Source organism: Mycobacterium gordonae, from assembly GCF_002101675.1.
GTDB classification, from domain to species: domain Bacteria; phylum Actinomycetota; class Actinomycetes; order Mycobacteriales; family Mycobacteriaceae; genus Mycobacterium; species Mycobacterium gordonae.
Map to the genome: position 1 here is coordinate 1 of NZ_LQOY01000081.1, position 224,439 is coordinate 224,439.

The following is a 224,439-nucleotide window of genomic DNA, read 5'->3' on the forward strand; positions in this document are numbered from 1 at the left end:
GCCCCCGGCACCGCCGTTGCCACCCGCCCCGCCGGGTGTGGCGGCGGCACCGCCCGCGCCGCCGTGACCGCCGTTCCCGCCGGCGCCGACGGTGCCTCCGGATCCGCCACTGCCGCCGTTCCCGTCCTGTCCGGCATTTCCGCCGTTTCCGCCGTTCCCGCTGGCGCCGCTGCCTTGCTGGGCAGTGCGGCTCTGGCCGTTGCCGCCGGTCCCGCCGTCACCACCGGTTCCTCCGGCCCCGCCGCCGGCGCCGCTGCCGCCGTCGCCGCCGTCACCCCCGGCTCCGACCGCTCCGCCCTTGCCGCCGTTGCCGCCGGCGCCCGCACCAGCGGCGTTGCCGCCGTTACCACCGTTACCGCCGGCCGCACCATTGCCGCCGTTTCCGCCAGCACCGCCAGTGCCCGCCCCCAGGGCGCCACCACCCCTTCCGCCGCTGCCGCCGGCACCCGAGCTGCCGCCCGTGCCGCCGGCGCCGCCGTCTCCGGCTCCGACGGCTGACGCACCGGCGCCTCCATTGCCGCCCGCTCCCGCGTGACCCCCGTCACCGCCGTCACCGCCGTTGCCGGAGTGGCTGCCGCCGGTGCCGCCGTTGCCGCCCGCACCGCCGTGACCGCCGTTGGTGCCGTCCGCGCCTGGTCCGGCCACGGGGCCGGGAAGGCCGATGGGGGTGGCGGTGCCGCCGCCGTTCGTACCGGACAGGATCCCGCCGGTGGCACCTCCGCTGGTGGCGTCGCCTCCGCCACCAACCTGACCGCCGCTGGCTTGACCGCCGGTACCGCCGCTGCCGCCGATCGAATCGGTGACGGTGCCGTTGGCTCCGGCGGTTCCGGCGCTGCCGTTGCCGCCCTTGCCGCCGTTGCCGCCGTTGCCATAATTGCCCGCGGCGCCGCCGTCGCCGCCTTTGCCGCCATTGACGCCGGCCGCCGTGCCTGTTGCAGCGTCGTAGCCGGCCCCGCCGTTTCCGCCGTCGCCGCCGGTGCCGTGCGCTCCGGTGAGACCAGCGACCCCGCTCAAAGCGGTGTGGGCCCCGATCGCACCCGCAGCGCCACCCAGGCCCCCCATCCCGACATTGCCGCCGGCCCCGCCGTTGCCTCCAGCGCCGTCGTTCATTCCCACGACTCCGACCGCACCTGACCCGCCGTTGCCCGCGTTTCCGCCGGTACCGCCCGCCCCGCCGTTGCCGGCGTATCCCCGCTGGCCGGGATGACCGATGGTCGACGTTCCACCGGCGCCGCCGTTCCCGCCCGCGCCGCCGGCTCCGCCACTGCCGCCGTTACCGCCGTCGGTCCCGCTGCCGCCCGCCGCGCTGGCGTCCACACCGGCGAGGCCGTGGCCGCCTGCTCCGCCGGCTCCACCGGCGCCGCCCGCGCCACCGTCCCCGGCATACCCCGACACCCTCCCACCGGCTCCGCCGCGGCCGCCATCCCCGCCGTTCCCTCCGACGCCGCCGTCAGCGCCAGAACCGCCCGCCACGGTTGCCGACGCACCCGCCTTTCCGCTGGCTCCGGCCCCACCCTGCCCGCCGGCTCCGCCGTTGCCGTACTGACCGGCCGCACCGCCGTCCCCGCCGCGGCCGCCCACCATGTTCGCCGAGGTCGCCGCGCCCCCCGCACCACCGGCGCCGCCATTGCCGATGAACGATCCGCCCCGCCCGCCGGCACCGCCGGCAGCGCCCGCGCCACCGGCGCCGCCCCGCCCTCCATTGCCGATCAGCCCGGCGGCACCGCCCGCTCCACCGGCCATCCCGGCGACCGTGCCGGCCGCGCCGTTGCCGCCGTTGCCGAATAACAAGCCGCCCGGACTGCCGGCCTGTCCGGGTGCTTTTCCGTCCGCCCCATTGCCGATCAGCGGGCGTCCCGTCACCGCCGCAGCGGGGGCATTGACCGCGCCGAGCAGAGCCTCCAGCGGTGAGGCGTTGGTGACCTCAGCAGTGGCGTACGCGGCGGCGGCATCACTGAGCGCGACGACGAATCGGGCCCGCAACGCGTCGGCCCGGGCGCTGAGCGCCTCGTATTCCCGGGCGTAGCCGGTGAACAACGACGCGATGGCCGTCGACACTTCGTCCTGAGCTGCCGCGGCCAAACTGGTGGTCCGCGAAGCTGCTGCCGCATTGGCCGCGGTGACCGCCGAACCAATGCCGCTCAGATCGCCCGCCGCTGTCGCCAATGACGCCGGTGCCACTACCGCAAATGACATGAGATCTCCCGCCGAGCCGATGCCTGGCCCTGAGAGTGGCGGGCGGGTCCTGAGCAACGGTGGGATAAAGATGGAATCGCCAGCTAGAGAGCCCTGGAGAGCTGGAAATGGGTAGCCGTGCCGCCGTCGAGACTGAACTTTCGCAGCCGAAACGCGAGTGGCGGCCTGCAATTTTTCAGGGTCGGCGAACGAAGTGACCGGATTCCCCGTACGAAACGTCAAATGCCTGGTCACGGGTGCGGATCGGGGCATGGCCGCGCACGTGGGAAGATGTTCGGGTGTTGCGCTGGATCACTGCCGGGGAATCCCATGGCCGCGCGTTGGTGGCCATGGTCGAGGGCATGGTCGCCGGCGTCGAGGTGACGTCCACCGAGATCGCCGACGAGCTGGCCCGCCGCCGCCTCGGTTACGGCCGCGGCGCCCGGATGAAGTTCGAGCGTGACGCGGTGACCATGTTGTCCGGGGTGCGCCACGGCGTCACCCTGGGCGGCCCCATCGCGATCGAGATCGGCAACACCGAGTGGCCGAAGTGGGAAACCGTGATGGCCCCCGACCCCGTCGACCCGTCGCTGCTGGCAGACAGCGCGCGCAATGAACCCCTGACCCGCCCCCGGCCGGGGCATGCCGACTACGCGGGCATGCTCAAGTACGGCTTCGACGACGCCCGTCCGGTGCTGGAGCGCGCCAGCGCCCGCGAGACCGCCGCACGCGTCGCGGCCGGCACTGTCGCGCGGGCCTTTCTGCGTCAGGCGCTCGGCGTCGAGGTGCTCTCGCACGTCATCTCAATCGGTGCGTCGACTCCGTATGACGGCCCGCCGCCGCGGCCGGAAGACCTGGCCGCCATCGACGCCAGCCCGGTCCGGGCATATGACCAAGAGGCCGAGAAGTCCATGATCACCGAGATCGAGGCGGCCAAGAAGGACGGCGACACCCTCGGAGGCGTCGTGGAGGTGGTGGCGTCGGGTCTGCCGGTCGGCCTCGGTTCGTTCACCAGCGGTGACAACCGGCTCGACAGTCAACTGGCCGCCGCCGTGATGGGCATCCAGGCGATCAAGGGCGTCGAGATCGGCGACGGGTTCGAAACGGCCCGGCGCCGCGGCAGCCGCGCGCACGACGAGATGTATCCCGGGCCCGACGGAGTGGTGCGTTCCACCAATCGGGCCGGCGGACTCGAAGGCGGGATGACCAACGGCCAGCCGCTGCGGGTGCGCGCGGCGATGAAGCCGATCTCGACCGTGCCGCGGGCTCTGGCCACCGTCGACATGGCTACCGGCGACGAGGCCGTCGCCATCCACCAGCGATCGGACGTGTGCGCGGTGCCCGCTGCCGGAGTGGTCGTCGAAACCATGGTCGCGCTGGTTCTGGCCCGCGCGGCGCTGGAAAAGTTCGGTGGCGATTCGCTGACGGAAACCCGCCGCAACATCGCGTCCTACCTGCGCACGGTCGCCGACCGGGAGGCGCCGGCCACCCGGGCTGCCGGAAGCTAGCGCAGGTGGCTCCCAGGGCGGTACTCGTGGGCTTGCCGGGTTCCGGCAAGTCGACCATCGGTCGGCGGTTGTCCAAGGCGCTCGGGGTCAGCCTGCTGGACACCGACGCCGCGATCGAGGAGCGGACCGGTCGCACAATCGCCGACATCTTCGCCACCGACGGCGAGGCCGAGTTCCGGCGCATCGAGGAGGAGGTGATCCGTGCGGCGCTCGAGGAGCACGACGGCGTGCTGTCGCTGGGCGGCGGCGCGGTCACCAGTCCCGGGGTGTGCGCGGCGCTGGCCGGACACACCGTGGTCTACCTCGAGATCAGCGCCGCCGAAGGGGTGCGGCGCACCGGCGGCAACACGGTGCGGCCACTGCTGGCCGGGCCCGACCGCGCCGAGAAGTTCCGAGAACTGATGTCCAAACGCATCCCGCTGTACCGCCGTGTCGCGACCATCCGGGTGGACACCAACCGTCGCAACCCCGGCGCGGTGGTCCGCTACATCGTGTCGCGGCTGCAAACCCAGGTAGAGGCCACCAAATGACTGACAACGCACCGGTTACCGTCGAGGTAGCCGTGGATCCGCCGTACCCCGTGGTGATCGGCACCGAGCTGCTCGACGAGCTGGCCAAGCTGCTGGCCGGGCGGCACAAGGTCGCCATCGTGCATCAGCCGGTGTTGGCGCACACCGCCGAGGAAATACGGACCCGCCTGGCCGACAGCGGGATTGACGCGCACCGGGTGGAAATTCCGGACGCCGAAGCGGGTAAAGAGCTGCCCGTCGTGGGCTTTATCTGGGAAGTGTTGGGCCGCATAGGTATTGGACGCAAGGACGCGCTGGTCAGCCTGGGGGGCGGGGCCGCCACCGACGTCGCCGGGTTCGCGGCGGCCACCTGGCTGCGCGGTGTGTCGATAGTGCACGTGCCGACCACGCTGCTCGGCATGGTCGACGCGGCCGTCGGCGGCAAGACCGGCATCAATACCGAGGCGGGCAAGAACCTGGTCGGCGCGTTCCATCAGCCGCTGGCCGTCCTGGTTGATCTGTCGACACTGAAGACGTTGCCGCGCAACGAGATAGTCGCGGGGATGGCCGAGGTGGTCAAGGCCGGATTCATCGCCGACCCGGTGATTCTGGACCTGATCGAGGCCGACCCGCAGGCGGCGCTGGATCCCGACGGCGACGTGTTGCCGGAACTGGTCCGGCGCGCGATCGCCGTGAAAGCCGAAGTGGTCGCGGCCGACGAGAAGGAATCGGAACTCCGCGAAATCCTCAACTACGGTCACACATTGGCGCATGCGATCGAGCGCCGCGAGCGTTACCAGTGGCGGCACGGCGCCGCGGTGTCGGTCGGCCTGGTATTCGCGGCGGAGTTGGCCCGGCTCACCGGCCGCCTCGACGACGCCACCGCCGCGCGTCACCGCGACATCCTCACCGCACTGGGCCTGCCGGTCAGCTATGACCCCGACGCGCTGCCGCAGTTGCTGGAATACATGGCCGGAGACAAGAAAACGCGCGCGGGTGTGTTGCGGTTCGTGGTGCTGGACGGGCTGGCCAAGCCGGGCCGGCTGGTGGGACCCGACCCCGGTCTGCTCGTGACGGCCTACGCCGGAGTCTGCGCGCCGTGACCATCAACGTCATCAATGGCCCGAACCTGGGCCGCCTCGGTAAGCGCGAACCCACCGTGTACGGCAGTACCACTCACGACGACCTGGTGGCCCTGATCGAGTCCGAAGCCGCCGAGCTCGGTCTGAAAGTGGTTGTCCGGCAGAGCGACAGTGAAGCCGAACTGCTGGACTGGATTCACCGGGCGGCGGACGCGTCGGAACCGGTGATACTCAACGCAGGCGGTCTGACGCACACCTCGGTGGCCCTGCGCGATGCCTGCGCGGAGTTGAGTGCACCGCTGATCGAGGTGCACATCTCCAATGTGCATGCGCGCGAAGAGTTTCGGCACCACTCGTACCTCAGCCCGGTGGCGACCGGGGTGATCGTCGGACTGGGAGTGCAGGGCTATCTGCTGGCCCTGCGCTACCTGGCGGCTACCTAGCTACTTTTTGTCCGGCTTGTCGAGGTTGATCACCTCGGTCTTGGCGTCACTGCTGTGATCGCCGGTACGGATGACCTCGGTCTTGTCCTCGTGACCGTGGTTGCCGGTGCGGATCACTTCGGTCTTGGCGTCGTCGCGGTGGTCGCCGGTGCGGATGACCTCGGTGGGTTCCTCACGTTCCACCGTCGCGACAGAAGAGGTTCGTTCCTCGGTTTGGGCGCCCCGGCCCTGTCGCGGAATTTCTCCGGTGGGGCTGTCGTCCTCCCGCACCGCGGAGAACACGTCGGTGTCAGCGGAGCGGTCGCGGTTCGGGTCATGGTCGGGCCGCTCGACCGGGGGAGCGTTGCGGTCGATGCGCCAGCGGCCGATCGCCACGCCGACGATCGCGAACAGGAACACGATCAGCGCGGTGAATGCCGCAAAGGTAGTTAGCTCGTTGAGCAAACCGCCGGTGTAGATGCCCTTGTAGAACAAGGCGATGATCCATGACACCAGGCCGCTGACCACACCGGCCACCAGTCCGCTCAGCAACCACACCATGGCGAGGTCTTCACGACGGTCCGGGTCCGGGTTCGCCTTGGCATCGGCGCGACCGTCGAAATACCCCCACACCGCGGCACAGATGATGAAGACCGTCAGGAGCACCACGCTGATCAGCGCCGACTGGGTCTGCCACGCGTTGATCAGCGCCCCTTGAAACAGGCGAAGAACGACCATCCCGGCGGCAAAGACCAATCCACGCAGCATCCACTTGTTCATGGGCAAACAGCGTAGCGAGTACGGTCAAGGGTCGTGACACATTCCCAGCGCCGACACAACCTCAAAACCAAAATCAGTGCCGCAGGACTGGACGCGATGCTGGTCACGGACCTGATAAATGTGCGGTATCTATCCGGCTTCAGCGGATCCAACGGCGCGTTGCTGGTGTTTGCTGACGACCGCGAGGCCGTGCTGGCCACCGACGGCCGGTACCGCACCCAGGCGGCGCAGCAGGCACCTGACCTGGAGGTGGCCATCGAGCGTGCCGTGGGCCGTTATCTGGCCGGCCGGGCCGGGCGTGACGACGTCGGAAAACTGGGCTACGAAAGCCATGTGGTCACCGTCGACGGCTTGGACGCGCTGGCCGGTGAACTGGAGGGCCGCAACACCGAACTGGTGCGGGCGTCGGGAACGGTGGAGACCCTGCGCGAGATCAAAGACGCCGGTGAGCTGGCGCTGTTGCGGCTCGCCTGTGAAGCCGCCGACGCGGCGCTGGCCGACCTGGTGGAGCGCGGCGGGCTGCGGCCGGGCCGCACCGAGCGTGAGGTGAGCCGCGAACTGGAAGGCTTGATGCTCGATCACGGCGCCGACGCGATCTCCTTCGAGACGATCGTCGCGGCCGGGCCCAATTCGGCAATCCCGCACCACCGGCCCTCCGACGCGGTGCTTACGTCGGGGGACTTCGTCAAGATTGACTTCGGCGCGTTGGTCGCGGGCTATCACTCCGACATGACCCGCACCTTCGTGCTGGGAAACGCCGCCGACTGGCAACTGGAGATTTACGAGCTGGTCGCGGAGGCCCAACGAGCGGGCCGGGAGGCGCTGCACCCGGGCGCTGAGTTGCGCGATGTCGACGGCGCCGCGCGGCAGGTGATCGCCGACGCGGGTTACGGCGATCACTTCGGCCACGGCCTGGGACACGGAGTCGGCCTGCAGATACACGAAGCGCCGGGCATCGGAGCGACATCCGCCGGTACACTACTTGCGGGCTCCGTGGTGACGGTGGAGCCCGGCGTTTATTTACCCGGCCGTGGCGGTGTCCGCATCGAGGACACGCTGGTGGTGCCAAGCGACACCCCGCACCACCCCGGGCAGACCCCGGAATTGTTGACCCGGTTCCCCAAGGAACTGGCCATTTTGTAGGAGATTTAAAAGAACGTGGCGACCACTGCTGACTTCAAGAACGGACTTGTCCTGGTCATCGACGGCCAGCTGTGGACCATCACCGAGTTCCAGCACGTCAAACCCGGCAAAGGTCCCGCCTTTGTGCGGACCAAGCTGAAGAACGTGCTGTCCGGCAAGGTCGTGGACAAGACCTACAACGCCGGCGTCAAGGTCGACACGGCGACTGTCGACCGGCGCGACACCACCTACCTCTACCGCGACGGTTCGGACTTCGTGTTCATGGACAGCCAGGACTATGAGCAGCACCCGCTGCCGGAGTCGCTGGTCGGCGACGCCGCCCGGTTCTTGCTGGAAGGTCTGCCGGTGCAGGTCGCGTTCCACAACGGCGCGCCGCTCTACATCGAGCTCCCGGTATCCGTCGAACTCGTCGTCTCCCACACCGAGCCCGGCTTGCAGGGCGACCGGTCCAGTGCGGGCACCAAGCCGGCCACCGTGGAAACGGGCGCGGAAATCCAGGTGCCGTTGTTCATCAACACCGGTGACAAGCTCAGGGTGGACACCCGCGACGGCAGCTACCTGGGGCGGGTCAACACCTGACCATGCCAGAGGACAAAGCGAGCAAACAGCGGCCCACCCGGCCCGCGCGGCCCTTTAAAGGCCGGCATCTGGCGCGTAAAGGCGCCGTCGACCTGCTGTTCGAGGCAGAGGCCCGCGGGCTGAGCCCGGTGGAGATGGTCGATCTACGCACCGCGCTGGCCCAGTCGAATCCGGACGTGACCCCGCTGCTTCCGTACGCGGCGGTCGTCGCACGCGGCGTCGCCGAGCACGCGGCGCACATCGATGAGCTGATCACCTCGCACCTGCAGTCATGGACGCTGGACCGCCTTCCCGCGGTCGACCGCGCGATTCTGCGGGTTGCCGTCTGGGAATTGCTGTATGCCGACGACGTTCCCGAACCGGTCGCCGTGGACGAGGCGGTGGAGTTGGCCAAGGAACTGTCCACCGACGAGTCCCCTAGTTTCGTCAACGGCGTACTAGGCCAGGTGATGCTGGTAACGCCGCAGATCCGCGCGGCCGCCCAGGCTGTCCGAGGGGGTGCCTCATGACCCGGCTCGAGCTGCGTGTCGTCCTGGCCGTCCTGGCGGCGGTGACGGTGGTCGTGGGAGCGGTGATCAGTGCCGCATTCGGCTGGACCATCGTCGCCTCGGTGCTGGCCATCTTCGGGCTGGGCGTGGGTGCCGCGGTGTATCACACGGTCGAACGGCTGATTCTGGCCCGCCGCATCAGTACCGTGCGCACGGCCGCCAAGCCGCTGCAGCCACTACTGCCGGTGATGGCCGCCATCATGGGCCTGACCCAGGGTGTGGTGCGCTCCCTCGGCGACGTCACCGACCTTCCCGGCAAGCGTTTCGAGCTGCCCCAGCTGCCGCTGTTCAAGTGGATGGAAAACCCGCTCGGCAAAGGCAATCGGCAGATCATCGACAGCGACGACGAGCTGGACGGCTGATCCTCTGCCCGGTCGGGCCAACCAACATTCCCGATCGAAATCATCGCGCTTTGCGCGCGGGCGCGACAGAATGGCCGTTGGTTACAACGGAAAGCTGTCGACAGTGAAGTCAATCATTGCCATGGTCATGCTGACCTCCGCCGCGTCGGCGCTGGCAGTCTTGGCCCCGGCGCAAGCGCATGCCGACGGCTTCGACTTCTTCCAGACGCCGTCGGGGAACATCGACTGTGCGATGGGTCTGTTGGACGGTTCGGCCCTCGTCGAGTGCGAGATCAGCGACCACACCTGGTCGGCACCGGCGCGCCCGAATCCCTGCATGGGAGCCTTCGGCGACCGGATCAGCATGCGGCAGGGCAGTGCGGCCAGGTTGACCTGCCACGGCGATACCGTGCGAGGAACCGGATACCCGGTGCTGCAATACGGTCAGACGCGCTCACTGAACTCGGTAACCTGCGAAAGTCAGCAATCGGGCATCACGTGTACCGACACCGGGACCGGCCACTTCTTCCAACTTTCCCGCGATACCTACGAGCTGCACTGACGCTCGAGAACAGGTGACGACATGAACCGAGACAGCGCCCGCACCAGACGGCTTCGCGTGTCCGCCCTTGCGGCGGTAGCCAATCCGTCGTACACGCGGGTTGACACCTGGAATCTGCTCGACGACGCCTGCCGTCACCTGGCCGAGGTGGACCTGGCCGGACTGGACAAGACCCACGACCTGGCCAAGGTGAAGCGGTTGATGGACCGCATCGGCGCCTACGAGCGGTACTGGCTGTACCCCGGCGCGGCGAACTTGGCCACCTTCCGGGAACACCTGGAAAGCCTGTCCACGGTGCGCCTCGCCGAGGAGGTGTCGCTGGCGGTACGGCTGCTCTCCGAATACGGCGACCGCACAGCCTTATTCGACCTTTCGGCGCCACTGGCCGATCAGGAGCTGGTAGCCCAGGCCAAACAGCAGCAGTTCTACACCGTGCTGCTGGCCGACGATTCCCCTTGCACCGCACCGGATTGCCTGGCCGAAGCGCTGCGCGCACTGCGCACCGCGTCCGAAGACATTCAGTTCGAGGTCCTCATCGCACCCAGCGTGGAGGACGCCATCACGGCGGTGGCGCTCAACGGTGAGATCCAGGCCGCGGTCATCCGCCACGACCTGCCGCTGCGTTCGCGCGACCGGGTGCCGTTGATGAACACGCTGCTGGGCGCCAACGACGACACTTCGATATCCAGGGTGTCCGACCGCTCGCACGACTGGGTCGAGTGCGGCGAGTGGATCCGCGAACTGCGGCCCCACATCGACCTTTATCTGCTTACCGACGAGTCGATCGCGGCGGGCACCGACGACGAGCCCGACGTCTACGACCGCACCTTCTACCGGCTCAACGACGTCACGGATCTTTACAGCACGGTGATCGCCGGGCTCCGAAACCGGTTCTCCACGCCGTTTTTCGACGCCTTGCGGGCCTACGCGTCGGCGCCGGTCGGTCAGTTTCACGCGCTGCCCGTAGCGCGCGGCGCCAGCATCTTCAACTCGAAGTCGTTGCAGGACATGGGCGAGTTCTACGGCCGCAACATCTTCATGGCCGAAACATCCACCACCTCAGGTGGATTGGACTCGCTGCTGGACCCGCACGGCAACATCAAGAAGGCGATGGACAAGGCGGCGGTCACCTGGAACGCCAACCACACCTATTTCGTGACCAACGGAACCTCAACCGCCAACAAGATCGTCGTGCAGTCGTTGACCCGGCCGGGCGACATCGTGCTCATCGACCGGAACTGCCATAAATCCCATCACTACGGCCTGGTGCTGGCCGGGGCGTACCCCCGTTATCTGGAGTCCTACGCACTGCCACAGTTCGCCATTTACGGTGCGGTGCCGCTGAGCACCATCAAGAAGGCGCTGCTGGATCTGGAGGCGGCCGGGCACTTGGACAAGGTGCGCATGCTGCTGCTCACCAACTGCATCTTCGACGGTGTCGTGTACAACCCGCGGCGGGTGATGGAGGAGGTGCTGGCCATCAAGCCGGACATCGTCTTCCTGTGGGACGAGGCCTGGTACGCGTTCGCCACCGCGGTGCCCTGGGCCCGGCAGCGCACCGCGATGGTGTCGGCCGAGCGTCTCGAGCAGATGCTGTCGTCACCGGAATACGCTCAGGAATACCGGGATTGGCAGGCCTCGATGGAAGGGGTCGCGCGCGAAGAGTGGGCCAACCACCGGCTGCTGCCAGACCCCGCCAAGGCCCGGGTTCGGGTGTACGCGACCCACTCCACTCACAAGTCTCTGTCGGCGTTCCGGCAGGCTTCGATGATCCACGTCCGCGATCAGGACTTCAACGCGCTGGCCCGCGACGCGTTCGGTGAGGCGTTCCTCACGCACACTTCGACATCGCCGAACCAGCAACTGCTGGCGTCGCTGGATCTGGCCCGCCGCCAGGTCGACATCGAGGGCTTCCAGCTGGTCCGGCAGACCTACGATATGGCGCTGGTGTTCCGGCACCGGGTCCGCAAAGACCGCTTGATCAGCAAGTGGTTCCGCATCCTCGACGAGTCCGACCTGGTGCCCGAGGAGTACCGGGCATCCCATGTCAGCTCCTACCGCGAAGTCAGGCAGGGCGCGCTGGATGAGTGGAACGAGGCCTGGCGCTCGGATCAATTCGTGCTGGACCCGACGCGGGTCACGCTGTTCCTCGGCAAGACCGGGATGAACGGATACGACTTCCGCGAGAAGATCCTGATGGACCGCTTCGGCATCCAGATCAACAAGACGTCGATCAACAGCGTGTTGCTGATCTTCACCATCGGCGTCACCTGGTCCAGCGTCCACCATCTACTCGACGTGCTGCGCCGGGTGGCCACCGACTTCGACCGCACCCAGGCCGCCGCCAGTGCCGCCGACTGGAAACTGCACGAGCGCCGGGTCGAGGAGATCACCGAAGACCTGCCGCACCTGCCCGACTTCAGCCAATTCGACGTGGCGTTCCGCCCCGACGAGGGCAGCGTGTACGGCGACACCCGGTCGGCCTTCTACGCCGGCTACGAGGAGAAGGACCGCGAATACGTGCTGATCGGCACGGCGGGGCGACGCATCGCCGAGGGAAAGACGTTGGTGTCCACCACATTCGTGGTGCCGTACCCGCCGGGCTTCCCGGTGCTGGTGCCGGGTCAGGTGGTGTCCAAGGAGATCGTGTACTTCCTGGCCCAGCTCGACGTCAAAGAGATCCACGGCTACAACCACGAGCTCGGTTTGTCGGTGTTCACCCAGGAGGCGCTGGCCCGCATGGAGGCCGCGCGCGCCGCCGTCACCCGCGCCACCAAAGCGTCGGGCAATGGGTCGTCCGAGTCGGCTCGGGCGCCCGAAGCGCCGCTGGTGGCCAATGAGCATACGGTTCCGGTGAACTGAGGGGATTGGCGGTCGCTCTCGGCAGATTGAGATCTCGCCAGTCTCCCCATCGCTCCTGGGCTGCAACCGTTAGATCGGCGAACACGTTGTCCTGCTTCGCGTTCGACGGACAACGTGGCCTATGTCCGGGGCGATGCCCGGCGGGTGTCGGCATCGGTGTCGCGCAATTCGTCAGCTTCTGACAGAAGTGGTCACCGTTCCGGCCGGGGAGGTGCGACCATTGAGCGCACCGGTTTCGAGAGGTCTGGGATGAGAAACCTGCCGTATCTCATCGTGGGTGTCATCACCACGCTGGTTGGCGTGTGGATTCTTGTCAAAGCTGTTCGGGAGATGCGACTGGCAGCGCGCACCCGTACGTGGCCGACCGTGCCAGGTTGCGTGACGCACGCAGAGGTCGTGTCCGACGACGGCAGTGAAGTCTTTGAGGTCGAGTACCGCTTTGAGGTCGCGGGTGTTCGACACCGCGGTGACGTCCTCCAATTTGGCCATCCGCAGAAATCGAGCGCGATAGACCAGGAGCTGGTGGATCGCTACGCGGTTGGAACCGAGGTGGAGGTCCATTACGATCCGGCCGACCCCGCGACGGCAGTCTTGATTCCCGGTGGTGGGCGCAAGATCTATTCGAGGGCAGGTTACGCGGTGGCGTACCTTGCCGTCGGATTATTTTTCACGGCGACGACGATTCGACCAGTTCTGGCGCCCGAGGGACCCGAGGTGGCCGAGCAGACACCGTTGCCGAACGTGCCGTACTTCGCACTGAACAACCCCAGAGGCGTCGCGGTGGCTGCGGATGGTGCGGTGTATGTGTGCGACGGACCGCCCAAGACGTCGTGGACGCCGATCACGCCGATTGGGCCGCTGGGGCCGTCGCCGGTTCCGGGGCCGCCGGGACTACCGACAACGATGATGCCGATTCCGGGGATGCCGAATGCCCCGTCTGCACAGGCGGACGGTCGTGTACTTCGGCTGACGCCAGCCCTGACTGACGCCAAAAGTGAGGTGCCCCGAACTCTGCTGGCGTCGCCCAGCGGTCTGGCGATCGACACAAGCGGAAAGATGTACGTCACCGATCGTGGCCAACTGTGGGTGTACGCGTACTCCGCAGACTCGGGATTCACCGGGGCCACGCCCCTGCGTGGTACCACAGCAATCAACGTTGCGGTGGATTCGATTGGGACGGTGTACGTTACACAATCATCATCCGGCCGGGTGCTCAAACTGCCGGCCGAAGGCAGCACCGCGACCGAATTTTTCAGAGCCCCGGACGATGGTTGGGCGACCGACGTTGCGGTCGACAGCGCGGGCAACGTGTATGTCACCGACTCGAAAAACAGTCGGATATTCAGGATCGCGGTGGACGGCGTCCCGAGAGAGCTTCCGTTCCAGGGCATTTCGCATCCCGAGGGGGTGGCGGTGGACACCGCCGGCAACGTCTACGTCGTCGATGCGGGCAATCACCGAGTCATGAAGTTGAACACGAATTCGCCAGCCGCCACCGACTTGTTATTCGACGGGCTCACCGATCCCTACGATGTGGCAGTCGACACTGCCGGCAATGTGTTGGTCACCGACCAGGGAAGCAATTTCTTGCTCAAATTCCCGCCGCCGCAATGAGTCCGGCGGGTCCAGGGCATCGGAACGGTCGTCAATTTCGCCCCGCGCTCGGACCGCGTGCAGGAAGGGACGATCTCAGCGCAGGATCCTGGCGTAGATCAGGCTGTCGTGCGGGTCGGGTCCCATCGTCGGGTACACCGCGTGCCGGCGTAGCCGCCCTTCCAGGGCGAACCCAGCCCGCTGCAGCAGTCGCGCAGACCGGGCGTTGTCGACGTGGCAGGTCGCCCACACCCGGAACACGCTGGAGTCGGCCGCGAGCTCGGTCAGCACCGCCTTGAGCGCCTCGGACATGTAGCCCATGTCCCACCAGTTGCGGCCAAGGCAGTAGCCGATCTCGGCGGAGTGGCTGACCGGGCGGCGACAGCTGATCAGCCCGACGATGTCGCCGGTGCGGCGCAAGGTGATCACCCAGTTCCGGTCGTTCTTCGTCGAGATCAGCTGCTCGATGAGCACCCGGCGGGTCTCGAGGGCATCCGGATGGGCGGTCCACAGCAGAAACCGGGTGACTTCGGGATCACCGGACACACTCTCGAAGATCTCATCGGCGTCCTCCACCCCCGGCGGGCGCAGCACCAGCCGGGGGCATTCCAGATGCGTCGGCGGCAGTACGTAGGAGTAACCGCTCATAGCAGCGCGAGCGCGCGATAGGTGTGGCGGACGAAGTTGGGCTGCGCGGTTCGTAGTCGGGCCAGCACCGGGTTGCCCGCGACCGCCGCCGCGGCGTTGACGCTCAGGTCGGGACAGTACTGGATGAGGTACAGCAATATCAGGTCCGCGCTCGGATCGGCCTGCCACCACGTCCCGTACGCGCCGGGCCAGCTGAACGTGCCGATGCCGCCCGGCCCGAACAAGGGCGTGGCCCGGACGGGATCGGTGACCACCGACAGGTTCAGCCCGAACCCGCGTCCCACCCAGTACGGCGAGCCCAGGAAGTTGTGCCGTTTCTGGTCTTCGGTCAACCGGTCGGTGCGCATCTGGCGCACCGATTCCGTCGACAGCACCCTGACCCCGTCAATCAAGCCGTCGCCCAGCAACATTCGCACGAAGCGCAGGTAGTCGTCGGCGGTTGACCACAACCCGCCGCCGGCGTTGCAGAACGACGGCGGTTTGACGTGCGGAGGCCCCATCACGTCGTGGCGCAATCGGTCGTGCTCGTCGTGCCGGTACATGGTCGCCGCCCGTGGTCGCGACGCGGGTGTCACGAAGAAACCGGTGTCCGGCATCCCAGCCGGACCCAGCACCCGATCCTCGAACACCTCGTGGAGCGGCTTGCCGTCGATGCGGGACGCGATCACACCCAGCACGTCGATGGAGTGGCTGTAGGTCACCTTCTCTCCGGGCTGATGTACGAGGGGGAGCGCGGCCAGTTCGGACAACCACACGTCCGAACCCTGGTTGAACGGCAGCCGCAGATAGGCCCGCGCGATCGGCCCGGACACCGAGAAGCCGTAAGCCAGGCCGCTGGTGTGGGTGAGCAGATCTTCGATCACGATGGCGCGCCGGGCGGGATAGGTCCGCTCCAGCGGGCCGTGCGGGTCGTCGAGCACCCGCACGTTCGCGAGCTCCGGAACCCACCGGGCGATCGGATCGCTCAGCGCGAGTTTGCCTTCGTCGACCATGCTCATGATCACGGCCACGGTGACGGGCTTGGTCATGGAGGCGATACGAAACAGCGTGTCGCGCTGCATCGGCAGTTTCGCCTCGACATCGCGGTAGCCGATCTCGTTGACCTGCAACACTTCTCCGCGCTGCCAGACAACCGTGACCGCACCTGGTAGCAGCCCGGCATCGCAGACTTCACGGATTGCCGCCTGATTGCCGTCGAGGTTCACTGAAATGAGGTTAGACCCTCGAAGTAATCGGCAGGGAGGAGGGATCACCGGACTGCCGATGTGAATTTCTTGTGAACTCCGGCAAAGATCGGCGGGTCCCGAAGCGCTGGGCCGGACGCGGTGACAGTTACTTCTGAGAAGTGGTTTGCAGGGCACCGACGTCGTGTTACTGTCGCGCTCTCCGGCAAAAAGCAATCTGGGGAACGCGCTGTGAGGGCGGCGGCGTGCGGTTGACCGCACCGTCGCTGCTGGTGAACCAGGGTGCGGGTGTGCAGTCACCGAGATCCGCGACCGTTGGCCGGGGGCCGGATACCGGGCCCCGTTCATACCGTACGACGAAGGTAGCGACTCGCTGCTCAGCACCCCCGGTTGGATAACTCAGCAAAGGCTGGCCATGAATGGCTTGATGTCACAAGCGCAAATCTCCCACCGACCCCGTCGGCCCTCGGCTCCGGTTGTTGCGATCGTGTTCGCGGCAGCACTCGTCGCCGCAGTCGCCGGATGCGGACAGAAATCCTCAACTCCGACCTCCCAGACTTCAGGTTCATCGGGAACCTCGGCTGCGACGTCGTCCGGGGCGACTTCCGGAGCATCCGGAACCTCTGCGGCCCCGTCGCCGGAAGCGCAGCAACTCCTGCAGGACGCCTCGAAGGCGACCACTGCACTGCACTCAATTCATGTCAACCTGCAGACCACCAACATCACCACCTTGCCGATGGAAGCCGTCAACGCTGACGTGACCAACCAGCCGGAGGGCAACGGCCAGGCCGTCGGAGACGCCATGATCAGGCTGCAGCCCAAGACGCCTGCGGTAGCCAAGCAGTTCATCGTCACCAACAAGACGATGTACACCAAGAACGAGGCCGGGGCCTACACGTCGGTGGGGCCGGCGGACAAGATCTACGACCCGGGTGTCGTGCTGGACAAGGAGAAGGGCATCGGCGCGGTGATCGGCAAGGTCGCCAACCCGCAGGCCGGCGGCAGTGAAACGATCGACGGTGTAGCCACCACGAAGGTGACGGGGACCATCGACCCGGCGATCATCGACCCGCTGGTGCCGCAGATCGGCAAGGACGCCAAAGGCCCGCTCCCGGTGACCCTGTACGTCGCCGACGTGAAGGCGCCGGGCGCGCCGGGAACGCCGCCGAGTGCATACCTGGTCCGGATGGTCATTGACAAGGACCAGGGCCACGTCACGATCACGCTGTCCAATTGGGGAGCGCCGGTAACCATTCCGAACCCCGCCGGGTAGCAGGTTTCGGGACCACGGGACCACCACAAGTGAACTCCGGATTGAGGACCGGCCCGCAACTGCGGCATGCCGACAGCGGCCGCACTGCGGGCCGGTTCTCGTCCCTGGTTCGGCTCGACCGGCGGCGACGGGGGCGGCCTGCCGGCGGCACGGAAGATTCTGTCCACGCTCAGCTCGGGTGAGCGTGCTTGGCGCCGTGTGTTTTTGCGAGACGCACCTGCTTTGAGAATCCGCCGAGAATCCTTTGAGGCCGCGCTCTCACTATTGGGGCCAACTCGCCGGAAATGCCGGCGGGCAGCCGATTTCACCCCAACAGACCTGCAGGAGCACGAATGACCAACGACGTCCCTGACGTTCAGGAGCGTGGTCCGAGTCCACACCTCGGGCCTCCACCGGGTAGGCCACCCGTGCTTCCGGATGTCTGGGTGTACAACGGGCGGGCCTACGACCTCAGTGATTGGATAGCCAAGCATCCCGGCGGCGCCTTCTTCATCGGTCGCACCAAAAACCGTGATATCACCGCGATCATCGCCTCCTATCACCGTGACCCGGCCGTCGTCGAGCGCATCCTGGAACGCAAGTACTCGCTGGGGCGCGACGCGACTCCGCGTGACATCCATCCGAAGCACAACGCGCCACCGTTCCTGTTCAGGGACGACTTCAACAGCTGGCGCGACACCCCCAAATACCGCTTCGACGACAAAGACGACCTGATGCATCGTGTCAAAGCGCGGCTTACCGAACCCGCGCTGGCCGCCCGGATCAAGCGGATGGACCGGCTTTTCAACATCGTGGTCGCCATGCTGGCCGTCGCGTATTTCGCGGTTCAGGGCGTGCGACTGGCCGAACCGGCGTGGATGCCGTTGTGGGCCTTCGTGATTGCGATGGTTTTGTTGCGCAGTTCGCTGGTGGGCTACGGCCACTACGCATTGCACCGTGCCCAGCGGGGACTGAACCGAGTGTTTTCCAACACCTTTGACCTGAACTACATAGCCTTGGCGCTGGTGGTCGCCGACGGACACACCTTGCTGCATCACCCGTACACCCAGAGCGACGTCGACATCAAGAAGAACGTGTTCACGATGATGATGCGGCTGCCGCGGCTGTACCGCGTGCCGGTCCACACTCTGCACAAGTTCGGCCATCTGGTCAGCGGCATGGCGATCCGCCTCGCCGACGTTTGGAACATGACTCGCAAAGTCGGTGTCCGGGAAGGCTACGGAAGCTGGCGCAACGCATTGCCGCACTTCCTCGGCTCAGCCGGCGTACGCCTGTTGCTGGTGGCGGAGCTGGTCGCCTTCCTGCTGGCCGGCGACTTCTGGGCCTGGGCACTGCAATTCGTGGCAACGCTGTGGGTCAGCACGTTCCTGGTGGTGGCCAGCCACGAGTTCGAGGACGACGACTCCGACGACACGGTTGGGCCGGACTGGGGTGTCGACCAGGTCGAGCACGCCAACGATCTGATGGTGATCGGAAACCGGTACGTCGACTGCTTCCTGTCCGCCGGCCTGAGTTCGCACCGCGTCCACCATGTACTGCCGTTCCAGCGCAGCGGATTCGCCAACATCGTCACCGAGGATGTCTTGCGCGAGGAGGCGGCCAAGTCCGGTGTCGAGTGGTTGCCGGCCAAGAGTTTCCTCACCGACCGGTTGCCCAAGCTGTGCCGCACGTATCTGTTTTCGCCGTCTCGCGTTGCCCGGGAGAACAACTGGGGGGTGCTCCGCGAGCACTTCTCGCCGACGGCCTGGAAGGAGAGCGCCGCGTACGTTGCTGGCGGCTTCGTCGGAATCGGGTCGGTATGAGCACCCCGGCCGAGAGCGCAGCGGCGCCCGCAGAGCATTCCGCCATCGATCTGGCTCAACTGCCGCCGGCTCCACCGACGACGGTGGCCGTCATCGAGGGCATCGCGACCGGCGGGCCGCAGCGCGAGGTCGAGCAGACCGACGCCGCCGCCCGGGTAGCCGAGTTCTTCGCCGATCGTGAACAGCGGGAACGTATTCCGCGGTTGTACCAGAAGACGCGGATCGATACGCGCCGGATGGCGGTCGATCCGCTCGATCCGGAGTTCGACGCGTTCCGGCGCCACCCAGGGACCATCCGGGACCGGATGAAGATGTTCTTCGAGAACGCGGTGCCGCTGGCGGTCGACACGGCCCGGCGTGCCCTGGATGACCTTCCGTACCGGGCCGACGAGATCGGGCTGCTGGTATTCGTCACCAGCACCGGGTTCATCGCGCCGGGTGTGGATGTCGCGGTCGTCAAGGGACTGGGGCTGTCCCGGTCGGTGTCGCGGGTCGTGATCAACTTCATGGGATGTGCGGCAGCTATGAACGCGATCCGTACCGCCGCCACCTATGTGCGCGCCCATCCGAGCATGAAGGCCCTGGTGGTGTGCATCGAGTTATGTTCGGTGAACGCGGTTTTCGCCGACGATATCAACGATGTCGTCACTCACAGCCTGTTCGGCGACGGCTGCGGGGCGCTGGTGATCGGGGCCAGCCAGGTGCAGCAGCCGCTGCCCGCGGGCCGTGTGGTGATCCGCAGCAGTTTCTCCCGGCTGCTCGACGACGCTGAGGACGGCATCGTGCTGGGTGTCAACCACAACGGCATCACCTGTGAGCTGTCGGAGAATCTGCCCGACTACATCTATCGCGGAGTCGAACCGGTGATCGCGGAGGTGTTGCGGGACAACGGGTTGAAGAAATCCGATATCGATCTGTGGGCGGTTCATCCGGGCGGACCTAAAATCATCGAGCAGTCTGTGCGATCGCTGGGCATTCCTGTCGACCGCGCGGCGCAGAGCTGGGATGTGCTGGCCCGGTTCGGCAACATGCTGAGCGTCTCGCTGATCTTCGTGCTGGAAATGATGGTGCGGCAATCGGAATCGCCGAAGCCGATCTCGACGGGCATCGGCTTCGCGTTCGCCCCGGGGGTTACCGTCGAGGGCATCCTCTTCGACATCATTCGGCGGTGACTGGCATGACTCGGACCCTGTACCGCTCGTTGATGAGCGACAACATGCGTTGGGACGCATTGCGATTGCGCGAGGGTGACATCATCATCTCGACGCCGTCGAAGTGCGGGATGACCTGGACACAGCGCCTGGTGTCCCTGCTCGTCTTCGACGGGCCGGAGCTGCCGGGACCGCTGTCGACGGTGTCGCCGTGGTTCGACCAGACCATTCGGCCGCTCGACGAGGTTGTCGGCGTTCTCGAGGCCCAGACCCATCGTCGGTTCATGAAGACCCACACCCCGTTGGACGGCCTCATTCTCGACGACCGCGTTACTTACATCTGCGTGGGGCGCGACCCGCGCGACGCGGCGGTGTCGATGTTGTTCCAGACCGCGAACATGGACCGGGACCGGATGCGGGTCCTGCACGACGCCGCCGTACCGGCCCACCACCGGCCCGGCCCACCCGGACCCCAGCCCCTCCGCGAGCCTGCCGAACGCGGGCCCGTCGAGGAGTTCCGGGATTGGATGGAAGGACCGGCGCACCCGCCTCCGGGAGTGGGGTTCGCGCCACCGAAGGGCATCGGGACGTTGGCGAACATCCTCGACCAATTCGGCAAGACCTGGGAACGTCGGCATATGCCCAACGTCGCGTTGTTCCACTACGCCGATTTTCAGCAGGACCTGGTCGGTGAGCTGATCCGGCTGGGTGCGGTCCTCGGTTTCGACGTCAGTTACGACCGGGCAGCCGAATTGGCCCGCTACGCGTCGCTGGATGAGATGCGGTCGCGCGCGGCAGAGGTGGCGCCGAATACCACCGACGGCATCTGGCACAGCAACGAAAGCTTCTTCCGTAGCGGGGGCTGCGGGGAGTGGCAGCAGTATTTCGGGTTCGCGGAGTACCGGCGCTACAACGACCGCATCAACCAGCTGGCGCCGCCGGACCTGCTCGCCTGGGCCCACGAAGGGCGCCGCGGGTGTGACCCCGACGGCTAGTCGCGCCGCTGCGCGCGGACGTACCAGAACGTCATCTCGACCTCGGTGCCGTCCATCTCGCGGCTGAGTGTGACCTGGTCGGCCGACTCGATGTGCCAACCGGCGCCGCCGAGCACGTCGTGCAGTGTCTGCTCGGACACCGACGGGCGCGGCCAGTCGTCGTTGGCCTGGTTGGCGTCGGAGAAGCAGCTGATCAGCAGGGTGGCGCCCGGCCTGGTGGCCCGGTGCACCGCCGCGGCATAGCTGCGTTTTCCGTCGTCGTCCAGGCAGTGGAACATGCCGCTGTCGATGACCGTGTCGAACCTGTCTGAGTACCCGTCGAGCTTGGTGGAGTCTGCCACCGCGAACCGGATGTCGACGCCCGCGTCATGCGCGCGCCGCTCGGCGGTGATGAGCGCCGTCGGGGAGATGTCCAGTCCTGTCACGTGATATCCCTGCTTTGCCAGGTAGATCGCGTTGTCGCCGAGCCCGCAGCCGATGTCGAGCACGTCACCGTGCACCCACCCGGCGTTATGCCAGGCGACCACGTTCTCCTTGGGCGCCTTGGTATCCCAGGGCGGTGTGTGCACGGGGGGCAGGCCTTCGCCCGGGCTTTCGCCGCGGTAGAGGGCGTCGAAATCAATGTGTGGGCCGAGAGAGCTCATTTCCGCCAGGGTAGGCCGGTGGCGTGAACGGTGCCCGGATCCGGCAAGTCGAGTGTGCGGATACCGCTTTTACAGTGCGGTGATGGCGGCTTTCTTCGCTCTAAGCCGCAGCGGTCGCACACTCGAGGTGGTGCGCGTGCACTCGACCGGGCCATTCGGGACTGATGTGACAAAAGTTGCTCAAGTGACGAAATGCGTTGAGGCGCACCCCGTCGCCGCTTCGCAGCCCCACCCTCGGGTCGTGTTAGGCTGCCCGGCAGTCGACATCCTTTAACGATCCGTCCGGAGAGGCGGAGAAGGAGGTCAAGATCTCGCATGGGTGCTAGTGATCCGCGGGAATTGATGTCAGCGGCCGATGTCGGTCGCACCATTTCCCGCATGGCGCACCAGATCATCGAAAAGACCGCGCTGGACAACCCCGATTCCACCCGGGTCGTGCTGCTGGGAATCCCGACGCGCGGGGTGACCCTGGCCAGCCGCCTGGCCGCCAATATCGCGGAATACAGCGGAGTGGACGTCGGCCACGGCTCGCTGGACATCACGCTCTACCGCGACGACCTGATGATCAAACCACCACGTCCGCTGGAAGCCACCTCGATCCCGGCCGGCGGCATCGACGACGCCCTGGTGATCCTCGTCGACGACGTGCTGTACTCCGGGCGCTCCACCCGGTCGGCCCTCGACGCGCTGCGCGACGTAGGCCGGCCGCGGGCCGTGCAGCTGGCGGTCCTGGTCGACCGCGGTCACCGCGAGCTGCCGATCCGCGCCGACTACGTCGGCAAGAACGTGCCCACGTCGCGCAACGAAAGCGTGCACGTGCAACTCCAGGAAGACGACGGACGAGACGGCGTGGTGATCACCCGATGACCCCAAGGCACCTGTTGGCCGCTGGCGACCTGACCCGCGACGAGGCCACCGCGATCCTCGACGACGCCGACCGCTTCGCCCAGGCGCTGGTCGGTCGTGACGTCAAGAAGTTGCCGACGCTGCGCGGCCGCACCGTGGTGACGATGTTCTACGAGAACTCCACCCGCACCCGGGTGTCCTTCGAGGTGGCCGGCAAATGGATGAGCGCGGACGTGGTGAACGTCAGCGCGTCGGGATCATCGGTCGGCAAGGGCGAGTCGCTGCGCGACACCGCGCTGACGCTGCGGGCCGCCGGTGCCGATGCGCTGATCATCCGGCATCCCGCATCCGGGGCCGCGCAACTGCTGGCCGACTGGACCGCAGGCGCCGGCAGCTCGGCCCCGTCGGTGATCAACGCCGGGGACGGCACCCACGAGCACCCCACCCAGGCGCTGCTGGACGCCCTGACCATCCGCCAGCGGCTCGGCGGGATCGAGGGGCGCCGCATCGTCATCGTCGGCGACATCCTGCACAGCAGGGTCGCGCGGTCCAACGTCATGCTGCTGCACACGCTGGGCGCCGAGGTCGTCCTGGTGGCCCCCCCGACTCTGCTGCCGCGCGGCGTCGAGGGCTGGCCGGTCACCGTCTCAGGTGACTTCGACGCCGAACTACCCGCCGCCGACGGTGTTCTGATGCTGCGGGTCCAGGCCGAACGCATGAACGGCGGCTTCTTCCCGTCGGTGCGGGAGTATTCAACGCTGTACGGTCTGTCCGCCCGGCGCCAGGCGCTGCTGCCCGATCACGCGGTGGTGCTGCACCCGGGTCCGATGTTGCGCGGCATGGAGATCTCCTCGTCGGTTGCTGACTCGCCGCAATCGGCTGTGCTGCAACAGGTTTCCAATGGGGTGCATGTGCGGATGGCGGTGCTGTTCCACGTGCTGGTCGGGGCGGAGGAAGTCGCGGCATGAGTGTGCTGATTCGGGGCGTCCGGCTCTATGGCGAAGGGGACCGCGTCGACGTCCGCGTCGATGACGGCCAGATCCTGGAGATCGGTGCCGGGCTGACGATTCCCGACACCGCGGACGTGATCGACGCCACCGGCCAGGTACTGCTGCCCGGCTTCGTCGACCTGCACACCCACCTGCGCGAGCCCGGCCGCGAATACGCCGAAGACATCGAAACCGGTTCGGCGGCGGCTGCTCTCGGTGGTTACACCGCGGTGTTCGCGATGGCCAACACCAACCCGGTGGCCGACAGCCCGGTGGTGACCGACCACGTCTGGCACCGCGGCCAGCAGGTCGGCCTGGTGGACGTGCATCCCGTCGGCGCGGTGACCGTCGGGTTGGCCGGCGTCGAGCTGACCGAGATGGGCATGATGAATGCCGGCGCCGCGCAGGTGCGGATGTTCTCCGACGACGGCATCTGCGTCCACGATCCACTGGTGATGCGCCGCGCCCTGGAATACGCCACCGGCCTGGGCGTACTGATCGCGCAGCACGCCGAAGAGCCCCGACTCACCGTCGGCGCCGTCGCGCACGAGGGGCCCACCGCCGCCCGGCTCGGACTCGCCGGCTGGCCCCGGGCCGCCGAAGAGTCCATCGTCGCCCGTGACGCCCTGCTGGCCCGCGACGCGGGTGCCCGGGTGCATATCTGCCATGCCTCCACCGCGGGCACCGTGGAGCTCGTGAAATGGGCTAAGCAGCAAGGTATTTCGATTACCGCCGAGGTCACGCCACACCACCTGCTGCTCGATGACGGAAGGCTGGTCAGCTATGACGGGCGTAATCGGGTCAATCCGCCGCTGCGCGAGGCTTCCGACGCGCTGGCCCTGCGCCAGGCGCTGGCCGACGGGGTAATCGATTGTGTGGCCACCGATCACGCCCCGCACGCCGAGCACGAGAAGTGTGTCGAGTTCGCCGCCGCGCGCCCCGGCATGCTGGGGCTGCAGACCGCGCTGTCGGTCGTCGTGCAGACGATGGTGGAGCCCGGCCTGCTGAGCTGGCGCGACGTTGCCCGGGTGATGAGTGAAAACCCGGCGCGCATCGTCGGTTTGCCCGACCAGGGCCGGCCCTTGGCGGTGGGTGAGCCGGCGAACTTGACCGTCGTCGATCCCGAGGGCAGCTGGACCATCAGCGGGGAAGCATTGGCCAGCCGGTCGGCCAATACTCCTTACGAGTCGCTGACGCTGCCTGCCACGGTGACCGCGACGTTGCTGCGCGGCAAGATCACCGCCCGGCACGGGAAGAGCCCGGCATGAATTCAGGCACCCTGGTGGGATCGCTGATCTTCGCGGCGGTTCTGGTGGTGTTGCTCGCGGTGGCGATTCACCTGATGATGCGGGGCTGGCGGCGACGGGCCGAGCGGCAGACCGATCTGATCGGGACGCTGCCGGCGATGCCCGACGAGGTCGGCGCAGCTTCTGTCACCACTCGGGGGCTGTACTGCGGCTGCACGATAGCGCCGGAATGGAACGACCGGGTGGCCGTCGGTGATCTTGGTTACCGCAGCAAAGCGGTGTTGACCCGCTACTCGACCGGAATTCTGCTGGAACGCATTCGCGCTCAGCCGATTTGGATTCCTGAATCGTCGATCGTCGCTATCCGCACCGAGCGCGGAATCGCCGGCAAGGTGGTGTCGCGCCACGGAATCCTGGTTATCCGTTGGCGGTTGCCGTCGGGCACCGAGATCGACACCGGGTTCCGGGCGGACAACCGGGACGAATACGTGCAGTGGATAGAGGAGGAAGCCGCGTGAGGAGTGGCGCAGATGACTCGCGCCGACGACGATGCAGAGCGCAGCGATGAGGAGGAGTGGCGCAGATGAGTAGAGCTCTACTGGTGCTCGAAGACGGTCGCATCTTCACCGGCACCACCTTCGGGGCGATCGGTCAGACGCTTGGCGAAGCCGTGTTCAGCACCGGCATGTCGGGCTATCAGGAGACGCTGACCGACCCGAGCTATCACCGTCAGATTGTGGTGGCCACCGCCCCGCAGATCGGCAACACCGGCTGGAATGACGAAGACGCCGAGAGTCGCGGTGACAAGATCTGGGTCGCCGGCTACGCGGTGCGCGACCCGTCGCCGCGCGCCTCCAACTGGCGCGCCACCAGCACGCTGGAAGCCGAGCTGGTCCGTCAGCGGATCGTCGGGATCGCCGGCATCGACACCCGGGCGGTGGTGCGCCACCTGCGCAGCCGCGGCTCGATGAAGGCGGGCGTCTTCTCCGGCGCGGCTCTGGCCGAGCCCGAAGAGCTGGTCGAACGGGTTCGCGGACAGCAGCCGATGCTGGGCGCCGACCTGGCCGGCGAAGTCAGCACACCCGAGACCTACATCGTCGAACCCGAAGTCACGCAGCGCTATACGGTGGTCGCTCTGGATCTCGGCATCAAGACGAACACGCCGCGGAATTTCGCCCGGCGCGGCATTCGCAGCCATGTGCTGCCCTCGTCGGCAACCTTCGACCAGATCGCCGCAATCAAGCCCGACGGTGTGTTCCTGTCCAACGGCCCCGGCGACCCGGCCACCGCAGACCACACCGTCGCGCTCACCCGCGAGGTGTTGGGCGCCGGGATCCCGCTGTTCGGAATCTGTTTCGGCAACCAGATTCTGGGCCGCGCGCTCGGGTTGTCGACCTACAAGATGGTGTTCGGCCATCGTGGCATCAACATCCCGGTGATCGACCATGCCACCGGGCGGGTGGCGGTGACCTCGCAGAACCACGGCTTCGCCCTCGAGGGAGAGGCCGGTCAAACCTTCGACACCCCGTTCGGCGCGGCGCAGGTCAGTCACACGTGCGCCAACGACGGCGTCGTCGAAGGCGTCAAACTCGTTGACGGGCGCGCATTTTCGGTGCAGTACCACCCGGAGGCCGCCGCCGGACCGCACGATGCGGCATACCTGTTCGACCAGTTCGTCGACCTGATGGAGGGTCAACGGTGACCGCGAGCTGGGGGTACTTCCCGCTTGCGGGGGAGCGTGTGCGTACAACGACACGCCGAAAACGGTGTACGGAAGTGAACGCTCGCGAAGGGGAAATCTGATGCCGCGCCGGACGGATCTCAACCACGTGCTGGTGATCGGCTCCGGGCCGATCGTGATCGGGCAGGCGTGCGAATTCGACTACTCCGGCACCCAAGCCTGTCGGGTGCTGCGGGCCGAGGGACTGCAGGTCAGCCTGGTCAACTCCAACCCCGCCACCATCATGACCGACCCGGAGTTCGCCGATCACACCTACGTCGAACCCATCACGCCGGCGTTCGTGGAGCGGGTGATGGCCCAGCAGGCCGAGCGTGGGAACAAGATCGATGCCCTGCTGGCCACTCTGGGCGGGCAGACCGCCCTGAACACCGCTGTCGCTCTCTACGAGAACGGCGCGCTGGACCGCTACGGGATCGAACTCATCGGCGCGGACTTCGAGGCCATTCAGCGCGGCGAGGACCGGCAGAAGTTCAAGGACATCGTCGCCAAGGTCGGCGGCGAATCCGCACGCAGCCGCGTGTGTTTCACCATGGACGAGGTTCGCGAGACCGTCGAGGAAGTCGGGCTGCCGGTGGTCGTGCGGCCCAGCTTCACCATGGGTGGGCTGGGTTCGGGCATGGCCCGGTCGGTCGAGGAGGTTGACCGGATGGCCGGCGCCGGCCTGGCCGCCAGCCCCAGCGCCAACGTGCTGATCGAGGAATCGATCTACGGCTGGAAGGAATTCGAACTCGAGCTGATGCGCGACGGCCACGACAACGTGGTGGTGGTGTGCTCGATCGAGAACCTGGACCCGATGGGCGTGCACACCGGCGACTCGGTCACCGTGGCGCCCGCGATGACGCTGACCGACCGCGAATACCAGCGGATGCGTGATCTGGGCATCGCCATTCTGCGCGAGGTCGGCGTCGACACCGGCGGCTGCAACATCCAGTTCGCGATCGACCCCAAAGACGGCCGGCTCATCGTCATCGAGATGAACCCCCGGGTGTCGCGCTCGAGCGCGCTGGCGTCCAAGGCGACCGGATTCCCGATCGCCAAGATCGCCGCCAAGTTGGCCATCGGCTACACCCTGGACGAGATCGTCAACGACATCACCAAGGAAACCCCGGCCTGCTTCGAACCGACGCTGGACTACGTCGTGGTCAAGGCGCCGCGTTTCGCCTTCGAGAAGTTTCCGGGCGCCGACGACACTCTGACCACCACCATGAAGTCCGTCGGTGAGGCAATGTCGTTGGGCCGCAACTTCGTCGAGGCGCTCGGCAAGGTGATGCGCTCGCTGGAAACCACCCGCGCCGGGTTCTGGACGAAGCCGGACGCGGAAGGTCGAGTGGACGACGTGTTGACCCGCTTGCAGACCCCGACCGAGGGCAGGCTCTACGACATCGAGCTGGCGCTGCGGCTCGGCGGGTCGGTGGAGCAGGTGGCCCAGGCCAGCGGCGTCGACCCCTGGTTCGTCGCCCAGATCGACGAATTGGTGGCGCTGCGCGCCGAATTGGTCGATGCCCCCGTCCTGGATGCCGAACTGCTCCGCCATGCCAAGCACTGCGGACTCTCCGACCGCCAGATCGCGGCGTTGCGGCCGGAGCTGGCCGGCGAGAACGGGGTTCGGTCGCTGCGGGAACGCCTCGGCATCCACCCGGTCTACAAGACGGTGGACACCTGTGCCGCCGAGTTCGAGGCCAAGACGCCGTATCACTACAGCAGCTATGAACTCGACCCGGCCGCCGAGACCGAGGTGGCCCCGCAGACCGAGCGGCCCAAGGTGCTGATCCTCGGTTCCGGGCCCAACCGCATCGGGCAGGGCATCGAGTTCGACTACAGCTGCGTGCATGCCGCAACCACGTTGAGCGACGCGGGTTTTGAGACGGTCATGGTCAACTGCAATCCCGAGACGGTGTCCACCGACTACGACACCGCCGACCGGCTGTACTTCGAGCCGCTGACGTTCGAGGACGTGCTTGAGGTGTATCACGCCGAAGAACAGTCCGGCGCCGGCGGACCGGGCGTGGTGGGTGTCATCGTGCAGCTGGGCGGCCAGACCCCGCTCGGGCTGGCGCAACGGCTGGCCGACGCCGGTGTGCCGATCGTCGGCACCCCGCCGGAGGCCATCGACCTGGCCGAGGACCGCGGCTCGTTCGGCGATGTGTTGAACACCGCGGGGCTGCCCGCGCCCAAGTACGGCACGGCAACCACCTTCGAGCAGGCCCGTCGCATCGCCGCTGACATCGGCTACCCGGTGCTGGTGCGGCCGTCCTACGTGCTCGGCGGACGCGGCATGGAGATCGTCTACGACGAGGAGACCCTCAAGGGCTACATCACCCGCGCCACCGAGCTCTCTCCCGAACATCCCGTGCTCGTTGACCGCTTCCTCGAGGATGCGGTCGAGATTGACGTCGACGCGCTGTGCGACGGCACCGAGGTCTACATCGGCGGCATCATGGAGCACATCGAGGAGGCCGGGATCCACTCCGGTGACTCGGCGTGCGCGCTGCCACCGGTCACATTGGGCCGCAGCGATATCGAGAAGGTGCGGAAGGCGACGGAGGCCATCGCGCACGGCATCGGCGTGGTGGGCCTGCTCAACGTGCAGTACGCCCTCAAAGACGACGTGCTCTACGTGCTGGAGGCCAACCCCAGAGCCAGCCGCACCGTGCCTTTCGTTTCCAAGGCCACCGCGATCCCGCTGGCCAAAGCCTGTGCGCGAGTCATGTTGGGGGAGAGCATTTCCCAGCTCCGGGAAGAGGGAATACTGGCCGAATCGGGGGACGGCGGCAGCGTGGCCCCGGATGCGCCGATCGCGGTCAAGGAAGCGGTACTGCCGTTCCACCGCTTCCGGCGTGCCGACGGCGCGGCGATCGACTCGTTACTCGGTCCGGAGATGAAGTCCACCGGCGAGGTGATGGGCATCGACCGTGACTTCGGCAGCGCCTTCGCCAAGAGCCAGACCGCCGCCTACGGCTCGCTACCCGCGCAGGGCACCGTGTTCGTCTCGGTTGCCAACCGCGACAAGCGATCTCTGGTTTTCCCGGTGAAACGACTGGCGGATCTGGGTTTTCGGGTTCTGGCGACCGAAGGCACGGCGGAGATGCTGCGCCGCAACGGAATTCCATGCGACGAGGTGCGAAAGCATTTCGAAGCGCCGCAGGAGGGCCGGCCGGCGATGTCGGCGGTCGACGCGATCCGGGCCGGCGAGGTCGACATGGTGATCAACACCCCCTACGGCAATTCGGGCCCGCGCGTGGACGGTTACGAGATCCGGTCGGTCGCGGTGGCGGTCAACATCCCGTGCATCACCACGGTGCAGGGCGCCTCGGCCGCGGTGCAGGGCATCGAGGCGGGGATCCGGGGCGACATCGACGTCCAGTCGCTGCAGGAGTTGCACCGCGCCATCGGCACCAGAAGGTGACCGGGTTCGGCGCTCGGCTGGCGCAGGCGCGGTCGAGCCGCGGTCCCCTGTGTCTGGGGATCGATCCGCACCCCGAGCTGTTGCGCGCCTGGGACCTGCCGGTCACCGCAGCCGGACTGGCCGCGTTCTGCGACGTCTGCGTCGACGCCTATGCCGGCTTCGCGATGGTCAAACCTCAGGTGGCGTTTTTCGAGGCGCACGGTTCTGCGGGCTTCGCGGTGCTCGAGCGCACCACCGCCGCGCTGCAGGCACACGGCGTATTGGTGCTGGCCGACGCCAAGCGGGGCGACATCGGGTCGACCATGGCCGCCTACGCCACGGCCTGGGCCGGTGATTCGCCGCTGGCCGCCGACGCCGTGACGGCGTCGCCCTATCTGGGGTTCGGGTCGTTACGGCCGCTGCTGGAGGTCGCCGCGCAAAACGACCGCGGGGTGTTCGTCTTGGCCGCCACCTCGAACCCCGAGGGGTCGACGGTGCAGCGGGCCGATGCCGGCGGACGCACGGTCGCGCAGCTGATCGTCGATCACGTCGCTCAGGCCAATCAGGGAGCGACCGAAGCGGCCGGCTCCGTCGGCGTCGTGGTCGGCGCCACGGTGCTGCAGCCGCCCGATCTGAGCGAGCTGGGTGGCCCCGTCCTGGTGCCCGGCGTAGGGGCCCAGGGCGGGCATGCTGAGGCGCTGGCGGGCCTTGGTGGCGCGGCGTCGCACCAGCTGTGGCCCGCGGTATCGCGCGAGGTGCTGAGGGCCGGGCCCCGCGTGGCGGAGTTGCGCGCCGCCGCCGAACGCATGCGCGACACCGTCAGGTACCTCGACGCGGGGTGACGGCGCGACACGCGCGAAGCGCCAGGCAAATGCGTGATCCCCGGCACTACGACCGGCGGTTGTCTGCTGTCAGCGGGCCTGCCGATCTCCCGAGCGCGCGCCGCGACCCCCCGCACCCCGACATAACCCCAGGTCAGTCCACTTTTTGTGGTCTCGGTGGGGGCGCCGGGTGACCCTTCCCCGAGACGCTGTCCCGGCCGCTGTCGACGTTGCTGGACGGACCGCCGGGCGGCCGCAGCCGGCGCCTGCGGAGTGGACTCACCTGGACAAATGACCCCGAAACCGGGGGGTCGGGTTAGATTTCGTTCCGAACCGTGAGTACGGTCGTCTGCGCTGGCTGGAGTACCCGGCCGAGACAAAGTAGATCGACAGATATCCGAAAGATATCGATGAGAGACGGAGGAATCGTGGCCCTTCCCCAGTTGACCGACGAGCAGCGCGCGGCCGCGTTGGAGAAGGCTGCTGCCGCACGTCGAGCACGAGCTGAGCTCAAGGATCGGCTCAAGCGTGGCGGCACCAACCTCACCCAGGTGCTCAAGGACGCTGAGAGCGACGAAGTTCTCGGCAAGATGAAGGTGTCTGCGCTGTTGGAGGCGTTGCCGAAGGTCGGCAAGGTCAAGGCGCAGGAGATCATGACCGAGCTCGAGATCGCGCCGACCCGTCGCCTGCGTGGTTTGGGCGACCGTCAGCGCAAGGCCCTGCTGGAAAAGTTCGGCTCCTAGTCGGTTTACCGACCCAGGTGCCGGTGAGCGCCGGCGGGGGACCGGAGGGTACGACGCCTGTCGGGAGAACAGTCGTGCTGTCCGGTCCCTCCGCGGTCGGCAAGTCGACGGTGGTCCGGTGTTTGCGTGAGCGGATACCGAACCTGCACTTCAGCGTCTCGGCCACGACGCGAGCACCAAGGCCGGGGGAGGTCGACGGCGTCGACTATCACTTCGTCAGCCCCGCCCGCTTCCAGCAGTTGATCGATGAGGGTGAACTGCTGGAATGGGCGGAAATCCACGGGGGATTGCACCGGTCGGGCACTTTGGCCGAACCGGTGCGCGCAGCCACGGCAGCCGGCTTTCCGGTGCTCATCGAGGTCGATCTGGCCGGGGCCCGCGCCGTCAAGCAAGCCATGCCGGAAGCCCTCACGGTGTTTCTGGCACCGCCGAGCTGGCAGGATCTCGAGACCCGGCTGATCGGCCGCGGCACCGAGACACCCGACGTCATCCAGCGCCGGCTGGACACCGCGCGCGTCGAATTGGCAGCCCAGGGCGACTTCGACGTGGTGGTGGTCAACAGTCGATTAGAGTCTGCGTGCGCCGAATTGGTATCCTTGCTGGTGGGAACCGTCCCAGACAACGTTTAGCGGATCCCGGAATTTCAAAGCCGATTTTTTCCACCCGTTCAGAACCGCTTGAACGCACTACGAACAGCCGAGCGCCAGGAGATTTTCTACGTGACCATTCCGCAGTCCGACACGTCGTTGGCCGCCGTCCCCGCCGTGGATCAGTTCGATCCGTCGGCAGGTGGGGCAGGTGCCTACGACACCCCGCTGGGCATCACCAACCCGCCCATCGACGAGTTGCTGGACCGCGTCTCGAGCAAGTACGCGCTGGTGATTTACGCGGCCAAGCGGGCCCGCCAGATCAACGATTACTACAACCAGCTCGGCGAGGGCATCCTCGAGTACGTCGGCCCGCTGGTCGAGCCCGGCTTGCAGGAGAAGCCGCTGTCGATCGCGATGCGCGAAATCCACGCCGACCTGCTCGAACACACCGAGGGCGAGTAACAGGGTCTGGCGCGCCATGGAGGGACAGCGCAGTGAGCGCAGCTCCAAACGCGTCGTTGTCGGCGTTTCCGGTGGTATCGCGGCCTACAAGGCCTGCACCGTTGTCCGTCAGCTCACTGAAGCCGGCCACCGGGTCCGGGTCATTCCCACCGACTCCGCTCTGCGCTTCGTCGGCGCCGCCACCTTCGAGGCGCTGTCCGGTGAACCGGTGCGCACCGGTGTCTTCCAGGACGTTCCGGAGGTGCCGCATGTCCGGCTCGGCCAGCACGCCGATCTGGTGGTGGTCGCCCCGGCAACCGCCGACCTGCTCGCCCGTGCGGTGGCCGGTCGGGCCGACGACCTGCTGACCGGAACGCTGCTCACCGCCCGCTGCCCGGTGATGTTCGCACCGGCCATGCACACCGAGATGTGGTTGCACCCGGCCACCGTGGACAACGTCGCCACCCTGCGCCGGCGCGGTGCGGTGGTGCTCGAACCCGCGTCCGGGCGCCTCACCGGCTCGGACAGCGGCGCGGGCCGCCTGCCCGAGGCCGAGGAGATCACCACCCTGGCCCACCTGCTGCTGGAGCGCCACGACGCGTTGCCGTACGACCTGGCCGGCTGCAAGGTGCTGGTGACGGCCGGCGGCACCCGGGAGGCGATCGATCCGGTGCGCTTCATCGGCAACCGCAGCTCCGGCAAGCAGGGCTATGCCGTGGCCCGGGTGGCCGCCCAGCGCGGCGCCGAGGTCACGCTGATCGCCGGGCACACCGCCGGGCTCATCGACCCGGCCGGTGTGAACGTCGTGCATGTCAGCTCGGCCGAGCAGCTCGGCAGTGCGGTGTCCAAGCACGCCCCGGAGGCCAACGTGCTGGTGATGGCGGCGGCGGTGGCCGACTTCCGGCCCGCCCAGGTTGCCACCGCCAAGATCAAAAAGAGCCCGGACAATTTGGACGGCCCCCCTCCCATCGAGCTGGTGCGCAACGACGACGTGCTGGCCGGCGCGGTCCAGGCCCGCTCCCACGGTCAGCTGCCCAACATGCGCGCCATCGTCGGCTTCGCGGCCGAGACTGGTGACGCCAACGGCGACGTGCTGTTTCATGCTCGAGCCAAGCTGCGGCGCAAGGGCTGCGATCTGCTGGTCGTCAACGCCGTGGGTGACGGCCGGGCCTTCGAAGTGGACAGCAACGACGGCTGGTTGCTGGCTGCCGACGGAACCGAGTCGGCGCTGCAGCACGGGTCCAAGACGTTGATGGCGAGCCGTATCGTGGATGCGATCGCCGCGTTCCTGCATGGGGACACTGCCTAAGACAGATAACGTGTGCCGGGCAGCGTCGCCCGTCGGGGAGCCCCGAGAATTTGCAGACTGGCCGCCAGGTCCGGTTTGCTTGATGGCAGCGAAAAATAATTCGCCTAACTAACGGTTGGGCGGGCATGGACTGGAAGGACGGACCAGGGTGAGCGAGAAGGGTCGGCTATTTACCAGCGAGTCGGTGACCGAGGGGCATCCAGACAAGATCTGTGACGCGATCAGTGACTCGGTGCTCGACGCGCTGCTGGCGGGCGACCCGCGCTCCCGGGTGGCGGTCGAGACGTTGGTTACCACCGGACAGGTGCACGTGGTGGGCGAGGTGACGACGTCGGCGAAAGAGGCCTTCGCCGACATCACGAACACGGTGCGTGCACGAATTCTGGACATCGGCTACGACTCGTCGGACAAGGGCTTCGACGGTGCCTCCTGCGGGGTCAACATCGGCATCGGCGCGCAGTCGCCGGACATCGCCCAGGGCGTCGACACCGCCCACGAGGCCCGCGTCGAGGGCGCGGCGGACCCGCTGGACTCCCAGGGAGCCGGCGACCAGGGCCTGATGTTCGGTTACGCGATCAACGACACCCCGGAACTGATGCCGCTGCCCATCGCGCTGGCGCACCGGCTGTCGCGGAAGCTGACCGAGGTTCGCAAGAACGGCACGCTGGACTACCTGCGCCCGGACGGCAAGACCCAGGTCACCATCGCCTACGAGGACAACGTCCCGGTGCGGCTGGACACTGTGGTGGTCTCCACCCAGCACGCCGAAGGCATCGACCTGGAGAACACCCTGGACCCCGACATCCGCCGGCACGTGCTGCAGACGGTGCTCGAGGAACTGGGTCACGAGACGCTGGACTCGTCGTCGACCCGCGTGCTGGTGAACCCGACCGGCAAGTTCGTGCTTGGCGGACCGATGGGGGACGCCGGCCTGACCGGCCGCAAGATCATCGTCGACACCTACGGTGGCTGGGCCCGGCACGGTGGCGGTGCGTTCTCCGGCAAGGACCCGTCCAAGGTGGACCGTTCGGCCGCGTACGCGATGCGCTGGGTGGCCAAGAACGTCGTAGCCGCGGGGCTGGCGGAGCGGGTCGAGGTGCAGGTGGCCTACGCCATCGGCAAGGCCGCGCCGGTGGGACTGTTCATCGAGACGTTCGGCACCGAGGCCGTCGACCCGGTCAAGATCGAGAAGATCATCCCGGAGGTCTTCGACCTGCGGCCCGGCGCCATCATCCGCGACCTGGACCTACTGCGCCCCATCTACGCGCCGACCGCCGCGTACGGGCACTTCGGGCGCACCGACATCGAGTTGCCTTGGGAGCAGCTGGACAAGGTCGACGACCTCAAGCGCGCGATCTAACGTTCTCTCGCGAGCAGACGCCAGGGCCCCCATTTCGTGCCGAAATGAGGGGCCTTTGCGTCTCCTCGCGCGGGGGAGGTGCCCCCCTGCTCGCGCGCTAACGCGGCGGCAGCGGGTGGTCCGGGTCCAGCCCGGTCAGGCCGTCGATGCTGTGCTGATTGCGGCCGATGGTGCCGGAGTACGCCTCGTGCGGCTGCTTGCTGTGATAGTTGTCGAGCACCGGTCGCTCGTCGACGAGTTCGTAGTAGGGCACCGCGAAGCCGCACGCGTCGGCGATCCGCTCCACGTCGACCACGATGGCCGCCCGCACGCCCGCCCGCAGTTCCCCGAAATGTGCTCGCACTCGGGCGAATTCGTCGTCGTCTGGGCGCAGCGCCCGGCCGGTGCCGAACAGTCGCAGAATGCGCGAGTTGCGAGTGAACGAGCAGAACATCAGCGTGATGCGACCGTTGTCGCGTAAGTGCGCGATGGTTTCCACGCCGCTGCCGAACAGGTCCAGGTAGGCGACGGTGTGGTCGTCGAGCACCGCGAAGGTGTCGGCGTATCCCTTGGGAGACAGGTTGATTCGGCCACCTTCGGACGGGGCCGTGGCGACGAAGAACATCGCCTGCTCACCGATGAAGTCGCGGAGCGCCTCGTCGATACGGGAAAACACTTTCGCCATGGTCTGAGCGTAGCCGCGGGTGCGTACGGTACTGGCGCGAGCGTCCCCAAATTGCCGGCCGCCGCGGCGTGTCGTTGGCAAAACGCGGGCGCTCGTGGGCGGGAGGCGCGGACCTAGCCCGTATACCGGTAATCATCGAGGTCGAAATGCCTACTGCGCCAGTATGCTTCGACCGTAGTCGTGGGTCGCAGCGGGACGTCGCCGTTCTTGTCGAAGTAATAGCTGTTAGCCAGCCGGCAGCTGTCCTGCCAAAACACCTGGCGGTAGCGCCGCCGCATCATCTCGGCGAAGTAGCGGTCATTGGCTTCTTCGGTGACCTCGACCCGCGTCGCGCCCTGTTGGCGGGCCCGTTTCAGGCATCGCAGGATGTGGTGGGTCTGGGTCTCGATCAGCGCGAAGTACGACGACCCGACGTAGCCGTAGGGCCCGAATACGGCGAAGAAGTTCGGGAAGCCCGGAATGCTGACGCCCTCGTAGGCCTGGGTGCGGTGCTCGTCCCAGAACCGGCTCAACGACTGCCCGCCGACGCCGGTGACCGCGTAGGTCAGCACGTCGTCCGTGTCGAGCACCTTGAAGCCGGTGGCCAGGATCAGCACATCCACCTCGTGGTCGGTCCCTTCGGTGGTCGCGACCGACGACGGCGTGATCTTGTCGATGGGCGTGGTGACCAGGTGCACGTTGTCGCGGTTGAACGTGGACAGATACGTGTTGTGAAAGCCCGGACGCTTGCAACCCACCGCGTACTGCGGCGTCAGCTGCTCGCGCACCTCGGGGTCGTGGACCTCCTGGCGCAGGTAGCGCCGTCCCGCCGCGGCCATCCACTTGGCCAGCGGGAACACCTTGAAGTAGTGCGCCGAGATGGGGAAGGTGGCTTCGACGAAGGCCTGGCTGAGCGCACGCTGCACCGCTTTGCCGCCGGGAATCCGCATCGCCCAGCGTGCCGCCGCGGGCAGCGGGACGTCGAACTTGGGAAAACACCAGATCGGCGTGCGCTGAAAAACGGTGAGGCTCGAGACGATCGGTGCGATTTCCGGAATGATCTGCACAGCCGAGGCGCCGGTGCCGATGATCCCGACGCGCTTCCCGGTCAGGTCCTGCGTGTGGTCCCAGCGCGCGGTGTGCATGGTGATGCCGTCGAACGAGTCGACCCCGTCGATGTCGGGCAGCTTGGGCACCGTCAGGACGCCGCTGGCGCTGATGATGAACCGTGCGGTGATCTCGTCGCCCGGGTCGGTCTGCACCCGCCACAGGCCGTGCTGCTCGTCGAACTCCGCGGAAATCACCTTGGTGTTGAACCGGATTCGGGACCTGATGCCGTACTTCTGCACGCAGTGTTCGGCGTATGCCTTGAGTTCACGCCCGGGTGCGTAGGTGCGCGACCAGTCCGGGCTCTGCTCGAACGAGAACTGGTATGAGAACGACGGAATATCTACGGCGATACCGGGATAGGTGTTCCAGTACCAGGTGCCGCCGACGCCGTCGCCGGCCTCGACGATCAGGTAGTCGGAGAATCCCGCCTCGTCGAGCTTGATGGCGGCGCCGATGCCGGAGAATCCGGCGCCGACGATCAGGACTTCGTGGTCGGGAGCGGTACCCATTGCGCATTCCTCCGATGGCGTTGCACGCCGCCGAACTTCGGTGGTGCATTGTTGCTATTCGCAGCGTACGGCCCGAGATCCAGTGTCAGCCGTGCGGCTTCGCTAACCCGGCAGAATGCCTCGCCGCCCCTCAAGTCCTTACCAGGATGCGGTTGGGCGCGCCGGAGCCACCCCGCACCGACATTGCCGACGAACTGTGCAGACCCGCCGTAGGAAGACCAGCTGGTCCACCAGTGCGCGTCAGCCCGGAGCGCCGGGGAGCCCGGTGGCGCCGGCGCCACCCAGCAGTTGCCCGCGGGCGCCCCCGTTGCCGGCGACCCCGCCGGTGCCGCCGATGCCGCCCGTCCCGGGCGCTCCGCCGGGACCGCCGTTGCCGCCGTCGCCGCCGCTGCCGAGCAGCCTGGCGGCCCCGCCATCGCCACCCGTTCCGCCTGGACCACCAGGGGAATTAATGAATGCGGTGCCACTGCCCCCAGCACCTCCCGCGCCGCCTGCTCCGCCCGCGCCGATCCAGCCGGCGGTTCCGCCGGCACCTCCCGCGCCGCCCTTCACACCGGTGAAGGCGATCGGGTCGAAGCCGCTGGTCCCACCGGCGCCACCGGCGCCACCGTTGCCGAAGAGGTTCGCGAAGCCACCGGCGCCGCCGATGCCGCCGGGCCCGCGTCCTCCGGCTGCACTTCCGGCGTTGCCGCCGGCTCCGCCGTTTCCGAACTGGCCTGCCACGCCGCCCGCACCGCCATTGCCGCCCCCGGCATTGCCGTTGCCGCCCGCGCCGCCGGCCCCGCCGTTACCAAACAGCCGGGCCGCACCGCCGGCACCGCCGGCACCGCCGATATTGGTGCTGTTGGTGACGATCGACCCGCCGGTCCCGCCGCCGCCGCCGTTGCCGTACAACAGTCCGCCGACGCCGCCGTTGCCTCCGCCTCCGCCATTGCTGAACGAGCCGGTTCCGCCGGCCCCCCCTGCGCCGCCGTCGCCGATCAGCCCAACAGATCCGCCGGTACCGCCTGCGCCGCCAGGGCTGCTGCCACCGATGGCGCTCCCGCCGGCCCCGCCGGCTCCGCCGTGGCCGATGAGCTGTACTGAACCGCCCGCGCCGCCCGCTCCGCTGAGGCCACCGCCACCGAGTCCCGCGCCGCCCAGCCCACCTATCCCGCCAGTGCCACCATTGCCGAATAACGCGGTTCCACCGGCACCACCCGCGCCACCGGGGCCACCTAGTGCGAGGTCGGCCGGATTGATTCCACCTTGGCCCCCTTGTCCGCCGACCCCGCCGTTGCCGAACAGGCCGCCAGCACCGCCGGCGCCGCCCATGCCGCCCGCACCGCCGGGCCCGGTCATGACGGTGGCACCCACTCCACCCGTTCCTCCGGCGCCGCCGGTCCCGTACAGCCACCCGCCGTTGCCGCCCGCGCCGCCGGCGGCCCCCACACCACCGACCCCGCCGGCGCCGCCGTTGCCGATCAACCCGGCGGCTCCGCCCGCACCACCGGCCACGCCGGCGCTGACTCCGGCAGCGCCGTTGCCCCCGTTGCCGTACAGCAGCCCGCCGGCCCCGCCGGCCGCGCCCGGTGTCGCGCCGTCGGCGCCGTTGCCGATCAACGGGCGTCCGAGCAGCACCTGAGTGGGGGTGTTGATCGCGTTGAGCAGGGTCTGCTCGACATTGCCGGCTTCCGCAGCCGCGTAGGCGTTCGCACCGCCGGTCATCAGTTCGACGAATTGGGCATGGAACGCCGACGCCTGTGCGCTCAACGCCTGGTAGGCCTGCGCGTGGCCGCCGAACATGGAGGCGATGAGCACAGTCACCTCGTCGGCACCCGCGGCCAGCACGCCGGTGGTGGGAAACGCTGCGGCGGCGTTAGCAGCGGACAGCGTCGAGCCGATGCTCGCCAGGTCCGAGGCAGCGGCAGCCACCCACTCCGGCGCCGCGATCACATACGCCATTGCGTACCTCCCGACAGGTAGCGTCAAGCCCGACCGGATCATCCTATGGCGAGTCTGTCATTAGATTCGGGTTTTCAGAGCAATCGCCAAAAACGTTCTTAGGCAACCAATTTCAGGGGTGCAACGCCTTCTTCAGCGCCGCCAGGCCGCGGTTGGTCGCCTCCGCTGCCGCCGGTACCACCAGGCCGAAACTGACGTAGCCGTGCACCATGTCGGGCTCATTGACCAGCTCGACCGGGACACCGGCTTCACTCAGCAGTTCCGCATACCGCGCGCCGTCGTCGCGCAGCGGGTCGTGATGAGCGGTGCCGATGAAGGCCGGTGGCAGCCCGGTCAGTACGCCATTACCCGGCGCCAGGTTCACCGGCAGGGTGGTGTGGTCGCTGACGTCGAGGTGGGGGACGTACCAGCTCAGGAACGCGTCGATGACGTCCTCGTCGAGGATGTGGGCGTCGGCGTTCTCGGTGAACGACGGCAGCGTCCTATCGCCGATGCACGACGGGTACCACAACAGCTGAAATACCACCGACGGCCCGCCGTGGTCCCGCGCGAGATGCGCCATGATCGCCGAGATATTGCCGCCGGCGGAGTCCCCTGCGACCGCGATCCGGGACGCGTCACCCCCAAGCTCCGCGGCGTTCTCGCCGACCCAGCGCAGGGCGGCCCAGCTGTCCTCGATTGCGGCAGGGTGCGGGTGCTCGGGGGCGAGACGGTAGTCCACCGACACCACGATCGCCTCCGCGCCCACAGCGTGCGCGCGCGCGACGTGGTCGTGGGTGTCCAGGTCGCCGAGCGCCCAGCCGCCGCCGTGGTAGAAGACGACCACCGGCAGGTTGCCCGCCGCCGCGGTGGGGGGCCAGTAGACCCGCACCGGAATGTCGGCGTGTTCGCCGTAGCCGATGGTGCGGTCCTCGATCCGCAGATCCGGCAGCAATTCTGGGGGCGCCTTCAGCGCGGCCAGCTGAGCGCGGGCAACCTCGACGCCGTCGGAAGCTTTGAACGTCATCGGAACGGCATCGAGCAGCATCTTCAGCAGCGGATCGATTTCCGGTCGGGTATCGGTCGGGTCCGTCATGGAACCAGCGTATGCATGCCGGTGACTAGCCGTGCAGCGCAACGCGCAAAGCCGCTAAACCTCGATCCATCGCGGTCGTGGCGGCTGGCACCACACCGGCGTACCCGACGTAGCCGTGCACCATCGTCTCGGCGTTGTGCACCTCGGCAGGCACGCCGGCCCCGGCCAGGAGCTCGCCGTACTTGATGCCGTCGTCGCGCAGCGGGTCGAAGCCGGCAACGGCGATATAGGCGGAAGGCAGGCCGGCGAGGTTGTCCGCCCGTCCCGGAGCCATGCCAGGCGGCGGGTTCGACATGTCGACTTCGCCTGCGTACCAACGGGAGAAGTCGGCAATGGCCTTCGCGTCCAGGATCAGCGCGTTCGCGTTCTCGGTGAATGACGGCAGCGACGTGTCCCACATGGTGGAGGGGTACCACAGCAATTGGAAGGCGAGGGCCGGCCCGCCTTCGTCACGGGCCCGCTGGGCCACCGCGGCCGCAATCGTGCCACCCGCCGAGTCGCCGGCGACAGCGATCCGGCTGGTGTCGGCGCCGATCTCGGACCCGAACTCGGCAACCCATCTCGTTGCCGCCCAGGCGTCCTCGACGGCGGCGGGGTAGGGGTGTTCGGGTGCCAGGCGGTAATCGACGGAAACCACGATCGCGTCGGCGCCGACCGCATGCTGGCGCGATGTGCCGTCATGTGTGTCGAGGTCACCCATCACAAAGCCGCCGCCGTGAAAGAACACGACCACCGGTGCGGTGTTTTGCGTTGGCGGCCAATAGATTCTGATGTCGATGGGTCCGCCCGGGCCGTCGATCGCACGGTCTTCGACCCGCAGTTCGGGATGCACCGCCCTGCGCGGCAGGTCACGCAGTCGTTGTCGTACGGCATCGATTCCGTCGTCGGTTGATAGCCGAAAGGGAACCGCATCCAGTACCTTCAGCAGGATGGGATCGACCCCGGGTTTCTCATTACCCCGAAGCAAGGCGGTGTCGTCGAAATTCGGCATGGAGGTACCGTACGCATCCCGCCTGATGGTCTTTGGCTGGGTGGCGGCCGGGTGGGCGGGAATCGCCTACGGGGTCTATCTGACGGTCATCGCGCTGCGCCTGCCCCCGGGCAGCGAACTCACCGGACATTGGATTGCGCAACCACCGTTCAAGGCGTCGATGGCGCTGCTGCTGATGGTGGCCGCGTTCGCGCATCCCGTCGTACGCGAGCGACGCTGGCTGGTGCCGGCCCTGCTGTTCTCCGCCGGTGGTGACTGGCTGCTGGCGATCCCGTGGTGGACCATGTCGTTCGTCCTGGGCCTGGGTTCATTCCTGTTGGCCCACATCTGTTTTCTGGGCGCGCTGGTTCCGCATGTCACGCCGGCGCGGCCGCGCGTGGCGGCCGCCGCGGTGATGGTGCTGGCCTCGGTGTCGATGCTGATCTGGTTCTGGCCGCACCTGAACAACGGCAAGGAAAACCTAACCCTCCCGGTCACCGTCTACATCACCGTGCTGTCGGCGATGGTGTGCACCGCGCTGCTGGCCAAGCTGCCCACCATCTGGACGGCCGTGGGCGCGGTGTGTTTCGCGGCGTCGGATTCGATGATCGCGATCAGCCGGTTCATCCTGGGCAACGAGGCGTTGGCGGTGCCGATCTGGTGGTCGTATGCCGCCGCTGAGATCCTCATCACGGCCGGTTTCTTCTTCGGCCGCACCGACGTGGCCGCGGCCGCCGAGAACTAGTTGTCGCTGCCCGCGGTTACGGTGGCCGCACCGTGACCAGAAAAAGTCTGTCTGACAAGGCAACTCGGCACACTGCCGGCGCGGTCGCCGAGGTGGAGCCGATCGCCCGGGTGCTGCCGATGCTCTCGGTGCCGCACCTGGACCGCGAGTTCGACTACCTCGTGCCCCCTGAGCAATCCGACGACGCCCAGCCCGGGGTGCGGGTCCGGGTGCGTTTCCACGGTCGGCTGGTCGACGCGTTCGTGCTGGAACGACGCAACGACACCGACCATCAGGGAAAGCTCGGCTGGCTGGACCGGGTGGTTTCCGCCGAACCCGTCCTCACTCCGGAGATCCGGCGACTGGTCGAAGCGGTCGCTGCGCGCTACGCCGGCACCAGGCCGGATGTGCTGCGCCTGGCGGTGCCGGCCCGGCACGCCAGGGTCGAGAAGGAACTGACCGCCATACCGCCGCTGCCGGTGGTGCAACCGGTGGATCCCACCGCCTGGCAAGGGTACGGTCGTGGCGGTCAATTCCTGGATGCGCTGGCCCAATCGCGGGCCGCTCGCGCGGTGTGGCAGGCGCTGCCGGGGGAGTCGTGGGCGGACCGGTTCGCCGAGGCCGCCGCCCAGACCGTGGCGGCCGGCCACTCGGCGCTGGCGATCGTGCCCGATCAACGCGATCTGGACCGGTTGTGGCAGGCGGCCGTGGCGCGGATCGACGAGGCCAGCGTGGTGGCGCTGTCGGCCGGGCTGGGTCCGGCCGCGCGGTACCGGCGGTGGCTGGCCGCGCTGCGGGGCAGCGCGCGCGTGGTGATCGGGACCCGCAGCGCGGTGTTTGCGCCGGTGGCCGATCTCGGATTGGTCATGGTGTGGTCGGACGCCGACGACAGCCTGGCCGAGCCGCGGGCGCCGTATCCGCACGCCCGCGAGGTGGCGATGCTGCGCGCGCACCAGGCGCGCTGCGCCGCACTGATCGGCGGCTACTCCCGGACCGCGGAGGCTCAGGCGCTGGTGGGCACCGGCTGGGCGCAGGACATCGTGGCGGCCCGGCCGGTGGTGCGCGCCCGCACGCCGCGGGTGGTGGCGCTCGACGACAGCGGGTATGCCGACGAGCGCGACCCGGCGGCACACACCGCCCGCCTGCCCTCGATCGCGCTGCGCGCCGCGCGATCCGCGCTGGAATCCGGTGCGCCGGTGCTCGTGCAAGTGCCGCGGCGCGGCTATGTGCCGTCGCTGGCGTGCGGTCGTTGCCGGGCGATCGCGCGCTGTCGGCATTGCACCGGACCGCTGGCGCTGGCCGATCGCGGTGGCGGTGCCAGGTGCCGGTGGTGCGGCCGGGCCGACCCAGCGCTGCGCTGCGCCCGATGCGGGTCGGACGCGGTCCGTGCGGTGGTCGTCGGTGCGCGGCGCACCGCCGAGGAACTCGGCCGGGCATTCCCAGGCACTCCGGTGGTCACCTCCGCGGGTGATGTCATCGTGTCCCAGGTGCCCGCGCGGCCGGCGCTGGTGGTCGCCACTCCCGGCGCCGAACCGTGCGCTGTGGACGGCTACGGTGCCGCATTGCTGCTCGATACCTGGGCGCTGCTGGGGCGGCAGGACCTGCGCGCGGCGGAGGACGCGCTGTGGCGCTGGATGAACGCCGCCGCCCTGGTACGGTCCCGCGGCGCCGGCGGGGTGGTGACCGTGGTCGCCGAATCGGCGCTGCCGACGGTGCAGTCACTGATTCGCTGGGATCCGGTCGGTCACGCCGACGCCGAGCTCGCGGCCCGGGCCGAGGTGGGCCTGCCGCCCGCTGTGCACATCGCTGCCCTGGACGGCACCGCCGAGGCGGTGGCGGCCCTGCTCGACGAGGCGCGACTACCCGACGGGGCGGAGTTGCTGGGCCCGGTGGAGCTGCCCGCCGGAGCGCGTCGGCCGGCGGGCCTCGCGGCCGACGCCGCGGTCGCCAGGATGCTGGTGCGGGTGCGTCGGGAAGACGGTCTGCGGTTGGCCGCCGCGCTGCGTGGTGCGGTCGGGGTGCTCAGTGCCCGGCAAACCCATGAGCCGGTTCGGATCCAGATCGACCCGCTGCACATCGGGTGATCTGGATCAGCGCTTTCGTGCGGTGAAAATCAAGTATTCCCAACGCATTACGCCGCCACTGAGGTATTCAGCGCAGAGTTCGGCCAGTTCGGCGTCGAGTGCGGCGACGCAGGCCGGATCGCCGGCGATCTGCCGGTAGGCGTTGACGACGGGGCCGTAGTGCGTCTTGAAATAGTCACGACAGGCTTCGGGGGAGTCGAATCGGTCGACCCGCAACGCCCCCGTTCGGGTGCGGATATCGCTGACGTGATCGCCGAAGAGCACGCTGATGTATCTCGGGCATCCCCACCATGCCTCGTGCGGGGCTCTGGGGTGCATCGTCGGCCGGAAGGGCCGCACGGCCGACAGCAACCGGCCGTAGAAGCCGTCCGGCGTCCAGCTCAGCACGCTGATCTTGCCGCCCCGGCGACAGACCCGGGCCATTTCGTCGGCGGTGCGCTGCTGGCGGGGGGCGAACATGGCCCCGATCGATGAGAGCACCGCATCGAACTCCCCGGCCCGGAAGGGCAGCGCCTCGGCGTTGGCCTCGCGCCAACTCAGCCGCAGCCCCTGCTCGGCCGCTCGCAGCTGGGCATGTTGCAGCAACTCGGGGGTCAGGTCGATGGCAGTCACGTGGGCGCCGGCCACGGCGGCCGGTATTGACGCGTTGCCGGTACCGGCGGCGACGTCGAGCACCTGGTCACCAGGGCCGATGCCCGAGACGGTGGGCAGTATCTGACCCAGCGGCGCCAACACCTCGTCGGCGTATGCGGGGTAGTCGCCGAGCTGCCACATGGCCCGGTGCGTCGTTACCGGGGATTCGCAGACGGAGCTGGTCATCGGATCTCCTGCGGGGTCGGGGTTGCCGCCACCACAGCAAAACATCCGTGAGCAACTATATGAAGGGGCAACAATTAAGGTATTCGATTATAGGAGGCTGTTACAATTTCTCTGCTCTAGCTAGGCACCGGGGAAGGGGGCTTCGATGGCAACAGAGAATGCGATGACCGAGTCGCTGGACATGATCACCGATTCGTTGTTGACGGCGTCACGGCTGTTGGTCGGAATCTCGGCGAATTCCATTGCGGCCGTGGACGACACAATCACCATCCCGCAGTTCCGCACGCTGGTCATCCTGTCCAATCGCGGTCCGGTCAACCTGGCGACGCTGGCGACGCTGTTGGGCGTGCAACCCTCGGCCACCGGCCGCATGGTCGATCGGCTGGTCAGCGCCGGTCTGATTGACCGCATGCCACATCCGACCTCGCGCCGGGAACTGCTCGCGACCCTCACCAAGCGGGGCCGCGAAGTGGTCGCGAAGGTGACCGCGAACCGGCGCAGCGAGATAGCTCGCATCGTCGAGAAGATGCCGGCAGCCGAACGTCACGGGCTGGTCCGCGCGCTCACCGCGTTCACCGCGGCCGGCGGCGAACCCGACGCCCACGTCGAGTTGCTCGACATGTGAGCGCCGGATCGCTCCCGTTTTCACCGCTTGTGCGCGGTGAGCAGCAGGTATTCCCATTCCATGGCGCCGTTCGTCAGATATTCATCGGCCAGTTCGACTAGTTGGGCGTCGAGTTCGGCGGCCAGCACCCCGTTGCCACCAATGTTGTCGTACGCCTCGATCGTCGGGCCGTAGTTGTTCTTGAAGTAGTCGTGGACGTCCTGCGCGGTGTCGAAACGTGTCACCTCGAGCAGTCCGCGCCGGGTGTCGACGTCGGTGACGCGGTCCCCAAGCAGTCCCGTGATGTAAGCCTCACGTCCCCACAGGGCGGACGGCGGCAGGTCCGACGACAGGCTGGGCCGGTACGGCCTGATGGTCGCCAGCATCCGGCCGAAGAAGCCCTCGTGCGTCCAGCTGATCAGGCCGATCGTCCCGCCGGGGCGGCACACCCGGACCAGCTCGTCGGCGGCGCACTGGTGATCCGGTGCGAACATCACTCCGATGGCCGAGATTACCGCGTCGAATGCGTTGTCGCCGAAGGGAAGTGCCTGGGCGTTTGCCTCTTGGTAGTGCAACTTCAGGCACTCCGTTGAGGCGCGCGCCTGCGAGCGCTGCAGCAGTTCCGGGGTGAGGTCGGTCGACGTGACGGTCGCGCCGGTCCTGGCTGCGGGCAGGGAGATGTTGCCCGATCCGGCGGCCACGTCGAGCACTTGAACACCCGGACCGATACCCGCGGCGGCGACCAGCAGCGGGCCCAGCGGGGCCATCACTTCTTCGGCCATCAGCGCGTAGTCGCCGAGGGCCCACATGGCCCGGTGGGTGGCCGCGAGCGTTTCGTCGGCGCGGATCGGGGTGTCGATTGTCATGGTGGATCTCCTTGAGGGGAGTGAAGATCTGGATGTTTATGTCGTACGGACACAGTATGCATAGGCAAGTTTGTAAGTCGCTGTGACTTCGCTGTCGGACTGTCGGGCGCCCGGCGGCGACGGTCAGTTCATAGACTGTGCCGGTGCGCCTCGTCTTCGCCGGTACCCCCGAACCCGCGTTGCCCGCATTACGGCGCCTCATCGACTCACCTCGTCACGAGGTGATCGCCGTCCTGACCCGGCCCGATGCCGCGTCGGGGCGGCGCGGCACACCGGAACCGTCGCCGGTGGCACGAGAGGCGCTGGAGCGCGGAATCCCGGTGTTGCGGCCGGCCCGGCCCAACGCGCCGGACTTCGTGGCCGAGCTGGCCGACCTGGCGCCGCAATGTTGTGCCGTGGTGGCCTACGGCGCGCTGCTCGGCGACGCGCTGCTCGCGATTCCTCCGCACGGATGGATCAACCTGCACTTCTCCCTGCTGCCGGCCTGGCGCGGCGCGGCGCCGGTGCAGGCCGCGATCGCCGCAGGCGACACCATCACCGGGGCCACCACCTTCCAGATCGAACCGAGCCTGGACTCCGGGCCGGTCTACGGCATCGTCACCGAAACCATCCGGCCGACCGATACGGCCGGCGACCTGCTGGCGCGGCTCGCGATTTCGGGTGCCGAACTGCTGGTGGGCACCTTGGACGGGATCGCGGACCAGGCATTGACGCCGCGTCCGCAACCGGCCGAAGGGGTCAGCCTGGCGCCCAAGATCACCGTCGAGCAGGCCCGGGTGCGCTGGGACCTGCCGGCGCAAGTGGTCGAGCGACGGATCCGCGCCGTCACGCCGAACCCGGGTGCCTGGACACTCATCGGCGATATCCGAGTGAAAGTCGGTCCGGTGCAATTGGATTCGGAAGGTCCGCGAGCCTTGGCGCCGGGTGCGATACAGGTCGACCGCAAGTGCGTGTGGGTTGGTACCGCTTCCCAACCGGTCCGGCTGGGCCAGATACAGCCTCCCGGAAAGAAGGCGATGAACGCCGCCGACTGGGCGCGGGGTGCCCGGCTCGACCCCGAGATCCGGGCGTCATGACCCAGAACCGGCCCTACCGCAAACGTCCCGACCGCCAACCCCAAAAGCCGCAGCAGCGGCCACGCCGCAAGCCGCTGGACCCCGCGCGCCGTGCCGCATTCGACGCGCTGCGGGCCGTCAGCGAGCGCAATGCCTACGCGAACCTGGTGCTGCCGGCGATGCTGCGCGAGCGCGGAATCAGCGGCCGTGACGCAGCTTTCGCCACCGAACTGACCTACGGAACATGCCGGTGCGCCGGGCTGTTGGACGTCATCATCGGAGCCGCCGCCGGCCGGGCGCCGGAGACCATCGATCCGGTGCTGCTGGACCTGCTGCGGCTGGGCGCCTACCAGCTGCTGCGCACCCGGGTGGACGCTCATGCCGCGGTTTCCACCACCGTCGACCAGGCCGGCATCGAATTCGATTCGGCCCGAGCCGGTTTCGTCAACGGCGTACTGCGCACCATCTCGGGGCGGGATGAACAGTCCTGGGTGCAGGAGTTGGCCCCGCGCAACGACCCGGTCGGTAACGCGGCATTCGTGCACGCCCATCCGCGCTGGATTGCTCAGGCCTTCGCCGACGCACTGGGAGCAGCGGCGGGCGAGCTGGACGCGGTGCTGGCCAGCGATGACGAACGGCCGCAGATACATCTTGCGGCCCGTCCCGGGGTGCTGACCGCTGCCGAGCTGGCCGAGGCCGTGCACGGCACAGTCGGGCGGTACTCGCCCTATGCGGTCTACCTGCCCGGCGGCGACCCCGGGCAGCTGGAGCCGGTGCGCGAGGCCCGGGCGCTGGTGCAGGACGAGGGCAGTCAACTGGTGGCCCGGGCGCTGACACTGGCTGCCGTGGACGACGACGCCGGACGCTGGCTGGACCTGTGCGCCGGTCCGGGGGGAAAGACCGCACTGCTGGCCGCCCTCGGCGCCCAATCGGGAGCCACCGTGACCGCCGTGGAACCCGCGGAGCATCGAGCGGACCTGGTGGTGGAGAACACCCGGGGGCTGCCGGTCGAGGTGTTGCGGGTGGATGGCCGGGAAACCGGCTTGCCGGCACAGTTCGACCGGGTGCTGGTCGACGTGCCCTGCACCGGGTTGGGTGCGCTGCGCCGCAGGCCGGAAGCCCGCTGGCGGCGCCAGCCGTCCGACGTGCCGGCACTGGCCAGGTTGCAGCGGGAACTACTGGCCGCCGCGATTTCCCTCACCCGACCGGGTGGGGTGGTGCTGTACGCCACCTGCTCCCCGCACCTCGCCGAGACGGTGGGAGTGGTCGCAGACGCGCTGCGCCGCCACCCGGTGCAGGCGCTGGACACCCGGCCGCTGTTCGACCCGGTCGACGGCCTGGGTGAGGGGCCGTCGGTGCAGTTGTGGCCGCACCGGCACGGCACCGACGCCATGTTCGCGGCTGCCCTGCGCCGGCTTCCGGAGGATTAGTAGTCTGTCGCACATGCCTGGTACGGGGGGTCCGCTGATAGCGCCGTCGATCTTGGCGGCTGACTTCGCTCGGCTCGCCGACGAAGCCGCCGCGGTGCACGGCGCCGACTGGCTGCACGTCGACGTGATGGACGGCCACTTCGTGCCGAACCTGACGATCGGTCTACCGGTGGTGGAGAGCCTGCTGGCGGCCAGCAGCATTCCGATGGACTGCCATCTGATGATTGACAACCCCGACCGCTGGGCGCCGCCCTACGCGGAGGCCGGCGCCTACAACGTCACCTTTCACGCCGAGGCCACCGACAACCCGGTCGGGGTCGCGCGCGACATCCGGGCCGCCGGATCCAAGGCCGGAATCAGCGTCAAGCCCGGTACCCAGCTCGAGCCGTACCTGGAAATCCTGCCTCAGTTCGACACGCTGCTGATCATGTCGGTCGAGCCCGGTTTCGGTGGCCAGAGCTTCATTCCGGAGGTGCTGAGCAAGGTGCGTACGGTCCGCAAGCTGATCGACGCGGGGGAGCTGACCATCCTGGTCGAAATCGACGGCGGCATCAACGAGGACACCATCGAGCAGGCCGCCGAAGCCGGTGTCGACTGCTTCGTCGCGGGGTCTTCGGTCTACGGCGCGCAGGATCCCGCCGCCGCGGTCCAAGCGCTGCGGCGACAGGCCAGCGCGGCGTCGCGTCACCTGGGGCACCGCTCATGACCGGAGTCGAGCAGGTCAAAAGCATCGAAGAGGCCATGAAGCTGGCCATCGAGCACTCGTATCAGGTCAAGGGCACCACCTATCCAAATCCGCCGGTAGGAGCGGTGATCGTCGACCAGGAGGGCCGGGTGGTCGGCGTCGGCGCCACCCAGCCGGCCGGTGGCGACCACGCCGAGGTCATCGCGTTGCGCCGGGCCGGCGGTCTGGCCGCCGGTGGTATCGCTGTGATCACCATGGAGCCGTGCAACCACTACGGCAAGACGCCGCCCTGCGTGAACGCCCTCATCGAGGCGCGGGTGGGGACGGTGATCTACGCCCTCAACGACCCGAACGGCATCGCGGGCGGCGGGGCCGGCCGGCTCACGGCGGCGGGATTGCAGGTGCGCTCGGGCATCATGGCCGACCAGGTGGCGGCCGGTCCGCTCCGCGAGTGGCTGCACAAGCAACGCACCGGTTTGCCGCACGTGACATGGAAGTACGCGACCAGCATCGACGGCCGCAGCGCCGCGGCCGACGGATCGAGTCAGTGGATCTCCAGCGAGGCCGCTCGCGCCGACCTGCATCGGCGCCGCGCGATTGCGGACGCGATCGTGGTCGGCACCGGAACCGTTCTCGCCGACAACCCCACCCTGACCGCCCGGCTGCCCGACGGTTCGCTGTCGCCGCAGCAGCCACTGCGGGTGGTGGTGGGCAGACGTGAGATCCCGCCGGAAGCCAATGTCCTCAACGACGACTCGCGGACCATGGTGATCCGCACCCGCGAACCCGTCGAGGTGCTCAGGGCGCTGTCGGACCGCACGGATGTGCTGTTGGAAGGCGGTCCGACGCTGGCCGGGGCGTTCCTGCGGGCCGGGGCGATCAACCGGATCCTGGCCTATGTCGCGCCGATCCTGCTGGGTGGCCCGGTGACCGCCGTCGACGATGTCGGGGTGTCCAGCATGGCGCACGCGCTGCGCTGGCAGTTCGACAGCGTCGAGCAGGTGGGACCGGACTTGCTGCTCAGCCTGGTTGCTCGCTAGCGGCTTCGCGAACGGGCTGGGGCGCTCCAGGCTCCAGGGCCGGTTGCTCAGGGGCTTCCGGCTCGTCGGCGTGCTCGTTGCGCCCACCGATCAGCAGCCCGAGCAGCGCGCCCACCACACAAATGACCACGGTGACCTTGAAGATGTCGCCGTACATCAGCGCGAACGCCTGCAGGTACTGATGCCCCTGAATGGTGACACGCTCCAGCACGCTTGCGTCTGGGGGAATGGTCGCCGAGAGGTGAGCCAGGTTCTGGTTGAACCGGTACAGCCCCCAGGCGCTCAATGCAGCCACGCCGATCAGCATGCCGGTCATGCGGGCGACCACCACCGCCGCTGAGGCGATGCCGTGCTGGGCCGCGGGCACCACCCGCAACGCCGCCGACGACAGGGGGCCGATCACCAGGCCGAGTCCCAGGCCGGCCACCAGCAGGTCGGTGTGCACCGCCGGCAGCATCAGTCCGAGGATGTCGTGCTTGCGCTGCATCAGGTCACCGCGCCAGTACGAGATCAGCCAGTAGCCGGCGCCCGCGATCAGCATTCCGACGAAAGCCACCACGCGGTCGCCGGCCCGGGTGGCGATCCACCCGCCCAGGACCGCGCCGATCGGCAGCGCGATCAGGAACCACAACAGCAGGCCCGCCGCCTGGGTCTGGTCCATCTGCAACACGCCCTGACCGAACAACTCGACGTTGACCAGCGTCACCATCAGGGCGGCGCCGGCGCAGACCGAGGTGCCCAGCGCGGACAGGAACGGCCGGAAGTGCACGCCGGCCGGCTCGATGAGCCGGGTGCGCGCGAAACGCTCCCAGGCGAAGAAGGCGGCGGCGGCGATCACCGCCCCGATCACCAGCGGCAACCCGTAGCTCGGCAGCACCTGTTTGCCGTCCGGGTTGGGGTTGTAGAGACCGATCACCGCCAGGCCCAACGCCAGGGCCAGCAGCAGGCCGCCGGTGATGTCGATCTTCTCCGGCGAGTCGCTGCGGTCGTGCGAGGGCAGGCTGAAGTGGATCATCACCATGGCGATCAGGGTCAGCGGGACGTTGATCCAGAAGACGTGGCGCCAGTCGTGGAACAGGAAGACGATGAAGATGCCGTACAGCGGACCCAGCACGCTGCCCAGTTCCTGAGCGGCGCCGATGCCACCAAGGACCCCGGCGCGGTTGCGCTCCGACCACAGGTCGGCACCTAGCGCCAGCGTCACCGGCAACAGGGCGCCGCTGGCGATGCCCTGGATGGTGCGGCCGGCGATCAGCACATGGAATGCGCGGTTCGGGTCCGGGGACAGCAGGATGTAGTCGCCGGCCTCGATGGTCCAGTTGCCGATCTGCACCGACAGCGCGGTCACCACCGAGCCGACGATGAACATGAGCAGGCTGGCCTGCAGTACGAACTTGCGCCCGAACCGGTCGGAGGCCCTGCCCAGCAGCGGCATCGCGGCGATGTAGCCCAGCAGGTACATCGTCACGATCCACGTGATCCGCTGCAGCTGGTTCACGGGGATCCCGACGCTGCTCATGATGTCGCGCATGATCGTGACCACGACATAGGTGTCGAGGGCACCGAGCAGCACCGCCAGGCTGCCCGCACTGATCGCGATTCGGCGTCCCGCTTTCATGGCCATCAGCTCAGCGGGGGCTTGGTGACCTGGACCTGCTGGCCCCAATTGGACAACGTCATCTGGACCCAGTTGCCGGTGCCGCGCTCCAACCTGGCCTGCACCATCTGGTGATCACCGCCGTCCTGAATCCAGATCGTCGTCGGCACCGGGTCGGACGCGCTGAACGGCGGCGCAATCGCGTTCACCGCCTGGGGTGTGGTCTTCCCGGTGATCCGGACGGTGTTCAGGCCGTTGATGGTCTCGCGTCCGTCGGCTTTCGCGTCGCTGAAATTCGCCAGCACATTGGCTACGCCTTTGTCCGTGCTCAGGATCTGCGACGGGTCGTAGACGTCCGAGGCCTTACCGAAATCGCTCCACTTGTTCGGGGTGAGCGTGGCGTACAGGATTCCGTCGATCACCACGAAGTCCGCATCGATGTCGGAGCCGGCGAACGTCAGCTTGACGTTGCCCTTGGCGGCGGTGGGCTCGGTGTTGAGGTCCCCGGTCAGTGTCTTGATGGACAGGCCCGGAATCTTGCCGTTGACCGTCAATACGATGTGCGCGCTCTTGACGCCCTTGCTGGCCTCGGTGGCCTGGGTGACCAGTTGCTGGGTGGCCTTGGAGTCGGGAAGTGGCCCGCCGCTGTCCTTCTTTTTGATCGAGCACCCTGCGGCGAGCGTGATCGCGACGCTCAGCGCAGCCAGGACAGCCAGAAGACGGCGGGATTTTTGCATACCCTGCATCGTAGAGGGTGCCCCTGACCCGACCGGGGAACCAGGCGGGTGCAACGTCGCTCGGATAGTCATTAACCTGGTGCGATGTTCACCGGAATTGTCGAGGAACTCGGTGAGGTGACCGGCCGCGATGCGCTGGCCGACGCCTCCCGACTGATCATTCGCGGTCCGACGGTCACCTCCGACGCCGGCCACGGGGATTCGATCGCCGTCAACGGGGTGTGCCTGACGGTCGTCGACGTCTTGCCGGACGGCCAATTCAGTGCCGACGTGATGGCCGAGACGCTCAACCGGTCCAACCTGGGTGAACTGCGGCCGGGCAGCCGGGTGAACCTGGAGCGCGCCGCCGCGCTCAATAGCCGACTGGGCGGGCACATCGTGCAGGGCCATGTCGACGGCACCGGTGAAATCGTGGCCCGCACCCCCTCGGAGCACTGGGAGGTGGTCCGGGTCGAGATGCCCGCCTCGGTGGCGCGCTATGTGGTGGAGAAGGGCTCCATCACCGTCGACGGGATTTCGCTGACTGTTTCCGGCCTGGGCGCCGAACCGCGGGACTGGTTTGAGGTCTCTTTGATTCCCACCACCCGAGAGCTGACCACCCTGGGCTCCGCGCCGGTGGGCACCCAGGTGAACCTCGAGGTGGATGTGATCGCAAAGTATGTGGAACGGCTCCTGCGAGCCGGGACCTGAGGCCGGGGCCCGTACACAGCAAAGTGGTAGCAAATGCGGGCCCGCGGTGGTTCATACTTAAGAGCAATAGCAGCCAGTGAGGACACAAGATGACGAGGTTGGACTCCGTCGAGCGGGCGGTTGCCGACATTGCGGCGGGCAAGGCCGTCGTCGTCATCGATGACGAGGAACGCGAGAACGAAGGCGACCTCATCTTCGCCGCCGAAAAGGCCACCCCAGAACTGGTCGCCTTCATGGTCCGCTATACCTCGGGATATCTGTGTGTGCCGCTGGACGGCGAGATCTGCGACCGGCTGGGACTGTTGCCGATGTACGCGGTGAACCAAGACAAGCACGGCACCGCCTACACCGTCACTGTGGACGCGAGAATTGGTGTGGGAACCGGGATTTCGGCCTCCGACCGGGCCACCACGATGCGCCTGCTGGCCGACCCGGCCAGCATCGCCGCGGACTTCACCCGCCCCGGACACGTCGTTCCGCTGCGCGCCAAGGACGGCGGGGTGTTGCGCCGCCCCGGTCACACCGAGGCCGCGGTCGACCTGGCCCGGATGGCAGGCCTGCAACCGGCGGGCGCCATCTGCGAGATCGTCAGCCAAAAAGACGAGGGCGCGATGGCCCAGACGGACGAGTTGCGGGTGTTCGCCGACGAACACGGGCTCGCGCTGATCACCATCGCGGACCTGATCGAGTGGCGCCGTAAGCACGAGAAGCACATCGAGCGCATCGCCGAGGCACGCATCCCCACCCGGCACGGAGAATTTCGTGCGATCGGATACTCCAGCATCTACGAGGACGTCGAACACGTCGCGCTGGTCCGCGGCGACATCGCCGGGCCCACCGGTGACGGCGACGACGTGCTGGTCCGCGTGCACTCCGAGTGTCTCACCGGCGACGTATTCGGGTCGCGTCGCTGCGACTGCGGGCCCCAACTGGACGTCGCGATGGCCATGGTGGCCCGCGAGGGCCGTGGCGTGGTGCTCTACATGCGCGGACACGAGGGCCGGGGCATCGGCCTGATGCATAAGTTGCAGGCCTATCAGCTGCAAGACGCCGGCGAAGACACCGTGGACGCCAACCTCAAGCTCGGATTACCCGCCGATGCAAGGGATTACGGCATAGGTGCCCAGATACTTGTCGACCTGGGTGTCCGTTCCATGCGATTGCTGACCAATAACCCGGCCAAACGCGTCGGCCTGGACGGGTACGGATTGCATATCATCGAAAGGGTGCCGTTGCCGGTGCGTGCCAACGCCGAGAACATCCGCTACCTGATGACCAAACGCGACAAGATGGGCCACGACCTCGCCGGCCTGGACGACTTCCACGAATCCGTGCATCTGCCAGGCGAATTCGGTGGGGCCTTATGAGCGGAGGCGCCGGCGTGCCGGACATCCCGGTACTCGACGCGTCGGACATCAAGCTCGCCATCGTCGCCAGCACCTGGCACGACACGATCTGCGATGCTCTGTTGGCCGGTGCCCGCAAGGTAGCAACTGATTCCGGCATCGACTCCCCAACCGTGGTCCGGGTGCTCGGCGCGATCGAGATTCCCGTCGTCGCGCAGGAGCTGGCCCGCAATCACGACGCGGTCGTTGCGCTCGGAGTCGTAATCCGCGGTGAGACACCACACTTCGACTACGTCTGTGACGCGGTGACTCAGGGCCTGACGCGGGTCTCACTGGATGCCTCGACTCCCGTCGCCAACGGGGTACTGACGACCAACACCGAGGCGCAGGCTTTGGATCGGGCCGGCCTCCCCGCCTCGGCCGAAGACAAGGGCGCGCAGGCGGCCGCGGCGGCCCTGACCACCGCCCTGACCCTGCGCAACCTGCGTGCTCAACAGTGACGAAATCCCAAGCGACCGACTGGGACTTGGAGTGCCGCGCCCACCTGACCCCGATGTTCGCCTACGCCGCGGCGGTGGTGCTCGTGGTGGCCCACATCGCAATCGGCGTGGTGCTCAAGATCGGCTCCAGCGGCGTGGTCTTCCAGACCGCCGACCAGGTGGCGATGGCTGTGCTGGGAGTGGTTCTGGCGGGCCTGGCGCTGCTGTTCACCCGCCCCCGGCTGCGCGTCGGCGCGGCCGGGCTCTCGGTGCGTAATGTCTTCAGCGACAAGCTGATCCCGTGGGGAGACGTGGTCGGGGTGTCCTTCCCGGTGGGCAGCCGCTGGGCCCGGGTGGATTTGCCCGACGACGAATACATCCCCATCATGGCGATCCAGGCGGTGGACAAGGAGCGGGCCGTGCACGCGATGGACGCCGTGCGCGAGCAGCTGGCCCGCTACCGGCCGGACCTGCACGCGCACTGAGGGCGGCCGGCGAAACGCTCAGCTGTTGTAGAAGATCGTTCCCGACGGTGTGCCGTAGGAGAAATAGATCGGCATCAGTTCAAAGGGCGTGTTGCCGGTATTCATACTCAAGAATCCGACGCGCGGCGCGTCGGCGGCCGCGCCGACGGTCTGCTGATAGAGCAACACCCCGGCCTCGTTGTAGAACGTCAGGTGGGTGCCCGCCGGCACCACTCCGTTGACAGCCCCGGTCCCCAGGTAAAACGGCAGGAGACCCGTCAGACCGCCGGTATCGACGATTGCGCCGAAGACGGGTAACGGAAAGCCCCCGTTGACGCTCACCGACAGATTGGTGATCGGGGCACCACTCGAGACGGCAAACGCGGTGCCCGGGTTGGCGCCGAACTGAACGAGTCCCGCGGGCTCGTTGATCAGCATTCCCTGGCTCAATGTGCCCGGAAGCGCCTCTACCGGAGCGGCAATGGGTGAACCGCCCAACTGGGTGGCTCCGACGCCCAGCACCGGCACCCCCGCCGACGCCGGGAGAATGGTGGTGACGCCGTTGACTGTCTGCATGACGGAAGTGATCACGCCAATCTTGGTGGGCGCGGTGATGATTCCATTTCCGAAGTTCACCGTCGTCGTATACGTGTTGTAGGTCTCGGTGATCTGATTGCTGGGGTCGCCGTAGGTGATGACGTAGCCGGAATCGACGATCGGGCCGAGAGAGGTGAAGTTCACGTTCTGCGGGGGGACGATCAGGCCTTCCGACCCGGTGTCGAGGACCACTTGAGAAACCGGCCCACCACCGATGGACACGGTCACGTACGGCCGATGTAGCTGGTAATCCACGGTCACCGGAATGGCCGGTGCGCCGCCCGTGGCACCGGTGGCGCCGGGCGCGCCCAACGTGGCAGCGCCCCCGGCGCCGCCTGGGCCGCCCGCGACCCCGCCCGGACCGCCGGAAACGCCACCGGTGCCGCCCGTGCCGCCATCTCCGATCAGCCACCCGCCACGGCCGCCGACACCGCCGGCGCCGCCCAGTGCCCCTCCCAGGCCGCCGGTTCCGCCGGCGCCGAACAACAGCGCGGAGCCGCCGGTGCCGCCGACGCTGAAAGGACCACCGATGCCGCCGGTTCCTCCGTTGCCGTAGAGCCACCCGCCCGTGCCGCCGATCCCGCCGGCGGCACCGAAGCCGCCCATGCCGCCGGTGCCGCCGGTGCCCAGCAATCCGGCCGGACCACCGGCGCCGCCGACAACACCGACCGCGATGCTGTCACCGCCCCGGCCGCCGTTTCCGATCAGCAGGCCGCCGCCGCCACCGGGCGTTCCGACACCCTGCGCGTTCGTCGTCCCGCTGGCGCCATCCCCGATCAACGGCCGTCCGAGAAGCACATTGGTGGGCAGATTGACGACGTCGAGCAGCCCCTGCTCGATGCTCTGCGCCGACAGATCACTCGCGGCCGCGGCCTCGGCAGCCGCGTAGTGGGTCGCGGCCGCGTTCAACGCACGGGCAAAATCGGTCTGGAACGCCACCGCCCGGGCGCTGAGCAACTGGTACTGCTGCGCGTATCCGGAGAACAGGTCGGAGATCGCCGCGGACACTTCGTCACCGGCCGCGGCCAGCACCTCGGTGGTGGAAGCGGCCGCTGCCTGATTGGCCCGGCGAAGCAGCGATTCGATGCCGTCGACGTCGGCGGCTGCCCCCGCCAGCAATCCTGGCCCGACAGCGATAAACGACATCTGACCCCCCACGAGTCCCCGTGCCTGCCCCCGTTGGCAACTACCAAAATAGTGAATGGATGCGCGCTTCGCTGGTGTTTCACTTGTGTTTGCGCCGGTGTCTTGAGCCGCTGCCCCGGGTGATCCTGGCCGCGGCACCCCACGGGCTGCGGGCGCCGATCCCTATGCCCCGCCGCGATCCCGGCGACCACTAGCCTGGATGCGTGCCAGATCCCGCCACCTACCGCCCCGCGCCCGGGTCCATCCCGGTCGAGCCGGGCGTCTACCGGTTCCGGGATGCCCACGGCCGGGTCATCTACGTGGGGAAGGCCAAGAGCCTGCGCAGCCGGCTGACGTCGTACTTCGCCGACGTCGCCGGACTGCATCCGCGTACCCGGCAGATGGTGACCACCGCGGCCAAGGTCGAGTGGACGGTGGTCACCACCGAGGTCGAGGCGCTCCAGCTGGAATACAACTGGATCAAGGAGTTCGACCCGCGCTTCAACGTCCGCTACCGCGACGACAAGTCCTACCCCGTACTGGCCGTCACCCTCAACGAGGAATACCCGCGGTTGATGGTCTATCGCGGACCGCGGCGCAAGGGGGTGCGGTACTTCGGGCCCTACTCCCACGCCTGGGCGATCCGCGAGACACTGGACCTGCTTACCCGGGTGTTCCCGGCCCGCACCTGCTCCAACGGAGTCTTCAAGCGCCACAATCAGATCGACCGGCCCTGCCTGCTCGGTTACATCGACAAATGCTCCGCGCCGTGTGTCGGGCGGGTCAGCGCCGAGCAGCACCGCCAGATCGTGGGAGATTTTTGCGACTTCCTGTCCGGCAAGACCGAGCGCTTCGCGCGCGAACTTGAGCAACAGATGCACGCGGCATCCGGCGACCTGGACTTCGAACGGGCGGCCCGGCTCAGAGACGACCTGGGCGCGCTGCGGCGGGCGATGGAGAAGCAGGCCGTGGTGTTCGGGGACGGTACCGACGCCGACGTGGTCGCCTTCGCCGACGACGACCTCGAGGCCGCGGTACAGGTCTTCCATGTCCGCGGCGGACGGGTTCGAGGTCAGCGCGGCTGGATCGTCGAAAAGTCCGCCGATCCGGGTGATTCCGGTGCCGAACAACTGGTCGAACAATTCCTGACCCAGTTCTACGGCGAACAGGCCGAATTGGGAGGTGCCGCCGACGAAGCCGCCAACCCGGTGCCGCGTGAGGTGCTGGTGCCGTGCCTGCCGTCTAATCACGACGAGCTGGCCAGTTGGCTGTCCGGCCTGCGCGGCGCCAAGGTGAGATTGCGGGTGCCCCGCCGGGGTGACAAGAAGGCGCTCGCCGAGACGGTGGAGCGCAACGCGAAAGAGGCGCTGCAGCAACACAAGCTGAAGCGGGCCGGTGACTTCAATGCCAGATCGGCTGCGCTGCAGAACATTCAGGATGCGCTGGGGTTGGCCGAGGCCCCGTTGCGCATCGAGTGTGTCGACATCAGCCACGTGCAGGGCACCGACGTCGTCGGGTCGCTGGTGGTCTTCGAGGACGGCCTGCCGCGCAAATCCGACTACCGGCACTTCGGCATCCGCGAGGCCGCGGGGGAGGGGCGCTCGGACGATGTGGCGTCCATCGCCGAGGTGACGCGGCGCCGGTTCCTGCGCCATCTGAGCGACCAGAGCGACCCGAATATGCTGTCCGCGGAAGGCAAGTCGCGCCGTTTCGCCTATCCGCCCAACCTCTACGTGGTGGACGGTGGCGCGCCGCAGGTCAACGCGGCCAGCGCCGTGCTGGAGGAGTTGGGCATCACCGATGTCGCCGTGATCGGTCTGGCCAAGCGGCTGGAAGAGATCTGGGTGCCCGCAGAGCCGGACCCTGTCATCATGCCCCGCAACAGCGAGGGCCTGTATCTGCTGCAGCGGGTGCGTGACGAAGCGCACCGCTTTGCCATCGCCTACCATCGCAGCAAGCGATCCAAGCGAATGACGGCCTCAGCGCTGGACTCCGTGCCTGGATTGGGCGAGCACCGGCGCAAGGCACTGGTCACCCACTTCGGATCGATAGCCCGCCTCAAGGAGGCCACCGTCGACCAGATCACCGCCGTTCCGGGTATCGGAGTGGCCACCGCCACGGCCGTCCTCGAGGCGTTACGGCCCGACGCGACGGGAGCTTCGGAATGACGAACAGTGACACCTCCGCGGGCATCGATGTCGTTCTGGTGACCGGCTTGTCGGGGGCCGGACGCGGTACCGCCGCCAAGGTGCTCGAGGACCTCGGCTGGTATGTCGCGGATAATCTGCCGCCCCAGTTGATCACCCGTATGGTGGATTTCGGTTTGGCCGCCGGATCACGGATCACGCAGCTCGCGGTGGTCATGGATGTGCGGTCCCGCGGGTTCACCGGGGACCTGGACGAGGTGCGCAACGAACTGGCCACCCGCAACATCACGCCTCGGGTGGTGTTCATGGAGGCCTCCGACGACATGCTGGTCCGCCGCTACGAGAACAACCGCCGCAGCCATCCGCTGCAGGGCCAGCAGACGCTGGCCGAAGGCATCGCCGCCGAGCGCCGGATGCTGGCTCCGGTGCGGGCCACCGCCGACCTGATCATCGACACCTCGACCCTGTCGGTGCGCAGCTTGCGGGAGAGCATCGAGCGCGCCTTCGGCGGCAATGGCGGCGCGACCACCAGCGTCACGGTCGAGTCCTTCGGTTTCAAGTACGGCCTGCCGATGGATGCCGACATGGTGATGGACGTCCGGTTCCTGCCCAACCCGCACTGGGTGGACGAGCTGCGCCCGCTGACCGGTCAGCACGAACCGGTACGCGACTACGTGCTGAGCCAACCCGGCGCGGCGGAGTTTCTCGAGACTTACCATCGGTTGCTGGCGCTCGTGGTCGACGGCTACCGGCGGGAGGGAAAGCGCTATATGACGGTCGCCATCGGCTGCACCGGCGGCAAGCACCGCAGCGTGGCGATCGCCGAGGCGCTGATGGGTCTGTTGCGGTCGGATCCGCAGTTGACGGTACGGGCGCTGCACCGGGATCTGGGTCGCGAATGACCGACAACATCGTCGCGTTGGGCGGCGGCCACGGGCTGTATGCGACGCTGTCCGCGGCGCGTCGGCTGACCCCGCACGTCACCGCCATCGTGACCGTCGCCGATGACGGCGGTTCCTCGGGGCGGCTGCGCGGCGAGCTGGACGTGGTACCGCCCGGTGACTTGCGAATGGCGTTGGCGGCGTTGGCATCCGACAGCCCGCACGGCCGGTTGTGGGCGACAATCCTGCAACACCGGTTCGGCGGCAGCGGAGCACTGGCCGGCCACCCGATCGGAAATCTGCTGCTGGCCGGAATCTCCGAGCTGCTGGCCGACCCCGTGGCGGCCCTCGACGAGATCGGCCGCATCCTCGGTGTCAAAGGCCGGGTGCTGCCGATGTGCCCGATCGCCCTGCAAATCGAGGCCGACGTCTCCGGTCTGGAATCCGATCCGCGCATGTTCCGGGTGATCCGGGGTCAGGTCGCCATCGCCTCGACGCCGGGCAAGGTGCGCCGGGTGCGGTTGTTGCCCGCCGACCCGCCCGCGACCCGCCAGGCCGTCGACGCCATCATGTCGGCCGAATTGGTGGTGCTGGGCCCGGGTTCCTGGTTCACCAGCGTGATCCCACACGTCATGGTGCCGGGGCTGCACCAGGCGTTGCAGGCCACCGAGGCCCGCAAAGCGCTGGTGCTCAATCTCGTCGCCGAACCCGGTGAGACGGCGGGTTTCTCGGTGGAACGCCACCTGCACGTGCTGGCCCAACATGCGCCGGGATTCACCGTGGACGACATCATCATCGATGCCGAACGAGTACCCAGCGACCGGGAGCGCGACCAACTGCGGCGCACCGCGACCCTGCTGCAGGCCGAGGTGCACTTCGCCGACGTGGCCCGACCTGGTACACCTTTACATGACCCGGGCAAGCTGGCGGCAGCATTGGGCGGGGTGCGCGTGCGGGACAGGGATCCGGCGGCGCCCGCGGTGAAGGCCACAGAAGAGATACCGATCGACGGTGTACGACCGAGGGGTGACGACGCGTGGCGATGACGACTGAAGTCAAGGACGAGCTGAGCCGTCTGGTGGTCAAGTCGGTCAGCGCGCGGCGCGCGGAGGTCACGTCCCTGCTGCGGTTCGCCGGGGGCTTGCACATCGTGGCCGGGCGCGTGGTCGTCGAGGCCGAGGTCGATCTGGGCAGCATCGCGCGGCGGTTGCGCAAGGACATCTTCGACCTGTACGGCTACAACGCGGTGGTGCATGTGTTGTCGGCCAGCGGAATCCGCAAGAACACTCGGTACGTGTTGCGGGTGGCCAGCGACGGCGAAGCGCTGGCCCGGCAAACCGGTCTGCTCGATATGCGCGGACGTCCGGTACGCGGCCTGCCCGCGCAGGTCGTCGGCGGCAGCATCGCCGACGCCGAAGCCGCCTGGCGGGGAGCTTTTCTGGCGCACGGGTCGTTGACCGAACCCGGCCGGTCCTCGGCGCTGGAGGTGAGCTGCCCCGGCCCGGAGGCGGCGCTGGCGCTCGTCGGTGCGGCGCGACGGCTCGGGGTCAGCGCCAAGGCCCGCGAGGTGCGCGGCGCCGACCGGGTGGTGGTGCGCGACGGCGAGGCGATCGGCGCCCTGCTTACCCGGATGGGCGCCCAGGACACCCGGCTGGTCTGGGAGGAGCGCCGGCTGCGCCGTGAGGTTCGCGCTACGGCCAATCGGCTGGCCAATTTCGACGATGCCAACCTGCGCCGCTCGGCACGGGCCGCCGTGGCCGCCGCCGCCCGGGTGGAACGCGCCTTGGAGATACTCGGCGACACGGTGCCCGACCACTTGGCCACCGCCGGTCAGTTGCGCGTCGAACACCGGCAGGCGTCGCTGGAAGAACTGGGCCGGCTGGCCGACCCGCCGATGACGAAAGATGCTGTGGCAGGCCGTATTCGGCGGTTATTGTCGATGGCCGACCGCAAGGCGAAAGTGGAAGGGATTCCCGACACCGAGTCCGCGGTTACCCCCGACCTGCTCGAAGACGCCTAGTTGGGCCGAGCAGGGCGGCACCTTGCGCGAGCAGACGCAAAGGCCCCTGAAACGGCACGTATTTAGGGGTTTTTGCGTCTGCTCGCACTCGGGGGTGGCCCCCAGCCCGCCCTAACTGGTCTGCGGTGTGAGAAAGAAGTATTGGCTTCGGAAGGTGGCTGCGGGCTACGGTCGTGGGATGAAACGGCTCTCGAGTGTTGATGCGGCTTTCTGGTCTGCCGAGACCGCCGGCTGGCACATGCATGTGGGTGCGCTGGCGATCTGTGATCCCAGAAAGGCGCCCGACTACAGTTTCCAGCGCCTGCGCGAACTGCTCATCGAGCGGCTGCCCGAAATCCCGCAACTGCGCTGGCGGGTGACCGGCTCCCCGCTGGGGCTGGACCGGCCGTGGTTCGTCGAGGACGAGGAACTCGACATCGACTTTCACGTCCGGCGCATCGGGGTGCCGGCGCCGGGTGGCCGACGCGAACTCGAGGAGCTCGTCGGCAGGCTGATGTCCTACAAGTTGGACCGCTCTCGCCCGCTGTGGGAACTGTGGGTCATCGAAGGGGTCGAAGGCGGCCGCATCGCCACCTTGACGAAGATGCACCACGCCATCGTCGACGGCGTCTCGGGCGCCGGACTGGGTGAGATCCTGCTGGACATCACCCCCGAACCTCGCGCGCCGCAGAAGGAAACGGTGGGATTCGTCGGCTTCACCATCCCCGGCCTGGAGCGGCGGGCGCTGGGGGCGCTGATCAACGTCGGCATCATGACACCGTTCCGCATCGCCCGGCTGCTGGAGCAGACCGTGCGTCAGCAGATCGCGGCGCTGGGGGTGGGCGCGCGCCCGCCGCGCTACTTCGAGGCACCAAAGACCCGCTTCAACGCGCAGGTGTCGCCGCACCGGCGCATCACCGGCTGCCGCGTGGAACTGGAACGGGTGAAGGCCGTCAAAGACGCCTTCGGCGTCAAGCTCAACGACGTGGTGCTCGCGCTGGTGGCCGGCGCGGCGCGGGAATATCTGCAGAAGCGCGACGAGCTGCCCTACAAGCCCTTGATCGCCCAGATCCCGGTATCCACCCGCACCGAGGAGAACAAGTCCGACGTCGGCAACCAGATCAGTTCGATGACGGCATCGCTGGCCACCGACATCGACGACCCGGCTGAACGGCTCAAGGCCATCCACGAGAGCACGCAGAACGCCAAGGAAATGGCGAAAGCGCTGTCTGCGCACCAGATTATGGGCCTGACCGAGACCACGCCGCCCGGGCTGCTACAGCTGGCCGCACGGGCCTATACCGCCAGTGGCCTGTCACACAATTTCGCGCCGATCAACCTGGTCGTCTCCAACGTGCCCGGTCCGCCCATCCCGTTGTACATGGCCGGAGCCAAGCTGGACTCGTTGGTTCCGCTGGGGCCGCCGGTGATGGACGTCGCACTGAACATCACCTGCTTCTCCTACCAGAAGTACCTGGACTTCGGGTTCGTCACGACGCCGGAGGTGGCCAACGACATCGACGAGATGGCCGACGCCATCGAGCCGGCGCTGGCCGAGCTGGAGCGCGCCGCCGGACTGTAGTTTCTACCGGTCGTTGGAGTAGTTGGTCACGTAGACCCAGGACAGAAACCGGGCGACGGCCTCCGCGGCTTTGTTCGCGCGCGGCGAACCGAAGATGTCGAACGCGTGCTGGGCGTTGGGCAACTCGGCGTATGCCACCGGGGCCTTCGACACCGCACGCAGCTCTCCGACGAACTCCCGCGCCTCGGCCACCGGAATGAGGGAGTCGTCGGTTCCGTGCAGGACGAAGAACGGTGGCGCGTCCACATGCACGTACCGCAGCGGCGAGGCCTCTTCGTAGATGTCTCGGTGGGTGTCGAGTTTGTGCTTGACCACTAATCGTTCGAGCACCTGCACGAACTGCGCGCGTCCCGGGGCCTCGGTCGAATACCAGTCATAGCGACCGTAGAACGGGACGGCCGCCATCACCGACGTGTCGGCGTCTTCGAAGCCGGGCTGGAACTTGGGGTCGTTGGGGGTCAGTGCCGCCAGGGCTGTCAGGTGACCGCCGGCCGAACCACCGCTGAGCGCAACGAAATTCGGGTCCCCGCCGTAGGCGGCGATGTTCTCCTTGACCCACGCCAGCGCGCGCTTGACATCGACGATGTGGGCCGGCCAGGTGTGCCACGGCGAGACCCGGTAGTTCATCGACACACACACCCAGCCACGCGAAACCAGGTGACTCATCAACGGATACGCCTGCGGACGGCGCCACCCGATCATCCACGCTCCGCCCGGGATCTGAAGCAGCACAGGCGCTTTGCCATCCATCGGCAGGTCCTTGCGGCGCCAGACATCGGCCAGGTTGGCCCGCCCGTGGGGTCCGTAGGAGACGATGTTCTGCTTGTCGACGAAGCGGCGCCGCGCCACCGTCGTGCGCAGCGGCAGGTTGCGTCGTCCCCGCCGGGTCGGTTCGGTGGGCAGGGCCTTGAGCTGGTCGGTGTAGTCGGACCCCAGCTGCTCGGTCAGCCCAGCTTCGAGAATTGGCCCCGGAGTCGTTATCCCGCGGTAGCGGATGACGGCCAGGATCGCCCAGGACGCCGCTGTGAGCGTCAGCGCCACTTTTCCTTTGGCTCCGGCGAAGTCGCCCCGCCACCCGCGGCGCACGGCGTCCAGCGCGGACACCGACGCGTACAGGCCCGGTACCTCGGAGGTGGGCCAGCCGAACCAGAACACCGTCGGTGAGGCATACGGGTTGCGGGTGATCGGGCGTAATCCGTTGGCTGCGTTGACGAGTTCCACCGTTGCGCGGGTCAGCGGCCGCGGCCGGCGCAGTTGTCGAAGCAACCGGTTCATGAACCACTCACCCGGGCCTTGAGTTCATTGCGCAGGATCTTGCCGGTGCTGCCGCGGGGGAGCTCGTCGAGCACGGTGATCTCGCGGGGCACTTTGTAGTTGGCGAGGTTGTCCCGGACGTGCTGCTTGAGCGTCTCGACGGTTGCCGAGGCGCCCGGTTCGAGTACCACGAACGCCGACAAGCGTTGGCCGTACTGCTCGTCATCCACACCGATCACCGATGCCTCGGCCACCTCGGGGTGTGCCGCCAGCGTCTTCTCCACTTCGATCGGGTAGATGTTCTCCCCGCCCGAGACGATCATCTCGTCGTCGCGGCCGACCACGAACAGGCGGCCGTTCGCGTCGAGGTATCCCACGTCGCCCGACGACATGTAGCCGGCGTGGAAGTCCTTCGTGGTTCCGGACGTGTAGCCGTCGAACTGACTCCCGTTGTGCACGTAGATGGTGCCGACTTCACCGGTCGGCACTTCCTTGAAATCCGGATCCAGAATTCGGATCTGGGTGCCTTCGGCCGGCTTGCCCGCGGTATCCGGCGCCGCGCGCAAATCCGTGGGAGTGGCGGTCGCGATCATGCCCGCCTCGGTGGCGTTGTAGTTGTTGTAGATCACATCACCGAACTGGTCCATGAAGGCGATGACGACATCGGGGCGCATTCGCGAACCCGACGCAGCGGCAAACCGTAATGACTTGCAGCTGTACCGGTTTCGCACCTCCTCGGGCAACTCCATGATGCGGTCGAACATCACCGGCACCACCGCGAGTCCGGTCGCCCGGTGGCGGTCGATCAGCGCCAGCGTCGCTTCGGGATCGAACTTGCGCCGGGTGACCACCGTGCAAGCCAGCGAGGAGGCCAGCACCAGCTGGGAGAAACCCCACGCGTGAAACATCGGAGCGACGATCACGATCGGCTCTTCGGCCCGCCACGGCGTCCGGTCCAGCACACCCTTGAGCGTCTTGATCCCCCCGCTGCCGCCGGAATGCTTGGCGCCCTTGGGAGTTCCGGTGGTTCCGGAGGTGAGCAGGATCAGCTTGCCCTTGCCGCCGGTGCGCCGAGGACGCTGCCCGGCGTGGGCTTGGATGAGCTTCTCGACCGTCAGGTCGTGCGGCTCGTCGGCCCAGGCCACGATCCGCGTCGCGTTCGGCGCATCGGCGAGCGCCCGGTCTACCGTCGCGGTGAACTCTTCGTCGTACACGATCGCGTCGACACCCTCCCGGCTGACCACCTCAGCCAGCGCCGGACCGGCGAACGAGGTGTTGAGCAGCAGGACGTCGGCGCCGACCCTGTTCGCCGCCAACAGCGCATCGATGAAACCGCGGTGATTGCGGCACATGATGCCGACGACTTTGGGCGGTCCGCCCGGTCGGGCCTGTAACGCGGCAGCGAACGCGTCGCCGCGCTCGTCGAGCTGGCGCCATGTCAGGGTGCCGAGTTCGTCGATCAGGCCGGGGCGATTGGGACAGCGTTGCGCCGCACCGGCGAAGCCGGACGTGAAGCCGACGCCCTCGCGGGCCATCGCGGCGACCACCCGCACATAACGGTCGGGGCGCATCGGCGCGATCATGCCCGCGCGGACCAGCGTGGTGACCACACCACGTACCTCTTCGAGACGAGATGCCATGGCTCAGCCCACAATCGGGAATCGACGCTTGGCGGCGAGCTCGTCGAGCCCCTGTTGCATGACCGACCGAACATACTCGTCGACTTCGTCGACGTCGGGGTCATCGCCGAATTGCGCTGCGATGTCTATAGGTTTGAGCACCTGCATCTTGATCTTGGCCGGCAGCGGCACATTAGGCGGGATGGCGGCGCTGAACCCAAACGGGAATCCGAAGGAGAGCGGCAGGATGTCGCTGCGCAGCAACCGTTTGATGCCCAGATTCCTGGCCAGCCACGTACCGCGAGTGAGGTACAGCTGGGTCTCCTGGCCACCGATGCCCACCATGGGCACGATGGGAACTCCCGCCTCGATCGCGGTGCGGACGTATCCTTTGCGGCCGTTGAAGTCGATGACGTTCTCCACCGACGTCGGGCGGTAGGCGTCGTAGTCGCCACCTGGGAAGACGACGACCACGCCTCCGGAGCGCAGTGCCGCGGCCGCGTTCTCCCGGTTGGCCCGGATGTAGCCGGTCTTGCGGAAGAAGTCAGCCGTCGGACCCATGAACAGGATGTCGTGGCTCAGCGTCAGCACCGGCCGGTCATAGCCGAATTTGTCGTAAAAATCGGTGCTGAAGATCGGGACGTCCATCGGGAATTGACCACCGGAGTGGTTGGCGACGACGAGTGCACCACCAGGCGGGAACCCGTCGAGGCCATGGACCTCCGACCGGAAGTAGGTCTTGAGAATCGGCCGCATGACGCTGATCATGCGCCGGGTCATTCCCGGATCGAACTTCGCGATATCGCCGCGGTTCGGGTCGTCGTTGTCGTTGCTCACTGAGGCTCCCTTGCCGTCGAGTCCCTCAGATCGTAGCGACCACCCGCGCGGTTGTGTGCCGGCATGGTTGGTGAAACCGTCCCGTCCAAGCCGCCGAAGGTGCACAGTGTGCTTGGTTCCAGGTTCGCGCTGCTGGAGAAGGGACACCCGAGGTGACCGAAGCGGGAAATGCGGTGGGTTCCGGATGCGTTGCGTTGATCGCCCGCCAGATGGACGCAATCCGCGACGCGTTCACCGCCGAGTTGTTCGAGATGATGAAGGGCGAGATTCAGGGGCTCAAGCACGATCCTCGAATGATGGAGCTGTGGCGCGCGAGCCTCACCGAGAACTTCGTCGCGGCGGTGCACTACCTGGAACGGGACACGCCGACGGCGCTGCTCGAGGCGCCCGGCGCCGCGCTCGCGTATGCACGGGCGTCCGCGCAGCGCGACATCCCGCTGGCCCCACTGGTTCGGGCGCATCGCCTGGGGCACGCGCGATTCCTGGAAGTGGCGATGAAGTATGTGTCGCTCCTGGAGCCCAGACAGCAGGTGCCCACGCTCGTCGACCTGGTGAACCGTTCGGCCCGTGTCGTCGATCTGGTGGCCGACCAGATGATCCTGGCGTACGAGGAGGAGCACGACCGGTGGCTGAGCCGGCGTGGCGGCATGCAGCAGCACTGGGTCACCGAGGTGCTGGCGGGGACCCCCGTGGACGTGCAGCGCGCCGAGAAGGTGCTGCGCTACGGGCTTGACGGCCGGCACCTCGCGGCTGTGGTGTGGGTGGATGCCGCGGTTCCGCTTGACCAGGTGGTCGCGAGATTCGACGAGGTGCGCTGCCTGATGGCGGCCGAATTGGACGCGGCCGGCCGATCGCTGCTGGTGCCGACCGACGAACGCGAAGCGCGGCTGTGGTTCTCGGTCGGCGGTGCCGCCGACCTGTGCAGCATCCGAGGCGCATTCGAGTCCGCGAGCACCGGGGCGCGGGTGGCGTGCGGCCGGTTCGGCACTGGGCTGAGCGGTTTCCGGGCCTCGATGAAGCAGGCCGAGCTGGTCAAGGCGGTGGTCCTGGCCGGCGGAGACCGCCACCGCGTGCCGGTCGTCTGCTACGACGACGTGGCTCCGGTCGCACTGATGGCCGGTGACGTCGACGAGTTGCGCCGCTTCGTCGGCGACGTGCTGGGCGATCTCGCCGGCGCCGGCGAACGCAACGAATGGCTGCGCGAGACTTTGCGCGAATTCCTGGTCCGCAACCGCAGCTACGTCGCCACGGCAGAGGCAATGATTCTGCACCGCAACACAATTCAGTACCGGGTCGGGCAGGCAATGGAATTGTGCGGCCAGGACTTCGACGATCCCGACGCGGTGTTCAAGGTGCAGACCGCGCTCGAAGCTTGCCGGTGGATGGCGCCGGCCGTGCTGCGCGCACAAAAGTAGTCGACAGGTTCGGTTTTGGCGCATAAACCGGCTGCGGCCCTCGCGAGTTAGCGTTTGACCACGTCAAGCGCCAACCGAAAGAGGCAGACATGGACCGGCCCGCCGCCACCAGCAGCCAGGCCGATTGTGCGCTGCGACTGATCACGCAGATCTGCAAGCGAACCAACTTGCAGATGGACGTCTATCAGCGGGCGATCGCCGTCGCCGAAGAGCAGGGCCGTCCCGATCAGGCGCGTGATCTTCGGCGGTTTCTGGGGATGCAGTGTCAGGACCGAAAGCTCCTGCGCGAACTGCTCGACCGCAACCAGTCGGCGGGGGACCCAGCGGGCAAGCCATCCGGGTGTGATGAGGGGTCACGCGGATGGCGTTGCCGCTGGCGGAGTTCCCGGCGGACCCGGCCGTCCTCGACCAGACGATAGGCGAAAAACGATGGACCGCAACAATTTCCGAAAATGCCTACGGTAGGTCTACAAGTCGGTCGGGTGGTGCCGATACATTGGACTGGCCAGACAGATTCCTCCTGGAACGAGGCCAGCCATGGGATTCATCTCACCGGACCTGCCCGATGTCGATCATGACACCTGGCTAGAGCTGCCACGGGCGACGCGGCTACAGGTCGTCACCCGGCACTGGGCGGAAAACGGGTTCGGCACGCCGTACGCGGTGTACTTGCTGTACCTACTCAAGATCGGCCTTTACGTCGCGGCTCCGGCGGCGATCATCTCGCTGACTCGCGGTCTGGGCGGACTCGGCCACATCGCCGACTGGTGGACGCAACCGATCGTGTACCAGAAGGTCATCATCTTCACCCTGCTCTTCGAGGTACTCGGCCTGGGTTGCGGGTCCGGGCCGCTCACGGGGCGCTTCATGCCCCCGATCGGCGGTGTTCTGTACTGGTTGCGGCCCAACACAATTCGTTTGCCAGCCTGGCCCGATAAGGTCCCCTTCACGCGCGGCGATTCGCGCAGCATCATCGATGTCGCGCTCTACGCGATCGTGCTGGGCAGCGCGGTGTGGGCGTTGTTGTCACCAGGGCATGGCGGACCGGTGACCGGCGCCGGCGACGTCGGCCTGATCGACCCGGTTCTGGTGATTCCGACGATCGTCGCGCTGGCGTTGCTGGGTCTGCGCGACAAGACCGTCTTCCTGGCCGCGCGCGGGGAACACTACTGGCTGAAGCTGTTCGTTTTCTTCTTCCCGTTCACCGACCAGATCGCGGCCTTCAAGATCATCATGCTCTTCCTGTGGTGGGGCGCCGCGACTTCCAAGCTCAACCATCACTTCCCCTACGTGGTGGCGGTGATGACGAGCAACAATGCGCTACTGCGCAGCAGGCTGTTCCGCCCGCTCAAGCACCTGCTCTATCGCGACCACGTCAACGATTTGCGCCCGACCTGGTTACCGAAGTTGATGGCCCACGTCGGCGGCACCACAGCGGAATTCATCGTTCCCACGGTGCTGGTCTTCTTCGCCGGGGATCACCCGTGGCGGTGGTTCCTGATCGGGTTCATGGTCATCTTCCACCTCAACATCCTGTCCAACCTCCCGATGGGGGTTCCGTTGGAGTGGAACGTGTTCTTCATCTTCTCGCTGTTCTATCTGTTCGGACACTACGGCGCGATCCGTGCCACCGATCTCAGATCCCCGCTGCTGCTGGCCCTCATCGCGATCGCCGTGGCCATCGTCATCGCGGGAAACATGTTCCCCGAGAAGATTTCATTCTTGCCGGCGATGCGCTACTACGCCGGCAACTGGGCCACCAGCACCTGGTGTTTCCGCGCTGGCGCCGAGGACAAGATCGAAGCCAACGTGGTGAAAAGCTCTGCGCTGGTTGTCAATCAGCTCACCAAGCTATACGGCGCGGCGACCGCCGAGGTGATGTCGGACAAGGTCGGCGCCTTCCGCGCCATGCACACCCATGGGCGCGCGCTTAACGGCCTACTGCCCCGGGCGATCGAGAACGAAGCCGACTACCGCGTGCGAGACGGCGAGATCGTGGCCGGACCACTGGTCGGGTGGAACTTCGGAGAAGGCCACCTGCACAACGAGCAACTGTTGGAGGCGCTCCAGCGGCGGTGCAACTTCGAAGACGGGGACGTCCGCGTCATCGTGCTGGAGGGTCAGCCGATCCACCTTCAGAAGCAGTGGTACCGAATCGTCGACGCCAAGACCGGGTTGATCGAATCCGGCTACGTCGACGTCAGCGAGATGCTGAGTCGCCAACCCTGGCCCGAGCCGGGCGACGAATTTCCGGTGCACGTCACGACGCAGCCCGTCGTCCACGGCACCTCATGACCGGGGCTTCGAAGAATAAAGCCGTCATCGTCGGCGCCGGGCCCAACGGTCTGGCCGCGGCGATCCACCTGGCCCGGCAGGGCATCGACGTGCATGTGTTGGAAGCCCAGGACACCATCGGCGGGGGAGTGCGCTCGGGCGAACTGACGGTGCCCGGCGTCATTCACGACCACTGCTCGGCTTTCCATCCCCTGGGTGTCGGATCGCCGTTCTGGAAGGAGATCCAGCTCGAGAGTTACGGGCTGGCCTGGAAATGGCCGGAGGCCGACTGCGCTCACCCGCTCGATGACGGATCTGCCGGAATGCTGTACCAGTCCGTGGCCAAGACGGCCAACGGACTGGGCGCCGACCGGCGGCGCTGGCGTGCGGCCGTCGGCGGACTTGCCAAAGGCTTCGACGACCTGGCCGATGACCTGCTGCGCCCCGTCATCAACATTCCGCGGCATCCGGTTCGCCTCGCGCTGTTCGGACCACGCGCGGTGTTGCCGGCCACCGCTGTGGCCGGCTACTTCCGCACCGAGAAGGCACGCGCTCTCTACGGTGGTGCGGCCGCACACGCGTTCACCCGGCTCGACCGTCCGCTGACCGCCTCACTGGGATTGATGATCCTGGCCAGCGGACACCGCTACGGCTGGCCGGTCGCCGAAGGCGGATCGGGGGCGATCACCAGGGCCCTGGGCGCGGCCCTGGAGGCCGAAGGGGGACGGGTCACCACCGGAGTGAAGGTCACCAGTCGTCGCGACATTCCGAACGCCGACATCGTCATGCTCGACCTGAGCCCTGCCCAGGTTCTGGCGATCTACGGCGACGCCATGCCCACCCGCATCAAACGGTCCTACCGCCGCTATCGCGAGGGGTCCTCGGCGTTCAAAGTCGACTTCGCCATCGAAGGCGACATCCCGTGGACGAATCCGGACTGCGCCCGAGCGGGCACCGTGCATCTCGGCGGCAGCTTCGAGGAGATCGCCGACACCGAACGCCGTCGCGCGCAAGGCACCATGGTGGAGCGCCCGTTCGTGCTGCTGGGGCAGCAGTACCTTGCCGACCGGTCCCGTTCTGCGGGCAACATCAACCCGATCTACGCCTACGCGCACGTGCCGTTCGGCTATACCGGTGACGCGACCGCGGCGATTGTCGGCCAGATCGAGCGGTTCGCCCCCGGGTTCCGCGACCGCATCGTCGCCACCGTGAGTACCAGCACCGCCGAACTCGAGGCGCGCAACGCCACGTACATCGGCGGCGACATCATCGGCGGCGCCAACGACAAGCTGCAGATCCTGTTTCGGCCGCGCATCGCGGTCGATCCCTATCGGATCGGCGTGCCGGGGGTTTTCCTGTGCTCACAGTCCGCACCGCCGGGAGCCGGAATTCACGGACTGTGCGGTTACCACGCCGCCGAATCAGCGTTGCGGTGGTTGCGCACGGCTTGACCTGACCGTCCTCTTCAGACGTCACCCGTTGGGGCCGGGGAGGACCGGCTGGCCGGCCACCGGTCCACCCGCGGGCGCCGGCCCAGTGGGTGCGCCCTTGCCGGTCCCGGACATGGTGGTGATGGGAGCGCCAACCGGTGCGCCGGCCGGCACGGGTGCGCCGACAGGGACAGGTCCGGCGACCGGGACAGGTGCGCCGATGGGGACGGGTGCGCCGACCGGCACCGGTGCGCCGATGGGGACGGGTGCGCCGACCGGCACCGGTGCGCCGATGGGGACGGGTGCGCCGACCGGCACGGGTGCGCCGATGGGGACGGGTGCGCCGATGGGTACGGGCGCGCCGATGGGCACGGGCGCACCTACCGGGACCGGCGCGCCGACCGGCACCGGAGCCGCGATCGGACCGGGTACCACCACTGGCGCGACCGCCGGCACGGCAGCCGCGCCCACCGGCCCAGGCACCACTACGGGCGCACCCACACCCGACATGCCGGTGATAGGAGCGCTCGCCGCGCCGCAGTTCTCCACTGGCGTTGTTCCGGCCGCGGGTGCTGGTCCACCGGCGGGGGCCGCCGGTCCGCCGGCCGGCGCTCCACCGGCACCGGCTGCCCCACCACCGGCACCGGCGCCACCTCCCGCTGCTGCGGGGCCGCCGTAAGCGCAGCATGCCGGGGCTCCGGCCGTGCCCGCGCCTGCCGCGCCGGCTCCGGGGGCTCCCGCTCCGGGGGCACCAGCTGCGGGGACCCCGGCGCCGGGGACTCCGGCGGGGACGCCGTCGGCGGTGCCCGACATTCCCTGGATGCACGCGTGGCCGCCCGTTTTCAGCGGTACCGCTGCCGCGATCGGGCTCAGCGACAATGCGGCGCCGCACACCCCTGCGGCGGCAGCAATCACCTTGAGGTTGAATCGATCGAAGATCGTCATCAACGTCAACTCCTTCATTCGCGCTCCAGCAGATCCGTCTGGCCGCTCCGGACGACCGGCTTGATTGTTAGACGCCGATGCAACAGACAAACCGCGCCGCACCGTGCCGTATCCAAATGGTGACGTTCGGGAACGTTTAGCCCCAGCCACATGTTGTGATCGTTAAATCACAACGGCCGCCACCGGTCAGGCCGCACCGCGGTTTAGGCACTGATCTAGGCTGATCACGAGCGCTTACCAGCGGACACAAGGGATGAGGAGAGACACGTGACGGTCCGAGTTGGCATCAACGGCTTTGGTCGAATCGGACGCAACTTCTACCGGGCCCTTCTGGCTCAGCAGGAGCAGGGCACCGCGGACCTCGAGGTGGTAGCCGTCAACGACATCACCGACAACCACACCCTGGCGCATCTGTTGAAGTTCGACTCGATCCTGGGACGGCTGCCCTATGACGTGAGCTTGGAGGGGGAGGACACCATCGTGGTGGGCCCGGCCAAGATCAAGGCGCTGGCCGTGCGGGAAGGGCCGGCCGCACTGCCTTGGGGAGACCTCGGGGTGGACGTGGTGGTCGAGTCCACCGGGCTGTTCACCAACGCCGCCAAGGCCAAAGGCCACCTCGATGCCGGAGCTAAAAAGGTGATCATCTCCGCCCCGGCCACCGATGAGGACATCACCATCGTGCTGGGAGTCAACGACGACAAGTACGACGGCAGCCAGAACATCATCTCCAACGCGTCGTGCACCACCAACTGCCTGGGCCCGATCGCCAAGGTCCTCAACGACGAGTTCGGCATTGTCAAGGGCCTGATGACCACCATCCACGCGTACACCCAGGACCAGAACCTTCAAGACGGCCCGCACAAGGACTTGCGCCGGGCGCGGGCGGCGGCGCTGAACATCGTGCCCACCTCGACCGGGGCGGCCAAGGCCATCGGGCTGGTGTTGCCCGAACTCAAGGGCAAGCTCGACGGGTATGCGTTGCGGGTGCCGATCCCGACCGGTTCGGTGACCGACCTGACCGCCGAGCTGGCCAAACCTGGCACCGCCGAGCAGATCAACGCCGCGATGAAGGCTGCCGCCGACGGGCCGATGAAGGGCATCCTGAAGTACTACGACGCCCCGATCGTCTCCAGCGACATCGTCACCGATCCGCACAGCTCCATCTTCGACTCCGGACTGACCAAGGTCATCGACAACCAGGCCAAGGTCGTTTCCTGGTACGACAACGAATGGGGCTACTCCAACCGCCTCATCGACCTGGTCAAGCTCGTCGGCAAGTCGCTCTAGCCGTGGCCGTCCCGAATCTGAAAAACCTGCTCGCCGAGGGTGTTTCGGGCCGCGGCGTGCTGGTGCGCTCCGATCTGAACGTGCCGCTCGACGAGGACGGCAACATCACCGACGCCGGACGGATCACGGCCTCGGTGCCGACGTTGAAGGCACTGCTGGATGCTGGCGCCAAGGTGGTCGTCACCGCTCACCTCGGCCGGCCGAAGGACGGTCCGGACCCGAAGTACTCGCTGGCGCCGGTGGCCGCGGCGCTCGGCGAACAGCTCGGCCGGCACGTGCAGCTGGCCGGGGATGTCGTGGGCACCGATGCGCTGGCCCGTGCCGAGGGACTCACCGACGGGGACATCCTGTTGCTGGAAAACATCCGCTTCGACAAGCGCGAAACCAGCAAGGACGACGACGAACGCCGCGCTCTGGCCAAGCAACTGGCCGAATTGGTCTGGCCTGGTGGCGCTTTCGTGTCGGACGGCTTCGGCGTGGTGCACCGCAAGCAGGCCTCGGTGTACGACATCGCCACCTTGCTGCCGCACTACGCGGGCACCCTGGTCGCTGACGAGATCAAGGTGCTGCAGCAGTTGACCAGCTCCACCGAACGGCCGTACGCGGTGGTCCTGGGCGGATCGAAGGTGTCGGACAAGCTCGGCGTCATCGAGTCACTGGCCACCAAGGCCGACAGCATTGTGATCGGTGGCGGAATGTGTTTCACATTCCTTGCAGCACAGGGCTATTCGGTGGGTAAGTCGCTCCTCGAAGAGGACATGGTCGACACCTGCAGCAGACTGCTGGAGACCTATCACGACGTGTTGCGGCTGCCGGTGGACATCGTGGTGACCGAGAACTTCGCCGCCGATTCGCCGCCGCAGACCGTGCCCGCCAACGAGATCCCCGATGATCTGCTGGGTCTGGACATCGGCCCGGGGTCGGTCAAGCGGTTCACCACGTTGCTGTCCAACGCCAGAACCGTCTTCTGGAACGGACCGATGGGCGTCTTCGAGTTCCCGACTTACGCCGAGGGCACCCGGGGCGTCGCCGAGGCGATCGTCACGGCGACCGGCAAAGGCGCGTTCAGCGTGGTCGGCGGCGGCGACTCCGCTGCTGCGGTGCGCGCCCTGAAAATTCCAGAAGACGCGTTCTCGCACATATCCACCGGCGGCGGCGCGTCGCTGGAATACCTTGAGGGCAAATCACTTCCGGGCATCGAGGTGCTTGGTGAGCCCCAGCCGACCGGAGGTGACTCGTGAGCCGCAAGCCGTTGATCGCCGGCAACTGGAAGATGAACCTGAATCACTTCGAGGCGATCGCGCTGGTGCAGAAGATCGCTTTCTCGTTGCCGGACAAGTATTTCGACAAGGTCGACGTCACCGTCATCCCGCCGTTCACCGACCTGCGCAGCGTGCAGACGCTGGTCGACGGCGACAAACTGCGGCTGACCTACGGCGCACAGGACCTCTCGCAGCACGACTCGGGTGCCTACACCGGTGAGATCAGCGGGGCGTTCCTGGCCAAGCTGGGTTGCACCTTCGTTGTGGTGGGCCACTCCGAGCGCCGCACCTACCACAACGAGGACGACGCGTTGGTGGCCGCCAAGGCCGCGGCCGCGCTCAAGCACGAGCTGACCCCGATCGTCTGCATCGGCGAGCACCTTGAAGTCCGCGAAGCCGGAAACCACGTGTCGCACAACATCGAACAGCTGCGGGGCTCGCTGGCCGGCCTCTCGGCCGAGCAGATCGCCAAGGTCGTCATCGCCTACGAGCCGGTCTGGGCGATCGGCACCGGCCGGGTGGCCAGCTCGGCCGACGCTCAGGAGGTATGCGCGGCGATCCGAGAGGAACTCGCGACGCTCGCCTCGCCGCAGATCGCCCAGTCGGTGCGGGTGCTCTACGGCGGCTCGATGAACGCGAAGAACGTCGGCGACCTGGTCGCTCAGGACGATATCGACGGCGGTCTGGTCGGCGGGGCGTCGCTGGACGGGGAGCAGTTCGCGACGCTGGCGGCTATTGCTGCCGGGGGACCGCTGCCCTGATCACGGCCCGTCGTGATTCGGGCGTGGCCCGATCACGTTGCCTTCCGGTGCACGGTAGGGATTGTCAGGGCAGAATGCCGACCATGCGCAGCACGAGTAATAGTGGCATCAATATGAAGAAAAACGCGAATATCGCCGCCGTCGCGATAGTGGCGCCGACATTGTTGTATTTCTGTGGCGGTGGACCGAGCGAACCGAAGCCGTAAGCCCATATCGGGACTTTATATTCAAGTTCGACCAGGTGGCCGGCGGGGACGTCGACGTCGGTGTACGCCGGGCCCGCCTGCGGCGGCAACCAGTACTCGACATGCACTTCTACGCGATGCGGGCCGGGTCGGGTGGGCACCACATTTCGACCCCACTTGGCCGGCGGGGCGGGATACCCATCGACCAGTATCTTCGGCTTGAACAGGGCCATCGTGATCGCGGGGGGAAAGTAACGGGCGGTGACCGCGATGCCCTGGCCCGGCGGCGGGGGATACCCAGAGTGGTGCTGAGTTGACGGGTGCGGCGGATTCGGGGCGTTGGGCCCCGGCTGCCAGGGATCGCTCATGGCGGTCAACCATAATTCATCGCTCGCGGCATACCAATAGTCCCACTGCGCCAATTTCTGGCGCCGGTCAGCACGGCGATTGCGGGTGCGCTGGAGCGCAAAAGAATGAATGCAATGCCCGATTCAGGACCTTCCGAGATTTCACCTGGGGAACGAAAGCTCACAATTGTGCATGATTTGAATTGCGTGAATTGTTGACCCGCGCAGTAGTCGATCTTCGCCTGTGCAGCTGACCGCCGCTAAAGGTTCGGTCGACGCACCAGCGACCCCGTCAGGCCCGCAGGCTCATGACGCGTCTAGCGGTACTTGATCAGCAGGGCCATGCCGACGATGGACACCAGCCAGATACCCACGATGAACAGCGTCAGCCGGTCCAGGTTCTTCTCCACGACCGTCGACCCGGACAGGCTCGACTGCACGCCGCCACCGAACAGCGTCGACAGGCCGCCACCCTTGGCGCGGTGCAGCAGCACCAGCAACACCACCAGCACGCTGGTGACCACCAGGGTGATCTGTAGAGCCAATTCCATAACGGGCAGCCTACCGAACGTGCGGCACAGGCCGGCGATGGGTCAGTTGGGAGGCCCGTCGGCAAGCGTCACCGGCACGGTGTGGCTGACACGCTGACCGTCGACATAGGTCACCGAGACGGTGTCACCGGGATGATGCCGGTCGACCAGGTCGGTCAGCGCGGTTGCGTCGGCAAGGCGTGTGCCGTCAACCGCGGTGATGGTGTCACCGCTTCCCAGACCAGCCGCCTCGGCGGGGGATCCGCCCAGCACGCCGGTGACGGGAACGCCCGCGGGTCCCCCGTTGGTGACCGCGACGCCCAGGATGCCGGTCGGCCCGACGTGCACCGATCCCGCGGAATTGCCGGCGCGGATCGAGTCGGCTATCGGCAAGGCGCGGTTGGTCGGAATCGCGAAGCCGCCGGTACTGGTCATCTGGTAGGTCTCCGAAGCGGCGGTGACAATGCCGACGACCTGGCCGTTGCGGTCAACCAAGGGTCCGCCGGAATCTCCTGGCCGGACGTTCGCGCCGAATTCGATCAGGCCGGAGAGCTGCTCACTGCTTCCGGTGAGTTGGTCGTTGGCAACGATCGTTTGGTTCAGTGCTTTCACATTGCCCGATGCGGGGGTCAATCCCGCGCCCTCCGGGAATCCGACGGCCGTGACCGGGTCGCCGACCCGCACGCTCGACGAGTCGGCGGTGGGAGCTACCGGCAGACCGGCGGCGCCGCGGAGCTGCAACACGGCGATGTCGTTTTTCCGGTCGTAGCCGATCACGTCCGCCGGGTAGACCTGTCCGTTGCCGGTATTCGTGACCGTGATCGTGGCGGCGCCGCGGATGACGTGATTGTTGGTCAGCACGACACCGTCCGGGCTCAGCACGACGCCCGTGCCGGTGCCAACCGCGCGTTGAGCGGGGATTGCGGTGTCGATGCGCACGACGCCCGGCTCTACCCGAGTGGTATCCACCACCAGACCCGGTGCCAACTTCACATCGGCCGACGCCGGGTGCGCGGCGTTCAGTCCAGCCGTCCCAAGGACGAGTATCAGCACCAGCGAAAGGATCCAATGCCAGGCTGATACGAGTGGGCGACTTCTGGTTTCGGGCATGCGGCCTTTTACCCGGGTCCCGGCCGCTCAAACTCGCCGCCGTTCGCCCCGGTCGGGCCGCACCCGTGCCCAAATGGCCGACTCGAGGGTCTGCACCGATACTTAGACACATGGTTGAGGTGACCGATACCGCCCTAGACCCGATCGGCGACGTCCATCGCACCAAGCTGGGGCGTGAGGCGACCGAGCCGATGCGGGCCGACATCCGGATGCTGGGCGCCATCCTCGGTGACACCGTGCGCGAGCAGAACGGTGAAGAAGTGTTCGACCTCGTCGAACGTGCGCGGGTGGAATCGTTTCGGGTGCGGCGCTCGGAGATCGACCGCACTGAGGTGTCCCGCATGTTCGACGGCATCGATATTCACCAGGCCATTCCGGTCATCCGGGCGTTCACCCATTTCGCGTTGCTGGCCAACGTCGCCGAGGACATCCACCGCGAACGCCGCCGCAGCATTCACGTCACCGCAGGAGAGCCGCCCCAGGACAGCAGCCTGGCCGCCACCTACGCGAAACTCGACCGCGCCGAACTGGATTCGACCACGGTCGCCAAAGCCCTCGAAGGGGCGCTGGTCGCCCCGGTGATCACCGCCCACCCCACCGAGACCAGGCGACGCACCGTCTTCGTCACCCAGCACCGGATCACCGAGCTGATGCGCCTGCACGCCGAGGGGCACACCCAGACCGACAGCGGCCGCAGCATCGAAACCGAATTGCGCCGCCAGATTCTCACCTTGTGGCAGACCGCGATCATCCGGCTGTCCCGGCTGCAGATCAGCGACGAGATTGCCGCGGGCCTGCGCTATTACCCGGCCTCGTTCTTCGAGGTGCTGCCCAAAGTCAACGCCGAGGTGCGCGAGGCGCTGCGCGCGCGCTGGCCCGACGCTGACCTGCTGTCGGGACCGATGTTGCAGCCGGGTTCCTGGATCGGGGGGGACCGTGACGGAAACCCGAATGTCACCGCCGACGTGGTCCGCCTGGCCACCGGCAGCGCCGCCTACACGGCACTGTCCCACTACCTGGCCGAACTCGACCAGCTCGAGCAGGAATTGTCGATGTCGTCGCGGCTGCTCACGGTGACCCCGGAGCTCGCCGAACTGGCCGAAGGGTGTCAGGACAAGGCGCGCGACGACGAACCCTACCGGCGGGCGTTGCGCGTGATCCGTTCCCGGCTGAGCGCGACGGCCGGCGAAATCCTCGACGAGCAGCCGCAGCACCTACTCGACCTCGGGCTGCCGGCATACGCCACGCCCGCCGAATTGCGCGCCGACCTCGACACCATCGACGCCTCACTGCGCACGCACGGCAGCGCGGTGCTGGCCGACGACCGGCTGGCGTTGCTGCGAGAAGGCGTGCACGTATTCGGTTTCCATTTGTCCGCCCTGGACCTTCGGCAGAACTCCGACGTGCACGAGGAGGTGGTCGCCGAACTGCTGGCATGGTCGGGGGTGCATCCCGATTACGCCTCGCTGTCCGAAGACGAACGCGTCGAGTTGCTGGTCACTGAGCTCGGCACCCGCCGCCCGCTGGTGAGCCCGGGGGCGAAGCTGTCCGAACTGGCGCGCAAAGAACTCGACATCATCGGTGCCGCTACCTTCGCGGTCCAAACTTACGGTCCCGCAGCCGTTCCCAACTACGTCATCTCGATGTGCCGGTCGGTGTCGGACGTGCTCGAGGCGGCCATTCTGATGAAAGAGGCCGGGCTGCTGGACGCTTCGGGAGACGAGCCCTACTGTCCGGTCGGGATTTCGCCGCTGTTCGAGACCATCGACGACCTGCACAACGGCGCGGCGATTCTGCAGGCGATGCTTGATCTTCCGCTCTACCGCGCCATGGTGGCCGCCCGCGGCGACATGCAGGAAGTCATGCTCGGATACTCCGATTCGAACAAGGACGGCGGGTACCTGGCCGCCAACTGGGCGGTCTACCGCGCCGAGCTGGCCCTGGTCGACGCCGCTCGCAAAGGCGGAATTCGGTTGCGGCTCTTCCATGGTCGCGGCGGTACGGTGGGCCGCGGCGGCGGCCCCAGCTACCAGGCGATCCTGGCCCAGCCTCCGGGGGCGGTGAACGGATCGCTGCGGCTCACCGAGCAGGGCGAGGTGATCGCCGCCAAGTACGCCGAACCGCAGACGGCCCGGCGCAACCTGGAAAGTCTGTTGGCCGCGACGCTGGAGTCCACGCTGCTCGACGTCGAAGGCTTGGGTGACGCGGCCGAGCCGGCTTACGCGGTGCTCGACGAGATCGCCACCCTGGCGCAGCGCGCATACGCCGAATTAGTCCATGACACACCGGGGTTCGTCGAGTATTTCAAAGCATCCACCCCAGTCAGTGAAATCGGGTCGCTGAATATCGGTAGCCGGCCGTCGTCCCGCAAACCGACGCAATCGATCTCGGACCTGCGGGCCATCCCGTGGGTGCTGGCGTGGAGCCAGTCGCGGGTGATGCTGCCGGGCTGGTATGGCACCGGAATGGCGTTCGAGCAATGGATCGGCGCGGGACCGGAAAGCGAAGAGGACCGGTTGGGGGTGCTGCACGAGCTGTACCAGCGCTGGCCGTTCTTCCGCAGCGTCTTGTCCAACATGGCGCAGGTGCTGGCCAAGAGTGATCTCGGGCTGGCCGCCCGCTACTCGGAGTTGGTGGACGACGAGGCCTTGCGCAGCAGGGTTTTCGACAAGATCGTCGACGAGCACCATCGCACCATCGCGATGTACAAGCGCATCACCGGCCAGGAGGACCTACTCGCCGACAACCCTGCGCTGGCGCGTTCGGTGTTCAACCGGTTCCCTTATCTAGAGCCGTTGAACCACTTGCAGGTGGAGCTGCTGCGTCGCTACCGCTCCGGTGAGGATGACGAGTTGGTGCAGCGCGGCATCCTGCTGACCATGAACGGTCTGGCGAGCGCGTTACGTAACAGCGGATAGCGGGCAATCCCTTCAGGCGAAGGGAGCCAGATGTCTGACCTCAAGAACGGCCCACCGCCAGCGGTCTCCCCGGCCCAGGTGGCTCAGAACGGCGTTTTCGAGAAGTTCGCCCGCGCCGGATTCGTGGTGAGCGGGATACTGCATCTGATCATCGGCTACCTCGCCATACGAGTCGCGCTCGGTGACGGCGGCACCGCGGACCAGTCCGGGGCCCTGGCGACGCTGGCGGCCCGACCCGGTGGGCCCTTCGTCCTCTGGATCGCCGCTGTCGCCTTAGTGACGCTCGGTCTATGGCGGCTGATCGAAACGGTTCTCGGGCGCGCGGTCGAGCGCGATTCCCACGGTTCGCCGGGCGGCATGCAGCGGGTGAAGACCTTCGGTGTGGCCGTCGTCTATCTCGGGTTCGCCTACTCCACTTTCGGATTCGCCCGAGGCGCCGGGAGATCCGCAGGTGAGCAGAGCTCGAGCCTGAGCGCCCGGCTGATGCAGAGCACGGCCGGCACCATCGCGCTGATCATCTGCGGACTGGGCGTCGTCGGGATCGGCGGATACCACGTCTACAAAGGCGCCGGCCGCCACTTCGTCGACGACCTCAACGGCAGGTCAGGCAAGCTGGTGCGCCGGCTCGGGGTGGCAGGTTACGTCGGTAAAGGCGTCGTCATCGCCACCGCGGGTGTGCTGGTGGTGATCGCCGCATCCCGCTCGGAACCGAACAAGGCCACCGGACTCGACGGGGCCCTCAAGACCCTGGGCGCCCAGCCCTATGGAGCAGTGTTGCTGATCGCCGCCGGCGCGGGCATCATGACCTACGGCCTCTACAGTTTCGTCTTGGCTCGATCAACCAAGATGTGAGGGTCCGGAGGTCGTATCGTCGAAGATGTTGTCGCGCAAGGGCGCCGGCGCGGCCGCCGGATCAACGAACCATTCGTACCGGAAGATCGCGCCCAACACCGGGGGTGGTAGGCGTAACAAGGCCCCGTAGACACGAGCACCCAAGCCGGTGCCCAGCTGCGAGCGATGAGCGGCGACCGCATCCCGCTTCTGCCGGGCGGCCCTGCGGACATCGATTTGGTGAGTGATGGTGGCACGCGGCGCGTAGGCGTCGCCGAGCACATCGGGGTCGTACGGCGGGGGCAGGCGCAATAGGTGACAGAGGTCGTTGATCCTGCGCAGCAGTTCACGCGGCATCGTCGCCTCGAGAACCCTTGGTGTGCCGGCCAGTTCCGCGGCCCGCTTGCCGACGTGATGCACCTGCACATGATCGCGGTGACCGTACCCGCCGTTGGCCTGATAGCTGAGCAGCAAGTGCGCGTTCTCCGAGCGAAGGATCGCCGCCAGGCGCTGCGCGGCCTCTTCGACATCGGCTCTGCCGAAACGCACCCGGCCCGGCGGGTCGGGGTAGAAGTCGGGACCGTACCCGCTGTCGGCGTAGCCCAGGCACTCCGTCCGCTGCGCGCCGAGAATAGCGGTGCTCGAATGCAATTCGTGCAGACGGGTAGGGTCATCCGCGCTGTCCATCCGTCCGTCGGTGGCCGTGACCACCACCACCCGATGGCCGGCCGCGGCCGCTTTGGCCAGCGTGCCGCCGGTCAAGATCACCTCATCGTCCGGGTGAGCGTGGAAGGCAACGACGGTGGACATGTCTCAGCGAACGGCCACGTAGTCGACCGGGCAGGGGCACTCGGCCCGGGCCACGCCGCCGATCTGAGCCGGGACGGGCCGCGGATGCGCCTGCCAGCCTGCGGTCACGTCGTAGCCGCGCAGCAGATGCGCCATGGCCGCGGTCATCGCGGCCAGTGAAAAGGGTTGCGCCGGACACGAATGCCGGCCATGACCGAAGGCCGTCACCAGCATCGGCGACGGGAGATCAGGTGCGGTGAGGCGATGGCGGGTCCACCTGTCCGGGTCATAGGTGTCCAATCCCGGCGCCGCAGATGTGTTGAGCAACGGCAGCAGGGTTGCGATCGTCCAGCCGGGCGGCACGTGGTAGGTGACCTCGCCGGTGTCGAACTCCACCGGCGACAGCACCGTTCGGCTCATGATCGAACGCTGCGCCAGGCGTGTGGACTCCAATGCGCATCGCTGAGCGAAATCTCTGTCGCCGTTGCGAATTCGTTCCTGGTGTGCCGGGCGTTCGATCACATCGACCAGCGCCCAGCCCAGTGCGGCCGCCAGGTTCGACATGGACGCGATGTGGATCAGGGCGACGTCGTGAGCGATGCCGCGGACGCGTGCCTCGCCCGATTCGTCCGACCACGCGTCGACGATCCTGCCGAACAGATCCTGGTCTTTCACGTCGCCGGCGTCGTATCGCCGCAGCGCGGCGGAGACGATGTCCGTGACCTCGTTCAGCGCGGCCCATTCGTCGCGCTTGCCGGAGGCGGCCACCGCCGCCATGCGGTCGGGGTGCACGAACGCCTCGGAGCCGTCCAGGGTGTCGAAGGCGCGGACCAGCCGCTCAAAAGCCTCGCCGTCACACGATCCGGGGCCGGCCCACGACGCGAGGCCCATCCGGTGGCCCAGTCGGCGGGTGAGGTCGAAGACGTCCACCGATCCGGACAAACCCAATTCTGCGGCCGTCTGCTCCAAGGCCCGATCCAGATTCGCCAGATAGCCGGCGACGTCGTCGCGGCGAAACAGATTGCCCGGCAGCACGCGACGCCCGGCGAAGATCTCGTCGGGCAGTTTGCGCCGCAACATCAAGAAGTCGGCAACTCCCTTGCTGGCCTGGTCTTCCGGCAAGGCGTAGAACGACTCGACGCCGGCGGGGGAGAAGGTGAACAGGTAGCGGTCGGCACCACTTTCCAACATGAACGTGTCGCCACAGTGATCGCGGGCGGCCGCGATGGTGGCGACCGCATCGTCGACGGCCTCATCCCACGGCAGGCCGGTCGCTTGCGCGAACGGCGGAGCGGGACACGGGTAGGTGCGCGTCACGGCGTCAGCGCACGCCCCGGTTTCGGAGTCGGTCCATCACCCCGCGCATCACGTGCTCGGTCGCGTTGAGCGGCATCATCATCGTCTCGCCCCAGCTCACGATGTTGTCCATCCGTTCGAGGATGGCCTCCACCGGTTGCAGCACCGCGAGCAGGCGCTTGGCGAGATCATCGAGGCTGGACAGCGTCCCGTCCAGATGATCCAGGCCGGTCTCCAACCGTGTGACCGTGCTGTTGAGCGCCGAGAGCGATCTGTTCAGTTCCACCAGGGAAGTGCCGAGCCCGTCCAGGACGTCTTCGACCTGCTCGACCGTCTTGTCGGCATTCAATGCCGCCTGGGTGAGCGTCTTCATTCTTTGCCGAGCCGGGGTGGGGCGGCCGCCGCTTCTGTCTGCCATGACGGTCATTATTACCAGCTTGACACCGCGGGATACAGGCCTGTCAGGATCCGCGCGCTGTCAACGGGACAGTTTGCCCGCGGCACCCTCATCGAGCAGCCACCGGGTGATCTCGCGCCCGATGGCTCCGGCGGCCGGCAGCGACACCGGATCGGCTCCACCGATGGCCGCCGCCACCGCGTCGGCCTTGCCCTCGCCCGACACCAGCAGCCAGACCTCGCGTGAACGCTGAACTGCCGGCAACGTCAACGTGATTCGCTGCGGCGGGGGCTTGGGGGAGTCGTCCACCGCGACCACCATGCGACTGGTCTCGCGCACTGCGGGGGTATGCGGGAACAGCGAGTTGACGTGGCCTTCGGGTCCCACACCCAGCAGATGTACGTCGAAACTCGGCGCCGGCTCACCGGGCGCGGCGTAGGCCGCCAGGATCTGCTCGTACGCCAGGGCCGCAGCGTCGAGGTCGGTACCGAATTCGCCGTCGCTGGCCGCCATCGGGTGCACCTGGCTGTCGGGGATGTCGATGTGATCGAGCAGCGCCTCGCGGGTCTGCTTCTCGTTGCGCTCCTCGTCGTCCTCGGGCACGTAGCGTTCGTCGCCCCAGAACAGGTGCACCGCGGACCAGTCGACAGGGTGGGAAGCCAGTTCGCGCAGCAGTGCGACGCCGTTACCGCCACCGGTCAACGCGATCAGCGCCTGCCCCCGAGCCGTCACCGCGGCCGCGATAGCTTCGACCAGTCGGTGGGCCGCGGCGTGCGCCAGACGCTCACTGGTGGGAAATACCTCGATGTCGAGACTCATTGGTACTGCACCTTCTTGATGCCCTCGAGCGCTGCGTGGTAAATCTCGTCGGCATCGAGTCGACGGAGGTCTTCGGCCAGACATTCACCGGTTACCCTGCGCGCCAACGGAACCAGCGCTTCGGGCTTGGCTGTGCGGCTGAGTGTCGCCGTGATGCCATCCTGAGGCCGACTCAGCACTATTGTCTCGCTCTTGCGTACCAGCTCCACCGTGAGCTCGCCGACCTCCCGGCGAACCGGGCCGTCGATCCGGCTGGCCAGCCAGCCCGCCAGCACATCCAGTGCGGGTTCTGTCTCCAAGCCGCTGATGCGGGCCGACTCGATCGGTTCGTGGGGTTCCAGGTCGACGGCCGAGGTCAGCAACGCGCGCCAATACGTGATGCGGCTCCAGGCGAGATCGGTGTCACCCGCGGTGTAACCGGGCAACCGGCTTTTGATCGCAGCGAGCGGGTCGACGGCGTTGGTGGCATCGGTGATGCGCCGAATTGCCAACTTGCCCAACGGATCCTGGGCGGGAACCGCAGGAGCATTGTCGGGCCACCAGGCCACCACCGGAATGTCGGGCAGCAGAAAAGGGATGACGACGCTGGCGGCATGCCCGGACAGTGGTCCGGAGAGACGGAGCACCACCACCTCGCCGGCGCCCGCGTCACCGCCCACGCGGATCTGCGCGTCCAGACGTGGTTCGTCGGCGTAGGCGTTGCCCCGCATCGTCACGATGATGCGGCTGGGATGCTCGTGGCTGGCGTCGTTGGCCGCCTGGATGGAATCCTCCACCACGGCCTCGTTGTCCGGCGCGATGATCAGCGTCAACACCCGGCCCATGGTGACAACGCCTGCCATCTCGCGCATTTCGTCGAGCTTCTTGTTGACCGCAGTGGTAGTGGTGTCAGGCAGTTCGACAATCATCTGCGCCACTCCTCAGCGGTAATCATGGCCGCCGCCATTCGCGGCCGGTGCGGCGCAGCATGTCGAACGCCGACTCCGGCCCCCAGGTGCCTGCCTCGTAAGGATCGGGCTTGCCGTGCGACGCCCAGTTGTCCAGCGCGGGATCGAGTATCTCCCAAGCCAATTCGACCTCGTCGTTCACCGGGAACAGCGAGGGCTCACCGAGTAGCACGTCCAGGATCAGCCGCTCGTAGGCTTCCGGCGACTCCTCGGCGAACGCTGAACCGTAGGAGAAGTCCATGTTGACGTCGCGGACTTCCATTGCGGTGCCGGGGACTTTCGAACCGAACCGCAACGTGATGCCCTCGTCGGGCTGCACCCGGATGACCATGGCGTTGGTGCCGAGTTCGTCGGTCATGGTCGCGTCGAACGGCAGATGCGGCGCCCGCTTGAAGACCAGCGCGATCTCGGTGACCCGGCGGCCCAACCGTTTACCGGTTCGCAGATAGAACGGCACACCGGCCCAGCGCCGGGTGTCGACCTCCAGGGTGATCGCGGCAAACGTCTCGGTTACCGAGTCCTTGGCGAACCCCTCTTCGTCGAGCAGTCCGACCACCTTCTCGCCGCCCTGCCAGCCGGCGGTGTACTGGCCGCGGCTGGTGGTCTCGTCGAGCGGCTGCGCGAGCTGTGTCGCGGAGAGCACCTTGATCTTCTCCGTCTGCAACGACTTCGGAGTGAAGCTGACCGGTTCTTCCATCGCGGTCAGCGCCAGTAGTTGCATCAGGTGGTTCTGGATCACGTCACGCGCGGCGCCGATGCCGTCGTAGTAGCCGGCCCGTCCACCGAGGCCGATGTCCTCGGCCATGGTGATCTGAACGTGATCGACGTAGTGGGCGTTCCAGATCGGGTCGAACAACTGGTTGGCGAAGCGCAGCGCCAAGATGTTCTGCACCGTCTCCTTGCCCAGGTAGTGGTCGATGCGAAAGACCGACTCCTCCGGGAAGACGGAGTTGACGGTCCTGTTGAGGTCCTGCGCGCTCTTCAGGTCGTGGCCGAACGGCTTTTCGATGACCACCCGGCTCCACCGATTGCCTTGCGGGCGAGCCAATCCCGACTTCTGCAGTTGTTCGCAGACCACCGGGAACGACTTGGGCGGGATCGCCAGATAGAACGCGTGATTTCCTCCGGTGCCGCGCTCGGCATCCAGCTTCTCCAGCGTTTCAGCGAGCCGGTGGAACGCGTCGTCGTCGTCGAATGCGCCTGGCACGAAACGGAATCCCTCGGCCAGCCGGTCCCAGTTCTCCTGCCGAAACGGGGTGCGGCAGTGCTGCTTGACAGCGTCGTGCACCACCTGGCCGAAATCTTCGGTGTCCCAGTCCCGGCGCGCAAAACCCACCAGCGAGAACGTGGGGGGCAGCAGTCCGCGGTTGGCCAGGTCGTAGATCGCCGGCATCACCTTCTTGCGGGCCAGGTCACCGGTCACCCCGAAAATCACCATGCCACATGGGCCGGCGATTCTGGGTAGCCGCTTGTCCCGCTTGTCGCGCAGTGGGTTCTGCCACTGCGCTTCGGCGGGTGGGCTCATTTGTCAGCGGAGTCGAGCTGCGCCTGAGTCTCCTCGAGCAATTCGCTCCAGGACGCCTCGAACTTCTCTACCCCTTCGTTCTCCAGAACCAAAAACACGTCGGTCAGATCGATCCCGATCGCGTCGAGTTTGTCGAACACCGCCTGGGCTTCCGACGCGGTACCGGTGATGGTGTCGCCGTGGATTGTGCCGTGATCGGCGACCGCGTCAATCGTCTTCTCCGGCATGGTGTTCACCGTGTTGGGAGCCACCAGCTCGGTGACGTAGAGCGTGTCGGAGTAGTCGGGATTCTTGACGCCGGTGGACGCCCACAGCGGCCGCTGCACCCGGGCGCCGTCAGCTTGCAGCGCTGCGAAACGCTCGCCACCCTCGAATACTTCCTGGTAGGCCGCGTAGGCGAGCCGGGCGTTGGCGACCGCTGCCTGGCCGAGCAGCGCGCGTGCATCGTCGGAGCCGATATCTTCCAGCCGCTTGTCGATCTCGGTGTCCACCCGGGAGACGAAAAACGATGCCACCGAATGGATCTTGGACAGGTCGTGGCCGGCCTGCTTGGCCTTCTCGAGTCCGTCCAGATAGGCGCCCATCACCGCGCGGTAGCGCTCCACGGAGAAGATCAGCGTGACGTTGACCGAAATGCCTTCTGCCAGAGTCGTTGCGATCGCGGGAATGCCCTCTTCGGTGGCCGGAATCTTGATCAGCAGGTTCGGCCGGTCGACGATCTTCCACAATTCCACCGCTTGCTGGGTCGTCTTGTCGGTGTCGTGGGCCACTCGCGGGTCGACCTCGATCGACACCCGGCCGTCGACCCCGTCGGAGGACTCCCACTGCGGCCGCAACACATCACAGGCGTTGCGGACGTCGTCGGTGGTGACCGTGCGGATGGTGGCGTCGACGTCGGCGCCGCGCTCGGCGAGTTCGGCGATCTGGTCGTCGTAGGTGTCGCTGTCGGCCAGCGCCTTCTGGAAGATCGACGGGTTGGTGGTGACCCCGACGACGCTCTTGGTGTCGATCAGTTCCTGCAGGTTGCCCGATTTGATCCGGTCCCGGGACAAGTCGTCGAGCCAGACCGATACCCCCGCGGCGCTGAGCGCGGCGAGGTTTGAATTCTGGGTCATCTGATCACCTTTTCTCAGTTATCCATTGCTTCTTCCGCAGCGGCAGCGACGGCTTCGGCGGTGAAGCCGTACTCGCGGAACAGCGTCTTGTAATCGGCGGATTCCCCGAAATGCTCGATCGACACGATTTTGCCGGTGTCGCCGACCAGCTTGTGCCACGACTGCGCGACGCCGGCTTCGACGGCCACCCGCGCCGACACCGAGGGGGGCAGCACGCTGTCCCGGTATTCGGAGGGCTGCGACTCGAACCACTCCACGCACGGCATCGACACGACCCGCGCCAGAATGTCCTTGTCCGCCAACAGCTTCTTCGCCTCTACGGCGAGCTGCACCTCGGAGCCGGTGCCGATCAGCACCACATCGGGCTCCTCATCGCCTTCGGCGCCGCCGAGCACGTAGCCGCCGCGCGCCACGCCATCCAGGTTCGTGCCTTCCAAGACCGGCACGTTCTGGCGGGTCAGGATCAGGCCGACCGGCCCGCTGCCATTGCCGCGGGCGAGCACTGTGCGCCAGGCATAGGCCGTCTCGTTGGCGTCGGCTGGGCGCACCACCGAAAGATTCGGGATGGCCCGCAGCGCCGAAAGATGCTCGATCGGCTGGTGCGTCGGGCCGTCCTCACCCAGGCCCACCGAGTCGTGCGTCCACACGTAGATGGTGTCGATATCCATCAGCGACGCCAACCGCACGGCCGGACGCATGTAGTCGGAGAACTGTAGGAACGTGCCACCGTAGGCGCGGGTGGGTCCGTGCAGCACGATGCCGGACAAAATGGAGCCCATCGCGTGTTCGCGGACGCCGAAGTGCAGTGTCCGGCCGTACCAGGACGCGGTGTAGTCCTTGGTCGAGATCGACGGCGGACCGAACGACTCGGCGCCCTTGATCGTGGTGTTGTTGCTGCCGGCCAGGTCGGCCGAACCGCCCCACAGCTCCGGCAGTTTGGGGCCCACCGCGTTGAGCACCTCGTTGGACGCCTTGCGCGTGGCGACGGCGTCGTCGCTCGGCTCCCAGTGCGGCAGGTCGGCGTCCCAGCCCTCGGGCAATTCCTCGGCAGTCAGCCGGTCCAGCAGCGCCTTGCGCTCGGGTTCACGCTCCGCCCAGGCGTCGAAGTCGGTCTGCCACTTGGCGTGCGCCTCCTTGCCCCGATCCACCAGCTTGCGGGTGTGGGCGATGACCTCGTCGCGCACCTCGAACGTCTTGTCCGGGTCGAAGCCGAGGATTTTCTTAGTCGCCGCCACCTCGTCGTCGCCGAGCGCGGCGCCGTGTGCCTTGCCGGTGTTCATCAGGTTGGGTGCCGGGAAGCCGATGATGGTGCGCAGCGAGATGAACGACGGCCGGCCGGTCTCGGCCTTGGCGTTGGCGATCGCCTCCTCGATGCCGACGACGTTCTCGCCGCCCTCCACCTCCTGCACGTGCCAGCCGTAGGCGCGGTAGCGCGCGGCGGTGTCTTCGCACAGGGCGATGTTGGTGTCGTCCTCGATCGAGATCTGGTTGCGGTCGTAGAACACGATCAGGTTTCCGAGCTGCTGCACTCCGGCCAGCGACGACGCTTCGGACGTCACGCCTTCTTCGATGTCACCGTCAGAGGCGATCACGTAGATGTAGTGGTCGAAGGGGCTGGTGCCGGGCTCGGCGTCCGGGTCGAACAGGCCCCGCTCGTAGCGGGCCGCCATCGCCATCCCGACGGCCGACGCCAATCCCTGTCCCAGCGGACCGGTGGTGATCTCGACGCCGGCGGTGTGCCGGAATTCCGGGTGGCCGGGGGTCTTGGACTTCCAGGTGCGCAGCGCCTCGATGTCTTCCAACTCGAGGCCGAAGCCGCCCAGGTACAGCTGCAGGTAGAGCGTGAGGCTGCTGTGGCCGGCTGACAACACGAACCGGTCGCGGCCGAGCCAGTGCACGTCACTGGGGTCGTGGCGCATCGCGCGCTGGAACAGCGTGTAGGCCAGCGGAGCGAGGCTCATCGCGGTTCCGGGGTGACCGTTTCCGACCTTCTGAACGGCGTCGGCGGCCAGAACCCGGACCGTGTCGACCGCAGCCGAATCGATCTCGGTCCAGTCGTCGGGGTGGCGCGGGCGGGTGAGCTCGGAGATCTCTTCAAGTGTGGTCATTCAGTCCTCAGTCCTGGGGTCATCAAACTGATCAATCCCACCCTAGTGCGGGATTGCTGGCGCATGCAGGCCCAGATTGCGGGTACCCGCCGAAGCCTGTGTGAAAATATCGTGTCGCGGGTTGCTGGTTGGCATCAGCGCCGCGGCGGGCAGATAGGTCGAGATAATTCGGGTAGATCGACCCTGCGGGGCCGTGGCCGTGCCGGCGCGGTCTACCATCATGCGTAGTAGAAGCTGCGCGCGGCTGCGATTTTCCCGAGGAGTTAATGCGTGAGCGTTCGCGGCCGCCAAGAAATTGCGGCGCCGGGCCGGACTTCAGGCCGGATCACCGGCATGCTGTTGGCATACCTGGCCCTGACCAAACCCCGAGTGATCGAGCTGCTACTGGTCACCGCGATACCGGCGATGCTGCTGGCGCACCGCGGCTCGGTCAACCCGCTGCTCATCCTCAACACGCTGGTCGGCGGCATGATGGCGGCCGGGGGCGCCAACACGCTCAACTGTGTGGCCGACGCCGATATCGACAAGGTGATGAAGCGGACCGCTAGGCGTCCGCTCGCCCGGGCCGCGGTGCCCACGCGCAACGCCCTGATCTTCGGCCTGGCGTTGAGTGTGGCCTCGTTCTGCTGGTTGTGGTGGACCACCAACCTGCTCTCGGGCCTGCTGGCCGTGGGCACCATCGCGTTCTATGTGTTCGTCTACACGCTGCTGCTCAAGCGGCGCACCGCGCAGAACGTGGTGTGGGGCGGTGCGGCCGGCTGTATGCCGGTGATGATCGGGTGGTCGGCTGTCACCGGGACGATCGGATGGCCGGCGCTGGCGATGTTCGCGATCATCTTCTTCTGGACTCCGCCGCACACCTGGGCGCTGGCGATGCGGTACAAGGAGGACTACAAAGTCGCCGGTGTGCCGATGCTGCCGGCAGTGGCGACTGAGCGTCAGGTCACCAAGCAGATCGTCATCTACACCTGGCTGACGGTGCTGGCAACTTTCGTGCTGGCATTGGCGGCCGGATGGCTGTATGCCGCAGTGGCTGTGGTGGCCGGGGTGTGGTTCCTGGCGATGGCCCACCAGCTATACGCGGGTGTACGCGCGGGGGAGCCGGTGAAGCCGCTGCGGCTGTTCTTGCAGTCGAACAACTACCTGGCGCTGGTGTTCTGCGCGCTGGCGGTGGACTCGGCGATCGCGCTGCCGACGCTGTTCTGAGCTTCGCCTGCTGCTGCGCGAGCGTGCGCTGCGGTACGGCGACACGCCGGTGGGGCCGTTATTGCGTGCACGCTCGCGGCGCAGGCGGACCATCCAGAACCAGCGCGATCCAAACCTCGCTTAGGCAGCGGCCCAGCCCGCCCCGCCGTTCAAATACCGCCGCCGGCAAGACCTTTCGTCTCTTCGCGGCCAGTCCTAGGCAGACAAAAGCGAGCACGCCGGGCCGCGCCCCATTTGCGCTACTCCCCGTCGCGATATCGAATTCTGTTGTGCCCGACAACGAGAGGAGTGCCGGCATGACGTTATGCGTCGTTCCCACAAGGCCGTGCACCTCCTGTGCGGCTGCCGGTTATCCGCCCAGTACCCGCTGACAATGGCCGCTCCCATCTGGATGGCTTCGCCTCCAGAGGTGCATTCGGCGTTGCTGAGCAGCGGGCCGGGCCCCGGCGCACTACTCGCCGCAGCGGAAGCCTGGACCGCACTGAGTGCCGAATATGCATCTGCCGCAGATGAACTGGCCGCAATCCTGGCCGCCGTGCAAGCCGGTGCCTGGCAGGGGCCGAGCGCGCAATCATATGCAGCCGCCCACGCGCCGTACCTGCAGTGGCTGACGGTGGCCGCCGCGAAAAGTGCCTCGGCCGCGGCTCAGCACCAGGTGGCCGCCGCCGCGTACACCGCCGCACTCGCCGCCATGCCGACGCTGTTCGAGCTGGCGGCCAACCACGCTGTCCACGCGGTGCTGACCGCTACCAATTTCTTCGGTGTCAACACCATTCCGATTGCCCTCAACGAAGCCGACTACGTCCGCATGTGGATCCAGGCGGCCACCACGATGGGTTCTTACGACACCGTTTCCGAGACGGCAGTCGCCGCGACGCCCCCGACCGGTCCGGCGCCGCCGATCGTCCAAGCACCCGCGGCCCTGGCGTCTGACACCTGGCAGCAACTCCAACAGATCCCGCAGCAGGTTTTCCAATTCGCCCTGCGCCTGATCGGGATCAACTGGGATCCCGCTGCCGGCACCCTGAACGGAATCCCGTACGCCTCCTACACGGTGCCCGGGCAACCGGGTTACTGGATCTCTCGGCTGTTCCTGTTCGCGCAGGACTTTCAGGGGCTGCAGAACTGGATCCAACTGCTGCTGACCAATCCGGTGGCGGCTCTGCAATCGCTCGGCGGCATCACACCGGCGCAAATCATCGTGTATCTGGTGGCCCACCCCGTGCTGGCCGCGGCCCTCGCCACGTCGCCGCTGTGGTCGACGCTGGCAACGCTGCCAGCCGCCGCAGCCAGTCTTGCCGCGCTGGCGGCGCTGGCCGCCATACCGGCCGCGGCGCCCGTGGTCGTGCCGGCGCTGGCACCCGTCGCAGACGTAATTGCGCCGGCCCCGGCCGGTTTCGCTCCCGCCCTTGCGGGGTCAGTCGCGCCGAGTGTCGCTCCGGCCGCACCCGCGTCGACGGTAAGCGCGATCAGCCCCTCACCGCCCTCCGCACCGCCGACCGCGCCGGCCGGTCAAGCCCTCCTGCCCTATGCGATCGGCGGCGGGCCGGGAGTCGGCTTCGGGCCGGTGCATCGCGGCAACACGAGCGCGAGCGTCCGCGCAAAAGCCCCGGAACCCGACAGCGCCGCCGTCGCGGCGGCCACCGCGGCGCGCAGAAAGGCGCGCAAGCGTCGGCAACAGGGGGAGCCGCAGCGCGGCTACGCCGATGAATTCGCCGACATGACACCAGATTCCGCAACCGGGCCGGAAGTGTCCGAGCAAGGCGCGGGCCCGCTCGGTTTCACCGGCACCGTGCGTAAGGAGGGTGTCCGGCCGGCCGGCCTGATCACCCTGGCGGGCGATCCGTTCGGTAGCGGCCCGACGTTGCCGATGATCCCCACGACGTGGGACGCCGAACCACCCGAAGAAGGTTAAGGCAGCAACACGATCGAGCCGGTGGTCTTGCGGCCCTCGAGGTCGGTGTGGGCGCGCGCGGCTTCAGCGAGGGGATAGGTGTGGCCGACCTCGACCCGGACGGCCCCGCTGCCGATCACATCGAACAGGTCTGCGGCTCGCTCGCTGAACTCCTCACCGCTACGGATGAAGTGAGCCAGCGACGGCCGGGTGAGGTACACCGACCCGGCGTAGTTGAGTTGCTGGGGATCGAACGGCGGAACCGGTCCACTGGCCGCACCAAAGAGCGCCAGCGTCCCGCGGACGGCCAAGCTGGCCAGGCTGGCGTCGAACGTCGTGGCGCCCACGCCGTCGTACACCGCGGCCACACCGGCGCCGTCAGTAAGTCCGCGTATCTCCTGCCCGAACTGATAGGCGTCGGTGGGGTAGGAAAGTACCTCGGCGGCACCCGCCTCCCGCGAGAGCCGCTCTTTCTCCGATGTCGACACCGTCGTGATCACCCGTGCCCCTAAATGAGTCGCCCACTGCGTCAGAATCAGCCCGACGCCTCCGGCGCCGGCATGCACCAGCACACTGTCTCCGCTGCGCACCGGATACACCGACTTCAACAGGTATTGCGCCGTCAGCCCTTTCAACAAAGCCGACGCGGCCACCTCCGAGCTGATGTCATCGGGCACCTTGGCCGTCAAAGATGCTGGGGCTGTGCATGATTGAGCATACGAACCGTTGGCCGAGGCGCTCACCACCCGGTCGCCGACGTTGATGTGACCCGCGGTGTCCGGCCCTACCGCCGCCACCGTCCCGCACACCTCCGAGCCCAGCACGAACGGCAGCGGGCGCGGGTACTGACCGGAGCGGAAGTAGGTGTCGATGAAATTGACGCCGATGGCTTCGGCGCGGATCAGCAGCTCGCCCGGTCCCGGCTCGGGCTGGGAGATGTCGTTATAGCTAAGGACTTCAGGGCCGCCGGTTTCGCTGACTTCGATCGCATGCATGCCGATATCATGCCCGGGCATGAAGTTAGCCCGACCGGACACCTTCCATCCGCGCATTGTGCTCGCGGGTGGCCCGACGCGAGCCGCGGGCGACGACGCCGGGTTGGTGGCCGCGCTGCGCACCCGTGGGCTGCATGCCCGGTGGCTGGCCTGGGACGACCCGGAGACGGCCGAGGCGCACCTGGTGATTCTGCGAGACTCCGGCGACTACCTCGCGCGCTTGGGCGAGTTCCTCACCTGGACCACCCGCATGCAGAACCTGCTCAACTCTCCGCCGGTCATTGCCTGGAACACCGAGCGCGGCTACCTCGACGATCTCGCGCAACGGGGGGTTCCCATCGTGCCGGGCGAGATGCACGCGCCGGGAGAGCACCTGCGGCTTCCGTCGGCCGGCCCGGTCTACGTCGGCGCGGGACCGGGGCTGCGGCGGTTCACCGACCGGTTGGACGCCGAGGCGTACATCCAAGGGCGCGACGAAAGCGTGTTCATCCAGTCAGACCCCGAGCCGGAAACCGTGCTTGTTTTCATTGGCGGCAAGCCGTCGCACGCTTTCACGACCCAGGGCGGCGGCCTGCATCAGGGGGAGGCGGATTTTGAACTCTGGGACGTTGGTATGGCTGCCGTAGAGGCTGCCCCGGGTGAGTTGCTGTATGCGCGTGCACACCTGGCCGGGCGACGGCTGCTCGAACTGCAGCTGGTGGATCCGTCGCTGGGTTGGCTGCGACTGGACGCTGAAACGCGCGGCCTGGCCCAGCGCGAATTCGCACTGGCGGTCGAGTCAGCCTTGGAGCGCCTCGGGCTCGGCCCGTTCTCGCATCGAGGCCCATAGCGCGGCGGTGGCCGCGGTGCAGGCCGCCGCGCCGGCCACGTGCAGCGCGACCAGCACCGCCGGGACCCCGGTGTAGTACTGGGCGGTGCCCACGCCGGCCTGGGCCACCACAACCGCGACCAGCACTCCCAGCCGACGCATCACCACGCGCCCGGCCTGCACCGCCCACAGGCCGAAGCCCAGGCCGATCAGCAGCGACAGATAGGAGACGAGCAGCGACGAGTGTGCGTGCACCAGGGTGTTGATCTCGACCTTGAGTCGCGGCACCGTCCGGCTCGGGCTCTTGTCGCCGGCGTGCGGTCCCGCCGCGGTCACCAGGGTGCCGGTCAGCAGGACTACGGACAGGTTCAGCGCGCTCAGAGCCGTCAGCAACCGCAATGGCCTGACGACCCGGTGATGTACGTCGCCGTCGTCGGGTTCACCAACCTTGACGAACAGCAGCACCGACAGCCACACCATCGTCATCGATGCCAGCAGGTGAATTGCGACCGTCCACCACAACAACCCGGTGCGAACGGTGATGCCTCCGATGACCGCCTGCACGACCGTCGAAGCGGGCATCAGCCAGGCGTACACCAGCACCTCGCGGCGCCGGCGTGCCCGCGTCACCGCCAACACGGCCAGAGCCGCGGTGATGACCACCGCAAAGGTGATCATCCGATTGCCGAACTCGACGGCCTGGTGGATGCGCGGCACTTCGGAAACCGCTACCGGGGTGAAGCTGCCGGGGAAACACTGCGGCCAGGTGGGGCAACCGAGCCCGGAGGCGGTGACGCGCACGATGGCGCCGGTGACCGCGATGCCGCCCTGAGTGAGGATGACGGCCGCGGCGATGATGCGCTGCAGACGCAAACTGGGGTTGGGGAGCAGGTCCACCAACCGCATCAGCGCTCGTCCGACAGCCACCGCCCGATCGTAGCGACGACTACGTCACGTAGTAGAAGCGGCCTCGCGCTCAGCTGCGGCGAGACTGACGCTACGCACAGCCGCGACGGCGTGTCGTGTGCGTGGTGTCAGTGTCGCGGAAGCCGCGGCGCCGCAGCGCTTCAGATACGTGCCGCACAACCTGGTCGGGTCGATCCTCGGCGATCACCCGGATGACGATCCAGCCAAGCTCGGCAAGCTCCTGCAATCTGCGCAGATCGCGCACGTATTGGCGCCGGTTCGTGCGGTGCTGGTCACCGTCGTATTCGGCGGCCACCTTGAACTGCTCCCAACCCATGTCGAGCATCGCGACTGTTCGATAGTTGACTACGACAGGAATCTGGGTCTCCGGTGTGGGCAGACCCGCGTCGACTAGCAGCATCCGGAGCCAGGTCTCCTTCGGTGATGCGGCGCCCGGGTCGATCCTTGGGAGCAGCGTCCTGAGCTGTCGCACCCCTCGGGCGCCGGCGTATCGGTTGCTCAGCATCCTCGTCGCCTCAGTGGAAAACGGGGTTGCCCGCATCAACGCATCAAGGCGTGCCATCGCATCGGCGGCGGTCCGTCGGCACCCCAGTTCGAAGGCTGTTCGGGCAGGTGTGGTCACAGGCAGACCGGCAACCCGGGTGACTTCGTCGATGCCCACCCGGCAATTACGGGTGAGTATTCCGGTGGGCGGCCGGGGATTGCGCCAGATCAATTCGACCGGCTCGTCTTCGTTGACCCAATCCGAGCCGTGCAATGCCGCAGCGGCCAGTCCAGTCAAGGTCCCGCGGCGACCCGACCACAACCATGCGGCCGCCGAGCGAACGCGTAACGAAAGGTGCGTGTCGCGCGGCACGTACACGTCGGGGTAGATCGCCCGGTACTGCGTGCGTAGCTGGTATCGGCTGACCTTTCCTTGCTGCAACACCTCGCTGCCGATGCATACTCTGTCCACACGGGCTTGGATGAGCCCCGACAATCCGCCGGTTCCACCGAGTTTGAAGCCACGTACGGCCACGACGGCGTGTCGTGTACGTGGTGGCAGTGTCGCGGCAAGAAGTCAGGTGAACCGAAAAAAGCGCCGCGCCGCCAGCGCTCCCAATCCACCCCACACCACCAGCACAGCCAGGCCGAACCAGTCCACCGACAAATTCATGGCCTGCGACAGCGACTCGGTGAGCGCGCCGGACGGCGTCAGTCGCGCCGCCCATTTCACCCCCGTCGGAATCATCCCCGTTTCGAGGGTCAGCGCACCGAACCCGGCGAAGGCAAACCACAACAGGTTGGCCAGCGCCAGCACGATCTCGGCGCGCAAGGTGCCGCCGAGCAACAGGCCCAGAGCCGCGAACCCCGCGGTGCCCAGCGCGATCACTGCGGCCCCCAGCGCCAAGGCCGCCAGCGGCGGACGCCAGCCCAGCGCGAAACCGATCAAACCCAACACAACCGACTGCAGGAAGACGGTGAACACCACCGCCAGCGCCTTGCCGGCGATGATTCCCCACACCGGCAACGGGGTCGCCCCGAGCCGCTTCAATGCGCCGTAGCGGCGGTCGAACGCGACCGCGATCGCCTGGCCGGTGAAGGCGGTCGAGATCACCGCCAGCGCCATGATCGCGGGGGTGAACACCGCCGCGCGATGCTCGCCGAACGACCCGAACGGCAGCAGCGTGAGCCCGATCAGCAACGTGATCGGGATGAACATGGTCAGCAGCAATTGCTCGCCGTTGCGCAGCAGCAGTTTGGCTTCGAGGCCGAACTGGGCGGCCAGCATCCGAGGCACGGCGCTGGGCCGGGGGTCCGGGGTGAAGGTTCCGGCGGGGAAAACGTCGCTCACGATCGCAGGCTCCTGCCAGTCAGATCCAGGAAGACGTCTTCGAGGCTGCGTTGCTCGACGCGCAGGTCGGTGGCCAGCACGTCGATCCGGGCACACCATGCCGTGACGGTCGCCAGCACCTGCGGTCCGACCGGCCCTTCGACCAGGTATTCACCCGGTGACAACTCGCTGGCCCGGTAGTCCTCGGGCAGCGCGGCGGTCAATAGCGACAGATCGAGTTTCGGCGGCGCGGTGAATCGCAGCTGGTCCTTCGCGCCGCTGCGCATCAGTTCCGCCGGTGTGCCGGCGGCGACCGTCGTGCCGTGATCGATGATGACCAGCCGGTCGGCCAGTTCCTCGGCCTCCTTGAGCTGGTGCGTAGTCAAGACCACGGTCACGCCGTCGCGCCGCAGCGCGTCGATCAGCTCCCACACCAACAGCCGGGCGTGCGCGTCCATGCCGGCGGTGGGTTCGTCGAGAAACACCAGCTCTGGCCGTCCGACCAGCGCGCATGCCAGCGCCAGCCGTTGCTGCTGCCCGCCGGAGAGCCGCCGGTAGGTGGTGCGGGCAGCCTCGGTCAGGCCAAGGGTTTTCAGCAGCCACTGCGGGTCCAGCGGGTCGGCGGCGTAAGAGGCCACGAGGTTGAGCATCTCGCCGGCGCGGGCTGCCGGGTAGCCGCCGCCGCCCTGCAACATCACGCCGATTCGGGGGCGCAGTCGCGCGTTGTCGGTGCTCGGGTCCAGCCCCAACACCTCGATGGTGCCGGCGTCGGGGCGGATGAAGCCCTCACACATTTCGACGGTGGTCGTCTTTCCGGCGCCGTTGGGACCCAGCAGCGCAAACACCTCGGCGGCATGCACCTCGAGATCGAGGCTCGAAACGGCTTTCACCGACCCGTACTGCTTGCATACCCCGCGCAGTCGTACCGCGATGTTGCGGTCGTGGGGGACGGAGCTCACGTGGAATCAGCGTAGGCGTCGGGCGCTGCCTCGGGAGCCGGGGTGGCCTTCCCGGGCTGCTCGGCGGGATCGGGAGTGACGAGTGTCACCGACGGTTCGGGTTCGGCGGTCTCTTCCGGAAGGGCTTGCCACGGCAGCCGGTGATAGGTCAGCGCGATGAGTACTACCACGATGAAGGCGCTGGCCAGGGTGGCGTCGACGATCTGAAACAGGGCGAAGCGGTCGCCGTTGGCGGTAGGACCGAAGATGCCGATGATGAGGGTGACGATGATGGCGGCGGCCCGGAACTTGGTGCGGGTGGCCCAGGCGGCCAGCGGAATGATGGCCCACAGCAGGTACCAGGGCTGCACGACTGGGAAGAGCAGCACCGTAAGGCCCAGTGCGACCCCGAGCCCGCCGATCGGGTGCAGCCGGCCGCGGAAGACCGCGAGCAGCAGCCAGCAGACCATCACCATGATGATCAGGACGCCGATCGCACGGGTCAGCGACAGGATGGCCGTGGTGTGATCGCCCAGGCCCAGCAGAATGCCGACCTGCCCGGTGCCCAACGCCAACAGGGTCGGCGGCGACATCCAGCTGCGCACCACGTTGGCGGTGCCCAGCGTGTAGATCCAGCCGAAGCCCAGGCCACTGGCCCAGCCGACGAGTCCCATCACCGCAAGCGTCAAGCCCGCCATCGCCGTGCCGCACAACAGAAAAGACTTGACGGTACTGCCGCAGCGGTAGCCCAGTGCCATCGTGACGAAGCCCAGCGCCAGCAGTGACGGCAGTTTCACCTGCGAGGACAGCACGATCAGAATCGAGCCGCCCAACAGCAGTCCCAGGGGCTGCCAATCCGGCCCGATTCGCCATGACTGCGGCTTGAGCGGCCGGTCGGACTCGATGCCGCGCAGCGCGAACTCGGCGCCGGTGAGCATCAGCCCCAGCATCAGTGCCTCGTTGTGGATGCCGGCGACCAGATGCATGAACAGCAGCGGATTCGCCGCGCCCAGCCACAGCGCGCTGACCTCGGCCACGCCGCACCGGCGCGCCAGCCGCGGCGTGGCCCACACGATCAATGCCACACCGAACAAGACCACCAGTCGGTGGCACAGGACCGCGGCGACGATGTTCTCCCCGGTGAGACCCGAAATGCCCCGGCCGATCCACAAAAACAGCGGCCCGTAGGGCGCTGGCGTCTCACGCCACAGGCTGGGCACCGACAGCGTGAACACGTGGCCCAGGCCCAGACCGGAGGCCGGCCCCACCCGATACGGGTCGAGTCCTTCCAAGGAGATCTGGCTCTGGGCGAGGTAGGAGTAGACGTCCTTGCTGTACATCGGCGGCGCGATCAGCAGCGGCAACATCCACAACACGAGCGTGCGATCGAGTTCGCCGCGCGACATCCGGCGCTTGCCGGACGCGAACCGGCCGAGCATCAGCCAGGCCAGCGCCATCATCACCGCACCGGTGGTGGTCATGGTCAGCGATACCGTCTGGATGCGCGACGGCAGATTCAGCAGACGCACGCCGAACGTCGGATCCTGGACCACCGGCCTGGCCCCAGCGCCCAGGGCGCCGATCGCCATCAACACCGTGCCGGTGGCGCCGAACAGCCGGGTGCGCTTCATCGCCGTGAACTCGGTGGCGTTGAGCGGCTTGCCCACCGCCTGCTCGTCGCCATGCAAGCTGGCGATCGACGAGCTCAGAGTGTGGTGGCGGGCTGCCATCAGAGCAGACTAGCCCCGGCGACAATGCCGGCCGCGCAATGCGGCCGGTTGAGGAGCTGGGGCCATCCGAGTAGGCCGGCCGCCCTGGCAGTGTTGCGCTCGTCACCTAAGGGGACCCTTGCTGGACCGATCCCCGGAATTGCGACACACTGGTGTTGTGAAAATCCAATCCGAATCGCCGGCTGCCGTGCCCGCAGCCGTTGCTGTCGGATCGGACGGACACACCCGGCGCTCAATCGTCCGCCTGCTCGTCGAATCCGGGTCCATCACCGCCACCGAAATCAGTGACCGGCTGGGCCTCGCGCCGGCCGGCGTGCGTCGGCATCTGGACGCGCTGATCGACGCCGGCGACGCGGAATCGTTCGCGTCGGCGTCATGGCAGCAGGCGGGACGCGGACGGCCCGCCAAGCGCTATCGCTTGACTGCGGCAGGCCGCGCCAAGCTCGACCACGCCTATGACGACTTGGCTTCTGCCGCAATGCGACAACTGCGGGAAATCGGCGGCGAGGACGCGGTGAAGACCTTCGCGCGGCGGCGTATCGACGCGATTCTGTCGGGTGTCGAACCCGCCGACGGCCCCGACGAGGACGCCATCGAAGCCACCGCCGACCGGATCGCGCAGGCGCTCACCAAAGCCGGCTATGTCGCCACCACCACCCGGGTGGGCGGTCCCATCCACGGTGTGCAAATCTGCCAGCACCACTGCCCGGTCTCCCATGTCGCCGAGAAATTCCCGGAACTGTGCGAAGCCGAACAGCAGGCCATGTCCGAGGTGCTCGGTACCCACGTGCAGTTGTTGGCGACGATCGTCAACGGTGACTGCGCCTGCACCACCCACGTACCACTCAGCCCGGCGCCCAGCCCGCGCCACACCGCAACGAGCACCAAAGGAGCGTCCTCATGACACTCGAAGCCGCACGGACGGTCGAGCCACTGACCCAGGAGCAGACCATCGAGTCGCTGGGTAAGTACGGCTACGGCTGGGCCGACTCCGACGTCGCGGGCGCCTCGGCCACCCGGGGTCTTTCAGAGGCGGTCGTGCGTGACATCTCGGCGAAGAAGAGTGAGCCGGACTGGATGCTGAACATTCGGCTCAAAGCGCTGAACATCTTCGACAAGAAGCCCATGCCGAACTGGGGTTCCAACCTCGAGGGCATCGACTTCGACAACATCAAGTACTTCGTGCGCTCCAGCGAGAAGCAAGCTGCGACCTGGGACGACCTGCCCGCGGACATCAAGAACACCTACGACAAGCTGGGTATCCCGGAAGCCGAGAAGCAGCGGCTAGTCTCCGGTGTCGCCGCCCAATACGAGTCAGAGGTCGTCTACCACTCGATCCGTGAGGATCTCGAGAAGCAGGGCGTCATCTTCCTGGACACGGATACAGCGCTGCGCGAACACCCCGACATCTTCAAGAAGTACTTCGGCACCGTGATTCCGGCGGGGGACAACAAGTTCTCCGCACTGAACACGGCCGTGTGGTCGGGCGGCAGCTTCATCTACGTGCCACCGGGCGTGCACGTCGACATCCCGTTGCAGGCGTATTTCCGGATCAACACCGAGAACATGGGCCAGTTTGAGCGGACGCTGATCATCGTCGACGAGAACGCCTACGTCCACTACATCGAGGGCTGCACCGCGCCGATCTACAAGTCGGACTCGCTGCACTCCGCCGTGGTCGAAATCATCGTCAAGCCCGGCGGCCGCTGCCGGTATACAACCATCCAGAACTGGTCGAACAACGTCTACAACCTGGTCACCAAGCGCGCCCGGGCCGAGGCCGGCGCCACCATGGAGTGGGTCGACGGCAACATCGGATCCAAGGTGACCATGAAGTACCCGGCGGTCTGGATGACCGGTGAGCACGCCAAGGGCGAAGTGCTCTCGATCGCGTTCGCGGGTGAGGACCAGCACCAGGACACCGGCGCGAAGATGCTGCACCTGGCACCGAACACGTCGAGCAACATCGTGTCCAAGTCGGTCGCCCGCGGCGGTGGCCGCACGTCCTACCGCGGCCTGGTTCAGGTGAACAAGGGTGCGCACGGCTCCAAGTCGAGCGTGAAATGCGATGCGCTGCTTGTCGATACGATCAGCCGCAGCGACACCTACCCCTACGTCGACATTCGGGAAGACGACGTCACGATGGGTCACGAGGCCACGGTCTCCAAGGTCAGCGAGAATCAGCTGTTCTACCTGATGAGCCGCGGCATGACCGAGGACGAGGCCATGGCGATGGTGGTGCGCGGGTTCGTCGAGCCGATCGCCAAGGAACTGCCCATGGAATACGCACTCGAGCTCAACCGGCTGATCGAGTTGCAGATGGAGGGTGCGGTCGGATGACCGCCGCGCTCAACAAAGGCGAACTGTTCGCGTCCTTCGACGTCGACGCCTTCGAAATTCCGCACGGCCGCGACGAACTCTGGCGGTTCACCCCGCTCAAGCGCCTGCGCGGACTGCACGACGGTACCGCGGTCGCCAACGGCACCGCTACCGTCACGGTCAGCGAGCACGACGGCGTGCGCACCGACACCCTGCGCCGCGGCGACGAACGCCTGGGGCAGGGCGGGGTGCCCGCGGACCGCGTTGCCGCACAGGCGTTTTCGTCGTTCAACGCGGCGACGCTGGTCACCGTCGGGCGCGACACCCAGGTAGCCGACCCGATCAACATCACCGTCACCGGACCCGGCCAGGGGGCGACCGCCTACGGCCACCTGCAGATCCGGGTCGAGGAGCTCGGTGAGGCCGTCGTCGTCATCGACCACCGGGGCAGCGGAACCTACGCCGACAACGCCGAATTCGTCGTCGGCGACGCCGCCCGGCTCACCGTCATCTGGATCGCGGACTGGGCCGACGACGCCGTGCAGGTCAGCGCCCACCACGCCCGCCTCGGCAAGGACGCGGTACTGCGGCACGTCACCGTCACCCTGGGTGGCGAGGTGGTGCGGATGACGGCCAACGTGCGGTTCACCGGTCCGGGCGGGGACGCCGACCTGATGGGTCTGTACTTCGCCGACGACGGCCAGCACCTCGAATCGCGGCTGTTGGTCGATCACGCCCAGCCCGACTGCAAGTCCAACGTGCTGTACAAGGGTGCGCTGCAAGGCGACCCGTCATCCAAGCTGCCCGACGCGCACACGGTGTGGATCGGCGACGTCTTGATCCGCGCCGAAGCCACCGGCACCGACACTTTCGAGATGAACCGCAACCTGGTGCTGACCGACGGCGCCCGCGCCGACTCGGTGCCCAACCTGGAGATCGAGACCGGCGAGATCGCGGGCGCCGGACACGCCAGTGCGACAGGGCGATTCGACGACGAGCAACTGTTCTACCTGCGCTCCCGCGGCATCCCCGAAGAGCAGGCCCGCCGGCTGGTGATTCGCGGCTTCTTCGGCGAGATCATCTCCAAGATCGCGGTGCCCGAAATACGGGAGCGCCTCACCGCGGCCATCGAACACGAACTGGAACAGACGGAGAAGGCAGCAACTGCATGACAACCCTGGAAATCAGAGACCTGCACGTGAGCGTCGTCAACCCGAGCGGGGCCGACGGCGAACGCGAGATCCCGATCCTCAAAGGCGTCGACCTCACCGTGAAATCGGGGGAGAAGCATGCGCTGATGGGGCCCAACGGCTCCGGCAAGTCGACCCTGTCCTACGCCATCGCCGGACACCCGAAATATGTAGTCACCTCGGGCTCGATCACCCTGGACGGCGAAGACGTGTTGGCGATGAGCGTGGACGAGCGGGCCCGGGCCGGACTGTTCCTGGCGATGCAGTACCCCGTCGAGGTGCCGGGCGTCTCGGTGTCGAACTTCCTGCGCTCGGCCGCCACCGCTATTCGCGGTGAGGCGCCCAAGCTTCGGCACTGGGTCAAAGAGGTCAAGGCGGCGATGTCCGCCCTCGAGATCGACCCGGCGTTCGCCGAGCGCAACGTCAACGAAGGTTTCTCCGGTGGTGAGAAGAAGCGCCACGAGATCTTGCAGCTCGAGCTGCTCAGGCCCAAGATCGCCATCCTCGACGAGACCGACTCCGGCCTGGACGTCGACGCGCTGCGGGTGGTCAGTGAGGGTGTGAACCGCTACGCCGAAGCGGAGCACGGTGGCATCCTGCTGATCACGCACTACACCCGCATCTTGCGTTACATCAAGCCGGAATTCGTGCACGTGTTCGTCGGTGGCCGCATCGCCGAATCGGGTGGTTCCGAGCTGGCCGACGAACTCGAGCAGAACGGCTACGTGCGCTTCACACAGGCCACCGCAGGCGCGTAGGCATGTTGGACCTCACGGCGATCCGCGCCGATTTCCCGATCCTCAAGCGCATCATGCGCAGCGGAAATCAGTTGGCGTACCTGGATTCCGGAGCGACGTCGCAGCGCCCCCTGCAGGTGCTCGACGCCGAGCGTGAGTTCCTCGTCACTTCTAACGGCGGCGTTCACCGCGGTGCGCACCAGTTGATGGAAGAGGCCACCGACGCCTACGAGCAGGGCCGGGCCGATATCGCCGCGTTCGTCGGAGCCGAGCCCGACGAGCTGGTGTTCACCAAGAACGCCACCGAGTCGTTGAATCTGGCGTCGTATGTGTTGGGCGACAGCCGTTTCGAGGGTGCGGTCGGAGCGGGCGACGTGATCGTCACCACCGAACTCGAGCATCACGCCAACCTGGTGCCCTGGCAGGAACTGGCCCGGCGGACCGGCGCCACCCTCAAATGGTTCGGCGTAACCGAAGACGGTCGCATCGACCTTGACTCGTTGCGGCTTGATGAAAGCGTCAAAGTCGTCGCCTTCAGCCATCACTCGAATGTCACCGGCGCGTTGGCGCCGGTCGGCGAACTGGTTGAGCGGGCCCGGGCCGTCGGCGCCTTCACGGTGCTGGACGCCTGCCAGTCGGTGCCGCACCAGCCGGTCGATTTCCACGCGCTCGGTGTCGACTTCGCCGCCTTCTCCGGGCATAAGATGTTGGGGCCCAACGGGATCGGCGTTCTCTATGTCCGTCGCGACCTGTTGGCCGCCCTGCCTCCGTTTCTTACCGGCGGTTCCATGATCGAGACCGTGACCATGCAGACCTCCAGCTACGCGGCCGCCCCCCAGCGCTTCGAAGCGGGCACTCCGATGACCTCGCAGGTGGTCGGACTGGCTGCTGCCGCCCGCTATCTGAACGCCGTCGGCATGGAAGCCGTTGAGGCGCACGAACGTGAGCTCGTGGCCAAGACCATCGAGGGCCTGTCCGGTATTGAGGGTGTGCGTATCGTCGGGCCCACCTCGATGGAAAACCGGGGATCGCCGGTCTCTTTCATCGTCGATGGCGTGCACGCGCACGACGTCGGGCAGGTGCTCGACGACGAGGGCGTGGCCGTGCGCGTCGGGCACCACTGCGCGTTGCCGCTGCACCGGCGGTTCGGTCTGGCGGCCACCGCCCGGGCGTCCTTCGCGCTGTACAACACCGACGAGGAGGTCGACCGCCTGATAGCGGGCGTGCGACGGTCCCTGGAATTCTTTGGGAGAGAATGACGTTGCGTCTCGAGCAGATGTACCAGGACGTGATCCTGGACCACTACAAGCACCCGCACCACCGCGGGCTGCGAGAACCCTTCGGCGCCGAGGTGTTCCACGTCAACCCGGTTTGTGGTGACGAGGTAACGCTGCGCGTCGCGCTCTCCGAGGACGGCCAGACCGTCGCCGACATCTCCTATGACGGGCAGGGTTGTTCGATCAGCCAGGCGGCGACCTCGGTTCTCACCGAACAGATTATCGGGCAAAGTGTTCCGGACGCGCTCAAGACCATCGACGCCTTCGCCGAGATGGTCTCCTCGCGCGGCAGCGTGCAAGGCGACGAGGAAGTGCTGGGCGACGGAGTAGCGTTCGCCGGAGTGGCCAAGTATCCGGCGCGAGTGAAATGCGCGCTGCTGGGCTGGATGGCGTTTAAGGATGCGCTGGCGCAGGCGCACGCCGGCTACGAGGAGGTTGCACAATGAGCGAAACCACCACGCCTGACGAGCTTTTGCTCGCCGACGTCGAAGAGGCGATGCGCGACGTCGTCGACCCGGAACTGGGCATCAACGTCGTCGACCTCGGCCTTGTTTACGGCCTGAATCTGGAAAAGGGTGATGAGGGAACCGTCGCCCTGGTCGACATGACCCTGACGTCGGCGGCCTGCCCGCTCACCGACGTCATCGAGGACCAGTCGCGGTCGGCGCTGGTGGGCAGCGGCCTGGTCGACGAGCTCAGGATCAACTGGGTCTGGAACCCGCCGTGGGGACCGGACAAGATCACCGAGGACGGCCGAGAGCAGCTGCGCGCCCTCGGCTTCACGGTCTAGGCGGCCGCTGCGCGCCGAGCTTTACCGGCGCACTGTCGCGGTGTGATCTGCCTACGGCGCGCCGTTGGCACCATCGGTGCCGAACAACGCACCACCTGCGCCGCCGCCGCCGCCAGGTCCGTCCGCGCCGGCGGACAAGCCGCCTGACCCGCCGGCGCCGCCGTGCCCGCCTGTCCCGCCGTTGCCTATCAGACGGCTGTTGCCGCCGCTGCCGCCAGCCCCGCCGGCACCGCCGAAATCGAAGCTGTCGCTGCCCGCACCGCCAGCCCCTCCGGTGCCGCCGGAGCCGTACCACCAGCCGCCGTTACCGCCGGCCCCGCCGTTGCCGCCGACGCCGCCAAAGGGGCCGAGGAGGGGGCCGAATATCTGGCCGGCGCCGCCCAGCCCGCCCTCGCCGCCGTTGCCGATCAGCCCGGCGTCGCCACCTGGCCCACCTGCGCCGCCGGCGCCGGCGCCGCCGTCACCACCAACGCCGCCCTGCCCACCTGCGCCACCATCACCGAACAGCACGGCGCGACCTCCGGCGCCGCCGGTGCCTCCGGCACCGCCTTCGCTGCCGTTAGTGGTGCCATCAGCGGCGCCGGTGCCTCCAGTGCCGCCGATCCCGCCGGTTGCACCGGAACCGTACAGCCGCCCGCCGGTGCCGCCAGTGCCGCCAGCGCCGCCGGCGCCGCCGTAGCCGACCGAAACGGTTCCACCGACCCCTTTGCCGGTGCCTCCCATGCCGCCGGCGCCGCCACCGGCGCCCTGACCGATGAGCCCGGCGTTGCCTCCTGCCCCGCCAGTTCCGCCGGCACCGCCGACCCCGGTGCCGGCGCCTATGCCGTCACCGCCGCCTCCACCGTCCCCGCCCACGGCGCCCGAACCGTACAACCACCCGCCGTCCCCGCCGTTCCCGCCGTGGCCGCCGACTCCGCCCAAGGCGCCGACGTTGGAGCCCGTGGTGTCTACCGTGGCACCAGCACCCCCGACTCCGCCGACGGCGCCGTTGCCGATCAGCCCGGCGCTGCCGCCGGCGCCGCCCGCACCGCCGGCTCCGCCGAACAAGTCTCCGGTGGTTGCTCCGCCGTCTCCACCGGCTCCGCCGACACCACCGCTGCCGTACAGCAAACCGCCGTTACCACCGGCACCGCCGGATCCGCCAACGCCGCTGGCCGAGCCCCTACCACCGATACCGCCGGCACCGCCCGCGCCGACGAGCCCCGCCTGCCCGCCCGCGCCGCCGGCACCGCCCGGAGCGCCGGTGGCGACGGGTCCATTGCTGCCGTTGCCGCCCGCGCCGCCGGAGCCCAAGAGCAGCCCACCGCTGCCGCCCCGCCCGCCGGCCTGACCTATCTGTCCGGGTACAGCCTGGCCGCCGTCGCCGCCTCTGCCGCCGCTTCCGATCAAACCGGCGGCCCCACCGGCACCGCCCGGCTGGCCGGTGCCCCCGGAACCCCCGTTTCCACCGTTGCCGTACAGCAGGCCGCCGGGTCCGCCGGGCAGTCCGCTTCCAGCCGGAGCGTTCGCACCGTTGCCGACCAGCGGACGCCCTAGCAGCGTCTGAGTGGGTGCGTTAACTACATCGAGCAGTTGTTGCTCCAAGATCTGCAACTGCGAGGCGTTGGCCGACTCGGCGGTTGCGTACCAGCTGCCCGCGGTGTTCACCAGCTGCTCGAACCGCTGGTGGAACGCTGCCGCCTGCGCGCTGAAGGCCTGGTAGTCCAGCGCGTGACCGGAGAAAACGGCTGCGATCGCCGCCGATATCTCGTCGGCACCCGCGGCCAGCACACCGGTGGTGGATGCTGCCGCCGCAGTGTTGGCCGTCGTTATCGCCGAACCGATTCCACTCAGGTTGATTGCTGTCGCAGTCAGCGCGTCCGGCAGTACCGCCACAAACAACGGGGCCATCTCCGTGCCTCCTCAGCGTGGGAGCGTTCAGAACACTTCTTCGGAAACGCGCATGACCTCGTCGTCGATGTTTTCCAGGACCGCCCGCACGCCGGCCAGCTTTGGCAGCATGTTCTTGGCGAAAAACGCAGAGACGCCGACCTTGCCCTCGTAGAAAGCTTTGTCGGCGGCCGACGGCTCCCCTGCCAGAGCCGCCGCAGCGACGTTCGCCTGCGCCAGTAGCCGCCAGCCGATGAGCAGGTCTCCGACGGCGAGCAGGTAGCGCACCGAGCCGAGACCCACCTTGTAGATGTCGGTGGGATGTTGGGCGGCCGACATCAGGTAGCCCATCAGCGCACCCGTCATGGCGGTGACATCTTCGACCGCAGCCTGCAACAGCTCGGCCTGGTCCTTCAACGACTCGGTGGTGGTCTCGATGGTCTTGTTGATCTGAGTCGTCACGTGCTGCAGGGATTGCCCGTGGTCGCGCACGATCTTGCGGAAGAAGAAGTCCATCGCCTGGATCGCCGTGGTGCCCTCATACAGCGAGTCGATCTTGGAATCGCGGATGTACTGCTCGAGCGGGTAGTCGGTCAGGAAGCCCGACCCGCCCAGCGTCTGCAGCGATTCGGTGAGGACCTCATAGGCCCGCTCGGAGCCGACGCCCTTGACGATGGGCAGCAGCAGATCGTCGACACGGTGCGCCAGGTCGTGGTCTGCTCCCGAAACGTGTTGCGCCACAGCATCGCACTGATGTGCCGCGGCGTACATATACACCGCCCGCAGACCTTCGGCGTACGCCTTCTGCGTCATCAGGCTGCGACGCACATCGGGGTGGTGCATGATCGTGACCCGCGGCGCGGTCTTGTCCGTCATCTGCGTCAGATCAGCGCCCTGCACGCGTTCTTTGGCGTAGGCCAGTGCGTTGAGGTAACCGGTGGACAGGGTCCCGGCTGACTTGACGCCGATCGTCATGCGCGCGTTCTCGATCACGTGGAACATCTGTGCGATGCCGTCGTGGACGCCGCCGACCAGATACCCGACGGCCGGGACGTCGGTGGCGCCGAAGGTCAGCTCGCAGGTGGGGGAGGACTTCAGCCCCATCTTGTGTTCCACGCCGGTGACGTACACCCCGTTGCGTGCGCCGAGTTCTCCGGTGTCCGGGTCGAACAGGAAGTTCGGCACGTAGAACAGGCTCAGGCCCTTGGTGCCCGGTCCGGCACCCTCGGGCCGAGCCAGCACCAGATGGAAGATGTTCTCGGTCGTGTCGCCGACATCGCCACCAGAGATGAAGCGTTTGACGCCCTCGATATGCCAAGTGCCGTCCGGTTGTTCGATAGCCTTGGCGCGGCCCGCGCCCACGTCCGAGCCGGCGTCCGGCTCGGTGAGCACCATCGTGGCCTGCCATCCCCGCTCGACTCCCATTGCGGCCCAACGCTTCTGCTCGTCGTTACCTTCGACGAACAGGGATTGCGCCAGAATCGGACCCAGGTTGAAGAAGCAGACGGACGGGTTGGCGCAGAAAATCATCTCGTTGACGGCCCAGCTGAGCGGCGGCGGCGCGGCCATGCCGCCGATCTCCTCGGCCAGACCCAGGCGCCACCATTCGGCGTCCTTGATCGCCTGCACCGTCTTCACCAATTCCGGTGCGACGCTGATGGAGTGGGTGGCCGGGTCGAAGACTGGGGGGTTGCGGTCGGCGAAGGCGAAGGACTCGGCCACCGGACCTTCGGCCAATCGGGCGGCCTCCGACAGGATGGTGCGGACCGTGTCGTCGTCCAGGTCAGCGTATTTCCCGGTGCCGAGGACGGCGCCTACGTCAAGAACCTCGAATAGGTTGAATTCGAGGTCGCGCACGTTGGCGATGTAGTGCCCCACGGTGGTTCCTTCCACTCAGACTGATCGGCCCGATGATCGGGCACAGTCTTGCTGCTGAGAGAAAACGTACGCAACCGTAACCAGGGAAATACCTCGCTGACCTGCTGCAGATGTCAGCCGTTGGCGCCGTTCTGGCCGAAGAGCAGCCCGCGCATGCCGCCGAGGCCCGGGGTAGCGGTAATAGCGGCGTGACCGCCATTTCCGCCATTGCCTATCAACAGCGCGTTGCCGCCGTTTCCGCCGTTACCCGTTGGCCCTGCGCCATTGCCGCCGTCTCCGCCGTCCCCGAACAAACCGGCCTGGCCGCCAATCCCGCCATTGCTGGTGGCTCCGCCACCTCCGCCGTTGCCGCCGTCGCCGACAAAGAATCCGCCGGCGCCGCCGGCCCCACCGCCGCCGAACGACAATGAGTTGCCGCCCGCGCCGCCGGTTCCAATGAACCAGGCCCGGCCGCCTGCGCCGCCGCCGGCGAAGCCCGCTCCGCCCGCACCGCCGTTGCCCCATAGGTACCCGCCGTTGCCGCCGGCACCGCCGGTTCCGCCCGGCACACCCGTGCCGCCGGCCCCACCACTGCCGAGGAACAGGGCGGACCCACCACTGCCGCCGTTGACCCCGTTTCCGCCATTACCGAACAGAATGCCGCCGCCCTGACCGTTCGGTTTCGCAGCCGTTCCATCGGCGCCATTGCCGATCAGCGGCCGGTCGAAGAGGGCGATAGTCGGCGCATTGATCAGGTCGAGGACCGGCTGCAGCGGGCCGATATTGGTCGCCTCGGCGAGGGCGTACTGCTGCGCACCACCAGCCAGCAGCTGCACGAATTGCTCGTGGAACGCAGCGGCACCGGCACTCAACGTTCGATACGTCTGGGCGTGGGCGCCGAAGATGGCGGCGACGGCGGCCGACACCTCATCGGCCCCGGCGGCCGCGACGGCGGTCGTCTGGGCTGCTGCGGCATTGTTGGCGTCGCTGATCAGAGATCCGACCCGGGCCAGATTGCCCGCCGCTTGGGATACGAATTCGGTATTGGCGACCACGAACGACATCTCGCACCTCCACAGCGACGAGTCGGCGATCCCAGAATCCTATCGCGATTCGGCAACAATGAATCCATTTTGGCAAGCCTTTTTTGGCGAATGTGCAATAGCCCGGTGAAGGTCTCGGGTCCCCGCGCGCGGGGGTGGCAGGTCATCTGCGACGGGCCGAGGTTGCTTCCGTATGTTGAAGTGCCATAAGCCAATTCAATGGCATACCGGAATCAAACCGAGACCTCCGTCGACACCCGCGTCAATAGACTCGGTGCATCCTGACGCACTGTCACCCTTTGTGAGGCCGCCGGAATGACCTTGACCGCCTTCGAAGTGACCGCCCCTGAGGTCTCCTTCGACCGCGTTCGGAACCGCACTGCCCGGGCGACTAGTTGGCGGGCTGCACTGTGGTCGGTGGTGTCGGTGCGGTGGGCGGCCGTTGCGCTGGCGCTGTTCCTGGCCGGGTTGGTGGCTCAGGTCAACGGCGCGCCGATGGCCCTGTGGTGGACGCTTTACCTTGGGTGTTACCTGGCCGGTGGTTGGGGCTCGGCATGGGCAGGCGCGAAGGCACTCCGCAACAAGGCGCTCGACGTCGATCTGCTGATGATCGTCGCGGCCATCGGCGCGGTCGCAATCGGGCAAATCTTCGACGGAGCGCTGCTGATCGTAATTTTCGCGACGTCGGGCGCCCTCGACGAAGTCGCCACCAGGCACACCGCAGACTCGGTGAAAGGCCTGTTGAGTCTCGCGCCCGAGCAGGCCGTGCTCGTTGACGGCGCCGGCAACGAGCGAGTGGTACCCGCCAGTGAGCTGGTGGTGGGCGACCGCGTGGTGGTGCGGCCGGGGGAGCGGATACCCGCCGACGGCGTGGTGCTCTCCGGAGAATCCGACGTTGACCAGTGCTCCATCACGGGGGAATCGGTGCCGGTCGTCAGGGCCGCCGGTGACGACGTGTTCGCCGGCACGGTCAACGGAACAGGTGTGCTTCGGGTGGCCGTCTCCCGCGACTCGTCGCACAGCGTGGTGGCCCGGATCGTGGAGTTGGTGTCCGAGGCATCGGCCACCAAGGCTCAATATCAACTGTTCGTCGAGAAGATCGAACGGCGCTACTCGGTGGCAGTGGTGGCGGCCACCGTCGCGCTCATCGCGATCCCACTGATGCTGGGCGCCGCGTTGCAGCCAGCTCTGTTGCGCGCCATGACTTTCATGATCGTCGCATCACCGTGCGCGGTGGTGCTGGCCACCATGCCGCCACTGCTTTGCGTCATCGCCAACGCCGGCCGGCACGGGATCCTGCTGAAGTCCGCGGCCGTCGTCGAACGATTTGCCGACATCAGCATCGTCGCTTTGGACAAGACCGGCACGCTGACCTGTGGAATGCCGCGGCTGACCGCAGTCGAGGTGCTTCGGCCGGAGCTGATCGACGGGTCGAAGCTATTCGAATTCGCAGCTGCAGCAGAACAATTCAGTGAGCATCCGGTGGGCCGGGCGATTGTCCGGGAAGCGCGCCGGCGCGGTGTCGCCATCCCAGCCGCCGACGACTTCCGCGCGGTGCCGGGCCGCGGCGTTCGCGCTACGGTAGGGCGCGATTTTGTAGAAGTCTGCAGTCCGCAAGGTTTTCGCGGGGTGCTGCCGAGGGAAGTGACAGACCTCGTCGACGCCGGTGCCACTGCCGCTGTCGTCGTCATCAATGGGGTCGCCGCCGGCGTCCTGGGTCTTACCGATGAGATCCGTTGCGACGCAGTGGATTCCGTCGCTGCCCTGACGGAGTTGACGTCAGGGCCCCCGGTGCTGCTGACCGGTGACAATCCCCGCGCGGCTCAACACGTTGTCCGCGACACCGGGATCGTCGACGTACGGGCCGGGCTGCTGCCCGAGCAGAAAGTCGCTGCCGTGCGTGACCTGCAGGCCCGAGGACACCGGGTGCTGGTGGTGGGTGACGGGGTCAACGACGCACCGGCCATGGCCACGGCGTGCGCCTCGATTGCCATGGGCGCCGGCTCTGACCTCGCCCTGCAGACCGCCGACGCGGTGACCGTCTGCGACGAACTGCACACCATCCCGACGATCATCGGGATGGCCCGCCAGGCGCGCCGGGTGGCGACCGCCAACCTCGTCTTCGCCGGCAGCGTCATCGCCGTGCTGGTGCTGTGGGACCTCTTCGGGCAACTGCCGCTACCGCTGGGGGTGGCCGGTCACGAGGGTTCGACGTTGCTCGTTGCGCTCAACGGGATGCGCCTGCTGGGTAACCGAACCTGGCGGTCCGCCGCGGCGGGCTGACGTACGCTCTAGTGCTGATGGACACTGGATCTACGCGGGACCTGACTGCGGCCGATTTCCGGCAGGCGATCCGGGGCAACGAGAACGTGTTTGTCTACTTCTGGGCGCCGTCGTGCACGCCCTGCGAGGTCTTCACGCCCACCTACGAGGCATCGGCGCAGCATTGCCCGGACATCGTGCACGCCAAAGTCAATTCCGCGGTTGAACGGGATTTGGTCGAGACGGCGGGCGTGAAATTGCTGCCCACGCTGATGGCTTTCAAGAGGGGCAAACTGGTATTCAAGCAGCCGGGCATCGCGAATCCGGCGGTCATGGCCGAGTTGGTGAACCAGCTGCGAACGTATCGGCACAAATCAACAACACCCAGCTTGTTGTGAACGGCTGGGGAACAACAACAACCACCTCGGCGTTAGGGCGGATGTGACTACCCAAGACCTCACTGCTGCGCAGTTCAACGAAACCGTCAACGGCAACGATATGGTGCTCGTCGATTTCTGGGCCTCCTGGTGCGGGCCGTGTCGCGCTTTTGCACCCACCTTCAAGGCGGCTTCGGAAAAGCACCCCGACGTGATCTTCGCCAAGGTCGACACCGAGGCCGAACAGGAGTTGGCTGCCGCGGCCCAGATCCGGTCCATTCCCACGCTGATGGCCTTCAAGAAGGGCCAGCTGCTGTTCAATCAGGCCGGCGCGCTGCCGCCAGCGGCGTTGGAGGACCTGGTTCAGCAGCTCAAAGCCTACGAGTTTGAAGAGGCGACCGAGGTCTGAGCGAAACCGCCGCCGGGGTTATGTTCGCGGCCCTGCGCCCGGCCTGCGTTACCGTTTCCAGGTGAGTTTGGTCCTTCTGGAACACCCGCGGCCCGAGATCGCCCTGATCACCCTGAACCGTCCCGAGCGGATGAACTCGATGGCGTTCGACGTCATGGTGCCGCTGAAAGAGGCGCTCGATGAAGTCACCTACGACAATTCGGTGCGTGTGGTGGTGCTCACCGGCGCGGGCCGTGGCTTTTCCTCAGGCGCGGATCACAAGTCCGCCGGGACCGTTCCGCATGTCGAGGACCTCACCCGGCCGACGTACGCGCTGCGGTCCATGGAGCTCCTCGACGAGATCATTTTGAAGCTACGGCGGCTGCACCAACCGGTCATCGCCGCGGTCAACGGCGCCGCCATCGGCGGCGGGCTCTGTCTGGCGCTGGCTGCCGACATCCGGGTGGCCTCCACCAGCGCCTATTTCCGCGCTGCCGGCATCAACAACGGCCTGACCGCCAGCGAACTGGGCCTCAGTTACCTGCTGCCCAGGGCGATCGGCTCCTCGCGCGCATTCGAGATCATGATGACCGGCCGCGACGTCTCCGCCGAAGAGGCCGAGCGGATCGGATTGGTGTCCTGCCAGGTCCCGGGAGCCCAGCTGCTGGACACCTGTTATGCGATTGCGGCGCGCATGGCGGCGTTCTCCCGGCCGGGTATCGAGTTGACCAAACGCACGCTATGGAGTGGACTGGACGCTGGCAGCCTTGAGGGACACATGCAGGCCGAAGGCCTCGGACAGCTTTTCGTCCGTCTGCTCACCTCCAATTTCGAAGAAGCGGTTGCGGCACGCGCAGAGAAGCGCCCGGCGGTATTCACCGACGACAAGTAGCGCCAATGACTAAGGAGCGAATGTGATCACGGCTACGGACCTCGAGGTCCGCGCTGGTGCGCGCATCCTGCTCTCGCCCGACGGTCCCGATCTGCGCGTGCAACCCGGTGACCGAATCGGACTGGTCGGCCGCAACGGCGCGGGCAAGACGACGACGATGCGCATCCTGGCGGGGGAGGGCCAACCGTATGCCGGTTCGGTCTCCCGTAAGGGTGAAATTGGTTATCTGCCACAGGATCCCAAAGAGGGTGACCTCGACGTGCTGGCCCGTGACCGGGTGCTGTCGGCGCGCGGGCTCGACGTGCTGCTCACCGACCTGGAGAAGCAGCAGGCCCTGATGGCCGAGGTCGCCGACGACGACGCGCGCGACCGTGCCATCCGCCGTTACGGCCAGCTCGAGGAGCGGTTCGTCGCGCTCGGCGGTTACGGCGCCGAAAGCGAGGCGGGCCGCATCTGCGCCAGTCTCGGCCTGCCCGACCGTGTGCTGACCCAGCAACTGCGCACCTTGTCCGGCGGCCAGCGCCGTCGGGTCGAACTCGCGCGCATCCTTTTCGCGGCGTCGGACAGCGGCTCCGGATCGTCCACCACGTTGTTGCTCGACGAGCCGACCAACCACCTCGATGCGGATTCGGTTGGCTGGCTTCGGGATTTCCTGCGCTCCCACAGTGGCGGCCTGGTGATCATCAGCCACAACGTCGAACTGCTCGCCGACGTAGTCAACCGGGTGTGGTTCCTCGACGCGGTGCGCGGCGAAGTCGACGTCTACAACATGACCTGGCAGAAGTACCTCGACGCCCGCGCCACCGACGAACAACGCCGCCGCCGGGAACGGGCCAACGCCGAACGTAAGGCCACCGCCCTGCGCAACCAGGCCGCCAAGCTGGGTGCCAAGGCCACCAAAGCTGTTGCGGCGCAGAACATGTTGCGTCGTGCCGACCGGATGATGGCGGCCCTCGACGAAGAGCGGGTCGCCGACAAGGTGGCACGCATCAAGTTCCCGACCCCGGCTCCGTGTGGGCGAACACCGTTGGTGGCCAAGGGGCTGAGCAGGACCTACGGGTCACTCGAGGTGTTCACCGGGCTCGACCTGGCGATCGACCGTGGCTCGCGGGTGGTGGTGCTGGGACTCAACGGCGCCGGCAAGACCACGCTGCTGCGCTTGTTGGCGGGAGTCGAGACGCCCGACACCGGCGGTCTGGAACCCGGACATGGTTTGCGGATCGGCTACTTCGCCCAGGAGCACGACACTCTGGACAATGACGCGACGGTCTGGCAGAACATCCGCCACGCCGCGCCCGAATCCGGCGAACAGGAGCTCCGGGGACTTCTCGGGGCGTTCATGTTCACCGGTCCGCAGCTCGACCAGCCCGCCGGCACGCTGTCCGGTGGCGAGAAAACCCGCCTCGCGTTGGCCGGCCTGGTCGCCTCGACCGCTAACGTGCTGTTGCTCGACGAACCGACCAACAATCTCGACCCCGCCTCGCGGGAACAGGTGCTCGACGCGCTGCGCAGCTATCAGGGCGCGGTGGTACTGGTGACCCACGACCCGGGCGCGGCCGAGGCGCTCGATCCGCAGCGGGTGGTGCTGTTGCCCGACGGCACCGAGGACTACTGGTCAGAGGAATACCGAGACCTCATCGAGTTGGCGTGAGCGTTCGCGGCACCGATTTCCACCAAAGCGGTCTCTGAAAAAGGGGCCCGGCGAGCTCAGGGTGCTGTGGCTCGCGGCGTCCCACGCGCCGAACGGCCGGGGGCGCTTGCCATCTCGATCGAAGATTCGCATTCTATTTCAGCCGAAATGCGCCACTCTGAATGTCAGCCGGTCTAACTTTTAGGCGACATGTGATGCATAGTTTAACGAACATTCTCCGAAAATAGCTTATCCCAAAAACGAAATTTATCCTTAAAGCGATTCTTGGAGGTGGTCTCATACTCGCTTATTTCTTACTGGCGTGGGCTGCTGCGGCCCGCATGATAATCGGCTGTGTTCGCTGTATTGGACACGCTCTCGTCGGCGATACACCCCTGTTGAACTGTACTTTTGCCCTCCGGCCTGAGTGGCGTTTCGGAAATCCGTAAGTTTCGATACCTTTTGAATGTGCCCAGGTTTTTTTGGATGATTCGGTGAACATTCCGAAAACGGATGCATAATTTGAATGATCGCGTAGCGTTCCCGAGAGTCGGCCCTCGGGGAGGCCGGATCACGGTCCTTCCAGAAAGGGGGAAGAGGCTTGGTTCAACCCACACGGGACTTGCATTTCCTGCAAGTATCTCTGGCAGCCGAGTACGCCGAGCGGCTGCGGGCGGCTGGCCTGCGCGTGACCCGTCCGCGAATCGCGGTGCTGAACGCGGTGCATTCAGCACCTCACTCTGAGGCGGACATTGTTATCCGAGCGGTGCATCACTGCCTGCCCGATGTGTCGCGACAGGCTGTCTACGACAGCTTGCATGTGCTGACTTCGGCAGGCCTCCTTCGCCGGGTGCAGCCCGCCGGTTCGGTGGCGCGTTATGAGGCTCGGGTCGGCGACAACCACCATCACATGGTCTGCCGGTCTTGCGGTGCCATTGCAGATGTCGACTGTGCCGTTGGTGCGATGCCCTGCTTGACTGCCTCCAATACCGACGGTTTCGCGCTTGACGAGGCGGAGGTCATCTTCTGGGGTCGATGCCCGAAGTGTTCCGAACAAGACGCGTCGCATGCCCTAGGCGACCGGGAACCCGCGAAATCCTTCCGCGACGAACTTCGTTTCGTGAGCGATGCGCCGCCGGTGCCGCCACGCGACGGCCTCCCCGTACAAGCGCCAGCGACGCAACCGGGGCAGTGGGGTTCGACGTCGTTGGGGAATACCGCATCGCCGGCAGCGGCCGGAGGGAGGATTGGCCCGCCGGCCAACGCCCTGCTAATTAGCTTCGACGTCGCTGGTGCGGCCTTGACAGGTTATGGGCGCCGGAACGGAAATCCGCTTTTGTCCGAGGGTGTCGAAGAATCTAACTGAACCGGGCGCGCCCGGCGCCGGAGCCGACATCAACGGAACTCGATGAAGCCGTAGCGCTCACGTTTCAGTGCTCGGGCGTGGGCCGGGTGTTTATGGGTATCGAACATCGCCGGGCCTCGGTCGGGTCACTGAGGAGGCGTTTTGGGCCGACGTCCCTTCCTGGCGGCCCGTGCCGGGGCTTTGGGTTGCTGCACGGGTCGGACCGCGGCCTTCTTCGCGGCCCGTGCCGGGGCTTTGGGTTGCTGCATGGGTCGGACCGCGGCCTTCTTCGGGACCCGTGCCGGGGCCTCGGGTTGCTGCACGGGTCGGACCGCGGCAATGCAGAGCACCTCGTCCAGGCTCGCGGTCTGTAGGCCCACAGCGACCGCCCGCCAACCAAGTTCGGCCATGGGGTCTGGGTCGCCGCTCCCTATGTTGCCCGCCCGAGCCAGGCGTGCGGTGTCGAACATCGACGGGCCGCTGGCCACCGCCTCGGTCAGGACATAACGGCCGGCGTCGGGGGAGTGGCGCACCTCCTGCTCGCCTGCGCAAACGCCAGTCAGCTTGTCCGCGTCGGCGAAGTTTATGCCCACCTGGAAAACTTGTGGTTCAGATTCGAGCACTGCGATCATGCGGGTGATGAAATTCTCGGGCGCAAAGAACTGCCAGCCTTGGCTCAGGTGTAGCCAGAACCGTCCCTGGATCTGGGCGCGGAGCTGCGCGAGCTGTGTTGCTGGCGCGTCACCGGGGCTGCTATCGACAAACTCAAGGAAGCGGTAGCGCTCACGCAACAGCGCCCGGTCGGGGGCCGACAGGCCTGCATCGACCACCAGAAAGCGCCCGAACCACAGGGCGAGATCGACGCAGCAGTTCATAAACGAGTTAATGGCCCGTTCGGTGGTCTCACGGTCCGGTCCGGCGACCAAGCTGACGACCACCTTGGCATCGCCTCGACCGGCGACCAGACGATGCACGAGCACTTCTGGATAAAAGGACGCCGCCTCGAGCATGAACGGCACGCTGACGTCGCGGTTGACCGCAATCCGCTGGCGATCACGGTCAGGGACGGCGGAGAGGGCCAGCAGGCGCCGGCACAGCACAAACGCCTCCAGATGGTTGCCAAGCTGGGAGGCGCACACCGCCTGCTCGTCGATCGCACGCCAGGCATAGACGTCAGCGCCGATGAACAACAGGTCCTTCTCGGGAAATGGGATTTGCGCGGCGCGCTGGGCAAACAAGTGACCGGGCAGGTATCGCCGCTCTTCGCGGTATCGCCGAGCGACGGCGTGTAGGGCCTCAGCGCGGGTCGGTCGAAACTCCCACGCCCTGAGGTAGGCGTCCTGGACAACCAGCCACGGCCATTCGAGCCGCGCCATCGACTCTGCGAGCCGGACCAGCGAGTAGTAGATCTCCTCCTCCGAGCCGCCCATCTCGGCCCGCCGCTCATACCACTTACGAGCATTGATGAAATCACCCAGATCGAAGTAGCTCTGGGCCAGATAGAACACCGACCGCGCATCCTCGGAGTTGCTTTCGACCTCAGCCAGCAGCAGGTCACGGTCACGTGCGTACGTTCTCGGATCCTGACTGCGGGCACCTCGGCGACGAGATTCCACATAGTAGTCGCCCTCGAGGCGCCCAACCACGCAGTCGGACTCCCACACGGCCGTCTCGTGGACGACGCCTTCATAGCGCACGCCCACTGCGTCGCGGAACAACTGCGGGCGCCAGTAGGTGAAGGAGGGATCTCCGAGTCGCACCCGATAGATATCGGCGCTCAGTTGGGTGAAATCGGGTGTGCCCCCGACGATGTCGTCGGCGTCGATGACCCAGATATAGTCGCCGTGGCCTTGGGCGAGATTCAGTGCCTCGGTGCGGTTGTGCCCAAAATCGCGCCATGGTCGTTCGTGAAGCTCACCTGGAATGCCCAGGAGGGCCATGTGTTTGCGGATCACGTCTTGGGTCCCGTCGGTGGACCCGGTGTCAACGATCACCCACGAGCTGATGTAGGGCGCGACCGAATCAAGCGTCTCCGCGACCACCTCAGCCTCGTTTTTCACCATCATGTTCAGGCAGATCGCGGAGCGTGCGCTCACTGAGTTGGACACCGCTCAAAGTCTACATAGCAATCGTGTGCCGCGGCTCGGATTTGCACGGAAGTAGTAGCAGCTGTGGATCATTGGTCATGCTGTCCGGCGAAAACGACACCGGATCAAGCCCCGCGATCCGTGACGGATTCCCCTGGCATGTCGCCATTACGACGCACCGCGCGCCTGCAGTGCCACAGCCGGAAGCAAACGACTCTGAGGCTAAGCTGGGCATTGCGTGCAACTCGGTCTGGTGGAGTGCGTAATCAGAAAGTTGATTTCTGGCAGCAGATTACCGGATCTCTCGATAGTTCCGAGCGGCAGGGCGGTTCTTAACGGTCGATCTCATGTGCAGATCCAGCTAACTTCGTGTTGGAATTCGGCGCGTGCGTTCGACGGTGGCGAGAATGGGTTCGGCGGGTGGTCGTCCAGACGTAGGGCTGGAGGTTGGGGCGTTGTGGGCGTTCAGGTAGTCCTCGATGCTGTGGCGATCAGTTCGGGAGACGCGGGAGGAGATCTGGGGTGCAGGTTCCTGTCGGCCAGGTCCGGAGCCAGCGTCCGACCTACTTGAACCAGGATGGCGAAATTCGGCCCTAAGCCAGTGAAAGTGTCTCTTGCACTAGGTCATTGGCTGACTCGAACTGATCATCTCAGGATTGTAGCCGGCGTCGGCGGCCTCGGCGGATGCGCTATTGGAACTGCCAATCCGGGAATCTGTCGATCAAGCGATCCCTGACCCGGCCAGCCGATGGTACCTGCAATCGAAATGATCAACCAGCTGCTAGATCTGAATCTGCCTGCCATCGATAATGATTGAACATCTGCATAGGAAGATCATCGGCGCGAATCGTGTCGCCCCACTTCCCAGCGCACACGGCCAGGGCGGCCACGTTGCTGAGGAGTGCGACGTTCAGATACTCTGCCACGGACCGGCTTTCAGCTATTCAATGAGTCTGCTTTAGTCGGTACTCCAGCTTCGCGAACAAATCCGTCTGCCTCGCAACGGTTTCCGCTAGATACACGATCCGATAGGTATCCATTACCTTGACAACTCAAGTAGACGCGCTTAACACAGTCCACTTCGCCCGCTCAAACACAGCGGCACAAGATGAGCGCTACCCGGTGGCGCCGAAGGCGCCCTGAGCGCCCTGAGCGCCCTGAGCGCCTTGGGCACCAAAGACTCCGCCGGGACCGCCGGGACCGGCTTGACCGCCGACGCCACCTGGACCGCCGGCACCACCACCAAGACCCGCGCCACCGACGCCGCCCTGCCCGCCGAGCCCGCCGTCACCGCCAGTGCCCATGACGAACCCACCCGCACCACCGGCACCCCCGGCGCCGCCCTTACCACCGGGGCTGCCACTTGCCCCAGGGATAACGGCGTCAGCACCCGGGGCGCCCGCCCCACCGGCGCCACCGGCACCGCCATGGCCCATAAAGAACCCGCCGGCACCACCGACGCCACCAGCACCACCAGTCGTACCGGGGATAATCGCTGATCCGCCGGGTCCGCCGGCCCCTCCGGCACCGAACAACCACCCACCCGCGCCACCGGCGCCACCGGCACCGCCGGGGCCGCCCAGACCGCCGATTCCGCCCCTACCGATCAACCCGGCCGACCCACCAGAACCGCCGGTCGCGCCCGCTGCCGTGCTGGCACCACCGGCACCGCCGCTCCCGTACAACCACCCGCCTGCCCCGCCGGCGGTCCCTATGCCCTGGGCTGTGGTGTATCCATTGGCGCCGTTACCGATCAGCGGACGCCCGGTGGCCTGCGTGAAAAACCCATTGATGGCATCACCCGGCGCGCGAATCGCAGCCTGCAGCATGTCTGCCGCACTGGCCGCCTCGGTGCTCTGATAAGCAGCCGCGCTGGCCCCCATGGTGCGTGTGAACTGGTCATGGAAGGCCGCTGCCTTCTCGGCCAGGGTCTGATACTCGTCCGCAAATTGGCCGAACAGCGATGCGACCGCCGTCGACACCTCGTCGACCGCTGGCCCCAGCACTCCGGCGGTCGGAATCGCCGCCGCCGCGGTGGCGGCGGCCACGTCGGTGCCGATCTTGTCAAGATTCGCAGTCACCCATTGGATGACGGCGGGGTCGAAGTAGAAAGGAGAGCTCATGGCATTTGCACCCCCGTGCTTCATTGCCAGCCCTGCAGAGTCGCGTGATACGAAACGGCATTCGGCTAACCAATCGAAACGGTACCGCAGCCGGCCTGTCGTCGAAATAGATTTGATAACACTGGAAATGGTCGGATTTATGACTTGGAATGGGTCCGAATCCGATTCCTTAAACTGGAATCGGGTGGCTTTATAAACTGGATTAGGTCCGGTTCTTTGTCATAAACTGGATCCGGTCGGATTCATAAACTGGACTGAGTCGGGGACGGCCCTGCCCTAGGCCCCGGCGCAGGCGCGATGTGAGCATGCGGCCGGCGCTTCAGCGGTTTGTGACACGCCGGCTGTTGTTGTGGGGCGCGCATGGCAGGGCCATGCATGATCACAGTCGGCCACACGAGTCACATCCGGAGGAAGGCTGCCGGCTCCCCCGACCATCGAGGTGCAATGCTGTGAAAACCCACCAACCGGCCACAACCGTCTCAACTCGACCCAGTCACGCCGGGGTGGATGTCCGAGGCCACCGCGCCCGCAACGGAAGGTAGGACGCAATGCGCTCGCCAGTGTTTGTTACGGGGTCCGTGCGCTCCGGCACCAGCGCGCTTGTCGACGTGCTGTGGCATATGGGCTACCAAGGCTTCGGGGAGGGGCACTTCCTCTCGCTGCTTCACTATATCGACGCCATAGTGGATCAACACTTTGTTAGGTTTGCGAAGCCACCCGACCCCGGTGTGATGTTGGGAAACATCGACAAGCGCGATTTGAAGCGCAGGCTCTTTGTGACGTTTCGCACGGTGGTGAACGATTTGGATCAGAAGGAGCCGTGGTTCGATAAGACTGCGGATCCGGGCATGATTTTGGCGAGCCCAATCCTTCGGGAACTGTGGCCGGGCTGCGTTATTGTCTTCGCCAAGCGGCGCGGCATTGAAAATGTAATCTCGCGGATGAAGAAGTTTCCCGGCGAGTCGTTCGAAAACCACTGTGCCGGTTGGGCGGGAAGCATGGCCGAGTGGCGGACCGTTCGGCAACGGTTGCCGGCGGGAAGTTTCATTGAGGTCGAGCAGCGCGACATGATCCAGCAACCGGAGCGCACCGCTCGAAGTTTGTGCGCATTTCTGCAGGCGGACGAGAGCGTGATTCCAGCCGCTTTCAACGCGATGAGTACTCATCGCCCGCAGGAGAGCGCAGAAGGAAGCGCCTCCAAGACATTGTCGCTCGCTGAGTCCGGCTGGACGGCAGAGCAGGTGAAGACGTTTCGCGAACACTGCGAAACCGAGATGAACGAATTCGGCTACACCATGGATGAGCGTTACAGCGCAATCGTGTGACACTCGGCTGCCGGAGCAAACGTGGAAATAGCTTGGCGTATACGGGTGGAACTGTCCGGCGGAGCGTCGTTTGACTGTCCGAAGTTCTTGTGGGTTTCGGCGAACCCGTCCGCCGTGGTGACCACTACGCCTCGCGCGAAGGTCGCCGGGTTGAGCGGGCCGCCGCAAGGCCGACCGTACTGGTGGATCTGACTAAATGGTCGACCGGCACCCGGCAGACCCGATAAGGTGATGGCCGATCGGCTGCTTCAATGCTGAAGGGAGCGGATGCCGGGTGCTTACGCAGAGGACAACGCGACGCCCGAAAGTCCTTGAGGGCTCCGCTCGGTCGAGGTCGCGCACAGCTCCGGCGGAAATTACCTGATGACTGCCGCGAAAAGTGCTGACAAGAACACTTCGACAGATGAGAGTCCGCCGAAGGTGAAGGCGGCAACGTCGCCTTCAGAGCCAGCTGGGCCAATCAGCGTGGCACTTCCCTCCCACGCTGCCTCGGAAGATTTTGATGAGTCGGCTTATCTCGCAGCATTTCCGGACGTTGCAAGATCTATCAAGGCCGGACAAATTCCGTCCGCATTAGACCACTACGAATTCTATGGGAGGCGCGAGGGCCGTCTTGAGGACCCTCGTTACGAGGCGCTCGTTCGCGCCGACACACCGGGATTCCCCGCCGCCAGCGTGGACCGAATCTTCGGTTGCAAAGATGGGCAATGCCTGGTCCTGGGCTGGGTGAACGACGACGAACAGGAACCCGTCAGCAAACTAGTGCTGCGGAACGCCCTTGGCTTGCGGGGCTCAACGACGGCTCTCTACCGGTATCGCCGTAAGGATGTCACAGACCATCTGGTGCTGCCGGAGGATAGAAGTCTCGCTTTCTGGGCGATCGTCACCATCGAAAGACCGGAAACGATGAGTGCGCCGGCCCAAGTAACTCTCTTAGTTGGGGCCGAGCGCAAGACACTCGAGTGTCGAATCCATCCGGTGGACGAAGAGAAATTCCGCGAGCTAGTTCTTGATCATTTGGCTAAGACCCAAGCCGTCGGACATGCTCCCGCGGAAATCTTTCGCTACCTCGACGCCGGACTAGGACGCTCGCTGATCGCATTGAACCTCAAGGTTTCGAAGCGGATAGCCGCGGGCGGGCAGACGGTCCAAATCGGCGTGGCGCCGGCCCGACCGGAAGCGTCAATTATCGTGTGTTTGTACGGCAGGCCGGACCTGCTGACGATTCAGTGTGCGCTTTTCTCGAAGTGTCGCGGCATCGAAAACTACGAGTTCATCTACGTCTCGAATAGTCCGGAACTGGCAGAATTGCTGATCAAGGACGCTACGATTGCGAACCGGATCTATGGAATGCCTATCACGCTGATTCTCCTGCCGGGCAACGCGGGGTTCGGTGTCGCCAATAATGTTGCGGCCAGCGCCGCGCGCAGTGCTCGCCTTCTGATAGTGAATCCCGACATTTTTCCCATGGATCCGGAATGGCCGTCGCAGCATAGCCAGATCGTGAACGATATGCCCCCGGAGCAAGTTGCGCTGTTTGGTGCGCCTTTGTATTACGACGACGGATCGTTGATGCATGGGGGTATGTATTTTGAAGTGGACATACAATTCTCTTTTCGCGATCAGCAAGCGACGCGCTGCGAGATGCTCAGAGTGGAACACTACGGCAAGGGCGCGCCGCCGCATACGAACCCATTCCTTGTCTCACGCCCGGTCCCAGCGGTGAGCGGGGCGTTCATGTCCGTCGAGCGCGAGTGGTTCGAGTCGTTGGGGGGGTTCTCGCCGGAATTCATCTACGGGCACTATGAGGATGCCGACCTGTGCCTCAAGAGTTTCACCGCGGGTAAGCCGGCTTGGCTTCATTACCTGCCGTTCGTGCATTTCGAGGGCAAGGGTTCGACATACCGTCCAGCGTCCGAGGGTGGACGCCTGGTGAATCGATGGCACTTCACCCGAGTCTGGGGTGAAACCGTGACGAAGAGCCTCCACGGTCCTGCGCCACAAGCTTTCTCGACTCCGGCTCACCGCTGAGCGCTCACCGGGAACAACATTTGAGGCGGGGGAAATGACCGAAAGAGCGGGCAACGCCAAAGTCCTCGTTGTCAGTCTCCACCATCCCGAATTGATGCGGGGCGGTGCGCAGCAGATTGCCTACGAACTATTCCAGGGATTACAGGACGAACCAGGTGTCGAACCGGTACTCCTGGCTTCAACCGATATGGCATATCCGGCATTGTATAAAGCCGGGGCCTGCATCACCGGCTTCGACCAGAGGCCAAACGAATTCCTGTTCTTGCCGCAGGAATACAACGGTGCCTGGCATCGAACGTCTTCAGTCCGTCTGATCGATGCCTATTGCGAATTTCTTAGGGACATTCGACCTGACGTGGTTCATTTTCATCATTTTCTGACTTATGGCATTGATCTGCTCAGCCTGACCAGGCGAATCCTGCCCACAGCGCGCCTTGTGTTCACCTTCCACGAATTTCTCAGCATTTGCGAAGCGAACGGACATATGGTGCGAACGAGCGATCAATCGCTGTGCTCGCAAGCAAGCTCGGTCCGCTGTCATCAGTGCTTTCCCGATCGCCCGCCCGAACACTTTTCGTTGCGGAAGATGTGGTTCATGCGACACCTGCAGGAGGTGGACGTTTTTACCTGCCCCAGCAGTTTCATGATCGACCGCTATGTAGCGTGGGGGATCGACGGGGGAAAGATCCGTCACGTGTCAAACGGTCAAGCCGACTGCACCCGCGGTGTAGAGCTTCCCGCTCCCGAGGGGCCAAAGAACCGCTTCGGTTTCTTTGGACAGCTGGTCGACATAAAGGGTGTTCAAATTATCCTGCGGGCGGTGGCAATCCTTCGGGAGCAGGGCTTCACAACCTTCAAGGTTGAGATAAACGGCGACAACCTCCGTTATGCCACGCCAGCACTCGCCACGGAAATTGAGCAGTTCCTCGCCGAAGAGAATGAGCGCCCTTTTGCGGAGCGAATCGTGCAATTCAATGGTTCCTACCAGGTAGATCAACTCGCTAGCCGAATGGCACGCGTTGACTGGTCGATTGTGCCTTCCCTCTGGGAGGAGGCGTTCGGCCTCGTGGTATCGGAGGCGTGGGCATTCCGCCGCCCGGTCATCTGTTCCGATGTCGGGGCGCTGGCCGAGCGCATCACCGATGACGTTGACGGCTTCCACTTCACCCGAGGTGACCCCTACGCACTGGCCGCAGTCATCCTGAGAGCCGCTACGGAAAACGGTCTTTGGGAGCGTCTTTCCGGTGCGATCCCCGAACCGCCGTCTCGGGCGGCAATGGTAGCGGGATTCCTCGACGTTTATGGGCTTAAACAAAAGCCAAACGGCTCAGCAGTGCGGCGAGCGGTCAGCCGCGACAAGGTCGCAACAAGAAACGATGCACCGGTGAAAGCACCTAGCCCGTCCCACCGGCCGGCGCGGATATCGAATTCGAGATAACCACATGGATGACGGGGACCGGCAACCAGCAAACACGCTGGTGTCTCGACAAGCGTCGAACGATCAGGGGTTCGGCCGCGGCAGATTGGCCCAGCGGTATCTCAATCTCCTCGAGGCCTCGCTCACCGGCATGCTTTTCGAGGATGCTCCCTGTGACTACTGGTCAGGTGACAAGTTCGATGCAAACACGCGTCTCCTGGGGAGGGACTGGCCTTCACTGTCCTTCACCATGATTGGAGGCGTTCGCATGCGAAACCTGCGCTACGCCTGCGAGACGGTAGTGCTAGACGGCGTCGACGGTGACTTCATAGAGACCGGCGTCTGGCGAGGCGGGGCCTGCATCCTTATGAAGGGAATTTTGGAAGCATACGGCGATGCCACGCGACGTGTCTTCGTTGCTGACAGCTTTGCCGGACTTCCGCCGCCGGACGTCGAGAACTTTCCCGCGGATGCAGGGGATCTGCATCACACCCGTGCTCAGCTCCGGGTATCGCGTGGGGACGTTGAGGATAATTTCCGCCGTTTCGGGTTGCTCGACAATCGCGTGGTTTTCCTCGAGGGTTGGTTCAAGGATACGTTGCCGGATGCTCCAATTGACCAGTTAGCTGTATTGCGACTTGACGGCGATATGTATGAATCGACGATCCAAGCATTGGACGCGCTCTATCACAAGGTGTCTTATGGCGGCTTCCTGATCGTGGACGATTATTTCCTGCCGGCGTGCGCGAAGGCCGTCGACGATTTCCGCGAGCGTTACGGGATCACATCGCCGATATTGCCGATTGACTACTGGGGTTCGTACTGGCGTGTCGACCACAAGCCGATACGGTAGATCCACTTACCAATCTGCTTCCTGTCTGCACGAATTAAACGTTGCTGGCCGTTGTCCACCTGCGCAACCGAGCGTCTATTTCCGCGAGGCCCTGAGGTAGATTCGACCAAACTCGCGCAGCGTCTTCCCGGCATCCTTAAGCCTTCGGCCGCCGAACTGCTCACTGAGGCGCTGCGCGAGTTCGGTCATCTGCGATGAGGATCGCCTCAGCTTGGTCGCGTCGGCAGTGGGCCGATAGACCGGCTCCAGTAAACGTCGTGGGCGCAGAACTACCCTGTGGGTCGCCGAAGCACGACGTAGTCCTGCGAGAAGTGCTGCCCCATGACAATCACGTCGACGATCTCCAGGTACTTGGCCCAGGTCTGCCGGATATACGAGCGCGAGTGATAAGTCGCCCGATAGTACGTGCTCCGGTCCTCGCCGATGGCGTTGTCGGCGATGCTGTCAAAAAATCCGAAGCGCTCGACGAACGGGGCAAACAGGGCCTGGGGCTGCCGGTAGTACACGCCTTCACCGTGAACCGTGAGGACCGCGAGCCCGCCCGGCTTGAGGATCCTACGGATTCGATCCAGCCACATCAGCTGGTGGTACTCGGTCAAGTGGGTCATCACGGATATGCCATACAGAAAATCGACGGACCTTTCCTCCAGGTCGAATCCGTCGAGCGAGAGGACCCCGAAGTCGCCATGCGTCGCAAGATTCTGGGCGCACCAGCGGATGTTCACTTCGTCGATATCCAGGCCGATCGTCATTTTGGCCCGTCCCTCACCCGACTCCCGGATCTGCCGCAACACGCGTCCGCAGCCGACGCCCCAATCCAGCACCGTCCCAAGGTCTGCGATCGGCCGCCCGGCGTGACGCCGCGCGATGAGATCGAGCTGGTGGAACGTGGTGGCTCCGAAGACGAGGTACTGGAAGGCGTCCGACGTGGGACCCGAGACGCGATGGATATTGGCGATGTCGGGAAGCGGCGCACTGAGCCTCGAAGCGTCGAATACCGCCTTTGGGATCCAGAGGCTGCGTAACGACGAGTGGAACTGCGACCGCGAATCCCCTGGTTCGCTCGAGTCGACGCCGATGCGCAGGCTCGTGCCGGATGCCGCCATGACCTGTGATCGCGGGATGCGCAGGCTCCCGTAACTGGCTTCCTTCCCAAGCACGGATGGTGACCCCGGGCGCAAGGGGATTCTCGTCTCGGATCGATCGAAAAGCTTCACTGCCACGTCGCCTGGGGGAGTGGGCTTTTCGACTACGACGGAAACGTCCAGTGCATCTTCGAGACGAGTAATCGTGGGGGTGAACAGGACGGCTTCGTCAAGGTCAGCTCGCGCCGCGGGATCGATCGACTGCATCGCCGCGAGCCGACGGTTCTCGCCCAATGTCAGCAGCGCACCGTTCTCGCGGAAGACGATCGAGAACGGAACGTCCGGCTTCAGGCCGTTGGCGAGGGGCATCCAAAGGCGCCAGTGGTACGTCGGTGCGGCTGGCGAGGCGGGGAGATTCAGGGCCGTCCGCAGCTGCGGATGTGGGAAGCAGGGCCGCAAAGTGATGACCACCTCGCCAGCTTGCACAAATTGGATTTCCGGCCGCTCCGCAGGCTCGTCCTCGCAGAGCGCCCACCCCGCGATGAGAAACTTGTCGACTCGGTCGACATGCCCGCGCAGGGAACGTTTGCCGCCGGCATGGTGGGTGCTCATCATCGCCTCGTCATGAGGGAAAGAGATGGAACGGGATTGTGCACTTCGGTATTATGCGCTTCAGGGTGACGGGGGGTATGGATCGCAGGGTTTGTCCACGTAAATGGTTCCGGTCGATGCTCGCGACGTATCGATACCGCCGTTGCTCCATTTATTTTGTCGTGTAGGAATTTCATGCATCCGTACCATTCTGCGCCGGACCGCTCCTTTTGGAGTCGATCGGTATCTTCGGGTTACGACGTCCGCCAACTCGCGGATCATGATGGGCCGCTGATCCGACCAGGTGAACCTGTCGCGTCGGCCGGGAGTTGTTTTGCATCCAACCTGGTGCCGTTCCTGGAGCGTGCGGGGTTCGAATACCTTCGGATCGAGAGGCGTAACCCCGCGTTCTTGAACGTTCGGCCCGAGAACCTCGGCTACGAGAACTTCAGCGCGGCGTACGGCAACATTTACACGCCGCGGCAGCTACTCCAGCTCCTGCGTCGCTGCCGAGGATCCTTCAGACCCGCCGAAGACCGCTGGCACACGGACGCCGGCGTGATCGACCCCTTCCGTCCGGGACTTCGCTATCACGCGCTCACCGACCGCGAGTTCGACCTACTCGGTGCGCAACATCTGTGCGCGGTCCGGCGGGTGTTCGAGGAGGCTAAGGTCTTCATTTTCACGCTCGGCCTCACCGAAGCGTGGGTCTCGCGGCTCGACGGAGCGGTTTTTCCCGCATGTCCCGGGACGATTGCCGGCACGTTCGACGAGGCGCTCCATGGGTTCGTCAACTTTTCAGTGGAAGAGGTCACCTCGGATCTCGACGCGTTCGTCACCGAGCTTCGCACCTTGAATCGCGGAGTTCGGATCATCCTCACCGTCTCGCCGGTGCCATTGGTGGCCACCGCAACTGGGAAGCACGTGCTCCCTTCGTCCACCTACAGCAAGGCCGTCCTGCGGGTGTGCGCGGAGGAGATTGTGAGACGCCACGCCTTCGTCTACTACTTTCCGGCCTTCGAGATCGTTACGGGGCCACAAGCTCCGGATGCGTACCTCGAGGCCGATCGGCGCAGTGTCACGCAGGAGGCCATCGCCACCGTGATGACCGCATTTCTTGCGGCATGCGAGGCCCCGGAAGACGCATGCATCGTGAACGCGCCGCGCGAGGACGGAGACTCGGCGCGCCGGCTCTCGCAGATGCTGAGCCATGTGGAATGCGAGGAGGGGATGGCCGACATTCCGACCAGGCCGGTCGGCGATGTCACGGAAGAGACCATCCGGAACCTCTATTCCGAGCTGCTGGCCCGCTCGCCCGGGGAACGCGAGCTGAAAGACTGGACCGGTGCCGCACGTGGCATGTCGGTGATCGACCTTGTCAAGCTGTTCGTCTCGTCGGACGAATTTAAGCGGCGCCTGAAAGAGATTCCGGCATGAGCGTCCGCGAAGACAGGGGATGAAGCATTTGTTGCAGCGGAGTGGGAGCAAGGGTGAAGCGCCGAGGGCGCCGCGCGGTGTGCGTTTGCTGATCGTCGGCAATTCCCACGTCAACTGCTACGGCGGGCACCTCGGCCGGTCAACCGACGACTACGAGATGAATCCCATCGACGAAGTCCGGGGATTCGTGAGGATCGGCGGCAGCCCGGCGAATCTGGATTATTGGGACGCGGCCGTCGAGTTGGCCAAAACCTTCCGCATCGCCGTCTGCTGGCAGGGCAACCAGCACGTCACACATTTCATGTTCCTCGACAAACCGTTCGATTTCGCTCTGGCGTCGCACCCGGAATTGGTCGTGGACCCACGGGTCGAACTCGTCCCCGAGCTGCAGGTGCGCGAAGTGTTCCTGCCTTCGATGAGCCACCTCGCCAATGTCCTGACACGGATGCTGGATGCCAGCGGGCCGCGGCCGATCGTCCTGGGAACGCCACCCCCGAAAGCTGACAACGAAGCCATTCGGCGCGGCATGCAAATCCATGCCGATTTCTTCACCAAGCTTGCCTCGGACCTCGGCTTTAATCCTGAAAAGGCGCAGCTCACGCCCGTATTCCTCCGCCTGAAGCTGTGGTCGCTGCTCCAGCAGATGATGCGCGAGACCGCGGAGCGCCTAGCTGTGGAATTTTGGCCGGTCAGTGCATCGGCGATGACCGAAGATGGGTATCTGCGGCCCGAGTATTGGGACGAGGATGCGACGCATGCGAACGCCGCGTATGGCGCATTGATGTTGGACGAATACGAACAGCGCTTGTTTGCGCTCCGCTAAGCCTAGCGGCCGGCCTGCGGCCCGCCGCACTGTGTCGCCCCGCGAGGACTCACAGCTCGTCGGCTATGAACAGCACTATCACGTGGGTGGGACGGCATCGCCTTCCGCCGGCTCCTGAGCACCCGCACCGCCTGCGGGTGAACAATCACCTTCTTGACACGTGCCCGAACCGAACGAGCGCCAACGCCGTGGCTGTCGATGATCTTCACCGTGGGCAGGAACGCCGGGGGGCTTACGGTCTAACGGTCAAATCTTTGCTGAATCACGGCTAGAGTCACAGCTCAACGCTCGGCACGAATGTCCGGGCTCGCAGCCAGATCGAGCCGCCGGGGTTCTTGAGGAACAGCGGGTTGGTCTCGTGAACCAAGTCACGCTGTCGGTGCGCGAACAAGCCGTTCCAGAACACCACCTCGAAGGCCGAATTATAGGTCAGGAAGGCGCGAAGAGCATAAATTTCGTTCCATGATCTATTGTCGTCGAACAGCCATTGCCGTGGATATTCGAACGGGTAGTGAATGTCGTGAAAATGTACCAGCACGCCCTCGTTGAGGCTGGGCAGGATGGAAAATAGCTCGTAGTGCACATCGCTGGCGGTTTTGAGGACGTGGGTGGAGTCGATGAACAGGATGTCATTCTTGTTGAGTTTGGAGAACGTCGAAACTGGCACATCCTGAACAAGTCCCTCGATGATGTCGACTCGGGAACCGTCCTCGGTGCCAAGCGTGCAGCGGAGGCGATCGGCATCTGGATCGATGCAGGTCATTGCGAAGTCGCTGAGGCCGACGTGGTCAACGGCGTCGAGCATGCACGCTGAGGAGAACCCCGATCCGACCTCGATGACTTTCTTCGGCTTAAAGTGGGCAATTATCGCGCGCAGCATCATGGCATCGCCGTACGGATAGAAGCCGTTGTCGTAGTAGTAGCGATTCTTGCCGTCTGCATGCTCGCTGAACGGCGTGTTCTTTATGAATTCGGCGTTTTTATTCCATAACCGGACCATGGCTTCTTCATCGAGCTGGATGCCTTTGATGTCGCCAGGCTCCTGCGCATACTGCTTCTCGACGTATTCGGCAATGGTCGATGGATCCACGATGGGTGAGTAGTAGTGACCGGGCGCAAACATGGGGCGCACCGACTTCTCTTGCTGAAGCTGATACTCCTTCGAGTTGACGAAGGCGAAATAAACTTGCTCGGCCGGCAGGGTGGTAGCGGTGGTCACCCAGTTAGCGAACTCATCCGGCCTAGGATCTCGCTTCAGGAGGGTGGCGTAGAGGCTGTGGATATATTCCTCGGCGGCGGCGCGGCTCATGCCCGGCATACTTTGAGATGCTCCTGACGTGGGTCTAGTGGCGGCTTCGACGCCCATGTCCGCGGCGACGGCGACGGTTTCGTCCGACGTCGGAAGGAAGGGACGGGTGGTCGACCCCTCCGGTCTTTCGATGTCAGTCATGTTGGCTCCTTGGCTTAGACGATTCCTGCTCACCGGTTTGACCGCGATCACGACGTCCTGCCCGCTCATTCCGTTGGCTCGGCCGCACCACGTGCCGTAGCGGAACGGTCCCCGAAGCTCAAGGCCGCATTCCCAGAACAGGTCCGTGACGAACGCTTCCGGGTAGGCGATCGCCGCTTCGGGATCTTTGCCGTCGGCCGTTCGTGCTCCTTGCATCTCATGCTCGAATTTGATCCATCCCTTTCCCTCGTCGCTCAGGGCTGACGACTCATCATTGAGCAGGAAGAAAGTGATCAAACTTCGTCCGCCCGGCTTCAGCACACGGGCGATTTCGTACATATAGTGCTTCACGTGCGGTGGCAGCATGTGCGTGAATACTGAGGCAAGCAACACCACATCGAACGACTCGTCAGGATACGGAAAGCGGAAGTCGGACGGCTTGAATCTCCCATTCGGGTTGTACCGTTTGTTCTGAACATCTGCGACTCTGAAATCGAAGTTGGGATGTGATCCCGAGATGTTCTCCCTGCACCAAGCGACGGCTTCACTTGCGACATCGAAGCCGGCGTAGCGGCCCTCGCGGTTCAGGTAACCGGTGAGCGGCAGAGCCATCCGCCCCGAGCCGCAACCAACATCGAGCACCGCACCACTTGGCTGCAAGCCGCATAGGTCAACCAGATAACCCAGGAATTCATCGCCGGTTGCCTTATACACAGCGGGGCCACCGAGCCCCACCCAATCTTGGAGTTTCCGCGGAGGCAGCAGTTCACCGGGCGAGCCGCAGGTCGCTGTCGAGGTGAGATTCGAGCGGGGCGAAATGCTTTCGGTCATGATGCCATCTCACTGTGCCATGCGGCGCGCATCGCCCGCGATTTGTCCGAAACCGCGGGTGAATCGCCGCGGCTAAATCTGCGACCACGAACCCGCACGGTGCTGGCCGACGAGGTCGCCGATCTCCAGCACGGCGCGCCGTGCGGTCTGTTGGGGCGATCGGCGCCAAGTAACCGCGAAGATGCAACCACCGAGATCGACATCAACACCCAAACCAGCCATGTGCGAGCGGGCGCGCTAACTGGCGGCTGGCGCGAACGATGACGAAATCACCTGCCACGGCGTGGGGCTTACCGGGTGCCGGTGCCCCACTGCGCTGCGCCCCGAGGAGTCGTCGTGCGCATGTTCGAAGATGGTGGTTCGCCGCTGATCTTCGGTGGCGGGGTGCTGGGCAGGGCGCCGTGCCGTCCCGCTTCCAAGCATGCGACGGCATAGGCGAGGTCCGCGAGTTGGCCCGTATCTGGACTCTCGCCCCGGTCGTTCATTGCTGCCAGGGTTCGATGCACTGCGATCGCAACGCATTTCGTTAAGACCTGCCGGGTGCGCAGTATCTCGGTCTCGACGTCTTCTTCGAGTTTGTCTTGGTCCCCCAATGCAATCTCCTTTTCGTGCTGCAGCGAGTGGTTCTTGCCAGGCTTGCGGAATAACCTGTCGATCTTGCTCTCCCCTTGGCCCCGGCCGGGTTGGAAACGCATAGTTAACGGTAGCCATAGCTGAACTGCAATGCAATGGCATAAAGCCGCTTTCCGCGAAGTACTTTGGACACAATTTAGGCCAGGTGGCAATAGCTGTTCGAATAAAGTCATATCTTTCGCAGGTAGAGCACAGCCCGCGCAAACTGAACATATAACTGTGGTAGGGAGTTCGTTCCGTTCGCCCGCGCTGAACAGCCGATTGAGGTGTTGCATTGTGGCGGGCTGATCGACGATCTGGGGGACTAACTTGCAGGATTGCCTGGTGGAAGAACTCTCCTTTAGACGCTGGGCAGGTTAGCTGATACTGAAACAGACCGATGGCCCGTGCCCCCGCTGGCGGCGTTTGGAGCACACCAGCGACGCCGTCTCGACGGCGCCAACAGGTCGCGGAATTGTGGTCCACCCGGAAGCACCCGCGTCCATCCGCGACGTCCGCTGCGATAGGCGCGCGCGCGACTCAATGCGGCCTAAGCCGTTCCGCCATAGACGATCTAGACAGATATGGGATCGGCAACGACACATACCGATAGACGCGATTGACCAGTTTGCGGGTCTTCTTCCACCAGGCTGAAGTGGCGCCGGCGAGCGGGTTGCGCGGCCAGGTCGGGGCGAACCCCCGGTAGATCTAAAGGTACGGGCCTGAAATGCAGAGCACTTCGTCGAGGCTGGCGGTGCGTTGCCCGGTGTCGGTGGCCCGCCGGCCGCGTTGCGCGGGCGGATCCAGCTCGCGGTGTTGCACATTGCGGGCTCGGTCCAGGCGTGCGGTGTCGAACATCGCTGGGCCGCTGGCCATTACATCGGTGAGCAGGTAGCGGCCGGCGTCGGGTGTCCGGCGCACCGCCTCCTCTGCTGCGCTGGCGCCACTCAGTTTGATCGCATCCTCGAAGTTGATGCCCACCTGAAACACCTGTGGTTCGGCGTCGAGCACCGCGGTCAGGCGGGTAATGAGGTTTTCGGGGGCAAAAAACCGCCAGCCATCGCCCAGGTGGAGCCAGAACCGCCCGTGGATCTGAGCGCGCAGCTGCGCGAGTTTGGCGGCGGGCTTGTCACCAGATCTGCGACGGGCGAACTCAAGGAACGCGTACCGTTTCCGCAGCCTGGAGCGGTCGGGGGCGGACAGGCCGGTGTCGAGCACCAGGAAGCGCCCGACCCGCGAGACATCGAGGCAGCAGGTCAAGAACGAGTTGAGGGTCTGCTCGGTGGTCTGGCGGTCCGGCCCAGCGAGCAGGCTCACGGTGACCTCGGCCTCACCCGGGCCGGCGGCCAAAGACTGCACCAAAGCTTGCGGGTACGGTGCGGCCGCCTCAAGCATGGCCGGCACCAACAGGTCGCGGTTGGCCGCAATCCGTTTCCGATCCGGCTCGGGGAGATCGGGACGGGTCAGCAGGCGTCGATACAGCGTGAACGCCTCGGCGTGCCTGCCGATCCAGGATGCGCACACCGCCTGCTCATCCGTTGCGCGCCAAGCGTAGACGTCTGCGCTGACACATATTCTGTCCTCTTCAGGGAGCGGGATTTTGGCGGCGCGCTCGGCAAACAGGTACGCGAACTTGTAGCGCTGCTCGACGCGACACCGAAAGGCGATGGCGTGCAGCGGTTCCGCGCGGGTCGGTCGGATCTGCCAGGCCTTCAGGTAGGCGTCCTCAACGTCTGGCCATGGTTCGCCGAGATTCGCCATCGACTCCGAAAGCCGATACATCGCGCAGTAGATCTCTTCGTCGCAGCCACCCATCTCAACCCGGCGCGAATACCATTTGCGCGCGTTGGGGAAATCGCCCAATTCGAAATAACGTTGGGCTAGATGCAAGACCGCCCGCCCGTCGTCGGGATCGCCTTCGACCTTAGACAACAACCGATGGAGGTCGTTCGCCCATCGGTGCTGCAGGGCCAGCATCGCACACCGGGGGTGCTGCGCGATGGAGCGCAGGAGCGCGGCGCGACCCTCTGGGCCCGGAACATTTCCGATTTCACTGAAAACCCAGTCAGCCATTTCGCCGATGACCTCCTCGCGCGCGGGGTCCCCTGCGGCCAGCTCGATCATCGCGTCGTACGTCGCCGCATGCCCGCCACCTAGCAGCAGCCAGAACTTCTTAGGGTCTAAGACCCGGGTGTTCCACATGCCTTGCGAGTGGCGGCGGTAGACGGCCATCGTCTCCGAAAGCATCCCGATGTTGCCGTGGAATGCATGGCGCACGTGAAGATAGTGGTCCAGAGGCATGACATCGGCCGGGATGCCCCGGTAATGCGGAAGGCGGCGGTACATAACCGAGTTGGTCTGGATGAAGTTCCGCTTGATTAAGGCATCCAACCTTAAGTCCTGGCGCCAGCTGACAGGCGGGAATTCTTGGTCGTCGGCCGGGCCGTCTTCCCAGATCACGCGCACGGGATGGAAACACACGGTTGTCCCTGGATGCCGGTCGAGGAACGCGACCTGTTTGCTCAGCTTCAGCGGATCGATCCAGTAGTCGTCTCCCTCACACAGGGCGATGTAGGTGCCGCGGGCCCTTGACAGGGCGTCGACAAGGTTCCTGTTGAGCCCAAGGTTCTTGCGCCGAAGGATCGGCCGGAACAGGTCCGGGTAGCGATCGGCATACTCCTGGATGATCGTCGGAGTGGCATCGGTCGAGGCGTCGTCGGCGACGATGATCTCCATCGGAAAATCAATCTGCTGTGCGACAAAGCTTTCGAAAGCTTGACGCACGAAAGCTTCTTGGTTGTGGGTGGTCGTCACCACACTCAGCTTGGGCGGGTTCGTTGATATCCGTTTCGGTGTCACCGCGAGTCCCGTTCCCTCGCACATACGACCGAGAGTCTCGGATATCCGCGGCCGTCGCGGTTTCGGGTGGCTGTCACTAGAGGGCCAGACCTGAAACGCAGAGCACTTCGTCGAGGGTGGCGGTGCGCGGCCTGGTGGTGGCGGCGCGTCGCCTACGTCGGGCGGTCGCATCGGGACAGCTGCCCTGCACACCGCGGGCTCGGTCGAAGCGTGCGGTGTCGAACATCGCTGGGCCGCTGGCCATTACATCGGTGAGCAGGTAGCGGCCGGCGTCGGGTGTCCGGCGGACCGCAGTCTCTGGTGCGCTGGCGCCGGTGAGTTTGATCGCATCTTCGAAGTTGACGCCCGCCTGAAACACCTGTGGTTCGGCGCGGAGCACCGCGGTCAGGCGGGTAATGAGGTTTTCGGGGGCGAAAAACCGCCAGCCGTCGCCCAGGTGGAGCCAGAACCGCCCGTGGATGTGAGCGCGCAGCGCCTCGAGTTGGGTCGCGGGCTTGTCGCCAGATCTGCGACGGGCGAATTCAAGGAACGCGTACCGTTTCCGCAGCTTGGCGCGGTCGGGCGCGGACAGGCCGGTGTCGAGCACCAGGAAGCGCCCGATCCGCGACACATCTAGGCAGCAGGTCAAGAACGAGTTGAGGGTCTGCTCGGTGGTCTGGCGGTCCGGCCCGGCGAGCAGGCTGACCGTGACCTCGGCCTTGCCGGGTCCGGCGGGCAGCGACGCCACCAGCGCTTCGGGGTACGGTGCGGCCGCCTCAAGCATGGCCGGCACCGAAAAATCGCGGTTAGCCGCAATCCGTTGCCGATCAGGATCGGGGAGATCCGTTCGGGCCAGCAGGCGGCGACACAGCGTAAACGCCTCATCGTGCATACCGATCCAGGATGCGCACACCGCCTGCTCATCGGTTGCGCGCCAGGCGTATACCTGTTCGATCTCTCCGCGGATGAAAAGGTCCTCTTCGGGAAGTGGGATTTCGGCCGCGCGCTTGGCAATTAGGTAGCCGACCCGGTAGCGCTGCATGGCGTGGTACGCCGCGGCGACGGCATGCAACGCCTCGGCGCGGGTCGGTCGAAAGTGCCAGGCGCTCAGGTAGGCATCTTCACAGTCTGGCCAAGGCGTACCGAGTTTCTGGGCCGACTCCGCGAGCCGGTACATGGCCCAGTAGACCTCCTCATCGCAGCCACCCATCTCAACCCGCCGCGCGTACCACCGGCGTGCATTCTCGAAATCCTGCATGCGGAAGCAGGTCTCGGCTAGGAAGAAGACCGATCGCGCATCCCCGGGGTTGCGTCTGACCTGGGCCAGCAACCAGTCGCGCTCCTGCGCAGACTTGTGCTTGAACAGGTTGTAGGTGAAAAGTCTGCGGTCGCTGAGATTTGCGCTGCGGTCTTCGACTCCGCGGCGCACCTCGCTGCAAGGATCATCCCGCGCAGTGGTCTTGCGGGTGACACCCTCGGGGCTGCTCGACAACGCACGGTCCAGGATCGCGGTCTGGTCGCGAGCGGAGAAAACCTGGTAGCCGCGCTCGGCAAGCTCGCGCCGCGCGCATTCGTCGCCCAGGAGTTCCACACACCGATCGACCAGTCCGTCGTAGTCTGCGAACGCGATGCCCGGCTCCAAGTCGCGCTCCAACGCCGGATCGGCGCCACGTTCGGAAACCACCGCCCGCCTATTGGCAAGCAGATACGAAACACGAGTGATTTCAAAGATTTTCGCTGACCAGTAGTGGATATTGACGACGATCTTCGAGCGTGCGATCCAGCCATCGCGGCCGGCTCCATAGACCCCCGATAGCCATTTGACACGAAGACCGCGATCGCGCAAGTCCCGCAGCACGGCGTAACGGCGTCCGTTGAGCGCGCCGTAGAACAGTACGTCGATGTCTTCGCGGGCGGGGGCGATCCGCGTCAACTCGGGAACGTATCCGATCGGCGCGTAGGCGGGCCGGGGCAGTCCCATAGCGGCGAGGTAGTCGATGTTGGCTTGACTGTAGTCCCAGGTCGGGTAGCGGCGGAAAAGGTCGACGAATTCAGGCATCGTCATCCAGGGCAAGTCGGCACCCAACTGCTCGAGGTTGTAGAAAATGGCGTTCTTTGGCGGCTCCAAGGCGTACTGGACGAGCAGATTCCCACCGAGCACGATGGTGCGACGCTCGTCGAGGTCGAGGCGGTTTGTCAGCACCGAGTCGTGGCCGAGCGCCAAAAGGCCATGGTGCAAAGCCTCGGCGACCTCGTTGAAAGCTCCGCCGCTGATGTCATGATGATCAGGCGGCGACACGATCGCGACCGCGAAACGCATGGGAGCAAATTACCGCAAGAGGTGCTGGACCTAGCCGCGTTCAGTAGAGAAAAAGCCAGGGCGGATTATGCGGCCCAATGACTCGGAGTTTGGAGTCAAGCGAACTGAAATACCTTAGGTTCTGTTTTGAGGTGAATCCGAGGGTCGGGGTTGGCTCATGCCCCGTCGCCTGCAGGACAAAAATCCCGCCGGGAGGCTTTGGAGCACCTAAGCACTCCTCGGTGGTTGTCGAAATAATCCCTCGGGGATGGAAGGTAGGAACACGGGCGGGCGCTACGCCTCGACCGAAAGGGTCAATCCTTCCTAACCGGCTTCTCCTTTGAGCGTCATTGCAGCGAAGTCGAGGCGCCACAGCGATTCAAATAGCCTGCGGCCGAATTCCTCGAGGTTGCTGACCTGAAGCGACTCGCCGCTTTTCGCCACACTGTCGGCAATCTCCCGAATAGTGCGACGGCCGTTGACGAAGTAAAGGAAAAGCAATTGAGAAGGCGTTACTGTGGTACGCCAATTCGGCCGATAGATTTCCTGACCTTCGATCCCACTGAGCATTCTCATTTTCGGCGTATAATCCATGCACTTACTCGTCGAAAAATCGATCGTGTACGACTCTTCCGGCCGATCGGGTCGACACGCCATGAAAAAATGTGAGGCATTCAATACGTGAAGATTCTCTACCACGGACCACAGCTTGGTCTCGGGCAACCCGCTCAGCGCTTGATCGAGAGGGCTTCCGGGCAAGAACCAGTCGTGCGGGTAGTACGGCGCGTTCAGGAACCATCCCTGGAATACCAATCCGGCTGACGCAACAAGATCCAGACACTCATCGACGCTGTACGTCCGCTCCGGGCCACGCAGAAAAGTTGCTGCCAGGGCGGCATCGGACTGCGCCGAGACCGGCGCGATCTTGAAGTAGTTATGGACGGGATGTTCCATCGGTAGCGCCGAGATCACCTCCCTGACCATCTGGATCGATGCATCGTCCTCGCCCAAGTTCAGGTCGCGAAACGCCGTCTGCAACATTTCGATGCCCATGCGGCCGTGCTTTGCGGGAAGCATTACGCCCATCGCGCCATTCCTGCGCAAGCAAGCGCCCAGCGCTTTCATCCCCGCTGCCGGGTCGGCGAGCGATTGCAAGGCGCCGGTCGCCACAATGAGGTCAAAATCAAGCCCTAACGCTGACACCTCGTCTATCGAAAGTTGAGGGAGCTCAAGGTTGCTGAGCGAATACTTGTCTTTCAGAACTTCTAGATGTTCCAGCGCCGGCTTGCTGGCACCGACCGCCACCACTTTCGCGGCTCTGTTGGTGAAGGCGAAAACAGCGGCTTGGTTGCAGTCGCTACCCGCAATCAATATATCTAGATCGGGTTTGTACGCGCGATCCGGCCATAACAAAGAGTGGGCGTGGGCAGGGTCGAACCACTCCCAATTATCTTCACTCCATGCTTCGAGATCGAATACAAGTTCGGGATACTGGTAGCGGCACGAGGCGGCATCGGCGGTCGCGTCATCGTTCATTCGAGCCCTCCCGATTGATTTGTAATCGGGGATGACGGATGGGCAGTCCAACGAGGAGGATTCGTGCCCAGCAAGCCCCAGCAGGACGATTATGGGGTGCGGCAACGAATGCCCGCAAGGATTCGCCCATATTGCGAACTCGCCGGCCAGATCACCTGCCGTCCAGCCCTTGCAGTGGACCGCTATGCCTGCGGCGCAGCCGGCGTGCGCACCGAGTTTTCCACCAGATCCAGCACCGCGGCCAGGCGCTGCGGATCCTCGCCGGAGGCCAACCGGGCCACCAGGCCGTCCAGCACGAGGTCCAGGTAGCACTGCAACACGTCGGCCGGTACGTCGTCGCGTATCCGCCCGGCCTGCTTCTGTCGGTGCAGCCGTTCGGTGGTCGCCGCGGCCAGGTCCGACGAACGCTCCGCCCAGCCGCGACTGAACTCCGGATCGTGACGCAGCTTGCGGGCGATCTCAAGCCGGGTGGCCAGCCAGTCGAACTGCTCGGGCGCGGCCAGCATGTCGCGCATCACCTGGATGAGTCCGGAGCGCGACGCGACCTCCGCCATCCGCTGGGTGTCTTCGCGCGCGAGCGCGAAGAACAGGGCGTCCTTGTCCCGGTAGTGGTGGAAGATCGCCCCGCGCGACATCCCGATCGCCTGCTCCAGCCGTCGCACGGTGGCTTGGTCGTAGCCGTACTCGGCGAAACAGCGGCGTGCACCGTCGAGAATCTGACGGCGCCGAGCCTCCAGATGGTCCTCGCTGACCTTCGGCACTGGCGGGCGCGGGCGCTCGGTTAGCCGGACTTGCCGGACTTGAGCATGTTGCGCAGCACGTACTGCAGGATGCCGCCGTTGCGGTAGTAGTCCGCCTCACCGGGTGTGTCGATGCGGACCACCGCATCGAACTCGACCTTGCTGCCATCCTCCTTGGTGGCGGTCACCTTGACGGTCTTCGGCGTCTTGCCCTCGTTGAGCGCCTCGATGCCGGTGATGTCGTAGGTCTCGGTGCCGTCGAGCTTCAGCGACTTGGCCGATTCGCCTTCAGGGAACTGCAGTGGGATGACGCCCATGCCGATCAGGTTGGACCGGTGGATGCGCTCGAACGATTCGGTGATCACCGCACGCACGCCCAGCAGCAGAGTGCCCTTGGCCGCCCAGTCCCGCGACGAGCCGGATCCATATTCCTTGCCGCCCAGCACTACCAGCGGAATCTTCTGAGCCGCATAGTTTTGCGCCGCGTCGAAGATGAACGCCTGCGGACCGCCCTCCTGGGTGAAGTCACGGGTGTAGCCGCCGGACACGTCGTCAAGCAGCTGGTTCTTCAACCGGATGTTGGCGAACGTCCCGCGGATCATCACCTCGTGGTTGCCGCGGCGCGAGCCCAGGGAGTTGAAGTCCTTGGGCTGCACCCCGTGTTCCTCGAGGTACTGCGCGGCCGGGGTGCCCTTCTTGATGGCCCCGGCGGGCGAGATGTGGTCGGTGGTCACTGAATCACCCAGCAGCGCAAGAACTCTGGCGCCCTTGATGTCCTTGACGGGCTCCGGCTCGGCGGGCATGCCGTCGAAGTACGGCGCCTTGCGCACGTAGGTCGAGTCCTCGGCCCACTCGAAGGTGTTGCCTTCCGGCGTGGGCAGCGACCGCCAGCGGTCGTCACCCTTGAAGACGTCGGCGTAGGACTCGGCGAACATGTCGCGGTTGATCGAGGAGGCGATCGTCTCCTCGATCTCCTGGGTGGTGGGCCAGATGTCCTTGAGGAAAACATCGTTGCCATCGTTGTCTTGTCCGAGTGGGTCGTTCTCGAAGTCGAAATCCATGGTCCCGGCGATGGCGTAGGCGATGACCAGCGGCGGTGAGGCCAGGTAGTTCATCTTCACGTCGGGGGAGATGCGGCCCTCGAAGTTTCGGTTACCCGAGAGCACCGCGGTCACCGACAGGTCGTTGTCGTTGATCGCCGCCGAGATCTCGTCGGGGAGCGGACCGGTGTTGCCGATGCACGTGGTGCACCCGTAGCCGCCCAGGTAGAAGCCCAGCTTCTCCAGGTAGGGCCACAGGCCGGCCTTGTTGTAGTAGTCGGTCACCACCTGCGAACCGGGCGCCATGTTGGTCTTCACCCACGGCTTGGAGGTCAGGCCCTTCTCGACGGCGTTGCGAGCCAGTAGGGCGGCGCCGAGCATCACCGACGGGTTGGAGGTGTTGGTGCACGACGTGATGCCCGCGACGACGACGGCGCCGTGGTCGAGCACGAATTCGCCGCGCTCGTCGGATTTCACGTCGATGGGCTTGGACGGCCGGCCCGAGTGACCGTTGGCGGCGGAGGGAACCGCTTCGCCGGCGCCGTCGTCGGCAAAGGACAGCGTCACCGAGTCGCTGGCCGGGAACGATTCCTCGACTGCTTCGTCGAGTTTGGTCTCCGGAGCGGGGTGGTTCTCCTCGACATAGTTGTGAATGTCCTTACGGAAGGCAACCTTGGCCTCGGACAAGGCGATTCGGTCCTGCGGCCGCTTCGGCCCGGCGATCGAGGGCACCACCGTGGACAGGTCGAGCTCCAGGTACTCGGAGTACTTCGGCTCGTGGTCCGGGTCGTGCCACATGCCCTGCGCCTTGGCATAGGCCTCGACCAGTGCGAGCTGTTCCTCGGAGCGGCCGGTCAGGGTCAGGTACTTGATGGTCTCGTCATCGATCGGGAAAATGGCTGCGGTGGAACCGAATTCCGGGCTCATGTTGCCCAGCGTGGCGCGGTTGGCCAGCGGCACCTCGGCCACACCGTTGCCGTAGAACTCGACGAACTTGCCGACCACGCCGTGCTTGCGCAGCATGTCGGTCACGGTGAGCACGACGTCGGTGGCGGTGACGCCGGGCTTGATCTCACCGGTCAGCTTGAAGCCGACGACGCGCGGAATCAGCATGGACACCGGCTGGCCCAGCATTGCGGCCTCGGCCTCGATGCCGCCGACGCCCCAGCCCAGCACGCCGAGTCCGTTGACCATCGTGGTGTGGCTGTCGGTGCCCACACAGGTGTCCGGGTAGGCGACCCCATCACGGACCATGACCGTGCGCGCCAGGTATTCGATGTTGACCTGGTGCACGATGCCGGTGCCCGGCGGCACCACTTTGAAGTCGTCGAAAGCGCCTTGGCCCCAACGCAGGAACTGGTAGCGCTCGCCGTTGCGCTCGTACTCCAGTTCGACGTTGCGCTCGAAGGCGTCCGCGCGGCCGAACACGTCGAGGATCACCGAGTGGTCGATCACCAGCTCGGCCGGCGCCAGCGGGTTCACCTTCTCCGGGTCTCCGCCCAAATCTTCGACGGCCTCGCGCATGGTGGCCAGGTCGACGATGCACGGGACACCGGTGAAGTCCTGCATGACCACCCGGGCGGGAGTGAATTGAATCTCGATGCTCGGGTCGGCGTCGGGGTCCCAGTTGGCGATCGCCTCGATGTGCTCTTTGGTGATGTTGGCGCCGTCCTCGGTGCGGAGCAGGTTCTCGGCGAGGACCTTCAAGCTATAGGGGAGTTTTTTGGTGCCTTCAACGGCGTCGAGGCGGTAAATCTCGTAGCTGTTGTCGCCGACCTTGAGTGTGTCGCGGGCTCCGAACGAATTCTTGCTGCTCACATCAACTCCCGAAGATTAAGTTCTCGCCGCCGACGGGCCGTGTCGACGGTGCGGTGCAACTTTAACAGTACGCTTGTCCTGCAATGCGGGGGGCTGCCCCTAGTTCCCAGTCTTGTCCAGTGCGGTTCCGGACGAAAGGGTGGCTGCCCTGTTCATTGAAACTGAACACAGGCACACCGCTGGCGGCGTGTTGTGTGCCTGGTCGCAGTGTCGCGGCGCGGGGGGCGCGACCGCCAGAAACCGAGCCGGTACGGTGCTCCTAGCACCGTGGGAGGAGCGACGACGATGACCTACTTGCCGCAGACGATCCCGTTCCTGCCCGAATACATCCCGCAGGACGTCGACATCAACTCGATCAAAGCCCAGGTTGCCGCCGACGGCGTCGCCGCCACGCCGAACGTCGAACCGGGTCTGCAGGAAGTGGTCAGCCAGGCGCGTGGAGACGGCATCAATCTCAAGATCGTGCTGCTCGACCACAACCCACCCAATGACACACCGCTGCGGGATATCGCGACCGTCGTCGGCGCCGACTACCCGGACTCCACGGTGCTGGTCCTCAGTCCGAGCTACGTCGGCAGCTACAGCAGCCACTACCCACGGGTCACCCTCGAAGCGGGTGAGGACCACTCGAAGACCGGCAATCCCGTGCAGTCCGCGCAGAACTTTCTCAACGAACTCAACACGCCCGAGTTCCCCTGGACGGCGTTGACGATTGTTTTGCTGATCGGCGTGTTCGCCGCGGCCGTCGGCACCCGGTTGATGCAGCTGGGTAACCGCCAGCCAGCAACGTCGGCTTCATCGAGCGAAGTTGCGCCGAGCGACGATGACCAGGGCACTTAACCAGGCTCTGATCTATTAGCCGGCGTTGATACGACACGTCTGCCACTAATCCCGGCAAACCCTCCAGGTCACTGTTCGGTCACAGTAAACGCACTTCCAGAGTGCAATTTGTGACTTGCGTTTCTTTAGCGACAGCTGTGACGTACGGTGCGATTGATGCTTGTGATACCTATCGCACTTTTCCCGAAAACCCGCGTCGTACACCCGATTTAGCCCATAGGAGACCTCAGTCGCATGAGACGGACAGACCCGGGCTCTGCATCGCGAACCGCCGCCAGGCTGGTAGTGCCGACGGTGCTCAGCGTCGCGCTGCTGTTCGGAACGCCCGAGCTCGGAGTGGCCGGGGCCGACCCGGCGGCTGACTCGATGGCGGTGCTGATCGCCAACGTCGCCAAAGCCAGCCAGCGTCTGGAAGACCTGGCCAATGCGGTCGAGATGGAGCAGGAGGGCGTCAACAAGGCGCTGGTGGCGGTCGAGGAGGCCCGGGAACAGGCCGAAGTCGCCGGGCGGGAACTCGAAATCAGCCAGCAGTCGGTCAAGGACGCGAATGCGGCCATCGCGGCGGCGCAGCAGCGGTTCAACACTTTCGCGGCGGCCACCTAATATGAATGGTCCGTCGGACGGCCTCCTGACTGCCCGCAGCCCCGAGGACATGATCGCGGCAGCGTCGGCCGCCCAGACCATGTCTACGAGTTCGCAGGCGGTGATGGCCAGGTTGCAGCGGGCTCGCACCGAGCAGGTCAACAAGGAATCCGTCGCGCGTCAAGCCAAGCAGAAGGCCGACAAAGCCGCCGCCGACGCCAAATCCAGCCAGGATGCGGCGGTAGCGGCGCTGGATGACACCCGGCGCAAGTTCGACGAGCAGCGCGAAGAGGTCAATCGCGTGGCCGCCGAGCGTGAGCAGGCCGAAGCCAAACTGCAGGCCGCACAACTCGTCGCATGGCACGCGGCCGGCGGGCAGGGCACGCCGCCGTCCGGCATGTGGGACCCGGCCGGCGGACCCGGCGGTGGCCGTCGCTGGGACGGCTGGGACCCCACGCTGCCGCAAGTGCCCAGCGCCAACATCCCGGGCGACCCGGTCGCCGTCGTCAACCAGGTGCTGGGCTACTCGGCAACGTCGGCGCAGGTCACCGCCCAGATGGGGCGCAACTTTTTGCAGCAGCTCGGCATCCTCAAGCCCACCGACACCGGCATCACCAACGCGCCGACGGCGGCTACCTCGGGCCGCATCCCGCGGGTCTACGGCCGGCAGGCCTCCGAATACGTCATCCGCCGCGGCATGTCGCAGATCGGCGTGCCCTACTCCTGGGGCGGTGGCAACGCCGCGGGTCCCAGCAAAGGGATCGACTCCGGCGCCGGCATCACCGGTTTCGACTGTTCAGGGCTAGTGCTCTACTCGTTTGCCGGAGTGGGCATCAAGCTGCCGCACTACTCCGGTTCGCAGTACAACCTGGGCCGCAAGATCCCGACCGCCCAGATGCGCCGCGGTGACGTCATCTTCTACGGCCCCGGCGGTAGCCAGCACGTGACGATCTACCTCGGCAACGGCCAGATGCTTGAGGCTCCCGACATCGGTTTGAAGGTGCGTACCGCGCCGGTGCGCACCAGCGGTATGACGCCCTTCGTGATCCGCTACATCGAGTATTAACGAGGTTTCATGCGTCACAAGCGATTTCGTTTCTCCCTGGTCTGGGTCACCGCGTTGGTGGCCGGGCTGTTGATCGCTGTGGCCGCTCCGGCCCCGGCTTCGGCCGAGCCGGGTGAGTGGGATCCCACTTTGCCTGCCGCAATCAGCGCGGGCGCTCCCGGCGACCCACTGGCCGTCGCCAACGCCTCGCTGCAAGCCACCGCGCAGGCAACCCAGACCACGCTCAATCTGGGGCAGCAATTCCTGTCCGGGTTGGGCATCAACCTGGGCGGTTCGGCGGCTCCGGCGGCAGCCAACACCAGCGGCAGCCGGATCCCGCGGGCCAATGGGCGGCAGGCCATCGAGCACGTGATCCGGCGGGCCGGATCCCAGATGGGCGTTCCGTACTCCTGGGGCGGAGGCTCGCTGGATGGTCCGAGCAAAGGCGTCGACGACGGTGCTGGCATAACCGGCTTCGACTGCTCGGGCCTGATGCGCTACGCCTTCGCCGGCGTCGGCGTGCTGATCCCGCGCTTCTCCGGCGACCAGTACAACGCCGGACGGCACATCCCGCAGAACGAGGCCAGACGCGGCGACCTCATCTTCTACGGCCCGAACGGCGGCCAGCACGTCACCATGTATCTGGGGAACGGTCAGATGCTGGAGGCATCCAGCCTGGCGGGCAAAGTCACCGTCAGCCCGGTGCGCAAGCCGGGCATGACGCCCTATCTGACTAGGATCATCGAGTACTGAGCCGGTTGGACGAGCCTGAGAGTCGTCTAATAGCGAACCGGTGACGTCGACGGAATTCCAGACGCCTGGAATAGTTGAACGCGGGCACGTCGCTGCCCCGCGACAGTCGTCGTGACAGCAGTCGTGTCCCGAATGAGCTCTGGAGGGTTATTGATGACAACGGCAGGTGGCGGTTACCCGGGCCAGGGTGCTCACTCGGGCCCACCGACCCAGGAGGCGCCAGTGGGCGGTGCTGATGGGCTGGCCGCCGAGGTGCACACCCTGGAGCGGGCCATCTTCGAGGTCAAGCGGATCATCGTCGGCCAGGACCAACTGGTGGAGCGGATGTTGGTCGGCCTGCTCGCCAAGGGGCATGTCCTGCTGGAAGGTGTCCCCGGCGTCGCCAAGACGCTGGCTGTGGAGACCTTCGCGCGCGTGGTCGGCGGGACGTTCGCGCGCATCCAGTTCACTCCCGACCTGGTGCCCACCGACATCGTCGGTACCCGCATCTACCGGCAGGGCAAGGAGGAGTTCGACACCGAACTCGGCCCCGTGGTGGTCAACTTCCTGCTCGCCGACGAGATCAACCGTGCGCCCGCCAAGGTGCAGTCCGCGTTGCTCGAGGTCATGGCTGAGCGCCACGTGTCCATCGGCGGTAAGACGTTCCCGCTGCCCAACCCGTTCCTGGTGATGGCGACGCAGAACCCGATCGAACAGGAGGGCGTCTACCCGCTGCCCGAGGCGCAGCGCGACCGCTTCCTGTTCAAGATCAACGTCGGCTACCCCTCACCCGAAGAAGAGCGCGAGATCATCTACCGGATGGGCGTCACCCCGCCGCAGCCCAAGCAGATCCTCAACACCGGTGATCTGCTGCGTTTGCAGGGAGTCGCGGCCAACAGCTTCGTCCACCACGCGCTGGTCGACTACGTGGTCCGCATCGTGACCGCCACCCGGCACCCCGAACAGCTGGGGATGAACGACGTCAAGACCTGGATCGCATTCGGCGCCTCACCGCGTGCCTCGCTGGGCATCATCGCCGCGGCGCGCGCGCTGGGCCTGGTGCGTGGGCGCGACTACGTGATTCCGCAGGACATCATCGACGTCATCCCGGACGTGCTTCGGCACCGGTTGGTGCTCACCTATGACGCGCTGGCCGACGAGATCACCGCAGAGACCGTGATCAACCGGGTGCTGCAGACGGTCGCGTTGCCACAGGTGAATGCCGTTCCGCAACAAGGACATTCGGTGGCACCGGTGATGCAAGGCGCCGCGGCGGGCGGTCGGTGACAGGGCCCAGTCCCGGCGGCAAGCGCCCTGCGCATCCGCCCTCGATGATGCGCGGCACCATCGACGACCCGAAGTTGTCGGCGGCGCTGCGCACCCTGGAGCTGACGATCAACCGCAAGCTGGACGGCATCCTGCACGGTGACCACCTGGGTCTGATTCCGGGGCCGGGCAGCGAGCCGGGGGAGTCGCGGATCTACCAGCCGGGCGACGACGTGCGCCGGATGGACTGGGCGGTGACCGCGCGTACCACCCACCCGCACGTCCGACAGATGATCGCCGACCGGGAGCTGGAAACCTGGCTGGTGGTCGACATGTCGGCGAGCCTGGACTTCGGCACCTCGGTGTGTGAGAAGCGGGACCTCGCGGTGGCGGCGGCGGCGGCGATCGCGTACCTCAACGTCGGCGGTGGCAACCGGCTTGGCGCGCTGATATCCAACGGCGAGAACATGATTCGGGTTCCGGCGCGGTCGGGCCGGGAGCATGTGCACACCTTGTTGCGCGCCATCGCGACCACGCCCAAGGCGCCGGTCGGGGTTCGCGGCGACCTGTCCGCGGCGATCGACGCGTTGCGCCGGCCGGAACGACGTCGCGGCATGGCGGTGATCATCAGCGACTTCCTCGGCCCGATCAATTGGATGCGTCCGCTTCGCGCGATCGCGGCCCGCCACGAAGTGCTGGCCATCGAGGTACTCGACCCGCGCGACGTCGAACTGCCCGACATCGGTGACGTGGTGCTGCAGGACGCCGAGTCCGGGGCGGTGCGCGAATTCACCATCGACGCACAGTTGCAGACCGATTTCGCTCGGGCTGCGGCAAAACATCGCGAGGACGTGGCCCGCACCATTCGTGGGTGCGGTGCGCCGGTGATGACGCTGCGCACCGACCGCGACTGGATCGGCGACATCGTCCGTTTCATCTCCTCCCGCCGGCGCGGGGCAATGGCGGGACGCCGGTGACGGATTTCTACAACATGACGGGTCTGTTATGACGTTGCCGCTGCTGGGGCCGATGTCGCTGTCCGGCTTCGAACACTCCTGGTTCTTCCTGTTCCTGTTCGTGGTCGCCGGCCTGATCGCGCTGTATGTGGTGCTGCAACTGGCGCGGCAGCGGCGCATGCTGCGTTTCGCCAACATGGAGTTGCTGGAAAGCGTTGCGCCGAAACGGCCTTCGAAGTGGCGGCATATCCCGGCGATCCTGCTCGCGGCGTCGTTGGTGTTGTTCACCATTGCGATGGCGGGCCCCACCAGAGATGTGCGGATCCCGCGCAACCGAGCGGTGGTGATGCTGGTGATCGACGTGTCGCAGTCCATGCGCGCGACCGACGTCGAGCCCAACCGGATGGTGGCCGCGCAGGAAGCCGCCAAGCAGTTCGCCGACGAGCTCACTCCGGGTATCAACCTGGGTCTGATCGCCTACGCGGGCACCGCGACGGTGCTGGTGTCGCCCACGACCAACCGGGACGCCACCAAGGCGGCGCTGGACAAGCTGCAGTTCGCCGACCGCACCGCCACCGGCGAGGGAATATTCACCGCCCTGCAGGCGATCGCCACGGTGGGCGCCGTGATCGGTGGCGGCGACACGCCTCCGCCGGCGCGCATCGTGTTGTTCTCCGACGGCAAGGAGACGATGCCGACCAACCCGGACAACCCCAAGGGCGCCTTCACCGCCGCGCGCACCGCCAAGGACCAGGGCGTGCCGATCTCGACCATCTCCTTCGGCACCCCGTACGGCTTCGTCGAGATCAACGACCAGCGCCAGCCGGTGCCCGTCGACGACGAGACGCTGAAGAAGGTCGCGCAACTCTCGGGCGGAAACGCCTACAACGCAGCGACTTTGGCCGAGTTGAAGGCGGTCTACTCGTCACTGCAGCAGCAGATCGGCTACGAGACCATCAAGGGTGACGCGAGCACGGGCTGGCTGCGGCTGGGGGCCTTGGTGTTGGCGATCGCCGGTCTGGCCGCGCTACTGATCAACCGCCGCCTTCCGACGTGATTTCCTTATGCCCGTTGGTCTGACCGGCGCCATTGCCGCGTTCGCGTAGTGCCGTCAGGGCGCGCTGCTCGCTGGCATGTGCCGCCTCAAGTAGGGCCGCCGCCTCGTTCGCCGGATCGGCGAACAGGAAGCTGCCCTGGCCGGGTCGTCCGCCCAGGCCGAGTTTGTTCATCCGCTTGGGAATCGGAGTCCCCTGGTATTCCAGCGCGATCGGGTGACCGGCTTCGTCGACCGCACCCAACGGTTGGTGCAGCTCGACGTAGGCGCCGTGCGGCAGGCGCCTGATGATGCCGGTTTCGATGCCGTGTTCGAGCACGGCGCGGTCGCTGCGCTGCAAGCTGATGCACCAACGGTAGGTGACGAAATACACGATCGGCGGCAGCACCACCATGCCGATCCGGCCGATCCACGTCATCGCGTTCAACGAGATGTGGAACTGGTAGGCGATGATGTCGTTGAACGACGAGAACGTCAGCACGATGTAGAACGCGATGGCCATGGCCCCGATCGAGGTGCGGACGGGTACGTCGCGGGGGCGCTGCAGCAGGTTGTGGTGGGCGTTGTCACCGGTGAATCGCTTCTCCAGGAACGGATAGGCGACAAGGCCGCCCAAGAGGACACCCATCAGAACCGCGACGGCGACGGCGGCCGGGACGGTGTAGTGGCCGATGTACAACTCCCACGCCGGCCACAGCCGCACCAGCCCGTCGGTCCACATCATGTAGAAGTCCGGTTGTGAGCCGGCCGCGACCTGAGAAGGCTTGTACGGCCCCAGGTTCCAGATCGGGTTGATCTGCAGCAGCCCGCCCATCAGGCCCAGCACGCCCACAATTGCGGCGAAGAAGGCACCCGACTTCACCGCGAAAACCGGCATCACCCGCACGCCGACGACGTTGTGCTCGGTACGGCGGGGACCCGGGAACTGGGTGTGCTTCTGGAACCACACCAGCGCCAGGTGCACGCCGATCAGGGCCAGCATGATGCCAGGGAAGACCAGGATGTGGATGGCATACAGCCGCGGAATCAGGATGTTGCCCGGGAAGTCTCCGCCGAACAGCCCCCAGTGCAGCCAGGTGCCGATCACCGGAATGCCCAAGGTGATTGACGACAATGCCGCCCGCAGACCGGTGCCCGAGAGCAGGTCGTCGGGAAGCGAGTAGCCGAAGAAGCCCTCGAACATGGCCAGAATGAGCAGCAGCGACCCGACCACCCAGTTGGCCTCGCGGGGCCGCCGGAACGCGCCCGTAAAGAACACGCGCGCCATGTGCACCATGATCGAGGCGGCGAACATCAACGCGGCCCAGTGGTGTACCTGGCGCACGAATAGTCCGCCCCGTACCTCGAATGAGATGTTCAACGCCGTTTCGTAGGCACGCGACATCTCGACGCCGCGCAATGGCTGATAGACGCCGTTGTACGTGACTTCGCTCATCGACGGGTCGAAGAACAGGGTCAGGTACACGCCGGTCAAGAGCAGCACGACGAAGCTGTACAACGCGATCTCGCCGAGCAAGAACGACCAGTGCGTGGGAAAGACCTTGTTGAGTTGGCGCCGCAGGGCCGCGGACGGGTGATAGCGGGTGTCGATCCCGTCGGCCTGACGGGCCAGCACCGTGCCGGCATCGATTTTCGGACTCATCGGCGAACCTTCTGACTTCGGCGGCTTTGCAGTACAGATCCTTCACTAATGTACTACTAGTTCATTAATGAAAGAGCAATACGCTTCTGGATGTGACGTTCATCAGCTAATTTCGTCAGGATCGGTCCGTTGATAGCCGGAAGGACGCGCTGCAATGACACCTGGCCGCGGTGCCCAGGCCGGTGAGACCGGAGAGGACGCCCGGATCATCCGGACCCGCGCCGACGTCGCGCGTACCGCCTTCGACGTGCTGGTGCGGGAGGGGTCCGACGCACTGACACACGCTCATGTCGCCGAGCGCGCTGGGTACTCCAAGACCACCCTCTACAAGCACTGGCCGACCCGGTTTGATCTCGCCGCCATCGCGCTGGAGGCCCTCGGTGAAGTCGAGCATCACCAGCCCACCGGCCACCTCCGCGCCGACCTGATCGGTGAGCTCACGACATTTCGTCAGGCCGTGCTCGACCACCGGCTCGATCAGGTGCTCTCGGCGATGGCCCAATGGGCGACCGACGACATGATGAGAGAAGTCCGCAACAAGATCAACACTGAGGGTCAGCGGACCATTCGGGGCATCCTGCAAGACGCCTTCGACGGTGCGGAACTGGAAGCGGCGATCTCGATGCTCTCCGGCGTTGTCGCGTGCCCCTCGCTGATGTTCGGCACCGTGCCGGATGACGACGTCATCGAGGCGGCGGTGGACATGGTCCTGCGCAGTGCGCGCCGGTCTTGAGCGCGCCTGTGCCGAGCGCCGCGAGGGGAACCTCGCTGCGATTTCCACCCGTAAATTTCGCGGTGAGGTTCCCCTCGCGGCGGTTCACCGGACGATCAGGCGCCCCGTGAGGCGCGCGCTTCCCTGACGCGGTCGGTGATGTCGGCGGGATGATCTCCCGCGACGACTCGCACCACGATCCACCCGTAGCCGTGGGTGATCTTCTCGTGCCGTCGGATGTCCTTTTTGACGTGGTAGCGATTACTCAGATGGTGATCGCCGTCGTACTCGGCCGCGACCCTGATGTCTTCCCACCCCATGTCCAAATAGGCTTCGGCCCAACCCCATTGGTTGCGCACGGCGATCTGCGTCTGGGGACGAGGGAAGCCGGCACGGATGAGCAGCAGTCCCAGCCAAGTCTCTTTCGGGGATTGCGCGCCGCCGTCGACCAGATCCAGCACCGTCCGGGCGGCTTTGATGCCCCGGCGCCCCCGATAGCGTTCGGCGATCACTTCGATGTCGGGCAGTTTCAGAGAGGTTGCCTGCATCAGCGCGTCGACCGCTGCGACGGCAGAGTCCAGCGGGTACCGGCTCGCCAGGTCCAGGGCTGTCCGGGCTGGTGCCGTCACGCGCGCTCCGTTGATGACGGTGATCTCGTCGGGCTCCAAACGGTCTTTCCATACCTGGACTCCCGGCGCGCGGCGGTGGTTGGTATCGATGATTGCGGCCGGCATATCGGCGCCGATCCACTTGGCGCCGTGCAGGGCCGAAGCCGAATAACCCGCCAGCACACCACGCCGGCGCGAGCGTAACCACAGCGCCTTCGCCCTCAGTTGTGCGGTCAACTCCTGCTCACGAGGGACGTAAACGTCCTTGTGTACTGCGACGTACCGGCTGCGCAATTGGTAGGGCGTCAGTGTCCCCGCCGCGAGGGCTTCGCTGCCAAGAAACGGATCCGCCATGACCGCAGTGTGCTGACGTACCCCGACATCTCCGCGCTGCACCTGCGCGACTGGAACCTGGCTGTGGAAAACCGCAACCACGATAGCCGCCTGGTTCCTCTCGCGCACCCGCCGCAGAAAGGCCCAATTTCGGTCGCAAAGCGTCCAGGCGCTAGGTTGACGGGGTGACTGACACAGCCACCGACACCACAAGCGAGGCCGCCACCGACGGCGGCAGACCCCCATTCGTATCCCGTTCAGTCCTGGTCACCGGCGGAAACCGGGGGATCGGTCTGGCGATTGCGCAGCGGTTGGCCGCCGACGGCCACAAGGTTGCCGTCACGCACCGCGGCTCCGGGGCGCCTGAAGGGCTGTTCGCCGTCGAGTGTGACGTGACCGACAACGACGCCGTCGATCGCGCCTTCAAAGAGGTCGAAGAGCACCAGGGGCCGGTTGAGGTGCTGGTGTCCAACGCCGGCGTCTCCGCGGATGCGTTCCTGATCCGGATGACCGAAGAGCGGTTCGAGAAGGTCATCGACGCCAACCTCACCGGGGCGTTCCGGGTGACGCAGCGGGCAGCGCGCAGCATGCAGCGCAAGAAGTTCGGCCGGCTGATCTACATCGGTTCGGTCTCGGGCAGCTGGGGCATCGGCAACCAGGCCAACTACGCGGCCTCCAAGGCCGGTGTGATCGGCATGGCCCGCTCGATCGCCCGCGAACTGTCCAAGGTCAACGTCACCGCGAATGTGGTCGCCCCGGGTTACATCGACACCGATATGACCCGGGCCCTGGACGAGCGGATCCAGGAGGGTGCACTGCAATTCATCCCTGCCAAGCGCGTCGGCACCGCCGCCGAGGTGGCCGGCGTGGTCAGCTTCCTGGCCTCCGAGGACGCGAGTTACATCTCGGGTGCGGTCATTCCGGTCGACGGCGGCATGGGCATGGGCCACTAAGAGAGCAAAAGGGGACTTCACAATGGCAGGACTGCTCGAAGGCAAACGGATCCTGGTCTCCGGGATCATCACCGACTCCTCGATCGCGTTTCACATCGCCAAAGTCGCTCAGGAACAAGGTGCTTCGCTGGTGCTGACGGGTTTCGACCGGTTGCGGTTGATCCAGCGGATCTGCGACCGGCTCCCGGAGAAAGCCCCGCTCATCGAACTCGACGTGCAGAACCAGGAGCACCTCGACAGCCTGGCCGCCCGAGTGACCGAGGTCATCGGCGAGGGCAACAAGCTCGACGGCGTCGTGCACTCCATCGGATTCATGCCGCAGAGTGGGATGGGCATCAATCCCTTCTTCGACGCACCCTACGAGGACGTGTCCAAAGGCATCCACATCTCGGCCTACTCGTACGCCTCCCTGGCAAAAGCATTGCTGCCGATCATGAATCCCGGCGGCGGCATCGTCGGCATGGACTTCGACCCCACCCGCGCGATGCCGGCCTACAACTGGATGACGGTCGCCAAGAGCGCGCTGGAATCGGTCAACCGGTTCGTCGCGCGCGAGGCCGGCAAGTACGGTGTGCGCTCGAACCTCGTTGCGGCAGGGCCGATCCGGACACTGGCGATGGCCGCGATCGTAGGCGGCGCACTGGGCGACGAGGCGGGTGCCCAGATCCAGTTGCTCGAAGAGGGCTGGGACCAGCGCGCGCCCATCGGCTGGAACATGAAGGATCCCACTCCGGTCGCCAAGACGGTGTGTGCGCTGCTGTCCGAGTGGCTGCCCGCGACGACCGGTGACATCATCTACGCCGATGGTGGCGCTCACACTCAATTACTCTGACGCACAATGCAATTTGATGCGGTCCTGCTGCTGTCGTTCGGCGGGCCGGAAGGGCCCGAACAGGTCCGGCCGTTCCTGGAGAACGTCACCCGCGGCAGGAACGTGCCACCGGAACGGCTCGATGACGTCGCCGAGCATTACCTGCATTTCGGCGGCGTCTCACCGATCAACGGCATCAACCGGGAGCTGATCGCCGAGCTGCAGCGGCAACAGGACCTGCCGGTGTATTTCGGCAACCGGAACTGGGCGCCCTACATCGAGGACACCGTCGCAGCCATGCGCGACAACGGTATTCGGCGTGCGGCCACGTTCACCACCTCGGCCTGGAGCGGCTACTCGAGCTGCTCCCAGTACGTCGAGGACATCGCCCGAGCGCGGTCCGCGGTCGGCGCCGGGGCGCCGCAGCTGGTCAAGCTGCGCACCTATTTCGACCACCCGCTCTTCATCGAGATGTTCGCCGAATCGGTCACCGCCGCGGCCCAGACCGTGCCGGACGATGCCCGCCTGGTCTTCACCGCCCACTCCGTACCCACTGGCGCCGATCAGCGCTGCGGACCCAACCTGTACAGCCGCCAGGTCGCCTATGCGGCAAGGCTTGTCGCGTCAGCGGCCGGATATGCCGAGCACGATCTGGTGTGGCAGTCGCGCTCGGGCCCACCGCAGGTGCCGTGGCTCGAGCCGGATGTCGGCGACCATCTAGCCGCCTTGGCCGGTGCCGGTACCCGAGCCGTGATCGTCTGTCCCATCGGCTTTGTCGCCGACCACATCGAGGTCGTGTGGGATCTCGACCACGAATTACGGCTGCAGGCCCACGAACTGGGGGTTACGCTCGCTCGCGCGGGCACGCCGAATGCGGATCCTCGATTTGCCCGGCTGGCGATCGATTTGATCGACGAACTACGCGACGGCCGCGAGCCGGTGCGAATCGCCGGGCCGCGGCCGGAGCCGGGTTGTCTGAGCAGCGTGGACGGCGAACCGTGCCGTCCGCCGCACTGCGCGGCAGGCTAGTCCGTCCAGGCCGAATGCAGGATCGCGTCCACCGCTGCCATCCGGGCCGACCGCACCACGGCGGTCAACGGCCGCAACGCCTCATTGGCGATCTGACCCTCTGACGAGGATTGGGTGCCAATCAGTTCCGGTGCAGCGGTCATGCGGTCGGGTAGCCGGCTGAGCCCGGCGCTGACAGCGATGATCGCGTCGACATGAGCCGCGTTCTCCAGCACGCGCAGCGCGCGCGTCGGTGCATGATCGGGAACCCGGTGCTGGCGTTGCGATTCCAACAATTGATCGACCAGGCCGCGGGGATTGTCGACACCGCTGGATGATCCCAGACCCATGACGCCCAGGGCGTCGGCGGCCGAGCGCACCGCGGACCGCAGCTCGTATTCGGCCCCGCCGAGATCGTGGTAGTCGAAGGCCGGAACGCCGGGCAACGAATACACCATCCATGTGAGCGCACACAATTCGGGTTCGCCCGCCTCGTCGGTGTCTTCGCCGTCACTATAGGTGAAATCGGGAACAAGGCCGATCGCCGTTCGCGGGTCCGCCGGATTGCCGATGATCACTGCTTCACCAGCGACTAGCGCGTCGGTTGCGAACTGCGTTCCGGCGAACAGCCCGCGCACGTCCCCGGGCACCGGCAGGACCACGTTGATCGTGCCGCGCAGCGACCCCGTAGAGCGGCCGACCGCGCCGCGCAACGTCTGAAGCAGGCACACCGTACCCGCGTCGCTCACGTCGGGCCAGGGCAGACCCGTGTGGCCCGCAGCGACCGCATCATAGGCGGCAACCGATTGCTTTGGCGCCCATAGTGATAACGCGTCCAGGACGTCGTCGGGTGCGGCCTTGCCGGCGAGCCAGGCGTTGGCCCACATGGAGAGCGAAACACTTGGGCACCACATGACCACGCAGTGTAGTTGTTCGCCGCCATCGGGGTGGATCACGCGTATTCTGTGCCCATGCCCGCAGCGCTGATCTGGCTGATCGCCGCACTGGTGCTCGCCGGTGCCGAAGCGCTCACCGGAGACATGTTCCTGTTGATGCTGGGCGGCGGCGCGCTGGCCGCGGCCGGCACCAGCTGGCTCACCGACTGGCCGATATGGGCCGACGGACTGGTGTTTCTCATCGTCTCCGTGCTGCTGCTTTCGGTGGTACGCCCCACGCTGCGCCGGCGGCTGCTGCCAGCCAAGGTGCCGCCGCTGGGCATCAAGGCCCTTGAAGGCAAGAACGCGCTGGTGCTGGACCGGGTGGCCCGGGATGAGGGTCAGGTGAAGCTGGACGGCCAGGTGTGGACCGCGCGCCCGCTCAACGAAGGCGACGTCTACGAGCCAGGACAGTCGGTCACCGTGGTGAGAATCGAGGGGGCCACCGCGGTGGTCTTTCAAAATCTGTAGGGCTTTCGAGAAAGGGAATCCCGGTGGAAGGTGCGGTAGCTGGTTTGGTGTTGCTGGCCGTTCTGGTGATCTTCGCGATCATCGTGGTGGCGAAATCGGTTGCGTTGATTCCGCAGGCCGAGGCCGCGGTCATCGAGCGGTTGGGTCGCTACAGCCGTACGGTCAGCGGTCAGCTGACGCTGTTGGTGCCGTTCATCGACCGCGTCCGCGCCCGGGTGGACCTGCGTGAGCGGGTGGTGTCGTTCCCGCCGCAGCCCGTCATCACCGAAGACAACTTGACCCTCAACATCGACACGGTCGTCTACTTCCAGGTCACCGTGCCGCAGGCGGCGGTCTACGAGATCAGCAACTACATCGTCGGCGTCGAGCAGCTGACCACCACCACGCTGCGCAACGTGGTCGGCGGGATGACCCTCGAGCAGACGTTGACCTCCCGCGACCAGATCAACGCTCAGCTGCGCGGCGTGCTCGACGAGGCGACTGGCCGCTGGGGGCTGCGGGTCGCCCGGGTGGAGTTGCGCAGCATCGACCCGCCACCGTCGATTCAGGCCTCCATGGAAAAGCAGATGAAGGCCGACCGTGAGAAGCGCGCGATGATCCTGACGGCTGAGGGCACTCGGCAAGCCGCGATCATGCAGGCTGAAGGCCAGAAGGCGTCCCAGATTCTGGCCGCCGAGGGCGCCAAGCAGGCTGCGATTTTGTCCGCCGAGGCGGATCGGCAGTCCCGCGTGCTGCGGGCCCAGGGCGAGCGCGCCGCTGCATATCTGCGAGCGCAAGGTCAGGCCAAGGCCATCGAGAAGACGTTTGCTGCCATCAAAGCCGGTCGGCCCACGCCCGAAATGCTGGCCTACCAGTACCTGCAGACCCTGCCGGAGATGGCGCGCGGGGATGCCAACAAGGTGTGGGTGGTGCCCAGCGATTTCAACGCGGCATTGCAGGGCTTCACCCGCCTGCTGGGCAAGCCCGGCGAGGACGGGGTGTTCCGGTTCGAGCCGTCTCCGATTGACGAGCCACCCAGGCACGCGGCCGACGCCGACGATGCCGAGGTTGCGGACTGGTTCTCCACGGAGACCGATCCGACGGTCGCCCAGGCGGTTGCCAAGGCTGAGGCGATTGCCAACAAGCCGGTGGACCGCCCGCTGGGCGCGCCCCCGGAGTTGCGTCAATAGGATTGCCGGATGAGCACTTTGACTTCGCCGAAGACCTATGCGGCGCTGGCGGCGTTCCATGCCGTCGACGCCGTCGCATGTGCCATTCCGGTGCCTCCGATCAAGAAGGTGTTGGACACCGTCGAAGTGCCCGAGAACGTCCGCCCTGTCTTGCCGGTGGTGAAGGCAGCCGCGGCCGTGGGTTTGGCGTCGGTCACCCGCTTCCCGGGGCTGGCCAGGCTGACCACGGCGATGCTGACCGTTTATTTCGTGCTGGCTGTGGGCGCCCACATCCGGGTGCGGGACAAGGTGGCCAATGCGCTGCCGGCCGTGTTCTTCCTGGCGCTGTTCGCGGCGATGACTGCAAAGGGACCCGAGGGCAGCTAGTCCAGCCGCAGCCCGACCATCGGCGGCAGCCCTCTTATCGAATGCGCCACGCGCTTCGTCTTGGGGCCCCTGGCCGTCGAGGGTGCGCTTAGATACGGCGACACGCCGGTGGGCGTGGCAGTTAGCGCACCCTCGCGGTCAGCGGAGGGAGGAACTACCGGGGCGCGGTCGGCGACGCGCTCGGCGCGGCCGAAGGCGGTGCCGGCACCTGTCCAGGCGGCTGCTGCCCACCGGGCCCCATCGGGCCGGGGAACGGCGGCCGCATCCCGGGCCCGCCCGGGCCCATGGGCGGTGCCATGCCGAGCGGACCTCTAGGTCCGGCCATCGGTCCACCGGGACCGCCCGGCCCGCCAGGACCGCCGGGCGGCATGAAGCCGTAGTGCGATACACCGGCCGGGCCGAACCCCGGCCGCGGTGGCGGGGGAGGAGGCCCGAAGCCGAAGGTCATGATCAAGAAAGCGGCCCCAGCGGTGAAGAAAGCACCGAAGAGCCCGCCAACGAGCCCGGCGCCTAGCACCACACGCGTGGAATGCCGGCGCTTCTCCGCCAGTACAGGCGCAGCGGGTGCAACGGGCGCAGCGGGCATGGCGGCTGACGGGTCAGTCGTCGTGGTGTCGTCGGAGGTCATGCGACTCCTCACGTCGTCGGATTTGTGGTAACTGCGACGGTAGAAGCCGAACTTGAAGTGGATCTGAAGAATCAGGGCGGCCCCGGCGGCCCCGGCGGCAACGGCGGCGACGGCCGCTCGGGCAACAGGCCGGGCGACGCCGATGTGGGCGCGACGCTGGACGGGGCCGGAGGCGGCACCGGCGTCGACGAGAACTGGGGGTAGGGCGGCGGGGGCAGCTCGACGCGGACGGTGAAGACCAGGCCGGTCACCGCGAACGCGGCCGCCGCGCCGAGGGCCACGCCGGCCAGCCCGGCGCCGACCAGCGCGCCGGTGGAATACCGACGAGAAGGTGCTGGGATGTTCGTGCCCTCGGAGTTCATAGGGGGATTGTGCGCCGTCACCGTGAAATACCGCCGCAAATTCGCGGGCACGTCACGATCGCGACTAAGAATGAGGGCATGACGGCGGATCAGTTCAGTGTCGGCACGCCGCGCGTCCTGATCGTCGAGGACTCCGAAACCATCCGCGAAATGGTCAGCGAGGCGTTGACCGATGCCGGGTATCACGCCGACACCCGTTGCGACGGAACGGAATTGGAAGAAACACTGGCGGGTCTGCGGCCTGACCTGGTAGTGCTCGACGTGATGCTGCCGGGCCGGGACGGATTCGAGCTCATCGACGTCGTCCGCGAGTACGGTGACGTGGGGATCGTGTTGATCACCGCCCGCGACGGGCTGCCGGACCGGTTACGTGGCCTCGACGGCGGCGCAGACGACTACGTCGTCAAACCCTTCGAGCTCGCCGAGCTGGTGTCGCGGGTGGGCGCCGTGCTGCGGCGACGAGGGCGGGTAGCCGCGGTGGTGCGGTTCGGCGACGTGATCCTGGACGCCGAGGCCGGCGTGGCGGCCCGCGACGGACACCCGCTGGACCTCACCGCCACCGAACTGCGCCTGCTGACGTTCCTGATCGAACAGCGGGGCCGGATCGTCAGTGCCAACCAGATTCTCAATGCGGTGTGGGGTTATGACGCCTACGACGCCAACCTGGTGCAGGTGCACGTCAGTAGTCTGCGGCGCAAACTCGAGACTCACGGGCCCCGCATTGTGCAGACCGTGCGCGGCATCGGCTACCGCCTGCAACCGCAGCGATCATGACCGCCGACCCCACCACCGCCACCCCGTCACTGCAGCGTCGGGTGGTGCTGCTGGTGGTGGCTCTGCTGGCCGTCCTGCTGGCGGTGCTCGGGGTGACGATCGACGTCAGCCTCGGCCTGCAGGCCCGTCGCAGCCTGCACGATCGGCTGCTGGCCGCCACCTCGCGCGCCGACGCCCTGGTCGCCGCCAACACTTCGCCCGATCTGCTGGCTGCCCAGTTGAATGGCGGCACCGTGCGGGCTCTGGTGGTCATGGCAGACGGTGCCACCTACGGCGACCCCGGCATCAGCCCTGACATCAAAGCCGGTTCAGTGGTGCCGCCGCCCGGGCCGCCGCCTCCGTTCGGTCCCCCGCCGGGGCCGATGCCCATTCCGCCGTCGGGATCGCTATCGGGACCGCCACCGATGCCGATGCCACCGCCCGGGCCGCCGCCTGACGGCACGGCCACGGTGGTGGTGCACCCGTTGCCCGATGGCGCCCGGCTGATTCTGGTCGCCGATACCACGCAGACCACCCAGGTGACCCGACAGCTGCGGCAACTGATGATCGGTGCCGGATTGGTGACACTCGTGGTGGCGGCGCTGTTGCTCATTGTCGTCAGCAAGGCGGCCCTGCGGCCCTTGGACCGGTTGACCACCCTAGCCCAGGACATCGCCACCGGCGACCGCGGCCGGCGGTTGCGCCCGTCTCGTACCGACACCGAGTTAGGCCGGGCGGCAAGTGCTTTCGACGGAATGCTGGACGTTTTGGAAGACTCCGAGCAACGCGCGCAGCAGGCCGCCGAGGCCGCCCAGCGGGCCGAAGCCGCGACCCGCCAATTCCTGGTCGACGCCGCGCACGAGTTGCGTACCCCGATCGCGGGCATGCAGGCCGCCGCTGAACAGCTCGCCGCCCACGAGGCCGACTCGCAAGCCAGTCCGCAGTACCGGCGAGCCAGCCTGCTGCAGTCCGATGCGCGACGGGCGGGCCGGCTGGTCGCCGACATGCTGGATCTCAGCCGCATCGACGCCGGGCTGCCGCTGGACATCCACGGCACCGACCTGGCCGCTATCGTCGACGCGGAAGCACAGCGGGCCGCGATGCTGGCTCCCCAACTGTCGATCGTGCGTACCGGATTGGAGAAGCTGTCGATCCAGGCGGACCCGACGCGCGTCGCGCAAATCCTGTCCAACCTGCTGGACAACGCCCGCCGGCACACCCCGGCCGACGGCGCCATCACCATCGAGGTGACTGCGGACCCCGGAGCGGCTCAGGTGACGGTGACCGACACCGGCCCGGGCATCCCCGACGACGAGCGTTACCGCGTCTTCGAGCGGCTGGTGCGTCTGGACGCCGGACGCGCCCGCGACCACGGTGGTGCCGGGCTGGGACTCCCGATCGCCCGGGCGCTGGCGCGTGCGCACGGCGGTGACCTGGTGTGTCTTCCGCACGACGGGGGCGCACAGTTCCGGCTGAGTCTGCCGGTGTCCACATCGGCATTGCAGTGACGGCTGGGTATCCGGCCGTCAGGGAAAGTGCCGAGTCAACCGGTCACCACGGTCAGGCCCCACTGGTCGAGCCAGGGCCGCACCAGTTCGGCGATGGAAAACGTTGCAGGAGCTGAGCATCCGGGATTGGGGTCGTTCTGACGCCCCCCGCGGATGTGGATGCCGACGGCCGCCGCGCCGTCGGGCTGGATGAGGTAGACGGGCCCGCCGGAGTCGCCGCACTGGCTGGCCGCCAAGAACACCACCTTGCTCTCGGTGACCTCGGTGACCTGCCCGCATTCGACCCGGCCGGTCTTCATGCCGAATTTGCACAGCTGCTGCCCGACCTGCACGTCGTTGGCAACCCGGGCGACCGGCATCGAGCCGGCAATGGACGCGCTGCGCGCAACGGTGTCGGAGTCCAGGCTGATGAGTCCGATGTCGTGGGCCTCGCCGCGGGTGCCCTCGCTGACGGTCTGAGTGAACGTCCCCACACTCTTGTAAGGGCCGCCGCCGGAATTCATGCTCACCCGGCTGGCCTCGCCCGGCTTGTTGCAGTGTCCTGCGGTGAGCACTCCGGTCTCGCCGCTGGTGGTGCGCACCAGAAATCCTGCGGTGCATGCCATTCCGCCAGTCCCGTCAGCGAAGGTGACAGCGACGGCGGTGCCGGGCCCGATGGTGGGTAACGAGGGCAGATCCACGAGGGGCTGCGCGACGGGCTTCCTGACTCCCGGGAGGAAGATGGCGACCACAAACGCTGCCGCGCTCAACAGTGCGACCGCCGACAATCGCCAGCTGTAGATACGCGACTGCCCGCGCGCCAGCAACGGCCATGACGCTACGACCGCCGACAGGAATGCTCCGGCCAGCAGCACGATTGTGCGCACGAACTGCGCCTGTGACATCAGAAATGACCCTACGCGGGGGACGGAGCCGTCAGAACGTGACCGCTGGTTCGTGCTCGGGTTCCGGAAGGGGCGCCGGCTCGGCCGTGTGCTTGTGGTGCTGCCGATACTGGCGGATCTCGTAACCCAGCCCGCACAACCCGAGGGCTCCGGTGCACACCGACACCAGGACCATCAGCGGGTTGGCGTCGCCGGCGAACGCGTTGCCCAGGATCACCACGGCCGCGGTGCCGGGCAACAGGCCGGCCACCGTCGACCAGGTGTAGGGCATCACCCGCACTGCCGAGGCGCCGGCGGCGTAGTTGATCGCCGAGAACGGTACGAAAGGAATGAACCGTAGCGACAGGATGGCCAGCCAACCCCGCTCGCGCAGTCGCTGATCGAGTCGCCCGATCGTGCGGCTGCGCACCAGACGGTTCAGCCGCCAACCGGTCGCGCGGATCAGCAGCGTCGCCAGGACCGCGCTGGCGGTGCTGGCCGTCACCGCGATGGCCACGCCGATCACCGGTCCGAACAGCAGGCCGGCCGCCAGGGTGAACGCGGTGCGGGGGAAGGGCGGCACGGTGACGACGATGTGCACCAGCCAGAACACCAGCGGGAACCATGGTCCCAGCGAGCGGGCCCAGTCACGCATTTCCATCGCCGTGGGCAGCGGGACCAGCAGGGCCACCGCAACCAGGACTGTGATTCCCACCACGGTTGCGATAAGTCGCGGCACCGATGCCTGACGCGCCGCCGAGATCAGAGCGATGGCGATGCCGCGCACCGTATCGGTGGTTTTGCTGATCGCGGCGGTCGTCACGGCTATCAAGCGTACGGGGCGAAAATGAATATCGAGTTTCCCGGGGCTGGCGTTTCGTCGCGGTGGTGTTCCGCTCGGCGGCACCTCGATTCCTAAAATTTGGTGCCCATCAATTAGCCTTATTAGCTAAGCGACAAGCCGGAAGTGAGCCGAAGCAAGACTGCCTATTGCTGCGGAAACAGGAGTAAATCGGTGTCCATTGACGTACCCGAACTCGCCGACCTAGAACAGGTTCGCGGGCGCTGGCGCAGTGCGGTTGCCGGTGTGTTGGCCAAGAGCGCCCGAGTCGATCCCGCCGAGCTGGGCGATCACCCGGAGCAGCGCCTAGAGACCCCGACCTACGACGGGTTCGTCATCCGGCCGCTCTACACCGCATTCGACGAATTGCCCGAGCCGCCGCTGCCCGGGCAATGGCCATTCGTGCGCGGCGGTGACCCATCGCGCGACGTCAAGTCCGGCTGGAAGGTCGTCGAGGCGTTCCCCCTGCCCGGGGTGTCGGTAGGTGAGGCCAACGGGGCGTTGCTGGCCGCGCTCGGCGAGGGGGTCAGCGGGCTGCTGCTGCGGGTCGGGGAGTCAGGTGTGGCTCCCGAGCAGCTGGCGGGGCTGCTCGACGGTGTGTACCTGAGCATGGCTCCGGTCATCGTCGACGCCGGGGCCGACTACGTCGCGGCCGCCGACGCCATGTTTGCGCTGGCTGAGCAGGTGGAGGCCGATCAGCGCGCGCTGGTGTCGGTGGATTTGGGCGCCGACCCGCTGACCGCGACGCTCAGCGAGCGCGACGCCCCGACGCTCGACGACGTCGTCGCGGTGGCGAAACGCGCCGCGGACCAGCAGGGCGTGCGGGCGATCACCGTCGACGGACCTGCTTTCCACAATCTCGGCGCCACCGCCGCCTGGGAACTCGGCGCGACGATCGCGGCGGCGGTCGCCTACTTGAGGGCGCTCACCGAAGCCGGGCTGCCGGAGCAGCAGGCGCTGCGCCAGATCAGCTTCCGGCTTGCCGCCGACGACGACCAGTTCATGACCTTGGCCAAGATGCGTGCCGTGCGTCAGTTGTGGGCGCGGGTGGCCGAGGTGGCCGGCGATCCCGACAGCGGCGCGGCCGTCGTGCACGCGGAGACGTCGTTGCCCATGATGACCCAGCGCGACCCGTGGGTGAACATGCTGCGGTGCACGCTCGCGGCCTTCGGCGCGGGTGTCGGCGGCGCCGACACCGTGCTGGTCTACGCCTTCGACGTGTCCATCCCCGGCGGCTGGCCGGGCACGGCCACCAGCTTCGCGCGCCGGATCGCCCGCAACACCCAGTTGCTGCTGCTCGAGGAGTCGCACGTGGGGCGGGTCCTCGACCCGGCCGGCGGGTCGTGGTTCGTCGAGGACGTCACCAAGCAGCTGGCCGAGCGGGCCTGGGAGCACTTCCAGTCCATCGAGTCGCACGGCGGGTTCGTCGATGCGCACGACTACCTGGCCGCCCAGATCGGCGAGCTGGCTGCCCGGCGCGCCGACGACATCGCGCACCGCCGAATCGCAATCACCGGCGTTAACGAATTCCCGAACCTCGGCGAAGCACCGCTGCCGCAAGGTGATTCACTCGGCAGAGCAGGCCATGTGCTGCGCTACGCCGCCGAATTCGAGGCGCTGCGCGACCGCTCGGACGCCTACCTCGCCGAGCACGACGCGCGCCCGCAGGTGTTGCTGCTGCCGCTGGGACCGTTGGCCGAACACAACGTCCGCACCACCTTCGCGGCAAACCTGTTGGCCTCCGGCGGCATTGAGGCGATCAACCCCGGCACCGTCGACGCCGCGGGCGTCGCGCAGGCCGCCCTGGCGGCGGGGTCGCCCAGGGCGGCGGTGATCTGTGGGACCGACAAGCGCTACCCCGACGAGGTGTCCGGTGTGGTGCAGGCCGCGCACGACGCCGGCATCGAGTGGGTGTGCCTGGCCGGCCCGGAAAAGGTGGTGGCCGGGGTCGAGCACCGGCCCGACGAATTTCTGACCGCGAAAATCAATGCAGTCGAAGCGCTTTCGAATCTGCTCACCAGGTTGGGGGCATAACCATGACAGCCACCGTCCCCTCTATCGGAAGCTTCGCCGACGTTCCGCTGCACAGTGAACGGAGCGCTCCGAAACCTACGGCCGCCGCTGTCGAAGAGCACGTCGCTGCCGCAGCCAAGGCACATTGGTACAGCCCCGATCAGCTGCAGTGGCAGACGCCGGAAGGCATCGACGTCAAACCCGTGTACATTGCCGAGGACCGGGCTGCGGCCGGCGAAGAAGGCTACCCGCTCAACACATTTCCGGGCGAGGTGCCGTTCCTGCGCGGTCCCTATCCGACGATGTACGTCAACCAGCCGTGGACCATTCGGCAATACGCCGGGTTCTCCACCGCCGCCGAGTCCAACGCCTTCTACCGCCGCAACCTGGCCGCGGGCCAGAAGGGGCTGTCGGTGGCTTTCGACCTGGCTACCCACCGCGGCTACGACTCCGACCATCCGCGGGTGCAGGGTGATGTCGGAATGGCCGGTGTGGCAATCGATTCCATCCTCGACATGCGTCAGCTGTTCGACGGCATCGACCTGTCTGCGGTATCGGTGTCGATGACGATGAACGGCGCGGTGCTGCCGATCCTGGCGCTGTACGTGGTGGCCGCCGAGGAGCAGGGGGTGCCGCCGGAGAAGCTGGCCGGCACCATCCAGAACGACATCCTCAAAGAGTTCATGGTCCGCAACACCTACATCTACCCGCCCAAGCCGTCGATGCGGATCATCTCCGACATCTTCGCTTACACCAGTGCCAAGATGCCGAAGTTCAACTCCATCTCGATCTCCGGATATCACATCCAAGAAGCCGGTGCGACAGCCGATTTGGAGCTGGCCTATACCCTGGCCGACGGTGTCGAGTACATCAAGGCGGGCCTGGACGCCGGCCTGGACATCGACAAGTTCGCACCACGACTGTCCTTCTTCTGGGGCATCGGCATGAACTTCTTCATGGAGGTCGCCAAGCTGCGGGCCGGTCGGCTGCTCTGGAGCGAGCTGGTCGCGAAGTTCGAGCCCAAGAGCGCGAAATCCCTGTCGCTGCGCACCCATTCGCAGACCTCGGGCTGGTCGTTGACCGCCCAGGATGTGTTCAACAACGTCGCCCGCACCTGCATCGAAGCGATGGCCGCGACGCAGGGGCACACCCAGTCGCTGCACACCAACGCCCTGGACGAAGCGCTGGCGCTGCCCACGGACTTCTCCGCCCGTATCGCGCGCAACACTCAGCTGGTGCTGCAGCAGGAGTCTGGCACCACCCGGCCGATCGATCCCTGGGCCGGTTCGTATTACGTGGAGTGGCTGACTCACCAGCTGGCGCAGAAGGCGCGTGCCCACATTGAAGAGGTCGCAGAGTACGGCGGCATGGCTCAGGCGATCGGCGAGGGCATCCCGAAGCTGCGCATCGAGGAAGCGGCCGCCCGCACTCAGGCGCGGATCGATTCCGGGCAGCAGCCGGTGATCGGGGTCAACAAGTACCAGGTGGTCGAGGACCAAGAGATCGAGGTGCTCAAGGTCGAGAACAGCCGGGTGCGCGCCGAGCAGTTGGCCAAACTCGAAGAGCTGCGGGCGAATCGGGACGCAGCGGCGGTCGAGGCCGCCCTGGCCGAGCTGAGTCGCGCCGCTTCGGCAAGCGGCCCCGCCGGTGACGACGGGCTGGGCAACAATCTGATGGCGCTGGCGATCAACGCGGCGCGCGCCAAGGCGACGGTGGGCGAGATCTCGGATGCGCTGGAGAAGGTCTACGGGCGTCACCAGGCTGAGATCCGCACCATCGCCGGGGTCTACCGTGACGAGGTGGGAAAGGCCCCCAATATCGCCAAAGCGACCGAACTCGTCGAGAAATTCGCCGAGGCCGACGGCCGGCGACCCCGGATCCTGATCGCCAAGATGGGCCAGGACGGCCACGACCGCGGTCAGAAGGTGATCGCGACGGCGTTCGCCGACATCGGCTTCGACGTCGACGTCGGGTCGTTGTTCTCCACCCCCGAAGAGGTCGCCCGGCAGGCCGCCGACAACGACGTGCACGTGGTCGGGGTGTCCTCGCTGGCCGCCGGCCACCTGACCTTGGTGCCGGCGTTGCGTGACGCGTTGGCCGAGGTGGGACGCCCGGACATCATGATCGTGGTCGGCGGGGTCATCCCACCCGGTGACTTCGACGAGCTGTACCAGGCGGGTGCCGCCGCAATTTATCCGCCCGGGACGGTGATCGCCGACTCCGCCATCGGCCTGCTGCACAAGCTGGCCGACCGGCTGGGATATGACCTGGATTAGTGTGCTCGCGCCTCTTATGTCCGCTCAGGGTGGCTGCGGTGAACGGCTCGCCGAGACTAAAACTACGCACACCCTCTTCGGCGTGTCTTGTGCCTGATTTTAGTGTCGACGCGACCGCGGGGCGGACCGCCTAGATGACATCAGTCGAGGAACTGGCGAACGCCATCCGCTCCGGGGACCGTGCCGCGCTGCCGCGGGCCATCACCATGCTGGAATCGACCCGCGCCGACCATCGCGAGCGGTCCCAGCAGCTGCTGCTGGCCCTGCTCCCGGATGCCGGCAACGCGCACCGGGTGGGGATTACGGGGGTCCCGGGAGTGGGTAAGTCCACCACGATCGAGGCGCTGGGGATGCACCTGATCGGGCTCGGCCACAAGGTCGCGGTGCTGGCAGTCGACCCCTCCTCGACACGGACCGGCGGCTCGATTCTGGGTGACAAGACCCGCATGGCACGCCTGGCGACGCACCCCGACGCCTACATCCGGCCGTCTCCGACATCGGGAACCCTCGGCGGAGTGGCAAAGGCTACCCGGGAAACCGTTGTGCTGTTGGAGGCGGCAGGTTTTGACGTGATCCTGATCGAAACCGTCGGCGTCGGGCAGTCCGAGGTGACGGTGGCCAACATGGTCGACACTTTCGTTCTGCTCACGCTCGCACGCGCCGGGGATCAGTTGCAGGGCATCAAGAAAGGCGTGTTGGAGCTCGCCGACATCGTGGTGGTCAACAAGGCCGACGGCGAGCACCTCAAGGACGCGCGGATCGCCGCCCGCGAACTGTCGGGCGCGATGAGGTTGATTCACCCACGCGAATCGCTCTGGCGGCCACCAGTTCTCACGATGAGCGCGGTGGAGGGCACGGGTCTGTCCGAGCTGTGGGAAACCATCGAGAAGCACCGCGAAGTGCTTACCGAAGCCGGCAAGTTCGAGGCGCGGCGGCGCGAGCAGCAGGTCGACTGGACCTGGCAGATGGTGCGCGACACGGTCTTGGACCGGGTGATGTCCAATCCCGAGGTCCGCAAGATCCGTCGGGACGTGGAACGTCAGGTCCGCGACGGCGAGCTGACGCCGGCCCTAGCGGCCCAGCAAATACTTCAGATAGCGACGCCCTAACGGAAAGGTAACTTTGTCCTTGTTTGCCCGTGGACTCTACGAAAGCAAAGTAAATTTAATCTCGTGACGGTAGACATCGGAGTCGATCGCCGCGCTGTCCCTTCTCACGATGCCCCAGACGCAGGGCATGGTGTGTTCGGCGCCGCGGACTCCCACTTTGGTTGCGTCGTTCGTGCTTTCTCCACCATGTTCCCTGGTCATCGCTTCGGCGGTGGGGCGCTGGCGGTCTATCTCGACGGGCAGCCCGTCGTCGATGTCTGGAAGGGGTGGGCTGACCGAGACGGCAAGGTGCCGTGGTCGGCGGACTCCGCGCCCATGGTGTTCTCGGCGACCAAAGGCATGGCGGCCACGGTGATTCACCGCCTGGCTGACCGCGGACTCATCGACTACGACGCCCCGGTCGCCGAGTACTGGCACGCCTTCGGCGCCAACGGCAAGGCGAACATGACGGTGCGCGAAGTGATGAAGCACACCGCCGGCCTGTCCGGTCTGCGCGGAGCCACCCAGGAAGAGTTGCTGGACCACGTCCTGATGGAGGAGCGGCTGGCCGCGGCGTCACCGGGACGGCTGCTGGGCCAACCCGCCTACCACGCGCTGACGTTCGGGTGGCTGATGTCCGGCCTGGCCCGCGCGGTCACCGGGAAGGACATGCGCGTGCTGTTCCGCGAGGAGCTGGCGGAACCTCTGGGTACCGACGGCTTCCACTTGGGCCGCCCGCCGGCCGGATCACCCACCCGGGCGGCCGAGATCATCATGCCGCAGGACATCGCGGCCAACCGGCTCCTGACCTGCGCGGTGCAGCGGATCGCCAACCAGTTCTCCGGAGGGTACCGGTCCATGTACTTCCCCGGTGTCATCAAGGCGGTTCAGGGCGACATGCCGATGCTGGACGGGGAACTGCCCGCGGCAAACGGGGTGGTGACGGCCCGAGCTCTGGCCCGGATGTACGGCGCGATCGCCAACGGGGGAGAGGTGGACGGCACCCAGTTCCTGTCGCGTCGGCTGGTCGCCGGGCTGACGGGTGAGAAAATCCGTCAGCGGGACCGCAATCTCTTCATACCCATGGCATTCCACCTGGGCTACCACAGTCTGCCGATCGGCAACGTGATGCCCGGCTTCGGTCACGTGGGCCTGGGCGGCTCGGTCGGCTGGAATGACCCGGAGACCGGGGTGGCCTTCTCCGTCGTGCACAACCGGTTGCTGACGCCGTTCGTAGCCACCGACCACGCCGCATTCCTCGCGCTCTACAAGATGATTCGGGATGCCGCCGGTAAGGCGCGTAAGCGTGGGTACCGTCCGGTGCACGGGCTGGGTGCGCCGTACACGGAGCCGGGTCAGGTCGCCGGCTGAGCCGAGGGTTACGAATCTTCTAGGCGGAAGCCGACTTTCATGGTCACCTGGTAGTGCGCGACTTCGCCGTCTACCAGGTGGCCACGAACGGACTCCACCTCGAACCAGTCAAGGTTGCGCATCGTCTGCTTGGCACGGGTCAATCCGCTTTGAATGGCTGCGTCGACCCCATCAGGTGAGGTGCCGACGATCTCGATCACGCGGTAGGTGTGGTTGCTCACCGTGGCGACGATATACGGGCCCGCGGATTAATCGAGGCTTTCGAACGCGGCGATTTGCTCTGTGGTCACGGTGAGCGGGTCGGCGCCGTCATGCACGCGGCGTTCCCAGTCGATGGTCCAGGCCACGGCGTCACGGAAGCCGAGTCGATTGCGCCAGCCGAGTGCGGTCTGTGCTTTGGTGGCGTCGAGGGCGAGCAGGTTTGCCTCGTGTGGGTGCTCGCCGGGCTGGCGGTCCCAGTGCGCGCCGCCGCCCCATAGCTCCGCGGCGAGCCCGGCCACCTGGCCGACTTCGACGAAGCTTTCCCGGCCGGGCCCGATGTTCCACTGGCCCAAGCCCGAACCGTTCAGCAGTGCGTCGGCGATGGTGAGGTAGCCGTTGAGGCAATCCAGCACGTGCTGCCAGGGCCGCACCGCTTTGGGAAACCGCAGCAGCGGCGCCTGGCCGGTCGCGTAGGCGCGTACCAGGTCTGGCATCAGACGTTCGGGGCTGACGTCGCCGCCGCCGATGACATTGCCGCCGCGGGCAATTGCGGTGGGGCAGCCCGGGAAGCTGCGAATCCAGGACTGGGTCAGCAGGTCGGCCATCGCCTTGGAAGCGCTGTAGGGGTCGTCACCGCCGAGTGGGTCGGTTTCGATGTAGCCGGCTTCTTGGTCGACGTTGCGGTAAACCTTGTCGGTCGTGATGACGACGTGCGCGCGCACCGACGGGGTGGCACCGACCGCCTCCAGCACATTCATGGTGCCCATCGCGTTGGTCTCGTAGGTGAAGCGCGGTTCGCGGTAGGACTCGCGGACCAAGGACTGGGCGGCCATGTGGATCACGATGTCCGGGGCTGCGGCCTGGATCGCTGATGCGGTGGCTGCAGCGTCGCGGATGTCGACCCGGTAGTCGTGGAGCAAGTGATCGGCGAGCTTGGCCCGTTCGAAAAGGCTGCCTTCGGGCGGGGCCAGGGCGAGTCCGGACACCTGGTGTCCGCGGCCCAGCAGTTGCAACACGAGCCACGGGCCTTTGAAACCGGTGTGCCCGGTGATGAGGTAATGCACGAGCTCTCCTGGGGGCAGTGCCGGCTTGTCATTACGGCGGTCACCGCATTAAGCGGCAGCATCGCAACCTACCGCATGCATTTCGCATCGAAACGACGCACCACGCATACCTGCGGTATGAGCGCGAAATACTGCATCAACGGCAGAGAAATTTCGTAGGCTCATTTCAGCACATTGACCTTGACTGCTGGGGACAGTCTGGTCGCGTCCACTCGAGAGCGTGATCAGGTGAATGAGGGAGGGCCGTTCGCGTGGCGAATCAGCACAGCAAGCGCATCTGCATCGTGGGCGGCGCGGGCCACGTTGGCCTCCCGTTGGCGTTGGTACTGGCGGACGAGGGCTACACGGTCGACATTCTGGATACGAACGCCCTGGCGCTGAAGACAATCATGGCCGGCAGGATGCCTTTCATCGAGAATGGCGCCGAGGAGCTGCTCAAACGCCTACTGCCGACGGGACGTCTCTCGGCGAGCACGGATTCCTGGATCGTCCGCAACGCTGACATCGTCATCTGTGTCGTCGGCACTCCGGTGGACGAGTTCCTGACTCCACAGGCCCACACCTTCTTTCGGATCATCAACGAGATCAGCCCGTACTTCCATGACGAGCAGACGCTGGTGCTGCGGAGCACCGTGTACCCGGGACTCACCCAGCGCGTGCACGACCTCTTCCAGGAACGTGGCATCGGGGTGCACGTCACGTTTTGCCCGGAGCGCATCGCGCAGGGACACTCTATCCGCGAACTGCGCGTCATTCCCCAGATCATCAGCGGCTTCGACGACGAGGGTCTTCGGGTGGTGCGGGAGCTCTTCTCCGGAATCACGAGTGAGATCATCGAAGTCGAGCCGCAGGAAGCCGAACTGGCCAAGTTGTTTTGCAACAGCTATCGCTACATTCAGTTCGCCGTTGCCAACCAGTTCTATCTGCTCAGCCGCGAGGCTGGGCTGGACTATAGTCGCGTCCACCATGCGGCAACGTACAAGAACGGTCGGGTCGACAGCCTGCCGCGAGCGGGATTGGCCGCCGGCCCATGCCTGTTGAAAGATACGATGCAGCTCGCCGCGTTCAGCAACAACAACTTCATGCTGGGCCATTCGGCCATGTTGATCAACGAGGGGCAGCCGCAATTTATCGTCAACATGCTCAAGCGCCGGGTGGACCTGCGGGACAAGACCGTTGGCATCTTGGGCATGACATTCAAGGCCGACTGCGACGACACGCGCGATTCGCTCAGCTTCAAGCTGCGGCATCTGCTGATGCTCGAAGCCAAAGAGGTGATCCGCCACGACCCGTTCCTGGACGGGCCGGACTACCTGCCGCTGGACACCATTATCCATCGGGCCGACGTCATCGTCGTCGGAGTTCCGCACTCGGAGTATCGGGGTCTGCGGGTGCCCGAGGGCACGATCGTCGAGGACGTTTGGGGTTGCCTGGACCTCAGCGAGGCTGACGACAACGCTTTGAACGCAGCCGAATTGGCGACTCTCGGGTTGGGAGCTGCAGCCCGGTGAGGGTCTTCGTTACGGGTAGTGCGGGCTTCATCAACGGTTACGTCGTAGACGAGCTCCTTCGCGCCGGTCACGAGGTGGTGGGGATCGACAACTTTTCGAAGTACGGTCCCGTCTCCAAAAGTTACGACAATCATCCGAATTATCAGTTCGTCGAAGGCGACGTCAAAGACGTCGACCTGATGTTCCGGCTGGTGGAGGGCTGCGACCAGATGGTCGCCAGTGCGGCGCGCATCGGCGGCATCACATACTTCCACGAGTATGCGTATGACCTGCTCGCCGAGAACGAGCGCATCGCAGCTGCACATTTCGATGCGGCGATCTATGCCTACCAGAAAGGCTGGCTGAAGAAGATCAACGTGATCAGCTCCTCGATGGTGTTCGAGAACGCAACGATCTTCCCGACGCCGGAGAAGCACATCACCGAATGCCCGCCGCCTACCAGCACGTACGGATTCCAGAAGTTGGCGTGTGAGTATTTCGCGCACGGCGCCTATGAGCAGTACGGTCTGCCGTACACCATCATCCGTCCCTTCAACTGCGTGGGCACGGGTGAACAGCGAGCCATCGGGGGACGTGAAATTCCCAGCGGCAACGTCAAACTCGCCATGAGTCACGTCGTACCGGACTTGATTCAGAAGGTCGCGAAGGGCCAGGATCCGCTGCACATACTCGGTGACGGCACGCAGGTGCGGCACTACACCTACGGTGGCGATCTGGCGCGTGGTATCCGTACCTGCATGGAGCATCCCGCTGCGCTCAACGGTGACTTCAATCTCTCCACCCCGGAGGCGACGACGGTGATCGAACTCGCCGAGGTGATCTGGCGCAAGATGCGCCCGGACACTCCCTTCCGTTACGAGAGTGATCCGCCGTTCGAGCATGACGTCCAACTACGCTCACCTGATGTGCAGAAAGCGTCGGAGGTGTTGGGGTTCTCCGCAACGACCACACTCGATGCCATGCTCGATGAGGTCATACCCTGGGTGCTCGACGCCGTCGAAGCGGGAACCATCTGACGCGCGGTCACGCTGACCCAGAGGACAACATGCGAATCGCGGGGGAAACCGACCTACAGCACCTGTACCGCAACCGATTCGGCCACGATCTCGAGGCGCGCTCAGAGATATGGAGCGTGCTGGTCCGCGACTTCTTTCAAGCGTGGGTCAGGCGGAGCGACACCGTCGTCGATTTGGGATGCGGTTACGGTGAGTTCCTGAATCAGGTGAAGGCCGCTCGGCGGATCGGCGTCGACCTGAACCCGGACAGTGCACGAAAGTTGGATCCCGACATCGAGTTTCACGAAGGGCGGGCCGACCGGTTGGACTTTCTGGACGGCGGCTCGGTTGACGTCGTGTTCAGCAGCAACATGCTCGAGCACCTGGATGGCAAAGCCGAGGTTGAACGCACCGTCGCCGAAGTTCGGCGGGTGTTGCGACCTGGCGGTCACTTCATCGCCCTGGGTCCCAACATCAGGTTCCTCGCCGGCGCCTACTGGGACTTCTGGGACCACTCGGTGCCGATCAGCGACCGTTCGCTGACGGAACTATTGCAGCTCAACGACTTTGAAGTAGTGGACAGCTACCAGCACTTTCTGCCGTACTCGACCTACTCGCCCCTGCCCAAGGCGCCGATCCTGGTGCAGGTGTACCTACGATCACGATGGGCCTGGCCGGTGTTCGGTAAGCAGTTCGTCATCCGCGCTCGCAAACCGGCCGAGCCAACCGACATCGAGCGGCTGATCAGCGTTGTCATCCCGGTTTATAACGAGGGTGAGAACATTCAGGTCTGCGTCAGGCGGCTTGCGGAAACACTGGCGGACACGCCGCATGAATTGCTGGTCTGCTACGACTTCGACGAGGACACGACGCTGCCGGCGCTTGCCGCGATGCCCGACCGCCCTCGATCGGTCCGGCTGGTGCGTAACTCCCTGGGAAAGGGCGTGGCCAACGCGCTGATCGCCGGCTTCGCCGCGGCCCGCGGCGATGTGATTGTCAGCAGCATGGCTGACCTTTCCGATCCGCCGTCGGTTATTCCCCTGATGGCGGCCAAGGTTCGCGACGAGGGCGCAGATGTGGTGAGCGGCTCACGCTACATGCCCGGGGGATCGCAGACGGGTGGGCCGCGGCTGAAGACGATGATGTCGCGCACGGCCGGCCTGAGCCTGCACTACGTCGGTAGGCTGCCGACCCACGATGCCACCACGAACTTCCGCGCCTACAGCCATCGATTTCTCAGCGAGGTCGCGGTGGAGAGCGAGCGTGGCTTCGAAGTGGGACTGGAGCTCACGACCAAGGCTCACCTGCTTGGATACCGGGTCGACGAGGTGCCCAGCAGCTGGGAGGACCGCACCGCCGGGGAAAGCAAGTTCGACCTCGTCGGTTGGTTGCCGGCGTATTTGCGGTGGTACGGCTTGGCCATGCGACGTCCCGCAATTCGACTGGCTGGAAGTGGAGCGGCGGGGCTGGGGGTGCTGAACGCGGCCCGACGGTACGGGCGGCTGAGGAGCGGGTTTAGGCATGACGGCTGACGCTGTGGACGTGGGTTGTCAGGAAATCCCCCTCTGCCTTCCGCCTTCCTGCGCTCGGGTTGCATTCCGTTGCGTCGCCGGCACAGCGCGAAACCTCGGTGAACGGCTGAGGTGTGCGGAAGGTAAAGAGGCCAAGCGCGCGATCAATCCAGCATCGCGAGATAGCCGCACTTGCTACGTTGTGCATCGTTACTGTTACTTCACGGATTTGTAGGTATGGGGAGGCGTCGCGTGGCTGGTAACGGTCAAACAGGCCGTGTGGATTCGGTCAGCGTGGTAATCCCCGTCTACAACGGAGCGGTGACGCTTCCTGGCGTGATCAAGGAGCTTGAACAGCTGCGTTCGATCCAGGAAACACCTCAGGGTCGCAGGTTTCGCGTCGACGAGGTGCTACTCGTCTGGGACCGGGGCATCGGTGGCAGCCACGAAGTGGTTCGGCAACTGGCGGCGCGTGACGAGTGGGTTCATCCGGTATTCCTGTCGCGCAACTTCGGCCAGCACCCCGCAACCTTGGCGGGAATGACGTCATCGGGTGGGGACTGGATCGTCACCATGGACGAGGACGGGCAGCATGATCCAGCCTATATTGGCGACCTTCTCGATACGGCCTACCGGGATCGCACTCAGCTGGTCTACGCCTCGCCGGCGAACCAACCCCCGCACGGAGTTCTTCGCAACGTCGCCTCCTGGCTCACCAAATGGCTGTTCGTCCGCGTCTTGGTGCCCACTGATGGACCAAAAGCGTTCAACAGTTACCGACTTATCCTGGGTGAGGCGGGGCGAAGCGTCGCGGCCTATGCCGGTGCAGGGGTATTCCTCGACGTCGCCCTTTCCTGGGTTGTCACCAATCCCTCGACCTGTTCGGTGCTGATGCGCCAAGAGGGGCGACCGGCGAGCGCGTACAACTTCCGCCGCCTGGTCTCCCATTTCTGGCGGCTTGTCATCTCATCGGGCACCCGCCCCTTGCGATTCGTCTCCATGATGGGAATCTTGTTCGCCCTCTTGGGTTTTGGCGTCGCCATTTACAGCGTGATCCAGAAATTGGTCGGTGATATCACCGTGCAGGGATGGACATCGGTGTTCGTGGCAACGCTTGTCGTCGGCGGAGCCGTCCTGTTCGCGCTCGGAATCATCGCCGAGTACATTGCGGCGGCCGCCACGATGGCGATGGGCAAACCCGTGTATGTGATCGTGCGCGATCCCGCTGACGTTTTCGACAGCTCGGCGGACTGACGATGCGTATCTGCATTGCGTTCCTGCGCCGAACGACTTCGAGCCGAGGCCACCAGTGACAATTACTCTGACCGGAGCGACGGGTTTCGTCGGAAGGCAGATCCTGCGCCACCTCCTCGACCGGGGCTGCGCGGTGCGGGTGCTTGTTCGCGATCCGTCTCGGGTGGAAGATGTCTCGCCGGGCGCGGCTCTCGAAATCGTGCAGACGCCTGACTTGTTTGCAGAGACCAGCGGTCGGTTACAGGAACTGCTTGTCGGCTCGGAGACCGTGATCCACGCAGCCTGGTACGCGGAACCGGGAAAGTACCTGACGTCGCCACTGAACATCGATTGTCTCACCGGCACACTCAATCTCGCCCAGGCATTCCTGGCAGTGGGGGGTAAGCGGTTCGTCGGTGTGGGCACGTGCATGGAATACGACCTCTCCGCGGGCCTTCTGACGATCGATACGCCGTTGGCGCCGGACACTCTGTACGCCGCGTGCAAGGCTTCGAGCTACCAGGTGTTGCGCACTTTCTATGCCGCGGAGGCGATTAGCTTTGCGTGGTGCCGCACCTTCTACCTGTACGGCGAGGGAGAAGATGAACGACGACTGGTGCCCTACATCCGCAGGCAATTAAAAGCCGGAGAGGAAGTTTTGCTCACCCGCGGTGATCAGGTTCGTGATTTCTCTGACGTGAAGGACGCCGCTCGGATGATCGCCGATGTCGCGCTGGGGGAGCTGGAAGGCGCGGTGAACATCTGTTCGGGCGAAGGGATCACGGTCCGACAGCTGGCCGAACGGATTGCCGACGAGTACGGTCTGCGTGAACTGTTGCGATTTGGAGCAAGACCCGACAACTTGGTTGACCCGCCGCGGGTCGTCGGCGTCGGGATGGAGACGCGATGAGTGGGATGAGACAGCTATACGAGCAGTCGGACTTTCCGATCTTCCAGAACCGCATGTACGACTCAGCCGACCAGGCACGCGCCTGCCCCCGCGGCGATATCAGCTTGGTGCAGGACGGTACCACCGGCCTCGTCTACAACGAGGCCTTCCGGCCGGAGTTGATGAATTACGACGCTGCCTACCAGAACGAGCAGGCGCACAGCCCGCTGTTCCAGAGTCATTTGGAGCAAGTGGCCACCATTGTCGAGCGCACGCTGGGAACTGATGGACTGGTCGAGGTTGGTTGCGGCAAGGCGTACTTCCTTGAGTTGCTGCAGTCGCGGGGTCGGTCGATCACGGGCTTCGATCCGACATATGAGGGTGAAAACCCTGCTGTTCAGCGTCATTACTTCGGTGACGGCGTCACGGTTTCGGCTAGAGGGCTGATTCTGCGTCACGTCCTGGAACATGTGCAGAATCCGGTCGTGTTCCTCGAAGGTTTGCGCGATGCGAACGGCGGCGGCCTGATCTACATCGAGGTGCCGTGCCTCGACTGGATCCTGCGTGCGAGAGCATGGTTCGACATTTTCTACGAACACGTCAATTACTTCCGGCTCGAAGATTTTTCCAGAATGTTCGGCCGCGTGGTGGAGGGCGGCCACCTCTTCGGTGGCCAATACCTCTATGTCGTCGCCGATCTCGCCACTCTGAGACCACCGGTGTTCGGCCCGGACGATCGGGTGGATTTTCCGGAGGATTTCCTGGCTATGGCAAACGCCGCACCGGCTGACCGGTCAGGCGCGCTGAGCGCTGTATGGGGCGCGGCCTCGAAGGGTGTCATCTATTCGCTGCTACGAGAACGCGCCGGCAACCCGGTCAGTTTTCTCATCGACATCAATCCAGCTAAATGCAGCAAATTTGTGCCGGCCACCGGTCTGCGGGTGATGTCCCCGGAGGAGGGCATGGCGGCGCTGGAGCCAGGCTCAGACATCTGTGTGATGAACTCCAACTACCTCGAAGAGATCCGCACCATGACGCGAGGTCAGTTCAACTTGATTACGTTGGAGCGCAACTAGTCCGGCGACGCTGCTGCCGTCCACTGGTACGTGACTTCACCGGATGCGCAGTTCCGGCACTGCAGTCACGAAACGCACCCCGCTATCGGCAAGATCAGCCAATTCGGTTCGCACCTCGGTAGCGATGTTCCATGGCAGGATTAGCACAAAGTCCGGGGGGTTCTCGCGTAATGCCTCCGGGGAGTGGATCGGGATGTGGCTGCCAGGCATGTACTTACCCTGCTTGGACACAGCGGCATCGCAGACGTACGGCAACAGGTCAGGCCTGACGCCTGCGTAATTGAGCAGAGTGTTCCCTTTAGCCGCAGCACCGTAGGCCGCCACGCGGCGGCCGGATCGCTTCTGCTCGATGAGAAACGCCACGAGATCGTCTTTCACGCGGTCGGCACGTTGCTGGAACTCGAGGTAAGTTTCGAGGCGTGTCACCCCGAACTGCTCCTCACGCGTGAGCAATGACTCGACACGATCGGTAGTTTCCACCGCCGCTTGGGCGTGACACCCATACACCCGCAGGCTGCCACCGTGGGTGTGCAACGCTTCGACGTCGCTCACCCGTAAGCCGGCCTCGGCGAAGATGCGTACCACAGTCGTCAGTGACAAGTACGAGAAGTGCTCGTGGTAGATGGTGTCGAACTGCGTGCGTTCGATCAGCGGAACGAGGTGTGGAAATTCCAGTGTGACAGTGCCTTCCGGCTTCAGCACAGCGGCCAATCCACGGGTGAAGTCGTTGATGTCAGGCACATGGGCATACACGTTGTTGCCCAGGATCAGATCTGCGCGGCGCCCTTCCTCTGCCAGGCGACTCCCCAACGCCTCACCGAAGAACTCCCTGCGAACCGGGACTCCCAGCGCCTCGGCGGCGGTCGCCGTGCTTTCCGTCGGCTCGATGCCGAGGCAGGGGATGTCTGCTGCGACGAAATTCTTGAGCAGGTAGCCGTCGTTGGACGCCACCTCGATGACGAAGCTATCTGGGCCAAGCCCCAGTCGTTCGGTGATCATGCGCACGTACCCAGCGGCATGGTTAAGCCAACTGCTGGAGGTGCTGGAAAAGTAGGCGTACTCGGCGCTGAACAGCTCTTCAGCGCGAGCGTAATCCTCGGTCTGCACCAACCAGCATTGGTGACACACCTTCACGCGGAGGGGGTAGTGCACTTCTGGGGCAGACAAGTCCTGGGCCTGCAGGTAAGCGTTGGACGGGGGCGCAAAACCCAGGTCCACGAAACTGTGCTCCAGCGGCGTGCTGCAGTGTCGGCACTTCATAAGATGACTCCAGTGAAGTCGGCATCAATTCGTGCATGGGATTGGTCACGAGCTGAAACATCTTGCGGCGGCAACGGCCAGGCGATGGAAAGCCGCGGGTCGTCGTGAAGCAGGCCTCTCTCGGAAGACGGCCGGTAGAACGCCGTGTGTAGATAGAGCAATTCGCTCTCAGGCTCGAGCGCCTGGAATCCGTGCGCGAATCCCTCCGGAATAAGCATCATCTGGGCGTCGTCTTGTACCAATTCCTGAGCGTGCCATTGCAAGAAAGACTCGGAGCCGGCCCGAACGTCAACGGCCACGTCCCAGACCCGGCCGCGAAGACAGCGCACCATCTTCATCTCGGCGTGCGGCGGGTATTGGAAGTGCATCCCGCGCACGGCTCCCACGTGGCTGGTTCTGGAGTGGTTGATCTGGACTATGTGGCGCTCACCCAGGACGCAGTGAAGTTCGTCGGCGCAGAACAGGCGCATGAATGCGCCGCGGGCATCCCGATGGGGTACGGATTGCACGACCTTCAAGCCGGTCAATGGGGTATCGAGAATGTTCATGCCGTCGCTCGGCCCGCGGCTGCCGTTCCCACAATTAATGTGTTCAATTCCAGCATTTCCAAGGCGCTTGGCCGCTGCTCCACAACTCTTCAAGCATGATCTTGTCTCGAAGAGTGTCCATGGGTTGCCAGAATCCTGAATGCTCGAAGGCCATCATTTCGCCATCGGATGCGAGACGGGCAAGGGGCGCGCCTTCCCAAGCAATGTGGTCACCTTCAATGTAATCGAGCACTGAGGGCGACAGAACGAAGAATCCGCCGTTGATCAGGCCGCCATCGCCACGTGGCTTCTCAACAAAGCGCGTCACCCGGTCATCCGCACACTCGATGGCTCCGTAACGCCCGGGCGGAAGTACCGCTGTAACGGTGGCGTGGCGACCGTGCTGACGGTGGAACTCGACGCTGGCACCGATGTTCACGTCACTGAGCCCGTCGCCGTAGGTAAAGCAAAACGCGTCGTCGTCCTGGATGTAGGCTGACACGCGCTTGAGGCGTCCACCGGTCAATGTGTCGTCACCGGTATCCACGAGTGTCACCCGCCAGGGCTCTGCATGGCGCCGATGCACTTCCATCTTGTTGTCGGACATATCGAATGTCACGTCCGACATGTGCAGGAAGTAGTTGGCGAAATACTCCTTGATCACGTAGCCCTTGTAGCCGCAACAGACGACGAAATCGCGTATACCGTGATGCGAGTAGAGCTTCATGATGTGCCAGAGGATCGGCCGCCCGCCGATCTCAACCATCGGTTTGGGGCGGATCGTCGTTTCCTCACTGAGGCGGGTGCCGAGACCACCGGCCAGAATTACGGCTTTCATCGGGCTCACTTGTTCATGGGACGACAGCGACTCGAGCGATCAGGCGGTCGCTTGGCTAATTCACAGGTGAAACTCCGGGCCACCCGTGCAATTGACAGTCATATAGATCGGAGTTTGCGCGACAACGTTTCAGTATTTCTTCACCATGCTGAATCAAGAAAAATGACCCCCGTTGGTTGGACCACATGCGCCCGCACGCTCCATGTCACCTCCAAGCGACTGCCTCCGCACTCGCTGCCCGAACGACGGACACCAGGGAGGAGGGACACGCGGTGAGCGTACACCGACTCAACTATGTGGACGGCCGGTACGCGAGACAAACCTGGCCCTTGATGATGCCGAGCTGAGAATCTGGCGAGGTGACCTTCTGCCAGGTTCGGGCCTCGTGTCGGTCGGTACAGTTGCGTGACGCAATCCATGAGGTGGCGGAGGCACGCGTGAGTGGTTACGGTCACTTCAGCTGCGACGGGCGATCTAGCCAGAGCGGTCGAATGCTCGAGGGGTTGAGTAGTGCGTAGCTGGATTGTGGGCCGGGGGGGCTTACTCGGCAGCGCCGTGTCGAGGTCTATCGGCCCGACGTTCACCGGACAAGCCGTTCCATGGGGGAAGCAGGATGCGGCCGTCGCAGCACTCGAATCCGACCTTGAGCGATTCATCAGCGAGGCACACGACGACGAGTGGTCGATCATCTGGGCTGCCGGCAGCGGCGTCATCGGCTCCACGGCCGAAAAGCTTGCTGCGGAGACGAGCATTCTTTCTCACTTCGTCAACATGTTGCGAGAGTCGCGGCCGACCGGGCGAGGTGCCTTCTTCCTCGCATCTTCCGCGGGTGGCATCTACGCCGGGTCCACTCACCCTCCCTTCAGTGAGTCGGCAACTCCGCGGCCGCTAAGTCCCTACGGTGAAACAAAACTCGCTCAAGAGGTAATGGTCCGGACGACGTTGGAAGGCCGGGTACCACTCGCCATCGGCCGCTTCTCCAACCTCGTCGGACCCGGTCAGAACTTGGCGAAACAACAAGGTCTGGTCAGCCAGCTATGCCGATCTTCGGTGATGAGAAGATCTTTGAACATTTTCGTCCCAATGGAGACCCTGCGCGACTACCTCTACGCGGATGACGCAGCTGCGATGGTGCGGACGGTGCTCGAGAAATCGATACGGAATCAGCCACCAACACCGTTGCTACGCAACATCTGTTCGCAACGACCGGTGTCTGTCTGCACGGTGGTGCGAACAGTGCAACAAGTTGCCCACCGTTCGGTGCGCATCGCGCTCGGAGCGAGCTCGTCGTCGCGCTATCACGTGAGGGACCTGCGGCTGTGCACGAACCACTCTGAGGAGTTCAAGGACGTGGCGATCACGCCGTTCCCGGTGACAGTCAAGCGCGTGTACGACGATGTTTTACGGCAACAAGCGCTGCCGAACCGCTGACGGCCGGCTTCGTCCGGCCCCGTGCCGCAGCGGTATCACCCGGGGCGGCAAACACCCTGTGCCTCAGAGGTTTGTCAGTCGTTTTCGCCGGCACCGCTGTGCTTGCCAACCGCTGTGGCCCCAAGACGAGTTCGCAGCCCGAGCCAGCGGTACAGAGCCTGCCGTCCCAGGGCGGTGGAGCGAGCGCGGGCAGCGCCGATCACCAGGTGGCGCCGATCGAGCAGTCCTGGGTGCTCAGCGGCCAACTCATTGAAGAAGTCGATTACGGATTGGGTCTGGGAGTGCATATACGTACGTACCGTCTCCTGAGACTCATTGAGCCGGAAAGCCCAGAGCGGCCGGGGCACCGCGATCAGATTGCCCTTGCCCTTGAGGAGCACCTCGCAATAGGTCGCCAGATCGAAGAGTGAGGGGAAACGACGGTCCCAGCCCCCGACGGCTACCAAGGCGTCGCGACGGAATAAAGCCGTTGGCGGTTCGCCGAAAATGTTCGTACCGGCGAGCACGCTGCGCCGAATGGCGTCGGTGCCGTTGACTTCGCCGCGCAGCCCGGCCAGTCCGCGGTTACGCAACACCATCCGGCCCGATGCGTCGATGACGTCGCGGGAACTGACAGCCAGCAGCGCTGACGGGTGCGCGGTCAACTCCTTCAACAGCACTTCGAGGTTATCTGGGTAGAGCACGTCATCGGCGCAAACTGCTTTGACGAACTCACCGGTGGCCATGTCGGTCACGTGATTGAAGTTCACGATCGCCGGCCCGCTCTCGGAGAGCCTGGTCAGGCGGACGCGGGGATCGGTGGTGTAGCGCTGTAAGGCTTCCCACGTGCCGTCGGTGGAGTATCTTTCGGAAACCAGAAGCTCGAAGTCGGTGAACGTCTGCGCCAAAATCGACTGCATCGTCTTGTCGATGAATTTGACGCCGTTGTAGACCGGCACGACGACCGATACTTTTGGCGTCACGACACCGCCTCCTGCGAGTGGTCCAAGGAACGTCCGTTGGAACTGGTCTGGGGGGTAAGTCCGCTGAGAGCGACCACGCTGCAGGCCGGGGCGACGGCCACGGAGCTGAGCTGCGACAGCCGAACGAGCCTGGGCAGTACACCCTCCTAGCGTGGGAGGCGCCATCCCGGGCAACGCCGGTGTGGGCCGAGTATGGCAGTAACTTAGTTGCCAACTTATCGTGACGCTAGGCTTCTGTCAGATCGCCCCGGCGTATCGCAGGTAGGGCACGGATACATCTGCGAACATGTGTCTAGACCGCACACGCCACGTGCTGAAACAGAAAGCGAGTCATGACCACTCTCCGCGCTGTGCCCGCTTCTCAGAAGGTGGGATTGCCAGAGGTTTCTCTGTCGAGAGCGTCGCGAAGGTGAGCGTGACGGCGGCGGTGAAAGCACGGGTAGGCCGCCCCGTGCTGCTCAACCTTCGTCCGCTGCGCGATCGACGCGCCGACGAGGCAGGCCGTTGTGTCGTTTGCGGCACCGACACCACCTTTGCCTTCAATTCCTGGACTCTCCCCGAGGAGATGCACGCCTACTGGGCCGATTCGAGGGTGTCCCGAGCCAACGCCCGGCGCGAAAGTTTGTTCTGCCGGCAGTGCTGCAGCAACCTGCGGGTGCGGCGAATCGCTGAGGTACTCGTCCACCTTTACGGGCCGCCCGAGTGCAAGTCGTTCGCCGAGCTGGTCGAGTATCCGGAGTTTCGTCAGCTCGACGTTGCCGAAGTGAACACCATCGGGTCACTGGGTTCGCTACACAACCTGTTGCGTCAGCTCCCGAAGCTGATGTTCTCCGATTACCGTGGCCCGGACCGCTTAGGTGAGCTCATAGACGGCGTTCGAAATGAAGACATGGCCCGCTTCACCTACCCCGATGCCGCCTTCGACATCGTCTTATCGTCTGACACCCTCGAACACGTCCCGGACTTTCGGGCCGCGCTGTCAGAAACGCGGCGGGTGCTTCGCCCCGGGGGGCGCCACATCTTCACGGTCCCGGTGGTCTGGACGCACGAGACTACCGAGGTGCGGGCGCGCATAGGCGACGACGGCGAGATCGTGCACCTCCTGCCGGCCCTCTATCACGGCAGGGGGAGCGGAGCCTACCGGTTCATCCCGGTGGGAGTCGATTTGCTGGCGTTCACAGAGTTCGGCCGCGACATCGTCGAGTACGTGCGCGAGGCCGGCTTTGAGCCGGAGGTGTACGCGGGTTCGGATGACGGGACGGGCGCCGAAATTGTGTTCGCGGGGCGCGTCAGCGGGTGACCGCGTATCCGAATGGTCTAAGAAGCGGTTCGGTTGAGGAAACCGCAGCCGTCGCGCCCAAAGGCCACCAATGAGTGAATTCGACCTGCCGCCCGAATCGGCGCCGCCAGGTCCGCTGATGCGGCTCATCCACGACCAGCGCGCGGCGTTTCTGGTGGTGGGCGGCATCAACACCGTCGTGGGATTCGGGATCTTCGTCGCCTGCTCCGAGACGGTGGGCGATGTCGTCGACCGCCATTTCGGCACGGTCGCCGGTTCATTGGTGACAGTCGGTATCTCCCACGTCCTGAGTGTGCTGTTCGCCTTCGTGATGCATCGCCGGCTGGTGTTCCGCGTCAGGGGCCACGTGCTGCGTGACCTCGTGCGCTTCGAGAGCGTCTATCTCACGACATTCGGCCTCAACGCCGTAGCCCTCCCCGTGTTGGTGGAGCTGGGCGTGCAGCGCGTCTTGGCGCAGGCGCTCCTATTCGTGCCCATCTTGGTGCTCAACTATCTCGGTCACCGCTACTTTTCGTTCCGGCGCAGCGCCGCCGACGCTCACGACGAGTCGGCAAGGAAATAGTCATTGCAGCGGTTAGGGTCCCCGGCGTGGACTGAATTCCTGGGACTCGGTCAAAACATTTGTCACTGTTGCCATTTCGCATATCTGGGTGGTGCTGTTCGCGTTCGTGATGCAGGGCCGGTCTGGTATGCCGCGTGCGGAGCCAGGTACTGGGCGACCTCGCGCATTTCGAGGGCGTGAACTCGGTGTTCACCGGATGTCTCGGCTCGGTGCAGCGCCGCCGAACTCCACGCTCCGCCGCACGATCCGCCAAGTTGTCCCGTGCGTCCTGTGTCCACAGTCCCGAACCTCACCAGCCAGTGAGGTTAGAATCTGGGCGGCTCAGTGGGGCACCCTGTTTGAGGGCCGTTACGTTTGCAGCACAAGCGAGGAGAACGCAGTGAACCGACCCGGTGGGGTGCTCCGGGGTGCGGTTCGGCGTGCCCGCGCGCGGTTCACGGCCGTGACCAACCAATCGGAGCGAACCCTCTTACTAGGCACCGTCCTGGTCGCCTCGATGCTCTCGGCCACTGTCGGATTCGTGCTGGCGCATTACTACTCCGTCGATGTCATTACATCCCTGCTCATCTTTTTGCCATCCGATTGTTTTGTGGACCTGGGCATCGACGTTGGTCGACATTGTTTCAGCGACTATGCGATCTCGGTGAAGCTTGGGATGCGGGCGAACCCGTGGGAGCCCGTCCTCATGTATCTGCCTCCCGATTTCAAGCTCGCCAGTGCTAACTATCCGGCGGCCGGCCTGGCGCCTCAGGTGATGTTCGGATTGTTAGGTAAGTGGTTGGGCGCGCCCCGACTGGGGTTGCTGGGCTACTTGACCGTCTTGACGGCCGCGGTCTTTACTCCCGCGGTGTGGGCATCGCGTGGTGCGCTTGGTCTGGAGCGACTTGTGGTGTTCGGGGCGTGCGGTGTGGCCGCAATTCCGGCTTGGGTGGTGATCGATCGAGGCAATGCGGTCGGCTTTATGGTTCCGATCGCCTTGGTATTCCTCATTGCGCTGTGCCGCGAGCGATGGGGTCTGGCCGCCGTCATGGTGGTGCTCGCCGCGCTTCTGAAACCACAGTTTGCGGTACTGGTTGTCGTGTTGTTCGCCGCCCGACAATGGCGGTTGGGCGGCATTGCCGTCGCCGGTGTGGCCATATCGAATGTTGCCGCATACGCGCTGTGGCCCCGAGATTTTCCGGGCACGATCATCCAATCAGTTAGTGGCATCGTCGGGTATGGCGGTTCAGCCCAATCAGCGGTTGTAGAGGGCTCTAACGCGTCGTTCGGAAAGGCGCTGCTGGCGATCCCCGACAGGATCAAGGCAAGTCAGAACGGCGGCAAGATCCCTGATGACTTCCTTGCCGCTCCACGATCACTGATCGGGTACGTCGTGCTCGTCCTCGTCGTGGCGGTTGTCATAGGTTTAGGGAAGCGTTTGCCTCCCGTCTTGGCCGGTTTCACGATGCTTGCGGTGGCGTCGCTGTTCATCTCGCTGGCCAATCCTTACTACTTGGTGTTCGTGTTGCCCATCGCAGCCGTTGTGGTCCGAGATCCCGACGGGCCACCAGGGAGAGGAATCTTCGACCGCCCAGAAATGTCCGCAGATCGCCGTCGCGCAGTCGGTGTATGTGTGAGCATGGCTGTGGCGTTTTCCATTGCTCAGATACTTTTGCCAGGGCCGTCACGTCGCGTGGCGCCGCCGAGTGCCGACAGCGGCCTCCTGCTTGTCGACACCACAATGTCCCTCACCCCAATCCTGTGGCTTGTCACGCTGGGAGTGATTTTCACGTCGTACGCTCGGCGTCCGGCTCTTGCCCGCGCCGGTGAATCAACCGACCAACCAGGCGCGCCGCAGCGATAGACGCGGGTAGCCAGCGAGTCGACGTTGATCATCGGCAGACGGCTACCGTGACCAATGAAGACAATGGTGTCGCGCACGGCGGGGCTGCGTCTGCGTGCACCGCTTGGGAGTGGGGCTGGCGTTGACCACCCACGGCGCAGCTTTCATCGCGTCGTGGGTTGCCGGCTATATTGGCAGGCACTGGCGATGCGGCGTCTAGCCTTTGGAATGGCGGGCGTGGCGGCGCCGTCTGGGGCGCCGAACGTGTTGCGCCGGTCGGGGCGGGACTTGGTGTCGTTCGGGGCTACGCGAAACGACCTGCCAGCGCGATCATTCGGATAGGCTCGGTGCCCGAATCACAGCGCGGAGAAGACGAATTGACACCAGACGCGGAGTTGACGCTGCACCAGGACCGCAGTGCACCGGTTGTTGAGGGCGAGGACAACGGTCGGCCCGACTCGGTGACACCGCGGCCCGACAAGCCGCGACCTGACAGATCAGCGTTCGTACTGATAGCGGCGGTCGCCTGCACGGTACTGGGCGCCAAGCTGATCACTATTTCGGCTGTCGGCTCGTCCATGCCCATCATGGATCAGTGGGATGCGGAGGCCGCACGACTTTATTCTCCTTATTTGACGGGTACGCTCTCTTTCGCCGACCTGTTCGCCCCGCACAATGAGCACCGAATTTTCCTGCAACGCGTACTCGCGCTGGTGCATTTCGAGTTGGCCGGTGAGTGGAATCCGCGCCTCGAGATGGTCTTTCAAGCCTTCGTGCACACTGCGGTGATCGCCTCGCTGACGGCCGCGCTGATGCCACTCGTCGCGCGACACCGCCGGATCATCTTTGCCAGCTTCGTCGCACTGCTCTTCGCAATCCCATTCGGTTACGAGAACACGCTGTGGGGCTTTCAGGGTCAGTTGTATTTCATGCTGCTCTTGGGCATCGCGGCGATAGTCGCCTTCAGCGGCGCCCGACCGTTCTCCGTCCGCTGGTTCGGTGGATTGGCCGCCGGCGTGCTCAGTTTCTTTTCTTTCGCGACGGGCGCGACCAGCATGCTCACCGCCGGTGGGCTGGTGATATTGCAGCTCGCCACCAATTGCAGGAAACGCTCCGGTCGCGAATACGCAGGCGTAGCGGCGATCATGCTGATCGCGGTGGTGATGTTTTCATGGACGGCATCAGGTTCACATCCGATGAGTACGCCGTGGACCGTCCTGCTGGGTTTGTTACTGCTGACCGCACGGGTGATCATCGCAGCGGTCCCGGCGGTTCTGTTCTGTCGCTACACGGTGCAAAGGCGGCCGTCCGTCAGTGACCGCGCGTGGGTGGCCGTCGGACTCAGTGCATGGATCGCCATTCAGTTGGCGCTGCTCGCATACGGTCGGGGAACGGTCATTGCGGTGCGGTACAACGACATCATTCTGCTTGCGTATCCGGTCGGGTTTGTGGCACTGTTCGCGCTGACGGACCGTGCCCGCGGCACCCACCGGCGCCGGTTTGCGGGGCCGAAAGCGGCCACGGCGTGGCTGTTCGCTGTGGTGGCGGTATTCACGGGGATGGGTTACGTGGCTGGCCTCGGTGCCATCGACTGGAACAAGTCGACCCGTCAACAGGTCGTCAACGTGCAAACCTATTTCGCCACCGGCAACGTCGACCAGCTGAAAGCAAAAGGCGATCACGGCGGGACCTTCGACCTCGCCTACCCCAATCCTCGGCGCATGGCCGAGGTGCTGAGGGACCCTAACGTCAGAGCAATCCTGCCACCCGAGGTCCGGCCCCCCGACGCCGACAATGCCGGCGCCCGGCAACGTATGTGGCTCAAGGGCGCGGCCGCCGGCGTCACCGCGACCGTGACACACGTGACCCTGCAGATCGGCCCCGTCTTATTGGCAATCGGTGTCGCCTCTTTCTTCGCGGCCGCCGCACGAGCCAGCCTCTCGAGCGTCAGGGCGATGACGCCACAGACAAGCGAAAGAAGCAAATGCGCACTTTAGTAAAGGAATTCGCACCGAAGTCGGCTGGCGACCTGCTGCTTATCCTCAAGTACCAACGATGGCGATTGCCCTTTCGTCGTGAGTATCAGGCGGCAGTCGAAGGCAAGTACGGAATCGAAATCGGCGGCCCCAGCAGCGTTTTCAGCACCGTACTGCCGCTGTATCAGTGCGTACGCGGCCTTGACGGGGTGAACTTCGCAACCGATACCGTTTGGGAGGGCCACATTCAGGAGGGCCAGACCTATAGATACTTCGGTGACGGCGCTGGGCACCAATACATCTCCGACGCGACCGACCTGAGTCAGATCCCAACGGCGCACTACGATTTCCTGTTGTCGTCGAACTGCCTGGAGCACGTCGCGAACCCCTTCAAAGCGTTGCTGGAATGGAAACGAGTCATCAAGCCCGGCGGAGGTTTCGTTCTGGTTCTGCCTAACAAGGACAGCAATTTCGATCACCGCCGCCCGGTCACCGCCTTGAGTCACTTGCTGGACGATTTCGAGCGGGATATGGGTGAGGACGATCTCACCCATCTCGAAGAGATCTTGACGTTGCATGACCTCCAAAGGGATCCCCCTGCCGGTGATTTGGAGCATTTTCGCCAGCGCAGCTTGCAGAACTTGAGCAACAGGACACTTCATCATCACGTCTTCGATGCGGCTCTGATCGAGGCGATGTTGGCCCATTTAGACTTCGAAGTGCGCGACGTCACCACGACCCGGACCGATTTCTTCGCGCTCGCCATCAAGGGCACCGCTTGAGGTGCCCGTGAAACTCCGCTTCCTGCACGAGGAATCGCAACGCGCTGCGCTGCTTGCCGCAGCCCGCTACCGTCTCACCGGCGATGCGTCGGGCTTCGTCTGTGAAGCGCACCAGGAACTTCCGCCCCAACCCCCGGCCGGTCGACGCGCACTCGTGTTCTTTGCACACTTCGATCCGCAAGGCGTGGTCGATCCCTACGTCACCTACTACCTGGAGCAGTTGCATCGGATCGGCGCAACCATCATTTTCGTCTCCGGCTCGCCAACGCTCACACCGGAGTCCGTCGCGCCCCTGCGATCTCTGTGTGCCGGCATTTACACGCGGCGTACGTTGTCCCTTGATTTCGGTTCCTGGCACCTCGCGTGGCGCCTATTGGGGCAGCACGGTTGGTCGCTCGACCAGTTCGACCGCCTCGTTCTGGCCAACGACAGCGTCTATGGCCCGCTGTTTCCCATCGAGGAGATGTGGGGCTCGTTCCGGGGCGCCGACATGTACGGCGCCATCGAAAGCGAGGAGTTCGGAGCGCACCTGCAATCGTTTTTCCTGGCCTGGGATCTCAACCCGCGCACCCGGGCATTCCTAAGCCGTTTCTGGGATCGGTTCCAGTACATCGTCGACAAGAACAAGCTCATCAGGCGGTACGAGATCGGCCTGTCCAAGCGCGCACGCAAAGCCGGACTGTCTATCAAACCGTTCGCATCGGCGGCAACCATCAGCGCAACATACGAGCGTTCACCCACGCACGAGTGGGCCGTCAAGTTCCACGGGGAGCCGATCAACAACACCCTTTATTTCTGGGATGGCCTGATCGAGCACCTGAGATTTCCCTTTCTCAAAACGATTCTGCCGCGCCACAACACGCCCTGGCACGACTCGATGGCGAATCTGCCGGACTTCCTCGAGCGGCACACCGAATATCCATACGCGTTGATCAGCGCGAATGTGGAGCGGCTCGGATGCGGCCCAGCGTCCTGGATCAGGCCGTCGCCCACGCCGCAATAGGGCTATCCCACAGTCATTTCGTAGAAGTGGAGCCGTGCCGACGCGCTTGTGTCGCCAAGAGACGTATGACGGCCGACGGCGATGGTGTGGGCATGAATCTCGATGTTTGTGCCGTCCAGCGAGCGTGGAGAACTGAGCAGAAAAGGTTCGGCCGCATTCGCCGCCACGAGACGGTACGTCACTCCGTCCAGCGCGACTGTGAAGTTGGAAAGCGGAGCGACTGTGCCCTGAAACAGACGGTCGCAAAGGTTCTGGTCCAGGTCGAGGCTCACCAGCACCGCCTTGCCCGGTTGGCTCGGGCTCGGAACGGTGATGGTCTCTTTGTCGTGGACGCTGGTCTCCGAGACGCCGGTGAGCTGTCCGCAGTGTGAATGCACACGCTCGAACAGCGCCCACTGGTTCTCTATGCCCTTGAGTTCGTAATTGCACAGCAGCACACGGGAATACAGAGGTGACTCCTGTACCCCGAGACGGCCGTCGATGCCTTTGGCCGGTTTGTCGGAAGATATGCGGGAAAGCACGTGCTGAGGCCCGTTCGCGAGCGTGTCACGGTTGAGCGCGTCGAGCATTGGCGTGTACGCCGAGTATGTCTGGAAGACGGGCGTCGGATGCCAACCCAGGTTGTAGGCCCAGACTGCCGACGCCTCGCTGGGGTCCACGTGAATCGGAGCCGATCCGATGGTGTCGAGAAACCTGGCCGGGATGGCGTACTGCGCGCGCTGCCGTGCCTTCGATTCCTCCACGCGCCGATCCCATTGCCCCGGAGTCGCCAGGGTGAACAGGCGCTGCACTGCCCGCACCGGCGAGAGTGCTATGGCCTCGGTCCGGATCAACGGCAGCGGGCCGGCCAAACCCAGGTAGACCAGCACCACCGCGACCAGTGCAACGGATCGCTCCCGCCGCCTCAACGAGGGCGTGACCACGGTCGCCACCACGATCAGCGACAGCAGGATGAAGACGTGTCCGGCATCGAAGCGTCCGAATGCCGTCTTCGCGACAATCAGGCTCACGAGTAGGACGAGCACGACGAATCGACGCGGGATGTCGGGGCGGCGGCGCACGAAAAGGAGGCAGATGGCCGCTATCCATCCGAGGGCCAACAGCACCGAAGGGATGGCGAACGGGAAGAGAGGCACGGCCATCGCGTCGACGTAACCCGACGCGACGGCAACGCTCAATCGCAACCAGACAGGTAGTTCGGCAATCGGCTGGCCCGCAAGCAACCACCAGACAACCGTGGACGTGACGAACACCGCGACCGTTGCGCTGTGGCGCCCAAGGGCCCGCCAATCACTCAACAGCGACAGGGTAAGAGCGATCGCCAAGATCATCGGGCCGCTGTTGACCTTCACCAGGAACTGAAACCCGGCGACGGCGCCGAGGGTGATGCAGGTTGCGAAAACCGTCGACCGCTTCGCATCCCGCCCCAACAGTGGCACGATCGCCCATGCAAAAGCGGCGAGAACGGCCAGGTCCGGATACAGGGAGGCGATCAGCAGATTCGCAAACCCTGTCGTCAGGAATGCGCCGAGCAGCGCAGCCGTCGGTGCATAACGTTGCCGCAGCGCTGCGGCGATCCCGAGGAACAACGCCACCAGGACAATCACCTGGTAGCCGGTAGCCAACACCGACTGGCCGTAGTAATAGAAGCCCGGGTTATGGAGGAAGCCGAGGGGACCGGCCGTGAACACGATCTCCGGGCCCCAATCAAGGTCGCGACTGCGAGCTAACGCAAGCGCGCTTTCCCAGGACGGGTCTAGCCCAACCGGAGGCTCCGTGGCTGAAATCGCTTGAAACAGGAGCGCGGCAACGACTGCGGTAACCACCCGTTGCCAAGGAGCCGACCCCCAGTCAGCCGATGAGCACCACGACTTGAAACGATTTAATTGGCCCCCCGCCATCTTTCCAAGCTAACAATCCGAGAGCCAATAGTGAACGTCGGCAACGATCTCAAGTCGCCTCGCGGTCGCGCGCATCCGTGTACAGTCAGCGCGTGGCCGTGCTGATTACGGTTCCGGTGTTCGGACAACATGAATACACGCACGCTCTGGTGGGGGATTTGGAGCGTGAGGGCGCTGAGTATCTCATCGTCGACAATCGCGGCGACTACCCCAGGATCGGCAACGAACGGGTCATGACGCCCCGCGAAAACCTGGGCTGGGGTGGGGGGAGTGAGCTGGGTTTTCGGGTCGCCTTCTCCGAGGGCTACTCCCACGCGATGACACTGAACAACGACACGCGGATCTCCAAGGGTTTTGTCACCGGCCTGCTCGATCCGCGGCTTCCCGAGGACGCGGGAGTCGTCGGCCCGATGATCGACCACGGGTTCTGGTGCGCCGAGGTGGAGCAGCCGGTTGATGCGGCTGATTACGTGCCGCGCCCGTTCTATCGGCAAGTTCCTGCGGTAGAGGGCGTGGCGTTGATGCTGTCCCGCGCTTGTTGGCTGGAGATCGGCGGAATGGATTTGCGCACCTTCGGGCGCTACGGCTGGGGTATCGACCTCGATCTGGTGTTGCGCGCCCGCGATGCGGAATTCGGCTGCTACACCACCGAAATGTCCTACATCAACCACTTCGGACGAGTCACTGCCAAAGACACATTCGGCAGAAAGCGCTACGAATTCCTTGCCGAGCAGGTGATGAATCATGGGATGCGCAAGACGCACGGTCGACAGTGGCGCAAAAGATTTCCCCCGGGAACACTGCCACAACCGGCTTGGAAGAAGACCGGTATTGCGTACCAGACGTTCCCGCTAGAGCCCTGAGAACGACCCTTGCCCGACAACGACATCGAATCAAAACCGACGGTCTCGGTGTGTGTACCGATGTACAACAACAGCGCAACCATCGAGCGTTGCCTGCGCAGCATCCTGGACCAGGACGGCGTCGATTTCGAAATCGTTGTGGTAGACGATGATTCGACGGATGATTGTGCCGCCGCCGCGGCCGCGCTGCTCAGACCGCAGGATCGACTGGTGCGCAACGCACCTCGGCTGGGCCTCAACGGGAATCACAACAGGTGCCTCGAGGTCGCGCGCGGCGAGCTCATCCAGTTCGTGCACGGTGACGACTGGCTGCTGCCCGGCGCGCTGCGGACCCTGGCCTCGTGTTTCGACAACGCCGAGGTGGGGATGGCCTTTGCCCCAAGGAAAGTGGAGACCGACGACCAGGACTTCCGGCGACAATACGGGGTCCTGCACACCCACTTCAAAGGACTGCAGGCCCATAATCGCGGACGGTCGCTGGTGAGACAAATGGCGGCGCGCGGGGCGTTGCACAACTGGATAGGCGAACCGACGTGTGTGATGTTTCGTCGCCGGCTCGCCCTGGACGCAGGTGGCTTCCGTGACGACGTCTACCAACTGGTCGACTTGGACATCTGGTACCGCTTGATGCTTCGTTCCTCGGTCGGCTTTGTGCCGCAGGAGTTGTCTGTGCGCACTCATACCGCGACGACCGAGTCGGCTCGCAACCTGTCCATGCGGCGTTATTGGCTCGACCAGCTGCGCATTCTGACCTGGTTGACGCTGGATCCGGCCTCATCCGCCAGTGTCCGGACCCTCGCAGCGCTGTGGTGGCTGCCGGCATGGCTCTCACTGCTGCAGGCTGTGGTGTGGGGGCCGCAGCGCTGGTCGTCACTGAAAACCTTCAGTCAGGCGCCTTTTCGTGAAATCGCCCGCGCCCGCCGTTTCCGGCGTGCGCTCGCCCCGACTAGGTGATCTCAGCGGTCAAGCCGAAGTCGGCAAAGGTCTGAGATACCAGCTCGCGCAAGGCCTCTGTCGAATTATGTTGGCCGGGCCGGTAGGCGACCACGCTGATGAACACCTTGCCCGGAATGCGTCCCGACGCCACGAAAAGCTGACCGCCCATACCCTCGAGTGCGCGCTTGCTGATCCCCGGCTCGATCAGCCGTCCATAGGCGTAGTCGGCGTCCGAGCCGTCCGGCCGGATAACCGCCGGATCGAGTGGACCCAGGTTCGAGCACCCGACCGGAAGGGCAGATGAGCCCAGACCCACGCCTACCAGCCTCCGCGCCGCCCACTTCGGCGTCATGGCAGCCAGCGGCAGCGGCGCCAACAGCTCGTAGGCCTGCTCCGCGCGCTCAGTGAGCGCCTGCTTGAGCTTGCCGCGTATCTCCACCAGATCCGACGCTGCGTGCGCGGGGTCGACGGCGATGTTGGCGAACGTCATCGCATTGCCGCGGGTATCGTCCGGTAGGCGTTGTCCGACCGGAAACGCCAGGGCGACGGACCCGTCCGTGGCGTGACGGCCCATGCGGGCGCCGAGACTGGCGGCAAATCCCGCGAACAGCGAGTTGCTGGTGCCGCCCAAGCGTGCCGCGCACGCATCCCACTCGACCAGGTCGACGTAGGCGACCAGGGTGGGTACCACCACAGGCTGGTCGTCGCGCGCCGTCCGCGGCGCAGGCGGGGCCCCGGCGATCGAGGACGCGAATTCTCTTCGACCCTGCCGCGCCAGCCGCAACCCTGCGGCCAGCGCTTTTGCCAGTTCCGGCACTGAGGCCAGGGTCTGGCGCGCATCCTCGAGTACCGCGTGGGCGCGAGTGCGCGAGCCGGGTCCGGGATAGCCCAGGTCCCGCGTTCTGCCGCGGGCCGCGTCGGCGATCACCTCCACCAGCCCCAGTCCGTCGACCAGCGTGTGTGAGGCCACCAGGCTGATTGCCGTGCCGCCGTCGTCCAGCGGCAGCACACCCAGGTGCCAACCGGGGCCGAATTCCGGGTCGATGGGTAGGCAAGCGCGCTCGTAAGCCCATGCGTTCACCTCTCCTCGTGGACGCGGCGTATCCGCGATGTCCAGATCCGGCTCCCGCGACACCACCCAGCGGTCACGCGCGAAAGGCAACGGAGAGCGTTCGATTCGGCGGCCCAGCAAGCCGTGCCCGAGATTGTCGTGAAACCGCCGTAGTGCCTCGATGTCGACCTCGCGGTTGTACAACCAGACGACCTGCGCCAGCGTCCCGTAACCGAGCGCCCGAACACCCAGGAACGACACCTGATCCATGTGTGCGAGCCGGTTGTCCACGATACGGCGATTATCCATTACCTTCGGAATCCCGTTTTCCAAAGCTGGCTCCTCGGCAAAGGTAGTCTGATGTCCGTGGTTGAATCCTCACTTCCCAATGTCGTGCGCGAGCGTGCGAGTTTGCAGCCCAACGATATTGCGCTCACCTACATCGACTACGACCATTCCTGGGACGGCGTTGAACTGACCCTGACCTGGTCACAGCTCTATGTGCGCATGCTCAACCTCGCCGCCCTGATCAGGGAGCACGCGACGACCGGTGACCGCGCATTGATCCTGGCGCCGCAGAGCCTCGACTACATCGTGAGTTTCCTTGCGTCGCTGCATGCCGGCGTCATCGCGGTTCCCCTGTCGGTCCCGATGGGTGGTGCCCACGACGAACGCACCGCGTCGGTGCTGGCTGACACGTCGCCGGCCGTGGTGTTCACGGCGTCGTCGATCGTCGACAACGTGGCCGAGTACGTCCGGGCGCAGCCCAGCGACATCAAGACCGAGATCATCGAGCTCGACAAGCTGCAGCTGGACGGTCGGCCGGGCGCGGCGGGGCGCGCCCGGTACGAGCAGCCGGAAACGATCTACCTGCAGTACACGTCCGGTTCCACCCGCACCCCGGCCGGCGTCATGGTGTCCAACAAGAACCTCATGGCGAATTTCGAGCAGATCATGACCGCCTACTACGGCGTGTACGGCAAGCTGGCCCCGCCCGGATCGACCGTGGTGTCGTGGCTGCCCTTCTATCACGACATGGGTTTCATCCTGGGACTGATCATGCCCATTCTGACGGGGATGCCGGCCAAGCTGACCAGCCCCATCGGGTTCCTGCAGCGACCCGCTCGATGGATGCAGATGCTGGCCAACAACACCCTGGGATTCACCGCCGCTCCGAATTTCGCGTTCGACCTGGCGTCACGCAAGACCAAAGACGAGGACCTGGAAGGTCTTGACCTCAGCGGCATCCACGCCATCCTCAACGGCAGTGAGCGGGTGCAGCCCGTCACACTCAAGCGTTTCGTCGACCGGTTCGCTCCGTTCGGACTCGACCCCAAGGTCATCCGGCCGTCCTACGGGATGGCCGAAACCACGGTGTATGTCGCGACCCGCCAGGCCGGACAGCCACCCAAGATCGTCAACTTCGACGCGACGAAATTGCCGGACGGTCACGCCGAACGGATCGAGGGCGAAAGCGAAAGCAGCACACCGCTTGTCAGCTACGGAGTGGTGGACACCCAAGAAGTGCGCATCGTCGATCCCGACACCGGCATCGAGTGCCCGGAGGGCACCGTCGGTGAACTCTGGGTGCACGGCGGCAATGTCGCTTCTGGCTACTGGCAGAACCCGGAGACGACGTCAGCCACCTTCGGTGCGTCGATCGTCAACCCCACCCCCGGCACGCCGGAGGGCCCCTGGCTTCGGACGGGCGATTCCGGGTTCTATTCCGAGGGCGAGCTGTTCATCCTGGGCCGGATCAAAGACCTGCTGATCGTGTACGGGCGCAATCACTCACCCGACGACATCGAGGCGACCATTCAGACGGTCAGCCCGGGCCGGTGCGTGGCGATTGCCGTTCCACAAGACGGTGTCGAGAAACTCGTCGCCATCATCGAACTCAAGCAGAAGGACGAAACGGCAGAAGAGGCGGCCGAGCGTTACGGCAACGTGAAACGTGAAGTCACGTCTGCCATTTCCAAGGCTCACGGCCTGAGTGCGTCCGATATCGTTCTGGTGGCGCAGGGTTCGATTCCGATCACCACCAGCGGCAAACCCCGGCGCGCGCAGTGCGGGGAACTCTACCGGCGCGGCGAGTTCGTCCGGTTGGACGCATAGCCCTCAAATCGGCGGCAGTAAATCTGCGGCAGACTGCCCCGCGAGCGTGGCGTGCCGAGTGGGCAGCGCGCGAATATCAGGTGATGACCGAGGTGTCCGGTTTCGGCCTCACCACATCGGCCCGAGCGTCACCATTCAACTCTCGTTGCAGCTCTTGGTATCCCGGCATGTCGGCGAGACCGAACAACGGTAGCGAGTGGGTCAGCAGCTGGTCGGCCTGTTGCTTGCCCAGGCGCATCTCTTTCGCCTTGCGCTTGCGCTTGGATTGTGACGCGCACCTCGACAGGTCATAGTCGGGCACCGTACTGAGACCGAACAACGGTAGCGAATGCGCCGGCAACAGGTCGATGGTGCTGCCCACCGGCTTCGGCTTGGGTGGCCGGACCACCTTTGGTTTTGGCGGCGGAGCCGGCGCTTTGCCCGTCACGAACCGTTTGGTGCGGTCGAGCCAGAGGTCGGCCTTCTGCTCCCACTTGCTCTTCTTGCGGTTGCTGTTCGTCTGGCCCATCTTCGATGGCCACCAGTTCTTCTGGCCGATCATCGCGGCCAGCGCGGGAACCGTGATGGTGCGCACCAGGAACGTATCGATCACGATGCCGATACCGATGGTGAAGCCGGCTTGAGCCATGGTGGTGATGCTGGCGGCCAGCAGGCCGAACATCGACGCTGCGAAGATCAACCCCGCGGAGGTGATCACCCCACCGGTCGAGCCGACGGTGCGGATGACACCGACCCGCACGCCGTGCGGCGACTCGTCGCGTATTCGGGAGATGAGCAGCATGTTGTAGTCGGCGCCGACCGCGACCAACAGGATGAACGACAGACCGGGCAGGCTCCAGTGCAGGTCTTTACCCAGAATCAACTGGAAGACGATGACACCCAGCCCCAGTGCCGACAGGTACGAAACCAACACGGAGGCAATGAGATACAGCGGCGCAACCACGGCGCGCAGCAGTGCGACCAGAATGAGGAACACGATGATGATGGTCGCGATGACGATGAACCGGATGTCGCTGTTGTAGTAATCGCGGGTGTCGGCCATCACGGTCGGCATGCCGATCAGGGCGACTTTGGCGTCGGACAGTTCGGTGTTCGGCAGCGCAGAGCGTGCGGTTTCCTCGATCTTGTGAATCTGGTTCATGCCCTCGGGGGTGAATCCATTGAGACCGCTCTGCACCAGATACTGCGCGGCGTGTCCATCCGGCGACAGGAAAGCTTGTGCCCCTTGCTTGAAGTCGTCGCGGGTGAGGATCTGCGGCGGAATATTGAAGCCGGCCATGTTCGGGCGCTCGGCGTCGCGCCGCATTCCCAGCAGGAAGTCGGATGCCTCGTTGAGACCGCCGCCCATCTTCTTCACCTGGTCGACCAGTGCCTGAACACCGTCCGCCACGGCGCCACTACCATCGGCTAGCGCGCCGGCGCCCTGCTGCAGTTGCGACAGTGTGTTGGGCAACCCCTTGACCATCTTCATGGTGTTGACGATCTGCTTCAGCTGGTCGTCGAGCTTGCCTACCGTCTGCGCCAAGGTCTGATATTGATCGGTCTGCTGCAGCGTGACCGCGAACGCTTGGATCGAGCGGAGCAGGCCGTTGTTGCCGGACTCGACGATAGCCGCCAGCTGTCCGCGCGATCGCACACAAGCGGGGTCGGCGTTGCAGGACGGGCTTTCATTGAGGGCCGTCACCATGGGGGCGGCCCATACCGCAGTGGTTTGGGCATCGCTGACGGTCCCGCTCAAATTGTTGCCGAGCGCACGCATGCGGCTGACAGCGCCGGACGCTTGGTCGAGCTGCTGGATGGTCTTGTCGCCACCCATCAGCTGCAGCAGATTCTGCAGCATGCTGACCAGCCCCGCCGAGCTGGCGACGGCTTCATTGACTTGGCTTCGAATCTGGGCGAGGGCGTCGGCCAGTTGCCGGGAGCCGCCCACCAGGTGGTCGAGTTCTCCGCCGTGTTCGGAGATCGCAGTGGATGCCTCGTTGAGCTTGCTCCCGACCTCACCCGCCTGGAACGACACCTTGGTTTCTTTCAACGGTTCCCCATTGGGCCGGGTCAGGCCGCGCACCATGACGATGTCCGGCAGGTCGGCGATCCGGCGGGACATCATCTCCAGGTCGGCCAGGGCGGCCGGTGTGCGCAGATCCTTCTTGGACTGAACGAACAGCACCATCGGGCTCATCGAGTTCATCGGGAAGTGCCGATTGAGCGCGTTGAAGCCCCGGACGCTGTCCATGTCCTGGGGGACGGTCTTGAGGTCGTCGTAATTGAACCTGATCAGGCTGGTGCTGCCGGCCAGAGCCAGCAGGATGACCAGGCTGCCTACCAGGTGGATCACCGGACGCCGCACGATGCGGCTGCCGGAGATACGCCAGAAACGAGTGGTCATGTCACGGCGCGGCTTGATCCAGCCTCTTCGGCCGACGATCACCAGGACGGCCGGCAAGAAGGTGGTCGCGGCAATCAACGTCACGACGATGGAGATGGAGATGGCCGGGCCGACGGCCGAGAAGACCTCCAGCTTGGTGAAGATCATGGCGAGGAACGTGACCGCGACGGTGGCCGCCGACGCGGCGATCACCTTGCCGATGGACATCAGCGCCTTCTTGACCGCGACATCCGAAGTCTCACCATGTCGCACGAAGTCGTGATATCGGCTGATCAAGAAGACGGCATAGTCCGTCCCGGCACCGATCATGACGGCGCTCATGAACACGATCGTCTGCATGTTGACGATGAAGCCCATCTCGGCGAGCGCGGATAACAGCCCCTGCGCGCCGACGATGGACACACCGATGGTGGCCAGCGGCATCAACATCGTCACCAGGTTGCGATAGACGATGATGAGGATCACCAGAACACTGATGATCGTGCCCATCTCGATGATCTGAACGTCTTCTTCACCGATCTTCTGCACGTCTGCGACGGTGGCGACGGGTCCGCTCATGTAGGCGTTCAGCGACGTTCCGGCCACGGTCTTCTTGGCGATGGCGGTGATGTTGCGCAGCGCCGCTTGGCTCTCTGGAGACGTTGCTTCACCCGGGAGCTGGATCGGAAGGTTCCAGGCCTTCTTGTCCTTGCTCTCGAAGATCTCACGCGCCTTCGGCGTGCCCAGGAAGTCCTGCACCTGCATCTTGTCCTGCGTATCGGCGTGCAGGTTGTCGATCAGTCTGTGGTAGGTCTCCTCGTCAGCGGCGGTCAAGCCCTTCTCGTTGGTCAAGATGACCAGCAGCAGCGAGCCGCCCTTGCCGCCGACGCTGGCGCCGCCGCTGAAAGCCTTGGCCATCTCGTGTTGGGCGACCATGGTCGGCGCGTCGTCCGGAACCTGCTTCGGCTCGTGCTTGGAAGCTTGGACCTGCAGGGGCGGAAAAGTCAGGACGAGAACCACCACCACGGCGATCCAGGATCCGATCACCAGCCACGGTTGCTTGACGACGAAGTCGCCAATGCGGTCGAAGAGCCCTCCGACCTTGGCTTCGTCGTGTGATTTCCCCTGCCGCGCCACGTAATCACCGTACAGGGAGGAGCGCTGGTCAGGAGGGGGAATGGAAATTCGCATCGCATCGGTCGGATCGGCGCGAATGGAGGTTTGCAACCGGGTTTCTTAGAGCAAACGCGCTGCTCAGAAGCCATTCTTGGCGCCGGACGCGGGTGACTGTCATTGCGCCGGATGCGATCGTGCGGCATCGAAAAGAATGACAAAGTTGCACGGGCGTGCTGATCTTGACGCCCTCGATGTTGGTGCTTTCGGCCCGCCGGGCCTTGGACTCATGCGACACTTCTCCGCGTGGCTCTGAAATACCGCCTGCAATCCAACCCGCTAGTCGGGAAGATCACCACCAGGTACCTGCTGCCCCTTGGCACCCGCCAAGTCGGCGACGACGTGGTCTTTTTCAACTTCGGATACGAAGAGGACCCGCCGATGGGCCTGCCATTGGATCCCTCCGACGAGTCCAACCGGTACTGCATCCAGCTTTACCACCAGACGGCGAGCCAGGTGGATCTCACCGGCAAGAAGGTCCTGGAGGTGAGCTGCGGCGCCGGCGGCGGAGCCTCCTACATCACGAGGGCCCTCAAGCCGGCGTCGTACACCGGTCTTGATCTCAATCCCGCGAGCATCGACCTCTGCCGCAAGAGGCACCGGTTGCCCGGCCTGGATTTCGTCCAGGGCGACGCGCAGAACCTGCCGTTCCCGGATGAATCCTTCGACGCCGTGGTCAACGTCGAGGCGTCGCACCAGTACCCGGATTTTCCCGGCTTTCTCGCGGAGGTAGCCCGCGTGCTGCGTCCAGGCGGGCACTTCCTCTATACGGACTCGCGCCGCAATCCGGTTGTCGCCGCTTGGGAATTGGCGCTGGCGGACAGCCCCTTGCGCAAGATTGCCCAGCGCGACATCCAGGACGAGGCGAAGCGCGGACTGGACGCCAATACCCGTCGCACCCAGGACATCATCAGTCGCAAGGCCCCGGCGTTTCTGACCGGTCTCACCCGCTATGCCGTCAATGTGCTGGACCGCGACCTGAAGCGCGGCGGTGGCTTCACCTACCGGATCTACCTTTTCGCGAAGGACTGACGCAACGCCGCACCGCCCATGAAATTTGTCGTTGCCAGCTATGGAACGCGTGGCGATATCGAACCCTGCGCCGCGATCGGGCTTGAGCTGCGGCGCCGCGGACACGACGTCTGTCTTGCGGTCCCGCCTAACCTGATCGGCTTCGTCGAGTCAGCCGGGCTCACGGCCGTCGCTTACGGCACGCGTGACTCTCAACAGCAACTCGACGAGCAATTCCTGCACAGCGCGTGGAAGATTCAGAATCCGGTGAAGCTGGCGCGGGAAGCCATGGCACCCGTCACCGAGGGCTGGTTGGAACTCAGCTCCATGCTCACCCCGGTGGCCGATGGCGCCGACCTGTTGTTGACCGGCCAGATATACCAGGAAGTCGTCGCCAACGTGGCGGAGCACTTCGACATGCCGCTGGCCGCGCTGCATTTTTATCCGATGCGCGCGAACGGACAGATCGGCTTCTCCGGCATCCGGTTCCCGGGACCGATCGCCCGCTCGGCGTTTGCGACCACCGACTGGCTGTATTGGCGCATGACCAAGGGGGTGGAGGACGAGCAGCGCCGCGTGCTCGGCCTGCCGAAGGCGTCAAGCCCTTCTCCGAAACGCATGGCCGACCGTGGAGCACTTGAGATCCAGGCCTACGACGAGCTCTGCTTTCCGGGGTTGTCCGCGGAGTGGGGCGGGCGACGGCCCTTTGTCGGTGCGTTGACAATGGGCCTGCCGACCGACGCTGACGACGAGGTCATGTCGTGGATCGCCGGCGGCACTCCGCCGATCTACTTCGGTTTCGGCAGTATGCCCGTCGGATCACTGCCCGACCTGGTGGACAAGATCGCCGCCGCCTGTGCGCGGCTGGGCGAGCGGGCATTGATCTGCTCGGGTCCCAGTGATTCGACTCAGCTACCGAGCTTCGACCATGTGAAGGTGGTGCGCGCGGTGAGCCACGCGGCCGTCTTTCCGTCGTGCCGCGCGGTGGTGCACCACGGCGGCGCCGGGACCACTGCCGCGGGCCTGCGAGCCGGCGTGCCCACGCTGATCCTCTGGATCACGTCCGACCAGCCATTCTGGGCCGCTCAGGTCAAGCTGCTGGACGTCGGTCGTGGCCGTCGGTTCTCCAGCGCCACCACAGAATCGCTGGTCACCGACCTGCGGGCGATCCTGGCACCGGAGTGCATCGCCCGGGCACGCGAACTCGGGTCCCGGATGACCAAGCCGGCCGACAGCATCACGGCTACCGCGGATCTATTGGAGAGCGCCGTGCGAAAAAGCTGCCCCCAGTGAGATCGCTCCGAGGCCACCTCCTCGGGGGAGCGGACCGGTCAGATTCCGCCCATGCCGCTGAAGACCAGCATCACACCCATCGCTCCGGCCGTGAGGGGCAGGAACCGCTTGCCGATGGTTCGTAGCCAGCCCTGCAGTCGCAGGATGAAGTCCTGGGTCTTCGTCGGTGACAGCAGGTAACTGACCAGGACAACCTCAAGGGTGGCCATCACTACCAGTACAAACATGATCGAAGCGCCGAGCTGCGCGCCGAGGCCCTCGTCGGAGGCCATGATCGTGGTCAGCGCCGCTTGGTGCTCGATCGGCGGCAACGCGGTCATCATGCCTGCAACGAAGGACACCCGAGGCGATCCGGAACCCAGCGCGTGCCAGATCCTCGCCGATAGGCGCGAGATCGTCGCGGGAGTGAGCCGCTGCAGCAGGCTGCGCAGTTGCTCCAACACGGGAGTGCGTGGCTGCAACGCAACGGCCGATGGGCTGACGGCATCCATTGCGACGCTCACCGGCTGACGACGCAGCATCTGTGCCGCGATCTTCGCCGCGAAGAGGAGCGCGACAATACCCAGGGCGATACGCACATATCCGCCGGTGAGATCTGACACCGTCGACGTGACGGTGTGCATGATCGGCGCGGCAATGTCGCGCAGGAAGAAGATGACGGCGATGCTGCTGACGATGCCACCACCGGCGCCGCCGACCCAATAGGCGATCAGGTTCGGAAGGGGCCGTTCGCGGGTAACCAGGAACGTAGCGATGACGAGGCGCACCGGATCGTTCACTGCCATCCACAGTGCAAGCGCCAGAACCGTTGCCCACATGCCTCAGGACGCTACCGTGCCGAGGCGAATGTTGTTGCGAAATGAAAATATTCGGCGATTTTCGTAAACCGGTCCACTTTTCGCGGGCGGCACGCTCACTGAGCCCGATCACCGGCCACCTGGTGACCTTATTTGCGCAGGTAGGCAAGTCGACACGCCGGCCAGACGTCATTTTTCGAGCGGTGCGGAGCAGGTCGGACCGGCGCTCAGTGATCGGTGAGAAACCTCAACAACCCGTACTTGCGCAGCAGGTACATCGAGGCCTTGTTCACCCACTTCTGGCGATTCTTGCCGCGGACATCGACCTCGTGGTGGACAACCTTGATGCTCGGGTCGAATTGCCGACCGATACCGAGTCGCTCCAGCCGTATCGCGAGATCCTGGGCTTCGTGGGCGCGCAGTACCGGGTCGTAGCCGCCGATCGATCTGAACAACGTGGAGTGGACGAGCATGTTTCCCTCGTGGACCCAGTACACCGGGGTCGGAGCCGGAGGCTCGAGAATGTTCGGCCAATCCTTGACGATCGGCGCGACCGCCCGCCGCACCGCCCGTGCGGCTTTGGGGTTCTTCTTCCGCAGGTTGTCTATCAGCAACTGGACAACCGCGGTGGAATTGCCCCACAGCGAGAACACGGCGCCATAATTATCGAGCTCTTGGCTGCCGTCCAACCGGCTCACCAGGCCGCCGACCAGACCGACATCGCGTTCCGCGTATCGGCCCATCACTTCCCTGGCGACCGCGGGCGTCTCGGTCGTCGCCAAATCCATGTCGGCGTCGATGAAGTGGATGATCACGTCGTCTTGGACATGGTCGATGATCTGATTGCGGTTGGCGGCGGGGCCGCCGTTTTCGCGCCCACGTATCAACGTCACTTCGTGGCCGAAGTCTTTGACGACGTCTACGGTGTCATCCGTTGAGCAATCATCGAGAACGAACACGCCGTCGTAGGACTGCGCCAAAACCTGGGGCAGCAGGCGGCGAAGATTTCCGCTCATGTTGTAGTTCGGTATAGCGACAACAACCGGGGATTGTGTGGGCATGATTCTCGCGATCTACATCTGCTGGAGGAGTGAGAGACATACTCGAAGCGTCGGCTGACGGCCTGAGCAACACCGCCGTCGGGGCAACTGCGCTCCACCGAGTGGACGCATTGGCGGCCGCAAATTCGGTTGCGGGGCTTTGCCGATGCACGTGCCATCGCTAGTCATGGGTGCTTGCCCACCGTCCCTTGTTTCGTTGCCCGGCATTCTTCTCCAGCAGATTGGCGGCCGTGGCGACGGCATCAGCCGGATTGCTCATCCGCTTTGATATTTCGCGGGCACGGGCGGCATACTCCGGCTGCAGAATGGTCTTCACGCCGCGCAACAGCGACTTGCGGTTGACGTGCGCGAAACGTTTTGCCGCACCGACCTTCACGCGCTGTACCGCGGCCGCCCAGATCGGTTGATCGGCGACGTCCCAGAGGATCAGCGTGGGCATCCCGGCACGCAGGCCCGCGGCCGTGGTGCCGGCCCCGCCGTGATGGACGACGGCCCGGCATTGCGGCAATACCGTCGAGTAGTCCACCAGGCCAACAAGTTTCACGTGCTCAGGCGCGGCGGCGGGAGCGGAGCCATTGACGGGGGAGTAGATGAGGGCGCGTTCGCCCAACTCGGCGCACACGTCGGCGATCATGTCGATCGTGTCGGCGGGCGACTGCACCGGGGTGCTGCCGAAACCGAAATAGATCGGTGCGCTGCCCGCGGCGATCCAGTCGTCCAGTTCCACATTGGGCTCGGTGTGCAACTGCATCGACAACGCACCGACGAAGGGGCGCTGCACTTTCCACTCCTGCGCGATCCCGGGGAACAGCACCGGGTCGTAGGCCTGGATCTCGGGTGCGCCGCGACCGACGATCCGCTGTAGTGCCGGGACGGAGGTAGGGGGCAGCCCCAGCTCGCGGCGCTGAGTGCGGTCGGCATCACTGGTGGTGTACGAATAGAGCCGCCAGGACGCCTTGGCGACGGTACGGACCATGCTCGGCGGCAGCGGTAGCGAGGGTATACCTACCTGTCCGTTGACATGCATCGGAAAGTGATGCAGCGCCGCCAGCGGAATGTCATGGAACTCAGCGACATTGGCGACGACACCGTGATAGGTCTGTCCGGTCATCAGCAGATCGGCGCCCTCGGCCAGCTCTTTGAGCGTCGTGCCCATCTCGGCCCAGCCCTCGACGAACAGTTCCTTGCCCGCCTGCGCCAGATTCAGCGGGCTTTGCGCTTTGGTGAGATTTCGGACGAACGCCGCGACCTGGTTGATCTGGATCCCGGAATCGGGACCGTAGGCCACACCGTTCAGGCCCGCCGTTTCGACGAACCCGATCAGGTTGGGCGGCACCGCCATTCGGACCTCGTGGCCACGCCGCTGCAACTCCATGCCGACAGCGGCGCAGGGCTCGACGTCACCGCGGGTCCCGTGTACCGCCAGTACGAACTTCACGCGGACGCGACCGCCTCCCCGGCCAACTCCTCGTACAACAGATCGGCCAGGCTTCGCACCGTGGTGTTGATGTTGGTGGCTGTGATGCGGATGCCCGTCTCGGACTCGATGCGGGTACGCAACTCCTGGCTGCTGAGCGAATCCAGGCCGTACTCGGTCAACATCTTGTCGACGTCGATGGTCCGGCGCAGGATCAGCCCGATCTGCTCGGAAACCATGCGGCGCAACCGGGCTGGCCACTCCTCCTGCGGAAGCTTGTCCAGTTCGCTGAGGAACTTGCTGTTTCCGCCGTGCTTGACGGTGGCCTTGAACGCCTCCGCGAAGGGACTGTGCTGAGCGAATGCGTTTAGCCACGGCGATCCGATGATGGGGGCGTAGCCGGTGTAGGCGCGGTTGTGCCGAAGCAATGCCTCGAACGCGTAGGCGCCCTCCTCGGGTGCGATGGCGTCGCCGGCCGCCTCGGCGAACGAGGTGGCGCGGCCGATCTCGCCCCACGGGCCCCAGGCGATCGACGTGGCCGGCAGGCCCTGGGCGCGGCGCCAGTGGGTGAAGGCGTCGAGCCAGCTGTTGGCCGCCGCGTACGCGCCCTGCCCGGGCGAACCCACCAGTGCCGCCGCCGAGGAGAACGAGCAGAACCAGTCCAACGGCTGTTCGGATTCGATCTCTTGCAAGGCCTCGTGCAGGTTCCAGGCGCCGTGCACCTTGGGCGCCCAGTCGCGGCGGATGAGCTCCTCGGTGATGTTGGGCAACGTGGCGTCCTCGACCACCGCGGCCGCGTGCAACACTCCGCGCAGCGGCAGTCCCGTCGCGGTGGCGGTGGCCACCAGCCTCTCCGCGGTGCCGGCCTCGGCGATGTCGCCGCACTCGACCACCACATCGGATCCGATCGACCGGACCAGTTCGATTGTCTCCAAAGCCTTTTGGTTCGGCTGGGAGCGCGAGGTGAGCACTATGCGGCCGGCACCGGCGCTGGCCATCTTCTCGGCCAGGAACAAGCCGAGGCCGCCGAGGCCACCGGTGATGATGTAGGAACCGTCGCCCCGGAACACCGGCGCCTGCTCGGGCGGCATCACCACGCTGCTGCGCCCGACGTGCGGGACATCGAGCACCAGCTTGCCGGTGTGCTCGGCCGCTCCCATCACCCGGATCGCGGTGGCGGCGTCGGCCATCGGGTAGTGGGTGACCTCGGGTGCGGGCAGCGCGCCGCCGGCGATCTGCTGATAGACCGTGCTCAGCAGCTCCTGGACCTGTGCCGGGTGGCTTTCGGCCATCAGGGCCAGGTCCACACCGTAGAACGCCAGGTTCTGCCGGAACGGGAACAACTCGAGCCGGGTGTTGGAATAGATGTCACGCTTGCCGATCTCGATGAAGCGCCCACCCAGGGCCAGCAGCTTGATCCCGGCCTGCTGCGCGGCGCCGGTCAGCGAGTTGAGCACGATGTCCACGCCGTAGCCGTCGGTGTCGTGCCGGATCTGCTCGGCGAAATCGGTGCTGCGGGAGTCGTATACATGCTCGATTCCCATGGCGCGCAATTTTTCCCGGCGCTCCGGACTGCCGGCCGTGGCGAAGATCTGCGCTCCGGCGTCGCGCGCGATGGCGATGGCGGCCTGGCCCACGCCACCGGTGGCCGAATGGATCAACACCCTGTCGCCGGACCGGATCCGGGCCAAATCCTGCAGCCCGTACCAGGCGGTGGCGTAGGCGGTGGTCGCCGCGGCGGCCTCGGCGTCAGTGAGACCGGCCGGAACCTTGGCGGCCAGGCGGGCGTCGCAGGTGACGAAGGTGGCCCAGCAACCATTGGTCGACAGTCCGGCCACGTGGTCGCCGACCTGGTGGTCGGTGACGTCGGAGCCGAGCGCGGTCACCACGCCGCTGAAATCGAGGCCCAGGTCGGGTAGCTGCCCGTCGAAGGTCTGGTAACGGCCGAAGGTGGCCAGCACGTCGGCGAAGTTGACGCTGGACGCGCTGACCGCGACCTCGATCTCGTTCGGGCCCGGGGGCACCCGGTCGAAGGCGGCGAACTCGAGGGTTTCCAGGTCGCCGGGAGTCCGGATCTGCAGGCGCATACCGGCATCGGCGTGATCGACGACGGTGGACCGGCGCTCCTCGGGTTGCAGGGGAGTGGGCAGCATCCGGGCGGTGTACCACTCGTCGTTGCGCCAGGCCGTCTCGTCTTCGGCGGTGTTCAGCAGCAACTGGCGCGCAACCTGCTCGGCGCCACGGTCGCCAAGATCGTTCGGCACGTCGATGTAACTGACCTTCAACTGCGGATTCTCCGAGCTGATCACCCGCAGCAGGCCACGCAGACCGCCCTGCTCGAGGTTCGGCTGGTCCTCGGGCAACACGGTTTGCGCGTTGCGGGTCAACGCGTACAGCCGCGGCGGCGAGCCCAGCAGCTCCGGCAACTCACGGGCAATGCGCACCACGTGCTCGACGTACTGTCCGCCCCGGTCGCCGGATTCGTTGACGGCGTTTTGCTGCGGCGCGGTGACCAGCACCACACCGTGGAATGCGCCTTCCTCCAGCTGGGTGCGCAGCTGCGCGGCATGCGCGGCGTGGTCGCCGGCGAACGGCCAGAACAGCGTGGTGGCCTGCGCGTCATGCACTTTCAGCGCGTCGGTCAAGGCCGTGGCCGTCAAGTCGGCGGCATCGGAGGTGGTGACCAGCAGCCAGTTGCCGGGTTCGGTGACGGTGGTGTCGGGCAGCTCCCGCCGTTGCCATTCGACGGTCAGCAGCCGCTCACCCAGGACGCGGTCGCGCTCGCTGTCCGGTGAGGCGCCGGTGCCCAGCTGCAGGCCGCGCACCGTCATCAGGACGGTGCCGTTCTCGTCGACGATGTCCAGGTCCGCCTCGACGCCGCCGGCGCCGCATGCCGTCACGGTCGCGTAGCAGTAGCGCGCATGCCGCGCCGACCCGTAGGCACGCAGGGCGCGGATGCTCAGCGGCAGCAGCAGGCCGCCGTTGAGCGCGCCGCCGACGCTGGGGTGCGCGGCAACGGCCTGGAAGCAGGCATCCAGCAACGCAGGGTGGACCAGGCCGTAGGTGCCTTGCTGCGGGCGCAGCGGACCCGGCAGCGAGACCTCTGCCAGCACGGTGTTGCCGGCGTTCTCGGCGATGTGCGCGCCGCCGAGGCCCGCGAACGCCGGTCCCAGCCGGTGGCCGCGCTTGTCCATCCACTTGCGGATGTCGTCGCCGTCCACCGGGCGCTGGTGGCTGGCCAGCAGCTCGCTCAGGTTGAGCGCGGACGGCTGGTCGGCAGGGTCGGCCGCATGCAGGACCGCCGTAGCCTGCCGTTCGTAGCGTCCTTCGCGGTTGCTCTCCACCGTGAAGTCGACGACGTCGGGTCCCTGGAATGTCGCGGTGATGCCGACCGGAGTTTGTTTGTCCAGCGGCAGCGACTGCTCGAACCGCAGGTCGCGCACCTCCGCCGCGTCGCCCAGCACGGTGCGGGCCGCGACCAGGGCCATCTCGCAGTAGGCGGCGCCGGGCAGCACGTCCGCGTTACGGATCTGGTGATCACTCAGCCAGGGCAGCGCGTCGGTGCCGACCTCGCCCTGCCACACGTGGCGCTCCGGCTCTTCGGGCAGCCGCACGTGCACGCCCATCAAGGGATGTGCGGGCACCAGTGCGCTGCGGCGCGCCACCGAATCCAGACCGCTGGTCGCCAGGAACAGCGACCGCTGACTCCAGGTGGGCAGCGGCGCGTCCAGCAGCCGTCCGTCGGGGTAGAGCACGGCCCAATCGAGGGCGGCGCCGGCGGCGTACAGATCGCCCAGCAGCCCGCGCAGTCCGTGTGGCATCGGCTGCTCGCGGCGCATGCTCGCCAGGGCGGCGGCAGCCTTGTCCAGGCTGCGCGCGGTCTGGTCGACCGCGTTGGTCAGCAGCGGGTGCGGGGACAGTTCGGTGAAGACCCGGAAGTCGTCCTCCAGCGCGGCCTGTACCGCGGCGGCGAAGCGCACGGTGTGGCGCAGGTTGTCCGCCCAGTAGCCGGCGTCGCAGTACGGCTCCTCGCGCGGGTCGAAGGAGGTCGCCGAGTAGTAGGGCACGTCCGGCTCCAGCGGCTCGATGTCCGCCAGCACCTCATACAGCTCGTCGAGGATCGGGTCGACCTGCGGCGAGTGCGAGGCCACGTCCACGGCCACTTCGCGGGCCATCACGCCGCGCTCTTCCCAGGCTGCGACCAGGTCACGCACGGACTGGGTGTCGCCTCCGATCACGGTGGACTGCGGCGAGGCGACCACCGCCACCACGACGTCACTGACGCCGCGCGCGACCAGCTGCGTGATCACTTCCTCGGCGGGCAACTCCACCGATGCCATGGCGCCTGCGCCGGAGATGCGGGTCATCAATTTGGAGCGCCGGCAGATCACCTTGACACCGTCTTCCAGCGACAGGGCGCCGGCGACGACGGATGCGGCGGACTCACCCAGGGAGTGGCCGATGACGGCGCCCGGATTGGCGCCGTAGGACTTCATGGCGGCGGCCAGCGCCACCTGCATGGCGAACAGGGTGGGCTGGACGCGGTCGATGCCGGTCACCTTCTCGGCCGCGGTCATCGCCTCGGTGACCGAGAACCCGGACTCCGCGGCGATCAGCGGCTCGATCTCGGCGACCTTCGCCGCGAACACCGGCTCTTGGGCCAACAAGTCCTTGCCCATCTCGGCCCACTGCGACCCCTGACCGGAGAACACCCAGACCGGGCCCTTGTCGTCCTGACCGGTGGCCGGCGGGTAGGGCACCTCGCCCTTGGCGACCTCACGCAACGCCTCGATCAGCTGGGCGCGGTCCTCGGCGATGACGGTGGTACGCACCGCGCGTGGGGAACGCCGGCGGGCCAGCGTGTAGGCGAGGTCTGAGATGTCCAGGTCCTCCTGGGCCTGCACCCAGTCCGCGAGCCGGGTTGCCGTGTGGTGCAGGCCGTCTTCGGAGCTCGCCGAGATCGGGAAGACAAGGGCGCCCTGCAACGCGCTGGCGCCGTCGGGCTCGACGGTCTTGACCGGAACCTGTGCCGGTGCTTGCTCGATGACGGCGTGCACGTTGGTGCCCGAGAAGCCGTACGAGGACACCGCTGCGCGGCGCGGCGTCGCGTCATCGCCACCGGGCCACGGCGTATTGGTCTGCGGCACAAAGAGATTGGTTTCGATCTCGGCGAATTTCTCCGGCAGCTGGGTGAAATGCAGATTCTGCGGGATCACCCCGTGCTGCACGGCCAGGACGGCTTTCATCATGCCCAGCGCACCAGCGGCCGATTGGGTGTGCCCGAAGTTGGTCTTCACCGACGCCAGGGCGCACGGCTGGGTGGTGCCGTAGACCTCGGCCAGGCTGGCGTACTCGATGGGGTCGCCGATCGGTGTGCCGGTGCCGTGTGCCTCGACCATGCCGACGGTGTCCGGGTCGACGCCGCCGGCGGCCAGGGCCGCCCGGTACGCCGCGACCTGCGCGGGTAGCGACGGCGTGACGATGTTGACGGTGCGGCCGTCCTGGTTGGCGGCCGTGCCACGGATGACCGCCAGGATGCGGTCACCGTCACGCTGCGCGTCGGCGAGGCGCTTGAGCAGCAGCATGACGGCTCCCTCGCCGGAGACGAAGCCGTCGGCCTTGACGTCGAAGGCGTGGCAGTGCCCGGTGGCTGACAGCATGCCGATGGCAGACCCGGACGCGGCCTTGCGGGGCTCGAGCGTCACCGAGGCGCCGCCGGCCAGCGCGATGTCACTTTCGCCGTCGTGCAGACTCTGACAGGCCAGGTGGATGGCCGACAGGCCCGACGAGCACGCCGTGTCGACCGTCATCGCCGGACCGCTCAGCCCCATCGCGTAGGAGACGCGACCGGACCCCATAGCGAAGCTGTTCCCCATGTAGCCGTAGGGGCCGCTCAGGGTGTCGGCGTCGGCGTGCATGAACAGGTAGTCGTCGTGCATCAGGCCCACGAACACGCCGGTCTGGACGGCGGTCAGTGCCTCCCTGGTGAGGCCGGCGTGCTCCATGGCCTCCCAGGACGTCTGCAGCAGCAGACGGTGCTGCGGATCCATCTCGGTGGCCTCACGCTCGGTGATGCCGAAGAATTCGGGGTCGAAGTCGGCCACGTCGTCCAGGAAGGCGCCCCACTTGCAGACCGTCCGGCCGGGCACGCCGGGCTCCGGGTCGTAGAACTCCTCGACGTCCCAGCGGTGGGAGGGAACCTCGGTGACGAAGTCGTCGCCGCGAAGCAACGCTTCCCACAACCGTTCCGGAGAGTCGATGCCTCCTGGCAGCCTGCACGCCATGCCGATGACGGCAACCGGAGTGACACCCGTCCTGTCCACGTCGTTCACCTCTCCATACCCCGCGCCTACCGGGCCCCGGTGCAGCTTTTCGCGGCGATCCGCTCGCATCTCGATTCGCTTTGAGGGGCGCCGCTGCGCTGCGCGAGCCAGCGAACCCGTCGATCAGGACCTGCCCCCGCGCCGAAGCCAACCTCACATTCATGAGGTGATCAGCAGCGTATCCGGTTTGCTCGGTGGATGTGGAAAAATCGTGCAGACGTACAAGAATTGTGCGTATCTTCACCTCCGCGGCGGCCGGGCGCCACGTCGGGCGGCCGAGCCGGAAACCTTCGCGTGGCCGGCCGGCTCCGCGCCGGGCATCCGGGCATCAAGGTGGTGCAACACTGCCAGTTGATGACAAATAAGTCCTGGTAGGCGCGCTGCGGCAAGGGGTTGGCAGCGGCAGCGCGGTTTCGCCGCACAGCTTGACGCGGGACGTGCTCCCCACCCCTGTGTGGTGGTCGCGGCGGGCTCTGGGGCCTCGACGTGCCAGCGGCGAACCGGGCGGCCGCACTTCTGTTCGTAAGGAGGAAGACCGAAAAGGGCGGTGCGGGAAAACGTAGCTACTGGCCGGTTGTGTACCGCCTGCGGCAGCGGAAGATCCCGCGCGTGAGCCGACGCCGTCGGGTGGCCGTTGCCGGCAAGTTTCGTCGGATTTTGCGAAACCGCCCACACGCGCTGCTGCCGCGACATACACTTCGATTCTCAGTACCGCAGCTCCGGCGCTGGCGCGGCGCTACAGCCGGACGTTGCTGGCGGTTCTTTTGAAGATCGCGGCAATTGTATTTCTGTGCGTGCGATTCGGTTTTCTGGTGCTCAATTGCAGGTTATGCATTGAGCCTTTTTCGTGTTACGGCCCCGCCATTCGGATGGCGGGGCCGTAAACACCGAGCATTATTGCGCCAGCTGAACAGCTGCCTTAGCGTACTGACCCTCGCAGGCCCGAGCGAACACGGACTTGAGTACCTCGAGGTAACGGGTCACTGATTCACGTGCCACCGGGTTATTCGGGAAGTTCACCATGATGGAAACCTCGTCGAAAAGGCGGATCACCGAGAAGTAGAGATATGCCGGGTTTCGGCCGTCGTTGTAAGCCGTCGCATTTGCACCTTTCAGGGCGGTGGCGACGACGGCGGAAAGGGGCGGCAGGCCGGCGTCCATGTAGTTCGTCATGAAGAACTGCGACGAATTGCGCTTGAGCCAGGGAGCCAATTCCAGAACACGCTCGTAAGGAACGTTCGCCATGTCCATGTTGTCGTCAAACGACGCCTGGGTGGAGCGAGCGGTTTCTTCGAAGGAATTCGGGTCGATGGCGACGGTGAACGGCACCGCGCCGGTGAACCAGCCCATCGACAGGTACTCCTCCGGCGAGTTCCGCTTGTCGACCGGAGTCATGCCGTTGTAGGTTTCCTGTCCGGTCAATTCGTAGTGCGCCAGGGCGACGCATCCGAACAGGCCGCCGCTGAAGCGGGCATTCGCGGCCATGCAGGTCGCCTCGAATTTCGCCGTTTGCTGCGGGGTCATCAGTTTCTCGATCATGATGTCGCCTCCGCAGGCGTGCGACTGCTCACCCAGCGGCAACGGGAACTCCGGCAGACCGCCACCGTTGTTTTCGGCGAAGTCAATCCATTTGCGGACCTCGGGTGAGTCCAAAGTCATCTCTGCGGAGGTCTTCGCCTCGCGGATGCAGAAATTGTCGTGACTTCCCGGCTCCGGCATCACCAGAGGCGGTTTGCCCTCGAGCAGCGCGCGATAGTTGGTCAGAATCTCGACGTACAGCGACGAGACCACGGCCGGGTCGCAATGCAGGTGGTCGACGATTGCGAACAGCGAGCAGTGGTTCTCGTGCTGGATCAGACCGAAACGGAAGCAGTCCCATTCCAGCGGCGGCGGCGTGGAGACGACGAGCTCACGCCATTCCGGCTGTGTCATTTCGCCGTGCTGAACCGGAGCCAGCTGAATGTCGCGTGGGTTTTGAATCTTGTGGCGAACAATGTCCTTCGGACCGTTGTATTCAAACCAGCTGCGATAGGTTTCGTGCCGGCGCACGTGCGCATTGATGACGTGCGTCATGGTCCGGATATCGCACTTACCCGGAATCTCCCACGAGCCCATTACCAGCCGGGAATAGTCGAGGCCACGCTCGCCGAATTCCACATAGCCGCGCAAATGGCCGGCCTGCATGGAACTGGGCGGTACGTCGACTACTGGCGCTTTTGCAGCTTTCGCACGTGATGCCGGCGTTGGCTGCCAGGTCACAACTGAACCCGGGCCGGGCTCCCAGTCGTAGACGATTCCTACGCCGAGAGTGACGTCTGCTGATCCCCCGCCTATGATCACGCTTCCTCCTCTATATCTGCCGACTGCCAAGCAGCGGCGCTTGGTCTTTTCTACCTCATACAGGTGTTGCTGCGTCGCCTTTTGATGTCAATTGCTCGTAAAGGTGATCTGCCAAGCCGCGAACGGTGGTGATGTCGGTAGTCGTGACGCGGATCTTGACCTCTGACTCGATATGCGTGCGCAGTTCCAGGTTCCCCAGCGAGTCCATGCCGAACTCGGAAATCGGTCGGTCGACGTCGACGGCGCGACGCAGAATCAGGCCGACTTGCTCGGAGATCATCCGGCGCAGCCGCGCCGGCCACTCGTCGCGGTCCAACTCGGCCAGTTCAGCCAGGAACTTGCTGCCGCCCGAACGACCCTTGCCGGCGGACTTGAACGCCTCGGCGAAGGGAGTGCGCTGGGCGAAGGCGCTGAGCCACGCCGAACCGATCACCGGGGCGTAGCCCGTGTACGCCCGGTTGTGCCGTAACAGCGCCTCGAAGGCGTGGGCGCCTTCCTCCGGTTCGATCGAGTCGCCCGAGGTTTCGGCGAAGTCGGTTCCGCGGCCGATCTCGGCCCAGGCGCCCCAGGCGATCGAGGTGGCCGGCAGCCCTTGGGCGCGCCGCCACAGGGTGAAGGCGTCCAGCCAGCTGTTGGCCGCGGCGTACGCCCCCTGACCGGGCGATCCGGCCAGCGCTGCCGCAGAGGAGAAGGCGCAGAACCAGTCGAGTTCGTGGCCCAGGGTCGCTTCGTGCAGGTACCACGCCCCGCGTACCTTCGGTGCCCAGTCACGCTCGATGAGTTCCTCGGTGATGTTGGGCAGGGTGGCGTCCTCGACGACCGCGGCGCCGTGCAATACCCCGCGCAGCGGCAGGCCGGTAGCGGTGGCCGCCGACACCAGCCGCTGCGCGGTGCCGGATTCGGCGATGTCACCGCATTCCACGACGACGTCGGCTCCGATGGCGCGGATCAGCTCAATGGTCTCCTGGGCTTGCTGGCTGGGCTGCGAGCGTGAGCTGAGGACGATGCGGCCCGCCCCCGCGGCGGCCATCTTCTCGGCCAGGAACAGGCCCAGGCCCCCAAGACCGCCGGTGATGATGTACGAGCTGTCACCGCGGAAGACCTGCGCCTGCTCCGGCGGCAACACGACGCTGCTGCGGCCCGCATGCGGGACGTCGAGGACCAGCTTGCCGGTGTGCTCGGCGGCGCCCATGATCCGGACCGCGGTAGCAGCTTCGGCCAACGGGTAGTGCGTCGCTTCGGGCATCGGCAGCACGCCGCCGGCGGTCTGCTCGTAGACCTTCTTCAGCAGGCCGCGGACCTGAGCGGGGTGCGTCCGCGACATCAACGCCAGGTCGACACCGAAGAACGCCAGATTCTGCCGGAACGGGAACAGGCCCACCTTGGTGTCCTGGTAGATGTCCAGCTTGCCGATCTCGACGAAACGGCCGCCCATGGCCAGCAGCCTGATTCCGGCCAGTTGCGCTGCGCCGGTAACGGAGTTCAGCACGATGTCGACGCCGTAACCGTCGGTGTCGCGGCGGATCTGCTCGGCGAACTCGGTGCTGCGGGAGTCGTACACGTGCTCGATGCCCATGTCACGCAGGATCTGCCGCCGCTTTTCGCTGCCGGCGGTGGCGAAGATCTCGGCGCCGGCGGCACGCGCGATCGCGATGGCCGCCTGGCCCACGCCACCCGTTCCGGAGTGGATGAGCACCTTGTCGCCGGAACGTATCCGGGCCAGTTCCTCCAGCCCGTACCAGGCGGTGGCTGAGGCCGTGGTCACGGCGGCTGCCTGAGCATCGGTCAGCCCGGCCGGCAACGTCGCCGCCAGGCCCGCGTCACACGTGACGAAAGTGGACCAGCAGCCGTCCGGGGACAAACCGCCGACGTGATCGCCGACCTTGTGGTCGGTTACGTCGGCGCCGACGGCGGTCACCACACCGGCGAAATCGAGGCCGAGAGGTGGCTGCTTGCCGTCGAAGGTCGGGCAGCGGCCATAGGCCGCGAGTACGTCGGCGAAGTTGATGCTGGCGGCGCTGACCGCGACCTCGATCTCGTTCGGGCCGGGCGGCACCCGGTCGAACGCGGTGAACTCCATCGTCTGCAGGTCACCCGGGACACGGACTTGCAGCCGCATGCCGCCTTCCTGGTGGTCGACGACGGTGTTACGGCGTTCCTCCGGCCGCAGCGGTGTCGGGTACAGGCGTGCGGTGTACCACTGGTCGTCGCGCCACGCGGTTTCGTCTTCTTCGGTGGCCAGCAGAAGTTGGCGCGCCACGTTCTCGGTGCTCGACTGGTCGTCGACATCGATGTAGCTGACCTTCAGATGGGGGTGCTCGGCGCCGATCACCCGGAGCAGGCCGCGCAGCCCACCCTGTTCGAGGTTGGGGCAGTCGTCGGCCAGCACCGTCTGGGCGTTGCGGGTCACCACGTACAACCGCGGCGACTGGCCTACCAGTTCGGGCAGTTCGCGGGCGATGCGAACCGCGAGCTTGACGTATTCCTGGCCGCGGACGATCGAATCCTCATCTACACCGCTTTGCCGTTCGGTGAGCACCACTAAACCTGAGAAGGCGCCGGAGTCGAATTGAGCGCGCAGCCGTTCGGCCGCGGCGTCGTGGTCACCGTGCAGCGGCCAAGACATCGTGGTGCTCTGCGCGTCATGCATCTTCAGGGCGTCGGTCAACTGGGTGGCCACCATGTCGGTGGCGTCGGCCGTGCTGACCAGCAGCCAGTTGCCCGGCTCCGTCACGGTCTTCTCGGGCAGCTCGCGGTGCTGCCAGTCGATGGCCAGCAGCCGCTCGTTCAGGACGCGATCGCGTTCGCTGCTCTGGGACACCCCGGTGCCCATCTGCAGGCCGCGCACCGCCAGCAGCACGGTGCCGTGCTCGTCGAGGATGTCGATATCCGCGGTCACCCCGGTGCCCTCGGGGGTCACCGTTGTCAGGCAGTAGTGGGCATTGCGTGCGGCGCCGTAGGAACGCATCCGGCTGACGCCCAATGGGAGCAGCAGGCCCCCGTTGCCGGCGCTGCGGGCGCTGGGGTGCGCCGCCACGGACTGGAAGCACGCATCCAGCAGGGCCGGGTGAATCCCGTAGCCACCCTGCTGTGAGCGGATGGAGCCGGGCAACCCGACCTCGGCCAGCACGGTGTCTTCGGTTTCGGCGGTGTAGGCGGTGGCCAGGCCGCAGAAAGCGGGTCCGAACTGGATTCCGCGCAGATCGGCTTCCAGCCGAAGGTCGTCACCCTCGATGGGCGTCTGGTGGGCGGCCAGGAGGGCTTCCACATCGCGCGCAGCCGGCTGGTCCGCGGCTTCCTCGTCGTTGAGGGCATGCAGCACGGCGGAGGCCCGTCGGGTGCGTTCCCCGCCCTGGGTGGTCTCCACCGCGAACGGGACCACTCCCGGCGCATCGACCGTCGCCGTGGCGCCGACGCAGGTTTCCTCGTCCAGCAGCAGCAGCTGTTCGAACTTGACATCGCGTACCTCGGCGGCGTCGCCCAGCACGGTGCGTGCCGCCGTCAGCGCCATCTCGCAGTAGGCCGCACCGGGCAGCGCCGCGGCGCCGTGGATCTGGTGATCGGCCAGCCACGGCAGCGCTTCGGTGCCGATGTCGCTCTGCCAGACGTGCCGTTCCGGCTCTTCGGGCAGCCGGACATGCGCGCCCAACAGCGGATGCACGGCTACGGCATGGGTGTGCGCGAGGCGGTCGGTGCTTTCCAGCAGCATCAGGCGACGGTGCGCCCAGGCCGGCAGCGTGGCATCCACCAGGCGGCCGCAGGGGTAGAGCAGCGAGAAGTCCACCGCGGCCCCCGCGGCGTACAGGTTGCCGACCAGGCCGCGCAGGCCGTGCGGCAACGGTTGTTCGCGGCGCATGGCGGCCAAGGCGGCCGCGGACATGTCCAGAGCGCGGGCGGTCTGGTCGACGGCGTGGGTGAGCAGCGGGTGAGGGGACAGTTCGGTGAAGACGCGGAAGCCGTCTTCC

Annotated in this window: 178 protein-coding genes and 5 pseudogenes; 112 read left to right on the forward strand and 71 right to left on the reverse strand. The window is 65.8% G+C overall.

The genetic code is table 11. The features are described 5' to 3' along the window. Window positions 1-2,196, reverse strand: a 2,196-nt coding sequence (locus AWC08_RS13055) for a PE family protein (RefSeq protein WP_085087863.1), incomplete at its 3' end; no start/stop codon positions are given. Between the two features lie 278 nt (window positions 2,197-2,474). On the opposite strand from AWC08_RS13055, the gene aroC reads away from it, so the two are divergent. From aroC to aroQ, 4 genes are read left to right on the forward strand one after another with little or no spacing between them, the layout of a single operon-like run. Next, window positions 2,475-3,683 carry a chorismate synthase gene (aroC, locus tag AWC08_RS13060; RefSeq protein ID WP_069433830.1) on the forward strand — a complete coding sequence of 403 codons (1,209 nt, stop codon included), beginning with the start codon at window positions 2,475-2,477 and terminating at the stop codon, window positions 3,681-3,683. 5 nt (window positions 3,684-3,688) lie between these two features. Next, window positions 3,689-4,213, forward strand: a complete 525-nt coding sequence (locus AWC08_RS13065) for a shikimate kinase (protein WP_065136031.1) — start codon at window positions 3,689-3,691, stop codon at window positions 4,211-4,213. Next, window positions 4,210-5,295: a 3-dehydroquinate synthase gene (gene aroB / locus AWC08_RS13070; protein WP_065136032.1), complete on the forward strand. Its 1,086-nt coding sequence runs from the start codon at window positions 4,210-4,212 to the stop codon at window positions 5,293-5,295. The genes AWC08_RS13065 and aroB overlap by 4 nt, the downstream gene beginning before the upstream one ends. Next, window positions 5,292-5,717, forward strand: a complete 426-nt coding sequence (aroQ, locus tag AWC08_RS13075; protein ID WP_065136033.1) for a type II 3-dehydroquinate dehydratase — start codon at window positions 5,292-5,294, stop codon at window positions 5,715-5,717. The genes aroB and aroQ overlap by 4 nt, the downstream gene beginning before the upstream one ends. Here the strand turns inward: aroQ and AWC08_RS13080 are convergent, their stop codons facing one another. Continuing rightward, window positions 5,718-6,476, reverse strand: a complete 759-nt coding sequence (locus AWC08_RS13080) for a B-4DMT family transporter (RefSeq protein ID WP_065136034.1) — start codon at window positions 6,474-6,476, stop codon at window positions 5,718-5,720. A gap of 33 nt (window positions 6,477-6,509) precedes the next feature. On the opposite strand from AWC08_RS13080, the gene AWC08_RS13085 reads away from it, so the two are divergent. The 7 genes from AWC08_RS13085 (at window position 6,510) to AWC08_RS13115 (ending at window position 14,125) form a co-directional block, all read left to right on the forward strand. Then, window positions 6,510-7,619 carry a M24 family metallopeptidase gene (locus AWC08_RS13085; protein WP_065136035.1) on the forward strand — a complete coding sequence of 370 codons (1,110 nt, stop codon included), beginning with the start codon at window positions 6,510-6,512 and terminating at the stop codon, window positions 7,617-7,619. A gap of 15 nt (window positions 7,620-7,634) precedes the next feature. Beyond that, window positions 7,635-8,198, forward strand: a complete 564-nt coding sequence (gene efp / locus AWC08_RS13090; RefSeq protein WP_065136036.1) for an elongation factor P — start codon at window positions 7,635-7,637, stop codon at window positions 8,196-8,198. 2 nt (window positions 8,199-8,200) lie between these two features. Further along, complete coding sequence (gene nusB / locus AWC08_RS13095) at window positions 8,201-8,707, forward strand: transcription antitermination factor NusB (RefSeq protein WP_065136037.1); 507 nt, start codon at window positions 8,201-8,203, stop codon at window positions 8,705-8,707. Beyond that, entirely contained in the window at window positions 8,704-9,108 is a 405-nt protein-coding gene (locus AWC08_RS13100; RefSeq protein ID WP_065136038.1) for an antitermination protein NusB, read from the forward strand. The genes nusB and AWC08_RS13100 overlap by 4 nt, the downstream gene beginning before the upstream one ends. Before the next feature lie 103 nt (window positions 9,109-9,211). Continuing rightward, on the forward strand, window positions 9,212-9,649 hold the full coding sequence (locus AWC08_RS13105) for a DUF6636 domain-containing protein (RefSeq protein ID WP_232007842.1): 438 nt from the start codon (window positions 9,212-9,214) through the stop codon (window positions 9,647-9,649). 21 nt (window positions 9,650-9,670) lie between these two features. Next, the gene (locus AWC08_RS13110; protein WP_065136039.1) at window positions 9,671-12,511 is read left to right on the forward strand and encodes an aminotransferase class I/II-fold pyridoxal phosphate-dependent enzyme; all 2,841 of its coding nucleotides are present in this window, start codon (window positions 9,671-9,673) and stop codon (window positions 12,509-12,511) included. Between the two features lie 249 nt (window positions 12,512-12,760). Then, the gene (locus tag AWC08_RS13115; RefSeq protein WP_065136040.1) at window positions 12,761-14,125 is read left to right on the forward strand and encodes a DUF3592 domain-containing protein; all 1,365 of its coding nucleotides are present in this window, start codon (window positions 12,761-12,763) and stop codon (window positions 14,123-14,125) included. 75 nt (window positions 14,126-14,200) lie between these two features. On the opposite strand, the gene AWC08_RS13120 is transcribed toward AWC08_RS13115, so the two are convergent. Continuing rightward, window positions 14,201-14,752, reverse strand: a complete 552-nt coding sequence (locus tag AWC08_RS13120; RefSeq protein ID WP_065136041.1) for a GNAT family N-acetyltransferase — start codon at window positions 14,750-14,752, stop codon at window positions 14,201-14,203. Continuing rightward, entirely contained in the window at window positions 14,749-15,957 is a 1,209-nt protein-coding gene (locus AWC08_RS13125) for a serine hydrolase domain-containing protein (RefSeq protein WP_065136042.1), read from the reverse strand. Before AWC08_RS13125 ends, AWC08_RS13120 begins: the two co-directional genes overlap by 4 nt. Window positions 15,958-16,351: 394 nt before the next feature. Here AWC08_RS13125 and AWC08_RS13130 point away from each other — a divergent pair, with 394 nt between their 5' ends. The 4 genes from AWC08_RS13130 (at window position 16,352) to AWC08_RS13145 (ending at window position 21,157) form a co-directional block, all read left to right on the forward strand. Then, window positions 16,352-17,209 carry an LppX_LprAFG lipoprotein gene (locus tag AWC08_RS13130; protein WP_065136043.1) on the forward strand — a complete coding sequence of 286 codons (858 nt, stop codon included), beginning with the start codon at window positions 16,352-16,354 and terminating at the stop codon, window positions 17,207-17,209. A gap of 332 nt (window positions 17,210-17,541) precedes the next feature. Further along, a complete protein-coding gene (locus tag AWC08_RS13135) occupies window positions 17,542-19,011 on the forward strand; it encodes a fatty acid desaturase (RefSeq protein ID WP_082986599.1) in 1,470 nt (489 codons plus the stop codon). Further along, window positions 19,008-20,183, forward strand: coding sequence for a type III polyketide synthase (locus AWC08_RS13140; protein ID WP_065136045.1), 1,176 nt, complete (start codon window positions 19,008-19,010; stop codon window positions 20,181-20,183). Before AWC08_RS13135 ends, AWC08_RS13140 begins: the two co-directional genes overlap by 4 nt. A 5-nt stretch (window positions 20,184-20,188) precedes the next feature. Further along, entirely contained in the window at window positions 20,189-21,157 is a 969-nt protein-coding gene (locus tag AWC08_RS13145) for a sulfotransferase domain-containing protein (protein ID WP_065136046.1), read from the forward strand. Here AWC08_RS13145 and AWC08_RS13150 read toward each other — a convergent pair. Continuing rightward, window positions 21,154-21,801 (reverse strand): class I SAM-dependent methyltransferase, encoded by a 648-nt coding sequence (locus AWC08_RS13150; protein ID WP_065136047.1) that lies wholly within the window; start codon window positions 21,799-21,801, stop codon window positions 21,154-21,156. The two genes, AWC08_RS13145 and AWC08_RS13150, sit on opposite strands and share 4 nt — an antisense overlap. Before the next feature lie 315 nt (window positions 21,802-22,116). Between AWC08_RS13150 and pyrR the strand changes: the two genes are divergently transcribed. The 12 genes from pyrR to metK all read left to right on the forward strand — a co-directional run bounded on the left by pyrR (window position 22,117) and on the right by metK (window position 35,273). Then, window positions 22,117-22,668, forward strand: coding sequence for a bifunctional pyr operon transcriptional regulator/uracil phosphoribosyltransferase PyrR (gene pyrR, locus AWC08_RS13160; RefSeq protein ID WP_065136048.1), 552 nt, complete (start codon window positions 22,117-22,119; stop codon window positions 22,666-22,668). Continuing rightward, a complete protein-coding gene (locus tag AWC08_RS13165) occupies window positions 22,665-23,615 on the forward strand; it encodes an aspartate carbamoyltransferase catalytic subunit (RefSeq protein ID WP_065136049.1) in 951 nt (316 codons plus the stop codon). The genes pyrR and AWC08_RS13165 overlap by 4 nt, the downstream gene beginning before the upstream one ends. Beyond that, window positions 23,612-24,904 carry a dihydroorotase gene (locus AWC08_RS13170; protein ID WP_065136050.1) on the forward strand — a complete coding sequence of 431 codons (1,293 nt, stop codon included), beginning with the start codon at window positions 23,612-23,614 and terminating at the stop codon, window positions 24,902-24,904. Before AWC08_RS13165 ends, AWC08_RS13170 begins: the two co-directional genes overlap by 4 nt. After that, window positions 24,901-25,401, forward strand: coding sequence for a PH-like domain-containing protein (locus tag AWC08_RS13175; protein WP_065136051.1), 501 nt, complete (start codon window positions 24,901-24,903; stop codon window positions 25,399-25,401). The genes AWC08_RS13170 and AWC08_RS13175 overlap by 4 nt, the downstream gene beginning before the upstream one ends. A gap of 65 nt (window positions 25,402-25,466) precedes the next feature. Next, complete coding sequence (carA, locus tag AWC08_RS13180) at window positions 25,467-26,585, forward strand: glutamine-hydrolyzing carbamoyl-phosphate synthase small subunit (protein ID WP_065136053.1); 1,119 nt, start codon at window positions 25,467-25,469, stop codon at window positions 26,583-26,585. 100 nt (window positions 26,586-26,685) lie between these two features. Beyond that, window positions 26,686-30,030 (forward strand): carbamoyl-phosphate synthase large subunit, encoded by a 3,345-nt coding sequence (carB, locus tag AWC08_RS13185; protein ID WP_069433499.1) that lies wholly within the window; start codon window positions 26,686-26,688, stop codon window positions 30,028-30,030. Then, window positions 30,027-30,851, forward strand: a complete 825-nt coding sequence (pyrF, locus tag AWC08_RS13190; protein WP_069433498.1) for an orotidine-5'-phosphate decarboxylase — start codon at window positions 30,027-30,029, stop codon at window positions 30,849-30,851. The genes carB and pyrF overlap by 4 nt, the downstream gene beginning before the upstream one ends. Window positions 30,852-31,258: 407 nt before the next feature. Beyond that, window positions 31,259-31,573 (forward strand): integration host factor, actinobacterial type, encoded by a 315-nt coding sequence (gene mihF, locus AWC08_RS13195; RefSeq protein ID WP_036355303.1) that lies wholly within the window; start codon window positions 31,259-31,261, stop codon window positions 31,571-31,573. Window positions 31,574-31,596: 23 nt separating this feature from the next. Then, entirely contained in the window at window positions 31,597-32,202 is a 606-nt protein-coding gene (gene gmk / locus AWC08_RS13200; RefSeq protein ID WP_069433502.1) for a guanylate kinase, read from the forward strand. 90 nt (window positions 32,203-32,292) lie between these two features. Continuing rightward, window positions 32,293-32,625, forward strand: a complete 333-nt coding sequence (rpoZ, locus tag AWC08_RS13205) for a DNA-directed RNA polymerase subunit omega (RefSeq protein WP_065136614.1) — start codon at window positions 32,293-32,295, stop codon at window positions 32,623-32,625. A 16-nt stretch (window positions 32,626-32,641) separates the two neighbouring features. Then, window positions 32,642-33,913 carry a bifunctional phosphopantothenoylcysteine decarboxylase/phosphopantothenate--cysteine ligase CoaBC gene (gene coaBC / locus AWC08_RS13210; RefSeq protein ID WP_069433497.1) on the forward strand — a complete coding sequence of 424 codons (1,272 nt, stop codon included), beginning with the start codon at window positions 32,642-32,644 and terminating at the stop codon, window positions 33,911-33,913. Between the two features lie 148 nt (window positions 33,914-34,061). After that, window positions 34,062-35,273, forward strand: a complete 1,212-nt coding sequence (metK, locus tag AWC08_RS13215) for a methionine adenosyltransferase (protein ID WP_065136606.1) — start codon at window positions 34,062-34,064, stop codon at window positions 35,271-35,273. A gap of 97 nt (window positions 35,274-35,370) precedes the next feature. Here metK and AWC08_RS13220 read toward each other — a convergent pair whose 3' ends face one another. The 5 genes from AWC08_RS13220 to AWC08_RS13240 form a co-directional block, all read right to left on the reverse strand. Further along, the gene (locus AWC08_RS13220; RefSeq protein WP_065136605.1) at window positions 35,371-35,937 is read right to left on the reverse strand and encodes a pyridoxamine 5'-phosphate oxidase family protein; all 567 of its coding nucleotides are present in this window, start codon (window positions 35,935-35,937) and stop codon (window positions 35,371-35,373) included. Between the two features lie 113 nt (window positions 35,938-36,050). After that, the gene (locus AWC08_RS13225; protein ID WP_069433496.1) at window positions 36,051-37,535 is read right to left on the reverse strand and encodes a flavin-containing monooxygenase; all 1,485 of its coding nucleotides are present in this window, start codon (window positions 37,533-37,535) and stop codon (window positions 36,051-36,053) included. A gap of 240 nt (window positions 37,536-37,775) precedes the next feature. Continuing rightward, window positions 37,776-39,479 carry a PE family protein gene (locus AWC08_RS13230; protein ID WP_069433495.1) on the reverse strand — a complete coding sequence of 568 codons (1,704 nt, stop codon included), beginning with the start codon at window positions 39,477-39,479 and terminating at the stop codon, window positions 37,776-37,778. A gap of 112 nt (window positions 39,480-39,591) precedes the next feature. Further along, the gene (locus AWC08_RS13235; RefSeq protein ID WP_085087866.1) at window positions 39,592-40,554 is read right to left on the reverse strand and encodes an alpha/beta hydrolase; all 963 of its coding nucleotides are present in this window, start codon (window positions 40,552-40,554) and stop codon (window positions 39,592-39,594) included. Between the two features lie 25 nt (window positions 40,555-40,579). Beyond that, window positions 40,580-41,545 (reverse strand): alpha/beta hydrolase, encoded by a 966-nt coding sequence (locus AWC08_RS13240; RefSeq protein ID WP_069433884.1) that lies wholly within the window; start codon window positions 41,543-41,545, stop codon window positions 40,580-40,582. On the opposite strand from AWC08_RS13240, the gene AWC08_RS13245 reads away from it, so the two are divergent. Next, window positions 41,544-42,269, forward strand: a complete 726-nt coding sequence (locus AWC08_RS13245) for a lysoplasmalogenase (RefSeq protein ID WP_065136600.1) — start codon at window positions 41,544-41,546, stop codon at window positions 42,267-42,269. The genes AWC08_RS13240 and AWC08_RS13245 overlap by 2 nt on opposite strands. Window positions 42,270-42,388: 119 nt before the next feature. Beyond that, on the forward strand, window positions 42,389-44,332 hold the full coding sequence (locus AWC08_RS13250) for a primosomal protein N' (protein WP_069433893.1): 1,944 nt from the start codon (window positions 42,389-42,391) through the stop codon (window positions 44,330-44,332). Between the two features lie 6 nt (window positions 44,333-44,338). On the opposite strand, the gene AWC08_RS13255 is transcribed toward AWC08_RS13250, so the two are convergent. Further along, window positions 44,339-45,151, reverse strand: coding sequence for a class I SAM-dependent methyltransferase (locus AWC08_RS13255; RefSeq protein WP_065136612.1), 813 nt, complete (start codon window positions 45,149-45,151; stop codon window positions 44,339-44,341). A gap of 145 nt (window positions 45,152-45,296) precedes the next feature. Between AWC08_RS13255 and AWC08_RS13260 the strand changes: the two genes are divergently transcribed. Beyond that, window positions 45,297-45,776, forward strand: a complete 480-nt coding sequence (locus tag AWC08_RS13260; RefSeq protein WP_065136599.1) for a MarR family transcriptional regulator — start codon at window positions 45,297-45,299, stop codon at window positions 45,774-45,776. A 20-nt stretch (window positions 45,777-45,796) separates the two neighbouring features. Here AWC08_RS13260 and AWC08_RS13265 read toward each other — a convergent pair whose 3' ends face one another. Continuing rightward, window positions 45,797-46,621, reverse strand: a complete 825-nt coding sequence (locus AWC08_RS13265; RefSeq protein ID WP_065136598.1) for a class I SAM-dependent methyltransferase — start codon at window positions 46,619-46,621, stop codon at window positions 45,797-45,799. Window positions 46,622-46,764: 143 nt separating this feature from the next. Here AWC08_RS13265 and fmt point away from each other — a divergent pair, with 143 nt between their 5' ends. The 4 genes from fmt to ribD are packed head-to-tail and all read left to right on the forward strand — an operon-like array spanning window position 46,765 to window position 50,831. Further along, window positions 46,765-47,697, forward strand: coding sequence for a methionyl-tRNA formyltransferase (gene fmt, locus AWC08_RS13270; RefSeq protein WP_069433894.1), 933 nt, complete (start codon window positions 46,765-46,767; stop codon window positions 47,695-47,697). Beyond that, entirely contained in the window at window positions 47,694-49,106 is a 1,413-nt protein-coding gene (locus AWC08_RS13275) for an RsmB/NOP family class I SAM-dependent RNA methyltransferase (RefSeq protein ID WP_069433885.1), read from the forward strand. Before fmt ends, AWC08_RS13275 begins: the two co-directional genes overlap by 4 nt. A gap of 4 nt (window positions 49,107-49,110) precedes the next feature. Continuing rightward, window positions 49,111-49,812, forward strand: coding sequence for a ribulose-phosphate 3-epimerase (gene rpe / locus AWC08_RS13280; protein WP_142283563.1), 702 nt, complete (start codon window positions 49,111-49,113; stop codon window positions 49,810-49,812). Further along, on the forward strand, window positions 49,809-50,831 hold the full coding sequence (gene ribD / locus AWC08_RS13285; protein WP_065136595.1) for a bifunctional diaminohydroxyphosphoribosylaminopyrimidine deaminase/5-amino-6-(5-phosphoribosylamino)uracil reductase RibD: 1,023 nt from the start codon (window positions 49,809-49,811) through the stop codon (window positions 50,829-50,831). The genes rpe and ribD overlap by 4 nt, the downstream gene beginning before the upstream one ends. Here the strand turns inward: ribD and AWC08_RS13290 are convergent. Next, entirely contained in the window at window positions 50,812-52,449 is a 1,638-nt protein-coding gene (locus AWC08_RS13290) for an MFS transporter (protein ID WP_142283556.1), read from the reverse strand. The genes ribD and AWC08_RS13290 overlap by 20 nt on opposite strands. Before the next feature lie 5 nt (window positions 52,450-52,454). Further along, window positions 52,455-53,174, reverse strand: a complete 720-nt coding sequence (locus AWC08_RS13295) for an LppX_LprAFG lipoprotein (protein WP_082986689.1) — start codon at window positions 53,172-53,174, stop codon at window positions 52,455-52,457. A gap of 75 nt (window positions 53,175-53,249) precedes the next feature. On the opposite strand from AWC08_RS13295, the gene AWC08_RS13300 reads away from it, so the two are divergent. The 4 genes from AWC08_RS13300 (at window position 53,250) to AWC08_RS13315 (ending at window position 56,165) form a co-directional block, all read left to right on the forward strand. Continuing rightward, on the forward strand, window positions 53,250-53,855 hold the full coding sequence (locus AWC08_RS13300) for a riboflavin synthase (protein ID WP_069433887.1): 606 nt from the start codon (window positions 53,250-53,252) through the stop codon (window positions 53,853-53,855). Between the two features lie 89 nt (window positions 53,856-53,944). Continuing rightward, window positions 53,945-55,222, forward strand: coding sequence for a bifunctional 3,4-dihydroxy-2-butanone-4-phosphate synthase/GTP cyclohydrolase II (locus tag AWC08_RS13305; protein ID WP_069433888.1), 1,278 nt, complete (start codon window positions 53,945-53,947; stop codon window positions 55,220-55,222). Beyond that, window positions 55,219-55,701, forward strand: a complete 483-nt coding sequence (ribH, locus tag AWC08_RS13310; RefSeq protein WP_065136590.1) for a 6,7-dimethyl-8-ribityllumazine synthase — start codon at window positions 55,219-55,221, stop codon at window positions 55,699-55,701. The genes AWC08_RS13305 and ribH overlap by 4 nt, the downstream gene beginning before the upstream one ends. A 53-nt stretch (window positions 55,702-55,754) precedes the next feature. Next, window positions 55,755-56,165 carry a PH domain-containing protein gene (locus AWC08_RS13315; RefSeq protein ID WP_065136610.1) on the forward strand — a complete coding sequence of 137 codons (411 nt, stop codon included), beginning with the start codon at window positions 55,755-55,757 and terminating at the stop codon, window positions 56,163-56,165. Between the two features lie 18 nt (window positions 56,166-56,183). On the opposite strand, the gene AWC08_RS13320 is transcribed toward AWC08_RS13315, so the two are convergent. After that, complete coding sequence (locus tag AWC08_RS13320; protein WP_065136609.1) at window positions 56,184-57,887, reverse strand: PecA family PE domain-processing aspartic protease; 1,704 nt, start codon at window positions 57,885-57,887, stop codon at window positions 56,184-56,186. A 203-nt stretch (window positions 57,888-58,090) separates the two neighbouring features. Between AWC08_RS13320 and uvrC the strand changes: the two genes are divergently transcribed. The 5 genes from uvrC (at window position 58,091) to AWC08_RS13345 (ending at window position 64,475) form a co-directional block, all read left to right on the forward strand. Beyond that, window positions 58,091-60,034, forward strand: a complete 1,944-nt coding sequence (gene uvrC / locus AWC08_RS13325; protein WP_069433889.1) for an excinuclease ABC subunit UvrC — start codon at window positions 58,091-58,093, stop codon at window positions 60,032-60,034. Then, on the forward strand, window positions 60,031-60,915 hold the full coding sequence (gene rapZ, locus AWC08_RS13330) for an RNase adapter RapZ (protein WP_065135674.1): 885 nt from the start codon (window positions 60,031-60,033) through the stop codon (window positions 60,913-60,915). Before uvrC ends, rapZ begins: the two co-directional genes overlap by 4 nt. After that, window positions 60,912-61,940, forward strand: coding sequence for a uridine diphosphate-N-acetylglucosamine-binding protein YvcK (yvcK, locus tag AWC08_RS13335; RefSeq protein WP_065135673.1), 1,029 nt, complete (start codon window positions 60,912-60,914; stop codon window positions 61,938-61,940). The genes rapZ and yvcK overlap by 4 nt, the downstream gene beginning before the upstream one ends. Further along, window positions 61,937-62,914 (forward strand): DNA-binding protein WhiA, encoded by a 978-nt coding sequence (gene whiA, locus AWC08_RS13340; RefSeq protein ID WP_065135675.1) that lies wholly within the window; start codon window positions 61,937-61,939, stop codon window positions 62,912-62,914. Before yvcK ends, whiA begins: the two co-directional genes overlap by 4 nt. 178 nt (window positions 62,915-63,092) lie before the next feature. Next, on the forward strand, window positions 63,093-64,475 hold the full coding sequence (locus AWC08_RS13345; RefSeq protein ID WP_065131898.1) for a WS/DGAT/MGAT family O-acyltransferase: 1,383 nt from the start codon (window positions 63,093-63,095) through the stop codon (window positions 64,473-64,475). A gap of 3 nt (window positions 64,476-64,478) precedes the next feature. On the opposite strand, the gene AWC08_RS13350 is transcribed toward AWC08_RS13345, so the two are convergent. The 3 genes from AWC08_RS13350 to AWC08_RS13360 are packed head-to-tail and all read right to left on the reverse strand — an operon-like array spanning window position 64,479 to window position 68,128. Further along, window positions 64,479-65,750: an alpha/beta hydrolase gene (locus AWC08_RS13350; protein WP_069433890.1), complete on the reverse strand. Its 1,272-nt coding sequence runs from the start codon at window positions 65,748-65,750 to the stop codon at window positions 64,479-64,481. After that, on the reverse strand, window positions 65,747-67,369 hold the full coding sequence (fadD12, locus tag AWC08_RS13355) for an acyl-CoA ligase FadD12 (protein WP_069433891.1): 1,623 nt from the start codon (window positions 67,367-67,369) through the stop codon (window positions 65,747-65,749). The genes AWC08_RS13350 and fadD12 overlap by 4 nt, the downstream gene beginning before the upstream one ends. Before the next feature lie 3 nt (window positions 67,370-67,372). Further along, window positions 67,373-68,128 (reverse strand): 1-acyl-sn-glycerol-3-phosphate acyltransferase, encoded by a 756-nt coding sequence (locus tag AWC08_RS13360; protein WP_065133655.1) that lies wholly within the window; start codon window positions 68,126-68,128, stop codon window positions 67,373-67,375. A 266-nt stretch (window positions 68,129-68,394) separates the two neighbouring features. On the opposite strand from AWC08_RS13360, the gene AWC08_RS13365 reads away from it, so the two are divergent. The 4 genes from AWC08_RS13365 (at window position 68,395) to AWC08_RS13380 (ending at window position 73,325) form a co-directional block, all read left to right on the forward strand. After that, entirely contained in the window at window positions 68,395-69,600 is a 1,206-nt protein-coding gene (locus tag AWC08_RS13365) for a PucR family transcriptional regulator (RefSeq protein ID WP_065133656.1), read from the forward strand. 89 nt (window positions 69,601-69,689) lie between these two features. Continuing rightward, complete coding sequence (locus AWC08_RS13370; protein ID WP_065133642.1) at window positions 69,690-70,019, forward strand: hypothetical protein; 330 nt, start codon at window positions 69,690-69,692, stop codon at window positions 70,017-70,019. Window positions 70,020-70,137: 118 nt separating this feature from the next. Next, window positions 70,138-71,895, forward strand: a complete 1,758-nt coding sequence (locus tag AWC08_RS13375; protein ID WP_069433892.1) for a DUF3556 domain-containing protein — start codon at window positions 70,138-70,140, stop codon at window positions 71,893-71,895. Next, window positions 71,892-73,325 carry a phytoene desaturase family protein gene (locus AWC08_RS13380; RefSeq protein ID WP_065133644.1) on the forward strand — a complete coding sequence of 478 codons (1,434 nt, stop codon included), beginning with the start codon at window positions 71,892-71,894 and terminating at the stop codon, window positions 73,323-73,325. Before AWC08_RS13375 ends, AWC08_RS13380 begins: the two co-directional genes overlap by 4 nt. Before the next feature lie 21 nt (window positions 73,326-73,346). Here AWC08_RS13380 and AWC08_RS39620 read toward each other — a convergent pair whose 3' ends face one another. Beyond that, window positions 73,347-73,814 (reverse strand): hypothetical protein, encoded by a 468-nt coding sequence (locus AWC08_RS39620; protein WP_372513523.1) that lies wholly within the window; start codon window positions 73,812-73,814, stop codon window positions 73,347-73,349. Window positions 73,815-74,516: 702 nt separating this feature from the next. Here AWC08_RS39620 and gap point away from each other — a divergent pair. The 3 genes from gap to tpiA are packed head-to-tail and all read left to right on the forward strand — an operon-like array spanning window position 74,517 to window position 77,559. Then, window positions 74,517-75,536, forward strand: a complete 1,020-nt coding sequence (gap, locus tag AWC08_RS13390; protein WP_065133645.1) for a type I glyceraldehyde-3-phosphate dehydrogenase — start codon at window positions 74,517-74,519, stop codon at window positions 75,534-75,536. Between the two features lie 2 nt (window positions 75,537-75,538). After that, window positions 75,539-76,777 carry a phosphoglycerate kinase gene (locus tag AWC08_RS13395; RefSeq protein WP_065133646.1) on the forward strand — a complete coding sequence of 413 codons (1,239 nt, stop codon included), beginning with the start codon at window positions 75,539-75,541 and terminating at the stop codon, window positions 76,775-76,777. After that, complete coding sequence (gene tpiA / locus AWC08_RS13400; RefSeq protein ID WP_065133647.1) at window positions 76,774-77,559, forward strand: triose-phosphate isomerase; 786 nt, start codon at window positions 76,774-76,776, stop codon at window positions 77,557-77,559. Before AWC08_RS13395 ends, tpiA begins: the two co-directional genes overlap by 4 nt. 64 nt (window positions 77,560-77,623) lie before the next feature. On the opposite strand, the gene AWC08_RS13405 is transcribed toward tpiA, so the two are convergent. The 3 genes from AWC08_RS13405 to AWC08_RS13415 form a co-directional block, all read right to left on the reverse strand. After that, the gene (locus AWC08_RS13405) at window positions 77,624-78,112 is read right to left on the reverse strand and encodes a hypothetical protein (protein ID WP_065133658.1); all 489 of its coding nucleotides are present in this window, start codon (window positions 78,110-78,112) and stop codon (window positions 77,624-77,626) included. A gap of 296 nt (window positions 78,113-78,408) precedes the next feature. Continuing rightward, a complete protein-coding gene (secG, locus tag AWC08_RS13410; protein ID WP_065133648.1) occupies window positions 78,409-78,642 on the reverse strand; it encodes a preprotein translocase subunit SecG in 234 nt (77 codons plus the stop codon). Window positions 78,643-78,684: 42 nt separating this feature from the next. Next, window positions 78,685-79,731 carry a S1C family serine protease gene (locus AWC08_RS13415; RefSeq protein WP_065133649.1) on the reverse strand — a complete coding sequence of 349 codons (1,047 nt, stop codon included), beginning with the start codon at window positions 79,729-79,731 and terminating at the stop codon, window positions 78,685-78,687. A 110-nt stretch (window positions 79,732-79,841) separates the two neighbouring features. Between AWC08_RS13415 and ppc the strand changes: the two genes are divergently transcribed. Both ppc and AWC08_RS13425 read left to right on the forward strand, forming a co-directional pair. Further along, window positions 79,842-82,649, forward strand: a complete 2,808-nt coding sequence (ppc, locus tag AWC08_RS13420) for a phosphoenolpyruvate carboxylase (protein WP_069434897.1) — start codon at window positions 79,842-79,844, stop codon at window positions 82,647-82,649. Between the two features lie 30 nt (window positions 82,650-82,679). Beyond that, window positions 82,680-83,501 carry a DUF1206 domain-containing protein gene (locus AWC08_RS13425; protein WP_065133651.1) on the forward strand — a complete coding sequence of 274 codons (822 nt, stop codon included), beginning with the start codon at window positions 82,680-82,682 and terminating at the stop codon, window positions 83,499-83,501. Here the strand turns inward: AWC08_RS13425 and AWC08_RS13430 are convergent. The 8 genes from AWC08_RS13430 to tkt are packed head-to-tail and all read right to left on the reverse strand — an operon-like array spanning window position 83,487 to window position 92,476. Continuing rightward, window positions 83,487-84,290 (reverse strand): PIG-L deacetylase family protein, encoded by an 804-nt coding sequence (locus tag AWC08_RS13430; protein ID WP_069434896.1) that lies wholly within the window; start codon window positions 84,288-84,290, stop codon window positions 83,487-83,489. The genes AWC08_RS13425 and AWC08_RS13430 overlap by 15 nt on opposite strands. 3 nt (window positions 84,291-84,293) lie before the next feature. Continuing rightward, complete coding sequence (locus tag AWC08_RS13435; RefSeq protein WP_069434895.1) at window positions 84,294-85,586, reverse strand: cytochrome P450; 1,293 nt, start codon at window positions 85,584-85,586, stop codon at window positions 84,294-84,296. A gap of 4 nt (window positions 85,587-85,590) precedes the next feature. Further along, on the reverse strand, window positions 85,591-85,992 hold the full coding sequence (locus AWC08_RS13440; RefSeq protein WP_069434894.1) for an ATPase: 402 nt from the start codon (window positions 85,990-85,992) through the stop codon (window positions 85,591-85,593). Between the two features lie 51 nt (window positions 85,993-86,043). Next, complete coding sequence (gene pgl, locus AWC08_RS13445) at window positions 86,044-86,781, reverse strand: 6-phosphogluconolactonase (RefSeq protein WP_065132683.1); 738 nt, start codon at window positions 86,779-86,781, stop codon at window positions 86,044-86,046. Next, the gene (gene opcA, locus AWC08_RS13450) at window positions 86,778-87,689 is read right to left on the reverse strand and encodes a glucose-6-phosphate dehydrogenase assembly protein OpcA (RefSeq protein WP_065132689.1); all 912 of its coding nucleotides are present in this window, start codon (window positions 87,687-87,689) and stop codon (window positions 86,778-86,780) included. Before opcA ends, pgl begins: the two co-directional genes overlap by 4 nt. Before the next feature lie 22 nt (window positions 87,690-87,711). Further along, a complete protein-coding gene (gene zwf / locus AWC08_RS13455) occupies window positions 87,712-89,253 on the reverse strand; it encodes a glucose-6-phosphate dehydrogenase (RefSeq protein ID WP_065132682.1) in 1,542 nt (513 codons plus the stop codon). Further along, entirely contained in the window at window positions 89,250-90,368 is a 1,119-nt protein-coding gene (gene tal, locus AWC08_RS13460) for a transaldolase (RefSeq protein ID WP_069434893.1), read from the reverse strand. The genes zwf and tal overlap by 4 nt, the downstream gene beginning before the upstream one ends. 14 nt (window positions 90,369-90,382) lie before the next feature. Then, window positions 90,383-92,476 carry a transketolase gene (tkt, locus tag AWC08_RS13465; RefSeq protein WP_065132680.1) on the reverse strand — a complete coding sequence of 698 codons (2,094 nt, stop codon included), beginning with the start codon at window positions 92,474-92,476 and terminating at the stop codon, window positions 90,383-90,385. Between the two features lie 270 nt (window positions 92,477-92,746). Here tkt and AWC08_RS13470 point away from each other — a divergent pair, with 270 nt between their 5' ends. Together AWC08_RS13470 and AWC08_RS13475 are read left to right on the forward strand one after the other, a co-directional pair. Next, the gene (locus AWC08_RS13470) at window positions 92,747-93,682 is read left to right on the forward strand and encodes a heme o synthase (RefSeq protein ID WP_065132679.1); all 936 of its coding nucleotides are present in this window, start codon (window positions 92,747-92,749) and stop codon (window positions 93,680-93,682) included. Between the two features lie 373 nt (window positions 93,683-94,055). Beyond that, entirely contained in the window at window positions 94,056-95,597 is a 1,542-nt protein-coding gene (locus tag AWC08_RS13475) for a PPE family protein (protein ID WP_085087869.1), read from the forward strand. Here AWC08_RS13475 and AWC08_RS13480 read toward each other — a convergent pair. After that, complete coding sequence (locus AWC08_RS13480) at window positions 95,594-96,571, reverse strand: quinone oxidoreductase family protein (protein WP_069435020.1); 978 nt, start codon at window positions 96,569-96,571, stop codon at window positions 95,594-95,596. The genes AWC08_RS13475 and AWC08_RS13480 overlap by 4 nt on opposite strands. Before the next feature lie 19 nt (window positions 96,572-96,590). Between AWC08_RS13480 and AWC08_RS13485 the strand changes: the two genes are divergently transcribed. After that, complete coding sequence (locus tag AWC08_RS13485; RefSeq protein WP_069435019.1) at window positions 96,591-97,400, forward strand: hypothetical protein; 810 nt, start codon at window positions 96,591-96,593, stop codon at window positions 97,398-97,400. Here AWC08_RS13485 and AWC08_RS13490 read toward each other — a convergent pair. From AWC08_RS13490 to mptB, 5 genes are all read right to left on the reverse strand, one after another. Beyond that, window positions 97,350-98,285, reverse strand: a complete 936-nt coding sequence (locus AWC08_RS13490) for a COX15/CtaA family protein (protein ID WP_065132675.1) — start codon at window positions 98,283-98,285, stop codon at window positions 97,350-97,352. The two genes, AWC08_RS13485 and AWC08_RS13490, sit on opposite strands and share 51 nt — an antisense overlap. A gap of 91 nt (window positions 98,286-98,376) precedes the next feature. Next, the gene (locus tag AWC08_RS13495; protein WP_065132688.1) at window positions 98,377-99,261 is read right to left on the reverse strand and encodes an endonuclease domain-containing protein; all 885 of its coding nucleotides are present in this window, start codon (window positions 99,259-99,261) and stop codon (window positions 98,377-98,379) included. A gap of 105 nt (window positions 99,262-99,366) precedes the next feature. After that, the gene (locus AWC08_RS13500; RefSeq protein ID WP_232008088.1) at window positions 99,367-100,077 is read right to left on the reverse strand and encodes an ABC transporter permease; all 711 of its coding nucleotides are present in this window, start codon (window positions 100,075-100,077) and stop codon (window positions 99,367-99,369) included. 59 nt (window positions 100,078-100,136) lie between these two features. After that, window positions 100,137-101,078 carry an ABC transporter ATP-binding protein gene (locus tag AWC08_RS13505; RefSeq protein WP_065132674.1) on the reverse strand — a complete coding sequence of 314 codons (942 nt, stop codon included), beginning with the start codon at window positions 101,076-101,078 and terminating at the stop codon, window positions 100,137-100,139. Continuing rightward, window positions 101,075-102,787, reverse strand: a complete 1,713-nt coding sequence (mptB, locus tag AWC08_RS13510; protein WP_065132673.1) for a polyprenol phosphomannose-dependent alpha 1,6 mannosyltransferase MptB — start codon at window positions 102,785-102,787, stop codon at window positions 101,075-101,077. Before mptB ends, AWC08_RS13505 begins: the two co-directional genes overlap by 4 nt. Window positions 102,788-102,851: 64 nt before the next feature. On the opposite strand from mptB, the gene AWC08_RS13515 reads away from it, so the two are divergent. The 7 genes from AWC08_RS13515 to AWC08_RS13545 are packed head-to-tail and all read left to right on the forward strand — an operon-like array spanning window position 102,852 to window position 109,100. Beyond that, window positions 102,852-103,691 carry a helix-turn-helix transcriptional regulator gene (locus tag AWC08_RS13515; protein ID WP_372513525.1) on the forward strand — a complete coding sequence of 280 codons (840 nt, stop codon included), beginning with the start codon at window positions 102,852-102,854 and terminating at the stop codon, window positions 103,689-103,691. Continuing rightward, window positions 103,688-105,127 (forward strand): Fe-S cluster assembly protein SufB, encoded by a 1,440-nt coding sequence (gene sufB, locus AWC08_RS13520; RefSeq protein ID WP_065132671.1) that lies wholly within the window; start codon window positions 103,688-103,690, stop codon window positions 105,125-105,127. Before AWC08_RS13515 ends, sufB begins: the two co-directional genes overlap by 4 nt. Beyond that, window positions 105,124-106,278, forward strand: coding sequence for a Fe-S cluster assembly protein SufD (gene sufD / locus AWC08_RS13525; protein ID WP_069435018.1), 1,155 nt, complete (start codon window positions 105,124-105,126; stop codon window positions 106,276-106,278). Before sufB ends, sufD begins: the two co-directional genes overlap by 4 nt. Next, a complete protein-coding gene (sufC, locus tag AWC08_RS13530; RefSeq protein ID WP_065132669.1) occupies window positions 106,275-107,054 on the forward strand; it encodes a Fe-S cluster assembly ATPase SufC in 780 nt (259 codons plus the stop codon). The genes sufD and sufC overlap by 4 nt, the downstream gene beginning before the upstream one ends. 2 nt (window positions 107,055-107,056) lie before the next feature. Further along, on the forward strand, window positions 107,057-108,292 hold the full coding sequence (locus AWC08_RS13535; protein WP_065132668.1) for a cysteine desulfurase: 1,236 nt from the start codon (window positions 107,057-107,059) through the stop codon (window positions 108,290-108,292). Next, window positions 108,289-108,756: a Fe-S cluster assembly sulfur transfer protein SufU gene (sufU, locus tag AWC08_RS13540; protein ID WP_142283557.1), complete on the forward strand. Its 468-nt coding sequence runs from the start codon at window positions 108,289-108,291 to the stop codon at window positions 108,754-108,756. Before AWC08_RS13535 ends, sufU begins: the two co-directional genes overlap by 4 nt. After that, a complete protein-coding gene (locus AWC08_RS13545; RefSeq protein ID WP_065132667.1) occupies window positions 108,753-109,100 on the forward strand; it encodes a metal-sulfur cluster assembly factor in 348 nt (115 codons plus the stop codon). Before sufU ends, AWC08_RS13545 begins: the two co-directional genes overlap by 4 nt. A gap of 51 nt (window positions 109,101-109,151) precedes the next feature. Here AWC08_RS13545 and AWC08_RS13550 read toward each other — a convergent pair whose 3' ends face one another. The 3 genes from AWC08_RS13550 to AWC08_RS13560 form a co-directional block, all read right to left on the reverse strand. Beyond that, window positions 109,152-110,990 carry a PE family protein gene (locus AWC08_RS13550; RefSeq protein WP_085087872.1) on the reverse strand — a complete coding sequence of 613 codons (1,839 nt, stop codon included), beginning with the start codon at window positions 110,988-110,990 and terminating at the stop codon, window positions 109,152-109,154. 27 nt (window positions 110,991-111,017) lie between these two features. Next, window positions 111,018-112,847, reverse strand: a complete 1,830-nt coding sequence (locus tag AWC08_RS13555) for an acyl-CoA dehydrogenase (protein ID WP_065132685.1) — start codon at window positions 112,845-112,847, stop codon at window positions 111,018-111,020. Window positions 112,848-112,960: 113 nt separating this feature from the next. Further along, complete coding sequence (locus AWC08_RS13560) at window positions 112,961-113,890, reverse strand: PE family protein (RefSeq protein ID WP_065132665.1); 930 nt, start codon at window positions 113,888-113,890, stop codon at window positions 112,961-112,963. Between the two features lie 294 nt (window positions 113,891-114,184). Between AWC08_RS13560 and AWC08_RS13565 the strand changes: the two genes are divergently transcribed. The 6 genes and pseudogenes from AWC08_RS13565 to AWC08_RS38200 form a co-directional block, all read left to right on the forward strand. Next, complete coding sequence (locus AWC08_RS13565; RefSeq protein WP_065132664.1) at window positions 114,185-116,152, forward strand: heavy metal translocating P-type ATPase; 1,968 nt, start codon at window positions 114,185-114,187, stop codon at window positions 116,150-116,152. Between the two features lie 17 nt (window positions 116,153-116,169). Continuing rightward, window positions 116,170-116,529, forward strand: a complete 360-nt coding sequence (locus AWC08_RS13570) for a thioredoxin family protein (protein WP_065132684.1) — start codon at window positions 116,170-116,172, stop codon at window positions 116,527-116,529. A gap of 43 nt (window positions 116,530-116,572) precedes the next feature. After that, the gene (gene trxA, locus AWC08_RS13575; protein ID WP_065132663.1) at window positions 116,573-116,917 is read left to right on the forward strand and encodes a thioredoxin; all 345 of its coding nucleotides are present in this window, start codon (window positions 116,573-116,575) and stop codon (window positions 116,915-116,917) included. 43 nt (window positions 116,918-116,960) lie between these two features. Continuing rightward, on the forward strand, window positions 116,961-117,788 hold the full coding sequence (locus AWC08_RS13580) for an enoyl-CoA hydratase (RefSeq protein WP_263860897.1): 828 nt from the start codon (window positions 116,961-116,963) through the stop codon (window positions 117,786-117,788). A gap of 22 nt (window positions 117,789-117,810) precedes the next feature. Then, a complete protein-coding gene (locus AWC08_RS13585; RefSeq protein WP_065132661.1) occupies window positions 117,811-119,439 on the forward strand; it encodes an ABC-F family ATP-binding cassette domain-containing protein in 1,629 nt (542 codons plus the stop codon). Window positions 119,440-120,040: 601 nt separating this feature from the next. Beyond that, window positions 120,041-120,481: pseudogene (locus tag AWC08_RS38200) on the forward strand (Fur family transcriptional regulator); the annotation flags it as partial. Between the two features lie 428 nt (window positions 120,482-120,909). On the opposite strand, the gene AWC08_RS13595 reads toward AWC08_RS38200, so the two are convergent. Both AWC08_RS13595 and AWC08_RS39045 read right to left on the reverse strand, forming a co-directional pair. Further along, window positions 120,910-122,871 carry a glycosyltransferase gene (locus AWC08_RS13595; protein ID WP_244906502.1) on the reverse strand — a complete coding sequence of 654 codons (1,962 nt, stop codon included), beginning with the start codon at window positions 122,869-122,871 and terminating at the stop codon, window positions 120,910-120,912. A gap of 1,094 nt (window positions 122,872-123,965) precedes the next feature. Then, window positions 123,966-124,997 (reverse strand): PE family protein, encoded by a 1,032-nt coding sequence (locus AWC08_RS39045; protein WP_065132659.1) that lies wholly within the window; start codon window positions 124,995-124,997, stop codon window positions 123,966-123,968. A 524-nt stretch (window positions 124,998-125,521) separates the two neighbouring features. Between AWC08_RS39045 and AWC08_RS13605 the strand changes: the two genes are divergently transcribed. The 4 genes from AWC08_RS13605 (at window position 125,522) to AWC08_RS13620 (ending at window position 130,599) form a co-directional block, all read left to right on the forward strand. Then, window positions 125,522-126,298 (forward strand): sulfotransferase family protein, encoded by a 777-nt coding sequence (locus AWC08_RS13605; RefSeq protein WP_082986154.1) that lies wholly within the window; start codon window positions 125,522-125,524, stop codon window positions 126,296-126,298. A gap of 363 nt (window positions 126,299-126,661) precedes the next feature. Continuing rightward, complete coding sequence (locus tag AWC08_RS13610; protein WP_142283558.1) at window positions 126,662-128,329, forward strand: glycosyltransferase family 2 protein; 1,668 nt, start codon at window positions 126,662-126,664, stop codon at window positions 128,327-128,329. A 34-nt stretch (window positions 128,330-128,363) separates the two neighbouring features. Next, a complete protein-coding gene (locus tag AWC08_RS13615) occupies window positions 128,364-129,767 on the forward strand; it encodes a glycosyltransferase (RefSeq protein WP_069434606.1) in 1,404 nt (467 codons plus the stop codon). 4 nt (window positions 129,768-129,771) lie between these two features. Beyond that, window positions 129,772-130,599, forward strand: a complete 828-nt coding sequence (locus AWC08_RS13620; protein ID WP_069434607.1) for a TylF/MycF/NovP-related O-methyltransferase — start codon at window positions 129,772-129,774, stop codon at window positions 130,597-130,599. A gap of 269 nt (window positions 130,600-130,868) precedes the next feature. Here the strand turns inward: AWC08_RS13620 and AWC08_RS13625 are convergent, their stop codons facing one another. Next, window positions 130,869-132,296, reverse strand: a complete 1,428-nt coding sequence (locus tag AWC08_RS13625; protein ID WP_159459990.1) for a class I SAM-dependent methyltransferase — start codon at window positions 132,294-132,296, stop codon at window positions 130,869-130,871. Between the two features lie 174 nt (window positions 132,297-132,470). Here AWC08_RS13625 and AWC08_RS13630 point away from each other — a divergent pair, with 174 nt between their 5' ends. Together AWC08_RS13630 and AWC08_RS13635 are read left to right on the forward strand one after the other, a co-directional pair. Then, the gene (locus AWC08_RS13630) at window positions 132,471-133,712 is read left to right on the forward strand and encodes a GSCFA domain-containing protein (RefSeq protein ID WP_082986662.1); all 1,242 of its coding nucleotides are present in this window, start codon (window positions 132,471-132,473) and stop codon (window positions 133,710-133,712) included. Between the two features lie 79 nt (window positions 133,713-133,791). Beyond that, complete coding sequence (locus AWC08_RS13635) at window positions 133,792-134,535, forward strand: hypothetical protein (RefSeq protein WP_069434609.1); 744 nt, start codon at window positions 133,792-133,794, stop codon at window positions 134,533-134,535. A gap of 274 nt (window positions 134,536-134,809) precedes the next feature. Here AWC08_RS13635 and AWC08_RS13640 read toward each other — a convergent pair whose 3' ends face one another. Next, complete coding sequence (locus AWC08_RS13640; protein ID WP_083271289.1) at window positions 134,810-136,816, reverse strand: methyltransferase domain-containing protein; 2,007 nt, start codon at window positions 136,814-136,816, stop codon at window positions 134,810-134,812. Between the two features lie 99 nt (window positions 136,817-136,915). Here AWC08_RS13640 and AWC08_RS36490 point away from each other — a divergent pair, with 99 nt between their 5' ends. Continuing rightward, complete coding sequence (locus AWC08_RS36490; protein ID WP_156803119.1) at window positions 136,916-137,080, forward strand: hypothetical protein; 165 nt, start codon at window positions 136,916-136,918, stop codon at window positions 137,078-137,080. A 26-nt stretch (window positions 137,081-137,106) separates the two neighbouring features. Here the strand turns inward: AWC08_RS36490 and AWC08_RS13645 are convergent, their stop codons facing one another. The 6 genes and pseudogenes from AWC08_RS13645 to acnA form a co-directional block, all read right to left on the reverse strand. Beyond that, entirely contained in the window at window positions 137,107-137,409 is a 303-nt protein-coding gene (locus AWC08_RS13645) for a hypothetical protein (RefSeq protein WP_142283559.1), read from the reverse strand. Window positions 137,410-139,360: 1,951 nt separating this feature from the next. Further along, a pseudogene (locus AWC08_RS38210) lies at window positions 139,361-140,311 on the reverse strand (glycosyltransferase); the annotation flags it as partial. Between the two features lie 52 nt (window positions 140,312-140,363). Beyond that, window positions 140,364-142,586: a CgeB family protein gene (locus AWC08_RS13655; protein ID WP_069432928.1), complete on the reverse strand. Its 2,223-nt coding sequence runs from the start codon at window positions 142,584-142,586 to the stop codon at window positions 140,364-140,366. Between the two features lie 303 nt (window positions 142,587-142,889). Beyond that, the gene (locus tag AWC08_RS13660) at window positions 142,890-144,101 is read right to left on the reverse strand and encodes a class I SAM-dependent methyltransferase (RefSeq protein WP_065136145.1); all 1,212 of its coding nucleotides are present in this window, start codon (window positions 144,099-144,101) and stop codon (window positions 142,890-142,892) included. 182 nt (window positions 144,102-144,283) lie between these two features. After that, window positions 144,284-144,862 (reverse strand): TetR/AcrR family transcriptional regulator, encoded by a 579-nt coding sequence (locus tag AWC08_RS13665; protein WP_065136144.1) that lies wholly within the window; start codon window positions 144,860-144,862, stop codon window positions 144,284-144,286. A gap of 20 nt (window positions 144,863-144,882) precedes the next feature. Further along, window positions 144,883-147,699, reverse strand: coding sequence for an aconitate hydratase AcnA (gene acnA / locus AWC08_RS13670; RefSeq protein WP_065136143.1), 2,817 nt, complete (start codon window positions 147,697-147,699; stop codon window positions 144,883-144,885). Window positions 147,700-147,984: 285 nt separating this feature from the next. On the opposite strand from acnA, the gene AWC08_RS13675 reads away from it, so the two are divergent. The 6 genes and pseudogenes from AWC08_RS13675 (at window position 147,985) to AWC08_RS13700 (ending at window position 154,177) form a co-directional block, all read left to right on the forward strand. Next, window positions 147,985-148,539, forward strand: a complete 555-nt coding sequence (locus tag AWC08_RS13675) for an Rv1476 family membrane protein (RefSeq protein WP_069432929.1) — start codon at window positions 147,985-147,987, stop codon at window positions 148,537-148,539. A gap of 234 nt (window positions 148,540-148,773) precedes the next feature. Continuing rightward, window positions 148,774-150,187: pseudogene (gene ripA, locus AWC08_RS13680) on the forward strand (NlpC/P60 family peptidoglycan endopeptidase RipA). 9 nt (window positions 150,188-150,196) lie between these two features. Continuing rightward, window positions 150,197-150,919, forward strand: coding sequence for an NlpC/P60 family peptidoglycan endopeptidase RipB (gene ripB / locus AWC08_RS13685; protein ID WP_069432930.1), 723 nt, complete (start codon window positions 150,197-150,199; stop codon window positions 150,917-150,919). A 153-nt stretch (window positions 150,920-151,072) separates the two neighbouring features. After that, the gene (moxR1, locus tag AWC08_RS13690; RefSeq protein ID WP_065134345.1) at window positions 151,073-152,185 is read left to right on the forward strand and encodes a chaperone MoxR1; all 1,113 of its coding nucleotides are present in this window, start codon (window positions 151,073-151,075) and stop codon (window positions 152,183-152,185) included. Window positions 152,186-152,229: 44 nt separating this feature from the next. Then, window positions 152,230-153,141: a DUF58 domain-containing protein gene (locus AWC08_RS13695; protein WP_065134346.1), complete on the forward strand. Its 912-nt coding sequence runs from the start codon at window positions 152,230-152,232 to the stop codon at window positions 153,139-153,141. A 28-nt stretch (window positions 153,142-153,169) separates the two neighbouring features. After that, a complete protein-coding gene (locus AWC08_RS13700; protein WP_065134347.1) occupies window positions 153,170-154,177 on the forward strand; it encodes a VWA domain-containing protein in 1,008 nt (335 codons plus the stop codon). On the opposite strand, the gene qcrB is transcribed toward AWC08_RS13700, so the two are convergent. Beyond that, window positions 154,155-155,816 (reverse strand): cytochrome bc1 complex cytochrome b subunit, encoded by a 1,662-nt coding sequence (gene qcrB, locus AWC08_RS13705; RefSeq protein WP_069432931.1) that lies wholly within the window; start codon window positions 155,814-155,816, stop codon window positions 154,155-154,157. The two genes, AWC08_RS13700 and qcrB, sit on opposite strands and share 23 nt — an antisense overlap. Window positions 155,817-155,970: 154 nt before the next feature. Here qcrB and AWC08_RS13710 point away from each other — a divergent pair, with 154 nt between their 5' ends. Then, a complete protein-coding gene (locus tag AWC08_RS13710) occupies window positions 155,971-156,549 on the forward strand; it encodes a TetR/AcrR family transcriptional regulator (RefSeq protein WP_065134349.1) in 579 nt (192 codons plus the stop codon). 95 nt (window positions 156,550-156,644) lie between these two features. Here AWC08_RS13710 and AWC08_RS13715 read toward each other — a convergent pair whose 3' ends face one another. Then, window positions 156,645-157,490, reverse strand: coding sequence for a hypothetical protein (locus tag AWC08_RS13715; protein WP_065134361.1), 846 nt, complete (start codon window positions 157,488-157,490; stop codon window positions 156,645-156,647). 164 nt (window positions 157,491-157,654) lie between these two features. Here AWC08_RS13715 and fabG1 point away from each other — a divergent pair, with 164 nt between their 5' ends. From fabG1 to AWC08_RS13730, 3 genes and pseudogenes are all read left to right on the forward strand, one after another. Continuing rightward, window positions 157,655-158,422: a 3-oxoacyl-ACP reductase FabG1 gene (gene fabG1 / locus AWC08_RS13720; RefSeq protein ID WP_065134350.1), complete on the forward strand. Its 768-nt coding sequence runs from the start codon at window positions 157,655-157,657 to the stop codon at window positions 158,420-158,422. A gap of 22 nt (window positions 158,423-158,444) precedes the next feature. Next, window positions 158,445-159,254 (forward strand): NADH-dependent enoyl-ACP reductase InhA, encoded by an 810-nt coding sequence (inhA, locus tag AWC08_RS13725; RefSeq protein WP_065134351.1) that lies wholly within the window; start codon window positions 158,445-158,447, stop codon window positions 159,252-159,254. A 6-nt stretch (window positions 159,255-159,260) separates the two neighbouring features. Then, window positions 159,261-160,287: pseudogene (locus tag AWC08_RS13730) on the forward strand (ferrochelatase); the annotation flags it as partial. Here AWC08_RS13730 and AWC08_RS13735 read toward each other — a convergent pair. Continuing rightward, the gene (locus AWC08_RS13735; RefSeq protein WP_065134362.1) at window positions 160,259-161,155 is read right to left on the reverse strand and encodes a hypothetical protein; all 897 of its coding nucleotides are present in this window, start codon (window positions 161,153-161,155) and stop codon (window positions 160,259-160,261) included. The pseudogene AWC08_RS13730 and the gene AWC08_RS13735 overlap by 29 nt on opposite strands. Window positions 161,156-161,212: 57 nt before the next feature. Between AWC08_RS13735 and AWC08_RS13740 the strand changes: the two genes are divergently transcribed. The 3 genes from AWC08_RS13740 to AWC08_RS13750 are packed head-to-tail and all read left to right on the forward strand — an operon-like array spanning window position 161,213 to window position 163,182. Continuing rightward, entirely contained in the window at window positions 161,213-161,647 is a 435-nt protein-coding gene (locus AWC08_RS13740) for an NfeD family protein (protein ID WP_065134353.1), read from the forward strand. 23 nt (window positions 161,648-161,670) lie between these two features. Beyond that, window positions 161,671-162,816, forward strand: coding sequence for an SPFH domain-containing protein (locus tag AWC08_RS13745; RefSeq protein ID WP_065134354.1), 1,146 nt, complete (start codon window positions 161,671-161,673; stop codon window positions 162,814-162,816). Window positions 162,817-162,825: 9 nt separating this feature from the next. After that, window positions 162,826-163,182 carry a DoxX family protein gene (locus tag AWC08_RS13750; protein WP_065134355.1) on the forward strand — a complete coding sequence of 119 codons (357 nt, stop codon included), beginning with the start codon at window positions 162,826-162,828 and terminating at the stop codon, window positions 163,180-163,182. A gap of 154 nt (window positions 163,183-163,336) precedes the next feature. On the opposite strand, the gene AWC08_RS37480 is transcribed toward AWC08_RS13750, so the two are convergent. Continuing rightward, entirely contained in the window at window positions 163,337-163,810 is a 474-nt protein-coding gene (locus AWC08_RS37480) for a hypothetical protein (protein WP_178132180.1), read from the reverse strand. Window positions 163,811-163,881: 71 nt separating this feature from the next. Next, complete coding sequence (locus AWC08_RS13760; RefSeq protein WP_065134356.1) at window positions 163,882-164,172, reverse strand: hypothetical protein; 291 nt, start codon at window positions 164,170-164,172, stop codon at window positions 163,882-163,884. A gap of 78 nt (window positions 164,173-164,250) precedes the next feature. Here AWC08_RS13760 and AWC08_RS13765 point away from each other — a divergent pair, with 78 nt between their 5' ends. Beyond that, a complete protein-coding gene (locus tag AWC08_RS13765; RefSeq protein WP_065134357.1) occupies window positions 164,251-164,946 on the forward strand; it encodes a response regulator transcription factor in 696 nt (231 codons plus the stop codon). Then, on the forward strand, window positions 164,943-166,433 hold the full coding sequence (locus tag AWC08_RS13770; protein WP_065134358.1) for a HAMP domain-containing sensor histidine kinase: 1,491 nt from the start codon (window positions 164,943-164,945) through the stop codon (window positions 166,431-166,433). Before AWC08_RS13765 ends, AWC08_RS13770 begins: the two co-directional genes overlap by 4 nt. A 35-nt stretch (window positions 166,434-166,468) precedes the next feature. On the opposite strand, the gene AWC08_RS13775 is transcribed toward AWC08_RS13770, so the two are convergent. Together AWC08_RS13775 and AWC08_RS13780 are read right to left on the reverse strand one after the other, a co-directional pair. Continuing rightward, complete coding sequence (locus tag AWC08_RS13775) at window positions 166,469-167,317, reverse strand: S1 family peptidase (RefSeq protein ID WP_065134359.1); 849 nt, start codon at window positions 167,315-167,317, stop codon at window positions 166,469-166,471. Between the two features lie 31 nt (window positions 167,318-167,348). Then, on the reverse strand, window positions 167,349-168,119 hold the full coding sequence (locus tag AWC08_RS13780) for a TVP38/TMEM64 family protein (protein WP_085087878.1): 771 nt from the start codon (window positions 168,117-168,119) through the stop codon (window positions 167,349-167,351). A gap of 192 nt (window positions 168,120-168,311) precedes the next feature. Between AWC08_RS13780 and mutA the strand changes: the two genes are divergently transcribed. From mutA to lipL, 4 genes are all read left to right on the forward strand, one after another. Further along, entirely contained in the window at window positions 168,312-170,171 is a 1,860-nt protein-coding gene (gene mutA, locus AWC08_RS13785) for a methylmalonyl-CoA mutase small subunit (RefSeq protein WP_069434433.1), read from the forward strand. A gap of 2 nt (window positions 170,172-170,173) precedes the next feature. Beyond that, the gene (gene scpA / locus AWC08_RS13790) at window positions 170,174-172,426 is read left to right on the forward strand and encodes a methylmalonyl-CoA mutase (protein ID WP_069434432.1); all 2,253 of its coding nucleotides are present in this window, start codon (window positions 170,174-170,176) and stop codon (window positions 172,424-172,426) included. Window positions 172,427-172,560: 134 nt separating this feature from the next. Beyond that, the gene (meaB, locus tag AWC08_RS13795; RefSeq protein ID WP_069434431.1) at window positions 172,561-173,535 is read left to right on the forward strand and encodes a methylmalonyl Co-A mutase-associated GTPase MeaB; all 975 of its coding nucleotides are present in this window, start codon (window positions 172,561-172,563) and stop codon (window positions 173,533-173,535) included. Between the two features lie 63 nt (window positions 173,536-173,598). After that, a complete protein-coding gene (gene lipL, locus AWC08_RS13800; RefSeq protein ID WP_069434430.1) occupies window positions 173,599-174,885 on the forward strand; it encodes an esterase/beta-lactamase LipL in 1,287 nt (428 codons plus the stop codon). Between the two features lie 8 nt (window positions 174,886-174,893). Here lipL and AWC08_RS13805 read toward each other — a convergent pair whose 3' ends face one another. Further along, a complete protein-coding gene (locus tag AWC08_RS13805; RefSeq protein ID WP_069434429.1) occupies window positions 174,894-175,106 on the reverse strand; it encodes a dodecin in 213 nt (70 codons plus the stop codon). Window positions 175,107-175,133: 27 nt separating this feature from the next. Beyond that, window positions 175,134-176,150: a CDP-glucose 4,6-dehydratase gene (rfbG, locus tag AWC08_RS13810; protein WP_069434428.1), complete on the reverse strand. Its 1,017-nt coding sequence runs from the start codon at window positions 176,148-176,150 to the stop codon at window positions 175,134-175,136. Between the two features lie 251 nt (window positions 176,151-176,401). On the opposite strand from rfbG, the gene AWC08_RS13815 reads away from it, so the two are divergent. From AWC08_RS13815 to AWC08_RS13840, 6 genes are all read left to right on the forward strand, one after another. Continuing rightward, on the forward strand, window positions 176,402-177,661 hold the full coding sequence (locus AWC08_RS13815) for a nucleotide sugar dehydrogenase (RefSeq protein ID WP_069434427.1): 1,260 nt from the start codon (window positions 176,402-176,404) through the stop codon (window positions 177,659-177,661). Next, entirely contained in the window at window positions 177,658-178,677 is a 1,020-nt protein-coding gene (locus AWC08_RS13820; RefSeq protein ID WP_069434426.1) for an NAD-dependent epimerase/dehydratase family protein, read from the forward strand. Before AWC08_RS13815 ends, AWC08_RS13820 begins: the two co-directional genes overlap by 4 nt. A 29-nt stretch (window positions 178,678-178,706) precedes the next feature. Further along, window positions 178,707-180,188 (forward strand): glycosyltransferase, encoded by a 1,482-nt coding sequence (locus AWC08_RS13825; RefSeq protein WP_069434425.1) that lies wholly within the window; start codon window positions 178,707-178,709, stop codon window positions 180,186-180,188. 258 nt (window positions 180,189-180,446) lie between these two features. Continuing rightward, window positions 180,447-181,421 carry a glycosyltransferase gene (locus AWC08_RS13830; RefSeq protein WP_232007996.1) on the forward strand — a complete coding sequence of 325 codons (975 nt, stop codon included), beginning with the start codon at window positions 180,447-180,449 and terminating at the stop codon, window positions 181,419-181,421. Between the two features lie 55 nt (window positions 181,422-181,476). Next, window positions 181,477-182,310: an NAD-dependent epimerase/dehydratase family protein gene (locus tag AWC08_RS13835; RefSeq protein WP_069434423.1), complete on the forward strand. Its 834-nt coding sequence runs from the start codon at window positions 181,477-181,479 to the stop codon at window positions 182,308-182,310. A gap of 5 nt (window positions 182,311-182,315) precedes the next feature. Continuing rightward, window positions 182,316-183,365: a class I SAM-dependent methyltransferase gene (locus tag AWC08_RS13840; RefSeq protein WP_069434422.1), complete on the forward strand. Its 1,050-nt coding sequence runs from the start codon at window positions 182,316-182,318 to the stop codon at window positions 183,363-183,365. Between the two features lie 36 nt (window positions 183,366-183,401). Here the strand turns inward: AWC08_RS13840 and AWC08_RS13845 are convergent, their stop codons facing one another. The 3 genes from AWC08_RS13845 to rfbF are packed head-to-tail and all read right to left on the reverse strand — an operon-like array spanning window position 183,402 to window position 185,990. After that, the gene (locus AWC08_RS13845; protein ID WP_069434421.1) at window positions 183,402-184,625 is read right to left on the reverse strand and encodes a class I SAM-dependent methyltransferase; all 1,224 of its coding nucleotides are present in this window, start codon (window positions 184,623-184,625) and stop codon (window positions 183,402-183,404) included. Beyond that, window positions 184,622-185,173 carry a dTDP-4-dehydrorhamnose 3,5-epimerase family protein gene (locus AWC08_RS13850; RefSeq protein WP_069434420.1) on the reverse strand — a complete coding sequence of 184 codons (552 nt, stop codon included), beginning with the start codon at window positions 185,171-185,173 and terminating at the stop codon, window positions 184,622-184,624. Before AWC08_RS13850 ends, AWC08_RS13845 begins: the two co-directional genes overlap by 4 nt. 43 nt (window positions 185,174-185,216) lie before the next feature. Further along, window positions 185,217-185,990 carry a glucose-1-phosphate cytidylyltransferase gene (gene rfbF, locus AWC08_RS13855; protein WP_069434419.1) on the reverse strand — a complete coding sequence of 258 codons (774 nt, stop codon included), beginning with the start codon at window positions 185,988-185,990 and terminating at the stop codon, window positions 185,217-185,219. Between the two features lie 525 nt (window positions 185,991-186,515). On the opposite strand from rfbF, the gene AWC08_RS13860 reads away from it, so the two are divergent. Next, complete coding sequence (locus AWC08_RS13860; RefSeq protein ID WP_264075668.1) at window positions 186,516-187,421, forward strand: NAD-dependent epimerase/dehydratase family protein; 906 nt, start codon at window positions 186,516-186,518, stop codon at window positions 187,419-187,421. 74 nt (window positions 187,422-187,495) lie between these two features. Here the strand turns inward: AWC08_RS13860 and AWC08_RS13865 are convergent, their stop codons facing one another. Then, complete coding sequence (locus AWC08_RS13865; RefSeq protein ID WP_069434417.1) at window positions 187,496-188,383, reverse strand: glycosyltransferase family 2 protein; 888 nt, start codon at window positions 188,381-188,383, stop codon at window positions 187,496-187,498. A gap of 310 nt (window positions 188,384-188,693) precedes the next feature. Between AWC08_RS13865 and AWC08_RS38215 the strand changes: the two genes are divergently transcribed. From AWC08_RS38215 to AWC08_RS13895, 6 genes are all read left to right on the forward strand, one after another. After that, on the forward strand, window positions 188,694-189,683 hold the full coding sequence (locus tag AWC08_RS38215) for a class I SAM-dependent methyltransferase (protein WP_159459991.1): 990 nt from the start codon (window positions 188,694-188,696) through the stop codon (window positions 189,681-189,683). Window positions 189,684-189,753: 70 nt separating this feature from the next. After that, entirely contained in the window at window positions 189,754-190,245 is a 492-nt protein-coding gene (locus tag AWC08_RS13875; RefSeq protein ID WP_069434415.1) for a GtrA family protein, read from the forward strand. 442 nt (window positions 190,246-190,687) lie between these two features. After that, entirely contained in the window at window positions 190,688-192,088 is a 1,401-nt protein-coding gene (locus AWC08_RS13880) for a glycosyltransferase family 87 protein (RefSeq protein WP_159459992.1), read from the forward strand. 326 nt (window positions 192,089-192,414) lie between these two features. Further along, window positions 192,415-194,064 (forward strand): hypothetical protein, encoded by a 1,650-nt coding sequence (locus AWC08_RS13885; RefSeq protein WP_069433767.1) that lies wholly within the window; start codon window positions 192,415-192,417, stop codon window positions 194,062-194,064. Next, window positions 194,052-194,825: a methyltransferase domain-containing protein gene (locus tag AWC08_RS13890; RefSeq protein ID WP_069433766.1), complete on the forward strand. Its 774-nt coding sequence runs from the start codon at window positions 194,052-194,054 to the stop codon at window positions 194,823-194,825. Before AWC08_RS13885 ends, AWC08_RS13890 begins: the two co-directional genes overlap by 13 nt. A gap of 7 nt (window positions 194,826-194,832) precedes the next feature. Then, entirely contained in the window at window positions 194,833-195,828 is a 996-nt protein-coding gene (locus tag AWC08_RS13895; RefSeq protein WP_159459993.1) for a rhamnan synthesis F family protein, read from the forward strand. Between the two features lie 2 nt (window positions 195,829-195,830). Here the strand turns inward: AWC08_RS13895 and AWC08_RS13900 are convergent, their stop codons facing one another. Beyond that, complete coding sequence (locus AWC08_RS13900; RefSeq protein ID WP_244906503.1) at window positions 195,831-197,519, reverse strand: glycosyltransferase family 39 protein; 1,689 nt, start codon at window positions 197,517-197,519, stop codon at window positions 195,831-195,833. A 287-nt stretch (window positions 197,520-197,806) separates the two neighbouring features. Here AWC08_RS13900 and AWC08_RS13905 point away from each other — a divergent pair, with 287 nt between their 5' ends. After that, window positions 197,807-198,592 (forward strand): glycosyltransferase family protein, encoded by a 786-nt coding sequence (locus tag AWC08_RS13905; protein ID WP_069433763.1) that lies wholly within the window; start codon window positions 197,807-197,809, stop codon window positions 198,590-198,592. A 9-nt stretch (window positions 198,593-198,601) separates the two neighbouring features. Further along, entirely contained in the window at window positions 198,602-199,546 is a 945-nt protein-coding gene (locus tag AWC08_RS13910) for a glycosyltransferase family 2 protein (protein ID WP_065132621.1), read from the forward strand. Here the strand turns inward: AWC08_RS13910 and AWC08_RS13915 are convergent. Then, the gene (locus AWC08_RS13915; protein ID WP_069433762.1) at window positions 199,539-200,888 is read right to left on the reverse strand and encodes a condensation domain-containing protein; all 1,350 of its coding nucleotides are present in this window, start codon (window positions 200,886-200,888) and stop codon (window positions 199,539-199,541) included. The two genes, AWC08_RS13910 and AWC08_RS13915, sit on opposite strands and share 8 nt — an antisense overlap. A 51-nt stretch (window positions 200,889-200,939) precedes the next feature. Between AWC08_RS13915 and AWC08_RS13920 the strand changes: the two genes are divergently transcribed. Next, window positions 200,940-202,694: an AMP-binding protein gene (locus AWC08_RS13920; RefSeq protein WP_069433761.1), complete on the forward strand. Its 1,755-nt coding sequence runs from the start codon at window positions 200,940-200,942 to the stop codon at window positions 202,692-202,694. Window positions 202,695-202,770: 76 nt separating this feature from the next. Here the strand turns inward: AWC08_RS13920 and AWC08_RS13925 are convergent, their stop codons facing one another. Next, window positions 202,771-206,211: an MMPL/RND family transporter gene (locus tag AWC08_RS13925; protein ID WP_232007873.1), complete on the reverse strand. Its 3,441-nt coding sequence runs from the start codon at window positions 206,209-206,211 to the stop codon at window positions 202,771-202,773. A 215-nt stretch (window positions 206,212-206,426) separates the two neighbouring features. Here AWC08_RS13925 and AWC08_RS13930 point away from each other — a divergent pair. Next, window positions 206,427-207,264, forward strand: a pseudogene (locus tag AWC08_RS13930) (phthiotriol/phenolphthiotriol dimycocerosates methyltransferase). An 18-nt stretch (window positions 207,265-207,282) separates the two neighbouring features. Then, the gene (locus tag AWC08_RS13935) at window positions 207,283-208,536 is read left to right on the forward strand and encodes a glycosyltransferase (protein WP_069433758.1); all 1,254 of its coding nucleotides are present in this window, start codon (window positions 207,283-207,285) and stop codon (window positions 208,534-208,536) included. 38 nt (window positions 208,537-208,574) lie between these two features. Here the strand turns inward: AWC08_RS13935 and AWC08_RS13940 are convergent, their stop codons facing one another. The 6 genes from AWC08_RS13940 to pks2 (AWC08_RS13965) form a co-directional block, all read right to left on the reverse strand. Next, a complete protein-coding gene (locus AWC08_RS13940; protein WP_065132615.1) occupies window positions 208,575-209,354 on the reverse strand; it encodes a GAP family protein in 780 nt (259 codons plus the stop codon). A 206-nt stretch (window positions 209,355-209,560) separates the two neighbouring features. Beyond that, the gene (locus AWC08_RS13945) at window positions 209,561-210,394 is read right to left on the reverse strand and encodes a glycosyltransferase family 2 protein (RefSeq protein WP_065132614.1); all 834 of its coding nucleotides are present in this window, start codon (window positions 210,392-210,394) and stop codon (window positions 209,561-209,563) included. Between the two features lie 160 nt (window positions 210,395-210,554). After that, window positions 210,555-211,832, reverse strand: a complete 1,278-nt coding sequence (locus AWC08_RS13950) for a glycosyltransferase (protein WP_069433757.1) — start codon at window positions 211,830-211,832, stop codon at window positions 210,555-210,557. After that, window positions 211,829-218,143: a sulfolipid-1 biosynthesis phthioceranic/hydroxyphthioceranic acid synthase gene (pks2, locus tag AWC08_RS13955; protein ID WP_264075600.1), complete on the reverse strand. Its 6,315-nt coding sequence runs from the start codon at window positions 218,141-218,143 to the stop codon at window positions 211,829-211,831. The genes AWC08_RS13950 and pks2 (AWC08_RS13955) overlap by 4 nt, the downstream gene beginning before the upstream one ends. Before the next feature lie 885 nt (window positions 218,144-219,028). After that, window positions 219,029-220,318, reverse strand: a complete 1,290-nt coding sequence (locus AWC08_RS13960) for a condensation domain-containing protein (protein WP_232007869.1) — start codon at window positions 220,316-220,318, stop codon at window positions 219,029-219,031. Between the two features lie 211 nt (window positions 220,319-220,529). Next, the coding region (gene pks2 / locus AWC08_RS13965; RefSeq protein ID WP_142283562.1) for a sulfolipid-1 biosynthesis phthioceranic/hydroxyphthioceranic acid synthase at window positions 220,530-224,439 on the reverse strand (3,910 nt) is incomplete at its 5' end.

What these genes read in the sequence shown, in the direction of transcription:
- tal (WP_069434893.1), bottom strand. Translation starts at nt 90,368, where the DNA reads ATGACCCAGAATTCAAACCTCGCCGCGCTCAGCGCCGCGGGGGTATCG.
- AWC08_RS13480 (WP_069435020.1), bottom strand. Translation starts at nt 96,571, where the DNA reads ATGCATGCGATCGAAGTCAGCGAAACCGGCGGCCCTGAAGTCCTTAGC.
- AWC08_RS13345 (WP_065131898.1), top strand. Translation starts at nt 63,093, where the DNA reads ATGAAACGGCTCTCGAGTGTTGATGCGGCTTTCTGGTCTGCCGAGACC.
- AWC08_RS13260 (WP_065136599.1), top strand. Translation starts at nt 45,297, where the DNA reads ATGGCAACAGAGAATGCGATGACCGAGTCGCTGGACATGATCACCGAT.
- AWC08_RS13440 (WP_069434894.1), bottom strand. Translation starts at nt 85,992, where the DNA reads ATGACCGTCATGGCAGACAGAAGCGGCGGCCGCCCCACCCCGGCTCGG.
- AWC08_RS13625 (WP_159459990.1), bottom strand. Translation starts at nt 132,296, where the DNA reads ATGAGCACCCACCATGCCGGCGGCAAACGTTCCCTGCGCGGGCATGTC.
- AWC08_RS13300 (WP_069433887.1), top strand. Translation starts at nt 53,250, where the DNA reads ATGTTCACCGGAATTGTCGAGGAACTCGGTGAGGTGACCGGCCGCGAT.
- AWC08_RS13660 (WP_065136145.1), bottom strand. Translation starts at nt 144,101, where the DNA reads ATGAACGATGACGCGACCGCCGATGCCGCCTCGTGCCGCTACCAGTAT.
- AWC08_RS13140 (WP_065136045.1), top strand. Translation starts at nt 19,008, where the DNA reads ATGAGCACCCCGGCCGAGAGCGCAGCGGCGCCCGCAGAGCATTCCGCC.
- AWC08_RS13890 (WP_069433766.1), top strand. Translation starts at nt 194,052, where the DNA reads ATGCGCACTTTAGTAAAGGAATTCGCACCGAAGTCGGCTGGCGACCTG.
- AWC08_RS13485 (WP_069435019.1), top strand. Translation starts at nt 96,591, where the DNA reads ATGAAGTTAGCCCGACCGGACACCTTCCATCCGCGCATTGTGCTCGCG.
- mptB (WP_065132673.1), bottom strand. Translation starts at nt 102,787, where the DNA reads ATGGCAGCCCGCCACCACACTCTGAGCTCGTCGATCGCCAGCTTGCAT.
- AWC08_RS13405 (WP_065133658.1), bottom strand. Translation starts at nt 78,112, where the DNA reads ATGAGCGATCCCTGGCAGCCGGGGCCCAACGCCCCGAATCCGCCGCAC.
- AWC08_RS13350 (WP_069433890.1), bottom strand. Translation starts at nt 65,750, where the DNA reads ATGAACCGGTTGCTTCGACAACTGCGCCGGCCGCGGCCGCTGACCCGC.
- AWC08_RS13825 (WP_069434425.1), top strand. Translation starts at nt 178,707, where the DNA reads ATGCGAATCGCGGGGGAAACCGACCTACAGCACCTGTACCGCAACCGA.
- tkt (WP_065132680.1), bottom strand. Translation starts at nt 92,476, where the DNA reads ATGACCACACTTGAAGAGATCTCCGAGCTCACCCGCCCGCGCCACCCC.
- AWC08_RS13710 (WP_065134349.1), top strand. Translation starts at nt 155,971, where the DNA reads ATGACACCTGGCCGCGGTGCCCAGGCCGGTGAGACCGGAGAGGACGCC.
- fadD12 (WP_069433891.1), bottom strand. Translation starts at nt 67,369, where the DNA reads ATGGCATCTCGTCTCGAAGAGGTACGTGGTGTGGTCACCACGCTGGTC.
- AWC08_RS13550 (WP_085087872.1), bottom strand. Translation starts at nt 110,990, where the DNA reads ATGGCCCCGTTGTTTGTGGCGGTACTGCCGGACGCGCTGACTGCGACA.
- AWC08_RS13840 (WP_069434422.1), top strand. Translation starts at nt 182,316, where the DNA reads ATGAGACAGCTATACGAGCAGTCGGACTTTCCGATCTTCCAGAACCGC.
- carA (WP_065136053.1), top strand. Translation starts at nt 25,467, where the DNA reads ATGAGTAGAGCTCTACTGGTGCTCGAAGACGGTCGCATCTTCACCGGC.
- AWC08_RS13290 (WP_142283556.1), bottom strand. Translation starts at nt 52,449, where the DNA reads ATGAAAGCGGGACGCCGAATCGCGATCAGTGCGGGCAGCCTGGCGGTG.
- AWC08_RS13430 (WP_069434896.1), bottom strand. Translation starts at nt 84,290, where the DNA reads ATGTCCACCGTCGTTGCCTTCCACGCTCACCCGGACGATGAGGTGATC.
- AWC08_RS13850 (WP_069434420.1), bottom strand. Translation starts at nt 185,173, where the DNA reads ATGAACATTCTCGATACCCCATTGACCGGCTTGAAGGTCGTGCAATCC.
- AWC08_RS13170 (WP_065136050.1), top strand. Translation starts at nt 23,612, where the DNA reads ATGAGTGTGCTGATTCGGGGCGTCCGGCTCTATGGCGAAGGGGACCGC.
- AWC08_RS13915 (WP_069433762.1), bottom strand. Translation starts at nt 200,888, where the DNA reads ATGGATAATCGCCGTATCGTGGACAACCGGCTCGCACACATGGATCAG.
- AWC08_RS13605 (WP_082986154.1), top strand. Translation starts at nt 125,522, where the DNA reads ATGCGCTCGCCAGTGTTTGTTACGGGGTCCGTGCGCTCCGGCACCAGC.
- rfbF (WP_069434419.1), bottom strand. Translation starts at nt 185,990, where the DNA reads ATGAAAGCCGTAATTCTGGCCGGTGGTCTCGGCACCCGCCTCAGTGAG.
- AWC08_RS13715 (WP_065134361.1), bottom strand. Translation starts at nt 157,490, where the DNA reads ATGGCGGATCCGTTTCTTGGCAGCGAAGCCCTCGCGGCGGGGACACTG.
- AWC08_RS13875 (WP_069434415.1), top strand. Translation starts at nt 189,754, where the DNA reads ATGAGTGAATTCGACCTGCCGCCCGAATCGGCGCCGCCAGGTCCGCTG.
- AWC08_RS13380 (WP_065133644.1), top strand. Translation starts at nt 71,892, where the DNA reads ATGACCGGGGCTTCGAAGAATAAAGCCGTCATCGTCGGCGCCGGGCCC.
- AWC08_RS13240 (WP_069433884.1), bottom strand. Translation starts at nt 41,545, where the DNA reads ATGCCGAATTTCGACGACACCGCCTTGCTTCGGGGTAATGAGAAACCC.
- AWC08_RS13265 (WP_065136598.1), bottom strand. Translation starts at nt 46,621, where the DNA reads ATGACAATCGACACCCCGATCCGCGCCGACGAAACGCTCGCGGCCACC.
- AWC08_RS13375 (WP_069433892.1), top strand. Translation starts at nt 70,138, where the DNA reads ATGGGATTCATCTCACCGGACCTGCCCGATGTCGATCATGACACCTGG.
- AWC08_RS13565 (WP_065132664.1), top strand. Translation starts at nt 114,185, where the DNA reads ATGACCTTGACCGCCTTCGAAGTGACCGCCCCTGAGGTCTCCTTCGAC.
- AWC08_RS13150 (WP_065136047.1), bottom strand. Translation starts at nt 21,801, where the DNA reads ATGAGCTCTCTCGGCCCACACATTGATTTCGACGCCCTCTACCGCGGC.
- ribD (WP_065136595.1), top strand. Translation starts at nt 49,809, where the DNA reads ATGACCGGAGTCGAGCAGGTCAAAAGCATCGAAGAGGCCATGAAGCTG.
- AWC08_RS13570 (WP_065132684.1), top strand. Translation starts at nt 116,170, where the DNA reads ATGGACACTGGATCTACGCGGGACCTGACTGCGGCCGATTTCCGGCAG.
- AWC08_RS13145 (WP_065136046.1), top strand. Translation starts at nt 20,189, where the DNA reads ATGACTCGGACCCTGTACCGCTCGTTGATGAGCGACAACATGCGTTGG.
- AWC08_RS13165 (WP_065136049.1), top strand. Translation starts at nt 22,665, where the DNA reads ATGACCCCAAGGCACCTGTTGGCCGCTGGCGACCTGACCCGCGACGAG.
- AWC08_RS13775 (WP_065134359.1), bottom strand. Translation starts at nt 167,317, where the DNA reads ATGTCACAGGCGCAGTTCGTGCGCACAATCGTGCTGCTGGCCGGAGCA.
- sufD (WP_069435018.1), top strand. Translation starts at nt 105,124, where the DNA reads ATGACCGCCGCGCTCAACAAAGGCGAACTGTTCGCGTCCTTCGACGTC.
- moxR1 (WP_065134345.1), top strand. Translation starts at nt 151,073, where the DNA reads ATGACAACGGCAGGTGGCGGTTACCCGGGCCAGGGTGCTCACTCGGGC.
- AWC08_RS13225 (WP_069433496.1), bottom strand. Translation starts at nt 37,535, where the DNA reads ATGGGTACCGCTCCCGACCACGAAGTCCTGATCGTCGGCGCCGGATTC.
- AWC08_RS13365 (WP_065133656.1), top strand. Translation starts at nt 68,395, where the DNA reads ATGGACGCAATCCGCGACGCGTTCACCGCCGAGTTGTTCGAGATGATG.
- AWC08_RS13620 (WP_069434607.1), top strand. Translation starts at nt 129,772, where the DNA reads ATGGATGACGGGGACCGGCAACCAGCAAACACGCTGGTGTCTCGACAA.
- AWC08_RS13275 (WP_069433885.1), top strand. Translation starts at nt 47,694, where the DNA reads ATGACCCAGAACCGGCCCTACCGCAAACGTCCCGACCGCCAACCCCAA.
- AWC08_RS13230 (WP_069433495.1), bottom strand. Translation starts at nt 39,479, where the DNA reads ATGGCGTATGTGATCGCGGCGCCGGAGTGGGTGGCTGCCGCTGCCTCG.
- AWC08_RS13770 (WP_065134358.1), top strand. Translation starts at nt 164,943, where the DNA reads ATGACCGCCGACCCCACCACCGCCACCCCGTCACTGCAGCGTCGGGTG.
- AWC08_RS13610 (WP_142283558.1), top strand. Translation starts at nt 126,662, where the DNA reads ATGACTGCCGCGAAAAGTGCTGACAAGAACACTTCGACAGATGAGAGT.
- AWC08_RS13370 (WP_065133642.1), top strand. Translation starts at nt 69,690, where the DNA reads ATGGACCGGCCCGCCGCCACCAGCAGCCAGGCCGATTGTGCGCTGCGA.
- AWC08_RS13305 (WP_069433888.1), top strand. Translation starts at nt 53,945, where the DNA reads ATGACGAGGTTGGACTCCGTCGAGCGGGCGGTTGCCGACATTGCGGCG.
- coaBC (WP_069433497.1), top strand. Translation starts at nt 32,642, where the DNA reads ATGGAGGGACAGCGCAGTGAGCGCAGCTCCAAACGCGTCGTTGTCGGC.
- AWC08_RS13615 (WP_069434606.1), top strand. Translation starts at nt 128,364, where the DNA reads ATGACCGAAAGAGCGGGCAACGCCAAAGTCCTCGTTGTCAGTCTCCAC.
- AWC08_RS13475 (WP_085087869.1), top strand. Translation starts at nt 94,056, where the DNA reads ATGGCCGCTCCCATCTGGATGGCTTCGCCTCCAGAGGTGCATTCGGCG.
- meaB (WP_069434431.1), top strand. Translation starts at nt 172,561, where the DNA reads ATGACATCAGTCGAGGAACTGGCGAACGCCATCCGCTCCGGGGACCGT.
- AWC08_RS13360 (WP_065133655.1), bottom strand. Translation starts at nt 68,128, where the DNA reads ATGACCCGGCGCATGATCAGCGTCATGCGGCCGATTCTCAAGACCTAC.
- secG (WP_065133648.1), bottom strand. Translation starts at nt 78,642, where the DNA reads ATGGAATTGGCTCTACAGATCACCCTGGTGGTCACCAGCGTGCTGGTG.
- rapZ (WP_065135674.1), top strand. Translation starts at nt 60,031, where the DNA reads ATGACGAACAGTGACACCTCCGCGGGCATCGATGTCGTTCTGGTGACC.
- AWC08_RS13110 (WP_065136039.1), top strand. Translation starts at nt 9,671, where the DNA reads ATGAACCGAGACAGCGCCCGCACCAGACGGCTTCGCGTGTCCGCCCTT.
- AWC08_RS39620 (WP_372513523.1), bottom strand. Translation starts at nt 73,814, where the DNA reads ATGTCGGGTGTGGGTGCGCCCGTAGTGGTGCCTGGGCCGGTGGGCGCG.
- AWC08_RS13535 (WP_065132668.1), top strand. Translation starts at nt 107,057, where the DNA reads ATGTTGGACCTCACGGCGATCCGCGCCGATTTCCCGATCCTCAAGCGC.
- AWC08_RS13695 (WP_065134346.1), top strand. Translation starts at nt 152,230, where the DNA reads ATGATGCGCGGCACCATCGACGACCCGAAGTTGTCGGCGGCGCTGCGC.
- AWC08_RS13120 (WP_065136041.1), bottom strand. Translation starts at nt 14,752, where the DNA reads ATGAGCGGTTACTCCTACGTACTGCCGCCGACGCATCTGGAATGCCCC.
- whiA (WP_065135675.1), top strand. Translation starts at nt 61,937, where the DNA reads ATGACGACTGAAGTCAAGGACGAGCTGAGCCGTCTGGTGGTCAAGTCG.
- qcrB (WP_069432931.1), bottom strand. Translation starts at nt 155,816, where the DNA reads ATGAGTCCGAAAATCGATGCCGGCACGGTGCTGGCCCGTCAGGCCGAC.
- opcA (WP_065132689.1), bottom strand. Translation starts at nt 87,689, where the DNA reads ATGATTGTCGAACTGCCTGACACCACTACCACTGCGGTCAACAAGAAG.
- pyrR (WP_065136048.1), top strand. Translation starts at nt 22,117, where the DNA reads ATGGGTGCTAGTGATCCGCGGGAATTGATGTCAGCGGCCGATGTCGGT.
- AWC08_RS37480 (WP_178132180.1), bottom strand. Translation starts at nt 163,810, where the DNA reads ATGACCTCCGACGACACCACGACGACTGACCCGTCAGCCGCCATGCCC.
- AWC08_RS13080 (WP_065136034.1), bottom strand. Translation starts at nt 6,476, where the DNA reads ATGAACAAGTGGATGCTGCGTGGATTGGTCTTTGCCGCCGGGATGGTC.
- AWC08_RS13655 (WP_069432928.1), bottom strand. Translation starts at nt 142,586, where the DNA reads ATGCGTTTCGCGGTCGCGATCGTGTCGCCGCCTGATCATCATGACATC.
- AWC08_RS13295 (WP_082986689.1), bottom strand. Translation starts at nt 53,174, where the DNA reads ATGCAGGGTATGCAAAAATCCCGCCGTCTTCTGGCTGTCCTGGCTGCG.
- AWC08_RS39045 (WP_065132659.1), bottom strand. Translation starts at nt 124,997, where the DNA reads ATGAAGCACGGGGGTGCAAATGCCATGAGCTCTCCTTTCTACTTCGAC.
- AWC08_RS13630 (WP_082986662.1), top strand. Translation starts at nt 132,471, where the DNA reads ATGCATCCGTACCATTCTGCGCCGGACCGCTCCTTTTGGAGTCGATCG.
- AWC08_RS13760 (WP_065134356.1), bottom strand. Translation starts at nt 164,172, where the DNA reads ATGAACTCCGAGGGCACGAACATCCCAGCACCTTCTCGTCGGTATTCC.
- pgl (WP_065132683.1), bottom strand. Translation starts at nt 86,781, where the DNA reads ATGAGTCTCGACATCGAGGTATTTCCCACCAGTGAGCGTCTGGCGCAC.
- zwf (WP_065132682.1), bottom strand. Translation starts at nt 89,253, where the DNA reads ATGAGCCCACCCGCCGAAGCGCAGTGGCAGAACCCACTGCGCGACAAG.
- AWC08_RS13115 (WP_065136040.1), top strand. Translation starts at nt 12,761, where the DNA reads ATGAGAAACCTGCCGTATCTCATCGTGGGTGTCATCACCACGCTGGTT.
- AWC08_RS13700 (WP_065134347.1), top strand. Translation starts at nt 153,170, where the DNA reads ATGACGTTGCCGCTGCTGGGGCCGATGTCGCTGTCCGGCTTCGAACAC.
- sufU (WP_142283557.1), top strand. Translation starts at nt 108,289, where the DNA reads ATGACGTTGCGTCTCGAGCAGATGTACCAGGACGTGATCCTGGACCAC.
- AWC08_RS13750 (WP_065134355.1), top strand. Translation starts at nt 162,826, where the DNA reads ATGAGCACTTTGACTTCGCCGAAGACCTATGCGGCGCTGGCGGCGTTC.
- AWC08_RS13250 (WP_069433893.1), top strand. Translation starts at nt 42,389, where the DNA reads ATGCTCTCGGTGCCGCACCTGGACCGCGAGTTCGACTACCTCGTGCCC.
- AWC08_RS13500 (WP_232008088.1), bottom strand. Translation starts at nt 100,077, where the DNA reads ATGCTGGCCGCCCAGTTCGGCCTCGAAGCCAAACTGCTGCTGCGCAAC.
- AWC08_RS13255 (WP_065136612.1), bottom strand. Translation starts at nt 45,151, where the DNA reads ATGACCAGCTCCGTCTGCGAATCCCCGGTAACGACGCACCGGGCCATG.
- AWC08_RS13675 (WP_069432929.1), top strand. Translation starts at nt 147,985, where the DNA reads ATGACCTACTTGCCGCAGACGATCCCGTTCCTGCCCGAATACATCCCG.
- AWC08_RS13490 (WP_065132675.1), bottom strand. Translation starts at nt 98,285, where the DNA reads ATGCGGTTGGTGGACCTGCTCCCCAACCCCAGTTTGCGTCTGCAGCGC.
- AWC08_RS13640 (WP_083271289.1), bottom strand. Translation starts at nt 136,816, where the DNA reads ATGACCGAAAGCATTTCGCCCCGCTCGAATCTCACCTCGACAGCGACC.
- AWC08_RS13560 (WP_065132665.1), bottom strand. Translation starts at nt 113,890, where the DNA reads ATGTCGTTCGTGGTCGCCAATACCGAATTCGTATCCCAAGCGGCGGGC.
- sufC (WP_065132669.1), top strand. Translation starts at nt 106,275, where the DNA reads ATGACAACCCTGGAAATCAGAGACCTGCACGTGAGCGTCGTCAACCCG.
- AWC08_RS13235 (WP_085087866.1), bottom strand. Translation starts at nt 40,554, where the DNA reads ATGACGGACCCGACCGATACCCGACCGGAAATCGATCCGCTGCTGAAG.
- AWC08_RS13735 (WP_065134362.1), bottom strand. Translation starts at nt 161,155, where the DNA reads ATGTGGTGCCCAAGTGTTTCGCTCTCCATGTGGGCCAACGCCTGGCTC.
- AWC08_RS13315 (WP_065136610.1), top strand. Translation starts at nt 55,755, where the DNA reads ATGTTCGCCTACGCCGCGGCGGTGGTGCTCGTGGTGGCCCACATCGCA.
- carB (WP_069433499.1), top strand. Translation starts at nt 26,686, where the DNA reads ATGCCGCGCCGGACGGATCTCAACCACGTGCTGGTGATCGGCTCCGGG.
- AWC08_RS13175 (WP_065136051.1), top strand. Translation starts at nt 24,901, where the DNA reads ATGAATTCAGGCACCCTGGTGGGATCGCTGATCTTCGCGGCGGTTCTG.
- ripB (WP_069432930.1), top strand. Translation starts at nt 150,197, where the DNA reads ATGCGTCACAAGCGATTTCGTTTCTCCCTGGTCTGGGTCACCGCGTTG.
- ribH (WP_065136590.1), top strand. Translation starts at nt 55,219, where the DNA reads ATGAGCGGAGGCGCCGGCGTGCCGGACATCCCGGTACTCGACGCGTCG.
- aroB (WP_065136032.1), top strand. Translation starts at nt 4,210, where the DNA reads ATGACTGACAACGCACCGGTTACCGTCGAGGTAGCCGTGGATCCGCCG.
- sufB (WP_065132671.1), top strand. Translation starts at nt 103,688, where the DNA reads ATGACACTCGAAGCCGCACGGACGGTCGAGCCACTGACCCAGGAGCAG.
- AWC08_RS13425 (WP_065133651.1), top strand. Translation starts at nt 82,680, where the DNA reads ATGTCTGACCTCAAGAACGGCCCACCGCCAGCGGTCTCCCCGGCCCAG.
- AWC08_RS13920 (WP_069433761.1), top strand. Translation starts at nt 200,940, where the DNA reads ATGTCCGTGGTTGAATCCTCACTTCCCAATGTCGTGCGCGAGCGTGCG.
- AWC08_RS13945 (WP_065132614.1), bottom strand. Translation starts at nt 210,394, where the DNA reads ATGCCCACACAATCCCCGGTTGTTGTCGCTATACCGAACTACAACATG.
- AWC08_RS13245 (WP_065136600.1), top strand. Translation starts at nt 41,544, where the DNA reads ATGGAGGTACCGTACGCATCCCGCCTGATGGTCTTTGGCTGGGTGGCG.
- AWC08_RS13100 (WP_065136038.1), top strand. Translation starts at nt 8,704, where the DNA reads ATGACCCGGCTCGAGCTGCGTGTCGTCCTGGCCGTCCTGGCGGCGGTG.
- AWC08_RS13740 (WP_065134353.1), top strand. Translation starts at nt 161,213, where the DNA reads ATGCCCGCAGCGCTGATCTGGCTGATCGCCGCACTGGTGCTCGCCGGT.
- ppc (WP_069434897.1), top strand. Translation starts at nt 79,842, where the DNA reads ATGGTTGAGGTGACCGATACCGCCCTAGACCCGATCGGCGACGTCCAT.
- AWC08_RS13220 (WP_065136605.1), bottom strand. Translation starts at nt 35,937, where the DNA reads ATGGCGAAAGTGTTTTCCCGTATCGACGAGGCGCTCCGCGACTTCATC.
- yvcK (WP_065135673.1), top strand. Translation starts at nt 60,912, where the DNA reads ATGACCGACAACATCGTCGCGTTGGGCGGCGGCCACGGGCTGTATGCG.
- AWC08_RS13545 (WP_065132667.1), top strand. Translation starts at nt 108,753, where the DNA reads ATGAGCGAAACCACCACGCCTGACGAGCTTTTGCTCGCCGACGTCGAA.
- AWC08_RS13845 (WP_069434421.1), bottom strand. Translation starts at nt 184,625, where the DNA reads ATGAAGTGCCGACACTGCAGCACGCCGCTGGAGCACAGTTTCGTGGAC.
- scpA (WP_069434432.1), top strand. Translation starts at nt 170,174, where the DNA reads ATGACAGCCACCGTCCCCTCTATCGGAAGCTTCGCCGACGTTCCGCTG.
- AWC08_RS13935 (WP_069433758.1), top strand. Translation starts at nt 207,283, where the DNA reads ATGAAATTTGTCGTTGCCAGCTATGGAACGCGTGGCGATATCGAACCC.
- AWC08_RS13320 (WP_065136609.1), bottom strand. Translation starts at nt 57,887, where the DNA reads ATGTCGTTTATCGCTGTCGGGCCAGGATTGCTGGCGGGGGCAGCCGCC.
- inhA (WP_065134351.1), top strand. Translation starts at nt 158,445, where the DNA reads ATGGCAGGACTGCTCGAAGGCAAACGGATCCTGGTCTCCGGGATCATC.
- nusB (WP_065136037.1), top strand. Translation starts at nt 8,201, where the DNA reads ATGCCAGAGGACAAAGCGAGCAAACAGCGGCCCACCCGGCCCGCGCGG.
- AWC08_RS13960 (WP_232007869.1), bottom strand. Translation starts at nt 220,318, where the DNA reads ATGCAGGCCGGCCATTTGCGCGGCTATGTGGAATTCGGCGAGCGTGGC.
- AWC08_RS13415 (WP_065133649.1), bottom strand. Translation starts at nt 79,731, where the DNA reads ATGCCCGAAACCAGAAGTCGCCCACTCGTATCAGCCTGGCATTGGATC.
- AWC08_RS13940 (WP_065132615.1), bottom strand. Translation starts at nt 209,354, where the DNA reads ATGTGGGCAACGGTTCTGGCGCTTGCACTGTGGATGGCAGTGAACGAT.
- AWC08_RS13135 (WP_082986599.1), top strand. Translation starts at nt 17,542, where the DNA reads ATGACCAACGACGTCCCTGACGTTCAGGAGCGTGGTCCGAGTCCACAC.
- AWC08_RS13765 (WP_065134357.1), top strand. Translation starts at nt 164,251, where the DNA reads ATGACGGCGGATCAGTTCAGTGTCGGCACGCCGCGCGTCCTGATCGTC.
- AWC08_RS13130 (WP_065136043.1), top strand. Translation starts at nt 16,352, where the DNA reads ATGAATGGCTTGATGTCACAAGCGCAAATCTCCCACCGACCCCGTCGG.